Source organism: Paenalcaligenes sp. GW821-LYS-B07-1 (genome assembly GCF_058803365.1).
On sequence record NZ_CM179516.1, the window covers coordinates 798,448 to 1,029,133 of the forward strand.

The following is a 230,686-nucleotide window of genomic DNA, read 5'->3' on the forward strand; positions in this document are numbered from 1 at the left end:
GTTGTGCTACAGGTTGGTTATCACGCACCAATTGCACACGGTAGTACAAGGTTTGTGGGCCACCGGGGCGGCGTTGCGTCCACGTAGCGGTGCGGCCTTCTTTGGTGGTTTGGGTGCTTAAGCCGTAACCACGCGAGATAAAGCTTTCATCCACAATGGTGAAACCGGGAGTGTAGTCGGGCAATTGCAATTCTGCTTTGACCGAACTACCAGAAGGTACAAAGTCCACATTGGCTTCTACGGTCCACGCTTCTACCTGACTCACAGGCATTAACGGAAATTGCAGGACACGGACTTTATAAAAGAAAAGGCTGCAGGCAACAGCCAGCAACACGAATACCAGCAACGGCAGGTGTAATCGTTTCATGAGGAAATGTTAGCGAAAAACTAAATTAGGAAGCACTGGGGCAACGAGGCTCGTGCATAAAGCGCTTGCCTGAGTCGATGAGGATGGCGCCGCGCATATGGTTGCGGCCTACTAGTAGTTGGTAGGTCAGTTCAGACCTATCGACCAGAGACACATCTTCTAGGCGCTCGTGAGAGCCAATGCATAGGGGCAACTGTATGACTGGGCGGTTTTGGTGATTGCCGTCGTGTCGGACTATGCGTACATTGCGTTTTACGGGATATTCCAGCGCAATACGTTTTTCTTTGTCTTTAGGGTCTACAACGTCAAAGCGTACCCAGTCTTTGCCATCGCGTTCGAATCTTTCTATATCCAAAGCGTTGAGTGACGATGTGGTTGCGCCAGAGTCAAGGCGGGCGTCGAAAACGAGGTCGGTACCTGCGATTTGTACTTTCTCTACGTAGCCTGCAATTTCTAGTGCTTGAGTAGAGGTGGCAGAACTGGTCGTAGAAAATAGACCTGTAACCAGAGCACATACAGAAAGCAGTTGTTTCAAAGTACGTGGCGTGGTTCGTGTACGTGTTGTATGAGTCAACACTACCTCCTGATTTTTTTCAGCAAGTGGTTGATTTTACCAGATGAATTTCTGTAAAACAGACTGCACATCGTCAAATATTGATACGTTTTGTTTCTCTGATTGGGGTGATCACTACTGTTTGTTTCGCTCAGTAGTATGATGAATAGCTTAAGGGCATGATTATATAAAGGGGAACACAACCATGAATCAGCTAGACTTGATCGGCAAATTGGGGTTGCAGACCCCTATTATTCAAGCGCCGATGGCCGGAGTGGCTACACCGGAATTGGCTGCTGCTGTCAGCAATGCGGGTGGTTTGGGTTCTCTGGGCTTGGGGGCCAGCTCTATGGAGCAAGCGCGGGACATGATTAGTGCCACGCGAGCACTGACCGACAAGCCCTTTAACGTTAATGTGTTCTGCCACAAGTCGGCACAATTCGACACAGCACGCGAAGAAGCGTGGATACGTTACTTTACTCCGCACTTTGTGCGCTTTGGCGCTACGCCTCCTACGGCGTTATCCGAGGTCTATACGTCCTTCTTAGACGATCAATCCATGCAGTTCTTGATGCTGGCTCAACAGCCTGCAGTGTTGAGTTTCCATTTTGGTATTCCCGATAATGCGTTTCTTACTGCGGTAAAAGCAGCAGGCATTATTACCATGGCATCAGCCACCAGTTTGCGTGAAGCCAAGGTGCTGGAACAAGCGGGTATTGATGTGATTGTTGCTCAAGGTATAGAGGCGGGTGGGCATCGAGGCATTATGGATCCTGATGGTCCAGACGAATGTCTGAGTACGGCGGTACTGACCCGTTTACTGGTTAAAAAATGCCATACCCCTATTGTGGCGGCAGGTGGCATTATGGATGGCCAAGGCGCACGCGCCATGCTGGACTTGGGGGCCGTAGCAGCACAGATGGGTACGGCTTTTATTCTGTGTCCCGAGTCTTCAGCGAATACCAGTTACCGCGAAAACTTACGCAGTGATCGTGCTGCGACAACACGGCTCACACCGGTGATGTCCGGTCGCCCTGCGCGTGGCATGTTGAATGAATTAATTCAATGGGGGGATGCTGAAGACGCGCCAGCCGTGCCGTCGTACCCCTTAACCTATGATTTGGCAAAACAGCTGAATGCAGCTGCCGTAGCAAAAGGCAATTATGAGTTTGCCGCGCAATGGGCAGGGCAGGGAGCACCGCTGGCACGTGAAATGCCAGCGGCCCAATTGCTGCGTACACTTGCCAAAGAAATGGCTTAAACCCGTCCTAAGCTTTCGCCTGGAATAATCACGGTTTTGATGGGACGTTCTGTTGGCGGGGTGTGTCCCGCCAATAGCTCAAGCATCAACAAGGCAGCTCGTGAACCAATTTCATCCGCAGGGATGCGTATGGTAGTGAGCTTAGGGTGCACCATCGTTGCCTCTTCCATACCGTCAAAACCAACAATAGACAGGTCTTCGGGTACGCGAATGCCTAGCATTTGGCACTCGTACAGTGCGCCTATGGCTTGCAAGTCGGTACCGCAGAACAGCACAGTGGGCCGGTCATCTAAAGCCCATAATTCGCGTAAACCTTGACGCCCACCCTTGTACGAAAAGGGTTGTATGGTCATCCATTTTTCTGGCACTTCTATGCCCGCGTGTGCGGCGGCTGTCAAAATGCCATTACGACGTCCACGAGATCGTTCGTTATTTTCTATGGGACCACCACAGATAGCGATGCGTGTGTGGCCGTGTTTGAGCACATGTTGCGCCAACTCATAGGAAGCGTCGAAGTTGGATATGCCCACGCAGTAAGGGTAGTGGCTATCGTCCACCGACCACGTCAGCACATAGGGCATATTTAACTGCGATAGGATAGAGAACACTTCTTCGCTGTGATCTGTCCCCACCATGATGATGCCGTCCACACCGCGTTCCAAGGTGGCACGCACAATGGGTAGCTCGTCTTGGGTGTGATATTCGTGGCTAGCAATCAGCAGTTGGTAACCTCTATCCCATAAAGCTTGCTGCATAGAATGGGTAGATTGCGCAAAGATGGGGTTATTCAGCGTAGGGTAGATCGCGGCAATGGTATGCGTGCGTCTAGAGGCTAAGGCGCGGGCGGAGCCATCACGTATATAACCTAGCTGGGAAACGGCTTGGTTTACTTTTTCTAAAGTGGTGGGTTTGACTTGCTCAGGTACAGAAAGAGCACGCGAAGCACTACCCAGAGAGACGCCTGCCAGCTTGGCTACGTCAGCCAGGGTAGGCTTTTTAGTACGGGAAAGTCTGTAGTTCTTATTCATTGACAAGGATTTTAGTGGTTGTAATAATGAGCAGCAAATGAATTGAAACGCTTCAAATTATAAATGAGCTAGTATCCATCTTAACTGCTCTTTTTTTATAGACATCATTTGAAGCGCTTCAAATAAGGAAACTAGTGATTTGTTTGGCGTAACGCCACAAGTTAGTGTTGATAAAGGAGACAGTATGCGTTTCAAGAAAGTAACTTCCTTGCTGGCAGGAACCGCCGCGGTGCTGGCTATGTCCTCTGCTGCAATGGCTGCAGAAGAAATTCGCATGGGTGCTTTGTATCCCTTCAGCGGAGCATTGGCTCAGCTAGGTGATGAAAGCTATAGAGGCCTGGAATTGGCCGTAAATGAACGCAATGCACAAGGCGGCGTGCTGGGCAAACAAATCAAATTGGTGAAAGCCGACGCCGTGGATGCAAACCAAGCCGTGGGTGAAGCCCGTCGTTTGACGTCTGTAGAAAACGTGGAAGGCGTTTTCGGTAGTTTCTCTTCTGCGTTGTCCTATGCTGCGACACAGGTAACAGAGCTGGCTGGCGTACCGTACTTTGAGTTGGGCGCGGTGTCTGACAGCGTGACCGATCGTGGTTACCAGAATATTTTCCGTAGTAACTCCACCGCTAGAGACTTTGCTTACGCGATGGTTGATGCTGTGCAAGATGTGATTGCTCCTGAACTGGGTGTAGACCCTAAAAGCCTGAAAGTTGCGATCATTCACGAAGACGGCTTGTACGGTAAAACACTGGGCGGCTTCCAACAAGAACGTGCTAAAGAGTTAGGCTTAGACGTAGTGGAAGTGCTGCCTTACTCGGCTAAAGCGGTGGACTTGTCTGCATTGATCCTGCGTTTGCGCGGTGCTCAAGCGGATGTGGTGCTGCAAACTTCGTACCAGAACGACACTATCTTGTTCTTCCGTCAGGCTAAATCTGCTGGCTACAAACCTAAAGCGGTATTGGGCGCAGGTGGTGGTTACTCATTGACTGACACTGCTAAAGCATTGGGCGACACCATCGAAGGTGCGTTTGATGTGGACTTCCCTCAGTACAACACTAACGAAGCAGGTGCTCCTGGTTTGGGCGCTTTCGTAGAGGCCTACAAACAGCAGTACAACAGCGAGCCACGTTCCGGCCACAGCCTGGCTAACTATGTGGGTGCGGTTGCTTTCTTCGACATTATCGAGCAAGCCGGTTCCATGGATGCAGACAAAATCCGTGAAGCAGTAATGGCATACAAAAAACCAGTAGGCTCTACTGCAACTGGTTGGGGATTTGACTTTGCTGAAAACGGCCAGAACACAGCAGCGACGACTACGCTGATGCAATGGCAAGATGGCAAATTGTTGACCGTGTGGCCAGAAGCCGCCGCCGTAGCAAAACCCATTGTTAATAAGTAATGCATGAAACGTCTGCCCGGCTCACAAAGCCGGGCATGACGATGGAAGGAAGCTGCAATGGATATTTTTCTGCAACTGGTGATCAACGGCCTGCTATTGGGCGGTGCATACGCGATTATCAGTATCGGCTTGACGCTGATCTTTGGTGTGATTCGGGTAGTGAACTTTGCCCACGGCGAGTTCTTGATGGTGGCTATGTATGCTGCCTATTTGTTCTCAACGCAATTGGGTTGGCACCCTTATGTGGCCGTAGTACCTATTGCGATCTTATTGTTTGGTCTGGGCGCGTTAATGCAGCGTGCCATTATTCAACCTCTGCTTAGTGCAGATGGGCACATTCAGATTTTTGCGACCGTGGGTGTATCCACGGCATTGATGAACCTGGCATTGCTGGTGTTTGGCGCTGACGTATTGGCGATTCAAACCGATATCGGTACAGGCACGATCTTCTTGGGTGCATTCAGTATTGGCATAGGCCCACTGATTACCTTGATTGTGGCGTTGTTATTGGTAGGGGGTATGCACTGGTTCCTGAAACATACCTACTTGGGTAGAGCGTTCAGAGCCGTAGCACAACACCAGTACGCGGCATCGTTAATGGGTGTGAACGTACCAGTAATTTACGTATTGGCGTTTGCCATTGGTTCAGCCTTTGTTGGGGTAGGGGGGGCGTTGTTGACTCCGCAATACCCTGTGTTCCCCACCATTGGTAGTTACTTTGTACTGACCGCCTTCGTGATCGTAGTGCTGGGTGGTATGGGTAGCTTGACCGGGGCGTTGTTCGGCTCGTTACTGATTGGTTTGGTAGACAGCTTGGCTGGCTACTACGTTGCGCCGGACCTTAAAGAAGTGGTGTATTTCGCCATCTTTATTTTGATTCTGGTCTTCCGTCCTACTGGCCTGTTTGGGCTGGGACGAGGTTCTGAGTAAACCGGGCAAGAGAGGTTTTACGTGTTTCCTGATATTCGACAACCACGGGTTTACGTCGGCTTGCTCTGCCTTGCGCTGCTGCTCGTCATCCCGCTAATTATTCAGTCCCCCTTTGTGTACCACTTGTTTGTGCTGATTTGCGTCTATGGCGCATTGGCGACAGCATGGAACATCGTTGGTGGCTACGCAGGCCAATTGTCGCTGGGTCATGCCGTGTTCTACGGTGTGGGTAGTTATACCGCGACTTTGTTGGTGATTAACTTCGGCATTACGCCATGGTTGGGTATGTTTGTGGGTGCAGGTATTTCGGCATTGGTAGCCGTGATGATTGCGTACCCAACCTTCAGACTGCGCGGGCCATTCTTTGCCTTGGCAACCATCGCTGTATTGGAAGTGTTTAAGCTGTTGACCGTGCACCAGTCTGACTGGACAGGTGGTGCAGCCGGTTTGAGCGTGCCACTGAACATCGGCCTTGAATGGATGATTTTCCGTCAAAAATGGGCGTACTTGTTGGTCGCGTTTGGCATGCTGGTAGTGGCCATTTGGGTGACTTGGTGGATTCGACACTCTCGCCTAGGCTTCTACTTAGTGGCTGTGCGTGAGCGTGAGTTCGCTGCACCTGCGGTAGGTATTAATACGGTGAACGTCAAACTGAGTGCAGCGGTGATTTCCGCCATGCTGACCAGTATTGTGGGTTCTTTCCACGCGATGTACCTGACCTTTATTGAGCCATCTGCTGCGTTCTCGCTAGAACTGTCTATCCAGATTGCGATGTTTGCCTTGATCGGTGGTTTAGGCAGTGTAGTGGGGCCATTGGCCGGTACGATTTTGGTAGTGCCTATTGCTGAGCTGGCTCGTGGCTGGTTAGGTAGTTTCGGCAGTGGTATGCACGGCTTCATTTATGGTGTGGTGCTGGTGGTTGTGGTGTTGACCATGCCGCGCGGTATTGTGGGCCAATTCGGTAATTGGGCGTTGAAGTTTATCGACCGCTTGCCTGGGCCACGTAGCAAAGCAGTACCCGCTGCAGCGATGCCTAAGAAAAACACCGCGCATAAAGGCGAGCCTATCCTAAAAGCTGAACACCTGAACAAACACTTCGGTGGGTTGCACGCGACCAATGACGTGTCGCTGACCTTGCATGAAGGTGAAATTCTGGGTGTGATCGGGCCTAACGGTGCAGGCAAAACTACGGTGTTTAACCAACTGTCCGGCTTCATTATTCCTGACAACGGTACCGTTAGCGTGCGTCTGGAAGATGGCACGTGGGTACAACCTCGCACACCGCAAGACTTTGCTAAAGCGGGCGTGGGTCGTACGTTCCAGATTGCTCAGCCATTCTCTGGTTTGAGCGTATTGGAAAACATCATGCTGGGTGCATTTATGCACACCACCGACAAACGTGAAGCGGAAGCGATTGCCAGACAAGTAGCAGAGCTGACCGAGCTGACTGCCAGCTTGGATTCCGAAGCACGCAGTTTGACTATTGGTGGCCTGAAACGACTGGAAGTAGCACGTGCTTTGGCAACTCGCCCACGTATTTTGCTGTTGGATGAAGTGATGGCAGGTTTGAACCCTACCGACGTGGAGCGAGCCATCAACATGGTGCGTCGTATCCGTGATTCTGGCGTATCGGTTCTATTTATTGAGCACTTGATGCAAGCAACGATGGCACTGTCTGATCGCGTAGTGGTGATTAATGTGGGACAAGTGCTGACTGGTGGTGCACCAGAAGAAGTGGTCAACGACACGCGAGTGATTGAAGCGTATCTAGGCAAGGAGTATCTACGTGCTCAAAATTCATGATTTATATGCAGGCTATGGCAAGAGTGAAGTCTTGCAAGGCGTATCGCTAGAGGTACCAGAAGGCAAAATTGTCACGCTGATTGGTGCGAACGGTGCAGGTAAAACGACGACACTCAAAGCCTTGTGCGGTCAGTTGAAATGCCGCGGCAGTATCTCGTTTCAGGGGCAAGAAACCAATGGTTTGGCCCCTCACGAGATAGTGGATCTAGGTATCACCATGATCCCTGAAGGCCGCCAACTGTTTCCTTTCTTGTCGGTGAAAGACAACCTGCTGATGGGGGCGTATCGCAAGAAAGCGCGCCCAGTAGTGGCCGAGCGCTTAGAAGAAGTGCTGGAACTGTTCCCTCGTGTACGTGAGCGTTTGGATCAGTTTGCTGGTTCGCTGTCTGGTGGTGAACAACAGATGGTGGCGATTGCGCGCGGCATGATGGCATGCCCTAAATTGCTGCTGTTTGATGAGCCATCTTTGGGCTTGTCACCGCTGTTGGTAGAGCAGATGTTTGATGTGGTGCGTCGTGTTACCGAGCAGGGCATTACGGTGCTGCTGGTGGAACAGAACGTTTTCCACACCTTGCGTTTGGCGGATTACGGTTACGTGCTGGAAAACGGCAGCATTGTGTTGTCAGGCACAGGGGAAGAGTTGTTGGGCAATCCCCATGTGCGTCGCGCCTATTTGGGGCATTGATAAAGCAGGAGCAGTTGATGAGAAGTATGCAAGTGTTGGAGTTTGGGCAACCACTAGTGCAAACCGAAAGCGCTGTGCCCGTACCCACAGGCAAAGAAATCTTGCTGCGAGTCAAAGCGGCCGGTGTGTGTCACACCGACCTGCACCTTTGGCACGGTGGTTATGACTTAGGTCATGGCAAACGCTTGTCCATGGCAGAGCGTGGTGTGAAGTTACCGCTGACAATGGGCCACGAAAACGTGGGCATGGTGATTGCGGTAGGTGACGATGTACGCAACGTGAAGGTAGGCGATGTGCGCTTAGTCTACCCATGGAACGGTTGTGGCCATTGCGAAGTATGTTTGGCAGGTCAAGAAAACTACTGTCTTACACCTTGCACCGTAGGGATTAACCGTCCTGGTGGTTATTCGGATCACTTGGTGGTGCCTGATGAGCGTTACTTGGTAGACCTTAAAGGGGTGAGTGCTATTAAAGCAGCACCCTTGGCATGTTCTGGTTTGACCTGCTATTCAGCATTGCGCAAATTCAATCAAGCGCGCTTGCAGCGTAATCACATGGTGATTATTGGTGCGGGTGGTTTGGGCTTGATGGCATTGGCCTTGTTGAAAGCTATGGGCGGCAAAGGCGCGGTAGTGGTTGAGCCTGATGCGGCCAGACGTCAAGCGGCATTAGAAGCTGGCGCGGTAGCTGTCGTAGACCCGAATGCGGAAGATGCTGCACAGCAAATCCAAAAAGCAGTGGGTGGGGCGGTGTACGATGTGCTGGACTTTGTGTCTAACCCGCAAACCACAGAGCTGGGCTTTAACGTGGTGACCAAAGGTGGCCACATGGTGCTGGTGGGCTTGTTTGGTGGTGCGGCTCCGTGGCCGTTGCCATTGATTGCCATGCGCGCTATTACCATTCAAGGCAGTTATGTAGGCTCGTTGGGTGAGCTGCAAGAGCTGGTGGAATTGGTAGCTAAAGAAAACCTGTCGTTAATCCCTGTGACTACATGTTCACTGGATGCGTTGGGTCAGGCCTTGCAAGATTTAGAGCAAGGCAAAATTCTAGGTCGTATGGTGATGACACCAGAGGCTTAAGAAAGCCTAAGGGGCTAAGGCGGCGTAGCTGTCTTAGCCCTTTTTCAAATACACGTGCAATCGCTGGGCAGCATTTTGTAAATGCGTTTCAGCTGCGGTAGCGGCGGCATCGGGGTCTTGTTCTTCAATCGCTTGCAAAATAGCCTGATGTTCCTGCTGTACCGTCTGGATCAGATTGTGGTGGTAGGTGGCGGTATGCTGTCGCGCTTGTCTAATGAAACGTCTGGCATGTTGCTCTAGGTATTCATTAAGCTGAATAAAGTGGGGGTTGTGTGTAGCATCCACGATGGCTTGGTGAAAGGCGTAATCTTCTTCGTCACCCGGTAGGTCGCTCAAGATGGCGTATTCCATCGCGATTAAGGCGCGTCGTATGCTTTTCAAGTCGTCAGGGGTACGGCGCATGGCGGCATAACGCGCGGCTGACCGTTCAAATACCTGAATCAACTCTAGCGTATGCGCTAGGCCTTCGGCATCGTGCAGTTCGGTATAAGGCAGTCTAAAACTTTGTCTGCTGCCCCGTTCGCTCACAAACACCCCTTTGCCTTTGTGCGACACCACAAGGCCCTCAGACTTCAATTGCGACAAGCCTTCGCGCACTACAGGGCGACTCACACCAAACTGCTCGCACAGTTGTTTTTCACTGGGTAGTTTGTCGCCAGGTACCAGTGCTTGGTTGTTGATCTGTTCGGCAATCCACGTGACCAGCGGAGCGCTGAGTGACGGGCTGGCATCAGGAGTAGGGGATGTGTCCATAGTCTGGCGGTAAAGGTGGATGATGCAACGTTATTGTACAAGTCTGTTTTGTTTGTCTGGGCGTAAGGCGATGTACAGGGTGCGAAAAGTCAGTAGCGATTGACAAGCGTTTTTAGCCAAGCATAGAATGCTTTATCCTGTCTGACAGGTTTTATATCCTATCAGTTAGGTTGGTTTGAATCAATGTGGATGAGAGTATGAGCAATCAAAATACAGTTGCGCAAACGGAGTCAGCTCCGTGGGCACGTTACGCTGACCTGAAAGACAAGGTAGTTGTGATTACCGGTGGAGCAAGCGGCATAGGCTTTTCTATGGCCCAAGCCTTTGCCTATAACGGTGCCAAATTGGCGTTGGTGGATATAGATGCTACTGCCTTGGCAAAAGCGCGCGATACGTTGTTGGGCGAGTATCCACAAATGGCGGTAGCGGTGTACACCTGCGCGGTGAATGATCAAGCTGGCGTACAAGAGGTATTTGCCCAAGTGCAAAACAGCTGGGGTCGCGTCGATGTATTACTGAATAACGCTGGCATTTCCATGAATACACCTACGCTGGAGTTGTCGGGCGACGATTGGCGTCGTGCAATGGACATCAACGTGAATGGTGTTTTTTATTGTGCTCAAGAAGCCGCACGCTGCATGGTTGCTCAAGGCAGTGGCGTGATCTTGAATATGTCTTCCATGTACGGCGTGGTGGCAGCACCGCAACGCGCGGCGTATTGTGCGAGCAAAGCAGCTGTGGCTATGTTGACCAAAGTATTGGCCAACGAGTGGGGTGAACACGGTTTGCGTGTGAATGCGATTGCCCCTGGCTATGTGCGTACAGCGTTGGTAGACGATCTGGTCGCGCGCGGCAGAATGGATCTAGATGCATTGACAGCACGCACGCCTTCCCGTCGTTTGGGTACACCGGAAGAAATTGCGGCGTTGGCTATTTTCATGGCATCAGAGCAAGCTGCTTTTATGAATGGTCATGTGGCTGTGGCAGATGGTGGTTGGTCAGCATACAGCTACATTTAATGAGCGGTGCTCACGTAACGTGCTGTGTGAAAGTTGCGTGAGTTTTGTACTATGTACGCTCAAAGCAGATCAGCGTATGATAAAGTTTGATTTTTTTGAAGCGCTTCATTTGTAGAGTTGAAGCTTTTGTTTTACCAAAAATATGAAGCGCTTCAAGTATGAGGAGACTGATGTGGACAAGAAAATGAAACGGGTAGAACACGGTGCTGGCGGCGATGTAGAGGTTCTGCATCTGGTGGATGCGGATATTCCTGTCGCAGGCGCAGGTGAAGTACTGATCAAAGTGGCTTACGCGGGTGTAAATCGCCCTGACGTATTACAGCGCAAAGGCTTATACCCACCACCAAAAGATGCATCGCCTTATTTGGGTTTGGAAGTATCGGGTGAAGTGGTTGCCGTGGGTGAGGGCGTGAGCCAATGGCAAGTGGGCGACAAAGTCTGCGCATTGGTGCCTGGCGCTGGTTATGCCGAATACTGTGTCACTGATGCGCGTCACTGTATGCCGGTGCCTGCTGGTCTGAGTATGTTGCAAGCTGCAGCGTTACCCGAAACCTATTTAACCGTGTGGACTAATGTATTTGAACGTGGCGCCTTGAAAGCGGGCGAAACCTTCTTAGTACATGGTGGTTCCAGCGGTATTGGTTTGACAGCAATCCAATTGGCTAAAGCATTTGGTGCGCGTGTATTCACCACAGTAGGTAATGCAGAAAAAGCCGAGGTGTGCCGTGCACAAGGTGCAGATATTGCGATCAATTATCGTGATGAAGATTTTAGCGAAGTTGTGCAACTGCAAACCGATGGTCAGGGTGTAGAGCTGATTTTAGACATGGTGGGTGGTGACTACATCACTAAAAACGTCGCGTCATTGGCCTTGGAAGGCCGCTTGGTACAGATCGCTTTCTTGCAAGGCAGCCGTGTAGACATGGATTTAATGCCCATCATGTTGAAGCGCTTGACAGTCACTGGCTCTACATTGCGTGCGCGCAGTAACGAACAGAAAGCCGCCTTGGTTAATAACTTAGTAAACGCAGTGTGGCCGTTGCTGGAAGCTGGGAAATGCTTGCCGGTCATTCATGCCGAGTACACGCTTAGCGAAGTACAAGCCGCACATCGCTTAATGGAAAGCAGCCAGCACATTGGCAAAATTATGATGAAAGTAGAGGAATAGACCATGCAGCATCAAGATAGAGTAGTAGTGGTCACAGGTGGTCTAGGTGGTATAGGCAGAGCCATTGCCGAGCGTTATGTGCAAGACGGCGCCAGTGTGGCGATTGTAGATATGGATGCAGCGCGTGGCGAAGCGTTGTGCGCTGAATGGAAAGCCGCTGGTCACAAGGTGGCTTTTGCTGCGGCAGACGTGGCGGATTACCAAGCCTGCGAGCGTGCTGCAGACCAACTGCAAAGCGTGTTGGGACCTATTGATACCTTGGTGAATAACGCTGGTATTTCCCCCAAGCATGATGGCCACCCTATGGCCTTCTACAAGATGGACCCGGCTGAATGGAATCGCGTGATGAACGTGAATCTGAACAGTGCGTTTAACTGGTCCAGAATTCTGACCCCCGGCATGGTAGAGCGCAAATTTGGTCGCATTGTGTCCATGTCGTCGGTAGCGGGTAAAGCCAATATTGTGGATATCGTTGCCGCACACTACAGCACGACCAAAGCGGCATTAATAGGTTTCACGCGTCACTTGGCAGGTGAGTTAGGCCCACACGGTATTACCGTGAATGCGTTGGCTCCTGGCCGTATTAATACCCCATTGCTGAAAACGGTTGTTAGCAGTGCGAACGAAGAAGTGGTGCAGGAAACGCCGTTGCGCCGTTTGGGAGAGCCCGTAGAAGTGGCGGATGCTTGCTTGTTTTTGACCTCGCCCAGCGCGGCGTTTATTACCGGGCAAGTGGTGGATGTGGCCGGTGGCTGGATGTTGACCTAAGGAGACCACGACTATGCTGATTACAGGAAATACTCGTTTATTCGCCATCTTGGCTGACCCTATTGCCCAAGTACGCACACCGGAGGTGTTGAATGCGTACTTTGCTGAGCACCATGTGGATGGCGTCTTGGTGCCTATGCATGTGCCGGCTGACAAATTAGCCATCACCCTAGATGCCATACGTGGCATGAAAAACATGGGTGGTTGCATCATTACCGTGCCACACAAAAACGCTGTGGCTGAGTTGTGTGACGTGTTGGGGCCTACAGCTAAAGCAACCGGTGCGGTGAATACCGTACGACGCTTGTCTGATGGGCGCTTGTACGGCGATATGTTTGATGGTGCTGGCTTTGTGAGCGGTTTGATTAGCCAAGGTCACGATCCCAAAGGCAAACGTGTGTTGCTGGTCGGTGCCGGTGGTGCATCGGGTGCTATAGCGTTTGCGCTGGTTCAAGCTGGTGTGGGCGAGTTGGTGATTACCAACCGCACCCTGAGTAAAGCCGAAGAAATCGCCACTCGCATCAAGAGCATCGTGGCAGACGCACCAGTGCGTGCTGGTGATAGCAATGCGCAAGGCTACGATATCGTGGTGAATGCCACCTCGCTGGGTATGCGCCCAGACGATGCCTTGCCGCTGGATGTGAATACCATTGCTAGTAGTACGTTGGTCGCAGAAATCATCATGAAACCTGCGTTGACCCCTCTGTTAGGCGCAGCGCAGCAAAAAGGGTGTACCGTGCACTTTGGCCGTCATATGTTGGATGAACAAGTGCGATTGATGGCAGAGTTTATGCTGGATACCGCCGATCATGTCTGATGCCAACCAAAGCTTCGATTATGTAGTGGTAGGGGGTGGTACAGCCGGATGTATTCTGGCTAACCGCCTGACAGCCAACGGACGCTATAGCGTGTTGCTGCTAGAAGCTGGCGGGCAAGGTAAAGGTTTTTGGATTCCTATACCTGCTGGGTTTAGCAAGCTGCTGACCAACCCTAAATTCAATTGGCGTTTTTCCACAGCCCCCGAAGAAAGCACGTTAAATCGAGTGATTGCCGTGCCTCGTGGTAAAGGCTTGGGTGGATCAACGCTGATTAACGGCATGATTTATGTGCGTGGCCAAGCACAAGATTACGATCATTGGGCAGAGCTAGGCGCCTCGGGTTGGGACTTCCAATCGGTAGAGCCTTACTTTCGCAAGTTGGAAACCTACGCACAAGGTGGCGAAGGGCGCGGTACCGATGGCCCTATGCATATTTGTGAAGTCACCGAGCGCCATACCTTATCCACAGCCTTGCTGGATGCGGCCCAACAGGCAGGCCAGCCGTTAAATGCCGACTACAACAGTGGTGACCAAGAAGGGTTTGGTTACTATCAAGTAGCGCAACATAAAGGGCGTAGATGGAGTGTAGTGGATGGTTATTTAGCCCCTGCCAAGCAGCGTCCGGGTTTAACCGTGCGTACCGATACGCATGTGCTGAATCTAGAAATAGACGAGCAAAAACGTTGTACCGGTGTGCGCTACGTACATAACGGACAGACAGTTAACGTGAAAGCCAAGGCGGAGGTCATTTTGGCCGCAGGTGCTGTACAGACTCCACAAATTCTTGAGCTGTCGGGTATTGGTAAGCCTGATGTATTGCAGAAGATTGGAGTGCCTGTACGCCATGCGTTGAAAGGGGTGGGCGAGAACTACATTGATCACTTCTGCACGCGTATGAATTGGCGCGTGAAAGGAACTGACTCACTGAACGAGCTAACACGCGGTATGTCGTTAGTGTCAGCGGTGGGCCAGTACTTTACACGTCGTACCGGGATTCTGACTCTGGGTACAGGCTTGGTGTTTGGCTTTGTAAAAAGCCGCCCTGAACTGACCGCCCCAGACGTGCAGTACTTCTTTATGCACGCCAGTTATGCCAATGCAGCGGAACGTAAGCTCGATAAGCTGCCGGGTATGACTTTAGGTGTGGCACAGTTGCGGCCTAAATCTCAAGGCAGTATTCATGCGCAATCGTCCGACCCCTATATGCAACCTGCTATCAAACCTAACTTCTTGGCCGTTCAAGAGGATCAAGACAGTTTGATTGGGGGGATGCAAGTCGCTAGAAACATCATGGGGCAACCGGCAATGAGTCGCTATGTGGAGCAGGAAATGGCTCCAGGTAGTGCGGTGCAAACTCATGATCAGTGGTTGAAATTTGCCCGTGAAAACGGCCAAACCATTTATCACCCTATTGGTACATGCCGTATGGGGACGGATGATAAAGCGGTCGTGGATCCAAGCCTGAAAGTACGTGGTCTGCAAGGGTTACGTATTGTGGATGCGTCAGTGATGCCTGCGATGGTCAGCGGAAATACGCAAGCGGCGGTGATGATGGTGGCTGAGAAAGGGGCGGATCTGATTTTGAAGGATGCAGGCTAACAGTTGTATTTGTTGTGTCACGATGAATGCCTCAGCAAGTGTTAGTGGTGCATGTTGAGGCATTCATCGCACATGCTGGGGGACTGCAGGAATACTTTTTGTGATTTGAGACACCAAATCAAAAAAGTTTCCTCTCCGTCCCCCAGTTGTTTTGAATGTGGTGATGTTTACAGCCCTTTCTTTTGAGTTGTTGGCGTGGCTTGATCCAATTGGGAAGCGGTTTTTTAGATCGTCTGCACAGAATAAGTAGGCATCTTCAGTCATTGGTAAAAATGCGGCTTTTATTTGTCACAGAAGTACGCATTAGCCCCAACGGGGGCCACACTAAAAACCGTGGTAAGCGATGAAGGGAAAACGGAGGAAAGTGTTTTTTTATTTGGTGTACAAATTAAAAAATACTTTTCGCAGTGCTAGCTACAGCAGTCGGTGGTGGGTATGTCGATGCTGCATTTTCACCCCTGCTTGAAACGGCATACTTACACCCCTACAGCCCGCTTTCTAGCCAGATAAATTGCTTCATGATTCTTGTCGGCCCACTGCACTAATTGCTGCATAGGCACCAAAAACGAACTCCCCAAATCCGTTAACGCGTACTCCACCCGTGGTGGTACTTCCGGGTACAGCGTGCGGCTGATGTAGCCGTCACTTTCTAAGCGTTTCAGTGTTCGCGATAGCACTTGGCGGGAAATATCGCCTATTTCTCGGTGCAGCTCGTTAAACCGTAATATGCGATCTTTTAGAGACTCCAAAATCAGCAGGCTCCATTGATCACCTATGCGATCCAGAACGTCACGGATAGGGCAGGGTTGTTCAAATTCTATGGGCTGTGTGCTTTTTTCAGACATGAGTAGATATCTTGCTCGCAGGATGGTCACGTTGGAGTGACTTAGGCACGTTTTGGTGACTTCTTGTTCCTAATTCGGGATGAGTGTAGCATTCCTATCATCATAGGTCTATTTTAGTGACCTAGTATTAATTACAGATTATAGGAGTTGCATATGGCACATATAGCACTAGTAGGCGCAACCGGTCAGGTGGGGTCGCGTATTCTTCAGGAACTGACGAATAGAGGTCACACCGTTACTGCTATCGCCCGTCATCCAGAAAACATTCCTAGTCTGCCTCATGTCACCGCGAAAGCGGGTGATGCTACTGATCTGGCTGTATTGACTCAGTTAATAAAGGGGCATGATGTGGTGATTAGTGCGATCAAGTTTATGGATAGTGATGCACAGACTCTGATTAATGCCGTGAAAGCGGCGGGTGTGAAACGCTATGTGGTGGTAGGTGGTGCAGGTAGTTTGGAAGTGGCACCAGGCACACGTTTGATTGATCTGCCTGATTTCCCCGAGGCCTATAGGTTGGAAGCCAGTAAAGGGGCTGAGTTCTTAGATACGTTGCGACAAGAAACCTCTTTGGATTGGACCTTTTTGTCACCATCAGCTGAGTTTGTTCCCGGTGCGCGTACGGGCAAATTCCGTTTAGGGGGCGATCAGTTATTATCCACAGAGCAAGGCAGCCGTATTTCCTTTGAGGACTATGCCATTGCATTAGTGGATGAAATTGAGCGCCCCGCACACTCGCGTCAGCGCTTCACCGTAGGCTATTAATAAGGAGCACATGATGAAAGCATGGCGTTATATGTTGTCTGCGGCGTCTTTAGCAGTGGCTGCTGTACTGGTAGGGTGCGATAACGCACCGCCTGCCGTATCGACCACAGGACCTTCTGAAGTTTCCGCACCCGCAGCCACTCAGGTTCAGAACACTGCCTTAACTATTGAGCCTTTTAATTGGGGCGACCAAGCTATCTTTGCGGTGTCATCGGTGCTGGTTCAAGGTAAAGATGAGGCTATTCTGATCGATGCGCAGTTTTCAGCTACCGAGGCACAGCAGTTAGTAGACAAGATTAAAGCCACAGGAAAGCGCCTGAGCACCATCTATATTAGTCATGGTGATCCTGACTATTACTTTGGGTTGGCAACCTTACATGCGGCGTTTCCAGATGCCAAAATTTTGGCTACCCCCGCCACCATTGCTCACATTGAAGCCACAAAAGATGCCAAGTTGGCTTTTTGGGGCCCAAAGATGGAGGGCAGTGCTCCCAGCCAACTGATTGTGCCCCAGCCGTTAGCAGGGGATACCTTGATGTTGGAAGGTCAGGAACTCAAGGTGGTAGGGCTAGATGGTCCTACACCTGATCGTACGGTGGTGTGGATACCTTCTATTAAAGCCGTGGTAGGCGGGATTCCGGTGATGTCTGGCGAGCATGTGTGGATGGCTGATACCCAAACTCCACAATCACATGCAGATTGGCTGGCTACCTTAGAGAGCATTAAAGCGTTAGCACCGGATGTAGTGATACCTGGTCACTATATGGGGGCGTTACCTCAAGGTATAGAGGCTGTGACTTTTACGTCGGATTACATACGCGCTTTTGATGAAGAAGCCGCTAAGGCGAGTAATTCACCAGAGCTTATCGTCGCCATGAAACAGCGCTATCCTGCATTGCTGGGTGATGATTCGTTAGTGTTAAGCGCTGCTGTGGCCAAAGGTGAGATGCAATGGCCGTAATCGTTACACCATAACAAGCTAAAGCTTCAGATATGAGCCTGCCGTTCGTTGCCTGAAAGTAGGGTTAACGACGGGCGCACCGCCCACGTATATCTTCAATGCTGATGTATAGCCCTTATTGAGTGGGGGATGCATCAGCATTTTTTATGACTATGCCGCTTTGGTTATGCTGAACTGGACTGAAATTGATTTATTGATATAATGATTAGCTCTAGAATGATTCGGAGTCAAATGATTATGTTAATAAATAAAATCCTGAAGCGTCTAAGTGTTGCAATGGGTACCGCTGTTTTTGGCCTAGGGTTATTGGGAACTGGCAGTGCCTATGCCCAAGACAAAGGTACCGTGCATTTGGCCTATGTAGAATGGTCCTCTGAAGTAGCCTCCACCAACGTGATGCGTGTGTTGCTGGAACAAGCTGGCTACGATGTAAAAATGAGCTCACTGACGGGTGCTGCAATGTGGCAAGCTGTCGCGAACGGTGATGCGGATGCCATGTTGGCTGCGTGGCTGCCTACTACCCACGAAGATTACTTTGCACAATTGGGCGATAAAGTTGAAGACTTAGGCCCTAATTTGGACGGTACAAAGCTGGGCTTGGTTGTACCTGCCTACACAGAAATCACCTCTATTGAAGAGCTGAACGACAACGCCAAGAAATTCAATAACGAAATTATCGGTATTGATCCAGGTGCCGGTCTGCAGCGTCTAACAGGTGAGGTAGTAGACCAATATGGTTTGAAGCTGCGTTTGCGTGATGGTACCGATGCGACCATGACAGCAGCATTGGCGAACGCTATTCAAAACAAAGAAGACATCGTGATTACTGCATGGACACCGCACTGGATGTTTGCCCGTTGGGATCTGAAATACTTAGAGGATCCTAAAGGTGTTTATGGTGGCGCAGAGCAAATTCACACCATTGTTCGTAAAGGTCTGAAAGACGATAAGCCAGAGGCGTATGCCATTCTGGATGCCTTCAACTGGACTCCCGATGACATGGGAGAAATCATGTTGATGAACGAAGAAGCCGGTAGTGATCCGTATGAAAATGCCAAAAAATGGGTAGAAGCTAACCCAGAAAAAGTACAAGCCTGGATGCCAGCTACTGAGTAAACCATGTCGTGGTGAACCAGTAATGTCGCTATAGGCACAAGGCCGGGCGCATTGCGACCCGGCCTTGTACTTTTCAATTACAGTAAAAGAGGAACGGATGACGAATACTAGAAATGTAAAAATCAAAGTCCGTCAGTTAAGTAAAGTCTTTGGTGCTAATCCCGAACGAGCACTGGCTTTACGTAAGCAGGGCAAAAAGCGCCCTGAAATTTTTGAACAAACTGGCCAAACCCTAGGGCTGTATGACATCAATTTTGATGTGTACGAGGGTGAGTTGCTGGTGATTATGGGTCTGTCTGGGTCGGGTAAATCCACGCTGATCCGTTGTTTGAATAGGCTGATAGATCCTACCGAAGGTCGGGTAGAAATAGCTGGGCAAGACATCACCAAACTCTCTGAAAAAGAGCTACTGGCAGTGCGCCGCCAGCATTTCTCTATGGTGTTTCAGAACTTTGCCTTGTTTCCACACCGAACTGTGCAGCAAAACGTAGAGTTTGGGCTAGAAATACGCCACATGGAAAAAGAAGAACGTGGCCGTATTGCCGTCGATGCACTAGAGCAAGTGGGCCTTAAAGGCTGGGAAGACTCATATCCTTCACAACTGTCAGGCGGTATGCAACAGCGCGTGGGTATTGCGCGAGCGCTGGCCAACGACGGCAGTGTGTTGTTGATGGATGAGGCCTTTTCGGCATTAGACCCATTGATCCGTAAAGACATGCAGCAAGAGCTGCAAGAACTGCAGTACCGCACACGTAAAACCACCATTTTCATCACGCACGATTTGGATGAGGCACTCAACATTGGTGACCGCATTATCTTGCTGAAAGATGGTGAGATTGTGCAAGAAGGCACGCCAGAAGAAATACTCAGTAAACCAGCTGATGACTACGTGGCTCGCTTTATTGAAGGTGTGGATAAAGCGCGTGTGCTTACTGCCAGCAGTGCTATGCGTTCGTCCAGAGTGACGGTGCGCCCCGATGACGGCCCACGCACAGCCTTGCGCAAAATGAGTGAAAATAGTATTGACTCGGTGTATGTGACGACTCGCGATAGACGCTTAATAGGGCTAATTGAAGCAGCTGTATTGCGTAAAGCCATACAAGAGCAGGCGCAAAGCATACAAAACTATATAGATACTGACATTCCTAAAGTAGGGCCAGACGAACCGTTAAATCAATTGTTCGGGTTGTTCGATCGCAGTATCCCCGTCGCCGTAGTCAACGATAAAGATCAGTTATTGGGCGTGGTGGTGAAAGGTGCCGTGTTAGATGAACTGGCTAAAGCAGGAGAAACCTCATGATGAGTAGTATTCCAACCTTACCCCTAAGCCGTTGGATTGAGCAGGGGCTAAACTCGCTTACCTCTAGCTACTCTGGCGTCACCCGTAGCGTGTCACGCTTCACCCAAGATGGCATTGATCTACTGAACGATGGTTTGCTGGCATTGCCAGAGTGGTTGCTGATTGCGGCCTTTGCGTTGCTGTGTTGGCGTGCGTCGGGCTGGCGTTTAGCGCTAGGAGCCGTAGCCGGTTTGGGTTTGATCTGGAACCTAGGCTTGTGGGTGCCCATGATCCAAACCTTAACGCTGGTAGTAATTGCCACATTAGTTGCGATTGTGATTGCATTACCTATTGGTATTGTGGCCGCGTTGTCTAACCGCTTATATAAAGTAGTGATGCCGCTGTTGGACTTCATGCAGACCATGCCGGCGTTCGTGTACTTGATTCCAGCCATTCCATTTTTTGGTATTGGTGCGGTATCGGCTATTTTCGCCACAGTGATTTTCTCTATGCCACCCGCGATACGTCTAACCATTTTAGGCATACGCCAAGTGCCAGAGGACCTCATCGAAGCCGCTGATGCTTACGGTGCAACACGTCGCCAAAAGCTGTTTAAAGTACAGTTGCCATTGGCCTTACCTACCATCATGGCTGGCGTGAACCAGACCATTATGTTGGCCTTGTCCATGGTAGTGATTGCCGCCATGATTGGTGCCGATGGCTTGGGTAGCGAAGTATGGCGTGCGATTCAACGACTGCGCTCTGGCGATGGTTTTGTCGCTGGTATTGCTGTGGTGATTCTTGCCATGTTGCTAGATAGACTGACGCAATCTTTGCAAAAGCGCAGTAGCAATAAGAAATAAGCAGTAAGCGCTACAAAAAAGGCTTGGAAATATCCAAGCCTTTTTTAAAAGTATTTCTGCAGCCCCAGCGCAGGCAATGGATACTGTTTTGACTACAGCGATTTAAACGCCTCTGCCGCCAACGTATACGAATGCAGACGTGCTTTCTGGTCGTAAATATTGCTGGTGACAATCAACTCATTGGCTTGAGTACTCACCAGTGTTGAGTGAATTTTCTGACGAACGGTCTCCACATCACCAACAGCCGTGCAGTGCATCATGTGTTTGATGAGTTCTTGGGCTTGTGGGCTGGCGTTGTCCATATAACCAGGTACTGGTGGTGGCAAGGTTATAGGTTTGCCTGAACGCAGACTAACAAAAGATTGCTGCCAGGATGTGGCGAGGTCTTCAGCTTCGGCGGTAGTGTCAGCGGCAAAGATATTAAAGCCCAGCATCAAGTACGGTTTGTCTAAGTATTTGGAAGGGCGGAAGTGCTGTCTATAGACTTCGCAGGCATGTGCCAACTGAGCAGGCGCAAAGTGCGAGGCAAACGCATAAGGCAAACCCAACGCAGCAGCTAATTGTGCACCGTACAAGCTACTGCCCAAAATCCACACAGGTACTTTACTGCCTTTGCCGGGCACAGCCAGTACTGGCTGCTCAGGTTCGTCAGACATGTAGTCCATCAGTTCCAGTACATCGCGTGGGAACTGTTCGGGGTCAGAGTTTAAGTCTCGGCGTAAGGCTCTAGAGGTAATTTGGTCAGATCCTGGCGCACGGCCCAACCCTAAGTCTATGCGACCTGGGTACAGGCTTTCTAAGGTGCCAAATTGTTCGGCAATCACTAAGGGGGAGTGATTGGGCAGCATAATGCCACCAGCACCCACGCGAATGCGTTGCGTTTGTGAGGCCACATGGCTGATCAAAATAGAGGTGGCGGCACTGGCAATGCCGGGCATGCCATGATGCTCGGCTAACCAATAGCGACTAAATCCTAATTGCTCACAATGCTGAGCCAGCTCAGAGGCGCGTAAGAAAGCATCTCTGGCGGTACCCCCTTGAATAATAGGAGCTAAATCCAGCACAGAAAAAGCGGCACGAGTAGACATGTTGGTGAGTCCTTGTAACAGACAACGATACCCATATCATAGGGCAGTTAAAACCCGTTATGATGGCGACACGCGATGTTTATTTTGGGAGAAACGTGAATGAATGAAACACAGCTAGTCGAAAGCACAACGTTATCCTTGCTGCAAACGTTTGGCATCAACCTGCTTGTGGCTGCACTGATTCTGATTGTGGGGTGGTGGTTGTCGTCGGTGGCAGCTCGCTTCTTGCGCAAGTTCTTGATGCGTATGCCGCACATGGATCGTACCGTGATCCCCATGCTCACGATCGTGTTGCAGTGGTTTATACGTATTATTGTATTGATTGCGGTGTTAGCACGCTTTGGCGTTCAAACCACCAGTATCGTTGCTATGTTAGGTGCGATGGGTTTGGCCGTGGGTTTGGCCTTGCAAGGCACACTGCAAAACGTGGCATCGGGCATTATGCTGCTGATTCTGCGTCCTATCAGCGCGGGTGAATTTGTGTCTGTAGTGGGTAAAGGTGACGGTACTGTAGATGAAGTGGGTTTGTTCCTAACGCGCTTCATTCAAGCTGACGGTGTTGAGTTCACATTACCAAACAGCTCAATTTGGGGCAGTGCCATCATTAACTACAGCCGCAACAAAACGCGTCGTATGGATGTGGAAGTATCGGTGCGTTATGGTGATGATCTGGATAAAGCTATTCGTACATTGCAGAACATGGTTGCAAACAACGAAACCGTGCTTAAAGATCCCGCGCCTCAGGTTATGGTCACACAGTACAAAGACAGTGTGATTGTGGTGACAGTACGTGTGTGGAGTCTCACAGAGAATTTCTGGAACTTACGTTTTGAACTCTTGCGTCAGGCGCCATTGCTGTTGCAAGACGAAGGCCTGCGCATTCCTGTACCAGTACGTGAAATCAGTGCACCTAACGATGCAGAAAAAGCCAGTGCGTAATACAGCACTGTAGCGTAGTGATACACAAAAAACCCGCCCTATGTAGGGCGGGTTTTTTTATGCATGGCCTAACGAAAACTGTCCGCGGCAACGAGTAAGTCATTACGCGAGTGGAGCATCAATAGGGCATGTCAGCGGCTTAAAGAAATTGTTGTTTTTGGTTGATATCACCAATTTCAGTGATATCGCTGCTGGGATGAACTTATTAGAATCCGAGGAATAGATAGTTAATAAGTGTTAAGGGCATCAGGCCCAGAGCGATCTACAACAAAAATTGGGAAGATAAACAATATGAATCACATTTATAAATCGCTTTGGAGCATGGCCTTAGGCACGTGGGTGGCTGTGCCGGAAAATGCGCGTAATCACCAGGGGGGTACGACGAGTAGTGCCGCGAGCTTAGCCACAACTAGGCCTGTGTGGCGTAAGCATAGTCTTGCACTTGCCATTGCTATAGCGTGGGGCAGCTTGGTAGCGGCTCCAGCGCATGCAGAATGTACACAGGCAGGCCTTAAAGTAGTAACGTGTAGCGGTTCGGTCGCGGGCTACGAATCATCAGACAGTAATCTGAGTCTTAGTATAGCTACTGCAACGGTCACTCCAAAGGAGAATGCAGGGTATGCAATACGACTTACCGGCACCGGTGTTGCGCTTTTGAATAACGGCAACATAAATGCTAGTGTGCCGAAGCTTGAGCCTGTTGTGGGTGTGCAGATTGAGAATCTTGCTGGGAGCACAGTAACGATAAACAACAGTGTATTTGGCTTCATATCAGGGCAATCAGTTGATGTTAGCGATGGCGGTGCTGCGCTACGCATAAGCAACGGTGCTGGTGGAACTACGAGCGTAATCAATTATGGTTCTATTCAGGCCGGGCGTGTATTGGCTAGCAGTGGGGAATTGGAAGACTTAATCGCAATGACGCTGAGAGGCGGTGCGAAACAGGCGGTGCAGAATAGCGGAACAATTATTGGCAGAGTGGGTATGCAGGCCTCTACCGCAGGTAACGAGTTCGTTAATACTGGTACTGTTCAGGGTAGTGTGCACCTAGGCGCAGAGGGAGGGAGTAACCGCTTTATAGCCGTTACAGGCTCATCGCTTGCGAGTAACGCTGGTGTGGGGAAGGGCATAACGGTTGCAAACGTTAACTATGCCGCCACAGGCACCGTCGATGCTGGCTCAGCCAATAACGGCAATATCTTAGCGCTACAAAACGCCACTAATGGTGTAGGCTCAGGAACGGCAGGTTCGGGAACCATAAATGGCGATAAATACCTGAATTTTAGTCATTTAGTTGTTAACAGCGGTACTTGGAACCTGTCTGGCAACCTCTTTCCATCAAGCACCCAAAACCCTACGGTAGCGCTGAATGGTGGTGCACTGAGTGTGACAGGGGTGGCCCACGCAGGGGTAACGGTTGCGGCAGGCGCAGCATTAAAAGGTACAGGTACGGTGGGGGCAGTCACGGTGAGTAAGGACGGTAGGGTAGTAGGCCGCAGCGGTAGTACCTTAACGATGGACTCCTTAACTTTGGATACTGACTCACAGGTTGATGTTGCGCTCGGTGCCCCTAGCCTAGGTACACAGGAAATTTTCAAGGTAAATCAGAGTCTGACGTTAAACGGCGCATTGAATGTTACGGATGCTGGCGACTTTGGAAGTGGTGTCTATCTCTTATTCACCTATAGAGCGTTGGCTAATAACGGACTGAAGTTGGGGACTTTACCTAACGGCTGGCAGGCTGGTGACCTAACGATTCAGACAGCTATTGCTGGTCAGGTAAATGTAGTGGTTAAAGCCTCTGGTCAGGAAGTTCAGTTTTGGGATGGCAGCGACAATATAGCTAATGGTGTGATCGAGGGTGGCAGTGGTGTATGGAACAGTACGAATACGAACTGGACGACCGAGGATGGCAACTCTAATGATCTATGGTCAGCTGGTTTTGCTGTTTTTCAGGGGAATTCCGGTAGGGTATTTGTAGAGGGTGTACAGAGCCTCAATGGCATGCAGTTCGTAACGGATGGCTATACCGTGGCTGCAGGGGCTGCGGGCGAACTGAGTCTGCTAGGCAGCAATGGGGATAGTGCCGCAATACGCGTAGACTCTGGTGTAACGGCGGTTATAGAGGCTCCGATGAGTGGGAGCAGTGGTGTAGCGAAGTTGGATGCTGGTACCCTTGAATTGAGTGGGAACAACTCTTACTCAGGGGGAACTGCATTGCGCGGCGGCTCGCTGTTGCTTGGTCATTCAAATGCGCTAGGTCAAGGTAAGCTGACTACCTACAATGGGACTACCTTGGGCGCTACAGGTAATCAAACAGTGCATAATCAGGTAGACCTTAATGGTGCTCTGACGATAACAGGCAATGACTCGCTGACACTGGACGGTCGTATTGCTGGCACTGGATCACTGGTGAAACAGGGGACAGGCACATTAACGTTAAATGGTCACAACAACATCTATAGTGGCGGCACCGTGTTAAGTGCAGGAATGCTAGTGCTAGGCAATAGCAATGCGTTGGGAACGGGCATGCTAACGGCAGACGCAGGTACTGTGTTGGACAGTAGTAATGCTATTTCGTTAGGTAATGCAGTGACGGTAATGGGTAATCTGACCGTGGCGGGCAGTAACGCATTGACATTGAATGGCATTATTAGTGGCGCAGGCGCATTGGCGAAAAATGGTGCTGCGCAGTTGACCCTAAACGGTAGTAACACCCATGCGGGTGGCATTGCGTTGAATGCAGGTACGTTGATAGTGGGCAACAATAAGGCCTTGGGGTCAGGCGAGCTAGTGGCCGCATCGAATACGAACTTAGACAGTAGTGCCGATGTAGTGCTAAGTAACAAGGTTGTGCTGCAGGGTGAACTGAGGGTACTGGGTAGTAAGGCGCTTACCGTAGAGGGTGATATTCGCGGCAATGGATCACTCTCGAAGCTAGGCACTGCAACGTTGACCTTAGCTGGCCACAATACTTATACCGGGGATACCTCAGTAAAAGCTGGACGTTTGCAGTTGCAAGCGAATAGTAGTCTAGCCAGTGCTCAGGTCACGGTGGAGAGTGGTGCCACCCTAGCTGGGCAAGGGGTGCTGGCTGGTAACGTTCAGGTGGAGTCAGGCGCAGCATTGGCCCCTGGAGAGGCTATTGGTACGGGTAACCTGACGATTCAGGGCGACCTGACAATGAAGCAGGGTAGTCGGTTGACGGTAGCGCTAGGCGCTCCTGGCCCTAACATGAGTACGCCTGGGCAAGGTACTAGCACCAGTGTAGACGGGGATATCACACTGAATGGTGTGCAGTTAGATGTACAGCAAGTCAGTGGTTTTGGCGACGGTTTATACCGCTTGTTTGATTACAAAGGAGCACTCACTCAACAGAATGGAGGGCTTATGCCTTCCATCGCGGGTATGACGGTGCAGCATCTGACCAGCAGTAAACAGATTAATGTGATTAATGGCAGTGGTGGCCTCACACTGAACTTCTGGAATGCCAATGGTTTGGCTTCTAGCTCGCAGCTAGGAGGTGGTTCGGGGGTGTGGAGCACCGTTTTTGCTAATTGGGCTGATGTTCAGGGTACGCTTACCTCAGCGATGAACCCTCAGCCGGGTTTTGCCATCTTTGGGGGGGATGCCGGTACAGTTTCGGTGAGTAATCAGCACGGAGCAGTGCAAGCCACGGCGATGCAATTTGCCAGCGATGGTTATGTGATGGATGGCGATACCTTAACGCTAGTCGCTGGCAGCACAAATTCCGGCCCAGTGGAAATACGCGTAGGTGATGGCAGTGCTGGTAGCAGTCAATGGCAGACCACCATCAAGAACGTTTTAGCGGGTAGTGATGGCTTGAATAAAACGGGTGCTGGCACATTGCTGCTAACCGCTGTTAATAGCTACAGCGGTGGCACTACCGTATCTGCTGGCACGCTGTCAGTAGAGCAGGATGCGAGCTTAGGGTTAAGCGGCGAAGCTGTCACCCTGAATGGTGGGCGTTTGCAGATTACCGGTACCAGCTTTACCAGCAATGGTAATCGTGCCTGGGGGTTGGGTGCGCAGGGCGGTACCGTAGATATTGCGGATAGTGCCAATCTATTCACGCTAGACAGTGATTTGTCTGGCAGTGGTGTGTTCACCAAAGCGGGTGATGGCACCTTGGTGTTGGCAGGTGCAAACAGCTACAGCGGTGGCACTGTGATTGATGGCGGTACGTTGGTAGCTAGTGTAGCCAACTTAGGCAGCGGAACAATCAAGACCAAGGCCGAGCTACAGTTAGATCAAGCGAGCAATGCCACGTTATCGCAAGCCGTAGAAGGCAGCGGTAGTGTGACCAAAACCGGCACGGGTGAGCTGCATTTAACAGGGCATAACACGTGGTCTGGCGGCTTGAATATTGATGATGGCAGTGTGGTGGCCTACGCAGAGAGTCTAGGCAGCGGCGCGATTGTGAATAATGCCAACTTGCAGCTACAGCAAAGCAACGATGCTACGTTGGCGCAAGCCATTAGCGGCACAGGCCACATCAGTAAAACAGGCGCGGGTGTGCTGACGTTAACCGGCAATAGCAGCACTTTTTCGGGTAGCACACAGGTTACCGATGGTGGCTTGCTCATCACTAAAAACAGTAGTTTGGGTGGCGATGTAACCGTGGCTAACGGAGCAACGTTGGCAGGCACGGGTACGGTAGGTAGTGCGGGTATGCTCACAACCGTGCAACGCGGTGCCACGATTAACCCCAGCGACAATGCTACGCGCTACGGCACAATGCGCATTGCGGGTGACTTACGCTTAGAGCAAGGGTCTACCTATTACGTGCAGGCTGACCCAGACAGTGATAGCAGCAGTCTGTTGAAAGTGGCTGGTACGGCTACGCTAGGCGGCAGTGTCTTGCATGCTGGTACTGAGATGAATGCCAAAACAGATTTTCAAGTTGGCAAAACCTACACCATCCTAGAAGCCAGCAGCATTCAAGGTAATTTTGGTGAGGTGAAATCCAACTATGCGTATTTGGATGTGGCCTTGGGCTATGGTGCCAATGCCGTAAGCTTAAAACTAGAACGTAAGTCAGAGGAAGAAGAAGGCGGTGGCACAACCGTCATTGATTTTGCTGATTTAGCCCAAACAGGTAATCAGATTGCGACTGCGCAAGGTATAGAAAGCCTGCCTAGCAGCCACGCGTTGTACAAATTTGTAGAAACCTTGCCTGCTGGAGCGCCACCAGCGGTGTTTGACAGCTTATCGGGCGAGACCCACGCCAGCGTAGCCAGTGGTTTGGCGAGTGTAGGCAGCTTGGCATCCAATCTGGGTAGTCAGCATTTGTATAGCAATTTAACGGCAGGCAGACGTGCTGGCGACCCTGTTGCGCAAAGCGATGGTGCCTTACCCGCATCAGCATGGCCATCCTCTAAAGCATTGCCGGCATGGGCTGAGGTCATTGGCCATTGGCAACGTTTCGATGGTGATAATAACGTAGGCCAGATGAAGCAGCGCACTACCGGTGTTTTCCTTGGTATGGATGAAAAACTGGGTAGCAGTGATTGGCGTGTAGGTGCAGCCGTTGGTTATATACATGCCAAGGCAGATGTAGATGACAGGTCATCAAACACTAAAGTTGATAACTACAGCGTGGCTATTTATGCCGGTAGAAGCATGGAAGCTGGCGCTAACCATATCAACATGTTGGGTGGCTTGGCCTATACCTGGCACGACATTCGCACCGAACGTACGGTGTCTAGTTTGGATCAAAAACTCAAAGCCGATTACAGTGCACATACAGCGCAAGCTTTTGCTGAAGTGGGCTATGCCTTTGGGCAGTACGACCAAATGGGCATAGAGCCCTTTGTGGGCATGAGCGTGTCTGAGCAGCGTATACGTGGCTTTAGTGAAAAAGGTGGTTTTGCAGCATTAGAGGGTAAGTCCAGTAATCACACCTTAGCCAGCAGCACCTTAGGGGTACGCTTGCACAATAACTTCCAAATGGGTGAGTACGATGGCAGATTGCGAGCCTCTTTAGGATGGCGTCATGCTATTGGCTCAGTAACGTCTGACAGAACCATGGCCTTTGAAGGCGGCCAAAACTTCACGGTAGCAGGTGTGCCGCTGGCACGAGATACCGCACTCATCGAGCTGGGTGCCGAAGTATCACTAAGCCGTTACTCTTCAGTGGGCATTGGCTACAAAGGGGAACTGGGTAATGGCCAACGAGATCATTCAGCGCAAGTACAGGTGCGTGTGGCCTTCTAAAGGGTTAGGCATGTAAGGAAGCCTAACTCTGTACTGATGTTAGGGAGCAGTTCTTAAGGTCATTGGGTAACCCCAATGACCTTTTTTATGACACCTGCATTTAGCGCTTGCTAGAGGTCCACTGCACTGCAAATACACTGACTAACACAATCAGTAACCCCACTAATGCTGAACCGCTCATGGTTTGTGACAATAATGCCCAGCCTAAGATCACGGCTGTTAAGGGGCTGAGCAAGCCTAGCGAAGCCACAGCAACCGTAGGCAGTCGCACAATCCCTCTGAACCACAGCACATAGGCTAACAAGGCACCCGCCAAACATAAGTAGGCATAGGCCAGATATTGCGCAGCGGTTAAGTGGGGCAACGGGGCATCCACCAAATAAGCTACCGGGGTTAACATGGCTCCGCCTAAAAGTAGCTGCCAACCTGTAAGCGCTAAAACAGGTAGCCGTACTTGCCAGCGTCGAGTCAGCCAAATACCCGCTGCCATGCTGGCCGCACCTAACAAGGCAGCCCCTACGCCTATGGGTTCAAACTGGGTTTGTGGTGACCACAATAAAATCGCCATACCTATTACCCCCGCTACTGCTGACCATAAGGTGGTTTGTGCGGGAGATTTACCATCTACAGCCCAGACTAGCACCATCACCAACAACGGTTGTATGGCACCTAGTACAGCCGCTAAGCCGCCGGGTAAGCGGTACGCGGCGACGAATAGCAAGGCCTGAAACACGCCAATATTTAAAGCGCTCAAGATGAGTAAACGTAGCCAGTCTTGGCGTAAAGGCAGTTTGCGCGTGAGTAATACCAGCAGTATGCCTGCTGGAAGCGCGCGTATGAGTGCTGCCGTAAATGGTCTATCGGGTGGCAGAATCTCAGAAGTCACAATATAGGTAGACCCCCAAATGGCAGGGGCCAGTGCTGTTAGCAAACTATCGCGCCACGGAAAAGTAGAGACAGGAGCAGTCATTTTGGATTAATCTTGAATTTAAGATAAATTCATTCTGAGAGTTTTTTATCTTGATGTCAAGATAAATGCAGAGGCGTGTGATGACCAAGAAGAACGATGCGGTAGAGATTATTCTGGATCAATGGCGACGTGAACGCCCTGATTTAGATGTGGAGATCATGGGCCCCATAGGGCGTATCAACCGTTGCGCCATGTTGTTAGAGCAACGATTAGACGAGTGTTTTGCCGAATACGGTTTGTGCTTGTGGGAGTTCGATGTGTTGGCGGCGCTACGGCGCAGTGGCGCACCGTACTGCTTAAGCCCTACGGCCTTGTTCTACACCTTAATGGTGACATCCGGCACCATGACGCACAGGCTAAAACGCTTGGAAAGCAAGGGCTGGATTGTACGATTACCTAACGAACAAGACGCACGCAGTATGCTGGTGCAGCTCACCGATGAAGGTTTAGCCTTGATTAACAAGGTTGTGGCTATACACGTAGATAACGAGCGTAAGATGTTGGCCCCAATGGCGGTAGAACAGCTAGCGGTGTTGGACCAGAATTTGTCAGTGTTGCTGAAAATTTTAGATCCCGCCAAGGCCTAAGAGCGCGCTCTGTTTCCCAATAAAAAGGCCTAGCGGTGTGATTCCGTCTAGGCCGATTTTGCGCGTGTTGTGCAGGTAACCCTGCGTCTTCCACGCCGCAGGGGGTACCAGAACGATTATTTGGCTTGCTTTGCTGTTTTGAGCATGGCGGTACACATACCGCGTAGCATAGCCACCTCGTCTACGCTTAGACGATTACGACTAAAAATTTGTCGCATACGGGTAGGCAGCTTTTTGGGGTTTTCTGGGTCTAAAAAATCCACGCCTATTAAGGCTTCCTCAAAGTGCGTCATAAAGGCATCCAACTGCCCCATGGTGGCCAACGCCTTACCTGGATCCACCTTTCCGGGGGCGATAGGCAGAGTTTCTAGGTCGTACTGTTGCAATAATGCATAACGCAGTTCCCATGCCGCCAGTTGCAGAGCTTGGGCAACATTTAGCGAACTGTACTCAGGATTGGCCGGAATATGGCATAAGTGCTGACAGCTTTCCAGCTCTTGATTACTGAGCCCTGTACGCTCTGTGCCCAGTACAACCGCAATTTTCCCTGCACCTTCAGACAGGTGTGTTGCGCCCAATGTCGCGCTTTGGCGTATGTCTAATGGTGGTGGCCCCAAATAACGCGGTCTGGCTGTTAGCGCAAAAGAAAGTGAAACAGGCGCCAATGCTTGCTCTAAACTTGGTACGATAGAGGCTTGGCTTAAAACATCGGTTGCACCACTGGCCAGAGCAATCGCTTCGGCGTGCTCGGTAATGTGCTCATGTTTTGGTGCCACCAAACACAGTTCTTTAAAGCCCATAGTTTTGATTGCGCGTGCTGCAGCCCCCACGTTACCGGGATGGCTGGGCCGTACCATAATGAAGCGAACCTGCTCGAAGGCAGGGTGATTGGTGTGTGCCGATGTTTGTGTCATAAATACATTGATACAGAAAGCTTTTGTAGCCCTATTATTGCATTCGGGCAGCACAAGAGCAGGAAAATTTTACCGAACGGATTATCTATGCATCCCATGCTGAATACCGCCATCAAGGCGGCACGCCGAGCAGGCACCATCATCAACCGTGCTAGCGTGGATCTAGAAAAAATCAAAGTTGGCCGCAAAGGCCCCGGCGATTACGTAACCGAAATTGATGCGGCAGCTGAAGAAGCAATCATTGACATACTGCGTACTGCGTACCCTGACCATGGGTTTATAGGCGAAGAAACAGGCGAACTCATGCCCGAGGGCAATGACAACCCTGAAAACGTGTGGGTAATCGACCCGTTGGATGGCACCACCAACTTCATTCACGGTTTCCCTCACTACGCTATTTCCATTGCGATGCTGAACAAAGGCGTGCCTACACATGCCGTAATTTTTGACCCAGCCAAAAACGAAATTTTCCACGCCACTCGTGGCGGCGGCGCGTTCTTGGACGACCGCCGTATTCGTGTGTCCAGCTTGCGCAAATACCATGACGCATTGTTGGGCGCACACGTAGCCGACTCTGGCGGCGTAGTAAAAAGCACTTCTCCATTTTCCGCTATGCTTAGCGATTGCGCCGCTGTACGCCGCGTAGGCGCGACTGTGCTGGACCTAGCTTATGTGGCATGTGGTCGTTTGGACGGCTTTGTAGCAACTAATCTAAAACAGTGGGATATGGCTGCAGGTGCGTTGTTGGTACTGGAAGCAGGTGGTTTGGTGGGCGACTTCGCTGGCGAACAAACCTGGTACGAGTCTGGCAACATCATTGCAGCTACACCAAAAATCTTCACACAAATGATGGTGCACTTGGCTGAATAATCGCACCGTGAAGTAATTCAAACACCCCAACGTTCTTGTGATGTTGGGGTGTTTTTATTAGCGATGCAGGCGCAGAGTGGGGGCCATTCTGGTCAAGGTTAATAGAACGGCTGACTGCTCGGTAATCGCTACAGATGGCTATAGGTAAGCAGGCGTAAACAGCCCATTGTGATTTGATCTTGGGTCGTGTTCAAATACCCCTGTTTTATTCGTGATGCAGCAAGGCAAGTAAACGCCGCTTTTCTGCGTCAGGGCTAGTGTTATACACAGCCCGTTTTCATTGATTTTTGCTATTTCCGGGTTTTCATGACTGACTACACGCTGTACTTAATCAAAGCTGCGATTTTGGGCCTGATTGAAGGGTTCACAGAATTTATTCCGGTTTCCAGTACAGCACACTTGTTGCTGTTGGGTGAGTGGATATCTTTCCCCTCTGACAGTAATAAAGTGTTTGAGGTAGTGATTCAGTTTGGTTCCATCATGGCGGTGATCTGGTTGTTCAGAGCGCGTATTTGGCAATTGATCAAAGGGACCTTCAGCGGTGATCGCACCGAAATGATGTTCACCCGAAACCTGATCATTGCCTTCTTGCCTGCAGCGATCATCGGTGCGTTGACTATCAAATACATCAAAGCGCTATTTCATAACCCCTTGGTATTTGTGTTCACGCTGGTCATTGGTGGTTTGATTATGTTGTGGGTAGAGCGTAAACCAGCCTACGCAAAACAGCACCCTAACTACAAAGTAGAAGACGGTGTGACCGCCACCTCCGAAAAAGCTACCGCCTATTCGCTAGAAGAAATCACCTGGAAACAGGCGTTAGTAGTAGGCTTCGCGCAGTGTATTGCGATGATTCCCGGTACATCGCGTTCCGGTGCCACCATTGTGGGCGGGATGCTGGCTGGTGTACACCGTAAAACAGCGACTGAGTTCTCGTTCTTCTTGGCTATGCCTACCATGATGGCAGCCACTGTGTACGACTTGTACCGTAACGGTGCTAGCTTGAACGTAGAGCAAGGCTGGGGCATTGCCGTAGGTTTTGTGCTGGCATTCTTTAGTGCATTGTTCTTGGTGAAAGCTGTACTGCGCTTCGTATCACGCCACACCTACCGTCCATTTGCATGGTATCGCATCGCCTTAGGTGCGGTTGTGTTGCTATGGTTGTATGCGTAATTGCTAAGCGCTGAAACGATAAAAAGCCCGATTCTAGTGAGTCGGGCTTTTTTATGGGCTAGTAACTTATAGAAGTAGTGGTGGTTGGTGGTTTTCTAGTTGTTAGCTTAAGGTTAATAAAGTGGAGATAACCTGGAATCAAAGGATGTGTTCTTCTACCGATCGTTGGGAGTAATGAATGAGAACATTAGGTAGGGTGCAGAAGTTACGTGGTGTGAAACGACGACTACGATCTTTGGGTAAGTGGACTCGTGGTTTGGAAGGTTTTTACCCCCCTGATATTGAACAGGATCAGGATTATTGGAGTGTGAAGCTTCCTGTGATATCTAGTTTGGTGGATGGGAAATACACTAGTGTAGAAATTAGATCTTTATGTGCACAGTTTTTGATTGATGCTGCTCATAATATTTATAAATCAAAACCTTATGAGAGAGGGCAGGTACGGGTGACGTGCGTGATTTCTTTACCGCAAATGTTTGCTAGTGAGATTTGTTTGTTTATGAATGATGAGTATTTTAGATTTCATACAGAACCAGGCGTGAAAATGTTGGGAAATATTTCCCATATTTCAGGGAGAAGTCTTTGTTCTGAGTGGGGGTTAGTAATTCCAAGTGAATTTTCAGAGATTGGAGTGAGAAGAGATGAGATGGATGGTGATGGAAATAAAATTTATACGGAATATTGGTATATAGGTGAAGTGGGTTAAAGATGATTGTCGTGTGAAAATGGGGGTGTAATGATAATCGGTGATCCTTTTTGTTTTGCTATCCAATATGATGTTGTTAGTGAATGGAATGATCAAGGAGATATCTGGAAGAATGGATTGTTTTCTATTTATATAGATGGGAAAAGAATATTCGGGAGTGTTGAAACAATAGAGTTGGTTACGACAATTAGTTGTTATCAAAAATTCCCTATAGATAAAATGAAAATTAATGACCTAGATATTGATGCATTCTCTCTCTATAAAAGTGCACGAGAGTATTTTTATGGAGATGCGGAGAGGATTGTCGATGGTCTTTTTGATTTCTCTTGTACGGCTATGGAAGATGCAGGGTGTTGTGTGTATTACATACAAACTACTGCAGGAGATAGGCTGGTGTGGAGCGTTGATCATGGCATCAATGTCAGTGAAATCACGTTGAAGCCCGGCACTGTTAAAAAAATAGTGGATGAAATTCAGAATTGCGTGTTGTAAAGACTTATTAGGTTTCTAATTTATCTTTGTAATTAAAGTAATAATCCGTACTACTTTGTAGACTATTTACCAATCATATTCAGAACATCCTTAGTCCTTTCGTAGTAAGTAAGCGCATATCCTATGTTTTTCTAAAATAACCTACGTACCATATTCTTTTGCGTATGGGCATTAGGAAGATTTTTAATGGAGATAAACATGAGAATGCATCTAGTCGCATTAGCTGTTCTGCTGGCGTCATCTACTACCGTCGCGGCTGAACAAAATGCTACGTATAACTGGACAGGTGCCTATGTGGGTGGGCAAGTAGGGTATAGCTGGGGAACATCGCGCTATAGCAATGAGCTTGATGAGCGATTCAAGTTTGAGCCTGATGGGGTTCTGGGCGGACTGTATGGCGGCTATAACTACCAGCTAGAGAATAATATTGTGCTGGGTGTGGATGCTGATTTTGTCTTTTCGGATATGAAAGACAACAGTGGAAAATATTACGATGATGGCGACTTAGACCCTAGCATGCGTTCCAAGTTAAAAATGCGTTGGAATGGTGCTGCGCGTTTACGTGTGGGTTACGCGTTAGATAACCTCTTGCCCTATGTGGCGGGCGGTGTGTCTTACGGTGATTACTATATGAAGGCTTCGGATGACGAGGATTCATCAGGTAAGAAATCGGTACATAGAGCAGGTTGGAATATTGGTGCAGGGGTGGATTATGCGCTGTCCGATTCATTGATTGCTCGTCTTGAGTATCGTTACACCGATTATGGTAAGGCCAGCGTATTGAGCGGTATTTCTGACCGCCTCAAACTTAGAACTCACGATGTGCGTTTAGGGGTTGCCTACAAGTTCTGATCGCTATGCGACAGAGGATAAAAAGCCGTGAATGCATCACGGCTTTTTTTGTGGCAAGGGGGGTATCGTCGCGTAAATTTATTTGGTGCTATTTGGTATACGACTAGTGATCCAACCCAAGAAGCTGACCAGAAATAACACACGGATTAGGTGGTGGGTGGTCACGATGGCGGGGTCTATGTTTAACGCCAGCGCCATGACGCCTATTTCTGGTGCGCCACCTGGTAGCAATACCAGGAATACGGCACCAAAGGGTGCGCCAGTGAGGGTGTGTAAGGCGAGAGCGCAGACCACAGCTAGCAGGGCTAAACCTATGCCTACGAGTATGGATAACCAGCCGTCTTTGATCAGGACTTTCCAACTGTAGCCCACAAAGCGTACGCCTACACTGGTGCCAATCACTAATTGGGATAGTGCTGCGGCGGCAGGGTGAGCAATGGCTTGGGTATAACCTGATGCGTGCAAAATCGCGGAAAACAGCAGCGGGAACAGCAGCATGCCGGTAGCAAAGCGTAGTTGTCGTGCGAGTAACCATCCTGCTACAGCACAAACCACTAATACCAATTGCGATACCCATGAAAACGTAGCTTGATCAGCATGTTGCCCAATGGGTAGCGCGCTGGCGGGTAGCTCGTAATGGCCTACGTAGTGCAGCACGATGGGGGTTAGTGCAAGCAAGGCGACCAAGCGGGCTGAGTGGCTTAAGGCAATGCGTCGGCTGTCAGCTTTATAGCTGTCGGCGATGGCGCTAACAATGGATAAACCACCGGGGATGGCTGCAAAAGTGGCGTTGATCCTATCCATACCAGACCAGCGCGCCAGTACTTTGAAGCTGATCAGGAAGTACACCACCGTCAGAATCAGCATCACGCTTAGGGTGGGGACCCATTGGCTTAGTGTATGCAATGTTTCGGGGGAAAAGCTGCTGCCTAGGATGGTGCCCAACATGGCCATGGCATAACCGCGCCATGCAGAAGGAATGGCCAGTTTTACGCCGCAAAGAGCAGCCAAAGAACACGCTACCAAACTGCCTAGTACCCACGGCAGAGACAGGCCCATTTGTATAAAACTTAGGCCGCCAAGTAAACCTACGCCAAGGGCGATTAAGCCCTTGGCGCGGGATTGCATATAGCTAGAAACACGATTCATCATTAGTGTGCTTGCGCCATTTTTTTCATTTTCTGGCGTCGCAGCATAGGCATGATGATGACCGAGACAATGAACAAGACCAGCAAGCCTATAGCAATAGGACGTTCGGTAATGTAGCTAAGTGGGCTACCACCAGAGATCTGCAAGGTGCGCACCAGTTCACTTTCTGTCATCTGGCCAAGCAATAAGCCAATCACGGTAGCGGCTACAGGGTAGTCGTGTCGGCGCATCAACCAGCCTAAACCTGCAAACACCATGACGGTGATAGGGCCAGCAATGGTGCCGGTAATCCCAAAACCACCCCATGCACACAGTGCTAATACGGAAGGCACTAGGTAGTTCAGAGGAATACGTACGACCAGACCCAGAATAGGCAAAATCATCAGGGCAACAATACCCAGCAAAATCACCTGACCAAAGTTACCCATGATAATGGCGTAGACCACATCACGTTGGTCGCGAATGAAGGACGGGCCACCTACCAGGTTATGGAACGAGAACGCTGCCAACAGTACCGCTGTTGCCGCACCGCCTGGGATACCCAAGGCGAGCAGCGCTGTCATGGAACCGCCTTCGGAGCTAGAGTTGGAAGACTCCGCGGCAATCAAGCCTTCTGTGCAGCCTGTACCGAACTTTTCGGGTTCTTTAGAGGATCGACGGATTTCACCGTAGGCCACCAAGTTAGCCACAGACGAACCTACGCCGGGCACAGCGCCAATCAGTGCACCAATAAAACTGCCTTTGAGCAGGATTTTTGGGTACTTAAAGACTTCTTTAAAGCCGGTCAGGATTTTGCGTATGGAAATGCTACGTGCGGCTTTGTCTTCCACCAAGTACGTGCTGGAACGCAAACGCAGTAATTCGGACGCGGCAAACAAACCAATCATCGCGGGTACTACTGCAATACCATCAATCAGGTACGGTGTACCCAAGGTGGCGCGCATTGTGCCTGTAGAGGACATACCTACTTGGCTAAGTAGCAAGCCAAAAGCGCCAGCCAACAAGCCTTTAAGTACGGTACTGTCGTTCAGCGTAGCAATCAGTGCCAAGCCCCACAGCACAATCATCACCATTTCTAGCGGGCCTAGGCGCAATACCATACCAGCTAAGGGTTGAATCAATAGCATCAGTAGCGCGTAGCCGATGAAAGTCCCTACAACGGATGCACCCAGACCAATACCCAGTGCTTCGTTGTGTTTGCCTTGGCGCGCCATGGGGTAGCCGTCAAAGGCGGTGGCGACACTGGACGATGAGCCCGGTATGTTCATCAGCACAGCTGTCACACCGCCGCCGTATGCACCACCTGTGAAGATAGCGGTTAAGAACAGCATGGCTTGCAGGAAGTCCATTGCCCACGTTACTGGCAAAAATACTGCCATCGCCATGGAGATCTGCAAACCGGGTACAGCACCAAAAACCAGACCAATAATGAGGCCGGGAATCACGAATAGCCAAGGGTCGAAACTGGTGAACAGCAAGCCCAAAGACTGAGAAAAAGCGAAAGTATCAATCATCTCAGAACACCAGAAGTGGCATAGGGAATGGGAACAAAGAGCCAAACCCTTTGATCAGCGCCAAGGTAAACAAGAACGCAAAAATAGGTGGCGCAATTTTGTTTTTCTCGCCGCCCATTAAAATGCCTACCCACACAAAAACGAAGGTGGCGACATCAAAGCCGACGGTAGTCAGGCTAAGGCAGAAAACGGCAAAAGCACCCAACAGCAAGAGATCGCCTAAGGTGGATTTGCGAGCCGCTTGTGCTTCGCTAGGTGTTGCGGAGGTTTTGGTGGCAGGTTTGCGTAAATTGCTGATGGCTATGCACAGCACCAACAGTACGCAGGCTATCCCGCTGGGTACCACCACGATCAGGTTGTAGAGTTTGTCTGAAGCACTGAAGGCACTCCAGTTGAGGAAGATTGCGGCGGCACAAACCACCAGCAAGAACACAAGATGTGTAAGAGAAATTCGTGTAGCCATTAGAGGTTTCCAAAGCGGTGGGTCTGGCGACTGTTCGTTCAGTCAAAAATGCCCGCCAGACCCATGGCTATTAGAGTTGATCTTTGTACTGCTCTAGCACTTCAAAGTTTTTGTAGATGATTTCGGTAGTGCGATCTGGGCCTAGCCAGTCCGAACCAATACCTTGTTTTTTCAAGGTTTCTTTGAACTCTGGATTGGACAGCACTTCGCGGTAGGCTTCAGCAAATTTCTCGAAGCGCTCTGGGTACTGCTCTTTAAACTCGGCGTGAGCAGCAATACCACGCATGGAACCCACCAACGTTTGTACCGGTTCGCGGCCAGCTTGTTGCAGCACTTCGTTCAAAGTAGGGGCATCCCATTCTTCTAAGCGCTCATCCGATGCCACGGCTAAGGGGCGAATGAATTCGGCGATAGGGAGCGTGCCATCGGCCGCCAATACAGCCATTTCTACTTGACCACCCGCTACCGCGGTACGTGCAGCGTTACCAGATTGGTAGGTCACGATATTCACGGCGTCAGCAGGCAAACCGTAGGCTTGTAGCATTTGGATGGTGTTGATGTGGCCAGTTGAGCCAGGCACTACGCTGATACGGAATTTGCCGGGTTGCTCTTTGATGGCAGCAATAAATTCGTCCATGGTTTGGTAGGGCAGTTTGGCATTTAGCGCAAACAAGTCCATGTCGGTCCATTGGCCGTTCACAAATGCAAAGTCATCCAAACTATAGTCCGCATCCAGATTTAGAATGGCGCTGCTGATGTAAGGATGAATGGAAGTCACCAAAAAGAAGGTACCGTCTTTTGGCATATTACGGAAATACACTTGGCCTACATGGCCGCCACCGCCTTCTTGGTTGATGGCACGAATAGGTACACCGAGTTTTTCTTGCATTTGCTGGGCAACCAGACGTGCGGTACGGTCAGCAGAGCCCCCAGGTCCTAACGCAATCACAAAGGTGATTTGCTGGTTAGGCCAGTTATCTGCTTTTTGTGCTACAGCGGGTGCAGCAGCGGACAAGGTCAGAGAGCTACCTACCAACAATGTGGCTGCCCATGTTTTGATGCGTTTGAAATTCATTGCTTATTCCTGATGAAGGCAGAGCGCCAAACTGAAAATGTTTACAATGTGTGTTTGTGTAAGGCTATTGGACTTCCATAGGTTTCTATCATCAATTAGGGTTTCTACTAGAATATGTGTTTTATTAAGGGGTTAATGCTATATTTCAGTAAAAACACACTCTACCTATTTTTATTGCGAGACTAAGATTGTTTACAATGTCAGGTATTGATCCCCAAGGTCACGGTTCGGCAAGCATGAAAATTGCCCAAGAACTGGCCAATGACATCATGGCTGGAAAGTTGCAGCCAGGTGACAGGTTGGGGGAAGTGGTGTTGGCTGAGCGTTTTGATATCAGCCGTGGTCCAGTACGAGAAGCCCTGCGTAGTTTAGTGGCGTTGGGGTTGATAACGTTCACGCCCAATATTGGAGCGAGCGTACGAGTGATGACCGCAGCCGATGCTAAGGCACTTTATGAAGTACGTGCTGCGTTAGAAACTGAGGCCGCTCGATTGGCTGCGCTGAACGTGGATGATTCTGCTAAGGCGGCATTGCAGCCACTGTTGGATATGGATGCACACTCCGTAGCAAGTCACCCTTCGGGCGCTTATTTGCAACGTAGTGGCGACAGAGATTTCCACAACCTGATTGCCCAGCTAAGTGGCAACGAATTAATTCGTCGTGCGTTGAGCGAAGAGCTGTATCCGCAATTGGTTTTACTGCGCTCACAGCATAAAAATGTGCGTGGCAGGGGGCAGGTTGCTTTGAAAGAGCACCAACGCATTGTAGAGGCCATCATGGAGCGAGACAGTGAATTGGCTGCGCTACTGATGCGTCGACATTTGACCGCAAGCTGGAACGCATTTTCCAGTCAGTTAGAAAACAACATGGAGTAGACAACACGCATGGCCCATCAACAACGTATACCCGCCGTGTTCATGCGCGGAGGCACCTCTAAGGCGCTAATGCTGAAACGCGCTGATTTGCCTACAGATCAACACCAGTGGCCCGCTATTTTTTTGGCAGCATTGGGTAGCCCTGATCCTTATGGCAGACAGTTGGACGGTATGGGGGGCGGGCAGTCGTCGCTGAGCAAGGTGTGCATCATAGGCCCTAGCTCAGTAGAGGGTGCGGATGTGGACTATACCTTTGCGCAAATCTCCGTTACCGGTACTAATGTGGATTACAGCGGTAACTGCGGTAACATGAGTTCTGCCGTGGGGCCATTTGCCTACGACGAAAAAATGGTGGTGGGGCCAGTGGATGGTGAGTGTGTGGTTAGGATCCATAACACCAACTCCGGCAAGATTATTGTGTCGCGTTTTGCGGTAGAAGGTGGCGAAGCGTGCGTGAGCGGTGATACCCGCATTACAGGCTTGGCTTCTGCTGGTGCGCCTGTGACCTTGAGTTTTGAAGACCCTGCTAATACGCGAGGTCGCGGTGTGCTGCCTGCCGAGGCTGTGGTGGTTGATTTACCTACGATGCAGGGCGGCAGCGTGCAGGCCACGCTAGTGGATTCAGCGATTCCAGCCGTGTTTGTGCAAGCAGAGGCCGTGGGTGTTAGTGCCGACATCATGCCAGATGCCGTAGATGCGCATGCCACATTGTTGGCGGATTTAGAGCATGTGCGCCAAGCCGCATCAGTGCGCATGGGGATTGCCGCCTCTATGGAAGAGGCGGCACGCATTATTGCTATTCCTAAATTGTGCATGGTGGGTAAGGCGCAAACCTATACAGCGCTCAACGGTCAGGAAATCGCAGCACGTGATGTGGATGTGATGGTGCGCATGATTTCAGCGGGACAACCGCATCGTGCAGCCCCTATTACGGTGTCGCTGGCTACAGCAACCGCCGCGGCGATTGCCGGCAGTGTGGTGCGGCAGTGTGTGGGTGAAAACGTGGATTTAAGCGCTATACGTTTGGGTTCGCCCAGCGGTGTGGTGCAAGTGGGTGTTGATTTGGTGCAGCAAGCCGGGCTGCCTGCACCACAGATTCTTTCGGCAAGTATTGTGCGTACGCAGCGTCGCCTGATGGAAGGTGCTGTGTGCGTTCCTACGCTATAAATTTCGTTATATGAATGGATGGAAATCATGACTAATACCGATGCAAAAGCTGTGTGGTTAGAGCAGCCGCAACCGCGTGGTTTAGGGGCTCAACTGGCAAGCTACTGGGAACAGAAGAAATTCATTTCCATCGTGGGTGCATACGATCCCATTGGTGGTTTGCTGGCGCGTGATGCCGGTTTTGAAGCTCTGTATCTGTCAGGTGGTGCGTTAACGGCGTCGCTGGGCTTGCCCGATCTGGGTTTGATCACCATGGAAGAACTGGTCACACGAGCTCAAGCTATTGTGCGTGTTACCCGTTTGCCGCTGGTAGTAGACGGCGACACAGGTTTTGGTGAAGCGTTAAACGTGATGCGTTTGGTGCGAGAGTTGGAAGACGTGGGCGTGGCTGCTGTGCAGTTGGAAGATCAAATCTTGCCTAAGAAGTGTGGTCACTTGAATGGCAAACAATTGGTGAGCCCTGAAGACATGGCCGCTAAAATTGCTGCGGCATCTAAAGCACGTAGTGACCTACGTATTATTGCGCGTACCGATGCGGCAGGCAGCGAGGGGTTGGAGGCGGCTATTGCTCGCGCCAAGATGTATGTGCAAGCCGGTGCAGATGCTATTTTCCCCGAAGCGCTGACAACGCAAGAAGAGTTCGAGATTTTCTCTAGGGAAATCGATGTGCCTTTGTTGGCAAACATGACTGAGTTTGGTCGTACACCACAAACCTCTGCAGAAGAGTTTGAGAAGCTGGGCTACGACATGGCGATTTGGCCAGTATCCAGTTTGCGTATTGCAGCCAAAGCGATGGAGCTTTTCTACACTAGCCTGAAGCAAACGGGTTCTGCGGCCAGCAGCGTACCGAACATGCAAACACGTGCTGAACTGTATGAGCTGATCAATTACTTTGGTTACGAGTCCTTAGATAGCTCTATTCAGCGCACGATCATTCCTGATGTCATCGACTAAGGTTTACGGTGATACGAGTGAACACATAGGCCAACGTGTATGCGTTGGCCTGTTGCTATGGTGTGGGTGTAGAGACTACATCGCACAGTAGGTCATCATGGCCTTGGCGGTGCAAGATGATGTGCTCAGGGGTAATGGATAACCATCCTGCGCGGGGCGGCTGGCTGTGATCGAATTCCCAGTCAGGCAACACAATGCGTCTATAGCTGGGGTGCTCGGCGTCTACCTGATGCAGGGCAGGGCGGTGAGTATGCCCGTGTATCAGTGTGGGCTGATTATTCTGTAGCATGATGTCTAGGCATGCCTCAGTGTTCACATCGGTGACTTGGTACGTTTTATGCTGGCCGGCGGCTTTGCTACGTTTTCTGAAAAAGTTGGCAATGCGCTGTCTGGTTTTTAAGCTCAGGCTATAGAACAGGGCTTGGGTCAGCGGGTGACGCACAATGCGTCTAAAGCGTTGATAGCCGTGATCGTCTGTGCATAACTCATCGCCATGCAATAACAAGAACTCAAACGCATCGGTACGCAGTATGACTTGATCGGGCAGTAGTTCGGCCTGTAAGAACGACGCTAGCTGTTTGCCTATTAAGAAGTCGCGGTTGCCACGTACTAGATAGAGCTTCTTGCGTTGGCTGAAGCGCTGCAGGTGCTGCAGGGCATCGTTTAACCAGGGCTCGGGAGCATGTATTTGCTCGTCCCCAATCCAGGCGTTGAAGATGTCACCGACTAAAATCAGGTGCTCACATACATCAGCGGCCTGCTCCAAAAATTGGTAGAAGGCCGCTGATGTATGGGGGCCTTGCGGCCCCAGGTGTATATCCGCGGCAAGCCAAACGGTGCCGCGTAACGCCCGTTTATTCAACGATAGTGGCGCTTTCAATGATCAGGTCTTCCACTGGTACGTCTTGATGGAAACCTTTGTTGCCAGTTTTCGCTGTTTTCATGCTATCTACAACGTCTTGGCCTTCAACTACTTTACCGAATACGGCGTAGCCCCAACCGTTAGGTGTAGGGGAAGTGAAGTTCAGGAAGTCGTTGTTCGTCACGTTGATGAAGAACTGAGCTGTAGCAGAGTGAGGATCGGAAGTGCGAGCCATGGCCAGTGTGTACTGGTCGTTTTTCAGGCCGTTATTAGCTTCGTTCTCTACTGGGGATTTTGTTGGTTTTTGCTTCATGCCAGCTTCAAAGCCACCGCCTTGAATCATGAAGTTGTTGATTACACGGTGAAAGATCGTGCCATCGTAAAAACCGTCTTGCACGTAGCCGATGAAGTTTTCTACTGTTTTAGGTGCTGCTTCGGCGTTCAATTCGATAATGATGTCGCCTTTGTTAGTTTGCAGTTTAACTTTTGGGTTTGTGCTCATGGCGCTACCTTGTGTTGTAGTTGATGAGGCCGCATGCGCTGGTGAGTACACCAGACCTGCAAAACAGAGCAGGGCGGCAAGAGTAAAGAGGCGCATAGCCAAGACATGCGCAGACTTGAAAAAGGGTAAGTTTTGCATAATAGGCGATGCTCGTTAAAAATAGGCTAAACAGTTATTGTTGCAGAATTTGTTGGGTTTGTTGTGTACGGCTTTGGCCTAATTGTCCCGAGGCTTTGAAAGACTCGTTGGCCAGCATCAGTTGCACTTCACCCATATTGGCACGAGCGACTCGGTAATTAGGGTCGGCAGCCAATGCCATTTCTAGTGCTTCTTGAGCCATTTGCAATTTGCCTTGGCGCATATATTCAGCGGCCAGATTATTCCATGGCTCGGGCAGTTCAGGGGCATCAATAGTGAGTTGTTGGTACGCAGCGATCGCTTCGTCGTGGCGTTTTAACGCCGAAAGGGCTCTGCCCTGTAAAAACAACAGTTGTACGTCAGAGCCTATTTCGTTACGTGCTTCACGTTGTGCTATGCGTTTTTCAATAGCGTCTAAAGCCTCAGCGGCTTGTCCGGCATCCAGCATGCGTTGAATACGTTGGGTGATCTCGCTGGCGCTTAACGGGCGTGACGTGTCAGCACCGGGGCTGATAGAGTCCAAAATGCGGGCCAAACCTTTCCAGCCTCGATCCTCTTGCACTTCATTGGCAAAAATCTCTTGATCTTGCGCAGAGAGTCTGGTGTGCGGGGTTTGAGCATGAGCAATGCTGGAAATACCCCCTATAATGAAAAGCGAGGCGAATACACACGCTTGCAGGCGATTAAGAGTCTGGTTCACGAAGTCAGATGCCTTTATTGGTATACTTTACGATCCGTCATTTTAGCGTGTCTGTTGGTTTGGTGGTGATTCACGCTTGCGTTGGCGTGTTTTTTTATTCTATCGTATTGATTTTTAAGTGATTACTGTACATGTTGCACATTTATAATACATTGTCGCGTAGCAAAGAGGAATTCAAGCCTAGTCAGGCTGGCGTTGTGCGCATGTATGTGTGTGGGATGACGGTGTATGACTTCTGTCACCTTGGTCATGCTCGCATGTTGGTAAGCTTTGACGTGATTCAACGTTGGTTGCGTCAGTCAGGTTATCAGGTCAATTACGTACGCAATATTACAGACATCGAAGATAAGATCATCCGTCGTGCTGTAGAAACAAATCGCACTATCGGTGAAGTCACTGACTTTTATATTGCGGCCATGCATGCGGATGAAAAAGCGTTAGGGGTAGAGTCTCCTGACTCTGAACCTCGTGCTACAGAGTACGTAGGCGATATGTTGGGCATTATCCGCAAGCTGGAAGAAAACGGCTTGGCCTACCAAGGCAGCGATGGTGATGTGAACTTTGCTGTACGTAAATTTGATGGCTATGGAAAGCTATCCGGTAAAAGCTTGGATGATTTGCGTGCGGGCGAGCGTGTTGCTGTTGCTGACGGTAAACGCGACCCACTGGATTTTGTGTTGTGGAAATCTGCCAAAGCCGAAGAGCCGGCAGAGTCCAAATGGGAATCCCCTTACGGTTTAGGCCGTCCGGGCTGGCACATTGAGTGCTCGGCCATGAGCCACTCCTTGCTGGGTATGCCTCTAGATATACACGGCGGTGGCCCTGACCTGAAATTCCCACACCATGAAAACGAAATTGCACAGTCCGAAGGTGCATTTGGTGGCACGATGGCCAAGTACTGGATGCATTGTGGCCCATTGATGGTGGATGCCGAGAAAATGTCCAAGTCGTTGGGCAATTTCCGCAATATTCGTCAAACCATTGCAGCGGATGGTGATGCCGCAGATCAGGCAACGTACGTGGCAAATCCGCGCGAAGCTGAAATGTTGCGTTTCTTCATTGTGCGCAACCATTACCGTAGTATTCAGAATTACGCAGCAGATAACTTATTTGATGCACAGCAAGCGGTAGACCGCTTGTACCAAACCTTGGCAAATGTGCCAGCGGCTGAGCAAGAAATTGATTGGACACTGCCTGCGGCACAACGCTTTGCAGTGGCAATGAACGATGATTTCAATACTGCCGGTGCTATGGCTGTATTGTTTGAGCTTTCTGCCGCCGCTAACCGTGACAAATGCGAACAAAGCGCTGGCCTGATGAAAGCATTGGGTGGTGTGTTGGGTCTGTTGCAAAAAGATCCAGCGCAGTACTTACGTTCGGCATCTCGTTATGTGCGTGATGCACGTCAAGGTTCTACCGAAGATCAGCTCACCGACGATGCTATTGATGCTCTGGTGGCAGAGCGCACTCAAGCCAAAGCTGACCGCGATTTCGCCAAGGCAGATGCCTTGCGCAAGCAGTTGCAAGAAGCGGGTATTGAGCTAGAAGACAAGGCGGGTGGCGTCACTCAGTGGCGACGAGCCTAGGAGCAAAGATAGTGCATAAACCGCATTATTGGGATGAAGCCAAAACACATTTGATGAAACGCGATAGGATTCTGCGTAAAATCATCCCCACGTTTGCTGAAGAACACCTGAAACCACCTTCAGAAGCCTTTGCTACATTAGTGCGGGCGGTGATTGGTCAACAAGTGAGCCGCCGCAATGCGGAGGCTATTTGGGAACGATTTAATAATGCGTTTGCAACGCCTGCGACGCCCGCTGATGTGTTAGCGTTGGAAGTCGCAGCCTTGCAACAGATGGGGATGCCCAAACGCAAAGCCGAATATATTCTGGATCTTGCACTACATTTTGAAGAACGCAAGGTAAACCCAGAGAGTTGGCAAGATATGGACGATGAGGCCATTATCAGAGAACTCTGTGCCATTCGTGGCATAGGCCGCTGGACGGCAGAGATGTTCCTGATTTTTAACCTGCATCGTGCAGATGTATTACCGTTGGATGATGCCGGATTAATCCGGGCTATCTCTCAACATTATTACAGTGGTGAGCCAGTCTCCCGCTTTGAGGCACGTGAAGTGGCTCAAGCCTGGACTCCCTGGTGTACGGTGGCAACTTGGTATCTGTGGCGTAGCCTAGATCCTATTGCCGAAAGCGAATGAATTAGCGATTAACCCGAAGACACAACAATGCGAAATACATTTCTGGAGTTTGAGCAGCCTATTGCCGAACTCGAAAACAAGATCGAAGAGTTACGTTTTGTTCAAACGGATTCTGCTGTTGATATTTCGGAAGAACTCAGCAGGCTGCAACAAAAAAGCCAGACCTTGGCGCGTAGCATTTACGAAAAATTAACGCCTTGGCAAACTGCGTTGGTGGCCCGTCACCCACAACGTCCCTACACCATGGACTACGTGAATGAAATTTTCACCGACTACCATGAGTTGCATGGCGACCGTATGTACGCTGATGACCAAGCGATTGTCGGTGGTTTGGCGCGTTTCAATGGTTTGCCTTGCATGGTGATTGGTCATCAAAAAGGCCGTGATACCAAAGAACGTGCACGCCGTAACTTCGGTATGCCTCGTCCAGAGGGTTATCGCAAAGCCTTGCGCTTGATGCGTTTGGCCGAAAAATTCAATATTCCTGTCTTTACCTTTGTAGACACCCCCGGTGCTTACCCAGGTATTGGTGCGGAAGAGCGTGGTCAGTCTGAGGCCATTGGTCACAACCTATACGCTATGGCTGAGCTGAATGTGCCTATTATCACCACCATTATTGGTGAGGGTGGTTCGGGTGGTGCATTGGCGATTGCAGTTGCCGATACCGTGTTGATGCTGCAATATGCTACTTATGCGGTAATTTCCCCCGAAGGTTGTGCTTCCATTTTGTGGCGTAGTGCTGATAAAGCATCGGTAGCGGCAGAAGCCTTGGCAATTACTGCTCCGCGTCTTAAAGAGTTGGAGTTGATTGATAGAGTGGTGAACGAGCCTGTGGGCGGCGCACACCGCGATCCAGCCACTATGGCCCGTCAATTGGGACGTGCATTGGCAGAATCCTTACGCCAGTTGTCTGGCTTGAGCCCTGAGCAACTGCGTGAGCGTCGCTTGGAGCGTTTGCTGTCTTATGGCCGTTTCCAGGAAGTTCGTTCCTAAATTCCCGCTCGCACAGATTCAGGCCCATCCGCTGGCAGAACTGTGCGACGTAGGCTTATTACAGTCCATCCATACGCTGTACACCAACCTGCCGCAGCCAGCGCCGCAGCAGGTTGCGGTAGCATTGAGCGGCGGGGTGGACTCGGCGGCCTTGGCGCTGCACATGGCAGTTTGGGCACATGCCCTAGAACTGCCTCTACATTGCTTTCACGTACACCATGGTTTGCAAGAGGTTGCGGATCAGTGGTCGCTACACGTGCAAAAGCTCGCTAGCCTGATCGGGGCTAGTATCCACATAGAAAGGGTGAACGTAGACCTGCTGTCCGGTAACGGAATAGAAGCGGCTGCGCGCGATGCCCGTTATCAGGCTTTCCAAACGCTATGCCTACGCACTGGCATACAACATGTGTTTGTGGCGCATCACCAAGATGATCAGGCTGAAACCGTCTTACTGCGTTTGTTGCGCGGTTCAGGGCCTACCGGATTGGGCGCTATGGCTTCTATAAGCCCGCGTGATGGCTTTATGGTGTTGCGTCCGTGGTTAGATATACCCCGTAGCCGTATTATGGCTGTGGGCGAGCTGATGAGCCAGCGGTTGGGTTGGACCGCCGTACAAGATGGCACCAACCTGAATGACGACTACACCCGTGGTGCGGTGCGTGAGCGGTTAAAGCCCCATTTGAATGAACGCTGGCAGGGGTGGCAGAAAATACTGACACGTCACGCGAAGTTAAGCCGTGATACAGCACAGTTACTGGAAGAAGTAGCCGCAGAAGATTTGCAAAAATTGGATTACCGCAAAAGGGATCACAGTTTTGATTTGAAATCGTGGCGTGAGCTAAGCCCTGCGCGTCAGGCGCAGGTAATACGCTATTGGTTGGCCTTGGCTGGCTTGAAAATGCCTACCGAGGCGCGACTCGACGACATGATGCGTCAGATGCGCATCTTGCATGCGTTGGGCTTTGATAGGCAGATGCAGGTAAAACATGGTGCGTTTTACGTGATTTGTCGCCAAGGGCGTGTGATTTTGCAACAATATGCATGAAAAGTCTGATAAATGCCCCATTGGTGGGCAAAAAATATCGTTAGAATAGAATGGCCCTTTTTTGGGTACACAGACACCATTCCTATTGATTTTCGAGTAATAAGATGTCCTTGATCGTACAAAAATATGGTGGCACTTCTATGGGCTCGGTGGAGCGCATCAGAAATGTCGCAAAACGCGTGGCTAAATGGCATGCGGCCGGTCACCAAGTCGTAGTTGTACCTTCTGCTATGTCTGGTGAAACCAACCGCTTGCTGGGCTTGGCTAAAGAAATTAGCCCACGTCCCGATGCACGCGAACAGGACATGCTTGCGGCAACCGGCGAACAGGCCAGCAGTTCTTTGCTGGCGATGGCGCTGATCGCAATGGGTGTGCCTGCACGTAGTTACGCTGGTTGGCAGGTAGCTGTACATACAGACTCCGCCTATACCAAGGCCCGCATTAAATCTATTGATAGCGAACGCGTACAGAGCGATCTGGATGCAGGGCGCGTCGTGATTGTGACGGGTTTCCAAGGTATTGATGACAACGGCAACATTACGACCTTGGGTCGCGGTGGTTCCGATACGTCAGCCGTAGCGATTGCTGCTGCCATGAGCGCAGAAGAGTGTTTGATCTTTACCGATGTGGATGGTGTCTATACAACGGACCCTCGCGTGGTGCCTGAAGCGCGTCGCATGAGCGTAGTGTCCTTTGAGGAAATGTTTGAGCTGGCTTCGCTTGGCTCCAAAGTACTGCAAATCCGCTCGGTAGAGTTCGCAGGTAAATACCGGGTGCCGGTACGCGTGTTGTCTTCGCTTACCGACCCAGAAATTTCGCTCGAGGAAGAGAAAAACTCGGGCACACTGATTACATTCGAGGAAGATCAAAAAATGGAAGCTGCCGTTGTTTCGGGTATCGCTTTTAGCCGCGATGAAGCTAAATTTACGTTGCGTGCCGTACCCGACACCCCGGGCGTGGCCTACTCCATCTTGGGCCCTATCGCTGCTGCGAACATTGATGTAGACATGATTCTGCAGAACTTGTCTGCACAAGGTACTACTGACTTCTCCTTCACCGTAAATCGTATTGATGCAGATCGCACCAACGAGTTGCTGGAAACTCAAATAGGTCCAGCAGTGGGTGCAGGCGAAATCGTATTCGACAGCAAAGTCGCTAAAGTATCCATCGTAGGTATTGGCATGCGTAGCCATGCCGGTGTGGCGAGTGCCATGTTCCGTGCGTTGTCCGAAGAGGGCATCAACATTCAGATGATCAGCACCAGCGAAATCAAAACGTCTGTTGTGATCGACGAAAAATACATGGAATTGGCTGTACGTGCCCTGCACAAAGCCTTCGAACTGGATCAAGAAAAAGCACAATAATCCGGTGGTACGCGGTCTTGGATCGCGTACCTAGGAAAAAATCATTCTAGGGCTAGCAAAATTAGTTTTACTCGTGCTAGAATAGCTTTTTTGCTGGGAATGTGGCCGAGAGGTTGAAGGTACTCCCCTGCTAAGGGAGCATGCGGCTTATACCCGCATCGAGGGTTCGAATCCCTCCATTCCCGCCAGCGAAATTTGAATGAAGCCCTTGTTAATCAAGGGCTTTTTTCATTTCTGCATTCAGAACTTTACGCAACTGACCATCAATAGGTCTACGTGTCTGCCATACAGCAAGTTATGACACGAAGGTGTTGCGTGATGCTAGGTCATTGCTACGACCAGTACGTGTTGCCAAATTTTGCATTGTTCCATTCTTGCTTGTCGGGATTTGCATGCTATACCCTTTATAATGACCACAAATCAGCACAAATAGAGGTAAGGACCATGCGAATCGCATTATTTATTTTTGGTGCCATAGCCGTGGTTTACCTGGTACTTAAAGGTTTTAAGCAGGTAATAGAGGAAAGCCGTCAAAAACGGCAAAACCAAGATTCAGACCATAGGCTGAAATAAGGATCGTAGTAAGCCTGCCAACGTGGTGTAGTTAAGGAAGGTTGAATGGATACAGAGCAAAATGTACAAGGGCAACGCGCAGTTGCTTTTGAAGGCGTAACGAATTTTCGTGATTTGGGCGGTTATCAAGGCGTAGATGGTGGGCGAGTACGTTGGCAAACCCTGTACCGATCAGCACACCTTGCTGATCTCACCACAGCAGATCAGCAGCAACTGCAACATCTACAGGTTAACCAAAGCATAGACTTGCGTGGCCAGTTTGAGCGCCAGAAGAAACCTTATAGCTACCCATTCTTGCAGCATACTGTGTGTGGTATTGAACCTGAAGTAGCGAGATTGGTAGATGGCATGGTGCGGCAGCACGGTCATGTCACCCCTGAGCAAGCCAGTCAGTATATGCAATGCATGTACCATGACTTTCACGAGAACAACCAAGCTCACTTTTCACAGTGCATCAGCACCGTATGTGCGGCGTCTGAACCACTAGTGGTGCATTGCACGGCAGGTAAGGATCGTACAGGCTTTGCATCAGCATTGCTGTTGAGCATGTTGGGCGTGCACCGTGACGATATCTTGTCCGACTACATGCTGACCGAGCAGTACTATCACCGTTCCTTTGCCGCAGAATATGGCATGAGCGAAGCTGTCATGCGTATTTTGTGGGGGGTGAGCGCTCAGTACTTAGAGCAAAGTTTTAACGAGTTAGATGCTCAATATGGTTCGGTATTGAATTATGTGAGCAAAGCTCTGAATATTAAAGATTCAGAAGTAGCGAAGTTGCGCGATAGGCTGCTGATGTAAGTGGGCTGTCATGGCTGCCTATATGGCCAGTGATACTTGAAATTTAAAGTGGTGTGTGTTTTGTAGTGTTATGTGCTGAATAGAAACATTTGGCAGCATAAATGTACGGTATGGTTTACACACCCTTTTTTCGAGTTTGCCTCGCACGAGGCCTGATGGTCTGTATAGGAGTCATAGATATGAGCTCGCAAGCGCCAGTAGGTACGTCTTCCCTCGATCAAATTTTTTCACTGGGGGCCGTACGATCGGACCTCTGGCGTGATTTATTGGTCGCTGCCCAGAAGTGGGCCCGCCAAGATGGTGACAGTCAGGTAGTACAAGAAAAATTCCAACACCTGCGTGATCTGGAGATCCTCCATGCGTACCCTGGTCGTCATTTGATGGCTACGTTGGCCGCTCATTTGCAAGAAGACAGACGCACAGCGTTTGTAGAACTAGCCAGCCGCGTTTCTTTTGCCATTTTGGCACGCTATTACAAAGACGACTCTCGCGAATGGGAAGCCAATAACGATGTAGACCACTACGGCGACATTCGTCACGAAGGGGAAGGTTTAGGCGGTGGTAGACCATACTTTGAAGTGCTGGTGGTAGCCCCCGGAAACAGTCCGCGTGTAGAACGCAACGTACAGCTATTACGCGCGCAGCGTCGCAAAGAAGATGACTTTGTGTACGAGCCAGTGGTGGTGGATAACTTCCAAGACGCCTTTTGCGCTATTTCAGTAAACAGCAATATTTGCGCAGTAGCGATCTTTGAAGGCATAGATTTCAAAAGCAAGCAGTCAGTACCGCTGTTAGACCAAGCTATCCAAGAGTTGGATGTGCATGTGGATGAAAGCCATTTGGCGCTGCAATTGGCGGTCACGTTGGCCGATTACCGTCCTGAACTGGATATTTATTTGCTGTCGGATTTGCGCCCAGAAGAGATCGCTAGCGATGAACGTGCTAAGAGCGTGCGTCGCGTACTGTACGCGGTAGAAGAGCCTATGGAGTTGCACTTATCTATTTTGGAAGGTGTACGTGCTCGTTACCAGACGCCATTCTTTGACAACCTAAAACGTTACGCCAGCAAGCCCATTAGTACCTTCCATGCGCTACCTATTGCTCGCGGTAAGTCGGTATTTAAATCTGACTGGATTCGCGACATGGGCGAGTTCTATGGCCTAAACCTGTTCTTGGCTGAGTCATCAGCGACCACCGGTGGCTTAGACAGCTTGTTGGAACCCACTGGCAACATTAAAAAAGCCCAAGAACGTGCTGCTAAAGCCTTTGGTGCGGAGCACTGCTTTTTTGTAACCAACGGTACTAGCACATCAAACAAAATGGTGTTGATGGCTATTGCGCAACCGGGTGACATCATCATCGTGGACCGCAACTGCCATAAGTCTCACCACTACGGCATGGTATTGGGTGGCTTGCAGCCCTATTACGTGGAAGCCTTCCCTATGAAGGAGTACTCTATGTATGGCGCGGTGCCGCTGAAAAACATTAAACGCGCCTTGTTGAACCTGAAAAAAGAAGGCAAGTTGGATCAAGTGCGTGCTGTGGATTTAACCAACTGCACTTTTGATGGTCACGTCTACAACACCCGCCGTGTGATGTTAGAGTGCTTGGCCATTAAACCTGACCTCGTATTCTTGTGGGATGAAGCATGGTTCGGTTTTGCGCATTGGTCGCCATTCTTGCGTCCGCGCACTGCTATGGGTGCGGCAGCCTACATTGAAAAGTGGATGGCTAACCCAGAGTCTATTAAAGAATATGAACGTCAGCAGCAAGAGCTGGGCGACAACCCTAGCGATGAGCAATTACTGAATACCTACTTGTTGCCAGACCCTCGCCAAGTACGCCTGCGTGTGTATCAGACTAACTCTACCCATAAATCCATGTCGGCCATACGCCAAGGTTCGATGGTGTTGGTCAAAGACGTGGATTTCTACAGCATTGAACCGCAATTGCACGAAGCCATCTTTACCCATGCCACCACCAGCCCTAACCAACAGTTGATCGCGTCGCTAGACGTGGCGCGTAGACAGATGGAGTTGGAAGGCTATGGTTTGGTAAACAATGCGATTCAGATTGCCTTTGATATTCGCAGCCAGATCAACAAACATCCACTGATTTCGCGCTATTTCCAAGTGCTGGGTGCAGACAAGATGATCCCCGCCGAGTACCGTCAAAGTGGTTTCCAAGACTTCTTGGTGCCGGGTACAAACTGGGATGACGCTGTATGCAGTATTCGCGATGATGAGTTTTTCTTAGACCCAACCCGTATTACGCTGGTGTGCGGTACAGCGGGTTTTGATGGTACGCAATTTAAACAATTGCTGGCGGATCGTTTTGACATACAGTTGAACAAAACGTCGCGTAACTCGGTCTTGCTACAGTCCAACATTAATAACACTCGTAGTGATGTGGCGCACTTGATTCGTGTCTTGCTGGAAATTTCTAGCGACGTAGAGCAGAAGCTGACCAAAACGGGTGAACAAGGACGACTGCGTTTTGAAGAGCGTGTGACCAGTTTGATGCACGACGTACCTGATCTGCCTAACTTCAGCTATTTCCATGAAAAATTCCGCCATGATAGTAATGGCGCGGTAGCGGTAGAAGGAAATATACGAGAGGCTTTCTTCATGAGTTGGAAAGAAGAAAATTGCGAGTATGTAGCCTTGAATAGCGAAGAGTGCGATAGACGCCTGAAAGAAGGGCCTCCGATGGTATCTGCCAAAATGGTGATTCCATATCCTCCAGGCTTCCCTATCTTGGTTCCTGGTCAGGTGATTAGCCGCGACACCATCGAGTTCATGCGTAAGCTGGATGTGAAAGAGGTGCACGGGTATGAAGCCAGCCGTGGGCTGCAGTTACTCAAACTTCGTTAATACAACTATGAGCTAATCGTCATAACGGCCATAACTTGTCGAGTTCTGGCCGTTATTGGCGTAGTAGGAGGAAATATGGCGATTTGGCATTGGATAGAGCAAACCTTGCGTAGTTATCCCGAGTTGGCGATCTTTTTAGCGCTGGCGGTGGGCTACTGGATAGGTGGCAAGAAATTTGGCAGTTTTAGCTTGGGCTCCGTCACGGGCACATTGTTGGCGGGCGTAATCATTGGGCAAATAGGCATCGATATTTCACCGCACATCAAGTCGGTGTTCTTCATCATGTTCTTGTTTGCGGTAGGGTTTGGCGTAGGGCCGCAGTTTGTGCGTGGGGTGGCGAACGATGGTTTGCCGCAAGCCGTGTTTGCGGTCATCGTGTCATGCCTTTGCTTGTTCTCGGTCTATCTGGCGGCGGTGTTATCCGGTTATGGCCCTGGTTTGGCTGCCGGTTTATTGGCAGGTACACAAACTATTTCTGCCTCTATTGGGTTGGCCACTGATGCTATCAATAGGTTAGACATGAGTGCAGACCAAATCCAAGCACAGCTGGATGCCATTCCTGTAGCGTATGCGGTGACCTACTTGTTTGGTACGGTGGGTACAGGTTGGATCATTGCGTATCTGGGGCCCAAAATCTTGCGTATTAATCTGCAAGAAGAATGCGCTCGCTACGAAAAAGAAATGTCCGAAGGCGAACCTGATGGCGGTATGCAGTCTGCGTGGTACCAGTACATTGTGCGTTCCTTCAAATTGACCAAACCTGATTTTATTGCGGGTAAAACAGTGGCCCAAGCCGAAGCAGGCATGACGGGCGGGGAGCGTTTGTTCCTAGAAAATTTGCGTCGCAACGGTAAGATCATTGAGTTTGATGCAAATACGGTCTTGCAGGTGGGCGATGTGGTTGCCGTATCGGGCAGACACGAAGCTCTGGTAGATTGGTCTAACCGTGCCGAAGAAGTGGCTGACCAAGAACTGCTGCAGATTCCTATTGAATCCATTGATGTGGTGGTCACCAGCAAAAATGCCAACGGTAAAACCTTACTAGAGCTATCTAAAAGCCCGTGCGCACGCGGAGTCTATGTCACTCGTATACGCCGAGGCTCTATGGGCGTAGACATCCCTGTGCAGGCGCAAACCAAATTACACCGAGGCGATATTGTAAGCGTGAGCGGTAGTCGCAAACACGTGGAGTCGGTGATTGAAGAGTTCGGTTTTGCCGATAGACCTACCAGCGTGACCGACATGGTGTTTGTGGGCTCGGGTATTGTGATCGGGGGCTTAATAGGCGCGATTGTGGTGCCAGTGGGCGGTATCCCCATTACCTTGTCCACTTCGGGCGGTGCATTGATTGCCGGTCTGGTCTTTGGGTGGTTGCGCAGCTTCAAACCCAAACTGGGCAGCGTACCTAGCGCCACCTTGTGGTTCATGAACTCCGTGGGTTTAAACGTGTTTATTGCAGTGGTGGGCATCACCGCCGGTCCAACATTTATCCAAGGGGTGAAAGAGGTAGGGATAGAGCTATTCTTCTGGGGGCTATTTGCGACCAGCCTGCCTATGTTGTTGGCGCCGCTCATCGGTAAATACATCTTCCGTTTTGACCCTGCTATTAACTTAGGTTGTTGTGGTGGTGCGCGTACCAGTACTGCGTCGGTAGCGATGGTGGCTGAAGCGGCAAAGAGCAACGTGCCTATGTTGGGCTACACCGTGCCATATGCGATCAGTAATACGTTTTTGACGCTGTGGGGGATGGTGATTGTATTGCTGCTGGGATAGGTGGATGTTCAGCAGCCATAAAAAAAGCCCAGTGTAAAAACTGGGCTTTTTTGTGGCCTGCTTAGAAGTAGCGTTTCTTCTGGAAGAAGAACGCCACAATCCCGCTAATTACTACCATGCTGATGATGATGGCAGTAAAGGCGCCTGGCTCTTCCTGATAAGGCAGCGGTACGTTCATACCGTAGATGCTGGCAATCAAGGTAGGAATGGACAGCACAATGGTCACGGCAGTCAGCAGTTTCACAATGTGGCTCACGTTGTTCTGAATGATATTACCGTAAGCATCCATCACGTTATTCAGGTTGATCTGGCTGATTTTAGTGATGGAATACACTTGCTCCACTTCCACCAATGCTTCGTCAAACAATAGGCGGGCACGGGAATCCATAGGCAGTGGGCTGTCTTTCTGCATACGGTTCATGACGTGCATCATGTTTTTCAACGCAGTGGTCAGGTAGATCAAGCTTTCGTTCAAGTACAGCAAGGTGTACAGCTCTTGGTTGCGGTACGACTTTGACAGCTCGTCTTCGGCTTTACTAATGGATTCATCCAGTGTTCTGCTGGCATCGGCAAAGACATGGGCGACTTGGTTCAGAATAGAGAACAGGTTGTAGCTTTGGTTGTGCTCATCCAAAACCAGACCTTGCTGCACAAAGAAGTCTTTGTTGATAAAGCCGCTTTCTTTGCACACGGTAACCATGTTGCCACCGGTAAGAATAATGCCGAAGGGGATAGTTTTGTACTTCACATCGTCGTACAGGTTTTTGACGGCAGGGTCGCTATATGGAATGTGCAGCATCAGTAAGGTAGCTGGGCCACGGTGCTCAATGCGTGGACGCTCGTCAGAATCTAGTGCGTCGTTCAAGAACTCAATGGGCAAGTTCAGAGTAGTGGCCACGTCGTGGATTTCATCCAGCGTAGGGTTAATCAGTTGCACCCAGCTGTTCTGGCGGATTTTTTCAACTTTGGTTAGCTCGTTGTTGCGGCTGCAGTAGATAGTTTTCATGATGTTTTCTCGTGCAAAAAGGGTTCCAAGGGCAAGCCAGACTTACAGGCGCAGGTATTTTTTCTTGTAGAACAGCACCACAAGGAATGCGCTGATGGCAACCATGGCAATGCTGATTACGACGGTGGAAATCCACTCTTCTTCGTAAGGCAGTGCCACGTTCATCGAGAAAATGCTGCCTATCATGGTAGGAATGATCATCACGATGGTGAGCGTGGTAAGCATTTTCAGCACAGAGTTCAAGTTGTTGTGAATGATGGCGGCATAGGCATCCATCAAGTTGCTTAGGCTTTCACGACGCATTTCGGTGATTTCAGCCGATTGCTGAATGTCGATCAGAATGTCGTTTAAGCGTGTTTTTTCTTCGTCGTGGATTTTGATGTCCACACCTTCCATCAAGCGCTTGTACAAAATAGACATCGCGCTTAGCGAGGTGGAAAAATACACCAAGCTTTTGTTCAGGTTGATCAGGCCAAATAGCTCGTTGTTGTGGTACGAGGATTTGATTTTCTTTTGTAGGCCGCTTACTTGGTGGTTGATTTGGTGCAAGCTGCTATCAAAGGCTTGAGATACCGCTTTGAACAGTAGCAAGCTGATACGGGTTTTCATGAACGATTGGAAATCACCGTATTTGCCTTTGATCAGATCACCAATAAAGGGCAGCTTTTCACGCGCCACAATCACCAGATTGTCTTGAGTGTGAATCAAACCGATGGGTGCGGTTTTGTAGGGCACGCCAGCTTTAGCGCTTTCTTCCGACACACGTACAGGAGCATTCACAACGATCAGTGAGGCTTGGCCTGATTTCTCAATGCGTGGCAGCTCGTTTTTATCCAGAGAATCCTCAAAGAAATCCAGTGGAATATTCAGTGTTTTAGCGGTGCTTTGAATTTCCTCTGCGGTAGGATTTTCCAGATACACCAGACTGTTGTGGGTGATTTCTTTAACGTTCAGCAGTGTGCCTTGGGCGTCGCTTTTGTAAATGTGCAGCATGGGTTTCTCCAGAAACTTAGAGGATCCGACGGACTTTGAGGGTGACAACCAACAAAGTGGCGATGAGCAGGGCAATACCGGCTAGTGCCGCCAAGGCATACGGTTCATCCTGGAAAGGTAAGGGGGTGTTCATGCCATATATGCCAGCAATTCCCATGGGAACTGCTGCCACAATGACATACACAGACAAATACTGAACGACCAAGCTCAGGTTGTTCTCGACGGCTGCTGAATACGCGTCCATCAAGTTGCTCAGGTTGATGTTATGAATCTCGGCCATGCTTTGGGCTTGCTCGGTTTCAATAATGGCATCGGCCAATAAAGCATGACTGGATTCGTCTGAGTAGAATTTCTGTCGTAGCTGTATCTTCTTCAAAATATTCAAATTAGATTTCAGCGTACTAGATAATAAATTCAGATTTTTATTATTTTCCAAAAGCTGAAATATTTGTTTATTCTGAATAGCGGTTTTTAAACCGTTTTCAATCTCTTCTACTTTATGATTGATTTCAGAAAGCGCTTCTACAAATTTTCCTGCACAGACTTTCAAGATATGAAATAGCAGCGTATGTACACTACTGTGATGAGCACCTTGATTGAAGCTATTTAGCAAAGTGTGAATGGACTGATTGGAATCATCGCCTAAGGTCACGATGTGCTGATCGCGCATCAAAATAGTTAGGTATTCCATATCGAACAAACGCTTAGCTGTGGGGGCGTTTTTCTTCGTCACCGCCAGCGTAATCATCATGGTGCCGTGGTAATCCATAGCCAAGGGGCGGCACGACGAACCCAACTGCTTTTGCAGGGTCTTGGAATCCAGAGAAAAAGTGCTGGCTAGTGCACGCACCACGTCTTGCCCTGGGTTGACGTGGTGATCCCAGCTGACACGGCCAACGGCCTGATCAGCACCATGTGCTGTAGTGGCTTGATAGAGCTTTAACATGTAAAACACCTTGCTGTGCATGGTTTAGCGGCTCATCCAGAGGATGACACCGTAACGGTGTCTATTAGTTGGGAAACTAACAGGCAATGAAAACACGCCTCTCCAGAATGGGGCGTGCGTTCGCAAGGTGTGGCCCAGATAGGCGAAGCACCGTTGTTCATGCACCAGATTGGCAGAGGGCTATAGCCTTCCACCAACACACCCCAAATCATTGAGCTTTAGCACTGCACGGCATAAGAGAGTGAACCCTAGCTACGTTATAAACCACCTTAAGTCGATGGTTTCTGTTCAAACCCATTGGCGTCTTTGGACGTTTCTGGGCAGTAGCGTTTCTCCGTACAGGAGCCTTACCTAACGAGGTCTGGTCTGTATCGACTTCATAAGTATAGATCGCTTATTTTTTATAATGTAGCGATTAGGCTTTGTATTTGGTATAGGATGAATATCCTTTGGTATATTTTAATTTTTATTATTCATGATTTTTAAATTACCTTAACATGGTTTTTATTATTAAGGTGATTTATTTATTTTATTGATTTATATGAAAAATGAGTAAGGCGATAAGTCGCTGATGTGGTGGCTGCTCCGTCCTTATTAAAGCAACTGTGCTGGTAGCGCCTCTAGAGGGGGAATGGGTGGTGGTCGAGTTGATGCGCCGCCTGCCCCGTTGAATGTATGTGTGGCCTATACACATTGTTAACGCGTCCTGCGTAACGTGCACGTGTGTGGAGCCTTTTTTGAACTACCTTTGGTAGTGCTAGGTTGGCAGCTTGCGCCGCACTAGAGCATATAAATAGTGTGAACTACCTTGTGGAATGTAAAGTCGCTTTGCTCAATTCTAAAAAAGTGATTTAATCAGTAGACTAGTTAGTCTATTTTTTTTAAACAAAGGAGGTGAGTGAAGTATGAGCAGCAAACCGTTAACCGATAAACAGCGTGCCAAACGTAAGGAAATCGTTGAGGCCGCAATGGTGTGTTTTTCCCAGAAGGGGTTCCATGCCACGTCTACTGCCGAGATCTGTAAAGAGGTGGGGATGAGCCCTGGTAACGTGTTTCATTACTTCGCCACCAAAGACGAAATTATTCAAGAAATCGCCAAAGAAGACCGCGAACTGCTCACTGAGATTTTTGAGCGATGTTCCTCTGAGAAAACGGTGGTGGATTCCATCGTGCAAATCATCCGCACCATCATTGATGTGATGAACCACGACCCTATCTCCGCCCGCTTAAGTTTGGAAGTAGGTGCCGAAGCTGCCCGAAACCCTGAGGTAATGTCCATCTTTTTGGAAAACGAAGACTTCAATAAACAGAAGTTGGTGCAGTTAATTGAACAGGGCATGAAAAACGGGGAAATTGATTTAGAGCTAGAACCAGAAGCCACCGCTACATGGTTGTTGATGTTAGGCGATGGCGTATTGGGGCGCAGCATCATGCAGCCGGGCTTCAAATGGGAAGCACAACTGGATATTCTGGAAAAAATGATACGCAAAGCCTTGCGGCCTTAAGCGGTACTCGTCGTTTAGCGCGTAGGGGCTTGAGCGGTTGCTAACCCTGCAGCTTGCCACGCGTCGTAGCCTGCAGGCAGTCTAGTAGCAAGCAAGCCATTGTTGTGCAATATCTGCACGGCCTCGTTGGAAAGCACGCAGTAAGGCCCTCGGCAATACGCGACGATAGTTTTGTTGGTAGGCAGTTCGTGTAGTCGACCTTGCAAGGCAGGCACAGGAATATGCAATGCATCGGGTATGTGGCCGATGCGGTACTCATCGTCTGGGCGAACATCCAGCAGTACCACGCTGTCAGCTTTTATCTGTACTAGTAACTCCTCTACCGACAAACCGTCCAAGCGCTCGCGTTGATGCTGATTGTCGGTGAGTAATTTTTGTATTTGCTCATGTTGAAACGCTAGGTATTGCTGCAGACTGGCCAAAATCGCTTGGACAGGGCCAGCGCTGGATCGATAGTAAATGTACTTACCATCACGTCTGGTTTGCACCATGCCAGCACGTTTTAGGTTTTGCAGGTGCTGAGAGGTATTGGCAATAGATAAACCGCTGCGTTCAGCCAGTTGTTCTACCGACCATTCCTCGTTGTGCAATAACGCGAGCAAAGCCAAACGGTGTTCATTGGCCAAGGTACGGGCAATATCGGCCAATGCCCCTAATGAGGGTTGTATAGGGGGTAGGCTAGTGAGAGTCATAAGCGTTATGAAAATATTCAACTAATTAATTGATTATACAAATGCTGGGGAAAAGCGTGAATGTAGATGACCTTACTCGTCGTACATGGACACAGAATGACAAACATGCCATCACTACTTTTGTTGATGGCGATCCCAACGAGAATCCGTGGGTAGCTGGCAAGCCGCAGGTAGAGAAAATGGAAGTGTTGGCCTACGATCCTGCATGGGCGTTGCGTTACCAGTGTGAGCACGATCGTATTCAGCAGGCCTTGGGAGATAAGGCGCTAAGCATTGTGCATGTAGGGTCTACCGCTGTGCCTGAATTGCCCGCCAAGCCAGTGATTGATATGGATGTGTTGGTGGCAGACCCTGCTGACGAAGACAGCTATGTACCCGCATTAACGCAGTTGGGGTACCAACTGACAGTACGGGAGCCTTCGTGGTATCAACATCGCATGCTACGGCATGAGACCCCACGCGTGAACTTACATATATTCGCACCGGGATGTCCAGAGCATATCCGCCATCTGCTCTTTAGAGATTGGTTGTGCAATCACGAAGCAGACAGAAAACGTTATGCCGCATCTAAGTTTAATGCTGCTGGCAGTACCAATAATGCGCTCGACTATAACCGTAGCAAGCATGAGGTGGTGCACGCTATTTATCAGGATATGTTTGCGGCGCATGGGTTGCTGTGAGCATACTGAAGTAAGCGGACTGTTCAGAGGTGAACGTCAGCATATGTTTGTGTAGTGGGATGACACACTTTTTAGCTACGAGAGGGTAAGTACCGCGTGTACTATGTTCCACACGTAGCGTAACGGTAAGACATGAATAACGTATAGGAGTACGAACGTGTATAGGCAAAGTAGTGTAGGTGTAGGCAATTGGCAGCGATGGGCACTAGGTGGCATGTTGGTTTTTGCAGGGGCTACGGCTTGGGCGCAAACTCCTGCCACGTTGTTGCGGGCTGACGGTTCAGAGATTACCTATTATGTGAAACAGGCTGCGTCACAGCCGGCTGAGCAGTTGTTGGTGATTATGCAGGGCTCTGATTGTAATAGCGTACAAAACAATCCACGCATACAAGAGGCCTTTGTGCCTATGCTGCCTAATGCTGATGTACTAACCGTGGAAAAACACAGCCTAGATGCATCTATTGCATGGAGCGCCGATCCTGACCGAAGCGATTGCCCACTGGATAACTTGATTAACGATACGATATATCAACGTGTTCAAGATTACAGTGCTGTATTGGATGCGTTGCAAAAACAAAATGACTACAAACAAGTGTTTGTGGTGGGTGGTAGTGAGGGGGCTGTGACAGCGATTATGTTAGCTGCTCAATCAGACGTGGTAGATGCCAGCGTGGCCTTTAATGGTGGTGGCCGTTGGTTCAAAGATGACATGCTGTACAGCATGACAGCAGGGGTTCCGCCAGAGGAAGTAAATTCTAATGCCGCGAACGATATAGAGGGTTTTTTTGCGATGATAGACAGGGCACCCACAGAGGAAGCTGCACTTAACGGTCATGGGGTGCGCTGGTGGAAAGCCATGAAAGATCACGATCAACAAGCCACTTTGCTGAAAGTGAACTCACCGGTGTTAATCATACAAAGTGGACAAGACCGCTCGGTGAGCCCCATTGCAGTTGGACAGATGATGGGTGAGATGAACGCGGCAGGGCGCACGAACGTCCACTATAAAACCTATCCTCAGTTAGACCATGTGTTTAATGACGCACAAGGCCAAGCGCATCTGGATACAGTAATCACTGATATGAAGACGTGGTTACTCGAAACGGTACCATCTCAGCCTTAACTTGTTATGAGCGTGGGTGCAGCGCGGATTGCATGTCTAACAAACTAGCAGGCAATTCAGCGCCACCCACGGCTTTATGCAGCGCAATAACAGCGCTGGCTTGTTCGGCTTGGGCATTTACTACCTCTATTTGGCTGCGACGTTTTTGCAGCGAAGCATCCAATAATTCGTGCAGTGGAATCATGCCCTGTTGATACAGCTCTTGGGCTCTGTCTAAGGCGCGTTGAGTAAACGCCAGTTTTTGTTGGGCTTGTTGCACGGTAGTGGTGTGTGTAGCGATCGCTAACAAGGCATTTTCGGTTTCTTCCACGCCTTCTAATACTGCTTCACGGTACGCCAAAATGGCTTCGGCTAGCTGTGCTTCACGCGCATTGACCACCGCTCGTCTGGCTCCCCAATCAAGTAGCGGAATGTTAAGCGAAAAAGAACCACCTGCAATTTCTGTGCGACCCAATAACGGTTTACCCGTCAGATTGTCGCTGATGCTGAGATTGCCCAATAAGCGTAAGCGAGGGTAGAGATCAGCTTGCGCTACCCCTAGTTCAGCGCTGGCTTGTGCCACCTTAAATTCTGCTTGTTGAATCGCTGGGCGTACACGCAGTAACTCAATGGGCAGCATGCTGAAGCCCAATTGTTGCGGATTGGGCAGGGGGGAAAGTACACGTAATTCTGTATCCACGCTAGATTCGCCTGTTAACACGGCTAGGCGTAGCAGTGTTTGTTGTAGCGCTTGCTGTAGTTGTAGCTGTTGCTGCTGCAGGCTAATCAGATCAGCATGAATTTGGTCTTGCTCGTAATCGGCAATTAGGCCTGCTGCGTGTCGTTCTTGGGCGCGTTGCAAAAGCGTAGTTTGATCTGCCAGATTTTGTTCCGTCAGGGCTAGCCGCTGTTGCTGTGCTCGTAACTCCACGTAGTTGCGTACCACCTCTGCTACCACGCTGACATGTACATGGCGTAAGTCGCTATAGGCCGCACCAGCAGCACTGCGGGCTGAATCACGTTGGGATGATACGCGGCCAAATAAATCCAGCTCCCACGCCGCATCAAAGCCTGCTTGGTAATAGCCGGTTGTGCGTTCAGAGTCAGGGGCTAGATCACCATCGACCGTGGGGTCCATGAGTGGCGAGGCATTATGCGAAGAAGAGAGTTTGCGCTGATGCTGAGTCTCTGCTTTAGCCGTAATTTCAGGCAAACCCGCTGCTACCGCTTGTTGTATTAAGGCTCTGGCGCTATGCAACCTATAGGCAGCTTGCGCCAGTGACAGGTTTTGAGCCTGTGTTTTGGCGACTAAGGCATCCAAGACGGGGTCATGAAAAGCTGTCCACCACGAAGTAGGATCAATATCGGGCGTTTGTGCGAGTAAAGCATGTTGTTGTGCCCAGTTTGCAGCGAGGGGAACATGTTGATCTGGCAAGGTGGGTGTGTTGGTGCACGCAGACAACGCAAGGCTGAGTCCAAGTGCGATAACAGAGTGACGCAAAGCGAATGGGCGACGTGAATGCATAAGGTGTGCAAAGCAGAAGTTGACAGCGTAGAGCATCTTCTAAATAATAGATCGACTAATCAGTCTAACAAAAAAACGTACAGTTTGCTGCATCACTATGAATAGTTCTACAGAAAAACCTAACGCCGTGCTGACGGGCTTACGCAGCAAGTGGAGCATAGGCGGTTTATGCGTGTTGGTATTGCTGGCAGTGTGGCTTTTGCTATCTGGCAAAGACGTCGTGCCCGAAGAACCGTTGTTGCGCATTAGCACCATCAAAGCCGATGAGGTGGTGTTGCATCCACGCGCACGGGTGAGTGGTTCGTTGGTCGCCAAAGACACCGTTGAAGTCGGTACGGCATTAACTGGGCTGCGTATAGAAAGCGTGTTGGTAGAGCAGGGTGAGCGTGTACAACACGGCCAGTTGTTGGCCGAGTTAGACAGCACCGTGCAACGCGCTCAAGTACAGCAAGCGCAAGCAAGTGTAGCCAGCGCTACCGCCGAACTGCAGGAAAAGTTGGCACTGCATCAAGAGGCACAGAAAAACCTCAAACGTGTCACCGCGCTAAGCCAAGGCACAGTCAGCGCACAAACGTTAGATGAGCGACGCACACAAGCACAAGCAGCACAAGCGACATGGCAAGCTGCACAAGCTGCTCTGAACAAGGCACAGGCTGAGTTGGCTGAGCAACAAGAGCAACTGGATAAAACGCGTATTGTTGCCACGGTTGAAGGGCTGGTGTTGCAGCGTCACGCACAGGCCGGTGCTCAAGTGGGGAATGATGCGTTATTTACGCTCGCTAAAAACAGCGTAATTGAGCTGGAAGGCGATGTAGGAGAAGGGCTGTTAGCGCAGTTGCATAACGGCATGCCTGCCGCTGTGCAGTGGACAGGGCAAACCGAAGCGGCCCCAGGGTCTGTACGACTGGTGTCAGCACAAGTGGATAAAGCATCACGTATGGGGTCGGTGCGTATCACCTTGAACGCCTTACCGTCAGTAGTAATGGCGGGCATGTTTGGTAGAGCAGAATTAACGCTACCTAGCCATACTTTGGCGATTGCTGTACCGGCTAGTGCCGTGTCGGTGAATAGCCAAGGGGAAGCTGCCGTGATGAAAGTGGTTAGCGGCGGGGTGGTGTCGTACCAGCCCGTGCGTATAGGTTGGCAAGATGCACAGTGGGTGGAAATTGTGGAAGGCTTGAATAACGGAGAAAGCGTGGTGGCCACTGCCTTCGCGTTTGTGAAAGATGGCGATCATGTAGAAGTGCATGAGTTGGAGCGCGCTCAGCCATGAATTCGCAGTTGTCATCTTGGGCTATACGTAGGCCCATCCCCACTTTAGTGCTGTTTTTTATGCTGACCATCGCAGGATGGTTAGCGTTTCTGAAGCTGCCTATTAACTCAAACCCTAGGGTGGAGTTTCCTATTGTGACGGTGCTGGTGACGCAGCCCGGTGCAGCACCTAGCGAGTTGGAAAACGCCATTACCCGTAAGGTGGAAGAAAGCGTAGCGGGTATGGCGGGCGTGCGTCATATTACGTCTACCTTAAATGAAGGTACTTCGCTTACCACCGTTGAGTTCAACTTGGGTGTAGACCCAGACAGAGCCACAAACGATGTACGGGATGCCATCACCACCATACGTTCAGAGTTACCGCAAAGCATATTAGAGCCGCAGGTAACACGTGTGGACGTAGAGGGTGGGGCAATTCTGTATTACGCCATCAGTTCTACCGAGCGTTCGCCAGAAGAGTTGTCGTGGTTTGTAGATGACCGCGTTAGCCGTGTGCTGTTAGCCGAACCTGGCGTGCAGCGCGTACAACGGTTAGGCGGTGCTAAGCGAGAAATACGCGTAGAGTTGCGTCCCGATAGGCTAGAGGCCTTAGGTATTACCGCCGAGGACGTTAACGCGCAATTAGTACGCAGCAATATTGATGAGCCCGGTGGGCGAGCCGTATTGAGTGGTCGTGAACTGGCCATACGTATATTGGGTGGAACCAAAGATGTAGCCGAGTTGGCGCAGTTGCCTATAGCTTTGTCGGATGGGCGTTGGGCAGTGTTGTCCGAGTTAGCCGTGGTCAGCGATGGCAGTGCCGAGCGTCGTAGCAAAGCACGATTAGCTGAGCGTGAAGTCGTGGGTTTTTCGGTGTTTCGTAGCAAAGGCGCTAGCGATACGGTGGTGGCTGAGCTGGTAGAGAAGGGTGTTCAGTCACTGCAACAAAGCCATAGCGATATACGTATTCAGCCTATTTTGTCTTTGGTGAAATACACCGAGGACAGCTACAAAGAGTCCATGAAAACGCTGTTGGAAGGGGCGCTGCTAACTGTGTTGGTAGTGTTCGTATTCCTGCGCAGTTGGCGTGCAACGGTGGTGGCAGCGATTGCGTTGCCACTGTCTATCTTGCCTACGTTTGTGGTCATGATGCTGTTGGATTACACCCTGAACAGTATTACGTTGCTGGCGTTGACCTTAGTGATTGGTATTTTGGTGGATGACGCTATCGTAGAGGTAGAAAACATTGAGCAGCACCTCTACCAAGGTAAGCGTCCCTATCAAGCGGCTATTGATGCAGCGGATGCCATCGGGTTTGCTGTAGTAGCCATTACTGCAACCATTGTGGCGGTGTTTTTGCCAGTGAGTTTTATTGGTGGCTACATTGGTCAGTATTTTGAGCAGTTTGGGGTGACGGTATCGGCAGCTGTGTTGGCATCGTTATTGGTAGCGAGGTTAGCAACGCCGTTGTTGGCTGCGTACATATTGCAGCCCTTACCGGCAAGCAAGTTGCATGCCGCCCAAGCTCCTGTGAAAGGTATATTGAAACGTTACCTGTCTATTTTGGAGTGGGCGTTGAATCATAGACGTCGCACCTTGGGGGTGGGGGCTATCTTTCTGGTGGCATCAGCCATGTTGTTGCCGCTCATTCCCGTAGGTTTTATGCCTGAGGGGGATCAGAGTCTAATCAACATACAGGTGAAGTTGCCCCCCGGTGCTACCTTGGCGCAAACTGATGCCAAAATCGTCGCCATGTCGCAAAAGGTGCGTCAGCATCCCGAGATAGAGGCAGTATTCGCCAGTAGCGGTAGCGACGGGGAAGACAACTCTGGTGTGGCGTCAGGCTCCATGTTGATACGGTTGGTGCCGTTATCTCAGCGCGATGCCTCGCAGAAGCAGGTGGAGCAACGCTTGCGTGGTGAACTAGCCCAATTCGAAGATGTGCAGTTTTCGTTTACGGGTGGCGATAGTCGTGATGTCTCAGTGATTTTGGTCAGTGCTGATGGGCAGGCGCTTTCGCAATCCGCGCACCGTTTGCGTAAGCAAATGGAGGAGTTAAATGGCATTGCTAACGTGCAGGTCAAAGAGCCATTGGCTCGCCCCGAGCTGCAAATACAGTTACGTACCGATGAGGCTGCGCGAGCCGGTGTCACTTCTCAAAGCGTAGGTGCTGCGTTACGTATTGCCACAGTAGGTGAGATTGACGCCAGTTCGGCACGCTTTACGGCTTCAGATAGGCAGGTGCCTATACGTGTGCTGTTAAGCGAACAAGATCGTAATGACTTGGAAACCCTGCGTCAGCTACGCGTACCGTCACAACATGGTGGTACGGTGCCTTTGCATACCGTGGCTGATGTCAGTTTTGGGGTGGGGCCTGCGCAAATTGAACGTTTTGATCGTATGCGTCGTATTGCCGTAGAGGCCGACCTACAACCCGGGCAGTCTTTAGGTACGGTGTTAGAAAGCGTGTATGCCTTGCCCGAGATGCAAGACTTACCCACAGGCGTAACGCTGATGAAGTATGGCGATGCTGAGTTTCTGACCGAAATGTTCGAGAAGTTTGCGTTAGCGATGGGCTTCGGTATTTTGATGGTGTATGCCGTTTTGGTGCTGTTGTTCAAAGACTTCCTACAACCACTCACTATTTTGGTGGCATTGCCGCTGTCCATGGGTGGGGCATTCGCAGGGTTATTGCTGCAAGGGGCAACCTTAGATTTGTCTGCCGTGATCGGTATCTTGATGTTGATGGGTATCGTGACAAAGAACTCCATTTTGTTGGTGGACTTTGCCTCGGAAAAATACCGAGCCGGCATGGACCGCGCTCAGGCATTGATGCAGTCGGGTAAAGAGCGAGCACGCCCTATTGTGATGACTACCATTGCGATGGTGGCAGGGATGATTCCTATTTTGCTCAGTACCGGTGCAGATGCCGGTTTTAGGGCACCAATGGCCGCAGCGGTGATTGGTGGGTTATTAACCTCTACCGTGCTCAGTCTGGTGTTCATTCCTGTGGTGTATAGCTACATGGATGACTTACGCCATTGGCTGGGTAAACATTTGTCCAAGCTGACATCCGTCAATGATGAGGACAGGCGATTAGCCGATCAGCAATTTATCAATCACTAGTTGTTTTAGTAGGAAAGTATGCTGTCAGAAAACAGGGTAATACCGTACCGCTATCGTTGGCTCACACTGGTGGCTGTAGCCAGTGCGTTATTGTTGATTGTGGTGGATATCACGGTGTTGTACACCGCTTTGCCTTCCTTGAGTGCGGCGTTACATACCACCACCAGTGAAAAACTGTGGATTGTGAACGCCTACTCCTTGGTTGTAGCGGGCCTGCTTTTGGGGATGGGGTCGCTAGGGGATCACATAGGCCACCGCCGCATGTTTATAGGCGGCCTGGTGGTCTTTGGTTTGGCCTCGCTGTGGGCTGCGTTCTCGCCTTCTTCCTTGGTATTAATTATTGCGCGTGCCGCCTTAGGGTTGGGGGCGGCAATGATGATGCCCGCGACATTAGCGATTATTCGTGATGTGTTTACCGATGAAAAAGAGCGTTCGTTAGCCATTGGTGTGTGGTCATCCATTGCAGCAGGTGGAGCGGCGATGGGGCCTGTGGTGGGCGGTATCTTGTTGGAGTATTTCTGGTGGGGGTCGGTATTTCTCATTAACGTGCCCATTGTGGTGCTCACCTTGGTAGTGAGTGTCTGGGTAGTTCCTAAGCAGAAACCTGCATCTACCCATAAGAAGTGGGATGGCTACAGTTCATTGCTGGTGATGGTGGGCCTAATTGCTGCGGTTAGTGCATTAAAAGAAGCCGCTTTGCCCAATACCTCATGGACTTACTTTTTGGGCAGTGTGGTCATGGCATTTGTGTTTCTGGGGTGGTTCACTCATAGGCAACTGCATGGCCCTTATCCGCTATTAAGTTTTACTATTTTTAAAAATCCGCTGTTCAGCGCAGGAGTGATTACAGCCTTTTTAAGTTCAGTTACCTTGTCGGGTGTGGAGTTCGCCTTTACGCAGCAGTTGCAGTTGGTGCTAGAGCATTCTCCTTTTAATGCTGCCCTGATATTGCTGCCGTTGCCTATCTCGGCATTATTAGCTGGGCCATTAAGTGGTTATGCCATGCGCTATTTGCCGTACCAGCGTTTGTTGGTGTTGGCGGTGTTGTTGTCATTGATTGGTATGACCTGCTTTGCTGTTCTGCATGAAATGGGTACGTGGCCGCGAGCCGCCAGTTTGATTTTGTTGGGGTGCGGACTAAGTGCTGCCATGACTACTGCTTCTTATGCAGTGTTAGAACAAGCACCGGCTAATCAGGTGGGTATGGTGGGTTCATTAGAAGAAATTTCGTATGAACTGGGTGGTGCCATGGGTGTGGCTGTGATGGGCAGTGTGATGTCGGCTGTTTACAGTGCCTATATGCTGGCCACTGCCAACAGCATGAATTTGCCTAGCGCTGTGGATAGCTTGGATGAGGTGCGTTATTTGATTGGCAATATGCCAGCGGAATCGGCTCAGCCTTTGCTGCACGCGGCATTGCAGGCCTTCGATAAGGCGTTTAGTGCCGTATCGTGGTCTGCCGTGGGAATCATGTTGGGTGCGTTGGTGATGGTGTGGGCGCTGGTGCGGCAGTCTGAAAAAAAACATCCTGCCTCGTCATGATGGCAGGATGTTTGTAACCCTAGGTGGTGATGTGGTGCTTAGGGTTTGGTAGATTGGTTCAGGCGTTGTAGCTGCTGGCTGAATAATTGTTCTTCCAGCGAGATCCCTTGGGATTGCAGCAGCTTTTCTAATAAAGGCTGCAAGCTGCCCAAGCTTTCTTGAATGCTGTCACGAATGGTGTCTACCACTACTTGGGTGCCGCGTTCTATTTCAATATTCACGGTGTCGTTCACGTCTTTGTCTTCTAGCGTGGTCACACGGCGGGTTTCTGGAATGAGCCATACCTCAAACCAGTTTTCTTGTTTGTTGACCTCAGACACAGTCAGGCTGGCACCGTTAATCGCGATATAGCCCTTGGCAAAAATATAGCGACAGAACTCTGGTGGCACGCTGAAGCGTACTTGTTTGTTGTCATCGAAAATCTGGATGAGGTTGATGGTACCTACGAAATCCACATGCCCAGACAACGGGTGACCACCAATTTCAGCACCGTCTTTAGCGGCGCGTTCTACGTTGACCAAGGTACCCTCTTGGTATTGTGACAACGTCGTGATGTTCAGACTTTGCAGCATGACATCAAACGATGCCATGGTGTCAGAAAGTAATTCGGTAACGGTCAGACAGACGCCATCCACCGAGACGCTAGCGCCAATCTCCAGCCCTTCGCAGAAGCCGGCAGGAAACTCTAGTTCTAGAGTGCGTAGACCATTGTGATCTTTAAGGGTGGCAATGCGTGCTTTGCCTTGAACTATACCTGTGAACATAGCTAATAGGTGTGCAGAGAAAGAAATAGGAATACAGTAAGCAACTAGGGCTTAAAAACAGTATTGTAGTCTATGCTAAAGCCTTAGGTCTCAAAGCCGTATCCTCACAAGGGATAGGCAAAGATCATAGAATAAAACACATTATGACGAATTATTTTGAAAGTCCTTTCCGAGGCAAACTGCTCTCGGAGCAAGTCACCAATCCCAATATCGAGGTGGGGCGTTACAGCTACTACTCTGGTTATTATCATGGGCACTCCTTTGATGATTGCGCCCGCTACCTCATGCCAGACCGCGACGATGTAGATAAGCTGCGCATTGGTGATTTTTGCTCCATAGGTAGCGGTGTGGCCTTCATGATGGCCGGTAATCAAGGTCATAGGCACGATTGGATCTCATCGTTCCCCTTTTTCTTTATGCCAGAAGAACCTGCTTTCGCTGCTTCTGAAAATGCGTACGCACCAGCAGGTGACACCATTGTGGGGCATGATGTGTGGATAGGTACCGAAGCCTTAATCATGCCTGGTGTGGAAATTGGCCATGGAGCGGTGATTGCTAGCCGTGCAGTTGTCACCAAAAACGTTGAGCCCTACAGCGTAGTGGGCGGCAATCCAGCGCGTCAGATTAAAAAACGTTTTCCCGACGATGTGATTGAGCAATTGCTGGAAATGGCATGGTGGAATTGGTCGTTAGAGCACTTGCACGCATGTATGCCATCGCTGTGTACCAATGAAGTAGCAGGGCTTTACGCATACTGGGAAGCCAATCAAGCAGCCATTAAGGCAACGTTAGTGCGTTAAGATTGCGGTAATACGCTGTTCTGGAAGCGTTGTATCAGCCAATGCAAGGCAGGGCCTATGTGCTTGCTTTGGCTGGTAATCACGTCAATATGCACGCTTTGGTCTATATCCCGCAGTTGGGTGTCTAGTACGTTTAGTAGGGCGAGCTGGTCTTTGTGCAAAAAGTTGTCATAGGCGTATTTGGACACAAAAGCCCAACCTATGTGATTCATCACCATTTGCATAGAGACCCAGTGACTTTCCACATACCAAGACTCCAGTGACAGCTTGAGTGTTTTTTTGCTCAAACTGTGATTGCGGCCAGAAATCAAAATCTGTCTGTGCTTGCGCAGCTCATCTACCGTAATAGGCGATACATCGCGCAACGGATGTTCTCGCCCGCATACCAGTACCAACGGTACGCTACCTATGGGTGTAAAACGTAGGCTATCTCGGCTGGGGGATTGTCGCCATGACACGCCTATGTCTACTGTACCTTGCTCAACTAAGTCCTCTACGTCGTCCATTAGCGGGAAGTAGATTTCCACCTCAGTGTGTGGAAAGTGCAGAGAAAACTCATGCAATAAAATGGCGAGCAGTGATTCAGGGAATACCTCGTCTATAGCCATCACCACACGGCTTTCATGCTGCTTTTCAAAGCTGTGCGCCATTTGTATTAGGTGTTGGCGGCGTTGCAAAATGAACTCTGCTTCTTGATAGATCTTTTCACCTTCCGGAGTCAGCGTGGGAATACGGGTGCTGCGATCAAACACCTGTACACCTAGATCGGCTTCCAAGTTAGCGATGTGTGTACTGATCACCGATTGTGAACGTCCTGCTTGCTTAGCTGCTTGTGAAAACGAGCCTGCTTGCACAGCCCATACCAGCGCCTGTAGTTGATCAATGGAAAGGTTCATATATCTATTAAAGCGATGGTTATCAACTTGGTAGAGAGAAAAGCTGCGTGTATAACATACGCTTCGCTGTATAACGTGGATTGATGATGCAAGCCAGAAGTTTAGCCGATCGTATCAGGCATGCCTTGATGTTTGAGGTCATAGCATTGATGCTATTTATTCCCATTTTTACCTATTTCCTAGGGTACTCTATCGCCGCTATGGGAGTGGTGGGAATAGTATCATCCATTGTGGCCACACTTTGGAACTTTGTTTATAACATCCTTTACGATAAAGTCATTTACCGACTGCGCGGTAAATTAGATAAAACTGTAAAAGATCGAGTTCTTCACGCTATATTATTTGAGTTCGGTTTATTGTTCCTATTAATACCATTTATTTCTTGGTATTTGAATATAACGCTAGTCAAAGCATTGATTATGGATTTATGGATTGTGGCGTTTTATTTGTTCTTCGCCTTTTTCTTTAATCTGGTTTATGACCGAATTTTTAGATCGCAGCAACATCAAGAATCTGTAGTGAGCGTAGAGACACAAGCGGCAGAATAAGTATCAAACTGGGGCAATAAAGCCCCTGTAGTGCTACGCCAATTTGGTTGGAGGAGTTTCGTTGTAGTAGGTGTAAGCAGCAACTGCTTGTTGGGTGGCCTGTGTTAATGGGGACGGTAGATTATCCAGAGGAAACCAGCCTAGTTCAGCATGTTTTTCAGGCTCTTGTAATTGTGCCTCACCATGGAAGGACGTCGCCAAATATACGCCTGCTAACCAATGTTCATCGTGCTCAAGATCAAAGTGGTTAATGTTTACCAGTAAGTAGAGTGATGTGAGATGCAAGCCGGTTTCTTCTAGGGTTTCGCGTACTACAGCATCTTCAATTTTTTCCATCCAATCTATTTTCCCGCCAGGGATTCCCCAGTGGCTGGATTCTGGGTTTTTCTTTCTTTTTAATAGTAAAATTTTATTATTGTCGATAATGACAGCGCCGCAGGCTGCTTGTATATTTTTTGGCATGGTAGATTAAAATTTATTCACGGGTTTTTAATGATTAATTATAGAGCAGCTGTTGCTTCTGATGCAGAGCAATGTATAGAGATTCGTGGTTTAACACGTGAGAATGCATTCTCGCGTGACGATTTGGCCGAGTTGGGTATTACGGCTCAAACATGGGCCGAAGGCATAGAGAATGGTGAGTGTTTTGGCTATGTGTGTGTGGACGATCAGCACATGGTGGGTTACTGCTTTGGCGAAGTGGCGCAAGGTGAAGTGTTAGTGCTGGCCTTGTTACCTGAGTATGAAAATCAAGGCATCGGTAAGCAACTGCTGGATTTGGTGATGCAAGACATGAAAGCCGCAGGCGTAGAGAGGCTTTTCCTTAGCTGTGCAGCCGATGCGCAGGTTAGGTCTTATGGTTTTTATCGATACTTAGGTTGGCGTTCTACGGGTGAATTTGATGACGCAGGCGACGAGATTTTGGAGTATCGTTGGGAGTAAATTACGTTATACATACCGCGGTCACCTCTATAGAACACTCTATATAAAACGTCCACCATCAAGGAAAACCTATGCTGAACAGTATTTTGGTTGTGCCAAATACCTCTCATTGGGCGAATTTTATTGCGCTATACCAAGAGTATCTGGATCAAAACTGGGCAGGTGAGCAGTGCGATGCTGATTTGCTCATTCAGCGTTATGCAGAAGGCCCTAGAGCATTTTTATTGCTGTGTGATGATAAGGTGCCTGTAGGGTTAGCCAACGTGTGGATAGATACGCAGAACCCTGATGTGGCGAAAGTGGCCGAGTTCTACATACGGCCATTGTCGCAACGACAAGGGTATGGGCGTTTGTTGTGGGGGCAAATTTTGCGCTGGACAGGCGAGAAAGCTGTGCAGGCAGTACATCTAGAGACGGATGTACATAAAGAACCAGCAAACCAGTTTTGGCGAGCCTTAGGGTTCAAGAAAATCAGTGCAGATGAAATGCGTGTTCAGTATGCGCGTGATTGGCACGAGCTATGGCAAGTTCAGGAAGCGGCACAACGTGCTGCTTCCTGATCATTCAACGAATTACTTCATTTTCGCCAATTCGTCGCACATTTCTTTTTTCTGTTCAGCAGTAGCACCGCTGATCTGCTCTTTGCCTTGGCTGAAGCCAGAGTCAAATGCTGTGTTGAAATCAGCTTCGGATACGCCCATTTCTTTCAGAGCAGCCATTTGTTGGGATTTCATTTCAGCCAATTCAGAGCTGGAGTAGGTGCCGCAAGTCTCAGCAGCAGCGTGCATTACACCACCCAACTCAGCCAAACCAACCATGGTTTGTGCATCTTGTGCAGCAGCAGGACTCAACATGGCCAAGCTCAGAGCACCAGCAGTCACAGCTTGGGAAACGATTTTCAACATAAGTATTCTCAATTAGCAGGGAAAATTAGAAGTATACGGTGGCGCGTTATATACAGGGGGAATAAACCATGTTTTTGCTGCATATATAACACGACAGAGATGTTAATGATTGTGAGTAATGTGGCACTGAGCAGTTTTTGCTCAGTGTTGATACAGGCGCGTATTTGTTCGCGTTGGGCAAGGTATGCTTAGGCTGTCCCCACACTTATGCACACATCCAGTGGATAACGCAGTCGCTAAAAAAACACCCTGAGCATTACAAGAATGTCAGGGCGTGCAGGGGGAGAAACTCGCTTATGGTAATTATGCTCTAGCGTGATTCTGTTGGCCAAAATAGGCCACAGCTGCTTTCTTTTCACGGCTTGAAATGGGGTAGGCCATAACCACCCATTTACCGTTTGCTGTTGCTTCTTTGGTAGGGCGAATAATATTGTTGCCGCTTGGCATGTAGGCGACTAAACAGCCTATGAGTACGCCAATCAGCAAGAAAACACAGATGGACCCGAGCAGCGCGGTAGGTGCTTCATGCACGAATATTGGGACCTTGGAGTAATACAGCATTGCCCAAAACACAACGCCTACCAGCACCCCTATGACCGCAGACCAGATGTGCGCGGAAATAGCCGCTTGCCCCATATAGGTGTATTCATTTTTTAGTTTTGCTTCCAGGGCGGGGTCGTTGGGTTCAACCACGATGACTCGAGTAGAGTCGTCAGACAAAATATGAGATAGCTCTTTGACTGCTTGTTCAGCGCTGTCCACCGATGGAAAAATTCCCATGGTCTTACTGGCCGAGCGCAAATTTTTGGTTTTTTTCATCTTTACCCCCCAAGGTGAGACACCTTAATAGTGCCTATATAAAACGTTAGATCACATGCAGTCTAGGCAATAAATCTCGTAATTTGAGAACAGGATAGACTGAGGTTCATGGCCAGCATTTGACTTGGCTCAACATCGCTTTGGATTTGATAACTAAAGCATAAACTATTGATTTAGAGCAAAAAACTTTGGTTCCAAATGCTAGCTGTGTGTCTATTTGTAGGTTGTGCACAGCTGCTGTGTATAAGCTTGGGGATAGTCTGATGACATCTGTCACAAAGCTCGGAATCAAGCCCGTCTTGCTGAGGTGGGCAAAAAATGCTCAGAAGAAAAATACGGTCACGTCAACCTGTTTATCTCTTGCTTAAGGGTATGTCCCTAGGCGGTGCAACGCGCATGAATTAAGGATTGTCATAGGTTAGCTAAGCTTACTTATAAAGCAAAATTTATCGTTTGTTAGCCCTATGTTTCGCGGGCAATATAGTCTCGTTCATAAATTATAAAAACGCAGACTTCGCCTCTTAAAACATTATTTATTGAAGTCTGTTTCCCCATCCTCAAGGAGGAGACAAAATGAGTAACGTTACGCGTAGACATTTCATTAAGGCTGGTTCTTTATTCACCGCAGCAACGGTTTTGGGTGCTGGTTACACCCAACCAGCATGGGCTAAAAAGCGTCCTAAATTCAGACTCAAATACGCCAATAATCTACCCATTAGCCACCCTATGAACATACGGGCTAAAGAAATGGTAGAAGCTATAGCGGCTGAGTCCGATGGTGAAATCGAAATCCGCATTTATCCCAGCAGCCAGTTGGGTAACGACACTGACACCTTGGCACAAATCCGTTCTGGTGCCGTAGATTTCTTTATGCTGTCTCCCATTATTTTGGGTTCGTTGATTACCAATACACAAATTTCTGGGGTAGGGTTTGCCTTCCAGAATTACGATCAAGTATGGGGCGCAATGGATGGCGATTTAGGCGCTGCCGTACGCCAAACTATCGAAGACAACTCGTCATTGATGGCATTTGAGAAAATCTGGGATAACGGCTTCCGAATCATCACTACTAGTAATAAAGCAATCTACACCCCAGAAGACTTAGTGGGGCTGAAGTTACGTGTACCCCCAAGCCCATTGTGGACGTCCATGTTCCGAGGCTTTGACGCGGCACCTACTACCATTAACTTCGCTGAAACCTATTCAGCTCTGCAAACCAAAATTGCTGATGGGCAAGAAAACCCCATTACCTTGGTAGAAAGCGCCAAGTTGTACGAAGTACAAAAATATTTATCAGTCACCAACCACATGTGGGATGGTTTCTGGTTCTTGGCCAATAAAAACAAGTTCAGAAGTTTGCCTGACGATGTACAAGCTTTAATTCAAAAACACGCTAATCAAGCTGCCATGAATGAGCGTGCTGATTTGGTGCAATTGTCCTTGAACATCAAAGATACGTTAGAGGGCCAAGGCATGGTCTTTAACGACGTAGATTCAGGCCCATTCCGTGACAAGCTCAGACAAGCAGGCTTCTACGAAGAATGGCACAAAACCTTTGGCAATGAATTGTGGAGCACCCTAGAACGCGCGGTAGGGAGCCTGTCATGAGTGCGGGGGCCGAGGTCATGCCAGCGCCCACTACCTACTCATTCAAACACGGTTTCTTAGCATTCAAAACAGGAGTAATGCGTGCTGTTGAAGCCATAGCAGTCGCATTGCTGCTGGTCGAGTCGTTGATCCTGTTTGTGAGCGTGGTGTTCCGCTATTTCTTGCATAGCCCATTGGTGTGGTCCGATGAGCTAGCGCAATCCCTATTTATTTGGCTGTGCATGATGGGGGCGGTGGTGGCACTAAACCGCTCTGAACATATGCGCTTAACAGCCGTGGTGGGGCGTTTGTCAGAGTCCAACCGAGCATGGTTGGAAACCTTTGGGTTGATGGTGGTGTTGGTGTTTGCCTGTTTGCTACTAGAACCCGGTATGACACACGCCTCTGAACAAATGGCCGTGACATCGCCTGCGCTAAACATACCTGATGGCTTCAGAGCATCAGCTATTCCTGTGGGCTTTGGGTTGGTGGTGTTTATTGCTGTAGCACAGTTAATAGAGCGCTCTAGCGTAGCCAGTGTGTTGGCCTCAGCAGCAGTCATAGCGGTGATTTGGTATGCCCTTGATTACTTCGCCTACGACTTGTACGACCTGGGCAACTTGAACTTGGTGTTGTTCTTTGTGGTGATGTTAGGTGCTGCGGTGATTTGCGGTATTCCTATCGCATTTGCCTTCGGTATTTCCACCTTGGCGTATGTGGTGCATGTGGCCGAAGTACCTAGCATGATCATTGTGAGCCGCATCGACGAAGGCGTATCGCACATGGTGCTGTTGTCGGTACCGTTGTTTATCTTCTTGGGTGCGTTATTACAGCTAAGCGGCATGGCCAAAGTATTGATCGACTTTATGTCGTCTTTGCTGGGGCACGTACGCGGCGGTCTGAACTACGTATTACTAGGGGCCATGTTCTTGGTGTCGGGTATTTCAGGATCCAAAGTGGCTGATATGGCGGCGGTTGCTCCTGCGTTGTTTCCTGAAATGAAAAAACGTGGTGCGGATGAGCACGAGCTAGCTGCTTTGTTGTCGGCCACCGGTGCGATGACTGAAACCATTCCACCTAGCTTGGTCTTGATTACGGTAGGGGCGGTATGTGGCGTATCCATTAGTGCGTTGTTCATTGGCGGGTTGTTACCAGCTTTTGTATGTACGGTCGCCATCGCTTTGGTGTGTGCCTACAAAGCGCGCAAGATTGATCTCAAAGGCGTGAAAAAAGCACCGATGAGCCAAGTGATGCGCACATTGCTGTACGCCTTGCCGGTCATTTTCCTGCCTATCTTGATTCGTTTCTGCGTGGTGAATGGTATTGCGACAGCAACGGAAGTGGCTGCCATCGGGATTGTCTATGTGATTGCTTATGCGCTCATCATGCAGCACATCACGCGCTCACTGGATTTTTCCAATACGTACAAGCTGTTGGTAGAAGCGTGTTCGCTGTCGGGTGCCATTTTGCTGATTATCGGTGCAGCTACCGCTATGGCTTGGGCGCTGACACAGTCAGGATTCTCTTCGTATTTGGTTGAGCACCTCACCAATATGCCAGGTGGCGCAGTGGGCTTCTTGTTGGTCAGTATTGCCGTGTTTATTTTGTTGGGCAGCATGTTGGAAGGTATTCCCGCCATTGTGCTATTTGGCCCCTTGGTGTTTCCAGCGGCGCAGTCCCTAGGTATTCATGATGTGCATTACGCCATCGTCATCATTCTTTCTATGGGTATAGGCCTGTTTGCCCCACCACTAGGAATTGGTTTTTATGCGGCCAGCGCGATCAGCAAAGTGAATGCCGATCACGTGATGCCAAAAAGTTGGACATACCTTGCAGTGCTGTTGGTAACCACCATCTTCATTGCCTTGGTGCCTTGGATTTCCATCGGTTTTTTGTAATGGATGAATAGCATGATGAATCAAAAAGTAGCAGTGATAACAGGCGGTGGGAACGGCATAGGCAGCTCCATTGTGGAAGCCTTTGCCACCAACGGGTATATCACCGTCATTTCCGATATTAACGAAGAAGGGTCACTGCTGTTGCAAGAGCGCTTACGAGCGCAAGGCTGCACCGTAGATTTCTACAAACTCGATGTGGGTTCCGAAGAGCAAATTGCGGGGTTGTTTGATTATCTAGACCGTGAGTATGGGCGTTGCGATGTACTGGTGAATAACGCCGGAATTGCCAAAACCATTCCGTATTTGGAATACCCCAAAGAGCATTGGGATCTAGTCATGCGCGTCAACGTTACGGGGCCGTTTTTGCTGTCGCAGTATGCGGGCAGGCTCATGAAAAAGAATGGTTGGGGGCGCATTATTAATCTGGCATCTATCAGCGGGGAAATCGCCAGTTTTGGGCGAGCTGCCTATGGCACCTCCAAAGCCGCTGTATATGGCCTGACCCGACAAATGGCCATTGAGTTGTCCGAGTACGGCATCACAGCCAATGGTATTTCTCCAGGCCCTATTGAGACACCGCTTACGCAGGTGTTGCACAGCGATGAGGCGCGTAAAGCCTATACCGATCGCGTGCCGATGGGGCGTTACGGCAGCAGTAATGAAATCGCGGCCGCTGTGCTGTTTTTAGCCTCGGAAGGGGCGTCGTATATCAATGGACATGTGTTGCCGGTGGATGGTGGTTTCCTGGCTTCAGGTGTGTTGCAACCTTAATGTGTAGGGTGATGTGGTAATGATTAATGCTTCTATATCAGGCTGGGCTCATAGCAAGTTTGGCAAATTGGATAATCTGGATGTTGAGCGCACCATTGCTGAAATGGCGGCTCAAGCTGTAGAGCATGCTGGGCTAGACTGGGAAGACATAGATTCCGTACATATTGGGCATTTCAATGGCGGGTTCTTGTACCAAGACTTCCCGTCTTCCCTGATTTTTAATCAGGTACCAGAGCTGCGTTTTCGTCCTGCTGTACGCGTAGAAAATGCATGTGCTACAGGTTCGGCGGCCGTGCACTCAGGGCTGGATGCGGTACGTTCTGGTAAAAGCAAACATGCTTTGGTTATAGGCTACGAAAAGATGAACACGTTGCCTACTGCTGAAGTGGGCAAGGTTTTGTTGAAATGCTCGTATGCTGAAGAAGAGGCCGAAGTAGAGGGGGGATTTGCGGGCGTCTTTGGCCACATTATTGCCAAGACCTATTTCGATCGCTATGGCGATCAACTGGATGCCCTCGCCGCTATTGCCGCTAAGAACCACGCTAATGGCGTACATAATCCTTACGCACATTTGCGTAAAGATTTTGGCTACGAGTTTTGCCGACAAGAGTCTGAAAAGAACCCTTATGTGGCAGGCAAACTTAAACGTACCGATTGCTCTTTGGTGTCAGACGGTGTGGCAGCAATGGTGATTAGCAATAGGCACTACACGCCTAATCACGCTAACCGTGTAGATTTTCTCGGCGTGGCACACGTGAACGACTACTTGCCGCTTAGCAAGCGAGATCCTATCGCCTTTGAAGGCGCGCGTTTAGCGTGGCAGCAAGCGCTTTCATCAGCAGGACTACGCATTGGTGACCTGTCGTTTGTAGAAACCCACGATTGCTTCACGATTGCCGAGCTTATCGAGTACGAAGTGATGGGCTTGGCTGAACCTGGCCAAGGTGCTCGCGTTATTTTGGATGGCGTCAGTCGCAAAGATGGTGCTTTGCCTATTAATCCTTCTGGCGGCCTGAAATCCAAAGGGCACCCTATTGGTGCAACAGGAGTGTCCATGCACGTGATGGCAGCGATGCAACTCACTGGTCAAGCAGGCGATATGCAGTTGCCGCATGCGGATATGGCAGGTGTGTTCAACATGGGTGGGGCTGCTGTGGCGAACTACGTCAGCCTACTAGGGTGTAACTAAGAGGTAGAAAATGCTGTCCACAGTTAAAAACCTTGGGTCTTTATTAACGGATGCCAGCCGCCGCTTGCCGCATGAGCCAGCGTATCTACAAGGTACGCAGCACTATACCTGGCAAGAGTTGAATGCGCGTGTTGATGCCATGGCACATGCGTTGCAGCAATTAGGCGTAGGGCATGGCGACAAAATTCTGGTGCATTCCAAAAACCGTGTCCAGCTGTTTGAAAGTTGTTGGGTTGCGTTTAAGTTGGGGGCGGTATGGGTGCCCACTAATGTGCGCATTACTGAACATGAAATCAGCTATTTGGCGGAGCACAGTCGTGCCAGTGTCATCATTTACGACGAAGGTTTCGACTCGCATGTGCAAGCTTGCCGCGATGCATCCACCAGTTTGCAGCATGTGATTGCCATCGGTGATGCCAAAGTTGGCGAGCTAAGCTACGACTCTTTGCTTAGTAGCCACAGGCAGGACGGCGAGTTTGAAGCCGCCGAGGTGCAGTACGACGATCCGTTGTGGTTCTTTTATACTTCTGGCACAACGGGTATGCCCAAAGCCGGTATTTTGACGCACGGTCAAATGGCGTTTGTGATTACCAACCACTTGGCAGACCTAATGCCGGGCTTAACGCATCAGTCACGTTCGTTGGTGGTGGCTCCGCTTTCGCATGGCGCAGGTATTCATGCGTTGGTTAACGTGGCGCGTGGGGCAGCCAGTGTAGTGCCAGCCAGCAGCAAGTTAGAACCTGAAGAAGTTTGGTCACTGGTAGAAAAATATGGTGTGGACAACATGTTCACCGTACCCACTATCGTGAAGATTCTTACTGAACACGAGTCTGTGGATCGCTATAACCATAGTTCGCTGAAGTATGTCATCTATGCTGGTGCTCCCATGTATCGCAGTGATCAGAAGCACGCCCTGAAAAAATTAGGCAAGGTGCTGGTGCAATATTATGGTCTGGGTGAAGTCACCGGCAACATCACGGTATTGCCGCCACACCTGCATGAACTAGACGACACACCAGATGCTCGAGTCGGCACTTGCGGCTATGCACGTACCGGCATGGAAGTAGCGATTCTAGATGAACAGGGGCGTCGACTATCGCCTCTTGAAACGGGCGAGATTTGCGTGCGTGGACCTGCGGTATTTAAGGGCTATGACAACAATGACAAAGCTAATGCTGAAGCCTTTAAGTTTGGGTGGTTCCATACCGGTGACATAGGCCATATGGATGCGCAGCAATTCCTGTACATTACAGGTCGTCATTCCGATATGTATATCTCGGGTGGTTCTAATGTGTATCCACGGGAAATTGAGGAAGTGTTTCTTACTCACGAACACATTTCCGAGATTGCCGTTCTGGGTATTCCTGACGAGAAATGGGGGGAAGTGGGGGTAGCCGTGATTGTGCCTAAAAATGGCACTACGTTAGACACCGAACAAATGCAAAGCTTCATTCAGGGAAGGATTGCCCGCTATAAGCAGCCTACCCATTACTACTTCTGGGAAAACATGCCCAAGTCTGGGTATGGCAAGATCGTTAAAAAAGAAATACGGAAAATGCTGTCCTACTGATGGTGTGTAGGCAGGTAATGCTGCGCAGCCCACAAGGCTGCTCAGCTTTATAAAGTATTACACGTACTTGTTTATGCCGGGTTGATAACCTCAGCACCGGAGGAGGAGTTGCCATGTTACAAAGTCGTGCTTTGACAGCCGCTGCGTATGGGGAAAAAGAGTTTCTTCTTCATATACCTGAAGGGCAGACCATCAGTCAGGCCATACAGGAGCAATTACAGCAGACACAACATATACGTTTTGCCTTGTTATCTTTCCAACCTGGCTATCTAGAAAGCGGGGTATGTCACACAGCTCCCCCTGATAGTGCAGGAAAATTCATTGTGAAATATGGAGCAGGTCACGAGTTTGGGCCATGTTTGTTATTGGCAGGTGATGCGGTATTGGGTGAAGACCAGTACGGTTTACCGCTGGTGCATTGCCATGGTTGCTTAATCGAACAATCCAGCCAAACTACCTTTGGTGGCCATTTAGATTTATCGCGTTGTGTGGTCGGTAAACAAGGCTTGTCTGTGCAAGTATTAGTGACGGCAGATATTGGTTTTGTGGCCAAGAAAGACAGTACTTCCCAGATGCATGTGTTTCATCCATCCGTAGTCTCAGCGGAGGCTAGGGTATGACACCACAATTATTACAGGGTGAGCCTGGTCGCATCGTGAAGGCCAGACTGCAATGCAATGACGATCTTGTGTTGGGCATAGAAGATATTTGTGCTCACTACGAGATGGATCATGTATTGGTGAAGGGCGGGCTAGGTAGTTTATTCAGGGCGCAGTTATTGGTGAACGAGCCCAGCCATGAAAACGCTGCACCCATTGATATTACAGGCTATGCCGTAGAGCTGCTGACCCTGCGTGGTGAGGTGACACGCAACGGTTCACAGCCCGAAGCCAAACTGTTTGGCATGGTGGCCGATAATCAAGGCGTAGTCTATTCAGGCAGGTTTGTGCGTGCTGAAGCGCCAGTGTGTATTACCGTGGAATTGGTGCTGCAAGAGTGGCTATCACACGAGAGGGAGGCGTTATATAGGTGATATTGGCATCTGTGTAGCGGCAGGCTGTACCACTAGCATTAGCCATTTTGGCATTGAAGGTGGTGTCAGCATGGCGACAATGCGTATTTCAAGCTATTTAAGCGGGTTAGAGATTTTTGAGGTTGCAGCGAGAATGGAGTCATTCAAGCTGGCGGCGGAGGAGCTGTTTCTGTCTCCTAGTGCTGTCAGCCAAGCTATACGCAAGCTTGAGGAGGATCTCAATGTAGAGCTATTTAGCCGTCAGGGCAGGGCGTTAGCCTTGACGGCAGATGGCCGTATGTTATTGCAGGCTGTGGAAAAAGGTCTGCGTGAAATCCGTGATGGGATTAGAGGCGTAACCGCAGCAGATGAGGGTTTGGTACGCATTTATAGCTCCCCTACGTTCTGCAGCAAAATTATCAACCCAGCACTGCAAAACTACATGAAGACTAGCGATGGGTCGGTGAGTTTTGCCGTCATCAGCGAGTACATTCCCAATACCGACAGATTTAGAGAGTTTGATATTGCCGTACTGTATGGTGAGTCGTTTATGGAGAAAAAAGGGGTAGAGCGCTTGGGCGTCAATACCTTGATGCCATACTGTGCACCCGCCTTAGCAAAGAAAATTCGCCATCCTCGTGATGTGTTGAAGTTTCCTTTGATTTTTAACGATAACCAAGAAGTAGACTGGGCAGATTGGTTTAGAGTGAATGGCATAGAAGACTTTAATTTCCGTAACGCCATTCATTTCAACAGCGGCATACAGGCCATACAAAGTGCCAAAGAAGGGATGGGCTTTTATGTGGAGTGCGAGCGCATCGTCAAGCACGAGGTAGAGACGGGTTTATTGGTTAGCCCCTTTCAGGGCAAGGCTGAACCAGTACTACGTCATTTGTATTCTATGTTTGTGGCGAAGAACAAAAGCCAACATAAAACCATACAAGATTTGGTGGCCGTGATCGAACGGGCTTATGGACAGGTGTCCGAGCACGCCACCCTATAACTCTAGAGCGCGTTAGTGCGCAGCACTCTTGGAAAATACATTCACAATAATGACGCCAGCAATAATCAGCGACAAGCCTATTAGCGCTGGCACATCCAGAGTTTGTTTGTGGATGAACCAACCTGCTAACGAAATTAGCACAATGCCCACGCCTGACCATATGGCATAAGCAATGCCAGTAGGGATACTTTTCAGCGTCAGAGACAAACAATAAAAAGCGATGGCGTAACCTACTAATGTAATGATGCTGGGCATCAAACGAGTGAAGCTTGCCGAGGATTTCAAGGCGGTGGTGGCAATCACTTCGGCAACAATAGCGATGCCTAGAGGGATATAGGGGGATGACATATGAGTACTTTACTCAGTGAGGGTGAGGATGTGTTGTAGTGCGCTTTGAACATGATCCATATGATGATCAGGCCCTATGACCAAGCTGTACCACAAGCCATCAGCAAACAATCTGCAGGCTAATTGTTTACTGGGGTCTAATGAGTCAGCTTTGGCGATCTCTTCTAGACTACGTTGCCATCGAGCTTGGTAGTTGGCATTGCCTACAGCAAGTAAAACTAATGCCTGACCCCAGAGTTTTTCTTTACTACCGCTACGACTGGCAGCGATCACATAGGCGCGCATATGGCGGGCAGGGCCTTCAGGTTCTTGTGCTAAGGCGTCGTTATACAGTTCTTCAAAGCCTTCATACACATGATCAAACAGCGCATCCAATAATTGCTGTTTGGTGCGGAAGTGGTGCTGCAAGCCACCTTTGGAAATATCCAGTTGGGCAAGCACTTTTTCTTGTGTGAGTGCAGCAAGGCCTTCGCTAAGCAGTACGTCCTGAGTGGCTTTCAGAATCTTGGCGCGCAGGATTTCTGGTTGTTTGGGGCGGTTGATTTTACTCATGGCAATCCGTCTAGATGGATTGTTATTGTAGCACTGAGAGTTTAAAAAACAGTGTGTTGTTGTGCGATTACCGCTCATAAAGGAAAGCGGGATTATTACGGTGCAATATGCTGAGCAAGCCCGCTAACAGTAGCCCACAGTTAGAAAGCAGTGCGTCTAAAGAACTAGTGGAAGTAACGAGCAACTGCGTCGTTACTTCCTCCTCATCGTGACGTTAATGTCAGACCATTACTCACATAAAACAGGTCTTAAATCTCTATCGCAATTTTCCCAAAGTGCTGCCCAGACTCTTGGTAGCTGAACGCTTTGCTGAGTTCCGACAGGGGGAAGCTGCGATCAATGATGGGGTGCCATGTTTGTTGGTTCAGTGCCCGTACCATGTCTTGCTGTGCGCTTCTGCTGCCTACCAGTACGCCTTGTACCGAGATGCGCTTGGCCATGAGCTCACGTGTAGGGATATCGCCGGAGAAACCGGTCAGCACACCAATTAACGCAATGTGACCACCCACACGGGCAGCGCGTATAGATTGCGCCAAGGTGCCTGGGCCACCTACTTCAACCACGATATCTGCGCCGCGACCTTGGGTAAGTTCTAGCACGCGATTCCCCCACTCAGGTGTAGATGGGTAGTGAATCACATGATCTGCACCCAGCTCTTTTAGACGGGCTGCTTTGTCGTGTGATGACGTAGTCGCAATGACGTGGGCGCCCATGGATTTGGCTAACTGCAATGCGAAAATGGATACGCCACCTGTACCTAGCAACAAAACCGTATCGCCAGCTTTGAGCTTGCCATCTTCTACTAAGGCTACCCAAGCGGTGAGCCCCGCTGTAGTTAGCGTAGCGGCTTCAGCATGGCTGTAGCCTGTGGGCGAAAGGGTGAACGCGGCGGGGGCGGCATTCACGTATTCACGGGCATAACCATCTATGCCATCCCCAGGCACGGTACTAAAGTCGGCCAATAAACCAGGGCCAGATTGCCATGTGGGAAAGAAGCACGAGACGACCTTATCGCCTACTGCAAATTCCGTGACACCAGCGCCTACCGCGGTGACTACGCCTGCACCATCAGATAACGGAATACGTCCCTTTTGTGCGGCCGTCGTATGCTTGGCAACCAATAGATCATGAAAGTTCAAAGAACTGGCATGCAGTTGTACTTGAATTTCTCCAGCTTGCGGTGCTGGCGGTTGAGGCAGTTCGGTATGAGTTAGGGCGTCTATACCACCAGGGTAGGATAACTGTATCGCTTTCATCGTGTTTCCTTTCATAGCGGGTGCTGTTTACGACACGTGCAGCACAAGAAAATAGGTATGACCGTAGACACTTATCATGGCACTGCCAGATCGGTATGGCAAGGTAGAGGGGGCAGTAGTGATGAGCATTCTCTAGCCATGCCTGTGCAAAGTGGCGTGTGGACTAGCTAAGCAAGGCTTATTCTGCCACTGTCCCCAAGCTTATTCACAGCAGGCGTGGATAACTACTGGGTGTGTGGAAAAGAAGAAAAACTGCAAAAGGGTGGGTCACAATAGACAGAGTAAGACGGAGCATCATGCAAAACGGGCTGTGCCACAATGGGGCACAGCCCGTTAGCTGGTAGTTGGCCAGCGCCTACTCGTTATAAGCTTTAAACACCAATACAGCATTGTTGCCACCCATACCAAAGGAGTTGCTGACAGCAATGTCCAGTTTGTCCAGTTGGCGGGCGTTGTTAGGAACGTAATCCAAATCACACTGCTCATCACCGGGGGCGAAGTGTAGAGTAGGGGGCAAGATTTTTGTTTGCAGTGATTTAATGGTGCTGATTGCTTCCAGAGCACCGCAGGCACCAATCAAGTGCCCCATGTTGCCTTTAATACTGCTGACAGCCAACTTCTGGGCATGGTCACCAAATACCATTTTGATGGCTTCGGTTTCAATACGATCGCCAGTCATGGTACCAGTGGCGTGGGCATTAATGTATTCCACTTGTTCAGGCTGTATACCTGCATCGTGTAAGGCACGCGTAATTGCTAAGGCTTGACCATGAGGGTTAGGGCGTAAGGGGTGAGTACCATCGTTACTAACGCCATAACCTGCTACTTCAGCCAAAGGCGTAGCACCACGAGCCAACGCATGTTCAAGCGTTTCCATCATGACCATAGCGGCACCTTCACCCAACGCAAAACCACTACGTTTTAGGCTGAAAGGTCTACACCCACCTTCAGGATTTGTTTCTTGATCTACGCATAGCACATGCAATTGTTCCCAGGCTCTAAGTAGCTCAGGCTGAATCATTGCTTCAGTGCCACCCGCGAGTGCAGTGTCTACATAGCCATCACGGATACGGCGGTATGCTTCACCAATAGCAACAGAACCCGCCGTGCAGGCAGTAGCGTAGGTTTGTGCTTCTTGGGTGCATGACATTAATTGCGCAATATGGGCAGTAGGCGCATTAGGCATGGCAGCAGGAATCACCAACTGCACAATTTTTGGCCCTATATTGTGATGGCCAGCAACGGCATCACACAGTGCTTTAATACCGCCAATCCCTGTACCAAGGTACACGCCTGTTTGTTGTAACTCCTCGGCTGACAGAGGTTGCTGCGCAAGCGCTTGTCGGGCGGCAAATAACGCCATTTTGCTGACTCTATCCAGCATCATGCTTTGGTTGCCGGGCAGGTCTTTGTTTAGATCAGCATCAACCCAACCAACAGAATGGCTGAGCTTTAGTTCAGTATGAGGACGTACACCATGACGCCCCTCACGCAATGCAGTAAAAAATTCTTCTGGGTTATGGCCTATAGGCGAAACCAACCCCATAGCAGTGATAACAACACGACGTTTCATGTAGCAATGCTCAGCAATTATGAGTTAGAGGAAGGGGTCTTGGTAGCGCGACGTTTAGGGGTATTGGCAGTACCATCTGCTGCTTTTTTCGCTACCTTTCTGGTGCGTTTGGGTTTGTCTGGAGTATCACTGTCTGTTTTCTCTACCGGTGCACTAGCGGTTTTAGTCGCTTTTTTGGCTGCTTTCTTAGCTGCCTTCTTAGCTGCCTTCTTAGCTGCCTTCTTAGCTGCTTTTTTGGCTGTTTTGAGTGGTGCGGGGGCAGGCTCTGGTTTGTTGTTGGTTACTGCAGACGAAGAAGTATCCGTGGAGATTTCAGTATGCTCAGCAGAAGAAGGTTGTGGAGTCAGTTCAGCACTCTCTGTCGTAGAGGCGGCCTGTTCAGCGGCTTCTGTTTTTTCTTGTTCTTCTTTATTTAAGCGTGCGGCAACGTTGTAGGTATGATCTGCCAATTCCTCCAATGTTTTGGGGAAAAGTTCAGCCACCTCTTCTTGGGTACGGTATTCGGGGGGGAGCATATCATCTGTGGTGATATCAAAGCGCGCTTCAATACCCAACAGAATTTCCAACATGGCCAGTGAATCATAATGCTCAATGATTTCACTAAAAGGGGTGTCATTGAGCAGATCTTTTTCATCACAACGGCAAACTTCAGCAATAATTTTCGCTAAAGCTGCCCGCAGTTCGGGGCGCTCAGGAAGTGTAATCATGCCTATTCCTTGTTGAAACTATAGTTTGTAACAAGCATAGCAAGATCGCCGCAGGAGCGGCGATCTGAATGGTTACAAAGCGTATAGGGTGTTAGGGGTATGTCACATCTACGGTGACACGGGCAGAGACAGCGCCAGCGGTAACGGTAGGGGAGGTGCTGTAATAACTGGCTCTCATAGGAAGGCTCCAGTTAGTGCAGTTGGTGCCACAACTCCCATCATTAACTAGGCCAAGAGAGGGGCGTTGAGTTCCGCCCGCTAGGTCTGCTGGATAAGGTTGTAGAGAGGGGGGGGTATGCTCTAGCAGAATGCCCACCCCTGATGCTGGCGAGGTTGTAGCCAGGTTTCTTAATACGCCGGGAACACCGCTTGCGTCAGCTGCACCGTTGATAGTGACTCTAGGTTTGGCAGATACACCACTACAACGCATACGCATCAAAGGCACGTCTTTGTGGTTAAGTGCAGTACCTGAGCCAGTAAATCGCTCTGAGTCTACGGGGTCTAGCTCTACGTTAAGCACAGAAGCAGAGGTGAAGTAGCACGGTTCTGGTATAAACGTGATAGGAAAGAAAACGTTATACCGCAATAACGTTCCGGCCCCCCATCCGTCCACATCGGTATCAGCTACTAAACCACTAATAGACACAGATCGGTTTGCTGGCCACGTGTGAGAGAGTAAAATAAACTCGATGGTCATGGGGCCTGGAGGAGGGTACAGCATATATAACGACCGTCCATTTGGGACATTCGTCGTACCTCCCCCCCCGGAAGTAAAGATTATGCTAGCACTTTGACCCCAGCCAGGGTAAGAAACACGGTAGCCGATATTATCGTTGGGACTTTGACGGTAGACGTTCCAAATGCTGGTCGGTACACCCACAAGCTTAAAGTTTTCTCGTTTACCTGGAGGACAGTTTGCAAGAGCAATATAACGAGCAGCATCCCTTTCGCTCATGTTCTGTAAGTCAGGCAGCCCGTAGTGCGTGAATGTTTTTATTACAGAACCAATGGCAGCGTTACTGGGAACCTGAACTTGAGCTTCCCAGCCTACCCAGCTTCGAATATCTAATAACTGAGAGTCATAAGGAAGGTAGTTTGAACGACCGTTATTATAGTTACAGCCTGAAGGCTGTGCGAAAGCGGCTGCTGAATACAGCAGACTACTGCCTAAGATCAGCGCACCATAATAGGCAGGACTTATTCGCATGTGAGCTCCTTGTTTGAATCTTCTGTTGTATCTACTAACGTGGCAGGATCAATAGTGAATGAGCATTCTCTGGAGTCACCATTAGTACCCCAGCGAGCAGTGAGTTTTTGTATCTCAACCAAACCTGACATCCACAACCTACCTATAGGGCCAATAATGGCTTTACGCTCACCTTCTGCATCGTAAATCGCTGCACCAAAGGGAACGATCCTCCCTTGATATTTCAGAGTGAATAGCTCGGATCTACCGGCCTCTGTTTCAAAGGATGCAACAACAATCGCGCCTTTTGTTGGGACTACAGTCCGGTGGTTTTGTTGTACTGTGACGTTCTCGTTGTAATAGTCAGCCGACAAGGACACTTGGTTTTCTCGATATGGGCTCGCGTATGGAATCAATGCGCGGCCTGAACTATTGGTGCTAATCGTTGGGTGGCTTGCCAACTGCATGTTAGCGGCCCCAGGTGCATCTACAATGATCGCGGTGTCAGTCATATGCTGACCTAGCAGAATGCCACCTTGGTCTATAACCAAAGAGCCACTGACGCTGATCTGACTTTGCGTGTTTTTATGCGTGCGCGCCACACTTGCAGAAACCTCACCAATAGAGTTCCTGTAGCTGCTGCTCAGGTAGTAGTTGTTACCTGTAGAGCTATCATCTTTAGAGCGACCAGCACGTACGCTGTAGGTTAAGGCGTTATTTTCTAAGACCGAACCCGACAACGTAGCGTCATGTGAGTAATTACCACCTGTTTGTCGTGAGTAACTGTACCCAACATAGGAGTTTGTACCTTCCAGAGGAATGCTGACGTTCAACATCACACTGTTATTGCGACGCTGCCAGGCGGAACTGACAGAGTTGAAAGAGATGTAGTAGCTAACAGGACCAATACTGTTACCGTAACCAATATTAAAGGAGTTTGAGGCACTCACATTGTTACGAAACTGGATCTTGGAGTAAGAGGCTGAAATAGAGCCATACTCACCCAAGTTTTGGGTAATAGATGCTTGATACTCGTGCGACTTGTTCCACAACCTACTGCTTTGATAGAACTCCTCAGCACTGGTAGGGTTTTGTGGGTCAAAAATCTGAGACTTAGACAGGATTTGGCTTAAATCTCTATAGTTTTCAGAGCTATAACGGTAACCAAACAGACGTAAGTTTGTACCCGTGGTTTGTAAGTTTTTAGCGTACTGTACACGCATGGCATAACCACTAAGCCGCTCACCATCTTGGTCTTTAGCGGTAGAGTGGATAAGGTCAGCAGACAGACCACCCCAGTCACTCAGGTTTAAGGCAATACCTAGCGAGTTAGCAAAGTAGTTCTTTGAAATCATGGTGCCCCCATAAAGGGTGACACCAGCTGGCAAACCATGGGCGAACGTCGCTTGCGCAACAATAGGTTCTTCTGTATCACTACTGTAAGCACGGTACTTACCTACAGAAGCACTGTACTGCCAACGCCCTTCACGTAGCATAGAGGGCAAAATGGAGTACGGCTGTATATAGCGCACAATGTTGCCGTTGGTTTCTTCAATCTCTACTTCTAAGTCACCCCCCCCTGGAATGGCGTACAGGTCATTAATGACAAATGGACCTGGTGCCACCATAGTGGTGTACATCACATTACCGTTTTGGCGGATAGTGACTTTAGCTGTAGAGTTAGCAAAACCCTCTACAGTAGGAGCATAACCTTGCTCGCTATTGGCAAGCATACTGTCATCAGACTCAAGTTTTACACCGCGTATACGCGTGGACGTAAACGTGGTACTTGAGGTTGTGCTATCACCAAAACGGATACGACTACGCCAGTGGGGAATATCCCGCTCTACATAGTTCTCGTTAAAGTTCCAGTGTTGTTCGCCGTCTGTACGATACAGGCTACCATTAGAACGAAAACGCCATGCACCAATGTTAAAACCAGCTTGCAAGCCAAAAAAGGTTGAATTGTTGTTTTGTTTGTTGGCGTTGTTGTCTTTAAAGGTACCGCGAAAGTGTGACAACTGATAGGTTGCCCACAGACTAGTTTCACCATCATTCCACAAAGACATAGGAACCGAGCCACGCGCCACACTATCCAACGCGATTTGCGGAATAGAAAGTGTGAGCGTCGCTGTACGAGCGTCAAAGTTGTAGGTGGCCGACGGTAGTACGCTGAGATCTACACAGGTTTCGTTATCTTGAGTCTCATGCTCTGGAAACGTGACGGTTTTAATGCCTATTGCTTGCAACAAGGGCAATGTAAAGCACGGTGTGGCATCTTTATTTTCTTGTTCATTAGGGATGAACGTAACTGTGTGCTCGCCAAAGTTACGTTGGTTGACAATTATTTTGACTTGTTGTGGCCCGGGTAATACTTTGTTTGAATGACTAAAAATGGATAAGTCTGTAGGCAACTCTTGGTTACCTGGTCGAAACAAAAAACCACTGTCAAAAAACTCCCCGTCATCGGCCTGTACAGCAAAAGAGCTAGTAAACAATAAGCCAGCGCAAGTAAGATGAATCGCGATAGTTTTTTTCATGGTGTATTCTTATTTTAGTTCTACTACTGGCAGAGGAATAAATGCACCATAGTCATTCACAATATTGGCTTGTAGCTGTCCAGTAGTAGGGCAGCTTTTCAAATCAACGGTTTGCTGGCTAAAAGGGGTAGAGATATATCCCTTGCCAAATTCTGTGTTTTTGTTGTCAATCAAAATGTCTGAGAAATTGACATTAAATGCAGAGCTATTGCCAATACTCAATTGGCAAGTATTACCATTTCTAATCAGCGCCCAGTTTAGAGTTTTCTCTACTTCGGTTGGTGAACCAATACCTGTTGGTCGGTAGAAGATTTTTATTCTTGTTCTAATGGCTAATGTTAGGTTGTTGGAATCCTCTTTTTCTGACTTTGGGATTTCCATTACGTTAAGCCAGAAATAAGATTCTCTATCGCTAGGAAGTTCGCCATCAATTTTTCTTATACTTAAAGAAAAATCGCTGTTACCTTCTAGTCGGCTTAATGGAGGCGTAACGAAGAAAGGGGTTTCCATTTCTTCATTTGGGCCTTCAACCCAATTCTGAATAACAAAAGGTTCAGAGGAGACGTTTTTAGCGACTACCGAGCCAGAGTTTTTAGATCCTTCGATCACTACTCTTGTATTGCTCAGTTGGATAGCAGCGATGCTTTGCATGCTGAATAAAGTAGTGGCTGCCAGCGCACAAAATTTTAAAATGTTCTTTTTTTCAATCATCTTCTTTCCTATAGAACAGCTATATGTAACTGACAGTGAATGTGGCTTGTGCAGCAATTAAGCCTGGGCTCAAGGTATCCCAGTTGTTTCCAGTAGAGACTAAAAAAGCATCAAACATTAGTCTGTTATTACCGTTGCTCAGGGGGTAATTAAACATTTCTTGATTATTAAATCTAATGTTTCTGCCTTCCGAGTCTTTTACGATGATAGCGACGCCTTTAGCGTGATTCACCGACTCAACGGGTGCTATCTGGTAGCCGCCTGAGTTAGTGACGGTATTAGCATTGAATTTAAATAAAGCAGTGCGATATGTTTGGGTATTGCAGTTGACCAGCGTGATATCAAAAGGGATACCTGTAGTAAACCCTTCGGTACGCAGTACGCTGGCGTCTACCTCTCCAAAACTCACTGCCCTACCGTTGTTTACCGTTACCGCGCTACACGTAGGAGCGCGTACGCTACCGGTAATGTTGATGGTGGTCCGGTCAGCAGCATATGCTGATGTACTCGACAGGCAGACAGTAAGCACAGCAGCATAGGTTGATAAGAGTTTTGTCATAGTAGTAAGCGGTACTACCGCACCGACGGAGCCGGCGCGGCAGTAGCGTGCTAAAAGTTAAACGTAAGTCACTACGAAAGTAGCGTTAGCTTTTGCTTCACCGGCAGTAACATCGTCAGGATCTGCAGCATTCATTTCATAGAAAGCTTTCAGGTACATAGTGTTGTTACCTTTAACGAAGTTAAACTTCAAGTCAGAACCGTCAAACTTCACACGTTCAGCAGCAGCTGCTGGGTTAGTACCAGTAGTCATACCAACTGCTACGCCTTTAGCTGTAGAAGGCAGACCAGAGTTTTGCAAGCGCAACAGTGTTGGGTCTCCGTCTTCAGTGCCTTTAAATACGAAGGTAGCAACACCGTCTTTCTCGCAGCCTGTCAGAGTGATTTCCAGGTCAGCCAAGTCTGTGTAGGTGTTACCGTTCGTTGTAAAGTGGTTGGTGGACCATGTACCCATCGTTACAACGATGTTGGAAGACTTGGATGCCAATGAGCAAGTTTCGTTAGTGATTTTGCCATCGAACTGGATTTTACCTTCTGCTGCAACAGCAAAAGCGGAAGGCAACATCATTGCAGATGCGAGGGCGATAGTCAGAGCATGTTTTTTCATTTTGAGTTTCCTAAGTTAAATAAGGGTAAACGTCTCTCAACGTTTATTTACTGCTACGACTTGCTTGTCTTTTTGAGTAGTTCCAAGCAATTTCAGATTTCCTAGAGACCAGGAAATAGGGTTAAAAATGATATGCCTAAACAAAAATCCCTTTATATGTAGATTCTTACGCATACCTTTTTTGAATTTAAGATCTTCTATCAGCCATTTGGCTGGAGTAGAAGCTATTTTCTCGAATAAAGAGCTTTTCTTAATTAAAGCCAGAACAGGTTTTGACCAAATACTATATCCAGTTTGTATGGTTTCTGATGTCTCCCTTTGAAAGTGGCTAGAATCAATAATCCAATCTTCAGGTGAAATAATATTTCTTGAGGTCAGGTGCTTACATATTGATTTTGTTCTGTCTTGCTGTAGCCATAAGTAGGAATTCATAGTTTGACCTTTACTGTATTTGTTCGTGTTTCTTATGGTGGATTTTGCATTTCCGTTGCCGGAGATTTGTTCTTTTTGTGTTTCATCTGTTTGACGCTATTGTGTATGAGGGGCAGGCCTTTTTTGTGTTCTAAAGGTTTAAGGTTGTATCGGAAGGTAATTTGTGAGGAACTTTTGTATTACTTTCCACACCTTGCACAGGAGCGAATGTGTAACCGCCTAAGTGTTAATAATTGTTTAGCGTGTGGTGAATTACAGGATGATGTGTTTTGGCAACAGGGTTGTGGTGCAAAAAACTACACATATGAGCTTAAAAATAGTTTCTTTATGGGTAGTGTGAAAAATTCCAATCTATTGAAAACAAAGAGGAAAATTGGAATCATTCTCAATGAGCACAAAGGTTGCTGTTATGCGGCTAGATGCTTGTACGTATAGCGCTAGAAGGGATGTTTTGTAGTGGGTTCACCTATGTGATGTGCATGACCAGATATAACGCTTTCATCTGTGAAATAGCCCCTAACTACGGCGAAAAAACCTACTTTCAGAGCTTAAGAGCCAATGTTTTCAAGGTTTTAAATGGTAGCAACGGATTGTAAATTTTCAGAAAGAGCACGACTTTGCACGCCATAATCGTGACTAAAACAAGTTTCACTATAAAAATGACGCAGCAAAAATAAGCAGTTCTAGTGAGTAAGGCTGGGTGTTGATGTGCACCAATTAGTAGCGCCTCATTATGTTGTTTGTGTTTTTGCCGGAGTTAGCAGGGCGACTAGTTCTAAATAACTAGTTCTTCTGCTTGGCTTTGCCTGCTCGCCAGAGGAATGGTGCAGAACAAGACCGTTAGCTACGCTTGAGTTGATGTGAATGGTTGCTCTTGGAGGGCATACGTATGAGCACACACTCTGGAAAAGCGGTTTCTGTTTTAGCGGGTAGTACCTTTGCATTCACCATCTGTTTTGCCGTGTGGATGATGTTTGCTGTGTTGGGCATTCCCATTCGAAAACAACTGGGTTTGACTGAAACTCAGTTTGGTTTGTTGGCATCTATGCCTGTACTTACCGGCTCATTAGTCAGGGTGCCCTTAGGCATTTGGACAGACAAGTACGGTGGCCGTATTGTGTTTTTCTGTACGATGCTAGTGGCCGTAATCCCTATTTGGCTTATGTCGTTCGCCACACAGTACTGGCAATTCCTAGTATTAGCATTGTTTGTAGGCTTGGTGGGCGGCGTGTTTTCAGTAGGTACACCCTATGTGGCCCGTTGGTTCCCTAAAAACCGCCAAGGTTTGGCGATGGGGATCTTTGGTGCCGGTAACTCGGGTGCGGCACTCACCAAGTTTGTAGCTCCGGCGTTAATGATTGCTGCGGGCGGCATGTGGACCATCATTCCACAGGTGTATTCCATTGCGTTGTTGGTCACAGCCGGAATTTTCTGGTTATTGACGTCTACTGACCCCAGCCACAAGCAATCCAGCCAAACCACGAGCTTGTCTGCTCAGTTAGCTATGTTGCGCGACCCTAGAGTATGGCGCTACTGCCAATACTATTCAGTGGTGTTCGGCGGGTATGTGGCGTTGTCATTGTGGATGACTCAATACTACATAGGCGAATACGGTTTTAGCCTGAAAACGGCAGCGTTTTTAGCCGCCTGTTTCTCCTTGCCTGGCGGTGTGTTGCGCGCCGTGGGTGGTTGGGTGTCCGACAAATTTGGCGCGTATCGCACTACATGGTGGGTGATGTGGGTGTGCTGGGTGGCCTTCTTCCTTCTTAGCTATCCCGATACGGATTTCACTATTCGTACTGTGGATGGACCTCAAAGTTTCCATATTGCACTAGGCCCTGTGGTGTTCACCGTCTTGATGTTTGTGGTGGGTATAGCCATGGCGATTGGTAAAGCCTCAGTGTTTAAGTTCATTTCAGATGAGTTTGATCAGAACATTGGTGCTGTATCCGGTTTGGTCGGGTTAGCCGGAGGTCTGGGTGGTTTTGTGCTGCCTATCTTATTTGGTCTGTTGTTGGATTTGACCGGCGTACGCTCTAGCTGCTTCATGTTGTTGTATGGCGCGGTGTGTGTGTCGTTGATCTGGATGCATTTCAGCTTCAGAGCACCGAAAGAAAAAGCAATGGCTAAAGCCTAGTGCTATCACCCAAGCACAGTCAGAGTTACTACATAAGGAACACGTCATGGGCGAGTATGTTTTAAAACGCTGGACGCCGGAAGATGAAGCATTTTGGAAAAGTACCGGCCATCGTATAGCGCGCCGCAATTTGTGGATTTCTATTCCCGCATTGATGTTCTCTTTCAGCATTTGGATGCTATGGAGCATTGTGGCGGTGAACTTGAACAAAGCGGGTTTTGATTTCTCGGCTAATCAGCTGTTTTGGTTGACGTCGTTGCCCGCTTTGTCAGGTGCCACGCTGCGTATTTTCTATTCTTTTATGGTGCCTATTTTTGGTGGTAGACGCTGGACAGCGATTTCCACTGCTCTGTTGCTGATCCCCGCCTTGGGGATGGGTTTTGCGTTGCAAGATCCCGATACCCCATACACCACCTTAATGATTCTGGCGCTGTTGTGTGGTTTTGGTGGCGGTAACTTTAGCTCCAGCATGGCAAACATCAGCTTCTTCTTTCCTAAATCTCACAAAGGCATGGCTACAGGCTTGAATGCCGGTATTGGGAACTTGGGTGTGTCGCTGGCGCAATTTATCGTGCCTTTCGTGATTAGCGTGGGGATGTTTGGCGCATTGGCGGGGCCACCGCAAATGGTAGTAGATGCCAATGCACCGCAAGCCGTGTGGTTACAGAATGCGGGCTTTATTTGGGTGCCTTTTATTGCGATATCCGCGATAGCAGCTTGGTTCGGTATGAATGATATTGCCGATGCTAAGGCGTCATTCAGAGAACAAGCGGTTGTGTTCAAGCGTAAGCATAACTGGCTGATGTGCTGGTTATACGTAGGTACCTTTGGGTCATTTATTGGTTTCTCAGCCGGTTTTGCCATGTTGGCGAAGTTGCTGTTCCCTGAGTACAACCCCGTTGCCTATGCTTTCTTAGGCCCACTAGTAGGTTCGTTAACTCGCTCTGCTGGTGGTTGGGTGTCGGACAAAGTAGGGGGAGCCAAGGTCACGCTCTATACCTTTAGCTTGATGACACTGTGTGTGATTGCCCTGCTATTTGTGATTCCTGCTGAAGGTCAAAGCGGCAATTTTTATGTGTTCTTGTCGCTGTTCATTTTACTGTTTGCCTTGTCTGGTGTGGGTAATGGATCCACGTTTCGCATGATTCCCATCATTTTCATGACAGAGCGTCTACGTGAGGCAGAGGGCAAAGGCGAGGAAGCGCATAAACGTGCTTTGATCGACGCAGGTAAAGAGTCTGCCGCGGTACTGGGTTTCACCGGTGCGATTGGTGCGTATGGCGGGTTTTTCATTCCTAGAAGTTTTGGTACCTCCATCAGTATGACCGGTGGAGTGAGTGCAGCGCTGTGGTGTTTTGTAGGCTTCTATTTGAGTTGTGTGTTGCTGACTTGGTGGTTTTACGCCAGACGCAATGCCGCAATGCCGTGTTAGGTCACTAGTTCTAAAGGAGTAGTTCTATGGCATTAGAACTACTCCTTTTGCGGTAGGAAATTACCCCGCGTGGCGAATGGTTAGCAACGCAGAACTTTTCTACAGTAGTACGTAATCTCCATTCTTTTACGTCAGTCCAGTAGGCAGTGTGGGCTGAACAATGAGGACAACAGTATGAGTCATTTTCTCGATAGGCTGAAATTCGTTTCTCGTGTGAAGTCTACGTATGCAGATGGGCACGGCGAGGTGGTTAATGAAGACCGGCAGTGGGAAAACACCTACCGGGCTCGTTGGCAGCACGACAAAATCGTACGCTCCACGCACGGAGTGAACTGTACAGGTTCCTGTTCTTGGAAGGTCTATGTCAAGAACGGTTTGATCACCTGGGAAACTCAACAAACCGATTACCCACGTACGCGTGCTGACTTACCGAATCACGAGCCTAGGGGTTGCCCGCGTGGTGCCTCATACAGTTGGTACGTGTATTCTGCTCAACGGGTGAAATACCCCTTGATGCGCGGCACGCTGATGGAAATGTGGCGTGAAGCCAGACAAACACTGGACCCTATAGCTGCTTGGGAATCCATTAGCCAAGACCCAGAAAAAGCACGCCGCTATAAAGCCGTTCGGGGCTTGGGTGGTTTTGTACGTGCAGATTGGGATACGGCAACAGAGATCATTGCTGCGGCTAATGCGTACACCATCAAAAAATTTGGTCCAGATCGCTTGATAGGTTTCTCGCCTATTCCTGCGATGAGTATGGTGAGCTACGCTGCTGGCGCGCGTTACCTGAGTTTGCTGGGCGGTACCTGTTTGAGCTTCTACGACTGGTATTGCGATTTGCCGCCAGCCAGCCCACAAGTCTGGGGCGAACAAACTGACGTGGCCGAATCGGCCGATTGGTATAACGCCAACTACCTGATTGTGTGGGGTTCTAACGTACCGCAAACACGTACTCCCGATGCTCACTTCTACACGGAAGTTCGCTACAAAGGTACCAAAACGGTGGCGGTTTCCAGTGACTACGGCGAAATGGTGAAGTTCGGCGATATCTGGCTGTCACCACGACAAGGTACGGACGCCGCATTGGCATTGGCCATGGGCCACGTGATCTTGTCTGAGTTCCACCGCCCCGATAAGTCTGAGTACTTCAGCAACTACATAAAGCAGTACACCGATATGCCTATGTTGGTGATGCTGGAATCGCGTGATGGCATGTTGCACCCTGGTCATTTCTTGCGTGCATCGCATCTGGATAACGCCTTAGGTCAAGTGAATAACCCTGAGTGGAAAACACTGCTAATCGATGAAACCACTGGCGAATTGGTAGTGCCTAACGGTTCTATTGGGCTGCGTTGGGGCGAAGGTGAGCACGAGCAAGGGCACGTAGGTCACTGGAACCTAGAAATGCGTGATGCCAGCACGGGCCGTGAAGTGTCACCACAGCTTAGTTTAGTGAAGCAGCACGATGAAGCCGTAGAAGTGGCTTTCCCGTACTTTGGTGGCGAGCACGACGAGGTGTTGCTGCGCCGCGTACCGGTTAAACGCTTAATAGGTGCTGATGGTAATCCTATTTTGGTGGCTACCGTCTATGACTTGCAGATGGCTAACTATGGGGTCGACATGGGCTTGGGTGGTCCTAATGTGGCCAGCAGCTACGACGACGATGTGCCGTACACCCCAGCTTGGCAAGAAAAACACACCACCGTGCCGCGTCAGCAAGTTATACAAGTTGCGCGCGAGTTTGCACAAAATGCCCATGATACTAAAGGGCGTTCCATGGTGATTGTGGGTGCTGGTTTGAACCACTGGTACCACATGGACATGACCTACCGCGCCATTATCAACATGTTGGTGATGTGTGGTTGCGTGGGCCAAAGCGGTGGCGGTTGGGCTCACTATGTGGGTCAAGAAAAACTGCGTCCACAGTTTGGTTGGGCACCATTGGCCTTTGGTTTGGACTGGTCCAGACCACCACGCCAAATGAACGGTACGTCCTTCTTCTACGCTCATACCGGTCAGTGGCGTCACGAAAAATTGGCCGTGGACGAAGTATTGTCGCCTACTGCTCAAACCTCGCGTTACGCGGGTATGAGCATGATAGACATGAATGCCAAGTCTGAACGCATGGGCTGGTTGCCGTCGGCACCACAGCTGGAAACCAACCCGTTAAATGTTGTGGCAGAGGCACGAGCCAAGGGTGAAGACCCCGTTGCTTACGCCGCGCAGGCCTTGAAAAAAGGCACCTTGCGCATGAGCTGCGAAGATCCTGATCTGCCTGCTAACTTCCCACGCAACATGTTTATTTGGCGTTCTAACTTGCTGGGTTCCAGCGGTAAAGGCCATGAGTACATGTTGAAGTACTTGTTGGGTACACAGAACGCGGTATTCAGTGAAGAAAAAGACGGCATACGTCCGTTGGAAGTAGCCTACCGTGATGAAGAGCACGAAGGTAAGTTGGACTTGTTGACGGTGTTGGACTTCCGTATGAGCACCACCTGTTTGTACGGCGATATCGTGCTGCCTACCGCAACATGGTACGAGAAAGACGACCTGAATACCTCCGACATGCACCCCTTCATCCACCCACTGAGCGAAGCGGTACAGCCGCTGTGGGAAAGCAAAACCGACTGGGAAATCTACAAGCTGTTAGCCAAGCGCTTTAGCGAAATTGGTGGCGACTACTTGGGCGAACAAGAAGACTTGGTACTGAGTCCTCTGATGCACGACACCCCCGGGGAATTGGGCCAAGCGTTGGAGCCTAAAGACTGGAAATACGGTGAATGTGATTTGATCCCCGGTAAAACCGCACCATCCATGATGGTAGTGAAACGGGATTACCGCGACATTTATCGCAAGTTCACGTCTATAGGCCCGCTGTTAGACAAACTGGGTAACGGCGGTAAAGGGATTAACTGGAATACCGAGCATGAAATCACAGAACTGGGTGCATTGAACCAGTGTGTATTGGAAGCCGGTGTCAGCCAAGGTCGTCCTCAGCTCGATACCGCGATTGATGCGGCCGAAATGATTCTGACCTTAGCGCCTGAAACCAACGGCCATGTGTCGGTGAAAGCATGGGAAGCATTAGAGCGAATTACTGGGCGTGAACACAAGCATTTAGCGCAGGGTAGATCGCACGAGAAAATCCGTTTCCGCGATATTCAAGCACAACCTCGCAAGATTATTTCTGCGCCAACATGGTCGGGTCTGGAAAGCGAAGAGGTGAGCTACAACGCGGGTTATACCAACGTACACGAGCTGATTCCTTGGCGAACGCTGACAGGTAGACAGCAGCTGTATCAAGACCACCGTTGGATGCTGGATTTTGGTGAAGGCTTCTGTGTGTACCGTCCTGCTGTAGACACCAAAACCGTACAGCCTATGTTCAAGGCTCACGGTAAAGGTAAAGACGACTTGGTGTTGAACTGGGTGACACCTCACCAGAAATGGGGGATTCACAGTACCTATTCCGACAACCTGCGTATGTTGACCTTAAGCCGTGGTGGCCCACACGTGTGGATTGCCGAAAGCGAAGCGAAACGTGCTGGCTTGGTGGATAACGACTGGGTAGAGGTCTTTAACGTCAACGGTGTGGTGACAGCAAGGTTGGTAGTGAGTCAGCGTATTCCTGCTGGTGTGTGTTTCATGTATCACGCTCAGGAAAAAATCGTGAACGTGCCGGGCTCCCAACTGAGCGGCAAACGTGGAGGTATTCACAATTCGGTGACACGTACTGTACTGAAACCTACGCACATGATTGGTGGCTATGCACAGCAAGCTTACGGCTTTAACTACTACGGTACGGTGGGTAGTAACCGTGATGAGTTTGTGGTGCTACGTAAGCTGGATAAAGTGGATTGGATGGAGGAGCCGCTCAGTCTGGATAGTATTCGTAAAGGAGTTCATCAATGAAGATTCGTGCACAGATAGGCATGGTATTGAATCTGGACAAGTGTATTGGTTGTCACACTTGCTCGGTGACCTGTAAGAATGTCTGGACCAGTAGGGACGGTGTGGAATATGCCTGGTTCAATAACGTAGAAACCAAACCTGGTGTGGGTTATCCCAAAGAATGGGAAAACCAGAAGAAATGGAAAGGTGGTTGGGTGCGAGATGCTAAAGGGCGTCTTAAACCCAGACAAGGTAGTAAATTGCGCATCTTGGCAAATATTTTTGCCAACCCCAACTTGCCACAAATTGATGACTATTACGAACCATTTACCTATGACTATCAGCATTTACAAAATGCACCCTTAAGTCGTACTCCGCCTACCGCACGGCCTGTGTCGGTGCTGACGGGGCAAAAAATGGAAAAAATCACCTGGGGTCCAAACTGGGAAGATGACTTGGGCGGCGAGTTTGCTGCACGTAGTCGTGATCAGTTATTTGAAAACGTGCAAAAAGATATGTATGCCACGTTTGAAAATACATTCATGATGTATTTACCTCGGTTGTGTGAGCACTGCTTGAACCCTACTTGTGTAGCTAGCTGTCCATCTGGCTCTATCTATAAGCGCGAAGATGATGGCATTGTGCTGGTGGATCAAGACAAATGCCGAGGCTGGCGTATGTGTATCTCGGGTTGCCCGTACAAAAAGGTGTATTACAACTGGCAAAGCGGCAAAGCGGAAAAATGTACCTTCTGCTATCCACGTATTGAAGCCGGTCAGCCTACCGTATGTTCGGAAACCTGTGTGGGACGTATACGCTACTTGGGCGTGATGCTGTATGACTCCGACAAAATAGCAGAAGCTGCCTCTACGGCTGACGAGCAAGATTTGTACGAGTCCCAATTAGACCTTTTCTTGGATCCTAATGACCCAGAAGTGATTGCCAAAGCCCGCGAGCAAGGCATTCCTGAAGGGTGGTTACAAGCGGCGAAGCAGTCGCCTGTGTACAAAATGGCTTGTCAGTGGAAAGTAGCTTTCCCATTGCACCCTGAGTACCGTACGTTGCCGATGGTGTGGTACATACCGCCATTGTCTCCCATTCAGTCTGCCGCTGAATCTGGCCAAATGCCGCATGCCACTATTGGTGCTGCCAGCATGATTCCAGACGTAGATAGCTTGCGTATTCCAGTACGTTATCTGGCGAACTTGTTAACAGCCGGTAAGGAAGAGCCCATTACATTGGCGCTGAAACGTATGTTGGCCATGCGTGCCTACAAACGTTCTGAAGTGGTGCACAAACAGCCAGATCACGAGGTGATTTCAGCTGTGGGTCTGGATGCTGAAACCATCGAAGACATGTACCAAATCATGGCAATTGCCAATTACGAAGACCGGTTCGTCATCCCGTCATCGCACAAAGAGATGGTGGAAGACAGCTTCGATGATCAAGGTAGTTGTGGTTTCACCTTTGGTAATGGTTGCAGTGGTGGGGTCACAGAAACCACCTTGTTTGGACGACCACGCCAACGAGCGGATAAACCTAAAGGCCCAGCAACAGGGGAGCGTGCTCCTACTGTGGTTGCTAGGGAAGTACGCAGAAAACCTGCGGCACAGAACTCTGGGGAGGATAAACATGCTGCTGTATAAAGTGCTCTCATCCTTATTGGATTACCCAGATCAAGAGTTGTTGGAAGCGCTACCCGAAGTGCGCGAAGCCTTAAGTGATTATCCCGAAGCGCTACAACAGCTCACGCCATTACTGGATTTTCTATCCTCAACATCGTTGATTGCTGTGCAAGAAAACTATGTGGCTACCTTTGATAGAAATCCGGCTCACTCCTTGCACTTGTTTGAACACGTGCACGGCGAAAGCCGCGACCGAGGGCAAGCCATGGTGGACTTGCTCAACGAATACCAGCAACACGGTTTCGACCTGGTTTCGGCAGAGCTACCCGATTATGTGCCTTTGTTCTTAGAGTTTTTAAGCTTACAAAGCCCTGAGGAGTCCCAAGAATTACTGGATCAAGCCATTCATGTGTTGGCCGCAATAGGCACAAGGTTGGCGAATAACCAAAGCCCTTACGCCACGATTTTTTCCGTACTGCGTACCCGTACTGCTGTGCAACCTGAAGAACAGGAAATGCCGCCTATACGCGACATGGACGAAGCGTTGGAAATGTTCGGGGTGGGTAATGATGGTGCCGAGCCTTTATTGCACGGTAACTTCGGGGGCGAACAGGTGGTGCGCTTTCATCCCAGAACGGTACAAAGATCAACTGGAGAATCAGCATGAGTAGCCTGAATCAGTTCTTATTCGGTGTGTATCCTTATGTGGCGCTGACGATCTTCTTTTTGGGAAGCTTGGTGCGTTTTGAACGTGAGCAATACACATGGAAAAGTGATAGCTCACAACTGCTGTATCACGGCTCCCTACGTCTAGGGAACATTCTGTTCCACATTGGGATTATCGGTTTGTTCTTTGGCCACTTGGTGGGCTTGCTAACACCCGTCGCCGTTTGGGATTTCCTGGGTATTTCGCACGGGACTAAACAGGTATTTGCGATGGCCGCGGGCGGCATCATGGGGCTGATGTGTTTGGCCGGCCTATTGATACTGCTTTACCGTCGTTTGACCAACCCGCGTATTGCTGCCACTACGCGTGTAGGCGATAAGGTGCTGCTGGTGTGGTTGCTGATCACACTGTTGCTGGGCTTAAGCACAATTTTTGTCTCCATGCAGCATTTGGACGGCGAAGAAATGGTGCTGTTGATGTCATGGGCACAGCATATTGTGACCTTCAGAACAGGTGCCGCTGGTTTCATTATGAACGCCTCATGGGTATTTAAAGCGCACTTGTTTATGGGCATGACCTTGTTTGTGATTTTCCCCTTCACACGGTTGGTTCACGTATGGAGTGGCTTCGCTTCAGTGTTCTACTTGGGGCGTGCGTGGCAGTTAGTGCGTCCACGCCGTTAAGGAGACGTTCATGGGAGTCAAAGTAAACGGTATTGAGTTAACAGACGCTGAAATTGAGCAAGAACTAACCTACCACCAAGATACAGAAAACCCGTTAGAAATGGCCTTAAATACTTTGGTGGTACGACGTTTGTTGTTGGATGAAGCAAACCGTTTAGGTGTGTATGCCGAGACTGACGAGCAAGTGATTGATGCTTTGCTCGCTAAAGAAGTGAGTTTGCCGCAACCTGATGAAGATACCTGCAGACGCCACTATCAACAGCACCCTGAACATTTCACCGTGGGCGAGTGCTTGGAAGCCGAGCATATCTTATTTCAGGTAACGCCTGATGTAGATTTGCAAAGCCTGCGTCAGCGCGCCCAAGATGTATTGGATGAAGTGTTGCGTGACCCAGCACAACTTCCTGTACTGGCGAAGCAGTTTTCTAACTGCAGTTCGGCAGCGGTAGGGGGTAGCTTAGGGCAGTTGTCACGAGGGCAAACTGTGGCTGAGTTTGAACGTGTAGTCTTTGCGATGCCTGAGGGCCAAGTTTTACCCCGTCTACTAGAAACGCGACACGGCCTACATGTGGTAAGGGTGTTACGGCGAGCAGAGGGGAAGGTGCTACCGTATGAAAAAGTCTGTGACAGCATACGCGACGCCTTGCGCTCGGCGAATCAAGACATAGCATGGCGGCAGTTTCTACAACGCTTAGCGGGTCAGGCTCGCATAGAAGGGTTGGAGCATTTTGTAGCAGCAGATAGCCCATTAATGCAGTAGTGCGAGGTAAAGGTGAAGCAACGCGGCAGTGTGGCCATCGGTGTAAGCTGTAGGCATCATCCTTTTACGATGAGGCATCGCTATGGATAAAAGCCAGTTGGCTTCGCTGGATCACCTGAAATGGTGGGAGCGACTTTCTACACGCTTAACAGTAAGTGTAGCGGTCGCTCTCGCCATTTTTTTGGCCATGATTGGTAGTACGTTGTGGTTGTCGTGGCAAATGGAAGGGGCCGCAGCGGCCATTAATGATGCTGGTGCCCTGCGTATGCGCGCGAATCAGGTGGCCCTGTCATTAGAGGCTTTGAGTCGTGATCCCACCGGTGCAGCGACTGAACGATTAGAACGGCAACTCAACAGACAAGCTTTTGTGTTACAGCAGTTGCGTGAGGGTGATCCAAGCCGCCCCTTGTTGTTACCACGTGATCCTATGGTGCATGCGCAGTTAGAGCAGGTGACACAATATTGGCATATGCAGATGGCAGCCAGCGTGCACCTAGCCTTGAAAGGTGATACTGCTAAACGCTACCAAATTGCCCTGCCAGAATTCATCTCTAAAGCCGATTTGTTGGTGCATTTGATAGAAGTCGACAATGCCCAAAAAACCTTCTTGTTGCGACTGTTGCAGGTAATCTTGTTGGTGATTGCTGTGGCAGGGGCAACTGCACTCATTTACTTGGTGTATCAGTGGATTATCTTACCCATATCGGCCTTGCGCAGTGGTGTAGCCCGTATGGCAGATAGAGATTTTTCCGTATCGTTGCCAGTGCAGCGACGCGACGAGTTTGGTGAGCTCTCTGAAGGTTTTAATCTGATGGCTAAAGAGCTTAATAGTTTGTACGTAGATTTAGGGCGCCGAGTAGAAGAAAAAACTCAACAGTTGGCGCTACGTAATGCATCGTTATCAGCGTTGTATGAGATGGCGGCATTTCTGAGCCAACCGCGCGAAGTGGAAGAGGTATGCCGAGGTTTTCTAGATCGCATCATGCGTCAATTCAATGCAGATGGCGGTACGATTCGTACCTTGGATCCACGTCACGATAATTTGCGCTTGGTGTTGGCCCAAGGTTTATCAGCCACGCATGAGCAGCACGAGTCGTGTATTAAAGCGGGCTCGTGTTTCTGTGGGCAGGCTACACGCAGTGGCACGGTGTCTATTCAAGACGTAACTCGCATCCATGCACCCGAGGCTTTTCATTGTTTTGATGATGGTTTCCATAGCTTGAATGTGTTTCAGATCATGGCGCAAGACGAGGTGTTGGGGTCCTTCTCGTTGCATTTCAAAGAAACTCGTAAGCTCAGTGCCAGCGAGCGCCATTTGTTGGAAACCTTAGGTAAGCACCTAGGCGTAGCCTTACAGAACCGTCGCTTATTAGGCCAAACCCGTCAGTTAGCGATGGAGCAAGAGCGTAACTTGTTCGCCCAAGGTTTGCACGACAGCATTGCGCAGGGGCTGAACTTCTTGAATTTGCAGCTGCAAATGCTGGATCAATCACTGAAAAATGACAAGATTGACGAGGCCAAAGAGATATTGCCTTTACTGCGTGCGGGGGTAGACGAAAGCTATCAGGATGTACGCGAGCTATTAAGTAACTTCCGCAGTAAGTTGGGCGAAGGTGAGTTGTTAGATGCTGTATGTGAAACCATTGAGCGTTTCCAGAGACAAGTGGATGTCTTGGTAGAGTTGGATACCGAAGGGCTGGACGAGGGTACCGCATTAACGCAAGAACAGCAGTTGCAGGTGCTGTTTATTCTGCAAGAAGCGCTGTCCAATGTGCGTAAACATGCGCACGCGAGCAAAGTGAAAATCCAGATTCATGAGGGGGCGGATTTCACCTTGCAGGTGATTGATGACGGTATGGGTTACGATGAAAGTGCGTTACGGCATGAAGCCAGGGAACAGTTAGGCCGACGCATTATGAAGGAGCGTGCTGCGCGTATAGGCGCAACCTTAGAGCAGGTTTCTACTCCTGGTCAGGGGGCAAAAGTGTCATTGGTATTGTCCATACTAACGTCCAGTTATCCCCGACCTGACACACCAAAGAACCAACCGCTACAAGCAGGTCAATGACCTAACTAGAGATAAGAAGATGAGCAACATACGCATTTTATTGATTGATGATCACAGCTTGTTTCGCTCAGGCGTCAAACTGCTGTTGATGCGTCAAGACGATTTTGACGTAGTGGGTGAGGCAGCGGATGGGGCTGAGGGCTTAAAGCGTGCGACGTCATTGAAGCCCGATGTGATCTTGCTGGACTTAAACATGCCCGGCTTATCTGGGCTAGATACCTTGCAGTTGTTGGTACAAGAGCTGCCCGACTGTGCCGTGATTATCCTGACCGTTTCGGAAGAGGCGGCTGAGTTAGCGCAAGCACTGAGCTACGGTGCCAGAGGCTATCTGCTGAAAAACATGGATGTAGAAGCACTGACTTCTGCCATACGTAAAGCAGCCGCAGGTGAGCCGGTCATTGATAATCAGATGACGGTGAAGTTGGTAGAACAGTTCCGTCAGCATGGCACCAATGTGGCCAGCAACAAAGAGCGTGATGAGCAGCAAAATCGCCTTACTCAACGCGAGCGTGAAATCATGCAGTGTTTGGTACGCGGCGATAGCAATAAAGCCATTGCGCGTGAGCTGAATGTGGCGGAAAGCACCGTCAAAATTCACGTACAGAATATTTTGAAGAAACTAGATTTAACCAGCAGGGTACAAATTGCAGTCTATGCCGTGGAGCATGGTTTGGCGGCAGAAGAGTAGCGGCTAACGCATCAACGATGCATGTTTTGGGTGGCGGAGTAAGTGATGGCACACGATAGCAGCATGACTAAAGGGTGGATGCCTCATAAGGCATTGGCGTTTAGGCCTTTCTTTTTTCTGGCGGCCTTAAGTAGCGTGGTGTTTTTGGTGGTATGGGTACTGTTCTGGCATGGCAAAGTGCTATTGCAGCCGTATGGCTCTATGCTGTGGTGGCACCAGCATGAAATGCTGTTTGCCTTCGTATCGGCGGTAGTAGCAGGTTTTTTACTCACAGCCGTACGTAACTGGACAGGCATGCCTAGTTTGACGGGGGTGCCACTATTGTTGTTGGTACTGCTGTGGTTAGCCGGACGGGTCTTGATGGCTTTTCCTCCTCAAGGGTTAACGGTGGTGGCAGGCCTTGTAGACATAGCCTTTTTACCAGTGGTAGCGCTAATCATGGGCTGGCTGGTCGCGCGTGCCAAACTGTGGCGCAACATGATGTTTGTGCCTATTTTGACCTTGTTAGCCTTAGCGAACATAGGCATGCATGTGGGTGCATGGCGTGCAGATTTAGCGCTAACACAGCACTCGGTATACATGGGTATCTTGCTCATCACCGTATTGATGGTGATTCTAGGTGGCCGAGTCATCCCATTTTTCACTTCCAGAAAACTCAATCGCGATGCAGTGAAACCGCGTAAAGGCCTAGAGCTGGGGTCAATACTGTTGGTGTTAGCACTGGTGATTTGGCAGATTCTGGCGATCTTCGGTGTGAATGTATCACCTACTGTGATGGCTGTAGTGTGTGTGGCTGCCGCTATTTGTAATGCATGGCGAGCACTACGCTGGGAAGGTCAGCGCTGTTGGCATGAGCCATTGCTGTGGGGGCTGCATGCCAGTTACTACTTCATCGCCATTGGTTTGTTACTGTGGGCGGGGGCTCTGTTAGGCTGGATGCGTACTGAAATCGCTATACATGCACTCACCATCGGTGCCATGTCTACCATGATTCTGGCCATGATGGCGAGAGTGAGTTTGGGTCATACCGGTAGGGTTATTAAAACTTTGCCTGGTATAGGGTTGGCATTAGCGTTCATGCTGATTGCTGCAGTAGTGCGTGGGCCATTGCTGGCGTTATTCCCTACCATCGCTTTGCCGGTATATGACGCAAGCGTGACCTTGTGGGGCGTAGCGTATGCGATTTTCTTGTACCACTACAGCAAACCGTTGTTGACCATTAGGGCCGATGGCGCAGAAGGCTGATGAGTATTGATCTAGGGTTTGCGGTGATTCCTACAGGGCAGTGCAAACCCATTGCTACAATTTCCTAGGCGTACTGTGGCAAAATCGTGGCTTAGAAAATAGTCAGGTATGCCATGAACCAGCCCACCGCATTTGTCACCACCATCATCACTGCACTCAATCAATTAGTCACCCACAAGCGGGGCGAATTGAATGGCACCCCTGAAAGCATAGTCAGTCGCAGCACGCTGCAAGATGGCATGTTTGATGAGCTGGGCATCAGCCTTGAGAACACCGTTGACGCAAATAAAATGCGTATCACGGTGCAGTTATCCTCACAAGAATACAGCGTAGTAGAGCAGGTAGAGCCGCGTTGGACAGCCGAGCAACTACCGCAGGTACTTATTCCCGCTTTGCGTCAGGCAGTGTACGAGTGGTTGGATTCACAAAAAGGCGATGCATTTTGGGCGCATAGCGTAGTGGTGCAGTTGTTGTACCCAGCACAGTTTGGTCCGGCCTTAGTGCCGCATGGTATTTTGCTGACGTATGTAGATGAGGCTAGGCAAGTCACCTTACGTCAGCGTATAGGCGATTATCTGAACAAAAATGTGTGGGAAGGGAAGCATCCGCCCAAAGATTTGGACGTGATGTTCTTAGTGCAGCATTTACTCAGTCCCCAGTTGTATCCCGTCATTGATGCGGCGCAGGCCGAACGTGCCTGTAAAACCATTCTTGAACTAAGCAAAGTATCTCCTAAACGCTTGATACAAGTGCGCAATACCATGTTGACCACCTTGAAGCATTGGGCAAACAGGGTGTTTCTGCCACGTTATTTTGACACAGTAGAGCCGCTGTATGGGTTATCCATGTTCTTCTCTGTGGTGCCCGATCACGACATAGGTGTGCGTAACAGGGTAGCGTTTGCGGCAGAGGATCAAGCGGCAGTAGAACTATTAGCATTTATCGCCGTGTTGATCTTGCAATACGAGCCTAGCTACAGCCGTGATACTGGCATGGCGTATTTACAAAATGCGTGTGAGCTGGGCTATCAACGCGCGTATGAACTATTAAAAACCGGTAGCGGTTTAATCGATGCGGCCTATACGACATTGCGCACTGACGATGTAGAGTGCCTTGCCAATGATGTGCAAGCACAGGTCAAAATCAAGATTCTGCGTGAAGGTGCCGCAGCCTATGCCGCAGCCTTGAGTTTTCTCAGCAATGTGTTGGAGCAAGGTTTTCCACACAGCTACAAAATACTCTTAAGCAGCAAAGCTAAAGCTACTTTTCCTGTACCTAAATTAGGTAAAGGCAAAACCCTGCAGTTTTTTGCAAATGCGGTGCAGTATCCAGAGCTGTATGCAGAATTAGAGCGCTACGCGACTACTGCCATGCAAGAGTATGAGTGGTACAACGACCAAGAAAACGAATATTGCGCCATGCCTGGCAGCTATGCTGTTTTTGCGTTGGCATTGGCGGATGAATGCTATTTGCCCTTGTTACAGCAGTACTTGCAGCAGGTGGATGATGAGCATCAAATGGTGCATCAGCAGTTTCTCAAAACCTTGCTAGAACAACGTGGCATGACCGTAGCCAACAGTGCAATTGTGGTGGATGGCATAGGGCGTGTGAACGGCGGCTTTAAAGCCAGAGTAGCCCCTGTATTTGAAAGCGTAGAGGCGTTGCAGTTATTGCTAGAACAAAGCCGCACGCTGGATAGCTATGCCCTGCAAACATTGGTGTACTTTATCTGGGGCTCTGAAGCGGCGCTGCGTAAAGAGCATAAGCAAGCGCCTGAGTCACAGAAAGCGTTGCTAGGTGAGTTATTGGAGCTATGCGGCGAGGCATAGACAAGAAGTGGCGCGCGACTGGTCTTGCGTGTTATTTATGCGTTTTGTAGTCGCTGCTGAATGTGTTTTTCCATGATGCTCAGGGTGTTGCTCAGAAGCTCAGACTTCGCTGCCCATTCCTCCACCATCCTATTCACATAACCATCTTTGGCATAGCGTAGCAGCTCTGCGTGCTCAGCTTCCACGCGTTCAGCGGCCCAAGTGGCGGCGTGGTCTTTAGAGGCAAACTCACCTGTGCTGGCGGTGTACCACATACGTGCTAGCGTTAGCAGCGCGTTGCGCTCATCACCCTCAGCGGACGCCACTAATGAGGGCAGTAAATCCCTGATGGCTTGCTGTATATCAGAAGCGGGAATGGCGGGTAGTTGTGAGTTGCGAGTAGCCGTATACAACGGCAGCACAGCCCGTTCAGCTTGAGCCAAAATCAACGTGTATTCAGGATCGGCGCTGGCGTCCTCAATGATGCCGTTTTCTATGTCTGCCCGTAGCCATTCGCCATAGATGAAATCACAACGTGCAGGGTAGCGAGTCACGTTAGGATCATCCACCACAAAAATCATTACTTCTAGGGGGCGTCGTCCAGCCTTATCTGTAGGGTAGTGGCCAGAAATCTGTAGTAGTGCATGCGCTAACTGTTGGCGAACTTCTGTGGAAAGTGGCTGATGAACAAACGCCAGCACATCCACATCACTGCGTGGGCGTAGCCCTTGCGTGACGGCAGAGCCATGCAAGTAAACTGAATGTAAATTGTTGAGTAAGCTACGCTGCAATAGTTGTAGCGCCAGCATGGCTTCAGAGGGGACGGTTACGGTCATACAAAATGAATAAGGTGTGATGAACAGCCAAGGAGTTAGAATTTTTCCCAACCCACCGCCATAGTATGTAATTTTCTAACGCCCCACACCGTCATCTCAGAAAGCTCTTCGCTGTCTGGTGTATAGGGGTCGCGCAGCAGTATTTGTGCTTCGGCGCGTCTGGCTCCTGGGGCTAAGCCGAAATAGCTGTATACCGAGCCTACATAACATGACGATTCAGCCCACACAGGTATGTTACCTATACCATCTACGCTGTAATGCAATGTCGAGCCTATAGAGTAAGAATCTATGTCTTCAGGTGCAGTGCCTGCCGGTACGGGGCACAGTGGAGTAGGAGCATCTGCCGTCACCGTTTGGGAGTTCTGCATATTGCCTAATTCGCTAAACAATTTGGCTTGATCTACATAGGCAGCAGGGTTGGTACGTGCATTTTTATCGGGTGGGGTAATGCCAGTAAATTCAGTTTTATAACTGACGGTGATGACAGGCACTTCGGCCTCGTGGTGAAAAGGGCGTAAGAGGTAGAACTTTTCTTGCCCAAAGGTGCCGTTAAAAAATAGCGCATAAATTTGCCCGTCTATATCCAACCATGTGCTCCATTGGTTGGCTCCACGCCCATTCTCAGTAAACAGTTCGCCAGGCATGAACGAGTCATCTTCCTGAGCGGCAACAGAAGCCGGTACAAATTGTTCACCAGTGCGTTTAAGTATGCCGGTGTAGCTGAATAGTCCTGTGCCACCTATATAGCTTTCGATAATCAGGTCGCGCTGGCCATCGTTATCCAAGTCCATCAGAGTGTAGGAAATATTGCCAGATTCTGAGTAGGCAGTGATGTCAGAGTTTTGTAGAGCTTTCCACTCATCTGGGCTAATGCTTTGATCGGGCTTAGACAGTTGGGTACTGTCGGTTTCTACGTTGAATTGCTGTTCGAAATAGCTAATAGGGCGCTTGATAGGAAAAGCGGCAACCAATGATTCTTCTAATGGTCGGTCACTCAGCAACTCTGAGGTGAGTACATCGTACAGCTTGTATAAGGCCGCTTCGTCTTTGCTAGTGGCGGCAACCGCCGGAGCTAGCGTTGTGCCCAGTAGTGTGTAGCCCAATACGGCAGAGATAATCAGGCGCTTACGTGGCAGAGAGTAAAGCTGTGCAGTAATAGAGTGTTTAGTAAGCGATGGAGGGAAAAGTGTTGGTTGCTGGCCAGTGAAGATATCAGTAAGCATGGTAGCTCGTGTGAGAATTTGTTATATAGCGCTCTTTTCCTATTACAAAATAACTATTGTGTGAATTTGTCTTTCAGAAAGGCATTCTCATACAGAAATTTTAGCAGGTCAGGAACAAAGAGTGTTCAAATATACTAATATAAGTAGCAGATGGGTTCAATTGTTATTTATATGAATATTATTTATTTAAATTAATTTTTCATGAGGGGGTTAGTGTTTTTTAATTTTTAATTTCTATTTATTGATTTTTTGATTAACTTCTAGGGTGTCATTATGGAAAAAAAAACGTATTTACGCAGAGATATTTTAAAGGTATTTGGCTATGGTGCTGGAGTGTCCGTAATGGCGAACACGCTAGGAGGAATAGGAGTAGCGCAGGCAAGCCCTTTACGAGAGCTAAATCTTACAGGCAAACCTAATGGCTCTAAGGTAGTGATCCTGGGAGCAGGTGTTGCAGGTTTAGTGGCTGCATATGAGTTGCGAAAAGCAGGTTACGAAGTACAGGTATTAGAAACCCAGAATCGTGCTGGGGGGAGAGCATGGAGTATTCAGCGTGGCGATGAGTTTACGGATACAGATGGTGTAACGCAGAAATGTAATTTTGATGAAGGGCAGTTTTTTAATATGGGTGCATGGCGTATTCCGTATTATCACAAAAACATTTTACATTACTGCAAAGAATTGGGGGTTACTTTGGATCTATTTGTCCAAATGAACTTTAACTCCTATTTGCATTCTACAGATGGGTTTAATGGAAAGCCGCAGCGATTCCGTGATGTATTTATAGATTTTAATGGGAATATATCTGCGCTGTTGGCGAAAGTAGCTAATGAAAAAAATCTGGATAAATACTTATCCGAATCTGAAGTCAAAACGTTATTAGTGGCGTTGCAGACTTTTGGGGCATTAGACGACAACTACGAGTATGTGAAAGGGAATCTGTCCAGCAGTAGAAGAGGCTACGACAAGCTCTTAGGTGGTGGTTTGTCGGGTGGCTATCATCCTTCTACACCATTGAAATTTAGTGATTTACTAAATTCTGAGCTATGGGGAAATTTTGCTTATTACTTTACGCAGCATTTTCAACAAACCTTATTTGAACCTCGTGGTGGCATGAGCATGATAGGTAAGGCTTTTGAAAAGGTACTGTCTAAAGAAATTGCGTTTAATGCGACGGTAACGCATATAGAACAAAGTGATAGCGGCGTACAGGTACGTTATATGGACACCAGAAAAGGCGAGGAAAAAACAGTCTCTGCTGATTGGTGCGTATGTACTATTCCAGCCAAAAGATTGGCCACTATTACAAATAACCTGAGTGCACCATTAAAAGAAGCGATTGCCGCAGTGAACTACGAATCGGTAGTGAAAATTGGCGTGCAATACAAACGTCGTTTCTGGGAAGAGGACGATGCCATCTTTGGTGGTATGTCGTTGACTAACTTGCCTATTACGCACTTTGCCTATCCTTCTTCGCCTGCCGCGTTCTTGAGCAATGGTAAAGGCGTTGTACTGAATGGCTATATTTTTGGTGATGATGGTAAGCAGTTTACTGGTTACTCTAATGAGGAAAGGTTAAGTAAGGCAGTAGAGTTATCCTCGCAGATTCACCCGCAGGTGAAAACAGAGTTTGATACGGGTAATACAGTGGCATGGAATAAGGTACCTTGGGCGTTGGGTGGTTACTCTACTTGGACACCAGAGGAGCGTGCCAAGTACTACGATACCTTGTGCGCTATTGATGGTCGTTTTGTTATTGCCGGTGAGCATGCTTCATACATGAACGGCTGGTTAGAGGGGGCGGTGACATCTTCTTTGGATGCCATTACGCGCCTGAATGCAAAAGCTACGGCTTAAGGAGCTGACATGCGTTTTCTGTTAGCTGTTATATCCAGTGTAGTGCTGGGTTTAGGTACGGCCCATGCCGAGATCGTGCGCCATAGCACGGGTGATTTTCCTATTGCTAGTGCAATTGTGGTGCCTAGTAATGCCACTACCTACTATTTTAGTGGTGTGGTACCCCCCAAGTTAGCTGATGGTTCGTTTGGAAAAACTACCGAAGAGCAAACCATTAACATCTTCAAATCTATAGAGCAGCAATTGAAGCAGCACGACTTGGGGTTGGGCGACATTGTGAAAATGCAGGTGTATCTGGTAGCACCACCAGGGTCCGAAGGCATGGACTTTGAGGGCTTTATGAATGGGTATAAGCAGTTTTTTGCCACATCCGAACAGCCTAATAAACCAGTACGCAGCACGTTTGAGGTGAAAGCCTTGGCGTTACCAGAGTGGTTTATAGAAGTTGAAGTGATCGCGGCGAAGCTGTAAGAAGGTAGTGCTTTCGTCCATAACCACCTCTGCGGAGGTGGTTTTTTGATGTCCATGAAAGTAGGGATGCGCTGTGAGACCGTCGTAGTTATAAGCGCATGAGGACTTTGTCGTTCGTATTCAATGGTGGGTTACCCATAATGCTCTGCATGAATAAATAATTTGGCGGTAATGCCAAGGTTATGTGGAGTAGAGGATGAATGTGAAGATTATGGCAGGGGTATTCACGCTGATCGCCGCGATAAGCAGTTCTACCGTCATGGCGCAAACCCGCAGCTTATTGAATGCTTCGTTCGATGTGGCCCGTGAAACCTTTGCGGCGGTGAACCCTAAGTTTGTAGAGCACTGGCAGCAACAAACCGGCCAGAGTATCAAGATAGATCAATCGTTTGCAGGCAGTTCGCGCCAAGCACAAGACATTATTCAAGGTAAAAAAGTCGATGTGGTCACCTTTAATCAGGTCACTGATATAGACGCCTTGGTAGAGCGAGGCATTGTGGCTGAGGACTGGGCACAGCGCTTGCCGCACAATAGCTCCCCTTACTACAGCACCATCACTTTCTTAGTGCGTGAAGGAAATCCTAAAAATATCAAAGATTGGGATGACTTAGTACGCGATGATGTCAGCCTGGTTTTTTCAAATCCTAAAACCTCAGGCAATGCACGTTATAGCTACTTGGGGGCGTGGCTGTTCGCACATCAAAAATTTAACGGTGATGAAGCAAAAATTAGAGAGTTTGTAGGTAGTCTGTTGGCGAATGTAGAAAACTTTCCTACTGGCAGTAGGGGGGCAACTGTGGCCTTTGCTCAAAATGGTCAGGGTGATGTGTTGCTGACCTTCGAGTTCGAAGAGCGCAATATTCTCGCTAGCCCAGAGTTTCAAGATCAGGGTTTTGAAATCGTTGTGCCACCAAGCAGTGTCTTGGCAGAGTTTCCTGTGGCGGTGGTGGATAAAGTGGCAGATGAGCGTGGTACCCAAGAGCTCGCAACGGCTTTTCTACAGTTCTTATATACGTCGGATATGCAGCGCCTTTTGAGCGAATTTAACTATAGGGTGCGGGACCCGGCTATTGTCCAAGAGGCAGCGGCACGCTTTGATTCCCTCGAACTGATCAACCCAACCGAAGTATTAGGGTCGTGGCGGGTCATACAAGCTAAGCATTTTGCGACCGACGGTGTACTGGATCAGTTACAGGCCCAATGATGTTGTAAGGCATAGCATGAGTGGGGAGTGCGATGGCCTTATTCTGTATTATCTTCTTTTTCTTATTATAATAAGAATCATTATCAAATAAGAAATGCAGAAGACGGTATGAGGCTATTGGTAGTTGAGGATCACGCCCCTCTTAGCGAACTTTTGCAGCAGCATCTGCAGCACTACGGTTTTGTGGTGGATGTCGCGCCGTCGGGTGCTGCTGCCTTACAGTTGATCGCACATACGCATTATGACGCCTGGATAGTAGACCTAGGGTTGCCTGATATGGATGGCCTACAGTTGTTGGAAGGCATAGCATCTAGGCCACCATGCATCATTTTGTCTGCGCGTGATGCGATTGCTTCGCGCATCGCTGGTCTAAACGCAGGGGCGGATGACTACATGCTTAAGCCCGTAGACATGCAAGAATTAGAAGCTCGATTACGCGCTATTTGGCGACGCACAACTCAACAAACGGTGATGTTGAGTCGCGGTAACTTGAGCTTTATCCCAGAGTCTTTGCAAGCGGCAGTAGGACGGCACCCGTTGGATTTGCCTAGGCGGGAAGCTATGTTGCTAGAGGTATTATTGCGTTCCTCACCGCGTACAGTGATCAAGGATTACCTTGAGGATGCGCTATACACAAATCACGAAGCGGTGACATCTAATGCGATAGAGGCTTTGGTATCACGCTTACGGCGTAAGTTGAAAATGGCCGGTGCAACCATACGTGTGGATACGGTACGGGGTATAGGCTACCGACTGGTGACGGATGTGTAGTATGCGTAGAGCCAGTTTACGTCGTCGTCTACTGTTGTCGTTTGGGCTGGTTTTTTTGCTGGGTTTGGCGGCTGTAGTGCTGTACTTGTTAGATGCTAAAGATCAAATACGCCGCAGTGTGATCTATATACAAGCCCAAGAACTGGGCAAGGGCTTAAGTGCACGCAGCACCCCGGCTGATTTGCCAGATCAGTATGCGGGCAGCCCTATGGCGTACACCTTGTATGACGCTACTGGAGAACTGCTTTGGTACAGCGGTTTTTTAGGGCGTCCGTTAAAACTGAAGCAGTATGAAGCCAGAAATTGGCTGTACTTCTCGCATCCTAGTTGGAGTAAAGCGAGTGGTAGGCTTATCAGTATTCCTGTCGTGTTAACCGATGGTGCAACTTTGATGGTCTCTAAAGAGGACCGCATGGAACGCGAACTGTTAGACACGTTATTTCACGCCCAGTTTATTCGCAGCCTGTTTGTGCTGTTGCCCTTTGCAATACTGAGTATGGTGCTAGTGTGGTTTTTGTTGCAGTGGGCATTACGGCCCGTCCAGCAGGCGGCTAGGTTAGCGAGTCGTGTAGGGCCACAGTCGCCCGAGTTACGTATTCCGATTGAGACATTACCGGTAGAGATCCGTCCGTTGGCGCAGGCTGCCAACTTAGGGTTAGAGCGCTTTGCCAATGCCTACGAAAAAGAACAGCAAGTCATTGCTGATGCGGCGCATGAGTTGCGTACCCCGTTAGCTGTATTAGATTTACGCCTACAGCGTTACCGGGCGGAAGGTCAGGCAGATTGGCGGGCCATAGACAGTGAGCTTAAGCAGTTGAGCAGATTGGTAGGCCAACTGCTGTTGTTGGCGCGGCAAGAGCAAGATATAGAACGCCAGCAACATGCAACATCCACAACGCGTCTGACACGGTTAGTACGCGAAACGGTACTGGGTTTGATGCCACTGTTTGAAGCGGCTCAACGATGCATACAGGTGCAGCTACAAGAGCATGTAATGGTGAGGGGGCAAGAGTCTTTGTTGCGTGATGCGATACGTAACGGCATAGAAAATGCGTTACTTCATGGTCAGGGCGAGGTGGTAGTAAGGCTGTATACGGCGGGTGAACAGGCGGTTTTGGATATACAGGATCAAGGTGCTGGTGTAGCCATAGAAAGGTGGGAAACCATGTTTGAGCGTTTCCACAAAGCCGACCCGGGTAGTGCAGGGTCGGGGCTAGGGCTATCAATTGTGCGACGCATTTTGCGTAATGCAGGTGGGGATGCCTGTTTTGTCAGTATACAGCCGTGCATGATGCGGTTGTATTTTCAGCAGTAGGGCTTGCTCGTCAGCTTGTGGTCAGGTTGCATTTCTATAATGAAAATGATTCTTATTTATGTAACTAATGCAGGCATGCAAGAAACGGTACAGGTTTCTGCCTGTACTCTGGACCACTACAACTATGACAGGCTTTACACCGCACCACTTTACGCAGCGTTTGTTGTGTAGCGCTGTATTGGGCGCTTTGGCTCTACCTACGTACGCACAAGAACAACACATCAATAAACTGAGCAATATCGTCGTCACGGCATCGGGGTTTGAGCAGGTGATCGCTGACGCACCAGCTACTATTACCGTGATTACCAAAGAAGAGCTGGAAGGTAAGGCCTACCGCAACATCACGGATGCCTTGCAGGATGTGCCAGGGGTTTCTATTGAAGGTGGTGCTAGCGGAAAGTTTGAGAGCACGAGTATCACCATACGGGGCTTGGGCGAAAGCTATGTGCTATTTCTTGTAGATGGCAAGCCCTTAGGTACGTCGTCCGAGGCCTACTACAACGGCTTTGGTGGCGGTGCTACCACTAATTTACTACCCCCAATGTCGGCCATCGAACGTATAGAGGTGATACGTGGGCCTATGTCGTCGTTGTATGGCTCTAGTGCGATGGGTGGTGTGATCAACATCATTACGAAGAAAATATCGCCGGAATGGACGGGTGAGGTGACGCTGGATGCGACCTTACAAAAAAGATCTGAGTCGGGCAATGCATTTCAAGGGCGCTATAACCTGAGCGGCCCGTTAATTGCTAACCGTCTAGGCATTATGCTGTCGGGCTCTAGTTACCATCGGCGTGAAGATCGTATTGCAAGCGGCTATGGTAAGCAGCGCATTAACAATAATAATGCGCGGTTGGATTGGATACTGACAGACAACCACAGTTTACGTTTTGATGCGGGTATTACGACCACCGATAACTTGCGTACACCAGAGCGCTCTGGCAGCGAGATGGACATGAATAACAAACGTGTTTATTACGGCGTGACGCATGACTGGAATTGGGGCAGCAGTAACAATACCCGTACCTACGGGTTACAAGAAAAAGTCACCATTGAAAATGGCGGCACAGAGTCTGAGTACCGGTCCAGCATTCTGAATACCAGAACATTATTACCGTTGGAGTCACACACGATTACGGTAGGGGCCGAGTACAAGAAAGAAGAAACCCTGCACGATGCTAGCCGTTTTCCGGGTTCTAAAAATACCGATTTATCTAGATGGCATGCCTCATTGTTTGCCGAAGATGAATACAACCTAACCGATAATTTCACCTTAACGGGTGGCTTAAGGCTGGATCGCAATCAGCATTACGGCAATCACGTGACCCCACGTTTATATGGTGTGTATAACGTGAGTGACGACTTGGTGCTGAAAGGTGGTGTGAGCGCAGGCTACAAAACACCAAGTTTGAAACAGGCGGACGATGGCATTGTTGAAAATGCAGCACGGGGACGTTCATGGGATATGGGTAACCCAGACTTACAACCTGAAAAAAGTACCAGCTATGAGTTGGGTTTTGTGTGGAGTACGCCTGATCAATACAGCTTTAGCGTGATGGGTTATCACACACGTTTCCGTAACAAAATTGGTAAGCAGTATGTGTGTCAAAGTTCTGGCAGCATTCCTGAATGTACCTATAACGGTGAAACTCGCCAAAGCATTCAGCAATACATCAACCTAGATTCGGCTCGCCTACAAGGTCTAGAGGTGGGCTTCGGCATGCCTATTGGTGAGCAAGTTCGCGTGAACACCAACTACACCTTATCGGACAGTGAAATTACTTCAGGTGCAAGCAAAGGTAAGCCGTTGAACAATACACCGCGTCATATGTTTAATCTAGGCGTGGATTGGCAGGCAACTGAGGCCATTAACTTCTGGGGGAAATGGAAGCACAAGAGCCGCACTATAGAGGGCGGTAGCAGCCGTATTCCGTCTTACTCTATGGTAGATGTGGGCATCAATGCAGACATCACCAAAAATGTAAGCGCATTTGCGGGTATTTATAACTTGTTGGATAAGCAGATTAGCGGTGATGATGGGTACGACAAAATCTTGGATGGCCGTCGTTTCTATATAGGAGCAACACTACGGTTCTAGTGTGTTGTTCAGCGCTAGTGAGTGTTAGAAAACCGTAGCCGGTGTGGTGCAATAGCCTCTGAACATTGGCTACGGTATCTGTATCAATTGAAACTTAATATTGATACAGACACGAGTTGAATAGTGATCTCTTATGAAAATTGCTCATGTATTAATTAGTAAAAGTAATTTTAAAAACGTCTATACAGACCAGTGTAAAAAGCAGTTTTTAGTGCCGTACAGAGGTCCAAAAAGCAGTGAAAAAATCATGTAAAGAAAAACGTATGAGGTAACAACTAGGCACACAGTACGCAGGTTCGGAAATCATGGTTGACAGGGTGCTTCTTATAATTCGAGGCATCAAAAACTGTTGGTTTTCCTATCAGAGGGCGCATCTATGAATCGCGTTTACCGAGTTGTTTTTAATGCCAAATTAGGGTTGTGGCAAGTAGCAAGCGAAAGCTGCAAAGCACGCAAAAAATCGGGGGGGCGTAAAGCAACTCTGGTCGCGGCAACTGCAGCGGCTGCCTTTGTAAGTGTGAATGCGTTTGCGCAGGGAACAATTACTGCGACGGGAAGTGTTACACCGCAGCCACCTACTGGTGACAACTGGACCCTGAATAATGCGTTGGTGATAGGTAGCTCGACACATGGGCGCTTAGAGATCAAAGGCGGGGCGACCGTTCAAGCAGGGGACACAGTAGATGTAGGCATGTCGACCACAGGTGAGTTGATAATCGATGGGGCTGGTTCCAGCCTTATCACGACAGACACCATGACTATAGGTGATAGCTTAGATTCATCAGCACCTAAAGGTAAGGGGACGGTACAGGTCACGAATGGTGGCTCCCTTACCGCGGATAGGATGTTGATTAATGAAGCGGGTACTGGTTCGTTGGTGCGAGTATCAGGGGCAAATTCATCGGTACGGGTGATGAACGATGTAAGGATGCTGGGTTCCCTAGAAAACACTACAGATGCCTCTGAGATACGTATAGAAGATGGTGGTCATTTTAGAGCCAAGGGCATCCGAATAATCGGCGTAGACCAGCAGGCTAGGATCGTAGTGACGGGCGCTGACTCTCTGTTAGAGGTGGATAACGAGCTCAGCATGGAGGGTAGGGCTAGTCCAGCGGCGGCAGCCGTACTGTTAGTTCAGGATGGAGCCAAGGTACAAGGTACCACCATTAAGATGGGGACTTCCCCAAGCTCAAATCACACAGCCATCATTTACGTGGGCGGGGAGTCCTTGAATGCGGCCGATGCTGCAGCAGCAGGTGAATTGGCAGTAGGCACTATTGATTTTAACGTTATCAAGCAAGGCCAGTTCAACCTAAACCATACTAATACGGATTACATCCTAGCGGCCAAGTTGGCCAGCAGTGGGACGGGTGACCATCAAGTTAACCAGATAGCGGGTCACACTACGCTGACTGGCGACAGCTCTGGGTTTAAAGGTAAAACCACGGTTTCCGGCGGTACGTTGGTCGTACAGAATAAATTGGGCGGTGCGGCTGAAGTTACTGGCGGTACGTTGCAATATGGTGCTGCAGGTGTTGGGGCAACGAGCAACCTAAGCTCATTGACCGTAAGCGGTGCGAACAGTGCGTTGTTGATCAAAGGGACAGCAGCGCTTGATGTGGCTGGTCAAGTAGCGATCAGTAACAACGCTAAATTAGAAATGGATGTGGTGCCAGGTTCTACCGCAGTGGTGACTGCGGATAGCTTTGCTATTGGCGCAGGTACCGTGTTAGACATCAGTGGTATTACCAACGTTTCGCAGTTGGGTACGGATTTGGTGTTATTCAATACAACATCAGGTATTCAGAATGATTTTGCATCCGTCATCGTGCACGGCTATCAGCCTCAAGCCGAAGACTATTTGGCATTAAATACACGCAAGTCTGATGATGGCAAACAATATGTGGCCAAGAAAGGCCTAAGCTGGACGGCCAATAACAACCTAGCGAACGGTGTATTTACACTGAACACTGGTGCGAGTTATGACGTTACTGAAGATCTTAAAGACGAGAAAGCAAACGCTGCTACGGGTTGGGATGGTGCGACCCTAACCAAAAAAGGCGAAGGTACGCTGACCCTAAGCGGCAATAACAGCTATACCGGCGACACCATTGTAGAAGGTGGTGTGCTACAGATTTCTAGCAACAGTAATCTGGGTGGAGCCACCAGTGTGCTACGACTGAAGGGGCAGAACACCACCTTGGCGACTACTGCTGATTTCACAAGTCGTCGTGAAATAGATTTACAGCAAGACGCTACCTTGTCGGTGGCTAGCGGTACGACGGTTGATTGGGCAGGCGATCTAAAAAGTACAGGTACCACACTGAATAAAACTGGTGCAGGTACCTTGGAGCTAAGTGGCACCAATAATGGTGCGATCTCTCACAACATCGCTGAAGGTAGGCTACTGATTAGTAGTGCTGACAACCTAGGTACAGGTACCGATGCAATCAACCTAAGTGGCGGTACGCTGGCAACTCATAAAGCCAACATTAACATTGCGCGCGAAATTTTGCTGAGTAAAACCAGCACTATAGAAGCAGGAGAGCCTTATGATTTCAGGCTGACTGGCAAAGTGAGTGGTCCGGGTGATTTGGTGAAAACCGGCGAAGGTATGCTGTTTTTGGAAAATACCGCTAATGCCTATGCCAACACTAGGGTAATGGAAGGTAAGCTTAACGGTAATGTAGAAACCATTAAAGGCAATATTTATCTGCATCAACACACTGCGGCTGTAGAGTTTGCTCAAGACACCAATGCAACGTTTGCTGGGAACATCACTGGCTCTGGGGAAGTGTATAAATATGGTACTGGTGACCTGACGCTGAGTGCAGATAATACCAGTTTTACTGGTGAGCTCTATTCCAGAAAAGGTAAGTTGATCGTGCTGGCATCTGGGGGCGATAGAGTATTTGTCGACGATGGTGACGCCATCCTACAGTTTGGTGATGGAGTCAATGGTGGCGCGAGCACCATAACTGATCATGTTTCTGTGTGGTACGAGGGTACATTGGCCATTTATGGCCCGGCAACGTTATCAGTAAGAAACAGTGTTGATCTTGATAGTGGGACCACATTAGATGTTGAGGTCTCTAGTAAAGGTCCAGTTTTGACTGCGGGTACTGTGGAGTTGCAAGGTGGTAAATTGGTGCTCAGATCTGTTCCTCTGAAGGAGAATGAAGAGAGAGTAGTCATTCGCACCACTAACGGTATTACAGGCGATTTTGGTGAGGTAAGCGTTGCTGCTGGTGAGGAGGTAAGTCCGGTAGATTACCTTACTGTAAGCGGGTATAAATCTCAAAGTGGTAAAGAGTACTTAGCTAAATATGGCTTGAGCTGGTTGGCGACAGGAGCACAAGCACACGGTACATTCACGCTGGTAGATGCCACGGATACGTATAACGTGGTATCAGTCTTAGGTAATAAAACTGCAAACACCAACTGGGATGGCAGAACATTAACCAAAAAAGGTGCAGGCACACTGACCTTAAGCGCTGCTAATACGTACTCTGGTAACACTATCGTAGAAGGCGGTACGGTTTCGATTTCGCAAAATAACAACCTAGGTACAGGGGCAGGTACTCTGGTGTTGAAAGGTGGTGATTTAGCGACTACGGCTTCGTTTAATTTAACCCGTAAGGTTGATCTGCAAAAAACGGGTGCAATGAATGTAGCAACTGCCACTACGCTGGATGTAAAAGGAACGGTAGGAGGCGCAGGCGGTTTAACGAAAGCCGGTGAGGGTAAGTTGGTGCTTAGTGGCACAAATACCTATGCTGGTGGTACGCAGCTTGCCGCTGGTGAACTAGTAATCGCTAAAAACGAGAACTTGGGTAATGCCAACGGTGCAGTACAAATTGTAGGCCAAGACACAACGCTTTCTACTACAGGCAGCTTTACTACGCAGCGTGAGCTAGAGCTGCAAGAAGACGCTACCGTATCAGTAGCGGCCAATACCTCGGTAGAGTGGAATGGTGCCGTCAAAGGCACTGGCACTACCTTGAATAAAAAAGGCGAGGGTACCTTGGTGCTGGGCGGCACAAACGGTGCGATTTCTCACAACATTGCTGAAGGTAAGTTGCAGGTTAGTAGTGATGCCAACCTAGGCAGCGGCACCGATGCCATCACACTCAGTGGCGGCACGCTGGCAGCGTCAGCATCCTTTGCTACCGCTAAAGATATCAACGTTAGTCAGGGTAGTGCTATAGAAGTTGCCACCAATACTGACACCTTGGCCCTATCCGGCAAAGTCAGTGGTACAGGGGACCTAGTCAAAACGGGTGCTGGCGTACTAGAGCTGCAAAATGCAGCGAATGCCTATGCAAATACTGATGTACGCGCAGGTACGGTTAAAGGTACGGCAGAAACTATCAAAGGGAACGTAAAAACCGTGGCTAACGCAACGGTAGAGTTTGCTCAAGTTTCTAATGCTACCTTTAATGGCGTGATATCGGGTAACGGCCGACTGACGAAATCAGGGACAGGCGAGTTGACTCTGGGCGCACAGAGTAATGGCTTCTCGGGCGTTATGGATGTGTTAGGCGGTAAGTTGGTAGTACTGGAAGCCACCGCAGATGAGGCGCAGGTTTATGCTGGTTCTACCTTGCAGTATGGCAATGGTACGCAAGGAGGACTCAGCACGGTGGCTACCCAACTGAGCGTGAATGATGCAGGTAGTACGCTGGCTATTTATGGCCCAGCAACGCTCAAAGTAAATGGTACTGCAATGTTTGCGGATGATACCAAGCTGGACATTAGCTTGGGCGGTAATGGCGTAGCGTTGACGGCCAATGAAATACTCATGGCCGGTGATGTTAGTTTGAACCTCAGCGGCCTTTCTTCGTTGGCCATGAACCAAGAAGTCGTCATTATTGACACCACAGATGGCATTCTGGGTGACTTCGCATCGATAACTGTAGATGGCTCAAGCTCGGTAGATTACCTGAGTATTAGTGCGTCTAAATCGCTAGATGCCAAACAATATTTAGCTAAATATGGTTTGAGCTGGTTGGCTAAGAATGTCAAGGCACATGGTACGTTCACACTGGCGAATGCGTCGAATACATTCAACGTGACCGAAAACCTGACAGATGAAGCGGCGAACGCTGCCACAGGTTGGGACGGTAAAACCTTAACCAAAAAAGGCGCTGGTACGCTGACCCTCAGCGGTGCAAACAGCTACACCGGTAACACCATTGTAGAAGGCGGTACGGTCTCTGTTTCCCGAGATGATAATTTGGGTGCATTAGCTAGCAACCTCGTATTGAACGGTGGTGGCTTGGCGGTTACGGATTCCTTCACTTCCGCTCGCAAGGTAGACCTACAGCAAACGGGTGCTGTGGATGTGGCAGCAAACAAAACCCTAGGGTTGAACGGCACTATAGAAGGGGCAGGCGGTTTGACCAAAGCTGGTACCGGTAAATTGGTACTAGGCGGTACAAATACCTACGCTGGCGACACCGTACTTGAAGGCGGTGAGCTGGAAATCGCTAAAGATGAAAACCTGGGTGATGCTAACGGTGCAGTGCAGATCGCAGGCCAAGGCACAATGCTTTCTACTACAGGCAGTTTTGCGACGCAGCGTGAGCTAGATCTGCAAGAAGACGCCACCGTATCAGTAGCCGCAGCAACATCTGTAGAGTGGAATGGTACCGTCAAAGGCACTGGCACTACCTTGCTGAAAAAAGGTGCAGGTACGCTGGCGCTAGGTGGTACCAATGGCGCGATCTCTCACAACATTGCTGAAGGTACGTTACAGGTAGCGAGTGCAGCTAACTTGGGTACAGGCACCGATGCCATCACCTTAAGCGGTGGTACCTTGGCAACGACAGCGTCGTTTACGAATGCACGCGATCTACAAGTCAGCAAGACTAGTGGTGTTGACGTAGCAAGCGGCACCGAATTGGCTGTGTCCGGTAAGGTCAGTGGCGCAGGCGATTTGGTGAAAAAAGGTGCGGGTACGCTGCACTTGCAGAACAGTGGCAATGCCTATGGCAACACAGAAGTACAAGCAGGCTTGCTGAAAGGTGAGGCTGCGGCCATTAAAGGTAATCTGAAAAACGATGGCGCAGTAGAGTTCGCTCAAGCCACGAATGCTACCTTTACCGGCGCAATCTCGGGCACTGGTAGTCTAGAGAAAACTGGTGCAGGTGAGCTAACACTAAGTGCACAAAACACAGGTTTCACCGGCCATACCAAAGTGTCTGAAGGCAAATTAGTGGTGTTGGGTACCGCAGGTTCTAGCGCTGAAGTAACAGGTGGTGCGTTGGAGTACGGTAATGGCACCACTAACGCCGCCAATAGTTTGCAAGGTGATTTGAATGTTAGCGGTGCAAACAGTGCATTGGGCGTAATGGGCCCAGCGACATTGGCTGTGGCTGGTGACGTGAACATGGCTAATAACACGAGTTTGTCGCTGGGTGCGATGAATAACGGTGCGGTGTTAACGGCTACGAGCGTACAACTGGGTGCCGACGTTAACTTTATGCTTAATGGCGTGTCTCAAGCGGGTGAGCAAGAAGTACTGGTGATTGATACCACTAACGGTATTAATGGTGACTTTGCTTCAGTAAACGTAGGTGGTGCATCCGGTGTGGTGGATTACCTCACCGTGGGTACACGTAAGTCTGCTGATAGCAAGCAGTTCTTCGCTAAGTACGGCTTGAGCTGGTTGGCGAATAACAATAACGCGCACGGTACATTCACGCTGGCAACTGCTGCCGAGCAGTTCTTGGTAGGCACTGATCTTAGTGACCAAACCGCAAACCCACTGACTGGTTGGGATGGTAAAACACTGACTAAAGCAGGTGCTGGTACGTTGGTGTTAAGTGGCAATAACAGCTACACCGGCGATACCTTAGTACAAGGTGGCGTGCTCTCTATTTCCAGCGATAAGAACCTGGGTGCAGCAAGCAGTAATTTGGTCATGAATGGTGGTGGGTTGGCGACTACAGCCTCCTTTAATTCTGGCCGTCATATGGACTTGCAACAAACAGCCGCTGTGAATGTGGCTGCCGATACCAAAGTGGATTGGCAGGGCATCATTGATGGCGCGGGTGGTTTGACCAAAGCAGGTGCTGGTACCTTGGTATTGAGTGGTGCGAACAACTACGCTGGTGTTACCACGATTGCAGGCGGTACGCTGCAAATCGATAGTGATGCCAGACTGGGTACAGCCCCTAACATGGTGTTTGATGGCGGTGGTTTGGCAACGACAGCGTCCTTCAACTCAGGGCGTGAGATTGCCCTGAACAAAACAGGTTTTGTGGATGTGGCAGCGAGTACAGAGCTGGGCCTGCAAGGTGACATCAGCGGTGCTGGTGGCCTGATTAAAGTGGGCACTGGTACTCTGACACTGGCAGGTACAAATAGCTATGCTGGCGACACTACCTTGGGTGGTGGTATTACACAAATCAGCAGTGCCGCTAACTTGGGTGCAAACAGTGGTGCGGTAGTGTTTGAGGGCGGTAGCTTGGCTGCTACAGCATCATTGAACAGCGCACATGATTTCACCTTGAACAAAACCGGTAGCGTTGCGGTAGCCGCTGGCGCAACAATGGGTGTAGACGGTGCAGTAACGGGTAAAGGCGATTTGCTGAAAACAGGCCAAGGTACGTTAGCGTTGAGTAACACCGCTAACGCCTATGGCAATACGCTGGTGCAAGAAGGTACGTTGGTGGCGCAAGCAGGCAGCGTGTCTGGGCATATTGCTAACGCCGGTACGGTTGTGTTGGATCAAGCCGCTGATGCCACGTTTGCGAACGACATCCTGGCCTTGAACAACCAGAAAGGGAGCATGGTCAAAAAAGGCCAAGGTACGTTGACGCTTGCAGGCCAATCCGCGTTGGATTGGAATGTAGAGGCTGGCCAGTTGGCGACAGCAGCCGAGCGTTTTGCGGGTAATGCGAACATCGCTTCCGGCGCAACCTTGGCGCTGAACCAAGCGGCTGATGCAGCGTATGCAGGTCAATTGGCCGGTACAGGTGAACTGCGCAAACAAGGCGCAGGTATGTTGCAAGTTACTGGCGATAGCTCTGCCTTTAACGGTCAAGTAAACGTAGACAGTGGTGTGTTGGCCGTGACTGGCAAGCTGGGTGCTAAACAAGCCCTGATTGCGGATGGCGCAACGTTGGCGGGTACTGGCACTATAGGTAGCGGTAACGGTGCAACCGTAACCATTGCTAAAGGTGGTGTACTGTCACCCGGTAGCTCTATTGGTACGTTGACGGTAGATGGTGACTTGGTATTCCAGTCTGGCTCACGTTTTGATGTAGAAGTTGACCCAGTGGGTACAGCCTCTGACTTGGTACACGTAACAGGTAATGCGACATTGTCGGGTGGGGTAGCCCATATTGGCGAAACTGGTAATTACCAGTTGAACGCGGCCTACACGATCCTGACTGCAGATGGTTCGGTAAACGGTACCTTTGATAGCGTGAAATCTAACTTCGCGTTCTTGGACCCAGAGCTGAAATACAACTACAGCGATAGCGAAGTACAGCTGATCTTGAAACGTAACGGTACTACCTTTGATGCTCGTGGTAGAACACCTAACCAGCGTGCTACAGCCAGAGGTATTGATAGCATGGGTTCTACCTCTACACATAGTGTGTACACGGCCATCGCTAAATTACCTAACGATTCAGCGCTGATTGAGCGCAGCTTAGATGCCTTGTCTGGCGAGATCTACGCCTCTACTAAAACTGCACTGATTGACGATAGCCGCTTTGTACGTGATGCCGCGACAGATCGTATGCGCTCCGCCTTTGGTGGTGCAGGTAGTAGCGGTAGTGCTGTGATGGCCGACAGAAAAGTCGCTCAGGCTAACTCCACAGGTACGGCTGCGTGGATGCAGACTTACGGTAACTGGGGTGATACTGATAGCGATGGCAACGCACACAAACTCAAACGTCGTACATACGGTTTCTTGGTCGGTGCTGATACACCGCTGGGCGACGGTGCATTCCGCGTAGGTGCGTTGGCAGGTTACAGCTACACCAAAGCCGATGCGAACGATGTAAGCAGCACGAACAAGAGCGATAACTACCACGTAGGTTTGTACGGTGGTGGTCAGTGGGATGCCTTGGGTGTACGTATGGGGGTAGCGCATACTTGGCATGAAATGCGCGCAACGCGTTCGGTTTCTATCCCAGGTTTCTCTGATGATCTGAAGTCTTCGCCTAAAGCACGTACTACACAGATCTTTGCTGACGTGGGCTACAACATTGATGCGGGTTCTGTGCAGTTGGAACCGTTTGCTAACTTGGCTTACGTGAATCTGCATAGCAGCAGCTTTAACGAGCGTGGTGGTGATGCTGCACTGAAAGTGAAGAGCGACAATACCAATATCAGTTACATGACATTGGGTTCACGCTTCAGTACAGAAATGGATGTGGGCTCTACCACGGTGATGGCTAATGCCTCTCTGGGCTGGCGCCATACGCTTGGTGGTGTGACACCAGAATCCACACATCGCTTCTCGGCTGGTAATGCCTTCACGGTGTACGGTGTGCCTCTGTCGCGTGACAGCGCGGTATTGGAAGCTGGTGTAGGCGTGAAGTTGAGCCGCTCAGTAACCTTGGGTGTGTCATACCAAGGTCAGTTGGGTAGTGATGGCAACGACCACGGTGTACGTGCTAACTTGGGCATCGAGTTCTAAATTGTCACGATGTTAGCCAACCAAAAGCCCCTTTATGGGGCTTTTGGTTTTTATAGGGGAGTAGAAAAATAGCCTGTCATAGATCTTGACCGATTGGTAAACTAGTGCTGTAATTTTGGCGTAGCAGTGCGATAAAGGAATAGGCATGATAGGTAGACCCAAAGAATATGATGATGCGGCAGTGATCAATGCTGCGATGGACGTGTTCTGGGAAAACGGCTACGAAGCCAGCTCTACTCAAGTACTTTGTGAACGTACTGGTTTGGGTAAGGGCAGTCTTTACCATGCGTTTGGCTGCAAGCAAAAGCTGTATGAGCAAGCATTACGGCATTATCAGGAATTAGGCATTACGGCACAAACGCGTATTTTGAATGGGCCAGGAAGTGCTAAAGAAAGGCTGCGCGCTTTGCTGCAATGGGGTGTAGAGGGCGATATGGATTCTACCCAGCCACGTGGCTGTATGGCGTTGTTCTCGGTGATGGAGCGCAGCAGCAAAGATCCAGCCGTAGAAAGCATTAACCGCGCGTATGTGTGTAGGCTGGAATCTGCGTTGACCGAGGTTATTGCCGAAGGGCAGAAAAATGGCGATATCAATGCTGGTCAGCAGGCATCCAGCGTGGCTCGTGCTTTTTTAGCCAGCTATTATGGTTTACGAATTTTGGGGCAATCCATGCCAGATCGTACTTTTTTAGATGATGTGCTAAACGCGACTATGGCCAAGTTTTAAGCGTGATAAGTGATGACCGGCTTTGTGCCGGTTCTTTTGTTTTAGTTTTGTACTGATCAGTAAAGTATTAAGAGGATAACCCATGCCACTCGTCGTTTATATATTGGGAATGACCATTTTTTCACTCACTACCTCAGAGTTCATGGTGGCAGGCATGATGCCATCCCTGACGCATGCGTTCGATGTGTCGGTAACGCAAGTAGGGTATTTGATTTCGTTATATGCCATAGGCATGGTAGTGGGTGGCCCCGTGCTGACCGTGCTTTTACTACGGTTGGGGGTTCCCAATAAAAAAGCCTTGCTGTGTTTATTGGGGTTTTATGCAGCAGCGCAATCCGTGGCGGCTTCTGCTAGCAGTTACGAGTTGATGGCGATTGCGCGTGTAGTGACAGGAGTGGCGGGTTCAGCATGTTTTGGTGCGGCGTTAGCAATTTGTGCTGACATCGTTACCGCAGAAGCCAGAGGGCGTGCAGCATCTATTGTGGTGGGTGGATTAATGCTAGCAACGGTAATGGGGGTGCCGATGGCGACCATTATTGATCAACAGTGGGGATGGCGAGCCAGCTTTTGGTTGGTGGTGGCGTTAGCAGTGTTGAGCATGTTGTTGATTGTATGGCTGGTGCCGCGTTCTCAAGGGGTAGCAGTGGTGAGCCTAGCGGCGGAATTGCGAGAATTCAAAAATCGTCATTTATGGGCGGCCTATGCCACCAGTGCGTTGATCATCGGAGCAACCTTTGCCGCATTTAGCTACTTTGCGCCTATTCTTACTCAGGTCACAGGCTTTACGGCAGCGTCTATCCCGTGGTTGTTGGCGTTGTACGGCGCGGCCAATGTGGTGGGCAATAGTATTGTGGGTCGCTATGCTGATCGCTATACCATGCCCATCATGTTGTGGGGCTTATGCACACTCATGATGGCATTAACCGCATTTGCACTATGGGGAGACAACAAGGTAGTGAGCCTAGGGGCTCTGGTAGTGATAGGTATGGTGGGTGTGCCGATGAACCCGGCTATGATTGCGCGGGTGATGCGTACCGCACACCCGGGTGCGTTGGTGAATACCGTCCATACATCCGTGATTAACATAGGCTTAGGTGTGGGTGCATGGATGGGCGGCTTAGGCATTGCCGCAGGTTACGGTGTGCGCTCTCCATTGTGGGTAGGCATAGCATTGGCCTTTTTAGGGGTGTGTAGCCTGATGCCATACAGGAAGCAGCGTAGCACCAACGTAGGTGCTACGGCAGGTCAGCGCTGCGGTACTCAAGACGGTGCTCGATGCTCTCTGTAAGCAGCAGCTAAGGTGCGTAAGGCTTCACGCGATCGGGTGTCGGTCAGCGTTGAATGCAACATAATGCGTGACGAGGGTAGGGGGGGTAAGCCCATACGTTGACTCACCTCGATGGTGTCTGCAGGAGCTAAGCGGCACGAAAATGCCGCAATGGCTAACCCGGCTGATACCGCAGCCATGACCGCGGCATGGCCACCGCCTACAAACACTTCGCTCCAATCTAGTTCGGCTGTTTCTAAGGCACGGGTGGCAATATCACGTACACCACAGCACGGGGCTAGTGCAGCTAGGCGTAATGGTGTGCCTGGCGGTTGATGAAAGGCGGGAGCTGCAAACCAACCAAAGTGTTCTGGCCCTAAGTCTTCCCCATCGCGACGATCATCTTCTTGTCGAACAATCACGGCATCTAGTTCACCGTTATCAAAGGCATCTAGCAACGAACGCGAGTTTTCTATACGCACTTCGATGGTTAAGGCCGGGTCGCGTGCATTGAGTCGGGCCAGTAAAGTGGGGATTTCAGGGCCAGCCACATGTTCGGCTATGCCTAGCCTAAAGCGCCTGCACTCGCACGATAAGGCTTGAACGGCACGATCGTGCGCCACGATGAAATCACGGGCAGGTTGCAGAAACAGCGCACCCGATGCCGAAAGGCGTACTTGGCGCGGCGTGCGTTCTAGCAGCTTATAGCCCAACCTATCTTCTAGACGTTTTAGTTTCACGCTGATCGCACCTTGTGTGCTGCCTAGCGCTTCCGCTGCACGGGTAAAACTTTGGAAATCTGCAATAGCGATAAAAGCCTGTACAGAGTCCACATCCAGTGTTGGCTTGCTCATATCTATTCAATTTTGTCGTTACTGATATGTTCAAGCATAGCATTGATGAATAGCTATGGGATGACTAAGATCAGTAGCCTGTGATGGCACGCCACAGTGCGTGTCTGCATGATCATTTTCTCAAAGGTTTATTGATGTCACTTTCACCTCTACAACAGCGCAAATTTGCCCTGATTGCGGTGTGTTTATCCGCGTTGATGCTGGGTTTGGAAATCTCCAGTGTACCGCCTATTTTGTCCACTATAGAACAGGTGATGGGGGCAAGCTTTAGGCAATTGCAGTGGGTGATGGCCGCCTACACCATTGCCATGACAACCATTTTGATGGCAGTGGGCACATTAGCGGATCGTTATGGGCGCAAACGTGTCTTTGTGATTGGCATCGTTGCCTTTGGCATTACCTCGCTGATCTGTGGCCTGACCGAAAGTGCGGCGGTGCTTATTGTGGCGCGGTTCTTGCAGGGCTTAAGCGGGGCCATGATGTTGATCTGCCAAATCGCGATTTTATCCAGTCAATTTCGCGATGGTGTAGAGCGAGGCAAGGCTTTTGCGTGGTGGGGCATTGTGTTTGGTGCCGGGCTAGGTTTTGGTCCTATTGTGGGCGGCGCAATTTTGGCCTTAGCAAGTTGGGAATGGGTGTTTTTAATTCATGGTGCATTGGCCGTTATCACCTTGGTACTCAGCATCGTGGGGGTGCAAGAGTCGGTAGACCCAAACGCCACACGTTTAGACATAGCCGGCATTGTGACCTTATCTGTTGCCGTGTTTTGTTTGGTGCTGTTTGTCACACAAGGCCCGGTCTTAGGGTTTGGTAGTGCGGCGGCCTTGGGGATCATCGCGTTATCCGCCATCAGTGTGATTGGTTTTATCGTTGCAGAACGCCTAGCCACTAGGCCGATGATTGAGTTTTCGGTGTTCAGAATACGCAAATTCTCAGGGGCGCTGTTGGGCTCTATGGGTCAAAACTTTAGTTTCTGGCCGTTTATCATTTACCTGCCTATTTATTTCCATGTGGGCTTGGGTTACGACAGCGTACAGACGGGTATGGCCTTATTAGCCTATACCTTACCTACCTTGTTTATTCCCCCAGTGGCAGAGCGGTTGTCATTGCGGTACCAGCCTGGCGTGGTGATTCCATTGGGTTTGTCTACCATTGGCTTGGGCTTTGTATTGATGAAAATAGGCAGTGTCTCTGCGCAGCCAGGTTGGTGGATATTGCCCGGTTGCGTACTCGCGGGGATAGGGTTGGGTTTAACGAATACTACGGCTACCAATACGATCACGGCGGCAGTATCCGCAGACCGAGCAGGCATGGCCTCAGGTGCCGATACCAGTGGCAGAATGATTTCCTTGGCATTCAATATTGCTGTGATGGGATTGGTGTTGGTAGAGGGCATTAGAGCGTATCTGGTAGAGACTCTGTATGTGGTAGATAGTGACGAAACACGCTTCTTAGCCGAAAAAATAGCAGCGGGCGATGTGACAGCTATAGAGCAAAATGTCGAGTTGTTGGCACACATATCGGCGCCCCTGGATGCCGTGCATACCGCGTTGATTTATGGCTTTGGTTGGGTGATGACCTACGGTGCACTCAGCGTATTAGCCTTGGCGGCATTGAGTGTGGCGGTGTTTGCACCGTGGCGTGCAACCCGTGCGGCACTAGAAAGGGCTGATGTAGCCGTATGAGTAAAGTTACTCATATAGTGGTTGAATTTATAAAGCCAAATTTGTAGCATGGTTGGGCCCACAGTACTGTGGGCCTTTTTGTTTTGATCTCTGCTTTTTATGGCTACGGTGTGATGAGAAAAGCCCTTCGATTTATCTCTGCAGTATCGTTAGTAGTGGTGTCCGCTACTAGTATGGCGCAAACCTTAAGTTTGACCTTTGACGATGGTTTGAATCCCGACAAGCAGCCGCTGGCGTCTACATGGAATCAGGCTATTTTGGATGGTTTGAAAAATGCCGACATCACCGCAATGGTGTTTCCTGCGCTCGATCGTTTGGGCGGCGAGGCAGGTTTAGCGCTGATACAGCAATGGGGCGAAGATGGGCATGCCGTTGGCAACCATACCTCTAAGCACCGTAGTTTGGCGTCCCCTCAGTTGTCGTTGGATGACTTTATCGCGGATGTGGTCGAGGCCGATATTGTGCTAAATACCTTGCCTAACTGGACGCCGATGCTGCGTTTCCCATATCTTAAAGAGGGCGATACCGTAGAAAAACGCGATGGCATACGTAAATGGATGGCCCAAAATGGATATAAAGCAGCACCGGTTTCCATTGATGCCAGCGACTGGTATTACAACCAAGTCTATTCCGCATGGATGGACGCAGGCGAACCCGCTAAAGCGCAGCAAGTGCAAGCTGCTTATATAGAACATTTGCTGGATCGCGCCGCGTATTACGACACTCTGGCCACGCAAGTGCTAGAACAACGCCCGGCGCATGTATTGCTGCTGCATACCAACCGTATTAATGCCGAGACTATTCCTGCTGTGATACAGGCTTTCAAACAGCAGGGCTGGAATTTTGTGTCGCCATTGCAGGCGTTTAATGATCCGTTGTATGTGACGGGTGTGGACAGTTTGCCAGCAGGGGAAAGTATTATTTGGGCGAATGCCAAAATCAAAGGGGTAGAGGGCTTGCGCTACCCTGCGGAAGACTCCGTCTATGAAGAACCACGTTTGAAAGCGTTGGGTTTGTTACCGCTACCCACTAAAGAGTAATCAGCGGCTAACGGCGTGCCGTAAACCGTCTAGGCGTATACGGCACGCGATATACAACAAAGGCTATAGCTTGCCAATGCGCATGTTGATGGGCCAGACAACACTGCGTTGGCGGTTTTCATCCCCCCATGCGATGGCAATGTCCGTGGCAAATTGCAAAATAAGATCTTCGCTACCGGATTCTTTTACATGGCGCACGGCTGACCAGGTAAACAGATAACCTAAAAACTGAGCAAGGTCCCACTGCACACGAATGGCGAGTGCGGGCGCTGAGATTTCTTCAAAAGGGAAATCCAGAGAGGCATAGCCATCATCAACGAGTTTGCGTTCAGCAGGCCAGTAAGGGCCAATTTCATCCCAGTAAAAGTGCTGGAAACGTTGGTCTAGGTCAGGCTCTAAATTCAGTACGCCGTAGCTAATCAGCGCCAGCACACTATTGGGCTTAGCGATACGACGGGCTTCTTGGTAAAAGCTGGGTAAGTGAAACCAATGGGCGGCTTGTGCTGCTGTAATCAGGTTTACAGAATTATCCGCCACGGGCAGTTTTTCAGCGGGCGCGCATTGATAGCGTATGCGTTCGTGCTCGGTGATGTTGGCAATCTGGTCTACGCTAGGGTCTACACCCAGCACCGTATCAAAATGGGCGGCTAATAATTGAGTAAGCTGCCCATTGCCGCACCCTACATCTAAGGCTTGATGGTGCTCTTGCACAGTAGAAGCAAGAAAGCTTGCCAGTTCGGCTGGGTATTCAGGACGAAAGCGCGCGTAGTTTTGACCGCCTTGATCAAACCAGTTTTTAGGTGTGCTCATGCTGCTGCTCACAGGTAATAAGTGGTATTGCAACCTGAATTGTAGCGGCTGGTGAGTGTGAGCGGGGCGTGTACTGAGTTAGTACGGTGACGGCAGAGCGTGGCTTAGCAGTTACCTAAGCGGGAAATAAAAAAGCCATTTCCGAAGAAATGGCTTTTTTACTAAATATGGCGCGGCTGGCAAGATTCGAACTCACGACCCCTTGGTTCGTAGCCAAGTACTCTATCCAACTGAGCTACAGCCGCTGTGAGAAGTAAACTATAACACTAAATATAATATCGGTGCAAGTAATTTTTCTAAGATAGGGTATACGGCAGTGTTGGGGGCTGTGCGGATGTGCCACAGTCGGATGTTATGATGCAGCCTTGTCTAGTGGCTAGACGCCTTATTGCTGCATTAGGAGTATCTACGCATGGTTCCGTTTGGGCTAAGTAAAACGCAATTTCAAACCCGTTATAGACGCTGCTTAGAAAAAGCCTCTGCGCATCTTATCAATGAGTTGCGTGCGTTGTTCACACTGCCTGTGCCCGATACTGTGTTCAGTGCCGAAGTGCAAATATTCTTTGGTGAAGACGGCCTGGAAACCCCATCTGCGTGGATCTACTATAGCGGCGACAATAACAAAGTCGATAATAACGATCCTACTATCTTTGCTGGTAGAGCCATGGAGCTTTCCGTAGGCTTAGAGAAGATGGATGCCTTCCACGAAGACTATTTCCTCGATGAAGACTTTGATGGCTTGGCTATTGCCGCTAATACGACGCAAGCATGGTTTGCCGAGTGCTGGTGGAAAGCTGGTGGCTGGAGCTACGCCGTGCCTGTTGTGGCATGGGTGCACGATGGCTTTGGTGATGGCAATGGTATAGAACTGTCAGAAAAACGACTGTAAAGCGTAGGGCGGGTACCCCATAAAAGCCGCACGCACGTCTCTTTGCTTTGTTTGTGAGAGTGGATGGCGTTTCTTGGGAAGTGGACGCCTAGCAGTGCCATAGGCTTATTCACTGCCTAGTCTAGGGTGAGCAGAAAATAAAAAAGCCACTTCCGAAGAAATGGCTTTTTTACTAAATATGGCGCGGCTGGCAAGATTCGAACTCACGACCCCTTGGTTCGTAGCCAAGTACTCTATCCAACTGAGCTACAGCCGCTGTGAGAAAGAAACTATAGCACTGTATTTCTTAATGTGTCAACGTTTTTTGATATGCAAAGCGAATTTTCTGTGAAATTTTTAGTTTTTGGCCTTTGTCGCCTCGTTTTGGGACAAAAAAGCGCGCCATTGTAGATGTCGCACAGCAAAATTCTAGCGATTGCACTGGCCTAGTACCGCGTACAAGCGTTACGCTTGATGTTTTCGCATACCTGCATGTTGTCAGGTGTGTAGTATTGCTTTATTTATGAGCCCTTTGGAGAGCCGAAGTGGAAGATCTGTCCAAGATTACGTGTATTTCTGATTTTCAGCAGTTGGCGCGCCGTCGCGTGCCTAAAATGTTCTATGACTATGTAGATTCGGGTTCCTGGACAGAATCCACCTACAGAGAAAATGAGTCTGATTTTCAACAGCTGAAGTTCAAGCAGCGCGTAGCCGTGAATATTGAAGGTCGCAGTTTGGCGACCACCATGTTGGGGCAGCCTGTGAGTATGCCTGTGGCGCTGGCTCCTACCGGCCTGACAGGCATGCAGCACGCTGATGGTGAGATCTTGGCCGCACGTGCTGCACGTGATTTTGGTGTGCCGTTCACCTTATCCACCATGAGTATTTGCTCGTTAGAAGACGTGGCCGAGCACACTCAAGCTCCCTTCTGGTTTCAGTTGTATGTGATGCGCGATAGACAGTTTATCGAGGCACTGATTAATAGAGCCAAAGCAGCGAATTGTTCTGCCTTAGTGTTGACGTTGGATTTGCAAGTATTAGGGCAGCGCCATAAAGACATACGCAATGGCTTGTCTGTACCGCCGCGTCCTACCTTGATGAATATGCTGAACTTGGCGACCCGCCTGCGCTGGTGCCAAGGTATGCTAAAAACCAAACGCCGTACTTTCGGCAACATTATTGGTCACGCAGCCGGTGTAGATGATCTGGGAACGTTGGCGTCATGGACGCAGCAGCAGTTTGACCCAACCTTGTCGTGGGATGACGTAGAGTGGATCAAAAAATGCTGGGGCGGTAAGTTGGTGCTGAAAGGCATTATGGAAGCCGAGGATGCTCGCCACGCGGTAGATGCGGGTGCTGATGCGATTGTGGTGTCTAACCACGGCGGCAGACAGTTGGATGGCGCGCCTTCTACCATTGCGTGTTTGCCGGCTATTGCCGATGCTGTGGGTAATCAAACTGAAATTTGGTTAGACAGTGGTGTGCGTTCTGGCCAAGATGTTTTGCGTTCTGTAGCACTGGGTGCAGATGCCACCATGATTGGTAGAGCATTCCTGTACGCTCTGGGTGCTGCAGGGCAAGCGGGCGTAACCCGTGCGCTGGAAATTCTCGCAAACGAGCTGAGCGTGTCGATGGGGTTGTGCGGTGTGCGCGATATACACGATGTAGATCGACGTATCTTGTTAGACCCGGCGCGTTTCGATCGTTAATCGCGTGATGTTTATGAAAAAGCCCTTGTTGTAATCGCAAGGGCTTTTTTTATGATTAGCCAACTCGCGTCACCACGAGTGATGAACGATACGACCTACTATTGTGCTGAGTTCAGCAGCGCATACGTGCCTTGGTAATGCGCGATCACAATATTGTTTTCATTGTAGAGACTAGCCTCAGCAAACGAGACGCTGCGCCCTTGTCGACATAGCTTAGCCTGCACTTGTACGATTTGGCTGGGTTCGGGGTGAATCAAACTTGCATGCAGGGCGACATTACGTTGCGTGAAACCCGGCTGCAACGCGCCTTCTACCAAACAGCTCATGGCGCTGCCGGCCAAGGCGTGCAAACTATGCGCGTAGTGTTCGGGGTGTTGCAGTAGCAAAGGGGCTAGGCTCAGATCCAGTGTGATGTGTTGAGTGGATCGTTCCACTTGTTGCAAGCGTTCCAGCTGTACCCATGGCGCTAACGCAATTTTCAATAATGGATCTATAGGGGTAGTAGCAGTCATAAGTGTTCAAGCAGGTCAGGCTGTTTTAGGAGCGGGACGAGAGACGTAGGCATTGCCTTGCAGTAGAAAACGTAAGGGTTTTAAGGCCCATTCTCCTGCATAGTCCACGCCTATGCGGGGTGCAGTCACCAAAGTTTCGTTGGCATGTATAAGAGCAGACTCGGGGTGGCATACATACAAGGCTGAGTCACACAGGTCGTAACCGTTTTGCTCGCGCGTAATGCCCATTGCTTTGCAGAGTCTACCTGGGCCGGCTGTATTGGTGCCTAAATCGCCTAAAGGCTCTAAAGCGCGGATGAGCACCGCGCTGCCTTGGCCTTCTGGGCCGGTGACAATGTTGAAGCAATGGTGCATGCCATAAATCAGGTACACATAGGCAAAGCCGCCGGGGCCAAACATGATTTGCGTTCTGGGTGTCACGCCACGGCAACTGTGTGCCGCTAAATCGTGAGCGCCCAAATAGGCTTCGGTTTCTACAATGCGTCCGTAGCGTGTTTGTCCTGAATGTTCGTAGACTAGATAGTGGCCCAGCAATTGTTGGGCCACTTCTATGGTGTCTTGCAGGTAAAAATCACGCGGTAAAGCGGTGGTCGAAATAGGCATGCTTAGTGTTCTGCTGCGTAACGCTGAATGCTAGCCACCCATTCACGCTGTTGCGCTTCAGGCAGGAACGAGGCGGTAAAACTATTCATGGCAAGGGTGACCAGTTCGTCTCTGTGTAGATCCAGAGCGTGCGCACAGGCTAGGTAGTTATCTAGCAAGTAGCCACCAAAATAGGAAGGGTCATCCGAGTTGATGGTGATTTTTACGCCTTGGCGCAGTAACGTCGCCAAGTTGTGCTGATTCATGGTATCAAACACCTGCAGCTTTAGGTTAGACAGCGGACAGACGGTGAGAACCACTTGTTCTTTGATTAAGCGTTGTACCAGTTGTGGGTCGTCTTCGCTGCGCACGCCATGATCCACACGTTCAACGTGAAGCAAATCTAAGGCCGTAGTAATGTAGTCAGCCGGGCCTTCTTCACCTGCGTGAGCTACTAGTTTGAAGCCCAACTCTTTGCAGCGTTGGTATACCTTAGCAAACTTTTCTGGCGGATTGCCTTGCTCGGCTGAGTCTAGCCCTATGGCAATCCACAGGTCACTGTATTGCTCACGTAATGGCAGCGCTTGCTCTAGGGTGGTGAAGGCCTCTTCTTCGCTAAGGTGGCGCAAGAAACTCAGTATTAAATAGCTGCTGATGCCGTATTTCGCTTGCGCATCTCTACAGGCAGAGGCAATGCCAGCAAACACTGTTTCCATCGCAATACCGCGCGCTGTGTGTGTTTGGGGATCGAACATGATCTCTGTATGGGTCACGCCGTCAGCATGGATACGAGCAAAGTACGCCATGGTCATGGCATAGAAATCCGCTTCGTGTATCAGCACACTGGCGCCAGCGTAATATAAATCCAGAAAAGACTGTAAGTTCTGAAATTGATAGGCGGCGCGTAGGGCTTCTACAGAAGGGTAGTTCAGCGGGATATGGTTACGTTCAGCCAGTTCAAAAATCAGTTCAGGCTCCAGAGTACCTTCTATATGTAGGTGTAACTCTGCTTTAGGCAAACCGCGTAAAAAGGTTTGCAGGGCCGTGGCTGGTTGAAACATAAGAATCTCCTGATAAACAGATTAGGAACGAGGGCGTGTCCATGCGGCGACTACAACCAGAGCCCAACCTGCCACCATCAGAAGGCCACCTAACGGAGTCAAATAGGCCAGAAATGGGATTTGAAACATCACCAACGCATATAAACTGAAGCTAAACAGTATTGAGCCAGCTAGCAAAATAGGGCCAGCAAGGGCAGATGTACGAGGTTGTAGTAAGGGTTGCGCGGCGGCCAAAGCAATCAAGCCCAGACCGTGAATCAGTTGGTACAGCACGGCTGTATGCCAGACGGCCAGCAGGTCAACGTGAATGGCTCTGAGGGCATGTGCGCCAAATGCGCCAGCGGCAACGCCAATAGTCAGTAGTAGGGCGCCTGCGCCGCAAAGAGTTCTAGATTGCATAGGGTAATTCAGTGATTGAAAGCCAACATGAGGCTTTACTTTAACAGGTATTACGGTTTTTCTGTCAGGTGAAAAAAGCGGGCTATGGCACTGGACTTAGAGGTGGTTGAACTTATAATCATCAAGCACTACCGGAACTGAAATCAACGTGATGGGTCAGATGAAACAGCAACGAATGAAAGCAAAAAAGACGGGGTTGAGTGCAGCAGTGATTGTGGCACTGATCATGCTGTCATGGTTGTGGGAGCAGTGGTTGCCAAGCTCGGTGGAGCCTAGCGCCATACCTGTTGGCGAGTCACAAGTCCTAGAGGGACGAGTGGTACGCGTGGCGGATGGCGATACGCTAACGGTGCAGGTAGGAAATCAGCAGTACCGTATTAGATTGGCCAGCATTGATGCTCCCGAAACGCATAAAAGCAATGAGCAACCTGGTCAGCCTTATGCCCAAGCCTCTAGGGATTTTCTCTATCAGCGGGTAGGCGGCAAAAACGTGCAGCTCAATTGCTATGAAGACGATAATTACGGTAGAAAGATTTGTGATGTGAGTCTACCCGGCCAAGAGACTAGCCTGAATCGTCAGTTGGTCGCGGCGGGTTATGCATGGGCCAATCAAGAAAAACGTGGCCGGTTTTTGCGAGACAAACACATGCTAGACCTGCAGCAGCAGGCGCAAAAGAATAAACAAGGCATATGGCAGGCAAGCTCACCTGTAGAACCATGGGTGTGGCGTTATCAATGCTGGCAACAGAGGAAGTGTGACTAATGCGTAAACTCTGGCTGGTGGTCGTTGTAGGGCTGGTAGGGGGACTAGTAGGCTGCGGCGATGAGGTGGTGAATAACCCCTACCCGTCAGAGCAGGTGGCTGAAAACGTGTTCTATACCGCTTTTACACAGCGTTCACCTCGTACTTTAGATTCTGCCACCAGTTATTCTGGTGACGAAACACCCATCACCTACTCGGTGTATGAGCCGTTATACGGCTACCACTATCTTGAGCGCCCCTACAAGCTAATGCCTAGGGTGGCTGTAGAGGTAGTAGAACCCTATTACCTGAATGCCCAAGGCGAACGTTTGCCAGCTGATGCAGACGGTGAGCAGGTGGCTATCAGTGTGTACGACATTAGGTTACGGTCTGATATTTTGTACCAGCCGCACCCTGCCTTTGCTCGATCAGAGTCCGGTGATTATAGCTACTGGCCTATCACTCCAGAGCAACTAGAAGGCAAGTACGCTATTCCTGATTTTTCGCAGAGTGGCACGCGCCCGTTAGTTGCTGAAGACGTGGTATATGCCTTTAAGCGTTTGGCCAGCCCTCGTGTAGTGTCGCCGATTTTCTCCACGATGGCGGCTCATGTGGAAGGTATGCGTGACTATGGTGAGCAACTGAAAACCGTCAATCAAGCCTTGCCAGCAGAGCAGTGGCTAGATTTGCGCGAGTACGAGTTATCAGGGGTTCAAGCTCTGGATGAGCACACGTTGCGCATACGCGTACTGGGTAAATATCCACAGTTCAAATATTGGTTGGCAATGACTTTTGTGGCCCCTGTGCCGTGGGAAGCTGACCGCTTTTATCATCAGCCTGGTATGGCGCAGCACGGTTTGTCATTCAGTCGATGGCCGGTAGGTACAGGGCCTTATATGTTGACGGAGTACATTCCAAATCGTAGGCATGAACTCACACGTAACCCGAATTTCCGTGGCGAGCCATACCCCTGTGAAGGCAGTGCGGCAGACAAAGCAGCAGGCTTATTAGACGATTGCGGTAAGCCTATGCCGTTTATTGATAAAGCCATCTTCAGCATAGAAAAAGAAAGCGTGCCGCTGATGGGTAAATTCTTGCAAGGCTACTACGATATTCCACAGCTAGAGCGTGGCGAGTATGGGGTAGCGATGCTGGTCGCGGCGGAAGACTCGCCCGAAAAGGCGCTGCTGTACCAAGAGCGTGCCTTGCAGTTAAGCAGTGCGACCGAGGCCAGTTTGTTTTACATGGGCTTTAACTGGCTAGACCCCATCGTAGGTAAGGGTGACACACCGGAGCAGGCCGAGCGTAATCGGTATTTGCGTCAAGCGATTAGCATTGCCTTTGACTGGGAGGAGTTCGTCAGCATCTTCCAAAATGATCAAGCTGAAGTCGCACACAGCCCATTACCACCAGGCGTGGTGGGGTACGAGCCGCTGCCTGCAGGCCTGAACCCTACGGTATATACCAAAGAGGCCGGGCATGTACGTCGTCGCTCGTTGGACGAAGCTCGTCAGTTGCTTGCCAAGGCAGGGTATCCGGATGGGCGTAATAGCGAGACGGGTGCGCCGCTGATTTTGTATTACGACTCCATGACGGGGATGGGGGCTAGTGCCTCGTTGGATTGGATGCGTAGGCAACTACAAGCTATTGGTGTGCAGTTTGAGATACGTGCCAGTGACTACAACCGTTTCCAAGAAAAAATGAGTAAGGGTTCAGCGCAGCTGTTTTTGTGGGGCTGGGTAGCCGATTACCCGGATGCCGAGAATTTCCTGTTTCAGTTGTATGGCCCACAAGCGAAGGTGGCGCATGGTGGAGAAAATGCCGCTAACTATGAAAACCCTGAATACGACAAGCTATTCAGGGCCATGCGTTATTTAGATGATGGCCCAGAAAAAGAAGCAGTGATACGTAAGATGGTGTCCATTTTGCAAGAAGATGCGGTGTGGATGTTTGGGTATTTTCCCAAGTCGGGCGGGGCAGCACATTCATGGGTACACAACTTGAAGCCCTCGCAAATGGTGCGTAATACGCTGCAATATTTGCGTATAGACCCTGAGCGTAGGGTGGTGTTTCAGCAGCGTTGGAATCAACCGTATTGGTGGCCGTTATGGCTGGCTTTGTTGCTGGGCGGGGGAGTAGCGGTGTATTTGTGGCGTCAGGTGAAAAAACGAGAACAGCAGACAGTGCGTGCTGTTGCCGTACCACCTAAGGAGGGGCAACCATGATCCGTTATGTACTGCGCCGATTACTGTACGGTGTGTTGATTCTGTTTGGGGTGAATCTACTTACCTTTGTGCTATTTTTTGCGGTGAACACACCTGATGATATGGCACGGTTAGCGATTGGCGGTCAGCGTGTTAGCGCCGAAGCCGTAGAGCAGTGGAAAACCGTACACGGCTACGACAAGCCGTTGTTCTATAACGATGAAGCCAGCGGTAGCGAGGCCTTCACTAACACTATTTTCTACGAACGCTCTGTACCATTGCTGCGTTTTGATTTTGGTTTTTCTGACAATGGCGCCGACATCACACGCGAGATCAAACAACGGATGGGCCCCAGCTTAGCCTTGGCCATACCTACCTTTATTTTGGGCTTGTGGGCATCCATTATGTTTGCCTTGTTATTAGTGTTTTTCAGGGCAACGGCGGTGGACTTTACTGGGGTCGTGGTGTGTGTGGTGCTGCTGTCTATCTCAGGGCTGTTCTACATCATTGCCGGGCAATGGATGTTTGCCAAAGTCTTGCGTTGGGTACCGTACTCCGGTTGGCTGGATGGCATGCAGAACATTAAGTTTTTGATACTGCCGGTGCTGGTGGGGATTATGTCTAGATTGGGGGCGGAATCCCGTTTTTATCGCAGCCTGTTCTTGGAAGAGGCCTATAAAGACTACATACGTACTGCACGCGCAAAAGGGTTGTCTGAGCAAGCTGTATTGTTCAAACACTTATTACGTAATGCCATGTTACCTATTTTGACGGGAACAGTATCGGCCATACCGTTGCTGTTTATGGGTAGCCTGATCGCTGAGTCCTTCTTTGGTATTCCAGGTTTGGGGAGCTACACCATCGATGCTATCAATGCACAAGACTTATCCATTGTGCGCGCGATGGTGTTCTTAGGCTCGGCCTTATATATCGTCGGCCTGATTTTGGCGGATATCTCCTATACCGTGGTGGACCCTCGTGTCCGGTTTGAATAAATGTTGAGCAGCTATTCTGCACTGGGTCATGATCATGCCTAAACTTGCTTTGCTCTGGACCGATATTTTTCTATGGTTGGCGTTGTTGGCGGCTTTGGGGTACGTCTGGCATGTACGGCGTACTACGGCGTTACGTGCTGCGTGGGGTAGCGTCTGGCGCACGCCCTCTGCGGCGGCCGCTGCCGTGGTGCTGCTTAGCTTCGTGACGGTGGGTATGCTGGATTCCATTCACTATCGCCAGGCATTACCAGCACTAGACAGTGCTCACAATGCACCGCAGCGTTACGCGCCTATTTCCAGATCCGTCTTGGATGACGTGTTGGATGCTACGGGCTTAAGCAAAGTAGAACGTACGTATTCAGCACCGTTCTCGCTCACCTTGTTTTTTAAAGAATCGCAGTTGGTAGATGGGCAAGCCGTACGTGATTATCCGGCATTGGAACAAGCCGCTGTAGGCATAGGCACGTTAGAGGAACGTAATGAAGATGTACGTCAACGACTAAAAATAGCAGGCGGTTATGCCTTGTTGTGGCTGGTGTTGTCATGGGCACTGGTGAACAGTTTGGCGTGGCGTATTGTGCGTGCGCGCAAGCAGTCCAAAGGCTGGTGGGCCGCACGCAGTTTGTGGTGGCGTAATGGCAGTGAACGTGTGGCCTGGCGTGCTGCGTGGATAGCCTTGTCTATTTTGGTGATTATGGTCTTGGCGTTGATTATGCTGGCCGGTAATTACTATGTATTGGGTACAGATAGATCAGGCAATGATGTCATCGCGTTAGCGCTTAAAAGCGTACGCACCGCATTGGTGATTGGTACCTTAACGACTTGCGCTATGTTGCCACCAGCGTTGTTCTTTGGCATTGCTGCAGGCTACTTTAAAGGCTGGGTAGACGATCTAATCCAATACATCTACACCACCTTGACCTCTGTGCCAGGTGTACTGCTGATTGCAGCGTGTGTGCTGATGATGCAGGTGTATATAGAGTCTCACCCCGAGCTGTTTGACACCATTGCGGCACGAGCCGATTTGCGCTTATTTTTGCTGTGTTTGATTCTAGGTTTCACCGGTTGGGCAGGCTTGTGTCGACTGCTGCGAGCCGAAACCTTGAAGCTACGTGAAATGGAGTACGTACAGGCAGCGCGTGCCTTTGGCGTGAGCCATGTGCGCATTATGCTGAAACACATCCTGCCTAACCTCATGCACATTGTGCTGATTACGATGGTGTTAGAGTTCTCGGGGTTAGTACTTTACGAAGCTGTGTTGTCCTACTTGGGCATAGGTGTGGACCCAAGCATGCCGTCTTTTGGCACCATGATTGATGCCTCACGCGTAGAAATGTCTCGAGACCCTATGATCTGGTGGAACTTGCTGGCGGCGTTTGTGTTCTTGTTGGCCTTGGTGCTGTCTGCAAATGTGTTTTCTGATGCAGTACAACGAGCCTTTGACCCCCGAACCCGACGCTTGTATATCCCCAGATTGCAAAGCCTACAGCGCTTCAGACGTAAAGCCAGTACAGCTAAGGAGGGCTCGTTATGAGTCAAACCATACAATCCGATAACGTCTTGCTGGATGTGTCTCAGCTTAGCGTGAGTGTGGCTACCGAAGAGCAGGCCAAAGAAGTGGTGCGGCAGGTAGAGTTCGCGGTGCAGCGGGGCCGTACGTTCGCATTGGTGGGTGAATCAGGCTCAGGTAAAAGTCTGACGGCGCAAGCGATTGTGCGATTGCTTCCTGATGCGGCGTGGATCAGTTCGGGAGATGTGAGTCTAGCTGGTGAAGCCGTGTTTGATGTACCTGAACAGCGTATGCAGCAGTTGCGTGGTGGGCAAGCAGGCATGATTTTTCAAGAGCCCTCTACCTGCTTAAACCCTATCATGAGCATAGGCGAACAAATAGCTGAAACCATACGTTTGCACAGCCCGTTGCGTGGTGATGCGGTATGGGAAAAAGTCATCTGGTGGTTAGATAGGGTAGGCATTCCTCAAGCGCGTGAGCGCCTACACGAGTACCCTTTCCAGTTTTCTGGTGGGCAACGGCAGCGCATTATGATTGCGATGGCCTTAGCTGCCGAACCTACCTTGCTGATTGCAGATGAGCCCACCACGGCGCTAGATGTGACGGTGCAGGCGCAGATTCTGGATTTATTGGCTGAAATACAGCAAGAAATGGGGCTAGGTATTCTCTTGATTACCCACGATTTGGCGGTGGTGAAGCGTATTGCTCATACCGTAGCCTTGATGAAAGCTGGCAATATCGTAGAAATATCCCCTGCAGAACAGTTCTTCGCGCACCCTGATCATCCTTATGCACAAGAGTTGTTGGCAGCTATTCCTACCTATGAAAAACGTGGTCAGCCATTAGGGTTGGGAGCATCCGCTGTGTCGGTAGTAGAAAAAAATGAAATCACGTCTCTGGTATCTCGCACGCCCGTGTTGGATTTAAAAGGTGTGCATGTATCCTATTGGGCAGGTAGTGGGTGGTTGCGTAAACGTCGTAGTATCCCCGTGGTGATGGATGTGAACTTATGTTTGCATCAAGGCGAGACCTTGGCGTTGTTGGGGGCGTCTGGCTGCGGGAAAACCACCTTGGCCAAAGCATTACTACGGTTGCTAGATGGGCAAGCGCAGATACAGGGTGAGGCCTTGTTAGATGGCCAAAATTTGTTAGCAGTACAGGGGCAGCAACTTAAAGCCTTACGCAGCCAAATACAGATTGTGTTTCAAGACCCCTATGCCTCGCTAAACCCACGCATGCTGGTGGGCGATATATTAGATGAGGGTATACGAGCTTTGCATCCGCATACCAGTAAAGAGCAGCGGCAAGCGCGCATCAAAAACTTGTTAGACCAAACAGGTCTACCAGCTAACAGTGCCGAGCGTTATCCACATGAGTTTTCTGGTGGGCAGCGTCAGCGTGTGGCGATTGCAAGAGCGCTGGCGGTAGAGCCTAAAGTGCTGTTGTGTGATGAACCTACATCGGCGTTGGATGTATCAGTACAGGCGCAAATATTGAATCTATTACGTCAATTACAGCAAGAAAGCGGCATGGCCTATTTGTTTATCACGCATAATTTTGGGGTGGTAGAGTATTTGGCTGATTCTGTTGCAGTGATGCATAACGGGCGTATTGCTGAATACGGTAGTGCAGAACAAGTGCTGCTACACCCACAACACGAGTCCACAAAGCAGTTATTGGCCTCGGTTCCACGGTTGTAAGGGCAAGGGCGTAGGGCAGGCGTATAGCGTTTATAATAGAGCTTTCACTGTCACTGTAGCCTTCACTAGGTAGGGTATGGCGTTAAAAGTTTTTGATCTTCAATGTGAAAACCAGCATGTGTTTGAGGGTTGGTTTAAATCACAAGACAATTATGAGCAGCAGCTGGAACAAAAGCTGCTGAGCTGTCCTGTGTGCCATTCAGTGGTGGTGCATAAAAAACTATCTGCACCTCGTTTGAATTTAAGCCACCTTAAAGATTCACCCTCTAAGCCGGCGCCAGCCTCTTCCGTGTCATCAGCAGGTGGTGGCGTGTCGTCTGGTACTGCGGATGTCGCAGCCATACAGGCTGAAGTCATGCGTCAGGTGCGCACCTTATTAAGTAAGGCGGATAACGTAGGGGCAAACTTTGCCGAAGAAGCCAGAAAAATGCACAACGGCGAAATTGAAGAACGCTCTATACGAGGCAGTGCAACCGCCGAAGAATGCGTAGAACTGGTAGAGGAAGGTATTGCTGTATTACCTATACCTGATTATTTGGATGATGATCGCTTGCAGTAGAGTATCTATCCGCACAAATAAAAAAGGATCGCTTAGCGATCCTTTTTTATTGCCAGAGTGTGTAGATTACACACGGCTGCGGTATTCGTTGGTGCGTGTATCGATTTCGATTTTGTCACCAATTTCGCAGAACATAGGCACTTGCAGAGTGTGGCCAGTGTTGATAGTTGCTGGTTTCAGCACTTTACCGGAAGTGTCACCACGCACAGCAGGTTCTGTGTAAGTGATTTCACGAACGATCATAGTAGGCAATTCCAGAGAGATCGCGCGACCTTCGTAGAACACTACTTCTGCTTCCATACCTTCTTCCAGGTAATTCAGCGCATCACCCATGCTGTCAGCTTCGATCTCGTACTGGTTGTATTCGGTATCCATGAATACGTACATAGGATCAGCGAAGTAGGAGTAACTGCACTCTTTTTTCTCCAACACAACGATGTCGAATTTTTCGTCAGCTTTGTGTACAGCTTCGCTAGGAGAGCCTGTCAGCAGGTTTTTGAACTTCATTTTTACAACAGCTGAGTTACGGCCAGACTTGTTGTATTCGGATTTCTGTACAACTAAAGGTTCGCCATTGACGAGCACCACGTTACCAACGCGTACCTCTTGAGCGGTTTTCATAACTAAAGAAACTCCGGTAAAGGATGGCCCCGCACGTGATGGTGTGGGGCAAAAATCGTAAAGAAGACTATTTTACTGTGTAGGCTGGTGTTTCGTACAGAATTCCAGCAGATGCGTACACAGGTCTTTCTGTTGCAACAGCGTATTATGCCATTGCAGGGCTTCCTCGCGCCATCTGTGCCACATAGGAGCTTGCATACATGACAAATATTGATCGGTGAACTGCTGGCTGTCGTAGCTGCTCCAGGTGTGCATCAGTGTTTGTACGGCCTGATTCATGGGGCTGCGATCTAATAGTGCCTGTAGTTTTTTTGTATGTAGCCCTTCCTCTTGCTCGTAGGGTTGCCAGATAAATGGCTTGGCTGCCCATAGCGCACGAACAAGGGAGTCCTCACCACGCACAAAGTTCAAGTCACTGCTCCAGAGCAAATGATCAAACTCTTGTTGGCTCACAAAACTGAAATGGTGTAGGTGAAGATGGTCATTAGACAGCTCTTGCTGTTCGGGAGTGAACGGCGTGGGGCTTAGCACTAGCGTATCGTGATTGCCCTGTAGCAGGGCCTGTAGCAGCGCCATAATCGGTGCAGAAGGGTAGGAAAATAACAAAATTTGCCTACGCTGCCTGTGCATCAACTCAATCTGAATGCGCTCCGATAAACCAATCTTGGTCCATAGTGCTTGAGCATTGCTTGGATCTTGTTGCCAGCTAAGGCGTTGCTGCTTAAGGTTTTCTTCCCGTAGCAAGCCGCCTGTGCGTTCTGTAAAGCCAGGGAAGAAGAAATACTTACGTTTACCTGGTTGTTGCGGTGAGGGTTGCGCATGGCAATCTTCCACCCAATCTTCGGCGCTTAAATATTCCAGATTCAGCCATAACGTTTTGTCAGTGATAGCAGTTTTGTAGGCGTCCGGTAATTCGCAGGCGAATGCTTCTATTACTACCTCGGCTGGAGGCGTAAAGGATTGTGCATCATTCCAGGGATGTACGGTAATACCGTCTATATGCTGTTCATTCAGCTCGGTCTGCAGACGGGGTTCCAAACGTTTGAAACTGTGTAAGTCGTCCACCCACAGGCGTACGTTTTTTTGATGCGGAGGGGCTGCCAACTGGCGAGCGAGGCGCCAACAGACACCTATGTCGCCGTAGTTATCAACGACACGGCAGAAAATATCAAAATGAAACACGGATATTAATGTAGAAGCGGAGGATCTGAATCTATTTGTTCAGGGAATTCCGGGTGCACTAACTGGGCATCCGGATTTGGAAAGTAGGGGGTTTCGCAGTCGTCACAGAACTCGGGCTCGTAGAGGCCGGGCAGCAATAATACGTCGCCACTGTCTAGCTCTTTAAGTAGTTCACTGATTTGAGCTAGAGTGTCTGATTGATCGTCTGGGTCTAGCAGTGGCCAGATGCAGCCATGTATGACTACATCACTATCTGTCACGCAGAAACCAATACGATATTCTTCTATCTGTTCTTGCCCACATGCCGCGAGTACGGCAGTGAGTTGCCCTTTAGGAACTTGGGCAACGGTTTGCAGCCATGTCACGGTAGCTTTGAGGTTCAGCGGGCGCAAATGCTGCTCAGCTACACGGTTATTGGCGTGGAAGGCATTGGGTAGCCAGTACTCGGTTTGGCAGCCTGTAAATAATCCAGCAAAGAGTTCTTGGCTGTGTTGTTGCCATGTGTTGAGGATGGCTACTTGTTTGGTGAGCGCACGTTCTTTGTTTTGTTGCCATGCAAAGAGCGGCAGACCAGCGGGTGCCGTAATCACCGCTAATACAAAGCGGGCATCCGCTAGCAGTGTGGGATGCTGTGAACGTGGAGGCAGCTTAGTGGAGGATTTTCCGTGCAGCCCTAATGCTTGTTTGGCCAATGACTCCAACAACTGACGCGCTTGGTGCAAGTTGTGCGGTACATCTTCAAAACAAAGCAGTTCAGGGTGCAGTGCTACGCGCACTTTAGGAGCCAACACATGCTTATGCAATTGATGTTCCAAAGCCTGAGTAAGCGTGGAATCCATAGGGCCTTCAGGCAGGCTGTAGCGTGTCCATGCCGTAATAGGGATGCTGATCAGCAGTGCATCGTGGCGCAGGCCTTGGGCATCTTCTAGCGTGATGGATTCACTGCAACCTTCCAGCAGGCTGGCGATGATTTCCAAATGCTCAGTCAGTTGGTGCTCATTCAGGTATTGAAACAGCTGTTCAATAATGGAGCTTTCGTCGGAAAGCAGCAGCGTTTCTATGCATTGTTCGGCCACGAGTTCCCAGTAGGAGTCTTCTACTTTGGACACGGAGTGGCTGAGCGCATCCGCGCACTGCAACAAGCGTTGGGCATGTGAATGCAGATGCTGATAGTCAGGTAACAAGGATGGATGCATGCCAAAAGTATGAGACCGGTAACAATAGAATCAGTTTACCCTTGAAGTTGTGCGTGGTGGCTGTCTTGTGACAGAACACAAACAGAGGGGCTGCATAAATGCAGCCCCTCTGTACACTTTAGCGTAAGTGTGTTGCTTAAATGCCGACGGAGTCAGCAATTTCCTTGTACTCTTCGATTTGGTCGAAGTTCAAGTAATGGTAGATCTTGTCGCTGTCTTTTTCCAAGATACCCATATCAGCCAGGTATTCCTCACGGGAAGGGATACGACCCAGACGGGAACATACAGCGGCCAGCTCAGCAGAACCCAAGAATACGTTGGAGTTTTTACCCAAACGGTTAGGGAAGTTACGTGTGCTGGTGGACATTACTGTTGCGCCTTCACGTACTTGAGCTTGGTTACCCATACACAGCGAGCAACCTGGCATTTCCATACGAGCACCAGCAGTACCCAGAACGCCGTAGTGGCCTTCTTCTGTCAACTGGGCCTGATCCATTTTGGTAGGAGGCGCAATCCACAGACGGGTAGGGATATCACGTTTGCCTTCCAATAGTTTGGAGGCAGCACGGAAGTGACCAATGTTAGTCATGCAGCTACCGATAAACACTTCATCAATGGCTGTACCGGATACGTCTGACAGTGTTTTCACATCATCAGGGTCGTTAGGGCAAGCAACGATAGGCTCGTGGATTTCGGACATATTGATGTCGATCACAGCTGCGTATTCAGCGTCTGCATCGGGTTCCATCAACTCAGGGTTAGCCAACCAGCTTTCCATGTTTTGGATACGACGGGCCAATGTACGCTCATCTTCGTAACCGTTGGCAATCATCCACTTCAACAGTGTGATGTTGCTGTTCAGGTATTCGATGATAGGCTCTTTGTCCAGACGTACGGTACATGCGGCAGCGGAACGCTCAGCAGATGCATCGGACAATTCAAATGCTTGCTCAACTTTCAGGTTAGGCAAACCTTCGATTTCCAGAATACGGCCAGAGAAAATATTGATCTTGCCGGCTTTTTCTACTGTCAACAGGCCTTGCTTGATGGCGTAGAAAGGAATGGCGTTAACCAAGTCGCGCAGTGTTACGCCAGGCTGCATTTTGCCGCTGAAACGTACCAATACGGATTCGGGCATATCCAAAGGCATTACACCTGTAGCTGCCGCGAATGCGACCAGACCGGAACCTGCTGGGAAGCTGATACCGATTGGGAAACGTGTGTGGGAGTCACCACCTGTACCAACAGTGTCAGGTAACAACATGCGGTTCAACCACGAGTGAATCACACCGTCGCCTGGGCGCAGGGATACACCGCCACGTGTGCTGATGAACTCAGGCAATTCGTGGTGGGTTTTTACGTCAACAGGTTTTGGATAAGCTGCTGTGTGGCAGAAGGACTGCATCACTAAGTCAGCGGAGAAGCCCAAGCAAGCCAAGTCTTTCAGCTCGTCACGTGTCATTGGGCCAGTTGTATCTTGGCTACCAACAGTAGTCATGCGAGGTTCGCAGTATGTACCTGGACGAATACCTTGGTTTTCTGGCAGACCGCATGCGCGACCAACCATTTTCTGTGCCAAGGAGAAACCTTTGCCACTGTCTACAGGAGCTTGTGGCAGACGGAACAAGTCAGTAGCAGGCAGGCCCAAAGCTTCACGAGCACGTGTAGTCAGGCCACGACCGATGATCAGAGGAATACGACCACCAGCACGTACTTCGTCAAACAATACGTCGGATTTCACTTTGAATTCGGCGATAACTTCACCGTTTTTCAAGGCTTTGCCTTCGTAAGGACGTAGTTCAACTACATCGCCCATTTCCATTTTGGAAACGTCCAATTCTATAGGCAGCGCGCCAGCGTCTTCCATGGTGTTGTAGAAGATAGGTGCAATTTTGCTGCCCAAACATACGCCACCAAAGCGTTTGTTAGGAACGAATGGGATGTCATCGCCTGTGAACCACAGTACGGAGTTAGTAGCGGATTTACGGGAAGAACCTGTACCAACTACGTCACCCACGTAAGCAATCTGGTGACCTTTTTCTTTCAAGGACTCCAAGAATTGGATGGGGCCCACTTTACCTGCGTCGTCAGGTGTAATACCTGGACGTGGGTTTTTCAGCATGGCCAAAGCATGCAGAGGAATATCAGGACGGCTCCATGCATCGGGTGCAGGAGACAAGTCGTCAGTGTTGGTTTCGCCAGTGACTTTGAACACAGTCACGGTCATGCTTTCAGGCACCTCGGGGCGGCTGGTGAACCACTCAGCGTCAGCCCAACTCTGCAGCACTTCTTGAGCGAATTTGTTGCCTTTGTCGGCTTTTTCTTTCACGTCATGGAAAGAGTCAAACATCAGCAATGTGTGTTTCAGTGCTTCTGCTGCGGTAGGGGCCAGTTCGGCATCATCCAGCAATTGCAGCAATGGAGCAATGTTGTAGCCACCCAGCATGGTGCCCAGCAGCTCACAGGCGCGTTTGCGATCGAAAAGCGTGTTGCTTTCGGAACCAAAGGCTACGGCTGCAAGGTAAGAGGCTTTAACTTTAGCGGCATCGTCCACACCCGCTGGTACGCGGTGGGTGAGTAAGTCCAGCAAAAATTCTTCCTGGCCAGCGGGAGGGTTTTTGATCAGTTCGATCAGATCAGCGGTTTGTTGTGCCGTTAGCGGCAGTGGGGGGATGCCCAACGCGGCGCGTTCGGCAACGTGTTGGCGATAAGAATCCAGCATGTTGCAGGCCTATTTAAGTAAAGGGTAGGACAAGAGGCTTGTAATGCCTCTATTGTAGGTGGAAGCAGGGTTCAACGCAATGGTCTTATATAAGACATAAGACTTCTGATATGCGCTTGTTTGCTTTACAACACAAGATCTTGGTATTCAGGATGGCGCTGCACATAAACCGTCGCGTAACTGCACTGTGGCACCACATGTAGTTGTTGTTCTCGGGCGTAATTTAGCGCGGTTTTGACGAGTTCGCCAGCAATGCCTTTGCCACCAACCGCACGAGGGACCACCGTGTGTGTAATAGTTAGAGTGTTATCCCGTAGCTGATATTCAAGCGTGCACAGATACGAATCTTCTAGAATTTCGAAACGTTGTTCGGCGGTGTTATGAGTGACATTACGCATATTGATACAGGGAAGAAGTCAGTGGTCTGACGACTGTAACATAGCTGTTGTAACAACAGCGTGGCGCCGTAGATGTGGTAACGTTTTGTAGTGATTGTTGATAGGTATGGTATGCAATATTGCTATATAAAATAAGGCGTTACGAGAAAGGTTCAGGTCTCGTAACGCCGGCTACTTTCAGACCTTTATGTGGGTCTTTAGTGATGGTGTTGACAGCATCTGAGCGACTGCTTGTGCGCTATTTGGCTGTCAGGGAGGCTTAAATCACATACATGTCTACGTACTCATGTACGGGCATGGTTTCTAGTGTTTTTTGGTCCAGTGATATCTCCAAAATTCGTTGTTGTTGCTTGCTAGGAAAGGTGCGTGCCAAGTTAGTGCGGAACTTTGCTTCCAGTAAAGGGATGCCATCGGCTCGGCGGCGTTTATGCCCAATAGGGTATTCACATACGATTTCATCCAGCTTGCTGCCATCGTTGAACTCAACGGTTAAGGCGTTGGCGATAGAGCGTTTTTCAGGATCATGGTAATCCGCCGTAAATGTGTGATCTTCTACGCAAACCATTTTGTCGCGTAGGGTGTCAATGCGTGGGTCGCTAGCAATGTGATCCTCATAGTCAGCGGCGGTGAGTCTGCCAAACAAAATCGGCACAGCAACCATGTACTGGATGCAGTGATCGCGGTCGGCTGGGTTATTTAGTGGCCCTTTTTTGTCGATGATGCGTATGCATGCCTCATGGGTGCGTATGGTGATTTTCTTTATGTCTTCTGCTGTTTTTCCTTGTGCTTTCAACTGCTTGTGTATGCTCATGGCGCATTCCACCGCGGTTTGTGAGTGGAACTCAGCAGGAAAGGAAATCTTAAACAGCACGTTTTCCATCACGTAGCTGCCATAAGGGCGTTGGAAGGTGAAAGGCTTTCCTTTGAATAACACGTCGTAAAAGCCCCAGGTTTTGGCAGACAGTACAGAGGGGTAGCCCATTTCGCCCGTTTTGGCGATTAAGGCTAAACGCACCGCGCGACTGGTAGCATCGCCCGCTGCCCAGCTTTTTCGGCTACCAGTGTTGGGTGAGTGCCGGTAGGTGCGCAGGCTTTGACCATCTACCCATGCTAACGACAGCGCGTTAATGATTTCTTCGCGATTTAATCCCAGCATGTGGGCGACCACGGCTGTGGATGCTACTTTGACCAATACTACGTGGTCTAAGCCTACTTTATTAAACGAGTTTTCTAGCGCGATGCAGCCCTGAATCTCGTGGGCCTTAATCATGGCCGTTAGCACATCACGCATCGTGAGTGCCGGTTTACCTACGGCCACGGCATTGCGTGATAACCAATCAGCAGTAGCAAGAATGCCGCCTAGGTTGTCAGACGGGTGTCCCCATTCGGCGGCTAGCCATGTGTCGTTGAAATCCAGCCACCGTATCATGGCGCCTATGTTGAAAGCGGCTTGCACGGGGTCAAGTTGAAACTGCGTGCCGGGTACCTTAGCGCCATTCGGGACGATGGTGCCGGGAACAATGGGTCCTAACAGTTTTCGGCAAGCAGGGTATTCCAAAGACTCTAACCCGCATCCTAAGGTGTCCATCAGGCAATTGCGTGCTGTCTCGTAAGCTAGTGTGCTCTTGATCTCGTAATTTAGGACGTAATCAGCAATATCGACTAAAACTTGATCCGCCTCAGGGCGAATGTTGGAAATGGGTGCAGACATAACTAGCGGCTCCAGAGTTAGGTGCGACGGTTAATAGGGACGAATTTCAGGTCTTCGGGGCCCACATAATTGGCTGTAGGGCGAATAATTTTTTTATCAATACGCTGTTCAATAATGTGCGCAGCCCATCCGGCGGTGCGAGCGAGTACGAACAACGGGGTGAACATGGCAGTGGGTACGCCCATCATGTGATACGACACAGCAGAGAACCAGTCCAGATTAGGAAACATCTTTTTGGCATCCCACATCACGGTTTCTAGCCGTTCAGCAATGTCATACATTTTTGTGCTGTTTTGCTTTTTGGACAGTTTGTACGCTACTTCTTTGATGATTTGGTTACGTGGGTCGGCGACGGTGTACACCGGGTGGCCAAAACCAATGATGACCTCTTTGTTTTCTACGCGTTGACGTATATCGATTTCTGCTTCGTCAGGGTTGTCATAGCGTTTCTGAATCTCGAACGCTACTTCATTAGCGCCACCATGTTTGGGGCCACGCAGTGCACCAATAGCACCAGTGATGGCGGAATATATGTCAGAACCTGTGCTGGCAATCACACGGCTGGTGAAGGTGGAGGCATTAAACTCATGTTCAGCATACAAAATCAGCGAGGTATGCATGGCCCGTACCCAGTCGTCAGAGGGTTTTTGGCCGTGCAGTAAATGCAGAAAGTGTCCGCCTATGCTGTCGTCATCGGTCTGTAGCGTGATAGAGCAACCGTTATGACTAAAGTGATACCAGTAGAGCAGGGCAGAGCCCAAATTGGCGATAAGGTGATCAGCAATGTCGCGGGCGTCGGGCAGGTTGTGGTCATCTTTTTCGGGTAATACACACCCTAATACCGAGACTGCTGTACGCATCACATCCATAGGGTGGCTCGCGGGCGGTAGCGTTTCCAGCACAGTGACTAGCGCAGCGGGCAGGCCACGCAAGCGGCGTAGCTTGTCTTTATAAGCCTTGAGCTCGGGGCGCGTAGGCAGCTTACCGTGAATCAGTAGGTGGGCAATCTCTTCGAACTCGCAGGTGTGCGCGATATCCAAAATATCGTAGCCTCTATAGTGCAAATCATTACCGCTACGGCCTACCGTGCAAAGAGCAGTGTCGCCGGCAACGATGCCGGATAGTGCAACCGACTTTTTGGGTTTAGGGGTAGGTGCGGCCGTTGTGATGGGCTCCGTCGCTTTTGCTGATCTTTTGGATGCGGTGCGTCGTGTTGTTGCCATGTTTGTCTCCTTTTGAACTGCTTGGTTGTTGTAACGTGGACATTCAAAGGTGTGGTTGCCTATACGCGAGTCAACACCTCATGTTGTGCATAGGGTTGATCGTCGTGTTCTGGTGCCGTGATAGGTGTAAACGGCAGCAGAGGCTATTGGCGCGAGAAATGATAGGGATAGCTGCAAAACCCTAGTGCGCTACTACTTGCACGATGTATATGAGCTGTGCCCATGCATCATGCGTGTTGCTACGTAAAACTGGGGCGTGCCACAGTATTGCTTAGACGATGAAGGCTGAGCGTGATAAGTCGGGTAGCTGAAAATAAATGCAGAATCAAGAAACCTGCTAGCGAGGAAGGTGCGGCAGGTGGGTAGAGGGCGGCATGCACCTGATGTGGCTTGAGGGTTAGGTGTAGCCAGAGTGTGAAGCGAAACGTTGTTACTGCATGGTGGCGAAACAGCGGGCCAGTAGAAGTGAGGGTGATCATGAACTTCTCCGGAAAATGTTTCTAAACTAGTGCTGGTAATCCTGTTGCGATGGGGTAGAAAAAAGTGTGGTTGATGTAGCTAGCATACATAAAAACAAGGCCTGCATATAGCAGGCCTTGTTCTAAAGTCTTACGCCAGTAAGTCTTTCACGCCGTCGCGCTCTTCCAGCAACTCGTTCAGAGTGAAGTCCATGCGTTCACGAGAGAATGCATCGATTTCCAAGCCGGCAACACGTGTGTATTCGCCGTTTGCTGTTGTCACTGGTACACCGTAGATGATGCCTTCAGGAATACCGTAGGAGCCATCAGAAGGTACGCCCATTGTTACCCATTTGCCATTGCTGCCCAGTACCCAGTCGCGTACGTGGTCGATTGCAGCGTTAGCAGCGGAAGCAGCGGAGGACAGGCCACGCGCCTCAATAATGGCGGCGCCACGTTTACCCACTTTAGGGATAAAGGTGTCACGGTTCCATTCTTGGTCGTTGATTTTTTGTTCCAGCGATGCGCCGTTAACGGTAGCAAAGCGGATATCTGGGTACATGGTTGGGGAGTGGTTGCCCCACACAATCAGGTTCTCGATATCAGCAACAGCGACATTGGCTTTCTGAGCCAGTTGAGACAACGCACGGTTGTGATCCAGACGCAGCATAGCTGTGAAGTTTTTCGCAGGCAGATTAGGTGCGGATTTCATGGCGATGTAAGCGTTGGTGTTAGCAGGGTTACCTACAACCAATACTTTTACATTGCGGCTAGCAACATCGTTCAGTGCACGGCCTTGCTCGGTAAAGATCTTAGCGTTCACGCTCAACAGATCTTTACGCTCCATGCCTGGGCCACGAGGACGAGCGCCGACCAGCAGAGCAACGTCTGCATCTTTGAATGCGGTACGTGGATCGCTGTGAGCAGTCATGCTTTGCAACAGAGGGAATGCGCAGTCGTCCAGCTCCATCATTACGCCTTGCAGGGCTTTCTGAGCTTTTTCGTCTGGGATTTCCAGCAATTGCAGAATAACGGGTTGGTCTTTGCCCAGCATTTCGCCTGAAGCGATGCGGAACAGTAGTGCGTAACCGATCTGGCCTGCGGCGCCGGTAACGGCAACGCGCATTGCGGGTTTGGACATGAGAGTTGACTCCAGTTGGGTTGGAAAAACAGTGTGTTTGGAACCTAGTGTACTGCCAGTTTGGTCTGCTGAAACCTAAAAATGCATGTGATTTTTGATGTGGCTCAGAACAGAGACTCCATGGTGCGAACACTAGACCAAAATGGGGGGCGAGTCAAATCTCTTATATCTTATATAAGACAGAAGAGTGTTAGACAGATTCGGTATAGCGTGCGAAAATATGATCAGTTTAAATTCTTGTGCGCGGTCGCTAACTTTTCAAGTAACCGGCTAGCAGGCTTATGACAGAACCCATTGCTACACCCGAACGCTTGTTGGTGTCGGAACGAAATGCTGCCAGTGCAGCATATAGTCCGTTGTACCAGCAGATCAAGGCTTTGTTATTACAAAGTCTCGATAGAGGTGAGTGGAAGCCTGGTGAGGCTATTCCCAGCGAATTCGATTTAGCGGCTCGTTATCAGGTCAGCCAAGGCACAGTACGCAAGGCGATTGATGAACTGGCGGCCGACAACTTGTTGATACGCCGTCAAGGTAAGGGCACTTTTGTGTCCACTCACCACGAAGCCAAAGTACGTTACCGTTTCCTGCGCTTGACTCCCGACGACGGGCACCAGCCTGCAACCAGCAGCGTCATTTTAGGCTGCTCGCGCATTAAAGCACCTGCCGATATCGCTGTGCTCTTGGGTTTGCGTACAGCTGATGTGGTTGTTAACGTACGACGCGTCTTGTCTTTCGATGGTATGCCAACGATTTTGGATGATATCTGGCTACCAGGCTCCGCCTTTAAAGGCGTGACCACAGAGAGTGTGGCGGCGAATAAACGCCCTATGTATGCCTGGTTCGAGAGCGGGTTTGGTGTCAGTATGGTGCGCGCCGACGAGTCTATACGAGCAGTGGCTGCCAGTGCAGAAGCCGCTGAGCACCTAGGCGTAACAGAGGGGTCGCCCCTGTTGCAAGTTGAACGGGTAGCCTATACCTATGGTGACCGTCCTATGGAAGTACGTAGAGGGTTGTATATAACGGACCGATTCCACTACCGAAACTTGCTGAATTGATCTTTGTTTGCGTCAAGTATGGCGCTTTGCGAAGTAAATAGGCGAAAATACTAAAACTATAATCTTCACGTAACGATGCACTCATTTTGTTTTTATAGAGGCCATAATGTCTGATACCGCATCCAAACCGCGTCCGGAGTATCGCAATATCGGCATACCGCAGATATTGTCATACCGTTTACCGTTGGCGGCCAAAACCTCCATTCTGCACCGCATTAGCGGCGCTTTGCTGTTCTTGAGCCTACCAGTAGTGCTTCTGCCTTTGTTGGCAGCGAGCTTGGGTTCCGAGGCAGGGTTCAACCAGATCGGCGCCTACGTAGGTCACCCACTGTTCAAACTGGTATTGCTGGTTTTGATCTGGGGTTACTTGCACCACTTCTGTGCTGGTATTCGTTACTTGGCACTGGATCTGGGCAAAGGTATAGATAAATATAGCGCCTGTAAAACGGCTGCGTCTGTCATCATCGTCAGCCTTGCTTTGACGGTTGTGTTCGGTTTGAAACTGTTTGGAGCATGGTAATGGCGAGTCCAGAACGAGTTGGGCAACATCGTCTGGTAGTGGGCGCCCACTACGGGACATTCGATTTCATTATCCAGCGTGTCACCGCTGTGATCATGATCATCTATACCCTGGTGTTTTTGGTAGGTTTGTTGGTAAACATGCCTTTGGATTACCAGTCCTGGCGTAGCCTGTTTGCATTCAAGGTGGGTGGACTGCCTTTGGGTCAATTGCTATCAAGCCTGTTCTTCATGTCTCTGGCATGGCACGCTTGGATTGGCGTACGTGACATCTGGATGGATTACGTTAAGCCAACTGGCTTGCGTCTGACTTTGCAAGTCCTGACCATTTTGTGGTTGGTAGCATCCATCATTTTCTTTGCACAAATTATCTGGAGCCTGTAAGCCGTGGCTGCTATTCATAAATCATTACCTCGCCGCCAGTTCGATGTGGTGGTGGTAGGTGCCGGCGGTGCTGGCATGCGTTGTTCGTTGCAGCTGGCTCGCGCCGGTCTGTCGGTGGCTGTGTTGTCTAAGGTTTTCCCAACACGTTCCCATACTGTTGCTGCTCAAGGTGGGGTAAGTGCCTCACTGGGTAACATGAGCGAAGATCATTGGCAATGGCACATGTACGATACCGTTAAAGGTTCGGACTGGCTGGGTGACCAAGACGCTATTGAGTTCATGTGCCGTGAAGCGCCTAACGCTGTATACGAACTAGAACACTTTGGTATGCCGTTTGACCGTAACGCTAACGGTACTATTTACCAGCGTCCTTTTGGTGGTCACACTGCTAACTTCGGTGAAAAACCTGTACAACGTGCCTGTGCCGCTGCTGACCGTACTGGCCACGCGATGTTGCACACGTTGTACCAACAAAACGTAGCCTCTCGCACCAACTTCTTCGTTGAGTGGATGGCTCTAGACCTATTGCGTAACGAAGCTGGCGATGTGCTGGGTGTTACTGCACTAGAAATGGAAACTGGTCAGATCTTCGTACTGGAAGCCAAACGCACAGTGTTGGCAACTGGTGGTGCTGGTCGTATCTGGGGTGCCTCCACTAACGCCTTCATCAATACTGGTGACGGTCTGGGTATGGCTGCTCGTGCAGGCCTGGCTTTGGAAGACATGGAGTTCTGGCAATTCCACCCAACAGGTGTGGCTGGCGCTGGCGTGCTGATCACTGAAGGTGTACGTGGTGAAGGCGGTATCTTGCTGAATAAAGACGGCGAGCGCTTCATGGAACGTTACGCACCTAACCTGAAAGACTTGGCTCCTCGCGACTTCGTGTCCCGTTCTATGGACCAAGAGATCAAAGAAGGTCGTGGTTGTGGTGATGGTAGCTACGTGGTTCTGAAACTGGATCACTTGGGCGAAGACGTGATCAAGAAACGTCTGCCATCCATTCGTGAAATTTCTATCAAATTCGCGAACGTTGACCCAATCAAAGATCCAATCCCAGTTGTACCTACCATTCACTATCAGATGGGCGGTATTCCTACTAACTACTACGGCCAAGTTGTTGATTACAAAAACGGCGAGACCAAAGTTGTTAATGGTCTGTACGCAGTAGGTGAGTGTGCGGCAACTTCCGTACACGGCGCTAACCGTTTGGGTACTAACTCTTTGCTGGATCTGATCGTATTTGGTCGTGCGGCTGGTAACCACATTGTGGATTCACACCCAGAAAAAGAGCACAGCCATCAAGATATTCCAGAGTCGGCTATCGACTACTCTGTGGCACGTGTTGAGCACTTGGAAAGCCGTACATCGGGTGAAAAAGCTCAAGATGTGGCTGGCAAAATGCGTACCATTATGCAAGCTCACTGCGGTGTGTTCCGTACTATGGACTTGCTGAAAGAGGGCGAGCGCCTGATCGAAGAAATGGTGCCAGAAGTTAACGATATTTACTTTAAGGATAAATCCAAAGTATTCAATACAGCACGTATTGAAGCGCTGGAAGTGTCCAACATGATTGAAGTGGCTCGTGCCACAACTCGTTCTGCCGCCAACCGTACAGAAAGCCGTGGTGCGCACGCACTGAACGATTTCCCTGAGCGTGATGACGAGAACTGGTTGCGCCATACCTTGTGGTATGCCGATGGCAGCCGTCTGGACTACAAACCAGTTCAGATGAAACCCCTAACGGCCGAAACTATTCCGCCTAAGCCACGTACCTTCTAATCAGGACGCTGTCATGAGTAAAACACGGACTATCAAATTCGAAATTTATCGCTACGATCCTGACAAGGACGAGCGCCCCTACATGCAAAAGCTGGAGGTTACTCTCCAGCCTACAGACAAGATGTTGTTGGACGCTATCGTTCGCATCAAAAACGATGTAGACGACAGTTTGGCTATTCGTCGTTCTTGCCGCGAAGGCGTTTGTGGCTCTGATGCCATGAACATCAACGGCAAGAATGGTTTGGCCTGTACAACTAACTTGAACGATTTGAAACAACCTATTGTTCTGCGCCCACTGCCTGGCTTGCCAGTCATTCGGGATCTGATCGTGGACATGACTAACTTCTTTGATCAGTACCACTCTATCAAGCCGTACTTGATCAACGAAACACCACCGCCAGAAAAAGAACGTCTGCAATCACCAGAAGCTCGTGAAGAGATCGACGGTGTTTACGAATGTATTCTGTGCGCGTGTTGCTCTACATCATGCCCATCGTTCTGGTGGAACCCTGATAAGTTTGTGGGTCCAGCAGGGTTGCTGCAGGCGTACCGCTTTATTGCCGACTCTCGTGATGAGGCAACAGCTGAGCGTCTGGACAACCTTGAAGATCCATACCGTTTGTTCCGTTGCCATACCATCATGAATTGTGCGGACGTATGTCCTAAGGGCCTAAACCCAACACAAGCCATCGGCAAAATCAAAGAAATGCTGGTTCGCCGCAGCGTGTAAGGAGTAGAAATGAGAACGTTAACGCAGTTAGAACGAGCTCGCCTACGTTGGAGAGCACGCCGAGGTTTGCTTGAAAACGATTTGATGGTGACTAAGTTTCTGGATCGTTATGAAGAAACTCTAACTGACGTTGACGTTTCTGCTCTGACGCTTCTGTTTGAAATGGATGACACGGAATTACTCGATGTTTTACTGGTCCGAAAAGAAGTTGAGGGCCAGTATGACACGACCGATATTCGGCGTTTGGTAGCTCAGATTCGTGAGCTGTAATTTTTGAGGAAGATATGTGATGCAACTGTCTGATAAGAAAGCGACACTATCGTTTTCCGATGGAAGTCCTTCGGTAGAGTTTCCCGTATACAAAGGGACGGTGGGTCCTGACGTAATCGATATCCGTAAACTGTACGGTTCTACAGGTATGTTTACCTATGATCCGGGTTTTATGGCAACGGCCTCTTGTGAGTCCGCGATCACTTACATCGATGGGGATCAGGGCAAGCTGATGTACCGCGGCTACCCAATCGAGCAATTGGCTCAGAACTGCAACTTTTTAGATGTTTGCTATTTGATTCTGAACGGCGAATTGCCTGATGGAAAACAGAAAACTGAGTTTGACTGGCTGGTGACACACCACACGATGGTTCAAGAGCAAATGCAGACATTCCTGCATGGCTTCCGTCGTGATGCGCACCCTATGGCTATTCTGACCGGTTTGGTTGGTGCTATGTCGGCTTTCTATCATGATTCCACTGACATCACTAATCCTGAGCACCGTCGTATTTCCGCTATCCGTTTGATCGCGAAGATGCCAACGCTGGTGGCTATGGCGCACAAGTACACATTGGGCCAACCTTTGATGTACCCACGCAATGACCTGAGCTACACAGGTAATTTCCTGCGTATGATGTTTGGTACACCTTGCGATGACTACCAAGTAAATGAAGTGGTAGAGCGCGCGTTGGATCGTATCTTCATTCTGCACGCAGAGCACGAGCAAAACGCTTCTACTTCCACAGTACGTCTGTGCGGTTCTTCAGGCACTAACCCATTTGCAGCGATTGCTTCTGGTGTGGCTTGCTTGTGGGGTCCTGCTCACGGTGGCGCAAACGAAGCATGCTTGAACATGCTGGAAGAGTTGCAAGCTAACGGTGGTGTAGAAAAAGTTGGCGAATTCATGGAAAAGGTCAAAGACAAAAACTCAGGCGTGCGTCTGATGGGCTTTGGTCACCGTGTTTACAAAAACTACGATCCACGCGCCAAGTTGATGCAAGAGACATGCAAAGAAGTATTGGCTGCTTTGGGTCTGGAAAACGATCCTTTGTTCAAACTGGCAATGGAATTGGAGCGTATCGCTCTGGAAGACCCATACTTTGTTGAGCGTAAACTGTATCCGAACGTAGACTTCTATTCCGGAATCGTACAGCGCGCTATTGGTATTCCTACTCCATTGTTTACTGCTATCTTCGCATTGGCACGTACAGTAGGTTGGATCTCTCAGTGGGATGAAATGATCTCCGATCCAGGTTACAAGATTGGCCGTCCTCGCCAGTTGTACACAGGCGAAACAGAGCGCAATATCTAATAGATTATTAGATAGTAGTTCTGTGGTAATGAACCCAATCGTTATTGAACGGTTGGGTTTTTTTGTGCCAGTGTGAAAAGTGAACGGCATAAAAAACTCCCTCCCAGTGTGTGCTGAGAGGGAGTTGTTTGTAGCAGATAGGCCTGCTTTTTCTTAGGCTTGTTCAGCTTCTTCCATTGCATCCAACACTGCGATGGCAGTCATATTCAAAATACGACGTACGCTTGCGCTAGTGGTCAGGATGTGTACTGGGCGTTTTGCACCCAGCAGAATTGGGCCCATGGCTACGCCACCGCTACCAGTCACTTTCAGGATGTTGTAGGTAATGTTACCGGCATCCAGATTGGGAGTGATCAGCAGGTTTGCAGGCGCTTTCAATGTGCTGTCTGGGAAGGCTTTGAAACGTACGCTGTCGTCCAGTGCGGAGTCTGCATGCATTTCGCCATCAACTTCCAGTTCAGGTGCCATTTCAGCCAGTAGGCGACGAGCCTCAGCCATTTTTCTGGACGATACGTTATCGCGGCTACCAAAGTTGGAGTGTGACAGCAGCGCAACGCGAGGCTCTACGCCAAAGCGGCGAACTTCGTGTGCAGCCAGAATAGTCATGTTGGCGATTTGTTCTGCGCTAGGGTTCTCGTTCACATGCGTATCGCAAATGAACAAGGTTTGTGTAGGCAGTACCAGAGCGTTCATGGCGGCAAAAGTCGTAGCACCTTCTTGCAGACCAATCACATTTTCAATGTGGTTCAGCTCATTGATGAATGGTGAGGTTACACCGCATAGCATGGCATCAGCATCGCCACGTTCCAGCAACATCGCACCAATCAAGGTGTTATTTTTGCGGATAGTCGCTTTTGCCACTTCAGGTGTTACACCAAAGCGTGCGCGTTGTTGGTAATAGCTGGTCCATGTTTCGTTGAAACGATCGTCGTTTTCTGGGTCAACAATTTCCACGTTCACGCCAGGTTGCAGACGCAGGCCAAAACGTTTGATGCGCATTTCGATCACGGAAGGGCGACCAACCAGAATTGGTTTAGCAATACGCTCGTCTACAGCCGATTGCACAGCACGCAATACGCGCTCATCTTCACCGTCAGCGTAAATAACGCGTTTAGGTTCTTGCTTGGCTTGCATGAACAGTGGACGCATCAGAGGACCGGAGCGATACGTCATCGCAATCAGTTTCTGGCGGTAGGCTTCCATGTCAGCGATAGGGCGTGTAGCAACACCAGAGTCCATAGCTGCTTGAGCCACGATTGGAGCAATGTGTGCCAACAAACGAGGATCAAATGGGCGAGGAATAATGTAGTCAGGGCCAAAGCTTAGTTCGCTGTCATCGTAGATCTCAGCTTCTGCAAGTTCAGCAATGGCTTTTACGCATGCCAGCTTCATTTCTTCGTTAATGACGCTTGCACCACAATCCAGCGCGCCGCGGAAAATGAAGGGGAAGCACAGAACGTTATTTACCTGGTTAGGGTAGTCGGAACGGCCTGTGGCGATAATGCAGTCTGGGCGTGTTTCTTTAGCCAACTCAGGGCGGATTTCAGGCTCAGGGTTAGCCAAGGCCAGAATCAGCGGCTGTGTGCCCATGCTTTTCAGCATGGCTGGTGTCAGTGCACCAGCAGCGGAACAACCCAAGAATACGTCTGCGTCCACAATAGCGTCAGCCAATGTGCGATAGTCAGTTTCTTGAGCGTATTGAGCCTTGCTTGGCTCCATGTTTTCTTCACGGCCTTTCCAGATGATACCGCGGGAGTCTGCTACATAGATGTGCTCACGTGGCAGGCCCAGGCTTACCAGCAAGTTCAAGCAAGCAATAGCTGCAGCGCCAGCACCAGAACATACCAGTTTTACATCTTCGATTTTCTTGTTAACGACTTTCAAACCGTTAACAATCGCAGCGGTAGAGATAATGGCGGTACCGTGCTGGTCATCGTGGAAGACCGGGATCTTCATGCGTTTGCGCAGTTCTGTTTCGATGTAGAAGCACTCGGGTGCTTTAATATCTTCCAGGTTTACGCCGCCCAGAGTGGGCTCCATGGCAGCAATAATATCTACCAGTTTTTGTGGATCGTTTTCAGCCAACTCGATGTCGAACACGTCGATGCCAGCAAATTTTTTGAACAGGCAGCCTTTACCTTCCATCACAGGCTTGGATGCCAGTGGGCCGATATTGCCTAGGCCTAGTACAGCAGTACCGTTACTGATCACACCTACCAGGTTGGCGCGGGATGTGTACTTAGCTGCTGCCTCGTTACCATCTGCATGAATAGCCATACATGCTTCAGCAACGCCGGGGGAGTAAGCAAGAGACAAGTCGTCTTGATTCGCCAGGGGCTTAGTAGGGGTAACCGAAATTTTTCCGGGTGTAGGGTAAGCGTGGTAATCCAGCGCCATTTTGGCCAGATCTGCTTTGGCAACCATTGTTGATGTGCTCCTGCGGGATATCTATCTGTGTAAAAGCTAAAATCGATTTGCTCTTTTTTTTCATCAGGCAAATTACGGTGAATTGCATGTTATAGCGTGAATGTGCAAAGTAATGCATGTCGCAACGCAACATAGAAAAAGTATTGAAGCGTAGCGGGAACAAAAAGTACCTGTAGAACCAAGTGGATCTACAAAATTGCAGCCTTGCATTGTACCAAGTGGACCTGACTTTTTTGGCGTATGCGCAACAAAGTGGCTCTGGTAAAGGGTTTTCAAGTGGTCAATGTGCACAGTTGAATGCTGACATGTATACTAAATTACATACGGCTTGTTTAAAGGCGTTAAGTAGTTAAGTAGCCTTCTGCTCTGCTATCCGCTATACGGCGTGGCCGTGATCGCGGAAGGTATTCCTGCATCTCATTACGAGTGAAACACTCGGACAGGTGAAGCATATAATGTCATCATCGCAACTAGAATTGCTGTCCACGTCCTATCTTTTTGGTAGCAACGCTGCCTACGTAGAAGATTTGTACGAGATTTATCTGGACAACCCCACTGCGGTGCCTGGTGAATGGCGTGATTATTTCGACCAGTTGCAGCATCTGCCAGCAACCGATGGTCGTGAACATACACGTGACCAAGCACACGCTCCAATCGTAGAATCTTTCGCACAGCGTGCAAAAGCTAATGCTTTGGCTGCCCGCATTCCTTCAGTGGACTTAAGTGTTGCCGCTAAGCAGGTATCGGTACAATCGCTGATCGCCGCTTACCGCTCTTTGGGCGTAAGGCTGGCTATGTTGGATCCTCTGAAACGCACCGAACGTGTTAGTTTTGCAGAGTTAGATCCTTCTTTTTATGGTTTGACCGAAGCTGATCTAGATCAGGTTTACTCGGCCACCAACACATACTTCACCACCAATGTGACAATGACTTTGCGCGATTTGCTCAAAGCATTGCGTGACACCTATTGTCAATCCATTGGTGCTGAGTTTATGCACATCTCTGACCCTGTAGCCAAACGTTGGATACAAGAGCGTCTGGAATCCGTGCATGGCTCCTTTGAATTTAATAACGACGAAAAACGCAATATTCTGCAGCAGTTGACTGAAGCAGAAGGTCTAGAGCGTTTCTTGCACACTAAATACGTAGGTCAAAAACGATTCTCGCTGGAAGGTGGTGAAAGCTTCATCGCTTCCATGGACGAAGTCGTGAACCACGCTGGTGACAACGGCATTCAGGAAATCGTAGTGGGTATGGCTCACCGCGGTAGGCTGAACATGCTGGTAAACATCATGGGCAAAATGCCTGGTGATTTGTTTGCTGAGTTTGAAGGTCGTTACACCGAAGGTCTGACCGACGGTGACGTGAAATACCACAACGGTTTCTCAAGTGACTTGTCCACTCGTGGTGGCCCAATTCACTTGTCTTTGGCCTTTAACCCATCCCACTTGGAAATTGTTAATCCAGTGGTTGAAGGTAGCACTCGTGCTCGTCAAGACCGTCGCGGTGATGCGACTGGTGAACAAGTATTGCCCGTGCTGGTACACGGTGACGCAGCGTTTGCTGGTCAGGGTGTAGTAATGGAAACGCTGAACCTGGCCCAAACACGTGGTTACGGTACTGGCGGTACATTGCATATCGTTATTAATAACCAGATTGGTTTCACCACTTCCGATCCACGCGATGCGCGTTCTACACTGTACTGTACAGATGTAGTGAAAATGATCGAAGCACCTGTGTTCCACGTAAACGGTGATGATCCAGAAGCCGTTGTGTTCGTAACACGTCTGGCATTGGATTACCGCAAGCAATTCCGCCACGATGTAGTGGTTGATATTGTGTGTTTCCGTAAACTGGGCCACAACGAACAAGACACACCAGCCCTGACACAGCCGCTGATGTACAAGAGCATTGGTAAGCACCCAGGTACACGTAAACTGTACGCTGAGAAACTGGTAGCCCAGAATGTGCTGTCCGATGAAGAAACAGAAGACATGGTGAAAGCCTACCGTCAATTGATGGAAGACGGTAAGCGTACTGTTGAGCCTGTACTCACAGACTACAAAAACAAGTACTCCACCGACTGGTCTCCATTCCTGAGCGCTAAATGGACAGATCAAGCTGATACAGGCTTGCCTCTGGCTGAATTGAAACGTTTGGGTGAGCGCATCACTGAAGTACCTGAAGGCTTCACCGTACACTCGCTGGTTAACCGTTTGCTGAACGACCGTCGTGCGATGGTTCGTGGCGAAATGAACGTAGACTGGGGTATGGGTGAGCACTTGGCATTTGCGTCGCTGGTGAACACTGGTTACGCCGTGCGTATTACAGGTCAAGATTCCGGCCGTGGTACGTTCAGCCACCGTCATTCCGTATGGCACGATCAAAAACGTGAGCGTTGGGATGATGGTACCTACATTCCTCTACAAAATATTTCCGAAAACCAAGCCTCTTTCTTGGTGATCGACTCCGTATTGTCTGAAGAGGCAGTATTGGCGTTTGAATATGGTTACGCTTCTGCTGAGCCCAACATTCTGACGATCTGGGAAGCACAGTTTGGTGATTTCGTGAACGGTGCCCAAGTGGTAATCGACCAGTTCATCAGCTCCGGCGAAGCAAAATGGGGCCGTCATTGTGGTCTGACCATGATGCTGCCACACGGCTACGAAGGCCAAGGTCCAGAGCACTCCTCTGCACGTATTGAGCGTTTCTTGCAGTCATGCGCTGATAACAATATTCAAGTGGTTCAACCCACAACTGGTGCGCAGATTTTCCACGTATTGCGTCGCCAGATGATTCGTCCTTTCCGTAAACCGCTGGTGCTGTTTACGCCTAAGTCCTTGCTGCGTAACAAAGCAGCAACTTCGCCATTGAGTGATTTGTCTGAAGGCAGCAAATTCCAGCCTATCATTGCCGAAGTAAACGAGGACATCAAATCAGCAGACGTGACACGTTTGTTGGTGTGTTCGGGTAAGGTGTACTACGACTTGGTTGCTGAGCGTGAAGCACAGCAACGCGGTGACGTAGCAGTTGTTCGTGTAGAGCAGCTATACCCATTTGCGCATAAATCTTTCCAAGCGGTTGTGCAGCAGTACCCCAACCTGAAGGAAGTGGTTTGGGTGCAAGATGAGCCTCAGAACCAAGGTGCTTGGTTCTACATACAGCATCACCTGATTGAAAATATGGCTGAAGGTCAGAAGTTGAGCTATGCAGGTCGCCCCGCATCAGCCTCGCCTGCAGTGGGTTACTTGGCTAAACACCAAGAACAACATAAAGCCTTGCTTGAGCAAGCCTTTTCACCACGTATCAAGGGCTTCTCGCTGGTTAAATAAGCGGGACCACTTTTAGCAAATACACACATTTACGGAAAGAAAATATTATGTCTATTATTGAAGTTGTAGTTCCTCAACTGTCTGAGTCTGTTTCTGAAGCATCCTTGCTTGAGTGGAAAAAGCAACCTGGTGAAGCCGTTAGCGCCGACGAAATTCTGATCGATGTTGAAACTGACAAAGTAGTATTGGAAGTTCCAGCTCCTGCAGCTGGCGTGCTGGTAGAGATTGTTAAAGGTGACGGCGCTACAGTATTGGCTGGTGAAGTATTGGCTCGTATCGATACAGCCGCTACAGCCGCTGCTGCTCCTAAAGCTGAGGCTGCTCCAGCTCCTGCTGCACCAGCTGCTGCGTCTGCAGAAAAATCCACAACGATTGCAGCTGCGTCTCCAGCTGCTGCAAAAATCCTGGCTGAAAAAGGTCTGGAAGTCGAAAACGTTGCTGGTTCCGGCCGTGGTGGTCGTGTGACCAAAGAAGACGCCGTAAACGCACAAGCTGGTAGCACACAAAAAGCGGCTGCTCCTGCTGCTCCTATCGGAGTGTCTTTAGATGGCCGTCCAGAACAACGTGTTCCTATGAGCCGTCTGCGTGCTCGTGTTGCTGAGCGTCTGCTGCAATCCCAACAAGAAAACGCCATCCTGACTACGTTCAACGAAGTGAACATGCAGGCTGTGATGGACCTGCGTAAACAGTACAAAGACGTGTTCGAGAAAGAGCACGGCGTGAAACTGGGCTTCACTTCTTTCTTCGTGAAAGCAGCTGTTGCTGCGCTGAAAAAATACCCTATCATCAACGCTTCTGTTGATGGCAAAGACATCATTTACCACGGTTACTTTGATATCGGTATCGCTGTAGGTAGCCCACGTGGTTTGGTTGTACCTATTCTGCGTAACGCTGACCAACTGAGCATCGCCGAAATCGAACAGCAAATCGCTGATTTCGGTACACGTGCTCGTGATGGCAAACTGACTCTGGAAGAGTTGACTGGCGGTACCTTCTCCATCTCGAACGGTGGTGTATTCGGTTCCATGTTGTCCACACCAATCATCAACCCACCTCAGTCCGCTATCCTGGGTATCCACGCTACTAAAGAGCGTGCAGTGGTTGAAAATGGTCAGATCGTTATTCGCCCAATGAACTACCTGGCTATGTCCTACGATCACCGTATCATTGATGGTCGTGAAGCTGTTCTGGCTTTGGTCACCATGAAAGAAGCGTTGGAAGATCCTCAGCGTTTGTTGCTGGATATTTAATCTAGCATCAGGTCTTTGATCATGTTTTAATGGTTCGGCCAGATGCGCACCGTATCTGGCCGGTCTTATTTTCAGTGCAGTACTTCGCAATGAAGAGCTCCAGTCCTGTTTGTGCGTACAAGGGCTACTGTTGAGCTGCACGAAAAAGCTAAAGGTAAGAAAATGGCAAAACAATTTGATGTAGTAGTGATTGGTGCTGGTCCTGGTGGGTACATTGCAGCGATCCGTGCTGCCCAGCTGGGTATGTCGGTAGCGTGTGTGGATGCATGGAGCGATGCAAGTGGTAAAGCAGCTCCTGGTGGTACATGCACCAACGTAGGTTGTATCCCTTCCAAAGCACTGTTGCAGTCTTCCGAGCACTACGAACAAGCTGGCAAACACTTTGCCGAGCACGGTATCGAAGTTAAAGGTTTGGGCCTGAAACTGGACGCACTGCTGGGTCGTAAAGACACCGTAGTTACTCAGAACAACCAAGGTATCCTGTACCTGTTCAAAAAGAACAAAGTTAGCTTCTTCCACGGTAAGGCCGCTTTCAACGCTAAAGTTGATGCAGGTTGGTCGGTGAAAGTTGAAGGCAAAGATACAGAAGAGTTGATCGCTAAACACGTAGTGGTAGCAACAGGTTCTTCTGCTCGTCAATTCCCTGACTTGCCTTTCGACGAAGAAAAAATCGTATCCAACGACGGCGCACTGCGTTTTGCTTCCGTACCTAAAAAACTAGGTGTGATCGGTGCTGGTGTGATCGGTCTGGAACTGGGTAGCGTATGGCGTCGTCTGGGTGCTGAAGTAACAATCTTGGAGGGCGCTGCTGATTTCTTGGCTGCTGCTGACCGTGATGTGGCTAAAGAAGCGCTGAAAGCGCTGACCAAACAAGGCTTGAACATCCAGATGGGTGCCAAAGTTAAAGGCATCGATAGCAAAGGCAAAGGCGTAGAAGTTAGCTACGAAGATGCTGCTGGTGCAGAGCAATCCCTGAAAGTAGATCGCCTGATCGTATCCATCGGCCGTGTACCTAACACTGACGGTCTGGGTGCTGAAACAGTAGGTCTGAAACTAGACGAGCGTGGTTTCGTTGTAGTAGATGACGACTGCCTGACCAACTTGCCTAACGTATGGGCAGTGGGCGACGTAGTACGTGGTCCTATGCTGGCTCACAAAGCGGAAGAAGAAGGTGTTGCAGTGGCTGAGCGTATCTCTGGCCAGCACCCTCACGTGAACTTCGACACAGTGCCTTGGGTTATTTACACATCCCCAGAAATTTCTTGGGTAGGTAAAACTGAGCAGCAACTGAAAAACGAAGGCCGCGACTACCGTGCTGGCAGCTTCCCGTTCATGGCTAACGGCCGTGCACGTGCGCTGGGTGATACTACCGGTTTCGTGAAAGTATTGGCTGATGCGAAAACAGATGAGGTTTTGGGCGTACACATTGTAGGTCCTATGGCTTCCGAGCTGATCGCAGAAGCAGTGACTATCATGGAATTCCGTGGCGCGTCTGAAGACATCGCACGTATTTGCCATGCTCACCCAACATTGTCCGAGGCTCTGAAAGAAGCAGCTTTGGCAGTGGATAAACGTGCATTGAACTTCTAATCAAGTTTTGTGCAGGAAAAAGCAGGCCTAGGCCTGCTTTTTTTATGGTCATAATGTTGTAGCCAGTCACGTACTGTGTACGCGTCTTGCGACGTTATGCTTCTTAGATCAGACCCGTAGTAGTTAAGGGTTTATACTGGTCGTTTTACTGTTTTCACTGCATTTACATGTCTGTTCGTCAATATTACAAGGATGCTCTGGCAGAGCGTGGTTACGAGGCTGATGCTGCCCAATTGGCGGGTATCGATCGCTTGCAACGCTTTTCCGATGAACTTCAGGCTTATGAACGTAGTCAACGTTCATTGATGAAGCGCTGGTTTTCCAAAGAGGCTCCACCTGAAGGCGTGTACCTGTGGGGTGGGGTAGGGCGTGGTAAAAGCTTCTTGATGGATGCGTTTTATCGCAGTGTGCCCATAGAACGTAAAACACGTCTGCATTTTCACGAATTTATGCGCAGCGTGCATCAGCAACTGAATAACTTCAAAGGGCAAGCTGACCCTTTAGAAGCCGTTGCACAGGTCATCGCAGATCGCTATAGGTTGATTTGTTTTGATGAGTTTCATGTGTCAGATATTGCTGATGCCATGATCTTGTATAAACTCTTGCTGGGGTTGTATGAGCGTGGTGTGTGCTTTGTGATGACCTCAAACTATCCGCCCGATAGTTTGTATCCAGATGGTTTGCACCGTGATCGCATCTTACCGGCTATTGCGCTGATTAAAAGCCGTATGAACGTGTTGACCATCGATACAGGGGTAGACTACCGCCGCCGTTCGTTGGAGCAGGTGAAGGCGTATTTCACGCCTCTGAACGATGAAAGTCGTGCGCACTTACAGTCTGTGTTCGACAAGTTGTCTGATACAGCACCAATGGAACCCACCATTGAAATTGAAAATCGTACCTTGCCGATGGTTGCCCGCAGTGGTAGTGTGGCGTGGTTCGGTTTTGATGTGTTGTGTGAAGGGCCGCGTTCCCAGAACGACTACTTGGATCTGGTGAGCCGCTTCCAGACGGTGATTTTGTCTGATGTGCCGCGTATGACTGTGCGTGACGCGTCAGCTGCCCGCCGCTTCACATGGCTGGTGGATGTGTTGTACGACCACCAAGTCAAACTGATTATCTCGGCAGAATGTGAGCCAGATGAGTTGTATGTGGAAGGCCCTATGGCCTCTGAATTCCACCGTACGGTCTCGCGTCTGGTTGAAATGCAGTCTAAAGAGTATCTGGAGTCCGAGCGCCGCAGCGCTGTGACCCTCTAATTTACTAATTGTTTTTAAAAGTCTTGATCTGATGAGCACACGTATACTTACAGGCATCACGACGTCGGGTATCCCACATTTGGGAAATTATGCTGGCGCTATCCAACCTGCGATTCAAATGAGTCGCCAAACGGGTAACGACGCATTTTTTTTCATGGCCGACTACCACGCATTGGTGAAATGCGATGATCCAGAACGGGTGGCCCGTTCGCGCCAAGCGTTGGCAGCTACGTGGCTAGCAGCAGGTCTGGATACAGATAAAGCTACCTTCTACCGTCAGTCTGATATTCCTGAAATTCCAGAGTTGAACTGGGTATTGAGTTGCGTGACGTCTAAAGGCTTGATGAATCGTGCGCACGCATACAAAGCAGCGCAAGATCAGAATGCAGCTAAAGGCATAGAGCTGGATGATGGCGTGACTATGGGGTTGTACTGCTACCCAGTATTGATGTCTGCCGACATTTTGATTTTTAATGCCAACAAAGTGCCTGTAGGCCGTGACCAAGTACAGCATTTGGAAATGGCACGTGATATCGCTCAGCGTTTCAACCACATGTATGGCGAAACCTTTGTGCTGCCAGAGGTACAGATTGCGGAAAACGTGGCTATTTTGCCGGGCCTAGATGGTCGCAAAATGTCCAAGAGTTATGACAACACCATTCCACTGTTTGAAAGTTCAGAAGCTGAATTGAAAGCAGCCATTATGCGCATCGTGACGGATTCCCGTCAGCCTGGTGAGCCTAAAGATGCTGACGCTTCAATGATCTTCCAGATCTACAAAGGTTTTGCTAGCGACGCACAAACTGCTGCGCTGAAAGCAGAGCTAGAGCGCGGCATGGGCTGGGGCGATGCTAAAAATGCCTTGTTCACCTTGCTGAATGACCACTTGGCTCCAATGCGTGACCATTACCAAGACTTGCTATCTCGCCCAGACGATATCGAAGACATCCTGTTGGCTGGTGCAGCTAAAGCACGCCGCTACACAGAGCCTTTGATGGAAAAAGTGCGTGATGCCGTAGGCTTGCGTAAAGCGAAGCGTGTAGCGGTGTCAGCACCTGCCGAGAAGAAAGCAGCACGTAAAGGCCGCTTTGTCAGCTTCCGCGAAGAAGAAGGTTTCCGCTTCCGTCTGTTGGATGCGGCGGGTACCGAGCTGTTGGTGTCTGAAGTGTTTGCAGACCCTCGCCAGGCTGGCATGGCACAGAAAGCATTGGCTGCACTGAATGATCGTAGCCAATTTGACGTGGCAGGCGATGAGGCGTTGGTGGTGGTGGAAGGCACTAAAGTTGCCAGCTTGCCAGTTGCTGAGTTGGATGCTTTGCTGGAAACCTTGGAAGGAATGCGGGCGGAGTAAGCGCTGCAGTCTTTTATCTGAGTAGTAAAAATGGCTCCTGATGTAGGGGCCATTTTTTTATTGTTTAGGCAGTGATGACTGATGGGTTATTACGGCATGCATAGCGCACGTTTTGTGAAAGCTAGTGCTGAGTATGCCGAGGCTCCATTCATCGCACGCGTTGGGGGACTGCAGGAATACTTTTTGTGATTTGAGACACCAAATCAAAAAAGTTTCCTCTCCGTCCCCCGATTGTTTTGAATGTGGCTAGGTTTATAGTCCTTTCTTGAGTAGTGGTAGCTGTGCTCCTCGCAATAAAAAAACGGCCCCTGCATCAATCAGGGGCCGTTTTTAACGTAAAGCCTAACGCGTATTACTTACGCAGTTTGGCAAATGCTGCCGCCATTGCATTATTCGCGGGTTCCTCACGGCGTTGCTGTGGTGCACGGGTGTTGTTGCGCTGGCTTCTACCGGCGCCAGCTCGTTTATCCGCATCACCGCTAGAGGGGCGTGAGCTAGGGATGTCGTCATTCAAACGCATGCTTAAGCTGATACGTTTGCGGGGTACATCTACCTCCAGCACTTTAACCTTCACGGTTTGGCCTACACGTACCACATCGCGAGGATCACTCACAAACTGGTCAGATAGCGCCGAGATGTGCACCAAGCCGTCTTGGTGTACGCCTACGTCCACAAATGCACCAAAGTTTGCCACGTTGGTCACTACGCCTTCCAGTGTCATGCCGGGTATGAGGTCAGAAATCTTGGTTACGCCTTCCATGAAGGTCGCCGTGCTGAATTCTGGTCGTGGGTCGCGGCCTGGTTTTTCAAATTCAGAGAAAATATCTTGAACAGTAGGCAAACCAAAGCGCTCGTCGGTGAAGTCGTTAGGGGATAGCCCTTTGAGAGCACCACTTTGACCCATCACTTCTTTGGCTTGTTTTTGAATACGTGCCAAGATGCGTTCGGCGACTGGGTAGGCTTCTGGGTGAACGGCGGAAGCATCCAGTGGGTTGTCAGCGTTAGGAATACGCAAGAAACCAGCAGCTTGCTCAAAAGCCTTGGGGCCGAAACGTGGCACATCCAGCAATTGCTTGCGGGACAAGAATGCGCCATTGCTGTTACGCCATTCCACAATGTTTTTAGCCAGTGTGGCGTTCAGACCAGATACGTGCATCAGTAATGGAGCAGAGGCGGTATTCACATCCACGCCCACTGCGTTCACACAATCCTCAACCACAGCTTCTAGTGAGCGGGCCAGTTCGCGTTGGTTTACGTCGTGCTGGTATTGGCCTACACCAATGGCTTTAGGTTCGATTTTTACCAATTCAGCCAATGGGTCTTGCAAGCGACGGGCGATAGATACCGCACCACGCAAGCTTACGTCCAACTCAGGAAACTCTTTGGCAGCAAGCTCAGAGGCAGAGTACACCGATGCACCTGCTTCAGACACAGAAACGCGTGTGAGTTGTAGTTCAGGGTGACGGCTTTGCAGTTCGGAAACCAGTTTTTCAGTTTCGCGCGACGCAGTGCCGTTACCTACTGCTACCAGCTCAATGTTGTGTTTCTTAGCGATAGCGGCCAAAGCTTTTAAGCTGCCTTCTACATCACGGCGTGGCTCAAAAGGATAGATGGTGACGGTGTCTAGCAGTTTGCCTGTAGTATCAATGGCCGCTACTTTCACACCGGTACGAATGCCGGGGTCTAGGCCCAATACGGATTTATGGCCAGCTGGTGCTGCCAGCAACAGGTCGCGCAGGTTAGCAGCGAAAACGCGAGTAGCCTCTTGTTCAGCTTGTTCACGTAAGCGTGTAATGAGCTCGGTTTCAAACAAGGTGAGCAGTTTTACGCGCCATGTCCAACGGCATACGTCGGCCATCCATGCTTCGTGCGCAGTAGCTTGGCTATCAAAGCGTGCAGCGCTGTTGCTGAGCTCGGCAATGCGCTCAATGCAGGGGTGAGGGTGCAGTGCTTCTTGTTCTTCGCTTAGACCTAAACGTAGTGTCAACACGCCTTGTTGGCGGCCACGTAGCAAGGCCAATGTACGGTGTGAAGGCAGGGTCCGTAGGGTTTCGCTAAAATCAAACCAGTCTTGGAATTTGTTGCCTTCTTGCTCTTTGCCTTCTACTACTTTGGCGTACAGCAAACCGCTGTTCCACAAGTATTCACGCAGCTTGGCTAACAAGTCAGCATTTTCGGCTTGGTTTTCAGACAGAATGTCACGAGCACCATCCAACGCTGCTTTGCTACTATCAAACGGTGCTTCACCTACAAAGGCTTCGGCCAGTACCAGTGGATCACTGGTGGGGTTGTCCAGAATATTTTGCAGCAAGGCATCCAAACCGGCTTCACGGGCAATTTGTGCGCGTGTGCGACGTTTGGGCTTGTAGGGGGTGTATAAGTCTTCTAGGCGCTGTTTGGTATCAGCCGAAGTGATTTCGGAAAGAAGTTCAGGATTGAGCTTACCTTGTTGCTCAATCGAATCTAAAATGGCGATACGGCGGGTTTCCAGTTCGCGCAGATACAACAAGCGCACTTCTAACTCGCGTAGTACACCGTCATCTAAACCACCAGTGGCTTCTTTACGGTAACGGGCAATAAACGGTACGGTGGCACCATCATCCAGCAAATCCACTGCCGCAGTGGCCTGATTAGGGCGTATGCTCAACTCGGTTGCGAGCTGTTGCAAAATACGGTTTTGGTCAATGGTACGCGGGGAAGAGGAGGGGGTAGTTGTCATGGATTCAATACGGCCAAAAAACAAAAGGTCGGGCTTGGTGCCATGCCGGAGGCTGACGTGAATCCCGTGTATGAACGGGAACCCAGTAAAAAATGATCGGCTTTGATTATAGAGCCGTGCAGAGATATTGAAAGAACTATGACCATGCTGACACAGGAACTTGACGAAATTTTTGCAGAGGGTGGACCTCTGGCGGAGTCTGTGCAGCAATATCATTTGCGTATGGGCCAATTAGAGCTGGCACGCTCCATACATAAGGCTATTTCCGAGCACGAAATACTGATTGCCGAAGCCGGTACGGGTACAGGAAAAACGTGGGCGTACTTGGTGCCCGTATTCCTGAGTGGTGCTAAAGCACTAGTGTCTACGGGGACACGTACTTTGCAGGATCAGTTGTTTAGGCGAGATTTGCCGCACTTACGAAAAGCTTTGGGTTTACCGGTGCAAGTGGCGTTGTTGAAAGGTCGTGGCAACTATGTGTGTCATTACCACTTAGAGCGTACAGAGCAAGATGGTCGTGGGTTTGCGTCACGCCGCGAAGTAACGTGGATGCGTGAAATCCAGCGATTTAGCGAAACCAGCAGCTCAGGCGATAAATCCGAGTTAGCCAGTATTCCTGAGGATGCTGAAATTTGGTCGCGAGTGACGTCCACACGTGAAAACTGCTTAGGACAAGATTGCCCTTATGTAGGTGATTGCTTTGTGTTGAAAGCGCGCCGTAAGGCGCAAGAGGCTGACGTGGTGGTGGTGAACCATGCGTTGTTTATGGCCGATTTGGCGTTGCGTGAAGAGGGTATTACTGACTTGCTGCCAGCGGTAGACACTGTGGTGTTTGACGAGGCGCATCAGTTGCCAGACGTAGCTACTCGTTTCCTGGGCACATCGGTATCGCTGCATCATTTATTAGATTTGGCGCGCCAAACCGAGGTGGCAGGCTTAGGTCATGCACGTGGTGTAGTGGATTGGAGTGCTGTTTCGGGGGCCTTAGAGCAGGCCTGTAGAGACTTACGTTTGGCGACGGCTGAAGTAGCCAAGATGCCGGGGGCTCGTGCCACTTTTGAAATGATTCCAGAGCCAGAGGCCTTTGATGAAGCCTTAGAGGTACTGCTGGAAAAGTTAGACAAAATTATCAAGCTGCTGGATATGCTGGCGGAAAAACACCCAGACCTAGGCGCGGCTCACAAACAAGCATTGCTGTTGCGTGCTAGGTTGTTTCTGTGGAGCCAGCCAGATAGGCAAGGGCGTCATGCGCTAGCGCCTGATACAGCTTCAGCCGAGCTAAAAGAATCTGCTGCCGATGAAATGGTGCGTTGGGTAGAGCACACACAAACGTCGTTGCGTTTTCATAGTGCACCGTTGTCGGTAGCGAAAATATTCTCGCGCTACCGAGAACCGCATCAAGCATGGGTGCTGACATCGGCTACCTTGTCAGTACACGGTAACTTTGCGCACTTTGTGCATCAGTTAGGTCTATGGCAAGCCCGTACAGAAGTGTGGCCGTCTCCGTTTGACTATCCTCAGCAAGGGCTGATGTTTGTACCTAATAGTTTACCGGTGCCCTCGTCGCCGCAATTCAATGAACGCTTTGTAGAATTGCTGATGCCGCTGATACAGCAAGCTAAAGGCGGGGTGTTGGTGCTGTGTACCACGCTGCGTTCGGTTGAGCGTATTGCTGAGTTGCTGCAAGAGCGCTTTGAGGACTTAGGCATTACTAGACCTTTGTTGCGTCAAGGCGAGCGTTCACGACGCGTGTTGCTGGAAGAGTTTCGCAATGGTCACAACATGGTGCTGGTGGGTAGTGCGAGCTTCTGGGAAGGCATTGACGTGCCGGGTGATGCGTTGACCTTGGTGGCGATTGATAAGCTGCCGTTTGCGCCGCCAGATGATCCAGTGCTAGAGGCTCGTATCAATGCCTGTAGAGAGCGTGGTGGTAATCCATTTATGGAGTACCAGTTACCCGATGCAGCGATTGCCTTAAAACAAGGGGCGGGGCGCTTGATTCGTACTGAGCAAGATTGGGGCGTTTTAGTAGTAGGTGATGCGCGTATTGTAGATAAACCCTACGGAAAATTACTATGGCGTGGGTTGCCACCATTTTCGCGTACGCGAGACCCACAGCGTGCATTGGCTTTTTTCAAAGACAAGCAACAAGAGGAATAAAAAAAGGCTGCCATCAGGCAGCCTTTTTTGTATGCGTGAAACGTGCTTAGAACCAGTTAATAGGGTTCCAGTAGTTGCTAGGCGTATCCAAGCCTTGCTTCCACAGAATACTGTCAGGGAAGTTTTCGTCCATGATGCGTTTGGTGTCGTCACGCAAAGCGGCTTCACCTAATTTGTCGTAAGACAAGTACATCAAGTACAACGCTTTTTCCGCAATGGCTACACCGTGGAAATCGGTAATGACGCGTTGTGCACGGTTAATGGAAGCCACATAAGCGCCACGTTTGTAGTAGTACTCAGCAACGTGTACTTCGTTTTCTGCAATAGTGCTCACCAACCAAGTGATACGTTGTTTCGCGTCAGCAGCGTAACGGCTATCGGGGTACAGGTTGATCAATTCGTTAAACGACTCATACGACTCACGCAAACCTTGGGGATCACGCTCACTAGGGTCTTGTCGTGTGAACCGCGTCAACATCGCGCTAGGTGGTGTAAACGTAATCAACCCTTTGAGGTACAACATATAGTCGCTGCCGGGGTGATTAGGGTATTGCTTCTGGAAACGGTCAATCGCAGCCAATGCTTGTTCTGGCTCGTCGTCTTTCCAGTTAATGTAGGCTTGGTCAATCAAAGCCTGTTGCGCATAAGTGCCAAATGGGTAGCGAGCTTCAATAGCTTCCAATCTAGTACGGGCAGCTTTCCAGTTGCCGGCGTTCATTTCTTCACGCGCATCTTGGTAAAGCTTTTCTGCTGTCCAGCCGGCAGTGGGATCTACGGCAGGCTTGGTGGCACCACAACCCGCGATCACCAATACTACGCAGAGTGTTGCCAAAGCTTTGGCATAGCGTTGAAGATTAGCGATCCGAGATAGAAAAAAACGAGCAAGACGAGTCACAGAAGCATCCTTGGTGTTAGCATTTCAGACTGATTATATGATTTGTTGCTATGCAAGACACTAATACTGCAAAAAATTTACACGATCTCCTGTCCGACGAGGCAGTGGAAGAGCGTCGCTTTGTGTTACCTATTACTCAGGAACCCGAGCGTTTAGATAAAACACTGGCCTTATTGTTGCCAGAGCATTCGCGTAGCCGACTGCAGTCCTGGATCGAGGACGGGCATGTGCAGGTGAATCAGCAGGTAGTGCGTACACGTCATATCTTGTACCCCGGCGATGTTATCACGGTGCAGGAACAGGCGGCACCTGAATCCACGGCTTTTACCGCAGAGCCTGTGGATTTTCCAGTGGTTGAAGAAAGTGCGCATTGGATTGTGGTAAATAAGCCTGCTGGCTTGGTTACGCATCCCGGTGCAGGTAACTGGACGGGCACACTACTGAATGGCTTGTTGTACCGTTACCCTGAGCTGGCTTCTGTAGCGCGTGCTGGCATTGTGCATCGTTTAGATAAGATGACCTCAGGTTTGATGGTGGTGGCGCGTACAGAAACAGCGCAAACACACTTGGTACGCCAATTGCAAAGCCGTAGCGTGAAACGTGAATACCGCGCATTGGTGCATGGTTTTGTGGCACCTGAAGGCACCATCAATATCCCTATAGGTCGTGACCCTCATGTGCCTGTCCGTATGGCTGTGAATGGTTCGGCTCCGCGTGAAGCTATTACACACTTTCATTGCTTACGTCATGGTTTGGCAGAGCGCGGTATCGCCTTTAGTGAAGTGGTGTGCAAACTAGAGACGGGGCGTACACATCAAATCCGTGTGCACCTAGCTAGCCAAAAGCATCCTCTGCTAGGTGATGATTTGTATGGCGGTAAAACTATGCTGGGCGCTGAGCGTCAGATGCTGCATGCCAGAGGGTTAGGCTTTGAAGACCCCGCTACAGGGCAGTTGGTGCGGTTCGAGTCGGCGTTACCGGATGATATGAACGCTGTACGGGAGTGCATTGAATGGAAAACCCCTTAAAGGTATCGACAATCACCGGCCCAGAATGGGCTGGTTGCTCATACTTCAGTAGTTTGCGTTATCCCGGTTACAGTCATGGTGATTGGGATGGGCTGAACGTAGGTGCGCACTGCTCTGATAGTGCAGCGGATGTGGCGGCCAACCGTGCCTTACTTAGGCAAAGCCTGCCCAGCGAGCCGGTTTGGTTGCAGCAGGTGCATGGGACGGGTGTCTTGGATGTGGACGTGTATGTGCCTTCGGGTAATGAGCCTCCGCAAGCGGATGCCGCCATCACAACGCAAACAAACAAAGTCTTGGCGATCATGACAGCGGATTGTCTGCCGGTAGTGGTGTATGATCCCCTAGGAGGCGTGCTGGGTGCCGCACACGCAGGATGGCGGGGGTTGGCATCGGGTGTATTAGAACGTATGGTAGATCAAATGCGTTCTAAAACAACTACTCAAGGGCCATTGTACGCCTGGGTGGGGCCGGCAATTAGCCAGCAACACTTTGAGGTAGGCGCAGAGGTGCGTGAGGCATTTCTAGATAATGATGCTCACTACGGCATGTATTTTGTTCCAGCAGTGAATGCTGGCAAGTATTTTGCTGATTTACCGGGTATTGCGCGCCACCGTTTGCATCAGCATTGCGATGGCAATATTGCGGTGGCTTTAAGTGGTGAGTGCAGCTACGAGCGTACTGACCGCTATTATTCATATAGACGTCAGGCATCCACAGGGCGGCTCGTGACGGTAGCGTGGTTGCAAAGCCAGGCCTAGTTGTTTATTCTGGATGTTACAAAGTGTAGGTGTGGCGGCAAGTGAAAGGCGTTGCGCGTTTCTTGTCATGCAAGCTTGCTGCGTGTGATTAGTTGTTTGACCGTTCAATAAAAGCCCATAGATGGCTTTGGCGACAGGGAGACAAGTTACGATGGCTGAGGCTGCGGTACACCCTCTTTCTTTTTTCATCAATTCTGATGATCTACAGGCTATTCGTGCCGACTTTGAGCAGCGCTGGCAGGCGTTGCAACAAGCAGCGGCACAGGCAACCTTGGGTATGCCCAAAAGTCGCCGCTTCAAAAGTGGTGCGTGGCAATCTCATCCCCAATCATTGATGGCTGCGCACGTGTGGGAGCTCTACTCTGACACGTTGCAGCAACTGGCAGACCAAGCCTCTATAGGGGTAGAGCAACAGCAACGACTCTCCTTTGCGCTGATGCAATGGATTGAGGCTATCTCCCCTGCGAATTTCCTAGCAACGAACCCAGACGTACAGCAAGACTTATTGTTTTCGCAAGGTGCAAGTTTGATAGCTGGTGCCAAAAACTTCTGGGAAGATCTGCAAAAAGGTAGGTTAAGCCAAACCGATGAAAGTCAGTTCCAACTCGGTGAGAACCTAGCCACTACAACTGGTGATGTGGTGTATCGCAATGCACTGTTTGAGCTGCTGCATTATCGTCCCACTACGACTACGGTTAAAGCCACTCCTTTGCTGGTGGTGCCACCGTGTATTAATAAATACTATATTTTAGATTTGCAGCCTCGTAACTCCTTTGTGAAACACGCGGTAGAGCAAGGTTATCAAGTCTTTTTGATGTCGTGGCGTAATCCGTTAGCAGACGACGAAGACTCTATTTCTCATGCAACGTGGGGAGATTATTTAGATAGTGGAGTGTTGCAGGCCATTGATGTGGTGCGTGACATAACACAGCAGTCCAAAATCAATGCGCTAGGCTTTTGTGTGGGTGGCACGCTGCTGAGTTCAGCATTAAGTTTGGCGGCCGCACAAGGCGAGCATCCGGTTAATGCTATGACCTTGCTGACCACTATGCTGGATTTTGATGATGTGGGCGCTTTGCAGGTTTTTGTGGACGAAGCGTTAGCCTGCTTCCGTGAGTGGCAGTTAGGGGCGGGCGGTTTGTTGGCGGCGAATGAGCTGGCCACTACTTTCGCTTTTTTGCGCCCAGCGGAACTAGTATGGAATTATGTAACCGATAACTACCTTAAAGGTAAAACGCCGCCAGCCTTTGATTTGCTATATTGGAATGCTGACGGTACAAACCTACCTGGGCCGTTTTTTACGTGGTACTTCCGTAATACCTATCTGGAAAATAACTTAAAGAATCCAGAAGGGGTGTGTATTAACGGCCATACCCTGAAATTGAATACGTTGGCTATGCCTACCTACGTCTATGGTTCCAGAGACGACCATATCGTGCCATGGCGCAGCGCGTACCGTAGTGCGCAGTTGTTGCAAGGTAATGTACGCTTTGTGTTGGGAGCGTCAGGCCATATAGCGGGGGTGATTAATCCTCCTGCAGATCAAAAGCGTCATTATTGGACACAAGTACAACCAGGTGGTTTAGATAAAGGCCTGGATTCAGAGCAGTGGTTTGAGCAGGCTCAGCAGTTGCCCGGTAGTTGGTGGGGCGATTGGATGCAGTGGCTGCAAATGCATAGCGGGGCCGATGTGCCTGTGCCTAAAAATACGGGTAATGCGCATTACCCATCGTTGGGTGCTGCGCCGGGTAGCTACGTGCGTGTTAGGGCGTGACCGCTAGATAAAAAAGAACGTTGGTGCAGCGCAGGCCAACTCGTGTTGTTGTATGAGTGAGGACTACAAGGAGAAAGTGTATGTCTGGAAAATTAGCATATGTGACCGGGGGCATGGGTGGTATCGGTACAGCAATATGTCAGCGCTTAGCGCGTGAAGGTTTTAAAGTCGTAGCAGGGTGTGGGCCAAACCGTGATGCGCAAAAATGGTTAGATGAGCAGCGTCAACTAGGGTTTGAGTTTTATGCGTCTGCTGGGAACGTGTCTGACTGGGACTCTACCGTAGAGGCGTTTGAGAAAGTGCGTAGTGAGCATGGCGATGTTGCTGTGTTGGTGAATAATGCCGGCATTACGCGTGATGGTCAGTTCCGTAAAATGAGCCTAGATGACTGGCGTTCTGTGATAGACACCAACCTAAATAGCTTGTTTAACGTCACAAAGCAGGTGTTGGAGCCCATGTTGGCGAACAACTGGGGGCGCATCATTAACATCAGTTCGGTTAATGGGCAGCGTGGTCAGTTTGGCCAAACCAACTACTCTACTGCCAAAGCCGGTATTCATGGTTTTACAATGGCATTAGCACAAGAGGTTGCGAGCAAAGGGGTAACAGTCAATACCGTTTCTCCGGGTTATATTGGTACAGATATGGTGCGAGCCATTCGTCCTGATGTACTGGAGAAAATTGTAGCTACCATTCCAGTGCGTAGGTTGGGTGAGCCTGATGAAATTGCCTCTATCGTGGCGTGGTTAGCCTCTGATGATTCAGGTTTTTCTACCGGTGCTGACTTCTCGGTCAACGGTGGCTTGCATATGGGCTGATGTGCCGTATTTTTAGAATGAAAAGGTAGTCTATGACACAAGATTCTGCAGCAGAAACTGTAAGATTGATTAAAAAATATCCTAATAGGCGTCTTTACGATACGTGCACCAGTTCGTACATCACGTTGGCCGATGTGAAGCAGTTGGTGATGGCAAATGAAAGTTTTGCTGTGGTAGACGCTAAAACCAATGACGATATTACGCGCAGTATTCTGTTGCAGATCATCTTGGAAGAAGAAAGTGCGAACGTGCCTATGTTTTCAGCCGAGGTGCTGTCCAATATCATTCGCTTTTATGGCAGTGCAATGCAAGGTGTGATGGGTAGCTACCTAGAGCAAAACATTCAGGCTTTCATTGAGATTCAAGAGCGTTTGTTGGCGCAATCTAAACATGTGTATGGCAAGCCTGTAGGGCCAGAGGCTTGGGCGCAGTTTATGACGGTGCAAACACCTATGATCCAAAAAATGATGAATTCCTACGCTGAGCAAAGCCAAAAAATGTTCACTCAGGTGCAGGATCAGATGCAGGATCAGGTGTATGGTTTGTTTTCCGCTTTCCCGTTTGCGTCTCCCGCAAAAGAGAAAACACATAAACCTAAAGAGTAAAAGCATCTTGCGTAAAGCGGGATTCTGATGATGTAATGGCAAAACTAGTGGGGCGGCTTCCCCACTAGTTTTGATAGATAGCAGGGCAATCAGGCGCGGAAAGCGTCAGCATGGTGAGCGCAGTTGCAGGCTACGCCATAGCAAGCCCCACACCTTCCTTTCTTTTTCTTATGGCCTATATGGTTTCGCAGCATGATGTTGTGCGAGCTAGGCGTGTACTAACAACATGAAAACGAAAAATGCTTCCGTGTTCATTCGCAGTGTGCAAGAACAGGGGCAGGGGTGCGTGCTGAATTTGTGTGTAAATGGAATCGGCAAAGAAAAAGGGCTGATTTCTAAGAAATCAGCCCTTTCGGTATTTGGTTGCGGGGGCAGGATTTGAACCTACGACCTTCGGGTTATGAGCCCGACGAGCTACCATGCTGCTCCACCCCGCGTCAGAAAAATAATAGTAACCTGACTGTTTCAAAAAATCAAGCCTCATTTGGAAAATAAACTGAATATGACAGATAATGAGATTTTAAAAGTGTTGGAAGCGGCATTATTATGTACAGAAGAGCCGCTGAATCTGTCACAATTACGGCAGTTGTTCGGTGTGCATGAAATTTCCGCCGATCAAATGCGTCACCATCTAGCTATGTTGCAGCTGGATTGGAATGATAGAGGGCTTGAGCTGGTATCCCTATCCAGCGGCTGGCGTTTTCAAAGCCGGCCTGAAATGCAGCCTTATCTGGCGCGCCTTAATCCGGACCGTCCGCCCAAATACTCACGTGCGGTGTTGGAAACACTGGCCATCATTGCGTGGCGCCAGCCTGTTACTCGTGGTGATATCGAAGATATACGTGGTGTGGGTGTTTCTACGCAGATTGTGCGTACGTTGGAAGATCGAGGTTGGATCGAGGTTCTGGGCTATAGAGATGCGCCAGGGCGCCCAGCGTTGCTAGGTACAACGCGACAATTTCTGGATGATTTAGGTTTACGTTCTTTACAGGACTTGCCTTCTTTGGATGAAGAGCAGGTGCAGGATGTGTTTATGCAACAGCTTGTGGAGCTGGATAACACGCAGCAAGGGACGTTGCATGAGCCCGACACTACGGAACATGAAGAAAGCGATGAGAAGTGAAACTTTTTGACACTTATCATCAAAGCATAATGAATGAGAAAAATTGGAGTCTTTTAATCAATGACGGAAAATATTGAACAAGCGCCTGAGCGTAGCGCAGAAGCGGCTGAGTCCTCTTCTACGACATCAGCTTCGCGCGGCAAAGGGCGTAAATTACGCACGCCGTTTCGTCGTCGTCGAGGTGATGCAGCTGAAGCTGGTGCGCGTACCCGTGATGACTCTTCCTCCACCCAAGATGTTAAGGAAGAAACTGCAGAGCAAAAGCCTGTAGCTAAAGGTAGACGTAAGCCAGCTGCTGCCGCTGCGAATGCGGATCAGCCGCGTGCGCCACGCGCACCTCGTGCTCGCAAAACCAGCACGCGCACTCCTAGAGCAGTTGCGGCAGTGCAAGACGCTCAAGAGCCAGTAGTGCAGATGAGCGCAGAAGATGATCAAGAAGCTGATCATGCGCTGTCTTACTTGGACAAAACAGCCAGAATGTCCCAGCGTTTGGGGCGTTATCTGACTAGTGAAGCGATACAACCCAAATTGCATAAAGTGTTGGCTGATGCTGGTGTGGGGTCGCGTCGAGAAATGGAAGAGCTGATTGTGGCGGGCCGCGTTTCGGTAAACGGCGAGCCTGCTCACATCGGTCAACGCGTGGGTCAAGACGATAAAGTTCGTGTGAATGGTCGTTTGATTGCACGTCCTCATGCTAATAAACCTCCGCGTGTGATCCTGTACCACAAGCCTGTGGGCGAAATTGTGACGCACGATGATCCAGAAGGCCGTGAAACTGTTTTTGCGCGTTTGCCTAAGGTGCGTGTAGGTAAGTGGTTATCCATTGGTAGGTTGGACTTGAATACTGAAGGTCTGTTGATCTTCACAACATCCGGTGACTTGGCCAATAAAATGATGCACCCTCGTTATGGTGCTGAGCGCGAATACGCAGTGCGCGTATTGGGTGAGTTGGCTGATGATCAAGCTAAACGTCTGACTACTGGTATTGAACTGGAAGACGGCGAGGCTAAGTTTGGTGAATTGGAATTCATCGGTGGCGAAGGTAGTAACCGTTGGTACCGTGTGACCTTGCATGAGGGCCGTAACCGCGAAGTGCGCCGTATGTTTGAGGCGGCTGGTGTGGTGGTGAGTCGTCTGATCCGTACGCGTTTTGGCGAGGTGGTGTTGCCGCGTAACCTGCGTCGTGGTCGCTGGGAAGAGCTAAATGCAGACATGGTTGCTGCGTTGATGCTGCGCGTAGGGTTGTGGCGTGATACGGGCGAAACGGAAAGCGCAGGCGGTGGTCGTCGTGGTGCTCGTCGTCATAGTCAGCCGTTAAGTCATGACAGTGCATTGCCTCCCGGTTTTGGTACCATGGAGCAAAATGGCACTAACGGTGCGCGTACTAACAGGCGTGGTCGTCTGCGTACCAGCGAAGGTGGTGGCTATGTAGATCCAACGGCTACAACTGGCATGCTGGTGAGCGGTGGTTTGGCTAATGGTCATCCCGAGGCCGGTCGTGGTGGTCGTCGTACGGGTGGTCGCGGTCAGCAGTCGCGCGGTAATGCAGGTTCAGCTACGCGTGATCAGCGAGATCCTCAAGCGGGTCCAGGTAATCGACGTCGCCGCAGTGGTGAGCAACGTGGTGCTGAAGAGCAGCGCCAACAAGCGCCGCGATCAGCTGCTAAGCGGGCTCCGGCGCGAGGTGCTCGCACAGGCGGTCGCTCGGGTGATGATTGGCAGCCACGCTCATCTAATGCGCACGAGTCGCGCTTGGCACGCATAGGAACTAACCGTCGTTAATGCACCACAGGGCCGGGCTACGAAGTAGGTGTAGTCCGGCTTCCGCATGGCTGTAGCGTTATTTCTGGGCTAAGCGCTGGATGTGGCAGGATTTTTTCTCGAATTCTGTTAAAATGTAAAGCTTGGCACGGTATCATCATTATTGTATGTAATGTCAGATACTTACCGGATCTAAGCTTTTAAGGTAGCAGTGGGCTGGCAGTCAGCCCATTTTTTTTGGATTTTATGGCAGATATTTTCGCTTTAACACAGGAAGCCTTGCTAGGCAGCGACATCGAGTTGATCGATGTGGAACGCGCGCCGCTGGGCGTGTTGCGTGTCGTGATTGATCACCCAGAAGGGGTGAGCATTGACCATTGTGAATGGGTGTCCAAACAACTGTCGCGCGTTTTTGAAGTGGAAAACGTCGATTACGGCCGTCTGGAAGTGAGTTCTCCTGGTATAGATCGTCCGCTGCGAACATTGCGCGACTTTGTACGCTTTGCCGGTGCTAGGGTAGAACTGCGCTTTTACGAGGCGGTGGATAACCAGAAAGTGTTTAAGGGTGTGTTGATCAGCCCTGATGACGTCACTGTGGATAATGTGGATGCCGACACCAAATTCGTGTTGGAACTAGAGCAAGCCTCTGGCAATGTCAGAGACCTGACTTTCACATTTGATGAAGTGGATCGTGCCAAATTGGATCCCGTTCTTGATTTCAAGGGTAGAAAGCGATGAGTCGCGAAATTCTTTTGCTAGTTGATGCGCTGGCGCGTGAAAAAGGTGTAGAAGCAGATGTGGTGTTTGGCGCCCTAGAAGGTGCGTTAGCGTCTGCAATGAAAAAACGCTTCGAAGAAGATGCCGACATACGGGTAGCGGTGGATCGCGTAACGGGCGAGCACGAAGGCTTCAGACGTTGGTTGGTCGTGCCTGATGAGGCTGGTCTGCAAGAGCCTGATCGTCAAGAGATGTACAGCGATGCGATGGAAATCGTGCCTGATGTACAAATTGGCGACTACATTGAAGAGGCCTTGGAGCCTATAGAATTTGGACGTATCGGTGCTCAAGCTGCTAAGCAGGCTATTTTGCAGCGTATACGTGATGCAGAGCGCGAACAGGTGTTGAATGACTTCCTGGATCGTGGCGAAAAAATCGTGTCTGGCACAGTCAGACGTATTGATAAGGGCGACGCCATCATTGAGATGGGTAAAATCGAAGCCCGTTTGCCACGCAGCGAAATGATCCCCAAAGAAAATATTCGTATGGGTGACCGTGTACGCGCTTTGGTAAAAACAATTGACCGCACAGCACGTGGTCAGCAGGTGATTTTGTCTCGTACCGCTCCTGAATTCATCAAGGAACTGTTCGAGAATGAAGTGCCTGAAATCGAACAAGGCTTGTTGGAAATTAAAGCAGCTGCTCGTGATGCGGGTGTGCGCGCTAAAATTGCCGTTATTGCCTACGATCAACGCATTGATCCTATCGGTACATGTGTAGGTATGCGTGGTTCGCGAGTCACTGCTGTTCGTAACGAACTGGGCGGTGAGCAGGTTGATATCGTTCTGTGGGCAGAAGATCCAGCAGAATTCGTGATTGGTGCTCTGGCTCCAGCGCATGTGGAATCCATCGTGGTCGATGAAGATAAGCATGCTATGGACGTAGTGGTTGATGAAGAAAACCTGCCTAAAGCTATTGGTGCTCGTGGTCAAAACGTACGTTTGGCTTCCGAACTCACTGGCTGGCAAATCAACATTATGACACCAGAAGAAAGCCAGAATCGTCAGGAAGAAGAACGTCGTGAACTGCAAAACATGTTCATGCAACGTTTGGACGTAGACGAAGGTATTGCTGATGTACTGATCGACGAAGGTTTCAGTGGTCTAGAAGAAGTGGCTTACGTGCCATTGCAAGAACTGCTGGATATCGATGCCTTTGATGAAGACACTGTAAACGAGTTGCGTACACGTGCTCGTAATGCGCTGCTTTCTGAAGCAATTGCTAAAGATGAGCTGGTGCAAACAGTAGAAAAAGACCTGTTAGAAATTGAAGGAATCACTCCTGATATCGTGGCTGCACTGGCTGAAAAGCAAGTCACCACCTTGGATGATTTGGCCGAATTGGCGACAGATGAACTGTCCGAAATGACTGGCCTAAATGCCGAAGACGCGAGCAATTTGATTATGCGTGCACGAGCCCACTGGTTTGATGGTGACGCATGATGACGTTGCAGCAGGTCGGCCTGCTCTAGAGAGGAGAGCCGACTATCAGGGGTTGTTATTAATAGAATAAGTAGTTGTAAGCAAGAGAGAGTCGAATGCCGAGTAACACAGTCGCCCAGTTCGCTCAAGAACTGAAAATGCCTGCAGAATCGTTGTTGGAGCAATTGCGTGCTGCAGGTGTTCAGCTCAGATCGGTGAACGATTCCGTCACCGAAGCAGATAAGGCGAAGCTGCTGGAGTCACTGCGTGGAAACAAAATCACGCTGACTCGTCGCAAAACGTCAGAAATCCGTCAAGCTGATGGCTCTGGGCGTTCTCGCACTATTCAGGTAGAAACCCGGAAGAAACGCGTATTTGTGAAACGGGATCCGGCTGAGCTTCTTGCTGAAGCCGCTAAAGCTGCAACAGAAGACCAAAGCGCTGCTGAGCACGCAGAGGCAGCCCCTGTAAAAGCAGCAGAGAACGCTGCACCGGAAGTAGCAAACAAGCCAACTGTAGCGCCAGAGGCAGCCCCAGAGGTTGTAGCTGAAGTGCCAGTGGCAGCAAAAGAAACTCCTGTGGCAGAGTCCGCTCCAGTACAGGAAACTAAAGTTGAGGCCCAACCAGAGCCAGTTAAAGAGGCACCGGTTGTAGAGACTCAAAAAACCGAACCGACTGCAGAAACAGCAGCCAAGGAAGAGCAGGTACGGCAACCTGTATCGCCAGCTGTCAGTCAGTCTGAAGAGCAAGTGCCTGAAGTTACATCACAGGTAGAGCAAGAAACGCCTGTGAAGGCAGAACAAACTGAAGAGCTGGATAACGTGGCCGTTAAAAACAAGCCTGTCAAAGACACCCCTACAGCGAAAGCTGACAATCAAACTCGTAGCCCAAGACCGCAAGGTGGGGCGAATGCTCCGCGTGGCGGACAGAATCAGTCTGGCGCTAACCGTCATTCGGATCGTCCTCAAGGCGCTGGTCGCCCACAGTCTAGTGGTAATCCTACTGCACGCAGACCAGCCCCTCAGGCAACTGTAGGCGACGGCGATCGTGATCGCGCACGTTCGGCAGCAGAAGCTGAAGCAGCAGCGATCAGTGAAATGCTGAACCGTCCTCGCAAAGTATTGCGTGCGGCAGAAAGCCAAGATGCTGCTCGTAAAGCAGGCAAACCGGCTGCGAAAAAAGATGTTAAGAATGGCGATAGCGCTAAGAAAACTACACCTAAACCAGCAGCCAAAGGCGAAACTGGTTGGGTAGGTGATAGCCGTCGCAAACAACCTTCTAAAGCGGAAGTGGCTTCTGCTTCTACTGAGCGCGAAGCCTGGCACGCGAATACCCGTGGTGGTAGACGTGGTCGTGGCCGTCAAGGTCAAGTAGAACAGCAACCTCAAGTGGTGGAAGCAATTGTTCGCGAAGTGGCTGTGCCTGAAACCATTACGGTTGCAGACTTGGCGCACAAAATGGCTGTGAAAGCAGCTGAAGTGATCAAGCATCTGATGAAGCTGGGTCAAATGGTGACAATCAACCAAGTGTTGGACCAAGAAACAGCCATGATTTTGGTTGAGGAAATGGGCCACAAAGCGATTGCCGCCAAACTGGATGATCCTGAGTCCTTCTTGGAAGATCAGTTCACGGGTGAAATCGAGGAAGGTCCTCGTGCTCCTGTGGTTACTGTAATGGGGCACGTTGACCACGGTAAAACCTCTTTGCTGGATTACATCCGTCGCACTAAAGTGGCATCGGGTGAGGCTGGTGGTATTACTCAGCACATCGGTGCATACAACGTTAAAACTGAACGCGGTAACGTTACTTTCCTGGATACCCCCGGTCACGAAGCCTTTACGGCCATGCGTGCTCGCGGTACCAAGGCAACTGACGTTGTGATCTTGGTGGTTGCTTCTGATGACGGCGTGATGCCTCAAACACGTGAAGCTATTCACCACGCTCGTGCTGCTGGTGTTCCGCTGGTTGTAGCGATTACTAAAGTAGATAAACCTGAAGCCAATCCTGAGCGCGTTAAGCAAGAATTGTTGGTAGAAGAAGTGGTGCCAGAAGAGTACGGTGGCGATGTGCCTTTCGTACCTGTGTCTGCACGCACTGGTGATGGTATCGATGACCTGTTGGAACAAGTGCTGTTGCAAGCAGAGATGCTGGAACTGAAAGCGCCTGTGAATACACCAGCTCAAGGTACTGTGATTGAAGCACGTTTGGATCGTGGTCGTGGTCCTGTGGCTACTGTATTGGTTCAAACCGGTACATTGCATCACGGTGACACCGTGTTGGTAGGTGCGAGCTTCGGTCGTATTCGTGCCATGGTGAACGAAACAGGTAAGTCCTTGAAAGAAGCAGGCCCATCTATGCCTGTTGAAATCCAAGGTCTGACCGAAGTACCTGCTGCTGGCGATCAACTGATTGCAATGCAAGACGAGCGTAAAGCACGTGAAATTGCCTTGTTCCGTCAGGGTAAATTCCGCGATGTAAAACTGGCACGTCAGCAAGCAGCTAAACTGGATTCTCTGTTCGAGAACATCGGCGAAGGTGTACAGACATTGTCTCTGATCATCAAAACCGACGTACAAGGTTCTCAAGAGGCGTTGGTGTCTTCCTTGCTGAAACTGGCAACAGACGAAGTGAAAGTGCAAGTTGTGCACGCCGCTGTGGGTGGTATCTCCGAGAGCGACATCAACTTGGCTATCGCGTCTAACGCAGTAGTTATTGGCTTTAACGTACGTGCTGAACAAAGCGCACGTAAACTGGCTGAATTGAACGGTATTGATATTCGCTACTACAACATCATTTACGATGCGGTAGACGAAGTGAAGGCAGCCCTGTCCGGCATGTTGACACCAGAGAAACGCGAAGAAGTTATCGGTATGGTAGAAATTCGCGAGGTGTACCACATTTCCCGTATCGGGAGTGTGGCTGGTTGTATGGTTACCGAAGGCATCGTCAAGCGCGATTCTCAGGTACGTCTGCTGCGCGACAACGTGGTGCATTGGACGGGCCATCTCGAATCCCTACGACGCTTCAAGGACGATGTCCGCGAAGTACGCCAAGGTTTCGATTGTGGTATCACCTTACGTGGTAATAATGATATTCAAGTGGGCGACCAGCTAGAGATCTTCGAGATCAAGGAAATCGCCCGGTCACTGTAATTCATGGCAAGACACAAAAACAAAGCTGGCGGCGGACGTAATGTCCGCTTAGCCGACCAAATTCAAAAAGATTTGGCTGTGCTGATTCAGCGAGAGATAGATATGTCCCGCGCTGGTCTAATCACGCTGACAGAAGTTGAACTGTCAGCTGATTATGCACACGCTAAAGTATATTTCACAGTTTTCGGCGCTGAGCCGCAGACTGCAACTGAAGTACTGAATGCCAAGGCTGGCTGGCTGCACTCGCAGCTATACCGCTTGCTGCATATCCATACTGTTCCTACTCTGCGTTTCTTCTACGATGATCACGTGGTACGTGGCATGGCCATGTCCAAGCTGATTGACGAAGCAAACCGTTCTTCTTTCAGCACGGCTACTGACGCTGTTCCTGACGATCCTGACGACGACCAGGCCTGAGTCGGCGCGTCGTTTTTTAGCGGAAAATAAATACGATGGCGAGGCGACAACGCGGACGTGTGCTCGATGGTGTGCTGTTGCTGGACAAAGCTGAAGGATTGTCCAGTAACCACGCATTGCAACGCGCCCGACGAGCGATGGATGCTCGTAAAGCAGGTCATACCGGCACTTTAGATCCTTTTGCTACAGGCTTGCTGGTGTGCTGCTTTGGTAAAGCAACTAAAATTTCTGGGCTGTTATTGGATGCTGATAAAGCATACGAAGCAGAACTTACCTTCGGTGCAGAAACTGACTCCGGTGATTTAACTGGTACGGTAGTTGCGACGGCGGAGCTGCCTGATGGCGGTGCAGATGTAGAAGCAGTAAAACAAGTATTGCAAGAATTCTTAGGTGAAATTCAACAGATTCCACCTATGTACTCGGCCTTAAAGCGTGATGGTAAGCCGCTGTATGAGTATGCACGGCAAGGCATAGAACTGGAAAGACCACCCCGTACAGTAACGATTCATAATATTGAGCTGTTATCTTGCGAAGGGAACACTGCACGCATTGCAGTGGAGTGCAGCAAAGGCACGTATATCCGAACTTTGGCACAAGATATTGGTCAACGTTTAGGTTATAGGGCTCACCTGACGGCGTTGCGTCGTACAGCAGTGGGACCCTTTTTATTGGAAAAGGCGGTAACGCTGGACACAATACAGGATTCTGAGGAACCTGAATCCCTTTTAATCGGGCTGGCTGATTTACCCGAAACGCTACGCCCAGCTAACCTTAACCTTAAGGAAACATTATGAGTCGCGCATTGCGCAATGTGGCTATTATTGCTCACGTAGACCACGGGAAAACTACCCTGGTTGATCAGCTTCTAAGACAGTCTGGCACTTTCCGTGCGAATGAACATGTTAGCGATCGCGTTATGGACTCTGGCGATATCGAGAAAGAACGCGGTATCACTATCTTGGCCAAAAACTGCGCGGCAGAGTTTGAGGGTACACATATCAACATTATTGATACCCCCGGACACGCTGACTTCGGTGGTGAGGTAGAGCGTGTACTGTCGATGGTTGACGGAGTGTTGTTGCTGGTGGATTCGGTAGAAGGCCCTATGCCTCAAACCCGTTTCGTAACCCGCAAAGCGTTGGAATTGGGTCTGAAACCTATTGTGGTGGTGAACAAAGTTGACCGTCCAGGTGCTAGACCAGATTTCGCTGTAAACGAAACATTTGATTTGTTTGACAAGTTGGGTGCTACAGAAGAGCAGTTGGATTTCCCAATTGTTTACGCTTCTGGTCTGTCCGGCTATGCCGGTTTGACTGACGATGTGCGTTCCGGCGATCTTCGCCCACTGTTTCAAGCTATCTTGGACCATGTGCCTCAACGTGAAGATGACCCAGATGGTCCATTGCAGTTACAAATCTGTTCATTAGACTACAGCAGCTACGTCGGTAAGATCGGTGTAGGCCGTGTGAACCGTGGTCGTGTGCGTGCTGGTCAAGACGTGATTCTGAAATTTGGTCCTGAAGGCGAGCCAATCAAAGGCCGTATCAACCAAGTTCAAACCTTTAAAGGTGTGAACCGTCAACAAGTGGAAGAAGCTCAAGCGGGTGACATCGTACTGATCAACGGTATTGATGAAATCGGTATTGGCTGCACATTGATGGATCCTGCTAAACCAGAAGCTCTGCCATTGCTGCGCATTGACGAGCCTACGCTGAGCATGAACTTTATCGTGAACTCCTCGCCATTAGCGGGCCGTGAAGGTAAATTCGTGACCAGCCGTCAGATTCGTGACCGCTTGGATTTGGAATTGAAATCCAACGTGGCTTTGCGTGTAAACGAAACCGGTGACGATACTGCATTTGAAGTATGTGGCCGTGGTGAGTTGCACTTGACCATCTTGTTGGAAAACATGCGTCGTGAAGGCTACGAGTTGGCGGTATCCCGTCCACGCGTGCTGATCAAAGAAGAAAACGGCGTGAAGATGGAACCCTACGAGCACCTGACAGTGGACGTTGAAGACGGTCACCAAGGCGGTGTGATGGAAGAGTTGGGTCGCCGTCGTGGTGACTTGCAAGACATGATCCCTGATGGTCGTGGTCGTACACGTTTGGAATACCGTATCCCTGCACGTGGTCTGATCGGCTTCCAAGGCGACTTCATGACACTGACACGTGGTACAGGCTTGATGAGTCACATTTTTGACTCCTACCAGCCTATGCGTGAAGGTTCCGTGGGTGAGCGTCGTAACGGCGTGCTGATCAGCCAAGACGATGGCGAAGCAGTGGCTTACGCTCTGTGGAAACTGCAAGAGCGCGGCAAAATGTTCGTTTCGCCTAACGATCCAGTTTACGAAGGTATGATCATTGGTATTCACAGCCGTGACAATGACCTGATCGTGAATCCAATTCGTGAGAAGAAACTGACTAACGTTCGTGCATCCGGTAAAGATGAGCACATCGATCTGGTTACACCTATCCGTTTGTCTTTGGAATACGCTGTAGACTTTATTGATGACGATGAGCTGGTGGAAGTAACACCTAAATCTATCCGTCTGCGTAAGCGTCACCTGAAAGAGCATGAGCGTCGTAAGTTTGCTCGTGAAGAAGCTTAATCAGGTAAGCGGTATGTAGCTGATAACAGCTAGAAGAAGCCCACAGGTCCTTTTGGATGTGTGGGCTTTTTTGTTGATGGCGTTATGGTGTTTGAAGTGTGTTAGTGGTATTCATCGCCTATACCGAAGCCAGTAGAAATCAGCAGCAGAAATAAAAACACCCTCTCAAGGAGGGTGTTCAGTTTTTAGTGCAGCATAGCAATCTTCAAGCAATAATCACTTCAAATTACCCGTTAAAAATTGCTGTAGCCTTTCACTTTGCGGGGTATCCAGCACCGCAGATGGCGTGCCGCATTCCTCTACTACGCCTTGGTGCAAGAAGACTATGTTATTGCTCACTTGTCGTGCAAAGCCAATCTCATGTGTCACGATCAACATAGTGCGGCCTTCTTCAGCCAACTGTTGCATGACTTTCAGTACTTCACCCACCAACTCAGGATCCAGCGCAGAGGTGGGTTCGTCAAACAGCATAACCTCAGGTTCCATTGCCAATGCACGGGCAATAGCCACACGTTGTTGCTGTCCACCAGATAAGTGGGCAGGGTATTGTGTTTCTATGCTGGTTGGCAGACCTACTTTGTTCAAGTAGTGACGTGCGCGCTCCATGGCTTCTTTCTTGGAGACTTTCAATACATGGGTAGGTGCTTCCATGACGTTTTGCAAAACGTTCATGTGGCCCCATAGATTGAAGTGCTGGAATACCATGGTCAGACGCGTACGCATATCGCGCAGCATTTTTAGATCTGATACACGTACCGTGCCATTGTCTTTGGTGACGGCATGTATGGTTTGGTCATTCAGTTGAACGCTGCCCTGATCTGGAATTTCCAGAAAGTTAATACAGCGCAAGAAAGTACTTTTACCTGAGCCACTGGAACCAATAATGCAGGTAACATCACCTGCGTTTGCATCCAGTGATACACCTTTCAGCACTTGATTCTGCCCGTAGGCTTTATGAATGTTTTTAACTTGCAGTTTTTGCATGATTAAGGCTTCAGGGGTTGCATAGATAACAGTGTACGTTTTTCAACGAGACGGAATATGCCTACCAGTACCACTGTAACGGCAAGGTATAGCAAAGCGGCAAAACCGTAAGAGGCAAAGGTTTCGTAGGTGGCCGAGTTGGCATCCCTAGCGATTTTCAAGATGTCTGGCACGGTGGCCGTGAAGGCCAGCGATGTAGCGTGCAGCATCAAGATGACTTCGTTGCTGTAAGCGGGTAGGGCGCGGCGCAATGCGGATGGCAGGATGATGCGTCGGTACATGGTGGTGCGGGTCATGCCGTAAGCTCTGGCTGCATCGATTTCGCCAGCGGGTGTGGCTCTGATTGCACCGGCAAAGATTTCGGTGGTGTAAGCCACGTTATTTAGCACCAGCGCCAATACCATACAGTTAAAACCGCTTTGGAAGAACGATGCCAAGCTTGGCGTTTCTTTGATGAAATCTAGACCGTACAAGCCGCCGTAGATAAACAGTATCTGTACGTATAGGGGCGTGCCTCTAAATACATAGGAGAACAGCCAAATAGGCTTAGAAACATACCATCGGGCTGAGTTGCGGCCAATGGCGGTAAAAATAGAGAGGATAAACCCAAAAAACAGCGATAGCACGAGCAGCCACAACGTGACGGCTAAGCCGGACCATTGTCCGTGATTGCTATACAGGTAAGCACGCCAAAATTCGTCAATCACCGTTACCATAGCTCTGCCTTTTTAATGCCTACAGAATAACGACGATTCAGAAGGTAAAACACACTGTTCGACAAGGTGGTTAATGCAAGGTAGATTGCACCTGTGATGGAAATGAACAGGAACATCTGGAAGGTCACATTTCCCGCGTTCTGGGCGACTTTTACTAAGTCATTCAGCCCAATAAGCGATACCAAGGCGGTGGCTTTGAGCAGCACCAGCCAGTTATTTTCTAAACCTGGTAGGGCGTGACGCATCATTTGTGGGAACAGGATGCGGCTAAAGACCTGCCAGCGAGACATACCGTAAGCGATACCTGCTTCTAGCTGCCCGTGTGGCACAGCCATGAAGGCTCCTCTGAAGGTTTCGGTAAAGTAAGCGCCGTAGATGAAGCCTAACGTGGCTACACCTGCACTGAAAGGCTCAATATCTATATAGGGTAAAGATAGAGCGTCAGTCAGATCGTTAAGGTAGAGTTGTAGGCTGAAGAAAATCAGCAGTAACAGAACCAGATCAGGAATGCCACGTATGACGGTGGTATAGACTGCTGCGCAAAAACGCAAAAGGCGACTAGGTGCAAATAGCTTGCAACTTGCCGCGCACAGTCCAAGCACGAGTGAAACCGCCAAAGACAGAACGGCTAATTGGATGGTTTCCAGTGTGCCTGCCAGCAACTGGGGACCATAGCCCATCAGGAACATAAAAAAGATCGCGCTAAGTACGAAGCAAGCATTGTTGCCTCGTACGGGTTAAGAAAGAATAGGGTTACGGCTGTGTGCTTGGTAGCTCAACGTTACCGGGTTCAAAGTACTTTGCAGTAATGGCAGCAAGTGTACCATCAGCTTGCATATCAAGGATGGCTTGATCTACAGCATCTTTCAGCTTTTTATTACCTTTACGCACACCAATAGCGATGGGTTCGTTCAGGATAGCGCTATCTTTAACGGTGTCGCCCATCAGGGTGAAGTTTGCACCTTCAGGCTTGGTCAAGAAACCTTGTACGGCATTAGGTGCTTCTTGGAAAGACGCGTCGATACGGCCAGAGGCCAAGTCAATGTAGGCGTTGGTGTAGCTTGGGTAGGCAATGACTTCCACACCGTTTGGAGCCCATTCTTTGCGTGCGTGGGCTTCCATGGTGGTGCCTTGTTGCACACCAACGCGCATACCTTTCAGTGAATCAGCTGTTGGCTCCAGTGTTTTGTCTTTGTTGGCTACCAGACGAGAGGCTACGACGTACAGTGGCGCGCTGAAGTCAATTACTTTGCGGCGTGCATCAGTGGCTGTCATGGTGGAGTGAGCCAAGTCAAATTTGCGAGCTTGTAAACCAGGAATCAAGCTGTCGAAGGATTGATCAATCCAAATGCACTCAGCTTGTAGGCGTTTACAGATCTCGTTACCGATTTCGATGTTGTAGCCAACAATTTCGCCAGAGGGGTTCAGGTATTCAAACGGAGGGTAGCCCGCTTCGGTAGCAATACGGATTTCGGTAAAATCCTGCGCTGCTGCGGTAGCAGTGGCAGTGCTAAAAATAGCCAGGGTTAGAAAGCGCAACAAATTCTTTTTCAAGATGCTCTCCTTGTGGGAATAAGCAGTAATAGTCTATAGGATATAGTAGAAATCATAGCGGTCATGCTATATCTGCCAACACGTATAAACCCTGTGTATTACAAGAAGTTATAGAGCGAGTTGGCAGGGATTGGTGCTGCACTTTAGTGAGGCAGTGTGGGCTCGCAAGTGGGCTCAATGGCAAACTGTGAGCAGCAGGCATTAACCACTTGCATCACTTCATCCAAATCGTCTGTGAGGGTGATCAAATCTAGATCGCTAGGGGAGATCAGCTTGTTGCCCAACAACTGTTCGCGTACCCAGTCAAGTAGGCCGCTCCAGAATGCAGTGCCTACGAGTACAATGGGGGCTGCAGGCAGTTTACGTGTTTGTACCAGCGTAATGACTTCAAACAATTCATCCATGGTGCCAAAACCACCTGGCAACGCAATGTATGCGGAGCTATGCATGAAGAATGTCGCTTTTCTAGATACGAAGTATTCGAATTGCAGACTGTGTGTTTGGTAAGGGTTGTTGCTGGTTTCACGTGGTAGGCGTATGTTAAGACCAACGCTGCGACCGCCTGCTTCATAGGCGCCTTTGTTGGCGGCTTCCATAATACCTGGGCCACCACCAGCGATTAGCATCAGACCGGCCTCAGCTAAGCGCTTGCCAAGCTCGCATGCCATTTCATAATATTTATTGTCGGAAGGGATACGAGCGCTACCGAATACACTGATCCCAAAGCCTACTTCCTGTAGTGTTTCTGCGGCACGTTTGAGTTCTGCTGATATAACGGGAATCTGCTCTGTGGCGGGTAAATGAACATTTTTAGTGTCAGACATGAAACAAACCTTATTATTAGTTGATGGATCCAGCTATCTGTACAGGGCATTCCATGCCATGCCGGATCTGCGTAACGCTCGTGGTGAGCCAACTGGTGCTCTGTACGGCGTCATCGCAATGATGCGTAAAATTTTGCAGGACTATGAGCCAGATTATATGGCCTGCGTGTTTGATGCTAAAGGTAAAACCTTTAGGGATGATCTGTTTAGCGACTATAAAGCGAACCGACCATCCATGCCAACAGATCTGGCGCAGCAAATTGAGCCCATTCACCGCGCCGTGCGCGCACTGGGATGGCCAGTAATTTGCGTGCCGGGCGTAGAGGCAGACGATATCATTGGCACACTCTCGGTGCAAGCATCCGAACAAGGTATTCATAGTGTTATTTCCACAGGCGACAAAGACTTGGCGCAGTTGGTTAACCCACATGTAGAGCTCATTAATACCATGAATAATGAGCGTCAGGATATGCAAGGGGTGATTGATCGCTATGGTGTACGGCCTGAGCAAATCATTGATTATTTGATGTTGATTGGTGACACGGCGGACAATATTCCGGGCGTGCCAAAAGTAGGCCCTAAGACGGCTGCAAAGTGGTTAAACGAATACCAGACACTAGAGTCATTGATTCAACATGCCGGTGACATCAAAGGCGTAGCTGGTCAGAACTTGCGCGACTTTATTCCTATGTTTGAGATGACGCGCAAACTGGTCACCGTGAAACTGGATTGTGATCTGGGTGAGTTACATGCGTCATTGGATCAGTTGCGACCGCTGCCGCTAGATAAAGATACCTTGTTGGATATCTACGAAGATTACGGGTTCAGAACGTGGTTGCGTGAGCTAACAGGTGATGCCACACGTATCCCTGCCCAAGATGGCAGGATAGCGCCACGCAAAGCGGCTGTTGAGGTGCCTGCTGCCGAGCAAGTTGAACTGGTGTTTCCAGAGGCCCCTGCAACCGTGCAATATGAAACGATTACTAGCGAAGCAGCGTTACAGCGCTGGGTAGCAAAAATCGAAAAAGCCGAATTGACGGCCTTGGATACCGAAACTACATCGTTGGATCCTATGCAGGCCAGACTGGTGGGGCTGTCGTTGTCGGTGCAGCCTGGTGAGGCCTGCTATATCCCCGTAGGGCATCAAGGATGCGAGGTAATCGAGCAGCTTACGGCTGATGTGGTGTTGGGCGCGTTAAAGCCCTGGTTAGAGTCGGATAAGCATGCCAAAATTTTGCATCATGCTAAATACGATGCGCATGTTTTTGCTACCGAAGGTGTGCGACTACAAGGTATTGCAGAAGACAGCATGTTGCAGGCCTATGTGCTGGATTCACATTTGCGCGTCAACATGGACGATGTGGCCCAGCGTTGGCTGAATGTACAAACCACACCGTATGAAAGTATTTGTGGCAAAGGTGCCAAGCAAATTGCTTTTGCTGATGTGGCGTTAGATGTAGCTACAGCCTATGCGTGCGAAGATGCTGACATCACACTGCGTTTGCATCAGGTCATGCGTCCATTGATTACAGCGCATGAGGGTTTGGAAGCTACCTATCAGCTAGAACTAGCAACCTCCACAGTGTTGACCACTATTGAAGCCAACGGTGTCGCCATCAATGCTGATGTGTTGCATAAACAAAGCCACGAATTAGGCCAGCGTTTGTTAGAGCTGGAAGCAGAGGCGTACGAATTGGCTGGGCAACCGTTCAACATGAACTCACCTAAACAAGTAGGTGAAATTCTGTTCGAAAAACTAGGCATACCTGTAGTCAAGAAAACAGCCAGTGGTGCACCGTCTACCGATGAGGGTGTGTTGACTGAATTAGCCAATGATTACCCGCTGCCTAAGCTGATGCTTGAGCATCGCGGTATTGCCAAGCTTAAGTCCACGTATACCGATAAGCTTCCCAAAATGGTGAACCCGCGTACGCATCGTGTGCACACCCGTTACGCGCAGGCAGCAGTCGTTACCGGGCGTTTGGCATCCTCTGACCCTAACTTGCAAAATATCCCCGTGCGTACTGCAGAGGGGCGCAAGGTGCGTGACGCGTTTATTTCGTCACTGGGCAAGGTGGTGTCGGCTGACTACTCGCAGATCGAGTTGCGTATCATGGCGCACGTCTCTGGTGATAAAAACCTGCAACAGGTGTTTGTCGACGGTGGTGACGTGCATCGGGCAACGGCAGCCGAAATTTTCAGTGTGACACCCGAAGAAGTTACGCCAGACCAGCGTTATGCAGCCAAAGCCATTAACTTTGGTTTGATTTACGGCATGGGTGAGTTTGGGTTGGCGAACAACTTGGGTATTACCCGAGCAGCCGCTAAAGCCTATATTGATCGTTACTTCAGTCGCTACCCCGGCGTGGCGCAGTACATGGAGCGCATCAAAGAGCAGGCTAAAGAGCAAGGCTATGTGGAAACGGTATTTGGCCGTAGGTTGTCATTTCCTGAGCTGAAAACAGCTAAAGGCCCACGTATGGCGGGTGCGTTGCGTGCAGCTATTAATGCTCCTATGCAGGGTACTGCTGCTGACTTGATCAAGAAAGCGATGGTGGCAGTGCAAAACTGGTTGGATCAAGAGCAACTCAAAACCTTGATGGTGATGCAGGTACACGATGAACTGGTATTTGATGTGCCCTTAGATGAAGTAGAGCGTTTGAAAGCCGCATTGCCTGATTTGATGTGTGGCATAGCTAGCTTAGATGTACCGCTGGTTGCTGAAGTGGGTGAGGGTGATAACTGGGGGCAAGCACACTAATAGTTGTGCGACCATAGTTAAGACGTAGCAACCTGCTATAAAAAATGCCCGATGATTTCATCGGGCATTTTTGTAGACTCACAACTGTATGTGGCTTAGGTGAGAACAGGGCAACCTCGTAATAAGGTTGTCCTGCTTTTATTATTGGCCTTGTTGTAGTGCGCGGATACGATCTTCAATAGGTGGGTGAGAAGCAAACAGTGCTGCAATGCTTTTGCCACCGGAAATGCCAGAAGCTTCGAAGCTTTTTGGCAGATCACCAGCCTCTACATTACCTAAGCGTGCTAAGGCACGAATCATAGGAGTGCGAGAGCCTAGTAAAGACGCAGAGCCTGCATCAGCACGGTACTCACGACGTCTTGAGAACCAGGCCACAATAATAGAAGCCAGGATGCCGAAAATGATCTCACAGACGATGGATGCAATGTAGTAGCCCATGCCCAGACCACGTTCGTTTTTCATGATGACGCGGTCTACAAAGTAGCCTACCAAACGAGCAAAGAAAATCACAAACGTGTTCACTACACCTTGGATTAAGGTTAGTGTCACCATATCGCCGTTGGCAATGTGGGCAACTTCGTGACCCAATACTGCCATGACTTCCTCTTCGTTCATGCTTTGCAGCAGACCGGTAGAGACAGCCACTAAAGAGTCGTTTTTAAACGCACCAGTCGCAAAAGCGTTAGGGGCGCCATCATAAATGGCGACTTCTGGTCTACCAATGCCAGCACGATCAGCCAACTGGTGAACGGTGTCTACTAACCACGCCTCTTGAGCATTGCGAGGTGCTTGGGGATCAATCACGTGTGCGCCGGTGCTGCGTTTAGCCATCCATTTACTGGTAAGTAATGAGATGATGGCTCCGGTAAAACCGATAATGGCAGAGAATACAAGTAAGGCAGTAGGGTCTAGACCTTCAGCGGTCAGGAATCGGCCTATGCCTAGTACGTTCATAGCGATGCTAAGAACCAGCATAACAGCCAAGTTGGTAGCTAGAAAAAGCAGAATACGAGTCATGGTTGATTACCGTGATGATCAGAAAAAATGGATAGACTGCTGCGGCACAGCAAAAGTCTTGATGTGGTTATTTTGCGAGAGTAACACCACATCCTAGTAGTTTACTGTGTTATATGCGGGTGAAGACTGCTATTGCAAGATAGGGGGAGTATAGTTTTAATCTTTGACTATTTTCCCTTCCAGCGGATTTCTGCATGCAATCGTTATGGATGTTGGTGGCCAGTTTCATGTTTGCCATCATGGGGGCAGGTATCAAGATCTCTGCCGAATATGATGCAAGCCTGGCACAAATTGTGTTGTTTAGGGGCTTGCCGTCTGTAATCTGTATTTTTGCGTGGGCGCAATGGCGTCAGCGTAGTTTGCGTCCAGTAAGCTGGAAAGCACATATTCTCCGCAACTTGTTTGGCGTGACCTCCATGTGGGCAGGTTTCTTCGCGCTGACCAACTTAAGCTTATCCACAGCCGTTAGTCTGAACTATACCGGGCCGTTATTTATCGGTATCTGGATGGTGTTCTTGGGCGGCATGCGCCGTGACTTTGTGCGTGTGTTTGCTGTGTTGCTAGGGTTTATCGGTGTGATTGCCGTATTGCGGCCTAGTATTAGCGAAGACCAATGGTTTGCAGCTGCTGTGGGGCTAAGCTCAGGCGCGTGTTCTGCTGTGGCAATGATGCAGATTCGCCAACTCGGCAAAATGGGCGAATCCGAATGGCGTACTGTGTTTTGGTTCTCGGTCTTCGTTTGCGTTTCTAGCATAGGTGGATTGGGTATACATGGTTGGCATGAGTTGCCGTGGCAAGGGTGGTTGGCGCTCTTGTGCGTTGGGGTTGCTGGGCTGGGTGGTCAGTTAGCCATGACCCGAGCGTTTGGTGCGGGCTCACCGCTGTTGTCTGCAGCACTGCAATATTCCACTATTATTTTTGCGTCATTACTGAGTATTGTGATCTGGAGCGATATACCAGATCTGCTAGCATGGCTGGGTATGGCTTTGGTGATCGCATCAGGTATGTTGTCATCGTGGCGTACCTACACAGAATCCAAATTGTTGCGTGGTGAAACGGCAGCAAAAAGTAAGTAAGGGAAGGAGTGGCAATGTTTACCTATTTAATTACCGCAACTGAGCTACAACAAGAGCACCGTTCTGACTGGTTGGTGTTTGATGTACGCCATGATTTGATGGATCCTCAGGCAGGGCGTAATGCCTATCTGCAAGGGCATATTCCGGGCGCTAGGTTCTTAGACAATGATTCAGACTTGGTTGGCAAACTCACTGGTAAAAATGGTAGACATCCTTTACCTGAACGTACCAAGTTTGCAGACCTGATGCGTAAACAGGGTTTGGAAAGCCAAACTCAGGTGGTGATTTATGATGCTGGCAACAGCATGTTTGCCGCACGTTTATGGTGGATGTTGCGTTGGTTAGGGCACGAGAAAGTTGCCATTTTGGATGGTGGGTGGCAAGCGTGGATAGCCGAAAACGGTAAAGTTGAAACCGATGTATCGCAGGCTGGCCCTGTGCCTAGTCAGTGGCTAGAAAGCGCTACCCCCGATATGCCTACAGTACAAGCGACAGACGTCTTGGCCAATATAGAGCAACCGCATTTTGTGGTGGTGGATGCGCGTGCTGGCGAGCGTTTCAGAGGTGAAGTAGAGCCTATAGATCCCGTAGCGGGTCATATTCCTGGTGCATTGAACCGGCCAAATAGTAGCAATCTACAAGCGGATGGTCGTTTTAAGCCTGTGTTGGAATTACGTGCCGAGTTCGCCTCGTTGCTGGGCGGTCGTCCAGCAGATCAGGTGGTGCATCAATGTGGTTCGGGTATCACTGCATGCCATAACCTGTTTGCGATGGAGTTGGCTGGTATGAATGGCTCTAAACTGTATCCAGGTTCGTGGAGTGAGTGGGTGAGTGACTCCTCTAGACCTGTGGCGGTGGGTGAAGCCTAATCGTGCACATGTAGGAAACTAAAAGGCCTGAACCCCTGTAGGAGTCAGGTCTTTTTTATGTACAGTAGATGGCCATTCTTCAGGTGGGGAGTCTTTCTGGTAAGAGGTCCACACCTTGTCAGAAACGAAGAATAAAGACCAAAACCCTCTAGATTTAGTTCAGAGTTGTTACCCTTTGGACATATGCCGTTAAAATGGCGAAGTTTGCCACGAGTATGGCAGGTTGGCTGGGTCGTTCAGACCTTTAAGCCTCAAAGGAAAATGCGATGAGTGATACACAAAACACAGATGCTGCGGGTGCACCGCTACCGGAAGACTACGAAGGGGCATTAGCCGAGTTGGAACAGTTGGTTCAACATTTGGAAAGTGGAGAGTTATCGCTAGAGCAATCCATCAACGCGTATCAGCGTGGTGTGGAGTTGGCTAAGGTTTGTCAGCAGCGCTTAGAAAAAGCGGAACAACAGGTAAAAGTGCTGCAGGGACAACTGCTCAAACCCCTTGGCGATAACGGCATAGAGGATTGATATGGGTGTAGAGAAAAGTGTAGGTGAAGAGTGGTTGCAAGAGCGCGTGCAGCATATGGAGCAAGTGCTGGCAAGCATGTTGCCTGCTGAGGATGTAAAGCCACAGCGTTTGCACCAAGCTATGCGTTATGCCGTATTAGGCGGCGGTAAGCGTGTGCGCGCCGCATTGGTCTACGCGGCAGGTGAGGCCGTATTGCAAGGTGTTGCGCCAACTGCTGCACAAGAAAAAGCTTTGGATTTGGCGGCTGCATCGGTAGAACTCATTCACGCGTACTCGTTGGTGCATGACGATTTACCCTGCATGGATGATGATACCTTGCGTCGTGGCCGTCCTACTGTACACGTACAGTTTGATGAAGCTACCGCCATGTTGGCTGGTGATGCGTTGCAACCATTGGCATTCGAGTTGCTGGCATCCATGCCTGTTGCGCCTGCATTGACCGTGCAAGCTGTGACATTGTTGGCTAAAGCGGCTGGTTCGTTGGGTATGGCTGGCGGTCAAGCGATTGACTGTGAGAGCGTAGGTGTAGCGTTGACCTTAGAGCAGTTGCAAGAAATGCATAGGCTGAAAACGGGCGCTATGTTGAAAACCAGTATTTTGCTGGGTGGTATTGTGGCAGGGGCTAGCTCCACACAACGTCAGATGCTGAATGATTACGGTAATGCCATGGGCTTGGGTTTCCAAGTGATGGATGACATTTTAGATGTCACAGCAGATACCCAGACACTGGGTAAAACTGCGGGTAAAGACGCCGAAGATAACAAGCCTACTTATGTGTCCATCATGGGGCTGGAGGAGGCTAAAGCGTTTCTGGCTTCCCTGCACGAGCAATCTCGCATGGCGATTAGAGCGCTAGGTAATGGTGGTCTATATCTGAGCTATATGGCAGATTACATTGTTGGACGGGCGTATTGATTGTTGAGGGCGGGCGGCTGTGCTGCTCGCTATTTACGTCTACAATGATCAATTACCTGCAATTTGTATCAAGGCTTGCATAAGTCTTCGTACTGGATCAGTATTTTTTTATGACTACCGTTTCACTTGAACAAATTCAGTCCCCTAAGGATTTACGTGCTCTAAGCCGGGGTGATCTGGACACGCTGACGGCTGAGCTGCGTCAGTTTATCTTGCACTCTGTGTCGCGCACGGGCGGCCACTTGTCGTCCAACTTAGGAACCGTAGAACTGACGGTAGCCTTGCACTATGTATTCAATACGCCACATGACCGCATTGTGTGGGATGTGGGGCATCAGTCTTATGCGCACAAAATTCTGACTGGCCGACGCGAACAAATGAGTGGCCTGCGTCAGGCAGATGGCATATCCGGTTTTCCTAAACGTAGCGAGTCTGAGTACGACGACTTCGGTACAGCGCATTCCTCTACTTCTATTTCTGCTGTGCTGGGTATGGCAGTGGCGTCTCGTAACCAAGGCATTTCGCGTCAACATATCGCGGTGATTGGTGATGGTGCGATGACTGCAGGGATGGCATTCGAGGCATTGAACAACGCGGGTGTGACGCCCGGTGTTAACGTGCTGGTGATATTGAACGACAACGATATGTCTATCTCGCCACCGGTAGGGGCGTTGAATCGTTATTTCGCACGTTTGATGTCTGGCCGTTTTTATGCAGCAGCTAAACATATGGGCAAAGCCGTGTTGCAACACGTACCGCCTGTACTAGAGTTAGCGCGACGCTTTGAAGGACATGCAAAAAGCGTATTGGCGCCTGCAACCCTATTTGAAGAGTTAGGTTTTAACTACATTGGCCCTATAGATGGCCATGATCTGGATTCCTTGCTTCCTACCCTAGAAAACCTGCAAGAACGCGGTGGTTTGCAGTTCCTGCATGTGGTGACTCGTAAAGGGCAGGGGTACAAGTTGGCCGAAGCTGATCCTGTGCTGTATCACGGCCCAGGTAAGTTCGATCCAGAAGTCGGTATACGTCAAGGCAAAGCACCTAGCTCGCCAACGTACACCCAAGTATTTGGTAAATGGCTCTGTGACATGGCCGCCCACGACAAACGTTTGTACGGTATCACGCCGGCCATGCGTGAGGGTAGCGGCATGGTTGAGTTCGAGTCCCATTTCCCTGAGCGTTATTTTGATGTGGGTATTGCCGAACAGCATGCTGTCACGTTTGCGGCAGGTATAGCCTGTGAGAAACAAAAGCCAGTAGTGGCGATTTACTCCACTTTCTTACAGCGTGGTTACGATCAACTGATACACGACGTGGCGTTGCAGGATTTGGATGTGACCTTTGCCTTAGACCGCGCAGGTCTGGTGGGGGCGGATGGTGCTACACACGCGGGTAATTACGACATTGCCTTTTTGCGTTGCGTGCCCAACATGGTGATTGCTACGCCTTCAGATGAAAATGAAACCCGCTTGCTGTTGAATAGTTGTTACCTACATGAAGGCCCGTCTTCGGTACGCTACCCTCGTGGCACTGGTATAGGTGCTACGGTAAGCGACAGCTTGGAAGGCGTAGAGATCGGTAAGGCAGTGGTACGTTTACAAGGCCAAAATACAGCTATTTTGGTGTTTGGTACGTTGCTGCCTGCAGCGATGCAAGCAGCTGAAGCCTGCGGTGCTACCGTCGTGGATATGCGCTTTGTGAAGCCCCTGGATGAAGCCTTGTTGCTGCAGTTGGCTGCTGATCACACGCATTTCGTTACTGTGGAAGATGCTGCCATTATGGGTGGTGCGGGTAGCGCTGTGAGCGAGTTCTTCGCTAGCCAACGCCTAGTACGGTCTATGTTGCACTTAGGATACCCTGACGAATTTATTGATCACGGGGATCAGAAAGTCTTGCATGCACAGTTGGGCTTGGATGCTGCTGGCATTCAGCAATCTGTGACCGCCTTTGTGGAAAATAAATAGCCTAATTTTTCGCTGTGCTCTCTTATACGCCTGTTATTAGTGGGGTTATAGTGAGCGCGCAGCGTGTATCTATTTCATAATTAAAGCATTACGATTTTCTCAGCTATGTCCAGATGGGCATATTTGGACAATTATCATGACGAGTATTACTAAAGCGGCTGGAACAATGCCGGACGTGCAAAGCAGTGTGGACACCCGTCACGTTGCTATTCAGAAAGTTGGTGTGCGCGGTGTGCGCTACCCATTGTTTGTGCAAATGGCAGGCGATGCTGCGCCTACCGTAGGCGAGTGGGAGCTAACCGTTGCGTTGCCGCCTGAAGAAAAAGGCACGCACATGTCCCGATTCATGGAGCTGTTGGAAAAATACCGCCAGACTCCTATTTCTTCGACGTTGTACTGTCAGATCGCTGCTGAAATGCTGGATCTACTGAAAGCAGAAGCCGGTGAAATCACTGTTTCTTTCCCTTACTTCATCAACAAGGCCGCACCAGTATCAGGTGTACAAAGCTTGTTGGATTACGAGCTGGGTTGGTCTGCTAGCGTGATGCGCACCGAAGATGGCAGCGTAGATACCGAATTTGAGCTAAGCGTATTGGTTCCTGTAACCAGCTTGTGCCCATGTTCTAAAGCAATTTCCAAATACGGTGCGCACAACCAGCGCTCCCACGTTACTGTCAACCTGGTGTTGGAAGACCCAGCAGCAGTAGATGTGAATGCGCTGATCCAACAAGTGGAAGAGCAAGCCTCTTGCCAGTTGTGGGGGTTGTTGAAGCGTACAGATGAAAAATACGTGACTGAACAAGCCTACGAAAACCCCAAATTTGTAGAAGATTTGGTGCGTGATGTAGCGGTATTGGTACGTGATATGCCGTCGGTATTGAACTACCGAATTGAGGCAGAAAACTTTGAGTCCATCCATAACCACTCAGCATACGCTGTGGTGGAAGGCTAACGCGACTTAGCATTTATTCGCGATAAGGCTTGTGTAGAGGCCTTATCGCGAGGTAGAATACTTGGTTTCTTGCTCACCCAGTTGTATAGGGTGGGCTGTCGTGTCTGAAAACGTTTTTTCAGGCGATATCCACAAGGAGTTGTTTCATGCGTCACTACGAAGTAGTGTTTATTGTGCACCCCGACCAAAGCGAGCAAGTGCCCGCCATGGTTGAGCGCTATCAAGCGATCATCACATCTGAAGGCGGTAAAATCCACCGTCACGAAGATTGGGGTCGTCGCCAATTGGCTTACCCTATCCAGAAACTGGTTAAGGCTCACTACGTGTGCCTGAACATCGAAATCGGCCAGAGCACTTTGGACGAACTCGAGCACTCGTTCCGTTACAACGATGCCATCCTGCGTTACTTGGTCGCTAAGACTGATGCTGCTCCTGAAGGCGCATCCATCATGATGAAGTCCGTGGAGCGTGAAGACAGCCGTCGTGCTAGCGCCGACAGCCAAGCTGACGACGAGGATGAAGTTGACGAGCAGGACGAAGAAGTTTCCGAGTCCTAATTAGGTTCCAACAGCGTACGTGAATCACCTGTCATTTACAGCTGTTGTTGCGAGTCCCGGGGAGTTACGTTACACCCCAGCAGGATTGCCAGCCATAGAGCTGACCTTGCAACACCAGTCTGAGGTAATGGAAGCCGGCCTTAAACGCCGTCTTGATTTTCAGGTTGATGCCGTAGCGCTTGGTGATACAGCCTTGCTACTAGTCGATGTACCGTTAGGGGCAACACTAGAAATTACAGGTTTTATCGCCCCGTTGCGAAAAGCGTCGGTAAGAATGATTGTGCACATACAAGATGTACAAATTCTTTATCCAGGCAGTGCAACGGTTGTTGTGTAAGTCAAGGTGCGGGTTGTACCGCACGAAATAAATTTCCGGCTAACCCGGAACAATACAGAGGTATATCATGGCTTTTGGTCGTAAAGGCGGCAAAGATAAACGCCGCAGATTTGGTCAGCAGAACCCGTTGTTCAAACGTCGTAAGTTCTGCCGCTTCACTGTAGCTGAAGTTAAAGAAATCGATTACAAAGATTTGGACACACTGCGTGACTTCATCCAAGAAAACGGCAAGATCATTCCTGCACGTTTGACTGGCACTAAGGCTCATTATCAGCGTCAGCTTGACACCGCTATTAAGCGTGCTCGCTTCTTGGCGTTGTTGCCGTACACCGATAATCACAAATAATTCGGGAGCTAAGTCATGCAAGTTATTCTGCTAGAGAAAGTTGTTAATTTGGGCGATTTGGGCGATGTAGTGCGCGTACGCAATGGCTACGCACGCAACTTCCTGTTGCCTCGTAAAATGGCCCGTCGTGCTACTGACAGTGCTATCCAAGAATTCGAAGCACGTCGTGCTGAATTGGAAAAAGCACAAGCTGACCGTCTGGCTGCTGCACAAACAGTTGGTGCCAAACTGGCTGAGCACAGTGTAAAACTGACTCAAAAAGCTGGTGTTGATGGCCGTCTGTTCGGTTCCGTAACCAACATGGACATCGCTGCTGCTTTGGTGGCTGCTGGTTTCGCAGACATCGTGCGTTCCCAGATCCGTTTGGCTGATGGCCCACTGAAAGCAATCGGTGAGTACACCGTTGCAGTGGTTCTGCACCCAGACGTAGTTGTTGATTTGGCCGTTATCGTTGAAGGCGATATCGACTAATTAGCACGCGAAACATGGTACATTTTATATTGGTGTACCACGTGTGAAAAAAGCCGGCACCTAGCCGGCTTTTTCTTTTGTTTTTCATGGGGTTTGGCGTTGGCTGAAGATATTCCAAATACGGATACTAAACTGGATTACTTGCGTGTTCCGCCGCATTCTATCGAGGCCGAGCAATCGGTACTAGGTGGCTTGCTGTTGGATAATGCAGCGTGGGATCGTATTGCTGATATTCTGGTAGATGAAGACTTTTACCGCTTTGATCACCGTATTATTTGGCAACATATTACACGCCTTATCGGTTTGGGTAGACCGGCCGACGTAGTGACTGTCTATGAGTCCTTATCCACAGCCGGAAAAGCAGAAGAAGTGGGTGGGTTGCAGTATTTGAATGCGTTGGCGCACAACACACCATCCGCTGCAAATATTCGACGTTATGCCGAAATCGTGCGTGAGCGTTCCATGCTGCGTAAGCTGGTAACGGTGGCTGATGAGATTTCGTCTGCCGCGTTTAACCCGCAAGGTAAAGAAGCACGCCAAATTCTAGATGATGCCGAATCACGCGTTTTTCAAATTGCGCAAGAAGGCTCTAGAGGTAGTGCTGGTTTTCTAGAGATTCAGCCATTGCTGACTCAGGTAGTAGAGCGTATTGACGAACTCTATCACCGCGAGGGTGACTCCGAGATCACTGGTATTCCCACGGGTTTCGTAGACTTAGACCGCATGACTTCGGGCTTGCAGCCGGGCGACTTGGTGATTGTTGCAGGGCGTCCTTCCATGGGTAAAACCTCGTTATCCATGAACATCGGTGAGCACGTAGCAATTGAGCAAGGTTTGCCAGTGGCAGTGTTCTCTATGGAGATGGGGGCGGTGCAGTTGGCGATGCGTATGGTGGGCTCCGTGGGCTTACTAGATCAGCACCGTATGCGTACAGGTAAGTTAGTGGCCGAAGATTGGCCTAAGCTCACGCACGCTGTGCAAAAAGTACAAGAAGCACAGATTTATATTGATGAAACCCCCGGTTTGTCAGGGATGGAAGTGCGTGCGCGTGCACGGCGCTTGGCCAGACAGTGTGGCAAGCTGGGTTTGATCATCATCGATTACTTGCAGTTGATGTCAGGTAATTCCGGTAGTGAAAACCGTGCAACAGAGATTTCCGAGATCAGTCGATCCCTAAAAGGTTTGGCTAAAGAGCTAGATTGCCCGTTGATTGCCCTGTCACAGTTGAACCGAAGTCTGGAGCAACGCCCCAACAAACGTCCGGTGATGAGTGACTTGCGTGAGTCAGGAGCTATTGAGCAGGATGCTGACTTGATTCTGTTTATTTACCGTGACGAGGTGTACAACCCCGATTCACCCGATAAGGGCACGGCAGAGCTGATTATTGGTAAGCAGCGTAATGGTCCTATTGGTACGGTGCGAGTAGCCTTCCAAGGAGCCAGTACGCGCTTTCTTAACTACACTAGCGGTAACGCCTACGTCGATAACGAATAAGGCGTGTCAGGCTACAGGCGCAGCGCTCATGCGCAGCGCCATTTCGAAGGCTTCACGCAGTGATGAAGGGTCAGCAATCCCTTTACCAGCGATATCAAAAGCCGTGCCGTGGTCTACACTGGTGCGCACAAACGGCAGACCTACGGTCACGTTAACTCCTTCATCTACACCCAAATACTTCACTGGGATCAGCCCTTGATCGTGATATTGGGCAACTACTACATCAAATTCCCCTTTGCGTGCACGCATGAAAATGGTGTCACCAGGCCATGGGCCAGTGACTTGCATGCCTTCAGCGCAGGCCGCTTGGATAGCAGGCGTAATCACTTGCTGTTCTTCTAGACCAAACTTCCCGTCTTCGCCTGCGTGAGGGTTTAAACCAGCTACAGCGATGCGAGGAACCGCAATACCAGCTTGCCTACAGGCTAGGTGCGCTAAACGTATAGCGCGTAGCTCAGCCTCAAAGGTGATATGGCGGGGTACATCGGCCAGCGCCATATGTATGGTGACCAACAATACGCGTAGCTCGTGATTAGCCAGCATCATGGCAAAGTCTTGGGTATTTGATCGCTCGGCCAGAATTTCTGTATGGCCAGGAGCATCAATACCGCCTGCTTGCATGGCTTTTTTGTGCAAAGGAGCGGTCACAATGCCGCGTATACGGCCAGCTTGAGCATCATCAATGGCGTGGCAGAGATACTCATAAGCGCCACGACCTGCTGCAGCATTGATTTCACCAAAGGGCAGGTCAATGGATAGGGCTTGCCAACGGTTGCGTACCACAATAGTCTGTTCGGGTATGGCACTGCCCTCAGGCAAGGTATCAGCGTCCACGATAGTCACTTGCTGCGCTAAGCCTAGCGCTTTGGCGGCACGGCGTAAGATGCCGCTATCACCGTACACCACGGTGGGGTGTGGAAGGCCTTGATGTATCAGGGACACAATAAGTTCAGGGCCAATGCCTGCAGCGTCACCCATGGTGATGCCCAGGGGAAGTGAACTAAGGGCTGTCATAATGCAAAAAACAAAAAAGCCCCGGCGTTATGCCGGGGCGGGATTAGAAAGTTAGAGTGCGTCGTTGGCGTAATCAGCCAGTCTGGAACGTTCGCCTCGTTGTAGCGTGATATGACCGGAGTGTGGCCACCCCATAAAGCGATCTACAACGTAGGTAAGGCCAGAGCTACCCTCGGTGAGGTATGGCGTATCAATCTGCGACAAATTACCTAAACAGACGATTTTGGTGCCAGGGCCTGCACGGGTAACCAGCGTTTTCATTTGCTTGGGTGTCAAGTTCTGTGCTTCATCAATAATCAGGAATTTATTGAGGAAGGTACGACCACGCATAAAGCTCATAGATTTAATTTGAATTTTGGATCGAATCAATTCCATGGTGCTGTTACGACTGTTCTCGGTAGAGCTGTTGCTTGAGCCGCTTTTTTGGTTGTTGGCACCAAGGTGCAGCACTTCCAAGTTATCTTCCAGCGCGCCCATCCACGGCGCCATTTTCTCTTCCTCAGTACCCGGTAAGAACCCAATGTCATCACCTACGGGCACAGTGGCACGCGTGATAATAATGTCGCTATACAAGCGGGTTTCTAATGTTTGAGTCAGAGCAGTGGCGACGGCCAACAAGGTTTTACCTGTACCGGCAGGGCCTAACAGCGACACAAAGTCACAATCGGGATTCATCAGCAGATTCAGTGCGAAGTTCTGCTCACGGTTACGTGCCGTAATGCCCCAGACATTGTTTTTGTGATGGCTGTAATCGCGAATTGTGGCCAGAACAGCAGTGTTGGCAGCAACCTCTTTAACTTGTGCGTACAAAGGTTGATCACCTTCGGTGTACACAAACTCGTTAACGTGCAACTGATTGCAGATAGGGCCTTGGATGCGGTAGTAGGTTGCACCTGCTTGCTGCCAGGATTCTAGTTTTTTGCCATGTTTACGCCAGAAGTCATCGGGCAGGGCGCGGGCTCCTTCGTATAGCAGGTCGGAGTCGTCCAGTACTTGATCATGCAAGTAGTCTTCTGCCAGCAAGCCCAGTGACTTCGCCTTCAGGCGCATGTTGATGTCTTTAGACACCATCACCACATCTTTATCGGTGATGGTCTGTTTCAACGCACTGACTACATTCAAGATGAGGTTGTCAGCTTTGCCCAGGGGTAGCTTGACGCTTAAGTCTGCATCCATGGCTTCGGTTTGGAAAAACAACAGCCCTTTGGCTTCGATGTTTCCCAAGGCATTTAGCGGTAAGCCATGATCTAGGGTGTTATCGCCTACTAAACCATCAAGATTACGGCTGACTTGACGGGCATTGCGAGCAACTTCAGACATGCCTTTTTTCTGATGGTCTAGCTCTTCTAGCACCATCATAGGCAAGTAAATGTCGTGCTCTTCAAACTTAAATAGCGAGTTTGAGTCGTGCAGTAAGACGTTAGTATCCAGCACAAACAGTTTGTGCGCTTGGTTACGCTTGCTGCTGCGAATAGGTTTTTTCGTTGTGGTAGCAGGCGGAGTGCTGCGACGTTCAGTGCGCTTCGCCGGTGCAGGGGTTGCGGTGCTAACCTCGGCAGCTGCAACGGCTGCTGTAGGAGGAGTAGATACCGGTACTGAAGGGGCGGCCACTGACGCTGGTTTAGGGGCTGGAGCAGCTTTCTTAGCAGCACTAGCTGTTTTTTTACTTGAGTTCGTAGCACGGACGCTTTGTGCATCCAGAGTGCTACCGAGGCGTTTGGGCAGCGGAGGTAGAGGCATGTATTCAGTGCTCCTGACTGAGTCAGTCCAAGTAGAATAATCTGCTTAGGACTAAAGTTGTTGGGCGGCTTCTAGTACATTTTGAACATGGCCGGGGACGCGCAGACCACGCCATTCCTGTACCAGTTTGCCTTCGGCATTCACTAAAAAAGTACTGCGTTCAATACCACGTACCTGTTTACCGTACATGTTTTTCATTTTCATGACACCAAATAATTCGCATAGTGTTTCATCGGGGTCACTGATCAAAGCGAAGGGTAGTGTTTGTTTTTCGATGAAACGTTCGTGTGAGCTCATGCTGTCACGCGACACGCCAATAATGCGTACCCCCAGCTTTTCAAAATCAGCGATAGCATCTCTGAAGCCTTGTGCTTCAGTGGTGCAACCAGGGGTGTTGTCACGCGGGTAGAAGTACAGCACGTAGGCGTGTCCTTGTAGCGATTGTGCAGAAAGAGTGCCTTGAGTGCTTTCAGCGGTAAAAGCGGGGATGGGTTGGCCAACAGCCAAGGTAGTCATAGGTGCTCCTTAGATAAGTAGGGCGGCCACAACCCTGCGGCCTTCTGACATCAAAATATTGTAGGTACGCGCAGCAGCAGAGGTATCCATGACTTCCACACCAATGCGCAAGCGCAGCAGCTCAACTGAGAGCGACGGGTGCAGCATTTGTTGGCGCTGACCAGTGCCGATTAGCACAACTTCAGGGGCGTTGTCCGGCAACGCTTGCGCAGCGCCATCGAGGAAGGCCATAGGATCTTGCTTAACATTATTAAGGCCAGCCAACATGCGCAGCGTATCTGGCGTGATCTGACTGACCGATGTAATAGTCAATGGTTGTACGGTGCCTTCAGGCATAAACCAGATGCTTTGGTGATGTTTTTGGCGGTTAATTTCCACGTAATCATCGCCATAAGCAGTAATCGTATTTAGGTGAGGATTGTTTTCTTTTTGCAATAGCACGGCGCATCTCCAGAGAACAATTATGATCATAGCGCAAACTAGGGTGTTGCCAATATTTTGCAGATGTTTTCCTCTTTGCCAGCGATAGATTAAACTTGTTGGTTTAGCACGTATTCCTTCTAGGCTTTTGTTGATCTCAAGGACGATCATGACCAGTTTTCCCCGTATTGAACGCTTACCGCCCTATGTATTTAACATCACTGGCGAATTGAAAATGGCGGCGCGCCGTCGCGGTGAGGATATTATCGATATGTCGATGGGGAACCCCGATGGGGCCACACCACAGCATATTGTGGATAAGCTGGTTGAAGCAGCCGCCCGTCCAGACACTCACGGCTACTCTGTTTCCCGCGGTATTCCTCGTTTGCGTAAGGCAATTTCTGATTGGTATGGCCGTCGTTACGACGTGCAAATCGACCCAGATGATGAAGCTATCGTGACCATTGGTTCCAAAGAAGGTCTTGCCCACTTGATGCTGGCTACGCTGGATCAAGGTGACACCGTTTTGGTTCCTAACCCTAGTTACCCTATCCATATTTATGGCGCGGTGATCGCGGGTGCCAACATTCGTTCCGTTCCAGTTATTCCTGGTACAGACTTCTTTGAGGAAGTAGAACGTGCGGTGCGTGAAACGATTCCTAAACCCAAAATGATGATTTTGGGTTTCCCAAGCAACCCTACAGCGCAATGTGTGGACTTGTCCTTCTTTGAGCGTATTGTGGCTTTGGCGAAAGAACACAACATTTTGGTCGTGCACGATTTGGCTTATGCAGACATCACCTTTGATGGCTATGTAGCGCCTTCCATCATGCAAGTAGAGGGTGCTCGTGATGTGGCGGTGGAATTCTTCACCATGAGTAAAAGCTACAACATGGCAGGCTGGCGTATTGGCTTCATGGTAGGGAACAAAGAGCTGGTTTCCGCCTTGGCCCGTATCAAGAGCTACCACGACTACGGTACGTTTACACCGTTGCAGGTGGCGGCGATTGCCGCGTTGGATGGCCCACAAGATTGCGTTAAAGAAGTGGTTGAGCAATACCGTAGCCGCCGCGATGTATTGACTAAAGGTTTGAAAGAAATTGGTTGGGATGTAGATGTGCCAAAAGCATCTATGTACATCTGGGCTCGTATTCCTGAGTTTTACCGTGCTCAAGGTTCATTAGAGTTTTCCAAACGCCTGCTGGCAGACGCCAAAGTAGCGGTATCCCCCGGTATTGGTTTCGGTGAGTACGGCGATGAGTATGTGCGTTTCGCACTGATAGAAAATGAGCAGCGTACACGACAAGCGGTACGTGGTATCAAAGATATGTTCCGAAAGGACGGGTTGTTGAAATGAGTCCAATAAAAGTTGGTTTGCTAGGTTTAGGTGTAGTAGGTGGTGGCACCTGGAAAGTCCTGACACAGAACGCAGATGAAATCGCTAGACGTGCAGGTAGACGAATTGAAGTGGTAGCTGTGGCCGTACGTGACGTGCAAAAAGCACGTGACTTGTTGGGCGACAGCGTCAGTATCAGCACTAATGGTATGGATGTAGTCAACAATCCAGACATTGATGTGGTGGTGGAATTGGTTGGGGGCGAAACCCTGGCTAAAGACTGGATCATGCGTGCCATTGAGTTGGGTAAGCATGTGGTCACGGCAAACAAAGCACTGTTGGCTGTGCACGGCAACGAAATTTTCGCGGCTGCACATAACAAAGGTGTAATGGTAGCGTTTGAAGCTGCTGTGGCCGGTGGTATTCCTATCATCAAAGCAATTCGTGAAGGGTTGAGCGCTAACCGTATTCAATGGGTAGCGGGCATCATCAACGGCACAACCAACTTTATTCTGTCCGAAATGCGTTCGCGTGGTCTGTCTTTCGAGGCAGCCTTGGCGGATGCACAGAAATTGGGCTACGCCGAAGCCGATCCTACTTTTGACATCGAAGGTGTAGATGCCGCGCACAAACTGACATTATTGTCGGCCTTGGCGTTCGGTATTCCTGTGCAGTTCAGCACTGCACACATCGAAGGTATTACCGCATTGGCTGCCGAAGACATTCGTCACGCTGAGCGCTTGGGTTACACCGTCAAACTGTTGGGTATTACTCGTCACCGCGAAGAGGGTATTGAGCTGCGCGTGCATCCTACTTTGGTGCCTGCTGATTCCTTGTTGGCTAACGTACAAGGCGCGATGAACGCCGTGATGGTACATGGTGATGCCGTAGGTTCCACCGTGTATTACGGCGCTGGTGCTGGCGAGTTGCCTACAGCTTCTGCTGTGGTGGCTGACTTGGTGGATGTGGCCCGTTTGATGACGGCTGATCCAGAACACCGCGTACCGTACTTGGCCTTCCAACAAGACGCGATGGCTGATACACCAATTCTGCCTATGGCCGATGTACGTTCCGCTTACTACCTACGTTTGCGCGTGGCTGACCAGCCTGGCGTATTGGCGGATGTAGCGCGTATCTTGGCTCAAGGTAATATCTCTATTGAGTCTATGTTCCAAGAGCCGGCTCAAGATGGTGAAGCCGATATCATCTTCCTGACACACGTCGCTCGTGAAGGCGATATTGATCAAGCTACAGCACAAATTCAGAAGTTGCCATTTGTGCGCTCCAACTTGATCCGCTTGCGCGTGGAGAGCTTGTAATGAACTATATTTCTACTCGCGGGGGCATGGCCCCTCAAGCATTCTCGGATATCTTGCTGGAAGGCTTGGCTCCCGATGGTGGCTTGGCAATTCCTGAGCAATATCCTCAGATTGATAGCGCCACACTAGAAAGCTGGCGCGCACTGCCTTACAACGAGTTGGCGCTGGAAATTCTGTCGCGTTTCGTGACTGATATTCCTCGTGCCGATTTGGCAGAGTTGACAGCCTCAGCGTACAACCCTGAGTTGTATGATGGTGGTGTGATGGTGCCACTGAAGCCATTGAAAGGCCAAATCAGCTTGGTGGGCTTGTCTCAAGGTCCAACCTTGGCCTTCAAAGACATGGCTATGCAATTCTTGGGCCAAGTGTTTGAGTACGTGCTGACCAAACGCGGCACGACCATCAACATTCTGGGTGCTACCTCTGGTGATACCGGCTCTGCAGCCGAGTACGCGCTTAAAGGCAAAAAAGGGGTGAACGTATTCATGCTGTCACCGTTTGGCCGCATGAGCGAATTCCAGCGTGCACAGATGTACAGCCTGCAAGATGAAAACATCCATAACCTGTCAGTTAAAGGTGTGTTTGACGATTGCCAAGATATTGTTAAAACCCTGGCAGGCGATTTGGATTTCAAATCGCGCTGGCACTTGGGTGCAGTGAACTCCATCAACTGGGCGCGTATTGCGGCTCAAGTGGTGTACTACTTCTGGGCATGGTTGCGTGCTACTGAGAAAGCCGGGCAAGAGGTATCTTTTGCTGTGCCTTCCGGGAATTTCGGCAACATTCTAGCGGGTCATATTGCTAGACAAATGGGCTTGCCTGTACGCAAACTGGTATTGGCGACTAACGAAAACAACGTATTGGAAGAGTTCTTCCGTACTGGTGTGTACAAACCTCGTAGTTCAGCAAACACCTACGCGACATCCAGTCCATCCATGGATATTTCCAAAGCATCTAATTTTGAGCGCTTTGTGTTTGACCTACTGGGCCGTGATCCAAAAGCGTTGGCAGCGTTGTGGGAGCAATTGAGCTCACAAGGCTATTTTGATCTTAGCGATAAAAAAGCTGAGTTTGAAACCACCTACGGTTTTGTTGCGGGTACTAGCTCGCATGCTGATCGTTTGGAAACTATTCGTTCTGTCTACCAAGAAACTGGTGTACTGATTGATCCGCATACCGCAGATGGCGTGAAAGTTGCCGCTCAGTATGTGGAAGACGGTATTCCTATGTTGGTATTGGAAACTGCACTACCAGCCAAGTTCTCTGAAACTATTGAAGAGGCGATTGGCCAACCTGCACCAGTGCCTGCACACCTGCAACACTTGGCTTCATTGCCACAGAAAGTTGAAGTGCTGGATGCCGATGTAGAGCAAATCCGTCGTTATGTGGAAACACACGCGGCTATTTAATTATCACGCATACGAATCAAGGAGCACAGCGTGAGTATTCAACGTTTTGAACCAAACGCCAGAATGAGTGAAGCTGTGGTGCACGGTAATACCGTGTACTTGGCTGGCCAGATTGGTAACGAAGGCCAAGATATCACAGAGCAAACTCGTACCGCATTGGCCGAGGTTGATCGTGCTTTGGCCTTGGCTGGCACCAACAAGTCCAACATTTTACAAGCCACTATCTGGCTTAGCGACATGAAGGATTTCGCTGCCATGAATGCAGTGTGGGATGCGTGGATTGATCCACAAAATCCACCTGCACGAGCAACGGGTAAAGTCGAACTGGCGAACCCTAAGTTGGGCGTGGAAATTGTAGTGATTGCTGCATTGCCTCAGTAAATTCGGGCAAGTAGGAATAAAAAGCTGAAACGTTTTTGCGTTTCAGCTTTTTTTATATGTGTTGTGATTGCAGTACGGCTTGGGCGCTTTTAATACCGCTGCGAACGGCTCCCTCTAATACCCCGGGGTAGGGGTTTAGCAACCAGTCACCAGCCAATTTAATCGCTGGCCAGAAGGTGTTTTCTTCTGGTCTAAACGTACTGGGTGTGGCCTCAAAGGTAGCGCGTTTTTCAATAATCAGCTCGTGTTGTTCAAACGCAGGTAGAGGGCTACGCGAATGTGTTTGAGTGCGTAGCTGTTCTTCCGTTTTTTGAGCCAGCGCCTCACGGCCCAACAGACTAGCCTCATCAGCATTGCTGATGACCACACTAATCAGGTCGCGTGCAAAGCTATTGGGAATAGCATGGTGATTGAACAACCATTGGCCGTAGTGTTGTTTTTGCGGTTGTTCGTGCAGCATCAACAAGGGTTCGGGCTCTAGCCAAGGGCTACGTGGCTGCCAATATAGGGTAGCAATAGGGCGATGGCGTATGGCTTGAATGTGTTGCAGCCATGACTGCTCAGCAGTTGAGTGCACTAAGTGACCCAGTAGTCGGACACAGTCATAGGATGCCACGGCCACGATGCAAGCATCAAAGTGTTGGCCATCGACGAGCACCCCTGTTTTATCGGGCGTGATCTGCTGAACTCGATGGCCCAGTAGCAACTCACAGTGCCTAAACGCATGGCTTGCCCATAGCGTAGACAAATCTTGCTTTGGAATCAGCATTTGGCTGTCTGCACGACTTCCACCTAAGCTATCACGCAGCACATTGGCAAACAGTTGAGCACAGGCAATGTCTATGGGAGTGTTCATAGCCGCCAAGCAGAGGGGCTGCCAGAAGTGTTCAATTAGAGTGTGACTTTGTTGATGCTGTTGCAGAAGCTGTAATACGGTTTGTTGGGCTGGCACCTTCCAGTGCTGTCGTTGTAGGGCCAGTTGCAGATGAATCAGCTTGTATTTGTCTGACCAGCTATAGCCTTTGGCGGTGAGTAAACCGGCCGCCATATGAAAGGGGGCGGGTAGGGCTTTGGCACGTAATTGGTAGCGAGCATCGGCGCTAATAATGCCCAGCTCGGTACGGTGAAAAGCCTGTTCTGTATTCAAACCTAATGTGTGCATCAATTGCAGGGTTTGACTGTAGGCGCCTAGCATTAAGTGTTGGCCATTATCTATGGGGTGGCCAAATACACTGTGTGGCACGCAACGGGCTCTGCCGCCTAGCTGTCGTGCCGCTTCAAAAACGGTAACGTGGTGTTGAACGCTGAGTTGGCTGGCTGCTGCTGCGCCAGCCCAGCCAGCACCAACAATGGCAATGTTCATCGGGCGAAAAGGCGTTTCAAATTACGTCCGCCGCGTACCCAGGTTTTCCACGCTAGCCAGAATTTGCGTATAGGTGTGAGCGAAATACGCTGATCCAGTACAGGCCATTTGTCGCGGGCGATTTCTACCAGCAATGCATGATAAATCGCAGCCATTAATAGGCCAGGACGTTGGGAGCGTCGGTCTTGTTCAGGCAGGCTTTGCAGAGCATCACGGTACAAGTCGTAGGCGCGTTCTGTTTGAAACGCCATCAATGCTTCAAAGTTACTGCTGTGGCGACGATCTAAAATATCTACGCCTTTTACTGAGAATTTTTCCAGTTCGTTAATAGGTAGGTAGATACGTCCACGGCGGGCATCATCACCCACATCACGAATAATGTTGGTGAGCTGGAAAGCGAGCCCCAGTTTTTGTGCGTACTCAGTGGTTTCTGGGCAGGTCTGGCCAAAAATCTTGGCTGACATCACGCCTACTACGCCAGCGGCATGCCAACAGTAGCGTTGTAGGTCTTCCCAAGTTTCATAGCGCACTTCGTCCAGATCCATTTCCATGCCATCAATCACGGCCAACAGCTCTTCGGCCTGAATGCCATAGACAGCGACATGCTCTGACAGGGCTTTCATGACGGGGTGAGTGGCTTGTCCTTGGTAAAGCGCGTCTACTTGTTCGCGCCACCAGACGAGTTTCATACGTGCTACAGAGGCTTCACGTATTTCATCTACTACATCATCCACTTCCCGGCAAAATGCATAGAGTGCAGTAATGGCACGACGCCGCTCCTGTGGCAAAAACAGGAATGAATAATAAAAGCTGGAGCCACTCTGGGCGGCTTTGTTTTGGCAATATTCGTCAGGACTCATGCTGCGTAGCGGGCATCTATCAAAGAGTAGGGGAGGGCAGTGGCTGTAGGCTACGCCATATCAAACGTGCCCAATCGGTTTTGGCCAGAACGGGGCGTTGGTGGAACATATCAAAGCCTACTTGCTCAAGGCGTTCAAGTATACGCAAGCCACCCAAGATTACCAACTTTAGCTCTAAGGCCATGCGCCCCGGAAGCTGTTTCACCAAGGGTGAGCCACTCAGTAGTAAGTGGCGGGCGTGATTTACAAGAAACTGCATTAACTGCTGCCATGCAGGGTGCAAATAGGCATCGGGATTTTCTAAGCACTGACTAGGAAAGTCGTCAGGCAAACCGTACTGGTGCATTAAGGCTTGCGGCAAATAGGCTCTATCTTTTTGCCAATCAATCGCCACGTCTTGCCAGAAATTGGTGAGTTGCAGACCGGTGCAGATAGCATCCGACCAGAGCAGGTTTTCGGCGTTATCAGCGCGATACAGTCCTAACATTAAGCGCCCTACTGGATTAGCAGAGCGGCTGCTGTAATCCAGCAACTCTTGCAGTTCGTTGTAGCGGCTTTGTCGAACGTCTTGGCAAAAGGCAGACAGCAAATCGTGAAAAGGCTGATATGACAATTGGTGTTGCTGTATTTGTGCTGCCAAGGGCATAAAAATGGGGCGCAGCTCAGCCAGTTCGGCTGACAAGGGCTGCCCATGTTTTAGCTGTTGTAATGCTTTTTCATAGTTGTGTAAGGCTGTCAAGCGTTCTTCAGCGCTTGCATCGCCTTCATCCGCAATATCGTCTGCACTGCGCGCAAACCTATAGATAGCATGTACGGCCGGGCGCAACGCTTTGGGCAGTAAAACAGAGGCAACGGGGAAGTTTTCATAGTGATCTACAGACATGTAGCAAGTATAAAGCACA

192 protein-coding genes, 4 tRNA genes, 2 pseudogenes and 1 riboswitch (1 of these 199 cut by a window edge) are annotated in these 230,686 nt (G+C 49.7%); of the genes and pseudogenes, 127 read left to right on the forward strand and 71 right to left on the reverse strand.

The window, feature by feature from the left end; genetic code table 11:
• Positions 1-367 carry the 5' portion of a UUP1 family membrane protein gene (locus AC3QL0_RS03790; RefSeq protein ID WP_493010150.1) on the reverse strand. It extends 1,166 nt beyond the left edge of the window, so 367 of the gene's 1,533 nt are visible here — the first part of the coding sequence; it begins with the start codon at positions 365-367; its stop codon lies beyond the left edge, outside the window.
• 25 nt (positions 368-392) lie between these two features.
• On the reverse strand, positions 393-941 hold the full coding sequence (locus tag AC3QL0_RS03795; protein WP_493010151.1) for an ATP-dependent zinc protease family protein: 549 nt from the start codon (positions 939-941) through the stop codon (positions 393-395).
• Positions 942-1,125: 184 nt separating this feature from the next.
• On the opposite strand from AC3QL0_RS03795, the gene AC3QL0_RS03800 reads away from it, so the two are divergent.
• The gene (locus tag AC3QL0_RS03800) at positions 1,126-2,181 is read left to right on the forward strand and encodes an NAD(P)H-dependent flavin oxidoreductase (RefSeq protein WP_493010152.1); all 1,056 of its coding nucleotides are present in this window, start codon (positions 1,126-1,128) and stop codon (positions 2,179-2,181) included.
• On the opposite strand, the gene AC3QL0_RS03805 is transcribed toward AC3QL0_RS03800, so the two are convergent.
• Complete coding sequence (locus AC3QL0_RS03805) at positions 2,178-3,209, reverse strand: LacI family DNA-binding transcriptional regulator (protein ID WP_493010153.1); 1,032 nt, start codon at positions 3,207-3,209, stop codon at positions 2,178-2,180. The genes AC3QL0_RS03800 and AC3QL0_RS03805 overlap by 4 nt on opposite strands.
• A 184-nt stretch (positions 3,210-3,393) precedes the next feature.
• Between AC3QL0_RS03805 and AC3QL0_RS03810 the strand changes: the two genes are divergently transcribed.
• From AC3QL0_RS03810 to AC3QL0_RS03830, 5 genes are read left to right on the forward strand one after another with little or no spacing between them, the layout of a single operon-like run.
• On the forward strand, positions 3,394-4,605 hold the full coding sequence (locus AC3QL0_RS03810; protein ID WP_493010154.1) for an ABC transporter substrate-binding protein: 1,212 nt from the start codon (positions 3,394-3,396) through the stop codon (positions 4,603-4,605).
• A gap of 57 nt (positions 4,606-4,662) precedes the next feature.
• On the forward strand, positions 4,663-5,535 hold the full coding sequence (locus AC3QL0_RS03815; protein ID WP_493010155.1) for a branched-chain amino acid ABC transporter permease: 873 nt from the start codon (positions 4,663-4,665) through the stop codon (positions 5,533-5,535).
• Between the two features lie 21 nt (positions 5,536-5,556).
• On the forward strand, positions 5,557-7,338 hold the full coding sequence (locus AC3QL0_RS03820) for a branched-chain amino acid ABC transporter ATP-binding protein/permease (RefSeq protein WP_493010156.1): 1,782 nt from the start codon (positions 5,557-5,559) through the stop codon (positions 7,336-7,338).
• Positions 7,322-8,023: an ABC transporter ATP-binding protein gene (locus AC3QL0_RS03825; protein ID WP_430222179.1), complete on the forward strand. Its 702-nt coding sequence runs from the start codon at positions 7,322-7,324 to the stop codon at positions 8,021-8,023. Before AC3QL0_RS03820 ends, AC3QL0_RS03825 begins: the two co-directional genes overlap by 17 nt.
• A 17-nt stretch (positions 8,024-8,040) precedes the next feature.
• Positions 8,041-9,102, forward strand: coding sequence for an alcohol dehydrogenase (locus tag AC3QL0_RS03830; RefSeq protein WP_493010157.1), 1,062 nt, complete (start codon positions 8,041-8,043; stop codon positions 9,100-9,102).
• A 33-nt stretch (positions 9,103-9,135) separates the two neighbouring features.
• On the opposite strand, the gene AC3QL0_RS03835 is transcribed toward AC3QL0_RS03830, so the two are convergent.
• Positions 9,136-9,855 (reverse strand): FadR/GntR family transcriptional regulator, encoded by a 720-nt coding sequence (locus AC3QL0_RS03835; protein ID WP_493010158.1) that lies wholly within the window; start codon positions 9,853-9,855, stop codon positions 9,136-9,138.
• Between the two features lie 197 nt (positions 9,856-10,052).
• Between AC3QL0_RS03835 and AC3QL0_RS03840 the strand changes: the two genes are divergently transcribed.
• The 5 genes from AC3QL0_RS03840 to AC3QL0_RS03860 all read left to right on the forward strand — a co-directional run bounded on the left by AC3QL0_RS03840 (position 10,053) and on the right by AC3QL0_RS03860 (position 15,227).
• Positions 10,053-10,874 (forward strand): SDR family NAD(P)-dependent oxidoreductase, encoded by an 822-nt coding sequence (locus tag AC3QL0_RS03840; protein ID WP_493010159.1) that lies wholly within the window; start codon positions 10,053-10,055, stop codon positions 10,872-10,874.
• Positions 10,875-11,058: 184 nt separating this feature from the next.
• Positions 11,059-12,042 (forward strand): NAD(P)H-quinone oxidoreductase, encoded by a 984-nt coding sequence (locus AC3QL0_RS03845; RefSeq protein ID WP_493010936.1) that lies wholly within the window; start codon positions 11,059-11,061, stop codon positions 12,040-12,042.
• Positions 12,043-12,045: 3 nt separating this feature from the next.
• Positions 12,046-12,810, forward strand: a complete 765-nt coding sequence (locus tag AC3QL0_RS03850; protein WP_135864045.1) for an SDR family oxidoreductase — start codon at positions 12,046-12,048, stop codon at positions 12,808-12,810.
• A gap of 13 nt (positions 12,811-12,823) precedes the next feature.
• Complete coding sequence (locus AC3QL0_RS03855; protein ID WP_493010160.1) at positions 12,824-13,627, forward strand: shikimate dehydrogenase family protein; 804 nt, start codon at positions 12,824-12,826, stop codon at positions 13,625-13,627.
• The gene (locus AC3QL0_RS03860; RefSeq protein ID WP_493010161.1) at positions 13,620-15,227 is read left to right on the forward strand and encodes a GMC family oxidoreductase; all 1,608 of its coding nucleotides are present in this window, start codon (positions 13,620-13,622) and stop codon (positions 15,225-15,227) included. The genes AC3QL0_RS03855 and AC3QL0_RS03860 overlap by 8 nt, the downstream gene beginning before the upstream one ends.
• Positions 15,228-15,703: 476 nt before the next feature.
• Here the strand turns inward: AC3QL0_RS03860 and AC3QL0_RS03865 are convergent, their stop codons facing one another.
• The gene (locus AC3QL0_RS03865) at positions 15,704-16,072 is read right to left on the reverse strand and encodes a winged helix-turn-helix transcriptional regulator (RefSeq protein ID WP_493010162.1); all 369 of its coding nucleotides are present in this window, start codon (positions 16,070-16,072) and stop codon (positions 15,704-15,706) included.
• Positions 16,073-16,225: 153 nt separating this feature from the next.
• Between AC3QL0_RS03865 and AC3QL0_RS03870 the strand changes: the two genes are divergently transcribed.
• The 5 genes from AC3QL0_RS03870 to AC3QL0_RS03890 all read left to right on the forward strand — a co-directional run bounded on the left by AC3QL0_RS03870 (position 16,226) and on the right by AC3QL0_RS03890 (position 21,056).
• The gene (locus AC3QL0_RS03870) at positions 16,226-16,837 is read left to right on the forward strand and encodes an NAD(P)-dependent oxidoreductase (RefSeq protein WP_493010163.1); all 612 of its coding nucleotides are present in this window, start codon (positions 16,226-16,228) and stop codon (positions 16,835-16,837) included.
• A gap of 10 nt (positions 16,838-16,847) precedes the next feature.
• On the forward strand, positions 16,848-17,798 hold the full coding sequence (locus AC3QL0_RS03875) for an MBL fold metallo-hydrolase (RefSeq protein ID WP_493010164.1): 951 nt from the start codon (positions 16,848-16,850) through the stop codon (positions 17,796-17,798).
• A 237-nt stretch (positions 17,799-18,035) separates the two neighbouring features.
• The gene (locus AC3QL0_RS03880; RefSeq protein WP_493010165.1) at positions 18,036-18,914 is read left to right on the forward strand and encodes a glycine betaine ABC transporter substrate-binding protein; all 879 of its coding nucleotides are present in this window, start codon (positions 18,036-18,038) and stop codon (positions 18,912-18,914) included.
• Positions 18,915-19,011: 97 nt separating this feature from the next.
• The gene (locus AC3QL0_RS03885) at positions 19,012-20,214 is read left to right on the forward strand and encodes a quaternary amine ABC transporter ATP-binding protein (RefSeq protein WP_493010166.1); all 1,203 of its coding nucleotides are present in this window, start codon (positions 19,012-19,014) and stop codon (positions 20,212-20,214) included.
• A complete protein-coding gene (locus AC3QL0_RS03890) occupies positions 20,211-21,056 on the forward strand; it encodes an ABC transporter permease (RefSeq protein WP_493010167.1) in 846 nt (281 codons plus the stop codon). Before AC3QL0_RS03885 ends, AC3QL0_RS03890 begins: the two co-directional genes overlap by 4 nt.
• Positions 21,057-21,148: 92 nt before the next feature.
• Here the strand turns inward: AC3QL0_RS03890 and AC3QL0_RS03895 are convergent, their stop codons facing one another.
• On the reverse strand, positions 21,149-22,144 hold the full coding sequence (locus AC3QL0_RS03895) for an LLM class flavin-dependent oxidoreductase (RefSeq protein ID WP_493010168.1): 996 nt from the start codon (positions 22,142-22,144) through the stop codon (positions 21,149-21,151).
• Positions 22,145-22,243: 99 nt separating this feature from the next.
• On the opposite strand from AC3QL0_RS03895, the gene AC3QL0_RS03900 reads away from it, so the two are divergent.
• From AC3QL0_RS03900 to AC3QL0_RS03910, 3 genes and pseudogenes are all read left to right on the forward strand, one after another.
• Complete coding sequence (locus tag AC3QL0_RS03900; RefSeq protein ID WP_493010169.1) at positions 22,244-23,083, forward strand: mechanosensitive ion channel family protein; 840 nt, start codon at positions 22,244-22,246, stop codon at positions 23,081-23,083.
• 291 nt (positions 23,084-23,374) lie between these two features.
• A pseudogene (locus AC3QL0_RS03905) lies at positions 23,375-23,476 on the forward strand (ESPR domain-containing protein); the annotation flags it as partial.
• Between the two features lie 507 nt (positions 23,477-23,983).
• Entirely contained in the window at positions 23,984-29,320 is a 5,337-nt protein-coding gene (locus AC3QL0_RS03910) for an autotransporter domain-containing protein (protein WP_493010937.1), read from the forward strand.
• A 100-nt stretch (positions 29,321-29,420) separates the two neighbouring features.
• On the opposite strand, the gene AC3QL0_RS03915 is transcribed toward AC3QL0_RS03910, so the two are convergent.
• Positions 29,421-30,290, reverse strand: coding sequence for an EamA family transporter (locus tag AC3QL0_RS03915; protein ID WP_493010170.1), 870 nt, complete (start codon positions 30,288-30,290; stop codon positions 29,421-29,423).
• 80 nt (positions 30,291-30,370) lie between these two features.
• On the opposite strand from AC3QL0_RS03915, the gene AC3QL0_RS03920 reads away from it, so the two are divergent.
• Positions 30,371-30,877, forward strand: a complete 507-nt coding sequence (locus AC3QL0_RS03920) for a MarR family winged helix-turn-helix transcriptional regulator (RefSeq protein ID WP_493010171.1) — start codon at positions 30,371-30,373, stop codon at positions 30,875-30,877.
• Between the two features lie 116 nt (positions 30,878-30,993).
• On the opposite strand, the gene AC3QL0_RS03925 is transcribed toward AC3QL0_RS03920, so the two are convergent.
• A complete protein-coding gene (locus AC3QL0_RS03925; protein WP_493010172.1) occupies positions 30,994-31,791 on the reverse strand; it encodes an RNA methyltransferase in 798 nt (265 codons plus the stop codon).
• Positions 31,792-31,878: 87 nt separating this feature from the next.
• On the opposite strand from AC3QL0_RS03925, the gene AC3QL0_RS03930 reads away from it, so the two are divergent.
• The 5 genes from AC3QL0_RS03930 (at position 31,879) to AC3QL0_RS03950 (ending at position 35,884) form a co-directional block, all read left to right on the forward strand.
• Complete coding sequence (locus AC3QL0_RS03930; protein ID WP_135864652.1) at positions 31,879-32,661, forward strand: inositol monophosphatase family protein; 783 nt, start codon at positions 31,879-31,881, stop codon at positions 32,659-32,661.
• Between the two features lie 306 nt (positions 32,662-32,967).
• A complete protein-coding gene (locus AC3QL0_RS03935; RefSeq protein ID WP_493010173.1) occupies positions 32,968-33,834 on the forward strand; it encodes an undecaprenyl-diphosphate phosphatase in 867 nt (288 codons plus the stop codon).
• A 178-nt stretch (positions 33,835-34,012) separates the two neighbouring features.
• Positions 34,013-34,540 (forward strand): DUF3916 domain-containing protein, encoded by a 528-nt coding sequence (locus AC3QL0_RS03940; protein ID WP_493010174.1) that lies wholly within the window; start codon positions 34,013-34,015, stop codon positions 34,538-34,540.
• 30 nt (positions 34,541-34,570) lie between these two features.
• The gene (locus tag AC3QL0_RS03945) at positions 34,571-35,032 is read left to right on the forward strand and encodes an immunity 42 family protein (protein ID WP_493010175.1); all 462 of its coding nucleotides are present in this window, start codon (positions 34,571-34,573) and stop codon (positions 35,030-35,032) included.
• Between the two features lie 198 nt (positions 35,033-35,230).
• Positions 35,231-35,884 (forward strand): outer membrane protein, encoded by a 654-nt coding sequence (locus AC3QL0_RS03950; RefSeq protein WP_493010176.1) that lies wholly within the window; start codon positions 35,231-35,233, stop codon positions 35,882-35,884.
• 78 nt (positions 35,885-35,962) lie between these two features.
• On the opposite strand, the gene AC3QL0_RS03955 is transcribed toward AC3QL0_RS03950, so the two are convergent.
• From AC3QL0_RS03955 to AC3QL0_RS03970, 4 genes are all read right to left on the reverse strand, one after another.
• Entirely contained in the window at positions 35,963-37,036 is a 1,074-nt protein-coding gene (locus AC3QL0_RS03955) for an AbrB family transcriptional regulator (protein ID WP_493010177.1), read from the reverse strand.
• Positions 37,036-38,547 (reverse strand): tripartite tricarboxylate transporter permease, encoded by a 1,512-nt coding sequence (locus AC3QL0_RS03960; protein ID WP_493010178.1) that lies wholly within the window; start codon positions 38,545-38,547, stop codon positions 37,036-37,038. The genes AC3QL0_RS03955 and AC3QL0_RS03960 overlap by 1 nt, the downstream gene beginning before the upstream one ends.
• A gap of 1 nt (position 38,548) precedes the next feature.
• A complete protein-coding gene (locus AC3QL0_RS03965; RefSeq protein ID WP_135866445.1) occupies positions 38,549-39,010 on the reverse strand; it encodes a tripartite tricarboxylate transporter TctB family protein in 462 nt (153 codons plus the stop codon).
• 70 nt (positions 39,011-39,080) lie between these two features.
• Positions 39,081-40,085: a tripartite tricarboxylate transporter substrate binding protein gene (locus AC3QL0_RS03970; protein ID WP_493010179.1), complete on the reverse strand. Its 1,005-nt coding sequence runs from the start codon at positions 40,083-40,085 to the stop codon at positions 39,081-39,083.
• A 197-nt stretch (positions 40,086-40,282) separates the two neighbouring features.
• On the opposite strand from AC3QL0_RS03970, the gene AC3QL0_RS03975 reads away from it, so the two are divergent.
• From AC3QL0_RS03975 to prpB, 3 genes are read left to right on the forward strand one after another with little or no spacing between them, the layout of a single operon-like run.
• On the forward strand, positions 40,283-40,960 hold the full coding sequence (locus tag AC3QL0_RS03975; RefSeq protein WP_493010180.1) for a GntR family transcriptional regulator: 678 nt from the start codon (positions 40,283-40,285) through the stop codon (positions 40,958-40,960).
• Positions 40,961-40,969: 9 nt separating this feature from the next.
• Positions 40,970-42,127, forward strand: coding sequence for a PrpF domain-containing protein (locus AC3QL0_RS03980; protein ID WP_493010181.1), 1,158 nt, complete (start codon positions 40,970-40,972; stop codon positions 42,125-42,127).
• A 27-nt stretch (positions 42,128-42,154) separates the two neighbouring features.
• The gene (gene prpB / locus AC3QL0_RS03985; RefSeq protein ID WP_493010182.1) at positions 42,155-43,081 is read left to right on the forward strand and encodes a methylisocitrate lyase; all 927 of its coding nucleotides are present in this window, start codon (positions 42,155-42,157) and stop codon (positions 43,079-43,081) included.
• A gap of 55 nt (positions 43,082-43,136) precedes the next feature.
• Here the strand turns inward: prpB and AC3QL0_RS03990 are convergent, their stop codons facing one another.
• The 3 genes from AC3QL0_RS03990 to AC3QL0_RS04000 form a co-directional block, all read right to left on the reverse strand.
• Positions 43,137-43,961: a UDP-2,3-diacylglucosamine diphosphatase gene (locus AC3QL0_RS03990; protein ID WP_493010183.1), complete on the reverse strand. Its 825-nt coding sequence runs from the start codon at positions 43,959-43,961 to the stop codon at positions 43,137-43,139.
• On the reverse strand, positions 43,936-44,445 hold the full coding sequence (locus tag AC3QL0_RS03995; protein WP_493010184.1) for a peptidylprolyl isomerase: 510 nt from the start codon (positions 44,443-44,445) through the stop codon (positions 43,936-43,938). The genes AC3QL0_RS03990 and AC3QL0_RS03995 overlap by 26 nt, the downstream gene beginning before the upstream one ends.
• A gap of 172 nt (positions 44,446-44,617) precedes the next feature.
• Positions 44,618-45,283, reverse strand: coding sequence for a tetratricopeptide repeat protein (locus AC3QL0_RS04000; RefSeq protein ID WP_493010185.1), 666 nt, complete (start codon positions 45,281-45,283; stop codon positions 44,618-44,620).
• Positions 45,284-45,414: 131 nt separating this feature from the next.
• On the opposite strand from AC3QL0_RS04000, the gene cysS reads away from it, so the two are divergent.
• From cysS to aspT, 9 genes are all read left to right on the forward strand, one after another.
• Positions 45,415-46,869: a cysteine--tRNA ligase gene (cysS, locus tag AC3QL0_RS04005; RefSeq protein ID WP_493010186.1), complete on the forward strand. Its 1,455-nt coding sequence runs from the start codon at positions 45,415-45,417 to the stop codon at positions 46,867-46,869.
• Between the two features lie 53 nt (positions 46,870-46,922).
• Positions 46,923-47,504, forward strand: coding sequence for a DNA-3-methyladenine glycosylase family protein (locus AC3QL0_RS04010; RefSeq protein ID WP_493010938.1), 582 nt, complete (start codon positions 46,923-46,925; stop codon positions 47,502-47,504).
• Positions 47,505-47,531: 27 nt separating this feature from the next.
• Complete coding sequence (locus tag AC3QL0_RS04015; RefSeq protein ID WP_493010187.1) at positions 47,532-48,497, forward strand: acetyl-CoA carboxylase carboxyltransferase subunit alpha; 966 nt, start codon at positions 47,532-47,534, stop codon at positions 48,495-48,497.
• Positions 48,469-49,542 carry a tRNA lysidine(34) synthetase TilS gene (tilS, locus tag AC3QL0_RS04020; protein WP_493010188.1) on the forward strand — a complete coding sequence of 358 codons (1,074 nt, stop codon included), beginning with the start codon at positions 48,469-48,471 and terminating at the stop codon, positions 49,540-49,542. Before AC3QL0_RS04015 ends, tilS begins: the two co-directional genes overlap by 29 nt.
• Before the next feature lie 104 nt (positions 49,543-49,646).
• Positions 49,647-50,906: an aspartate kinase gene (locus AC3QL0_RS04025; RefSeq protein ID WP_493010189.1), complete on the forward strand. Its 1,260-nt coding sequence runs from the start codon at positions 49,647-49,649 to the stop codon at positions 50,904-50,906.
• A gap of 95 nt (positions 50,907-51,001) precedes the next feature.
• Positions 51,002-51,094: transfer RNA gene (locus AC3QL0_RS04030), tRNA-Ser, on the forward strand.
• Between the two features lie 430 nt (positions 51,095-51,524).
• Positions 51,525-52,280 carry a tyrosine-protein phosphatase gene (locus AC3QL0_RS04035; RefSeq protein WP_493010190.1) on the forward strand — a complete coding sequence of 252 codons (756 nt, stop codon included), beginning with the start codon at positions 51,525-51,527 and terminating at the stop codon, positions 52,278-52,280.
• 179 nt (positions 52,281-52,459) lie between these two features.
• On the forward strand, positions 52,460-55,153 hold the full coding sequence (locus AC3QL0_RS04040) for a beta-eliminating lyase-related protein (RefSeq protein ID WP_493010191.1): 2,694 nt from the start codon (positions 52,460-52,462) through the stop codon (positions 55,151-55,153).
• Positions 55,154-55,228: 75 nt separating this feature from the next.
• Complete coding sequence (gene aspT, locus AC3QL0_RS04045) at positions 55,229-56,926, forward strand: aspartate-alanine antiporter (RefSeq protein ID WP_493010192.1); 1,698 nt, start codon at positions 55,229-55,231, stop codon at positions 56,924-56,926.
• Between the two features lie 61 nt (positions 56,927-56,987).
• On the opposite strand, the gene AC3QL0_RS04050 is transcribed toward aspT, so the two are convergent.
• From AC3QL0_RS04050 to AC3QL0_RS04060, 3 genes are read right to left on the reverse strand one after another with little or no spacing between them, the layout of a single operon-like run.
• A complete protein-coding gene (locus AC3QL0_RS04050; protein WP_493010193.1) occupies positions 56,988-57,932 on the reverse strand; it encodes a magnesium transporter CorA family protein in 945 nt (314 codons plus the stop codon).
• A gap of 42 nt (positions 57,933-57,974) precedes the next feature.
• On the reverse strand, positions 57,975-58,925 hold the full coding sequence (locus AC3QL0_RS04055) for a magnesium transporter CorA family protein (protein ID WP_135863005.1): 951 nt from the start codon (positions 58,923-58,925) through the stop codon (positions 57,975-57,977).
• Positions 58,926-58,941: 16 nt separating this feature from the next.
• Positions 58,942-59,871 carry a magnesium transporter CorA family protein gene (locus tag AC3QL0_RS04060; protein ID WP_430224165.1) on the reverse strand — a complete coding sequence of 310 codons (930 nt, stop codon included), beginning with the start codon at positions 59,869-59,871 and terminating at the stop codon, positions 58,942-58,944.
• Between the two features lie 195 nt (positions 59,872-60,066).
• Positions 60,067-60,237, reverse strand: a riboswitch (M-box (ykoK) riboswitch).
• Between the two features lie 539 nt (positions 60,238-60,776).
• Between AC3QL0_RS04060 and AC3QL0_RS04065 the strand changes: the two genes are divergently transcribed.
• Positions 60,777-61,376, forward strand: a complete 600-nt coding sequence (locus AC3QL0_RS04065) for a TetR/AcrR family transcriptional regulator (protein ID WP_135864180.1) — start codon at positions 60,777-60,779, stop codon at positions 61,374-61,376.
• Between the two features lie 14 nt (positions 61,377-61,390).
• Here AC3QL0_RS04065 and AC3QL0_RS04070 read toward each other — a convergent pair whose 3' ends face one another.
• Positions 61,391-62,068, reverse strand: a complete 678-nt coding sequence (locus AC3QL0_RS04070; RefSeq protein ID WP_493010194.1) for an ArsR/SmtB family transcription factor — start codon at positions 62,066-62,068, stop codon at positions 61,391-61,393.
• 56 nt (positions 62,069-62,124) lie between these two features.
• Between AC3QL0_RS04070 and AC3QL0_RS04075 the strand changes: the two genes are divergently transcribed.
• A complete protein-coding gene (locus tag AC3QL0_RS04075) occupies positions 62,125-62,748 on the forward strand; it encodes a GrpB family protein (RefSeq protein WP_493010195.1) in 624 nt (207 codons plus the stop codon).
• Positions 62,749-62,905: 157 nt separating this feature from the next.
• On the forward strand, positions 62,906-63,871 hold the full coding sequence (locus tag AC3QL0_RS04080) for an alpha/beta fold hydrolase (RefSeq protein ID WP_493010196.1): 966 nt from the start codon (positions 62,906-62,908) through the stop codon (positions 63,869-63,871).
• Between the two features lie 4 nt (positions 63,872-63,875).
• Here AC3QL0_RS04080 and AC3QL0_RS04085 read toward each other — a convergent pair whose 3' ends face one another.
• Entirely contained in the window at positions 63,876-65,375 is a 1,500-nt protein-coding gene (locus AC3QL0_RS04085; protein ID WP_493010197.1) for an efflux transporter outer membrane subunit, read from the reverse strand.
• Positions 65,376-65,472: 97 nt separating this feature from the next.
• Between AC3QL0_RS04085 and AC3QL0_RS04090 the strand changes: the two genes are divergently transcribed.
• The 3 genes from AC3QL0_RS04090 to AC3QL0_RS04100 are packed head-to-tail and all read left to right on the forward strand — an operon-like array spanning position 65,473 to position 71,294.
• Positions 65,473-66,648: an efflux RND transporter periplasmic adaptor subunit gene (locus AC3QL0_RS04090; RefSeq protein ID WP_493010198.1), complete on the forward strand. Its 1,176-nt coding sequence runs from the start codon at positions 65,473-65,475 to the stop codon at positions 66,646-66,648.
• The gene (locus AC3QL0_RS04095; RefSeq protein ID WP_493010199.1) at positions 66,645-69,752 is read left to right on the forward strand and encodes an efflux RND transporter permease subunit; all 3,108 of its coding nucleotides are present in this window, start codon (positions 66,645-66,647) and stop codon (positions 69,750-69,752) included. The genes AC3QL0_RS04090 and AC3QL0_RS04095 overlap by 4 nt, the downstream gene beginning before the upstream one ends.
• Before the next feature lie 18 nt (positions 69,753-69,770).
• Positions 69,771-71,294, forward strand: a complete 1,524-nt coding sequence (locus AC3QL0_RS04100) for an MFS transporter (protein ID WP_493010200.1) — start codon at positions 69,771-69,773, stop codon at positions 71,292-71,294.
• Positions 71,295-71,332: 38 nt separating this feature from the next.
• Here the strand turns inward: AC3QL0_RS04100 and AC3QL0_RS04105 are convergent, their stop codons facing one another.
• Complete coding sequence (locus AC3QL0_RS04105) at positions 71,333-72,058, reverse strand: riboflavin synthase subunit alpha (protein ID WP_430224159.1); 726 nt, start codon at positions 72,056-72,058, stop codon at positions 71,333-71,335.
• Between the two features lie 143 nt (positions 72,059-72,201).
• Between AC3QL0_RS04105 and catB the strand changes: the two genes are divergently transcribed.
• Complete coding sequence (gene catB / locus AC3QL0_RS04110; protein ID WP_493010201.1) at positions 72,202-72,858, forward strand: type B chloramphenicol O-acetyltransferase; 657 nt, start codon at positions 72,202-72,204, stop codon at positions 72,856-72,858.
• On the opposite strand, the gene AC3QL0_RS04115 is transcribed toward catB, so the two are convergent.
• Entirely contained in the window at positions 72,855-73,754 is a 900-nt protein-coding gene (locus AC3QL0_RS04115; RefSeq protein ID WP_493010202.1) for a LysR family transcriptional regulator, read from the reverse strand. The genes catB and AC3QL0_RS04115 overlap by 4 nt on opposite strands.
• 83 nt (positions 73,755-73,837) lie before the next feature.
• Between AC3QL0_RS04115 and AC3QL0_RS04120 the strand changes: the two genes are divergently transcribed.
• Positions 73,838-74,302 carry a PACE efflux transporter gene (locus tag AC3QL0_RS04120; protein ID WP_493010203.1) on the forward strand — a complete coding sequence of 155 codons (465 nt, stop codon included), beginning with the start codon at positions 73,838-73,840 and terminating at the stop codon, positions 74,300-74,302.
• A gap of 33 nt (positions 74,303-74,335) precedes the next feature.
• Here AC3QL0_RS04120 and AC3QL0_RS04125 read toward each other — a convergent pair whose 3' ends face one another.
• On the reverse strand, positions 74,336-74,764 hold the full coding sequence (locus AC3QL0_RS04125; RefSeq protein WP_493010204.1) for an NUDIX hydrolase: 429 nt from the start codon (positions 74,762-74,764) through the stop codon (positions 74,336-74,338).
• Between the two features lie 30 nt (positions 74,765-74,794).
• On the opposite strand from AC3QL0_RS04125, the gene AC3QL0_RS04130 reads away from it, so the two are divergent.
• Positions 74,795-75,244 (forward strand): GNAT family N-acetyltransferase, encoded by a 450-nt coding sequence (locus tag AC3QL0_RS04130; RefSeq protein WP_493010205.1) that lies wholly within the window; start codon positions 74,795-74,797, stop codon positions 75,242-75,244.
• A 71-nt stretch (positions 75,245-75,315) separates the two neighbouring features.
• Positions 75,316-75,804 (forward strand): GNAT family N-acetyltransferase, encoded by a 489-nt coding sequence (locus tag AC3QL0_RS04135; RefSeq protein WP_493010206.1) that lies wholly within the window; start codon positions 75,316-75,318, stop codon positions 75,802-75,804.
• A gap of 12 nt (positions 75,805-75,816) precedes the next feature.
• Here AC3QL0_RS04135 and AC3QL0_RS04140 read toward each other — a convergent pair whose 3' ends face one another.
• Both AC3QL0_RS04140 and AC3QL0_RS04145 read right to left on the reverse strand, forming a co-directional pair.
• Positions 75,817-76,149 carry a hypothetical protein gene (locus AC3QL0_RS04140; protein ID WP_493010207.1) on the reverse strand — a complete coding sequence of 111 codons (333 nt, stop codon included), beginning with the start codon at positions 76,147-76,149 and terminating at the stop codon, positions 75,817-75,819.
• 303 nt (positions 76,150-76,452) lie between these two features.
• Entirely contained in the window at positions 76,453-76,968 is a 516-nt protein-coding gene (locus tag AC3QL0_RS04145; protein WP_493010208.1) for a hypothetical protein, read from the reverse strand.
• Positions 76,969-77,541: 573 nt separating this feature from the next.
• Between AC3QL0_RS04145 and AC3QL0_RS04150 the strand changes: the two genes are divergently transcribed.
• The 8 genes from AC3QL0_RS04150 (at position 77,542) to AC3QL0_RS04185 (ending at position 85,998) form a co-directional block, all read left to right on the forward strand.
• A complete protein-coding gene (locus AC3QL0_RS04150; protein WP_493010209.1) occupies positions 77,542-78,576 on the forward strand; it encodes a TRAP transporter substrate-binding protein in 1,035 nt (344 codons plus the stop codon).
• Positions 78,573-80,453 carry a TRAP transporter large permease gene (locus AC3QL0_RS04155; RefSeq protein ID WP_493010210.1) on the forward strand — a complete coding sequence of 627 codons (1,881 nt, stop codon included), beginning with the start codon at positions 78,573-78,575 and terminating at the stop codon, positions 80,451-80,453. Before AC3QL0_RS04150 ends, AC3QL0_RS04155 begins: the two co-directional genes overlap by 4 nt.
• Positions 80,454-80,465: 12 nt before the next feature.
• Positions 80,466-81,224 carry an SDR family NAD(P)-dependent oxidoreductase gene (locus tag AC3QL0_RS04160; protein ID WP_493010211.1) on the forward strand — a complete coding sequence of 253 codons (759 nt, stop codon included), beginning with the start codon at positions 80,466-80,468 and terminating at the stop codon, positions 81,222-81,224.
• A gap of 19 nt (positions 81,225-81,243) precedes the next feature.
• Positions 81,244-82,413: an acetyl-CoA acetyltransferase gene (locus tag AC3QL0_RS04165; RefSeq protein ID WP_135865295.1), complete on the forward strand. Its 1,170-nt coding sequence runs from the start codon at positions 81,244-81,246 to the stop codon at positions 82,411-82,413.
• Between the two features lie 10 nt (positions 82,414-82,423).
• Positions 82,424-83,983 carry an acyl-CoA synthetase gene (locus tag AC3QL0_RS04170; protein WP_493010212.1) on the forward strand — a complete coding sequence of 520 codons (1,560 nt, stop codon included), beginning with the start codon at positions 82,424-82,426 and terminating at the stop codon, positions 83,981-83,983.
• A gap of 113 nt (positions 83,984-84,096) precedes the next feature.
• Positions 84,097-84,603, forward strand: a complete 507-nt coding sequence (locus tag AC3QL0_RS04175; RefSeq protein ID WP_493010213.1) for a PPC domain-containing DNA-binding protein — start codon at positions 84,097-84,099, stop codon at positions 84,601-84,603.
• The gene (locus tag AC3QL0_RS04180; RefSeq protein ID WP_493010214.1) at positions 84,600-85,016 is read left to right on the forward strand and encodes a PPC domain-containing DNA-binding protein; all 417 of its coding nucleotides are present in this window, start codon (positions 84,600-84,602) and stop codon (positions 85,014-85,016) included. The genes AC3QL0_RS04175 and AC3QL0_RS04180 overlap by 4 nt, the downstream gene beginning before the upstream one ends.
• Before the next feature lie 70 nt (positions 85,017-85,086).
• Positions 85,087-85,998: a LysR family transcriptional regulator gene (locus AC3QL0_RS04185; protein ID WP_493010215.1), complete on the forward strand. Its 912-nt coding sequence runs from the start codon at positions 85,087-85,089 to the stop codon at positions 85,996-85,998.
• Between the two features lie 12 nt (positions 85,999-86,010).
• Here the strand turns inward: AC3QL0_RS04185 and AC3QL0_RS04190 are convergent, their stop codons facing one another.
• The 11 genes from AC3QL0_RS04190 to AC3QL0_RS04240 form a co-directional block, all read right to left on the reverse strand.
• Positions 86,011-86,346, reverse strand: a complete 336-nt coding sequence (locus tag AC3QL0_RS04190) for an SMR family transporter (RefSeq protein ID WP_493010216.1) — start codon at positions 86,344-86,346, stop codon at positions 86,011-86,013.
• A 9-nt stretch (positions 86,347-86,355) separates the two neighbouring features.
• Positions 86,356-86,898 (reverse strand): TetR/AcrR family transcriptional regulator, encoded by a 543-nt coding sequence (locus AC3QL0_RS04195; RefSeq protein WP_493010217.1) that lies wholly within the window; start codon positions 86,896-86,898, stop codon positions 86,356-86,358.
• A 248-nt stretch (positions 86,899-87,146) separates the two neighbouring features.
• Complete coding sequence (locus AC3QL0_RS04200) at positions 87,147-88,154, reverse strand: zinc-dependent alcohol dehydrogenase family protein (protein WP_493010218.1); 1,008 nt, start codon at positions 88,152-88,154, stop codon at positions 87,147-87,149.
• Between the two features lie 355 nt (positions 88,155-88,509).
• On the reverse strand, positions 88,510-89,727 hold the full coding sequence (locus AC3QL0_RS04205) for a beta-ketoacyl-[acyl-carrier-protein] synthase family protein (RefSeq protein WP_493010219.1): 1,218 nt from the start codon (positions 89,725-89,727) through the stop codon (positions 88,510-88,512).
• A 17-nt stretch (positions 89,728-89,744) separates the two neighbouring features.
• The gene (locus tag AC3QL0_RS04210; RefSeq protein WP_493010220.1) at positions 89,745-90,434 is read right to left on the reverse strand and encodes an acyl carrier protein; all 690 of its coding nucleotides are present in this window, start codon (positions 90,432-90,434) and stop codon (positions 89,745-89,747) included.
• Positions 90,435-90,525: 91 nt separating this feature from the next.
• Complete coding sequence (locus tag AC3QL0_RS04215; RefSeq protein ID WP_493010221.1) at positions 90,526-91,155, reverse strand: fimbrial protein; 630 nt, start codon at positions 91,153-91,155, stop codon at positions 90,526-90,528.
• Positions 91,156-91,631: 476 nt separating this feature from the next.
• Complete coding sequence (locus tag AC3QL0_RS04220; protein WP_493010222.1) at positions 91,632-94,160, reverse strand: fimbria/pilus outer membrane usher protein; 2,529 nt, start codon at positions 94,158-94,160, stop codon at positions 91,632-91,634.
• Positions 94,161-94,169: 9 nt separating this feature from the next.
• Complete coding sequence (locus AC3QL0_RS04225) at positions 94,170-94,871, reverse strand: fimbrial biogenesis chaperone (protein WP_493010223.1); 702 nt, start codon at positions 94,869-94,871, stop codon at positions 94,170-94,172.
• A 19-nt stretch (positions 94,872-94,890) separates the two neighbouring features.
• Positions 94,891-95,430 carry a fimbrial protein gene (locus AC3QL0_RS04230; RefSeq protein ID WP_493010224.1) on the reverse strand — a complete coding sequence of 180 codons (540 nt, stop codon included), beginning with the start codon at positions 95,428-95,430 and terminating at the stop codon, positions 94,891-94,893.
• A 57-nt stretch (positions 95,431-95,487) separates the two neighbouring features.
• Positions 95,488-96,036, reverse strand: a complete 549-nt coding sequence (locus tag AC3QL0_RS04235) for a fimbrial protein (protein ID WP_493010225.1) — start codon at positions 96,034-96,036, stop codon at positions 95,488-95,490.
• 36 nt (positions 96,037-96,072) lie between these two features.
• Positions 96,073-96,468, reverse strand: coding sequence for a hypothetical protein (locus AC3QL0_RS04240; protein ID WP_493010226.1), 396 nt, complete (start codon positions 96,466-96,468; stop codon positions 96,073-96,075).
• Between the two features lie 889 nt (positions 96,469-97,357).
• Between AC3QL0_RS04240 and AC3QL0_RS04245 the strand changes: the two genes are divergently transcribed.
• The 11 genes from AC3QL0_RS04245 (at position 97,358) to AC3QL0_RS04295 (ending at position 113,496) form a co-directional block, all read left to right on the forward strand.
• Positions 97,358-98,605, forward strand: coding sequence for an MFS transporter (locus tag AC3QL0_RS04245; RefSeq protein WP_493010227.1), 1,248 nt, complete (start codon positions 97,358-97,360; stop codon positions 98,603-98,605).
• A 46-nt stretch (positions 98,606-98,651) separates the two neighbouring features.
• Entirely contained in the window at positions 98,652-100,037 is a 1,386-nt protein-coding gene (locus AC3QL0_RS04250) for a NarK family nitrate/nitrite MFS transporter (protein WP_493010228.1), read from the forward strand.
• 174 nt (positions 100,038-100,211) lie between these two features.
• Positions 100,212-103,952, forward strand: a complete 3,741-nt coding sequence (locus tag AC3QL0_RS04255; protein ID WP_493010229.1) for a nitrate reductase subunit alpha — start codon at positions 100,212-100,214, stop codon at positions 103,950-103,952.
• Positions 103,949-105,577 (forward strand): nitrate reductase subunit beta, encoded by a 1,629-nt coding sequence (gene narH / locus AC3QL0_RS04260; RefSeq protein WP_493010230.1) that lies wholly within the window; start codon positions 103,949-103,951, stop codon positions 105,575-105,577. The genes AC3QL0_RS04255 and narH overlap by 4 nt, the downstream gene beginning before the upstream one ends.
• Positions 105,564-106,223 carry a nitrate reductase molybdenum cofactor assembly chaperone gene (gene narJ / locus AC3QL0_RS04265; RefSeq protein ID WP_493010231.1) on the forward strand — a complete coding sequence of 220 codons (660 nt, stop codon included), beginning with the start codon at positions 105,564-105,566 and terminating at the stop codon, positions 106,221-106,223. The genes narH and narJ overlap by 14 nt, the downstream gene beginning before the upstream one ends.
• Positions 106,220-106,906 carry a respiratory nitrate reductase subunit gamma gene (narI, locus tag AC3QL0_RS04270; RefSeq protein ID WP_493010232.1) on the forward strand — a complete coding sequence of 229 codons (687 nt, stop codon included), beginning with the start codon at positions 106,220-106,222 and terminating at the stop codon, positions 106,904-106,906. The genes narJ and narI overlap by 4 nt, the downstream gene beginning before the upstream one ends.
• A 10-nt stretch (positions 106,907-106,916) precedes the next feature.
• Complete coding sequence (locus AC3QL0_RS04275) at positions 106,917-107,666, forward strand: peptidylprolyl isomerase (protein ID WP_493010233.1); 750 nt, start codon at positions 106,917-106,919, stop codon at positions 107,664-107,666.
• An 82-nt stretch (positions 107,667-107,748) separates the two neighbouring features.
• The gene (locus AC3QL0_RS04280) at positions 107,749-109,734 is read left to right on the forward strand and encodes a type IV pili methyl-accepting chemotaxis transducer N-terminal domain-containing protein (RefSeq protein ID WP_493010234.1); all 1,986 of its coding nucleotides are present in this window, start codon (positions 107,749-107,751) and stop codon (positions 109,732-109,734) included.
• Between the two features lie 19 nt (positions 109,735-109,753).
• Complete coding sequence (locus AC3QL0_RS04285) at positions 109,754-110,422, forward strand: response regulator (RefSeq protein ID WP_493010235.1); 669 nt, start codon at positions 109,754-109,756, stop codon at positions 110,420-110,422.
• 45 nt (positions 110,423-110,467) lie between these two features.
• On the forward strand, positions 110,468-111,667 hold the full coding sequence (locus AC3QL0_RS04290; protein ID WP_493010236.1) for an NnrS family protein: 1,200 nt from the start codon (positions 110,468-110,470) through the stop codon (positions 111,665-111,667).
• 113 nt (positions 111,668-111,780) lie between these two features.
• Positions 111,781-113,496, forward strand: coding sequence for a DUF6138 family protein (locus AC3QL0_RS04295; RefSeq protein WP_493010237.1), 1,716 nt, complete (start codon positions 111,781-111,783; stop codon positions 113,494-113,496).
• Positions 113,497-113,531: 35 nt separating this feature from the next.
• Here AC3QL0_RS04295 and AC3QL0_RS04300 read toward each other — a convergent pair whose 3' ends face one another.
• Both AC3QL0_RS04300 and AC3QL0_RS04305 read right to left on the reverse strand, forming a co-directional pair.
• Positions 113,532-114,311, reverse strand: coding sequence for an aminoglycoside adenylyltransferase family protein (locus tag AC3QL0_RS04300; RefSeq protein WP_493010238.1), 780 nt, complete (start codon positions 114,309-114,311; stop codon positions 113,532-113,534).
• A gap of 35 nt (positions 114,312-114,346) precedes the next feature.
• The gene (locus AC3QL0_RS04305) at positions 114,347-115,534 is read right to left on the reverse strand and encodes a hypothetical protein (RefSeq protein ID WP_493010239.1); all 1,188 of its coding nucleotides are present in this window, start codon (positions 115,532-115,534) and stop codon (positions 114,347-114,349) included.
• A gap of 273 nt (positions 115,535-115,807) precedes the next feature.
• On the opposite strand from AC3QL0_RS04305, the gene AC3QL0_RS04310 reads away from it, so the two are divergent.
• From AC3QL0_RS04310 to AC3QL0_RS04350, 9 genes are all read left to right on the forward strand, one after another.
• A complete protein-coding gene (locus AC3QL0_RS04310) occupies positions 115,808-117,391 on the forward strand; it encodes a flavin monoamine oxidase family protein (protein WP_493010240.1) in 1,584 nt (527 codons plus the stop codon).
• A 9-nt stretch (positions 117,392-117,400) separates the two neighbouring features.
• A complete protein-coding gene (locus AC3QL0_RS04315) occupies positions 117,401-117,862 on the forward strand; it encodes a RidA family protein (protein WP_493010241.1) in 462 nt (153 codons plus the stop codon).
• A 196-nt stretch (positions 117,863-118,058) separates the two neighbouring features.
• The gene (locus AC3QL0_RS04320) at positions 118,059-119,066 is read left to right on the forward strand and encodes a sulfate ABC transporter substrate-binding protein (protein WP_493010242.1); all 1,008 of its coding nucleotides are present in this window, start codon (positions 118,059-118,061) and stop codon (positions 119,064-119,066) included.
• Positions 119,067-119,174: 108 nt separating this feature from the next.
• Complete coding sequence (locus tag AC3QL0_RS04325; RefSeq protein WP_493010243.1) at positions 119,175-119,837, forward strand: response regulator transcription factor; 663 nt, start codon at positions 119,175-119,177, stop codon at positions 119,835-119,837.
• 1 nt (position 119,838) lies between these two features.
• Positions 119,839-121,152, forward strand: a complete 1,314-nt coding sequence (locus AC3QL0_RS04330; protein ID WP_493010244.1) for a sensor histidine kinase — start codon at positions 119,839-119,841, stop codon at positions 121,150-121,152.
• A gap of 124 nt (positions 121,153-121,276) precedes the next feature.
• Positions 121,277-123,250 (forward strand): TonB-dependent receptor domain-containing protein, encoded by a 1,974-nt coding sequence (locus AC3QL0_RS04335; protein ID WP_493010245.1) that lies wholly within the window; start codon positions 121,277-121,279, stop codon positions 123,248-123,250.
• Between the two features lie 376 nt (positions 123,251-123,626).
• Complete coding sequence (locus tag AC3QL0_RS04340) at positions 123,627-132,908, forward strand: autotransporter-associated beta strand repeat-containing protein (RefSeq protein WP_493010246.1); 9,282 nt, start codon at positions 123,627-123,629, stop codon at positions 132,906-132,908.
• Positions 132,909-133,053: 145 nt separating this feature from the next.
• Positions 133,054-133,635: a TetR/AcrR family transcriptional regulator gene (locus tag AC3QL0_RS04345; RefSeq protein ID WP_493010247.1), complete on the forward strand. Its 582-nt coding sequence runs from the start codon at positions 133,054-133,056 to the stop codon at positions 133,633-133,635.
• 82 nt (positions 133,636-133,717) lie between these two features.
• Positions 133,718-134,923, forward strand: coding sequence for an MFS transporter (locus AC3QL0_RS04350; protein WP_493010248.1), 1,206 nt, complete (start codon positions 133,718-133,720; stop codon positions 134,921-134,923).
• Here the strand turns inward: AC3QL0_RS04350 and AC3QL0_RS04355 are convergent.
• Complete coding sequence (locus tag AC3QL0_RS04355; RefSeq protein WP_493010249.1) at positions 134,896-135,756, reverse strand: LysR family transcriptional regulator; 861 nt, start codon at positions 135,754-135,756, stop codon at positions 134,896-134,898. The two genes, AC3QL0_RS04350 and AC3QL0_RS04355, sit on opposite strands and share 28 nt — an antisense overlap.
• A gap of 134 nt (positions 135,757-135,890) precedes the next feature.
• On the opposite strand from AC3QL0_RS04355, the gene AC3QL0_RS04360 reads away from it, so the two are divergent.
• Positions 135,891-137,441: an MFS transporter gene (locus tag AC3QL0_RS04360; protein WP_493010250.1), complete on the forward strand. Its 1,551-nt coding sequence runs from the start codon at positions 135,891-135,893 to the stop codon at positions 137,439-137,441.
• 113 nt (positions 137,442-137,554) lie between these two features.
• Entirely contained in the window at positions 137,555-138,481 is a 927-nt protein-coding gene (locus AC3QL0_RS04365; protein WP_493010251.1) for a polysaccharide deacetylase family protein, read from the forward strand.
• Between the two features lie 63 nt (positions 138,482-138,544).
• On the opposite strand, the gene AC3QL0_RS04370 is transcribed toward AC3QL0_RS04365, so the two are convergent.
• Both AC3QL0_RS04370 and AC3QL0_RS04375 read right to left on the reverse strand, forming a co-directional pair.
• Positions 138,545-139,291, reverse strand: coding sequence for a class I SAM-dependent methyltransferase (locus AC3QL0_RS04370; protein ID WP_493010252.1), 747 nt, complete (start codon positions 139,289-139,291; stop codon positions 138,545-138,547).
• 168 nt (positions 139,292-139,459) lie between these two features.
• Positions 139,460-139,536, reverse strand: a tRNA-Arg gene (locus tag AC3QL0_RS04375).
• Between the two features lie 167 nt (positions 139,537-139,703).
• Between AC3QL0_RS04375 and AC3QL0_RS04380 the strand changes: the two genes are divergently transcribed.
• Positions 139,704-140,180 carry a hypothetical protein gene (locus AC3QL0_RS04380; RefSeq protein WP_493010253.1) on the forward strand — a complete coding sequence of 159 codons (477 nt, stop codon included), beginning with the start codon at positions 139,704-139,706 and terminating at the stop codon, positions 140,178-140,180.
• A 179-nt stretch (positions 140,181-140,359) separates the two neighbouring features.
• On the opposite strand, the gene AC3QL0_RS04385 is transcribed toward AC3QL0_RS04380, so the two are convergent.
• Positions 140,360-140,436 (reverse strand) — tRNA-Arg (locus AC3QL0_RS04385).
• Positions 140,437-140,704: 268 nt separating this feature from the next.
• On the opposite strand from AC3QL0_RS04385, the gene AC3QL0_RS04390 reads away from it, so the two are divergent.
• The gene (locus AC3QL0_RS04390) at positions 140,705-141,868 is read left to right on the forward strand and encodes an alpha-hydroxy acid oxidase (protein WP_493010254.1); all 1,164 of its coding nucleotides are present in this window, start codon (positions 140,705-140,707) and stop codon (positions 141,866-141,868) included.
• Positions 141,869-141,966: 98 nt separating this feature from the next.
• On the opposite strand, the gene AC3QL0_RS04395 is transcribed toward AC3QL0_RS04390, so the two are convergent.
• The 4 genes from AC3QL0_RS04395 to AC3QL0_RS04410 are packed head-to-tail and all read right to left on the reverse strand — an operon-like array spanning position 141,967 to position 144,422.
• On the reverse strand, positions 141,967-142,380 hold the full coding sequence (locus AC3QL0_RS04395; protein WP_493010255.1) for a PaaI family thioesterase: 414 nt from the start codon (positions 142,378-142,380) through the stop codon (positions 141,967-141,969).
• Between the two features lie 15 nt (positions 142,381-142,395).
• Complete coding sequence (locus AC3QL0_RS04400) at positions 142,396-142,983, reverse strand: DNA-3-methyladenine glycosylase (protein WP_493010256.1); 588 nt, start codon at positions 142,981-142,983, stop codon at positions 142,396-142,398.
• A 2-nt stretch (positions 142,984-142,985) separates the two neighbouring features.
• The gene (locus AC3QL0_RS04405; RefSeq protein WP_493010257.1) at positions 142,986-144,023 is read right to left on the reverse strand and encodes an adenosine deaminase; all 1,038 of its coding nucleotides are present in this window, start codon (positions 144,021-144,023) and stop codon (positions 142,986-142,988) included.
• Between the two features lie 21 nt (positions 144,024-144,044).
• A complete protein-coding gene (locus AC3QL0_RS04410; RefSeq protein ID WP_493010258.1) occupies positions 144,045-144,422 on the reverse strand; it encodes a DUF423 domain-containing protein in 378 nt (125 codons plus the stop codon).
• Between the two features lie 175 nt (positions 144,423-144,597).
• Between AC3QL0_RS04410 and AC3QL0_RS04415 the strand changes: the two genes are divergently transcribed.
• The 6 genes from AC3QL0_RS04415 (at position 144,598) to AC3QL0_RS04440 (ending at position 152,132) form a co-directional block, all read left to right on the forward strand.
• Positions 144,598-145,185, forward strand: a complete 588-nt coding sequence (locus AC3QL0_RS04415; protein ID WP_493010259.1) for a thermonuclease family protein — start codon at positions 144,598-144,600, stop codon at positions 145,183-145,185.
• Positions 145,185-147,389, forward strand: coding sequence for an ABC transporter substrate-binding protein (locus tag AC3QL0_RS04420; RefSeq protein ID WP_493010260.1), 2,205 nt, complete (start codon positions 145,185-145,187; stop codon positions 147,387-147,389). Before AC3QL0_RS04415 ends, AC3QL0_RS04420 begins: the two co-directional genes overlap by 1 nt.
• Positions 147,386-148,363 (forward strand): ABC transporter permease, encoded by a 978-nt coding sequence (locus tag AC3QL0_RS04425; RefSeq protein ID WP_493010261.1) that lies wholly within the window; start codon positions 147,386-147,388, stop codon positions 148,361-148,363. Before AC3QL0_RS04420 ends, AC3QL0_RS04425 begins: the two co-directional genes overlap by 4 nt.
• Positions 148,364-148,397: 34 nt before the next feature.
• Positions 148,398-149,897 carry an ABC transporter permease gene (locus AC3QL0_RS04430; RefSeq protein ID WP_493010262.1) on the forward strand — a complete coding sequence of 500 codons (1,500 nt, stop codon included), beginning with the start codon at positions 148,398-148,400 and terminating at the stop codon, positions 149,895-149,897.
• The gene (locus AC3QL0_RS04435; protein ID WP_493010263.1) at positions 149,894-151,573 is read left to right on the forward strand and encodes an ABC transporter ATP-binding protein; all 1,680 of its coding nucleotides are present in this window, start codon (positions 149,894-149,896) and stop codon (positions 151,571-151,573) included. Before AC3QL0_RS04430 ends, AC3QL0_RS04435 begins: the two co-directional genes overlap by 4 nt.
• A 76-nt stretch (positions 151,574-151,649) precedes the next feature.
• Positions 151,650-152,132, forward strand: coding sequence for a DUF1178 family protein (locus AC3QL0_RS04440; RefSeq protein WP_493010264.1), 483 nt, complete (start codon positions 151,650-151,652; stop codon positions 152,130-152,132).
• Positions 152,133-152,198: 66 nt separating this feature from the next.
• On the opposite strand, the gene efp is transcribed toward AC3QL0_RS04440, so the two are convergent.
• From efp to AC3QL0_RS04480, 8 genes are all read right to left on the reverse strand, one after another.
• A complete protein-coding gene (gene efp, locus AC3QL0_RS04445) occupies positions 152,199-152,753 on the reverse strand; it encodes an elongation factor P (RefSeq protein ID WP_135862188.1) in 555 nt (184 codons plus the stop codon).
• Positions 152,754-152,825: 72 nt separating this feature from the next.
• A complete protein-coding gene (gene earP, locus AC3QL0_RS04450) occupies positions 152,826-153,935 on the reverse strand; it encodes an elongation factor P maturation arginine rhamnosyltransferase EarP (RefSeq protein WP_493010265.1) in 1,110 nt (369 codons plus the stop codon).
• 5 nt (positions 153,936-153,940) lie between these two features.
• Positions 153,941-155,131, reverse strand: a complete 1,191-nt coding sequence (locus AC3QL0_RS04455; protein WP_493010266.1) for a DUF2863 family protein — start codon at positions 155,129-155,131, stop codon at positions 153,941-153,943.
• A 136-nt stretch (positions 155,132-155,267) separates the two neighbouring features.
• Positions 155,268-157,853 carry a bifunctional aconitate hydratase 2/2-methylisocitrate dehydratase gene (gene acnB, locus AC3QL0_RS04460; protein ID WP_493010267.1) on the reverse strand — a complete coding sequence of 862 codons (2,586 nt, stop codon included), beginning with the start codon at positions 157,851-157,853 and terminating at the stop codon, positions 155,268-155,270.
• Positions 157,854-157,978: 125 nt separating this feature from the next.
• Positions 157,979-158,251, reverse strand: a complete 273-nt coding sequence (locus AC3QL0_RS04465; protein WP_493010268.1) for a GNAT family N-acetyltransferase — start codon at positions 158,249-158,251, stop codon at positions 157,979-157,981.
• Between the two features lie 259 nt (positions 158,252-158,510).
• Positions 158,511-159,962 carry a bifunctional 2-methylcitrate dehydratase/aconitate hydratase gene (locus AC3QL0_RS04470; protein ID WP_493010269.1) on the reverse strand — a complete coding sequence of 484 codons (1,452 nt, stop codon included), beginning with the start codon at positions 159,960-159,962 and terminating at the stop codon, positions 158,511-158,513.
• Positions 159,963-159,979: 17 nt separating this feature from the next.
• On the reverse strand, positions 159,980-161,185 hold the full coding sequence (gene prpC / locus AC3QL0_RS04475; protein ID WP_493010270.1) for a bifunctional 2-methylcitrate synthase/citrate synthase: 1,206 nt from the start codon (positions 161,183-161,185) through the stop codon (positions 159,980-159,982).
• Positions 161,186-161,794: 609 nt separating this feature from the next.
• Positions 161,795-162,784, reverse strand: coding sequence for a malate dehydrogenase (locus AC3QL0_RS04480; protein WP_493010271.1), 990 nt, complete (start codon positions 162,782-162,784; stop codon positions 161,795-161,797).
• Positions 162,785-163,065: 281 nt separating this feature from the next.
• On the opposite strand from AC3QL0_RS04480, the gene AC3QL0_RS04485 reads away from it, so the two are divergent.
• From AC3QL0_RS04485 to gltA, 7 genes are all read left to right on the forward strand, one after another.
• Entirely contained in the window at positions 163,066-163,839 is a 774-nt protein-coding gene (locus tag AC3QL0_RS04485; RefSeq protein WP_493010272.1) for a GntR family transcriptional regulator, read from the forward strand.
• 106 nt (positions 163,840-163,945) lie between these two features.
• Positions 163,946-164,359 carry a succinate dehydrogenase, cytochrome b556 subunit gene (gene sdhC / locus AC3QL0_RS04490; RefSeq protein WP_135865740.1) on the forward strand — a complete coding sequence of 138 codons (414 nt, stop codon included), beginning with the start codon at positions 163,946-163,948 and terminating at the stop codon, positions 164,357-164,359.
• Complete coding sequence (gene sdhD / locus AC3QL0_RS04495; protein WP_135865739.1) at positions 164,359-164,742, forward strand: succinate dehydrogenase, hydrophobic membrane anchor protein; 384 nt, start codon at positions 164,359-164,361, stop codon at positions 164,740-164,742. The genes sdhC and sdhD overlap by 1 nt, the downstream gene beginning before the upstream one ends.
• 75 nt (positions 164,743-164,817) lie before the next feature.
• Positions 164,818-166,521 carry a succinate dehydrogenase flavoprotein subunit gene (sdhA, locus tag AC3QL0_RS04500; protein WP_493010939.1) on the forward strand — a complete coding sequence of 568 codons (1,704 nt, stop codon included), beginning with the start codon at positions 164,818-164,820 and terminating at the stop codon, positions 166,519-166,521.
• A gap of 13 nt (positions 166,522-166,534) precedes the next feature.
• Positions 166,535-167,251, forward strand: a complete 717-nt coding sequence (locus AC3QL0_RS04505; protein WP_135865735.1) for a succinate dehydrogenase iron-sulfur subunit — start codon at positions 166,535-166,537, stop codon at positions 167,249-167,251.
• Positions 167,252-167,260: 9 nt separating this feature from the next.
• Entirely contained in the window at positions 167,261-167,521 is a 261-nt protein-coding gene (locus tag AC3QL0_RS04510; protein ID WP_493010273.1) for a succinate dehydrogenase assembly factor 2, read from the forward strand.
• Positions 167,522-167,540: 19 nt separating this feature from the next.
• The gene (gene gltA / locus AC3QL0_RS04515; RefSeq protein ID WP_493010274.1) at positions 167,541-168,833 is read left to right on the forward strand and encodes a citrate synthase; all 1,293 of its coding nucleotides are present in this window, start codon (positions 167,541-167,543) and stop codon (positions 168,831-168,833) included.
• Between the two features lie 153 nt (positions 168,834-168,986).
• Here the strand turns inward: gltA and AC3QL0_RS04520 are convergent, their stop codons facing one another.
• Entirely contained in the window at positions 168,987-171,257 is a 2,271-nt protein-coding gene (locus tag AC3QL0_RS04520) for an NADP-dependent malic enzyme (RefSeq protein WP_493010275.1), read from the reverse strand.
• A gap of 458 nt (positions 171,258-171,715) precedes the next feature.
• Between AC3QL0_RS04520 and AC3QL0_RS04525 the strand changes: the two genes are divergently transcribed.
• The 5 genes from AC3QL0_RS04525 (at position 171,716) to AC3QL0_RS04545 (ending at position 180,042) form a co-directional block, all read left to right on the forward strand.
• On the forward strand, positions 171,716-174,592 hold the full coding sequence (locus AC3QL0_RS04525) for a 2-oxoglutarate dehydrogenase E1 component (RefSeq protein ID WP_493010276.1): 2,877 nt from the start codon (positions 171,716-171,718) through the stop codon (positions 174,590-174,592).
• 47 nt (positions 174,593-174,639) lie between these two features.
• Entirely contained in the window at positions 174,640-175,842 is a 1,203-nt protein-coding gene (gene odhB / locus AC3QL0_RS04530) for a 2-oxoglutarate dehydrogenase complex dihydrolipoyllysine-residue succinyltransferase (RefSeq protein ID WP_493010277.1), read from the forward strand.
• A 162-nt stretch (positions 175,843-176,004) separates the two neighbouring features.
• Positions 176,005-177,432 (forward strand): dihydrolipoyl dehydrogenase, encoded by a 1,428-nt coding sequence (gene lpdA, locus AC3QL0_RS04535; protein ID WP_493010278.1) that lies wholly within the window; start codon positions 176,005-176,007, stop codon positions 177,430-177,432.
• A 167-nt stretch (positions 177,433-177,599) separates the two neighbouring features.
• Entirely contained in the window at positions 177,600-178,691 is a 1,092-nt protein-coding gene (gene zapE / locus AC3QL0_RS04540; RefSeq protein WP_493010279.1) for a cell division protein ZapE, read from the forward strand.
• Between the two features lie 31 nt (positions 178,692-178,722).
• Positions 178,723-180,042 carry a tryptophan--tRNA ligase gene (locus AC3QL0_RS04545; protein WP_493010280.1) on the forward strand — a complete coding sequence of 440 codons (1,320 nt, stop codon included), beginning with the start codon at positions 178,723-178,725 and terminating at the stop codon, positions 180,040-180,042.
• Positions 180,043-180,394: 352 nt separating this feature from the next.
• On the opposite strand, the gene AC3QL0_RS04550 is transcribed toward AC3QL0_RS04545, so the two are convergent.
• Positions 180,395-182,770, reverse strand: coding sequence for a Tex family protein (locus AC3QL0_RS04550; RefSeq protein WP_493010940.1), 2,376 nt, complete (start codon positions 182,768-182,770; stop codon positions 180,395-180,397).
• 135 nt (positions 182,771-182,905) lie between these two features.
• Here AC3QL0_RS04550 and yoaA point away from each other — a divergent pair, with 135 nt between their 5' ends.
• On the forward strand, positions 182,906-184,921 hold the full coding sequence (yoaA, locus tag AC3QL0_RS04555; protein WP_493010941.1) for a DNA repair helicase YoaA: 2,016 nt from the start codon (positions 182,906-182,908) through the stop codon (positions 184,919-184,921).
• Between the two features lie 46 nt (positions 184,922-184,967).
• Here the strand turns inward: yoaA and AC3QL0_RS04560 are convergent, their stop codons facing one another.
• Positions 184,968-185,783 carry an outer membrane protein assembly factor BamD gene (locus AC3QL0_RS04560; RefSeq protein ID WP_493010942.1) on the reverse strand — a complete coding sequence of 272 codons (816 nt, stop codon included), beginning with the start codon at positions 185,781-185,783 and terminating at the stop codon, positions 184,968-184,970.
• 83 nt (positions 185,784-185,866) lie between these two features.
• Here AC3QL0_RS04560 and AC3QL0_RS04565 point away from each other — a divergent pair, with 83 nt between their 5' ends.
• The 5 genes from AC3QL0_RS04565 to phaR all read left to right on the forward strand — a co-directional run bounded on the left by AC3QL0_RS04565 (position 185,867) and on the right by phaR (position 190,799).
• A complete protein-coding gene (locus AC3QL0_RS04565) occupies positions 185,867-186,844 on the forward strand; it encodes an RluA family pseudouridine synthase (protein WP_493010281.1) in 978 nt (325 codons plus the stop codon).
• Entirely contained in the window at positions 186,829-187,602 is a 774-nt protein-coding gene (gene pgeF, locus AC3QL0_RS04570; protein WP_493010282.1) for a peptidoglycan editing factor PgeF, read from the forward strand. Before AC3QL0_RS04565 ends, pgeF begins: the two co-directional genes overlap by 16 nt.
• Before the next feature lie 151 nt (positions 187,603-187,753).
• Positions 187,754-189,376, forward strand: coding sequence for a PHA/PHB synthase family protein (locus tag AC3QL0_RS04575; RefSeq protein ID WP_493010283.1), 1,623 nt, complete (start codon positions 187,754-187,756; stop codon positions 189,374-189,376).
• Positions 189,377-189,456: 80 nt separating this feature from the next.
• The gene (gene phbB / locus AC3QL0_RS04580) at positions 189,457-190,194 is read left to right on the forward strand and encodes an acetoacetyl-CoA reductase (protein ID WP_493010284.1); all 738 of its coding nucleotides are present in this window, start codon (positions 189,457-189,459) and stop codon (positions 190,192-190,194) included.
• 32 nt (positions 190,195-190,226) lie between these two features.
• Positions 190,227-190,799 carry a polyhydroxyalkanoate synthesis repressor PhaR gene (gene phaR / locus AC3QL0_RS04585; protein ID WP_135864680.1) on the forward strand — a complete coding sequence of 191 codons (573 nt, stop codon included), beginning with the start codon at positions 190,227-190,229 and terminating at the stop codon, positions 190,797-190,799.
• Between the two features lie 360 nt (positions 190,800-191,159).
• Here phaR and AC3QL0_RS04590 read toward each other — a convergent pair.
• Positions 191,160-191,236: transfer RNA gene (locus AC3QL0_RS04590), tRNA-Met, on the reverse strand.
• A gap of 65 nt (positions 191,237-191,301) precedes the next feature.
• Here AC3QL0_RS04590 and scpB point away from each other — a divergent pair.
• The 8 genes and pseudogenes from scpB to typA all read left to right on the forward strand — a co-directional run.
• A pseudogene (gene scpB / locus AC3QL0_RS04595) lies at positions 191,302-191,817 on the forward strand (SMC-Scp complex subunit ScpB); the annotation flags it as partial.
• A gap of 165 nt (positions 191,818-191,982) precedes the next feature.
• Positions 191,983-193,704, forward strand: a complete 1,722-nt coding sequence (gene rluB, locus AC3QL0_RS04600) for a 23S rRNA pseudouridine(2605) synthase RluB (protein ID WP_493010285.1) — start codon at positions 191,983-191,985, stop codon at positions 193,702-193,704.
• Positions 193,705-193,929: 225 nt separating this feature from the next.
• A complete protein-coding gene (gene rimP, locus AC3QL0_RS04605; protein WP_493010286.1) occupies positions 193,930-194,421 on the forward strand; it encodes a ribosome maturation factor RimP in 492 nt (163 codons plus the stop codon).
• A complete protein-coding gene (gene nusA, locus AC3QL0_RS04610) occupies positions 194,418-195,902 on the forward strand; it encodes a transcription termination factor NusA (RefSeq protein ID WP_493010287.1) in 1,485 nt (494 codons plus the stop codon). The genes rimP and nusA overlap by 4 nt, the downstream gene beginning before the upstream one ends.
• Positions 195,903-195,997: 95 nt before the next feature.
• On the forward strand, positions 195,998-199,033 hold the full coding sequence (gene infB / locus AC3QL0_RS04615; protein WP_493010288.1) for a translation initiation factor IF-2: 3,036 nt from the start codon (positions 195,998-196,000) through the stop codon (positions 199,031-199,033).
• Positions 199,034-199,036: 3 nt separating this feature from the next.
• Complete coding sequence (rbfA, locus tag AC3QL0_RS04620; protein ID WP_430222334.1) at positions 199,037-199,450, forward strand: 30S ribosome-binding factor RbfA; 414 nt, start codon at positions 199,037-199,039, stop codon at positions 199,448-199,450.
• A 35-nt stretch (positions 199,451-199,485) separates the two neighbouring features.
• Positions 199,486-200,244 carry a tRNA pseudouridine(55) synthase TruB gene (truB, locus tag AC3QL0_RS04625; RefSeq protein WP_493010289.1) on the forward strand — a complete coding sequence of 253 codons (759 nt, stop codon included), beginning with the start codon at positions 199,486-199,488 and terminating at the stop codon, positions 200,242-200,244.
• The gene (typA, locus tag AC3QL0_RS04630; RefSeq protein WP_493010290.1) at positions 200,241-202,061 is read left to right on the forward strand and encodes a translational GTPase TypA; all 1,821 of its coding nucleotides are present in this window, start codon (positions 200,241-200,243) and stop codon (positions 202,059-202,061) included. Before truB ends, typA begins: the two co-directional genes overlap by 4 nt.
• 216 nt (positions 202,062-202,277) lie before the next feature.
• Here the strand turns inward: typA and AC3QL0_RS04635 are convergent, their stop codons facing one another.
• The 5 genes from AC3QL0_RS04635 to AC3QL0_RS04655 form a co-directional block, all read right to left on the reverse strand.
• The gene (locus tag AC3QL0_RS04635; RefSeq protein WP_493010291.1) at positions 202,278-203,045 is read right to left on the reverse strand and encodes an ABC transporter ATP-binding protein; all 768 of its coding nucleotides are present in this window, start codon (positions 203,043-203,045) and stop codon (positions 202,278-202,280) included.
• Positions 203,046-203,047: 2 nt separating this feature from the next.
• Entirely contained in the window at positions 203,048-203,761 is a 714-nt protein-coding gene (gene hisM / locus AC3QL0_RS04640) for a histidine ABC transporter permease HisM (RefSeq protein WP_493010292.1), read from the reverse strand.
• Complete coding sequence (locus tag AC3QL0_RS04645; protein WP_493010293.1) at positions 203,755-204,450, reverse strand: ABC transporter permease; 696 nt, start codon at positions 204,448-204,450, stop codon at positions 203,755-203,757. Before AC3QL0_RS04645 ends, hisM begins: the two co-directional genes overlap by 7 nt.
• 64 nt (positions 204,451-204,514) lie before the next feature.
• Complete coding sequence (locus AC3QL0_RS04650; protein ID WP_493010294.1) at positions 204,515-205,315, reverse strand: transporter substrate-binding domain-containing protein; 801 nt, start codon at positions 205,313-205,315, stop codon at positions 204,515-204,517.
• Positions 205,316-205,458: 143 nt separating this feature from the next.
• Complete coding sequence (locus tag AC3QL0_RS04655) at positions 205,459-206,139, reverse strand: LOG family protein (RefSeq protein ID WP_493010295.1); 681 nt, start codon at positions 206,137-206,139, stop codon at positions 205,459-205,461.
• Here AC3QL0_RS04655 and polA point away from each other — a divergent pair.
• The gene (gene polA / locus AC3QL0_RS04660; RefSeq protein ID WP_493010296.1) at positions 206,138-208,900 is read left to right on the forward strand and encodes a DNA polymerase I; all 2,763 of its coding nucleotides are present in this window, start codon (positions 206,138-206,140) and stop codon (positions 208,898-208,900) included. The two genes, AC3QL0_RS04655 and polA, sit on opposite strands and share 2 nt — an antisense overlap.
• Positions 208,901-209,041: 141 nt before the next feature.
• Here polA and htpX read toward each other — a convergent pair whose 3' ends face one another.
• The gene (gene htpX, locus AC3QL0_RS04665; protein WP_493010297.1) at positions 209,042-209,917 is read right to left on the reverse strand and encodes a protease HtpX; all 876 of its coding nucleotides are present in this window, start codon (positions 209,915-209,917) and stop codon (positions 209,042-209,044) included.
• Positions 209,918-210,111: 194 nt separating this feature from the next.
• On the opposite strand from htpX, the gene AC3QL0_RS04670 reads away from it, so the two are divergent.
• The 11 genes from AC3QL0_RS04670 to AC3QL0_RS04720 all read left to right on the forward strand — a co-directional run bounded on the left by AC3QL0_RS04670 (position 210,112) and on the right by AC3QL0_RS04720 (position 219,426).
• The gene (locus AC3QL0_RS04670) at positions 210,112-210,993 is read left to right on the forward strand and encodes a DMT family transporter (protein ID WP_135862659.1); all 882 of its coding nucleotides are present in this window, start codon (positions 210,112-210,114) and stop codon (positions 210,991-210,993) included.
• A gap of 14 nt (positions 210,994-211,007) precedes the next feature.
• A complete protein-coding gene (locus tag AC3QL0_RS04675) occupies positions 211,008-211,862 on the forward strand; it encodes a sulfurtransferase (protein WP_493010298.1) in 855 nt (284 codons plus the stop codon).
• A 266-nt stretch (positions 211,863-212,128) separates the two neighbouring features.
• Positions 212,129-212,386, forward strand: coding sequence for an exodeoxyribonuclease VII small subunit (locus AC3QL0_RS04680; RefSeq protein ID WP_493010299.1), 258 nt, complete (start codon positions 212,129-212,131; stop codon positions 212,384-212,386).
• Position 212,387: 1 nt separating this feature from the next.
• A complete protein-coding gene (locus AC3QL0_RS04685) occupies positions 212,388-213,302 on the forward strand; it encodes a polyprenyl synthetase family protein (protein WP_493010300.1) in 915 nt (304 codons plus the stop codon).
• Between the two features lie 110 nt (positions 213,303-213,412).
• Complete coding sequence (gene dxs, locus AC3QL0_RS04690) at positions 213,413-215,269, forward strand: 1-deoxy-D-xylulose-5-phosphate synthase (protein ID WP_493010301.1); 1,857 nt, start codon at positions 213,413-213,415, stop codon at positions 215,267-215,269.
• A 136-nt stretch (positions 215,270-215,405) separates the two neighbouring features.
• A complete protein-coding gene (folE2, locus tag AC3QL0_RS04695) occupies positions 215,406-216,221 on the forward strand; it encodes a GTP cyclohydrolase FolE2 (RefSeq protein WP_493010302.1) in 816 nt (271 codons plus the stop codon).
• Positions 216,222-216,367: 146 nt separating this feature from the next.
• Positions 216,368-216,778, forward strand: a complete 411-nt coding sequence (rpsF, locus tag AC3QL0_RS04700; RefSeq protein ID WP_135862649.1) for a 30S ribosomal protein S6 — start codon at positions 216,368-216,370, stop codon at positions 216,776-216,778.
• Positions 216,779-216,797: 19 nt separating this feature from the next.
• Positions 216,798-217,115, forward strand: coding sequence for a primosomal replication protein N (priB, locus tag AC3QL0_RS04705; RefSeq protein WP_493010303.1), 318 nt, complete (start codon positions 216,798-216,800; stop codon positions 217,113-217,115).
• 67 nt (positions 217,116-217,182) lie between these two features.
• Positions 217,183-217,461, forward strand: a complete 279-nt coding sequence (gene rpsR, locus AC3QL0_RS04710) for a 30S ribosomal protein S18 (RefSeq protein ID WP_135862647.1) — start codon at positions 217,183-217,185, stop codon at positions 217,459-217,461.
• Between the two features lie 15 nt (positions 217,462-217,476).
• Positions 217,477-217,932 (forward strand): 50S ribosomal protein L9, encoded by a 456-nt coding sequence (gene rplI / locus AC3QL0_RS04715; RefSeq protein ID WP_135862645.1) that lies wholly within the window; start codon positions 217,477-217,479, stop codon positions 217,930-217,932.
• Between the two features lie 99 nt (positions 217,933-218,031).
• Positions 218,032-219,426: a replicative DNA helicase gene (locus AC3QL0_RS04720; RefSeq protein ID WP_430224089.1), complete on the forward strand. Its 1,395-nt coding sequence runs from the start codon at positions 218,032-218,034 to the stop codon at positions 219,424-219,426.
• Between the two features lie 6 nt (positions 219,427-219,432).
• Here AC3QL0_RS04720 and pdxA read toward each other — a convergent pair whose 3' ends face one another.
• From pdxA to AC3QL0_RS04740, 4 genes are read right to left on the reverse strand one after another with little or no spacing between them, the layout of a single operon-like run.
• Positions 219,433-220,440, reverse strand: coding sequence for a 4-hydroxythreonine-4-phosphate dehydrogenase PdxA (gene pdxA, locus AC3QL0_RS04725; protein ID WP_493010304.1), 1,008 nt, complete (start codon positions 220,438-220,440; stop codon positions 219,433-219,435).
• Between the two features lie 51 nt (positions 220,441-220,491).
• Positions 220,492-222,180, reverse strand: coding sequence for a PhoH family protein (locus AC3QL0_RS04730; RefSeq protein ID WP_493010305.1), 1,689 nt, complete (start codon positions 222,178-222,180; stop codon positions 220,492-220,494).
• Positions 222,181-222,231: 51 nt separating this feature from the next.
• Positions 222,232-222,696 (reverse strand): peroxiredoxin, encoded by a 465-nt coding sequence (locus AC3QL0_RS04735; RefSeq protein WP_135862639.1) that lies wholly within the window; start codon positions 222,694-222,696, stop codon positions 222,232-222,234.
• Between the two features lie 9 nt (positions 222,697-222,705).
• A complete protein-coding gene (locus tag AC3QL0_RS04740; protein ID WP_493010306.1) occupies positions 222,706-223,137 on the reverse strand; it encodes an Mth938-like domain-containing protein in 432 nt (143 codons plus the stop codon).
• A gap of 148 nt (positions 223,138-223,285) precedes the next feature.
• On the opposite strand from AC3QL0_RS04740, the gene alaC reads away from it, so the two are divergent.
• Genes alaC through AC3QL0_RS04760 form a run of 4 tightly spaced genes read left to right on the forward strand, consistent with a single transcriptional unit; the run spans position 223,286 to position 227,561 of the window.
• On the forward strand, positions 223,286-224,473 hold the full coding sequence (alaC, locus tag AC3QL0_RS04745; protein ID WP_493010307.1) for an alanine transaminase: 1,188 nt from the start codon (positions 223,286-223,288) through the stop codon (positions 224,471-224,473).
• The gene (locus AC3QL0_RS04750; RefSeq protein WP_493010308.1) at positions 224,470-225,771 is read left to right on the forward strand and encodes a homoserine dehydrogenase; all 1,302 of its coding nucleotides are present in this window, start codon (positions 224,470-224,472) and stop codon (positions 225,769-225,771) included. Before alaC ends, AC3QL0_RS04750 begins: the two co-directional genes overlap by 4 nt.
• Positions 225,771-227,180, forward strand: a complete 1,410-nt coding sequence (gene thrC, locus AC3QL0_RS04755) for a threonine synthase (protein ID WP_493010309.1) — start codon at positions 225,771-225,773, stop codon at positions 227,178-227,180. Before AC3QL0_RS04750 ends, thrC begins: the two co-directional genes overlap by 1 nt.
• Before the next feature lie 30 nt (positions 227,181-227,210).
• Complete coding sequence (locus AC3QL0_RS04760) at positions 227,211-227,561, forward strand: RidA family protein (protein WP_135866178.1); 351 nt, start codon at positions 227,211-227,213, stop codon at positions 227,559-227,561.
• 52 nt (positions 227,562-227,613) lie between these two features.
• On the opposite strand, the gene hpnE is transcribed toward AC3QL0_RS04760, so the two are convergent.
• From hpnE to hpnC, 3 genes are read right to left on the reverse strand one after another with little or no spacing between them, the layout of a single operon-like run.
• Positions 227,614-228,924 carry a hydroxysqualene dehydroxylase HpnE gene (gene hpnE / locus AC3QL0_RS04765; RefSeq protein ID WP_493010310.1) on the reverse strand — a complete coding sequence of 437 codons (1,311 nt, stop codon included), beginning with the start codon at positions 228,922-228,924 and terminating at the stop codon, positions 227,614-227,616.
• Complete coding sequence (gene hpnD / locus AC3QL0_RS04770; RefSeq protein WP_493010311.1) at positions 228,921-229,784, reverse strand: presqualene diphosphate synthase HpnD; 864 nt, start codon at positions 229,782-229,784, stop codon at positions 228,921-228,923. The genes hpnE and hpnD overlap by 4 nt, the downstream gene beginning before the upstream one ends.
• Positions 229,785-229,803: 19 nt before the next feature.
• Positions 229,804-230,667 (reverse strand): squalene synthase HpnC, encoded by an 864-nt coding sequence (hpnC, locus tag AC3QL0_RS04775; protein ID WP_493010312.1) that lies wholly within the window; start codon positions 230,665-230,667, stop codon positions 229,804-229,806.
• Positions 230,668-230,686 lie beyond the last annotated feature (19 nt).

Excerpts from the sequence above, each read along its gene's own strand:
- AC3QL0_RS03800 (WP_493010152.1), top strand. The coding sequence starts at position 1,126 with ATGAATCAGCTAGACTTGATCGGCAAATTGGGGTTGCAGACCCCTATT.
- AC3QL0_RS03805 (WP_493010153.1), bottom strand. The coding sequence starts at position 3,209 with ATGAATAAGAACTACAGACTTTCCCGTACTAAAAAGCCTACCCTGGCT.
- AC3QL0_RS03810 (WP_493010154.1), top strand. The coding sequence starts at position 3,394 with ATGCGTTTCAAGAAAGTAACTTCCTTGCTGGCAGGAACCGCCGCGGTG.
- AC3QL0_RS03815 (WP_493010155.1), top strand. The coding sequence starts at position 4,663 with ATGGATATTTTTCTGCAACTGGTGATCAACGGCCTGCTATTGGGCGGT.
- AC3QL0_RS03830 (WP_493010157.1), top strand. The coding sequence starts at position 8,041 with ATGAGAAGTATGCAAGTGTTGGAGTTTGGGCAACCACTAGTGCAAACC.
- AC3QL0_RS03835 (WP_493010158.1), bottom strand. The coding sequence starts at position 9,855 with ATGGACACATCCCCTACTCCTGATGCCAGCCCGTCACTCAGCGCTCCG.
- AC3QL0_RS03840 (WP_493010159.1), top strand. The coding sequence starts at position 10,053 with ATGAGCAATCAAAATACAGTTGCGCAAACGGAGTCAGCTCCGTGGGCA.
- AC3QL0_RS03845 (WP_493010936.1), top strand. The coding sequence starts at position 11,059 with ATGAAACGGGTAGAACACGGTGCTGGCGGCGATGTAGAGGTTCTGCAT.
- AC3QL0_RS03850 (WP_135864045.1), top strand. The coding sequence starts at position 12,046 with ATGCAGCATCAAGATAGAGTAGTAGTGGTCACAGGTGGTCTAGGTGGT.
- AC3QL0_RS03855 (WP_493010160.1), top strand. The coding sequence starts at position 12,824 with ATGCTGATTACAGGAAATACTCGTTTATTCGCCATCTTGGCTGACCCT.
- AC3QL0_RS03860 (WP_493010161.1), top strand. The coding sequence starts at position 13,620 with ATGTCTGATGCCAACCAAAGCTTCGATTATGTAGTGGTAGGGGGTGGT.
- AC3QL0_RS03865 (WP_493010162.1), bottom strand. The coding sequence starts at position 16,072 with ATGTCTGAAAAAAGCACACAGCCCATAGAATTTGAACAACCCTGCCCT.
- AC3QL0_RS03870 (WP_493010163.1), top strand. The coding sequence starts at position 16,226 with ATGGCACATATAGCACTAGTAGGCGCAACCGGTCAGGTGGGGTCGCGT.
- AC3QL0_RS03875 (WP_493010164.1), top strand. The coding sequence starts at position 16,848 with ATGATGAAAGCATGGCGTTATATGTTGTCTGCGGCGTCTTTAGCAGTG.
- AC3QL0_RS03880 (WP_493010165.1), top strand. The coding sequence starts at position 18,036 with ATGTTAATAAATAAAATCCTGAAGCGTCTAAGTGTTGCAATGGGTACC.
- AC3QL0_RS03885 (WP_493010166.1), top strand. The coding sequence starts at position 19,012 with ATGACGAATACTAGAAATGTAAAAATCAAAGTCCGTCAGTTAAGTAAA.
- AC3QL0_RS03890 (WP_493010167.1), top strand. The coding sequence starts at position 20,211 with ATGATGAGTAGTATTCCAACCTTACCCCTAAGCCGTTGGATTGAGCAG.
- AC3QL0_RS03895 (WP_493010168.1), bottom strand. The coding sequence starts at position 22,144 with ATGTCTACTCGTGCCGCTTTTTCTGTGCTGGATTTAGCTCCTATTATT.
- AC3QL0_RS03900 (WP_493010169.1), top strand. The coding sequence starts at position 22,244 with ATGAATGAAACACAGCTAGTCGAAAGCACAACGTTATCCTTGCTGCAA.
- AC3QL0_RS03915 (WP_493010170.1), bottom strand. The coding sequence starts at position 30,290 with ATGACTGCTCCTGTCTCTACTTTTCCGTGGCGCGATAGTTTGCTAACA.
- AC3QL0_RS03920 (WP_493010171.1), top strand. The coding sequence starts at position 30,371 with ATGACCAAGAAGAACGATGCGGTAGAGATTATTCTGGATCAATGGCGA.
- AC3QL0_RS03925 (WP_493010172.1), bottom strand. The coding sequence starts at position 31,791 with ATGACACAAACATCGGCACACACCAATCACCCTGCCTTCGAGCAGGTT.
- AC3QL0_RS03930 (WP_135864652.1), top strand. The coding sequence starts at position 31,879 with ATGCATCCCATGCTGAATACCGCCATCAAGGCGGCACGCCGAGCAGGC.
- AC3QL0_RS03935 (WP_493010173.1), top strand. The coding sequence starts at position 32,968 with ATGACTGACTACACGCTGTACTTAATCAAAGCTGCGATTTTGGGCCTG.
- AC3QL0_RS03940 (WP_493010174.1), top strand. The coding sequence starts at position 34,013 with ATGAGAACATTAGGTAGGGTGCAGAAGTTACGTGGTGTGAAACGACGA.
- AC3QL0_RS03945 (WP_493010175.1), top strand. The coding sequence starts at position 34,571 with ATGATAATCGGTGATCCTTTTTGTTTTGCTATCCAATATGATGTTGTT.
- AC3QL0_RS03950 (WP_493010176.1), top strand. The coding sequence starts at position 35,231 with ATGAGAATGCATCTAGTCGCATTAGCTGTTCTGCTGGCGTCATCTACT.
- AC3QL0_RS03955 (WP_493010177.1), bottom strand. The coding sequence starts at position 37,036 with ATGATGAATCGTGTTTCTAGCTATATGCAATCCCGCGCCAAGGGCTTA.
- AC3QL0_RS03960 (WP_493010178.1), bottom strand. The coding sequence starts at position 38,547 with ATGATTGATACTTTCGCTTTTTCTCAGTCTTTGGGCTTGCTGTTCACC.
- AC3QL0_RS03965 (WP_135866445.1), bottom strand. The coding sequence starts at position 39,010 with ATGGCTACACGAATTTCTCTTACACATCTTGTGTTCTTGCTGGTGGTT.
- AC3QL0_RS03970 (WP_493010179.1), bottom strand. The coding sequence starts at position 40,085 with ATGAATTTCAAACGCATCAAAACATGGGCAGCCACATTGTTGGTAGGT.
- AC3QL0_RS03975 (WP_493010180.1), top strand. The coding sequence starts at position 40,283 with ATGTCAGGTATTGATCCCCAAGGTCACGGTTCGGCAAGCATGAAAATT.
- AC3QL0_RS03980 (WP_493010181.1), top strand. The coding sequence starts at position 40,970 with ATGGCCCATCAACAACGTATACCCGCCGTGTTCATGCGCGGAGGCACC.
- prpB (WP_493010182.1), top strand. The coding sequence starts at position 42,155 with ATGACTAATACCGATGCAAAAGCTGTGTGGTTAGAGCAGCCGCAACCG.
- AC3QL0_RS03995 (WP_493010184.1), bottom strand. The coding sequence starts at position 44,445 with ATGAGCACAAACCCAAAAGTTAAACTGCAAACTAACAAAGGCGACATC.
- cysS (WP_493010186.1), top strand. The coding sequence starts at position 45,415 with ATGTTGCACATTTATAATACATTGTCGCGTAGCAAAGAGGAATTCAAG.
- AC3QL0_RS04010 (WP_493010938.1), top strand. The coding sequence starts at position 46,923 with ATGAAACGCGATAGGATTCTGCGTAAAATCATCCCCACGTTTGCTGAA.
- AC3QL0_RS04015 (WP_493010187.1), top strand. The coding sequence starts at position 47,532 with ATGCGAAATACATTTCTGGAGTTTGAGCAGCCTATTGCCGAACTCGAA.
- tilS (WP_493010188.1), top strand. The coding sequence starts at position 48,469 with ATGGCCGTTTCCAGGAAGTTCGTTCCTAAATTCCCGCTCGCACAGATT.
- AC3QL0_RS04025 (WP_493010189.1), top strand. The coding sequence starts at position 49,647 with ATGTCCTTGATCGTACAAAAATATGGTGGCACTTCTATGGGCTCGGTG.
- AC3QL0_RS04035 (WP_493010190.1), top strand. The coding sequence starts at position 51,525 with ATGGATACAGAGCAAAATGTACAAGGGCAACGCGCAGTTGCTTTTGAA.
- AC3QL0_RS04040 (WP_493010191.1), top strand. The coding sequence starts at position 52,460 with ATGAGCTCGCAAGCGCCAGTAGGTACGTCTTCCCTCGATCAAATTTTT.
- aspT (WP_493010192.1), top strand. The coding sequence starts at position 55,229 with ATGGCGATTTGGCATTGGATAGAGCAAACCTTGCGTAGTTATCCCGAG.
- AC3QL0_RS04050 (WP_493010193.1), bottom strand. The coding sequence starts at position 57,932 with ATGAAAACTATCTACTGCAGCCGCAACAACGAGCTAACCAAAGTTGAA.
- AC3QL0_RS04055 (WP_135863005.1), bottom strand. The coding sequence starts at position 58,925 with ATGCTGCACATTTACAAAAGCGACGCCCAAGGCACACTGCTGAACGTT.
- AC3QL0_RS04060 (WP_430224165.1), bottom strand. The coding sequence starts at position 59,871 with ATGTTAAAGCTCTATCAAGCCACTACAGCACATGGTGCTGATCAGGCC.
- AC3QL0_RS04065 (WP_135864180.1), top strand. The coding sequence starts at position 60,777 with ATGAGCAGCAAACCGTTAACCGATAAACAGCGTGCCAAACGTAAGGAA.
- AC3QL0_RS04070 (WP_493010194.1), bottom strand. The coding sequence starts at position 62,068 with ATGACTCTCACTAGCCTACCCCCTATACAACCCTCATTAGGGGCATTG.
- AC3QL0_RS04085 (WP_493010197.1), bottom strand. The coding sequence starts at position 65,375 with ATGCATTCACGTCGCCCATTCGCTTTGCGTCACTCTGTTATCGCACTT.
- AC3QL0_RS04090 (WP_493010198.1), top strand. The coding sequence starts at position 65,473 with ATGAATAGTTCTACAGAAAAACCTAACGCCGTGCTGACGGGCTTACGC.
- AC3QL0_RS04095 (WP_493010199.1), top strand. The coding sequence starts at position 66,645 with ATGAATTCGCAGTTGTCATCTTGGGCTATACGTAGGCCCATCCCCACT.
- AC3QL0_RS04100 (WP_493010200.1), top strand. The coding sequence starts at position 69,771 with ATGCTGTCAGAAAACAGGGTAATACCGTACCGCTATCGTTGGCTCACA.
- AC3QL0_RS04105 (WP_430224159.1), bottom strand. The coding sequence starts at position 72,058 with ATGTTCACAGGTATAGTTCAAGGCAAAGCACGCATTGCCACCCTTAAA.
- catB (WP_493010201.1), top strand. The coding sequence starts at position 72,202 with ATGACGAATTATTTTGAAAGTCCTTTCCGAGGCAAACTGCTCTCGGAG.
- AC3QL0_RS04115 (WP_493010202.1), bottom strand. The coding sequence starts at position 73,754 with ATGAACCTTTCCATTGATCAACTACAGGCGCTGGTATGGGCTGTGCAA.
- AC3QL0_RS04120 (WP_493010203.1), top strand. The coding sequence starts at position 73,838 with ATGATGCAAGCCAGAAGTTTAGCCGATCGTATCAGGCATGCCTTGATG.
- AC3QL0_RS04125 (WP_493010204.1), bottom strand. The coding sequence starts at position 74,764 with ATGCCAAAAAATATACAAGCAGCCTGCGGCGCTGTCATTATCGACAAT.
- AC3QL0_RS04130 (WP_493010205.1), top strand. The coding sequence starts at position 74,795 with ATGATTAATTATAGAGCAGCTGTTGCTTCTGATGCAGAGCAATGTATA.
- AC3QL0_RS04135 (WP_493010206.1), top strand. The coding sequence starts at position 75,316 with ATGCTGAACAGTATTTTGGTTGTGCCAAATACCTCTCATTGGGCGAAT.
- AC3QL0_RS04140 (WP_493010207.1), bottom strand. The coding sequence starts at position 76,149 with ATGTTGAAAATCGTTTCCCAAGCTGTGACTGCTGGTGCTCTGAGCTTG.
- AC3QL0_RS04145 (WP_493010208.1), bottom strand. The coding sequence starts at position 76,968 with ATGAAAAAAACCAAAAATTTGCGCTCGGCCAGTAAGACCATGGGAATT.
- AC3QL0_RS04150 (WP_493010209.1), top strand. The coding sequence starts at position 77,542 with ATGAGTAACGTTACGCGTAGACATTTCATTAAGGCTGGTTCTTTATTC.
- AC3QL0_RS04155 (WP_493010210.1), top strand. The coding sequence starts at position 78,573 with ATGAGTGCGGGGGCCGAGGTCATGCCAGCGCCCACTACCTACTCATTC.
- AC3QL0_RS04160 (WP_493010211.1), top strand. The coding sequence starts at position 80,466 with ATGATGAATCAAAAAGTAGCAGTGATAACAGGCGGTGGGAACGGCATA.
- AC3QL0_RS04165 (WP_135865295.1), top strand. The coding sequence starts at position 81,244 with ATGATTAATGCTTCTATATCAGGCTGGGCTCATAGCAAGTTTGGCAAA.
- AC3QL0_RS04170 (WP_493010212.1), top strand. The coding sequence starts at position 82,424 with ATGCTGTCCACAGTTAAAAACCTTGGGTCTTTATTAACGGATGCCAGC.
- AC3QL0_RS04175 (WP_493010213.1), top strand. The coding sequence starts at position 84,097 with ATGTTACAAAGTCGTGCTTTGACAGCCGCTGCGTATGGGGAAAAAGAG.
- AC3QL0_RS04180 (WP_493010214.1), top strand. The coding sequence starts at position 84,600 with ATGACACCACAATTATTACAGGGTGAGCCTGGTCGCATCGTGAAGGCC.
- AC3QL0_RS04185 (WP_493010215.1), top strand. The coding sequence starts at position 85,087 with ATGGCGACAATGCGTATTTCAAGCTATTTAAGCGGGTTAGAGATTTTT.
- AC3QL0_RS04190 (WP_493010216.1), bottom strand. The coding sequence starts at position 86,346 with ATGTCATCCCCCTATATCCCTCTAGGCATCGCTATTGTTGCCGAAGTG.
- AC3QL0_RS04195 (WP_493010217.1), bottom strand. The coding sequence starts at position 86,898 with ATGAGTAAAATCAACCGCCCCAAACAACCAGAAATCCTGCGCGCCAAG.
- AC3QL0_RS04200 (WP_493010218.1), bottom strand. The coding sequence starts at position 88,154 with ATGAAAGCGATACAGTTATCCTACCCTGGTGGTATAGACGCCCTAACT.
- AC3QL0_RS04205 (WP_493010219.1), bottom strand. The coding sequence starts at position 89,727 with ATGAAACGTCGTGTTGTTATCACTGCTATGGGGTTGGTTTCGCCTATA.
- AC3QL0_RS04210 (WP_493010220.1), bottom strand. The coding sequence starts at position 90,434 with ATGATTACACTTCCTGAGCGCCCCGAACTGCGGGCAGCTTTAGCGAAA.
- AC3QL0_RS04215 (WP_493010221.1), bottom strand. The coding sequence starts at position 91,155 with ATGCTGTACCCTCCTCCAGGCCCCATGACCATCGAGTTTATTTTACTC.
- AC3QL0_RS04220 (WP_493010222.1), bottom strand. The coding sequence starts at position 94,160 with ATGAAAAAAACTATCGCGATTCATCTTACTTGCGCTGGCTTATTGTTT.
- AC3QL0_RS04225 (WP_493010223.1), bottom strand. The coding sequence starts at position 94,871 with ATGATTGAAAAAAAGAACATTTTAAAATTTTGTGCGCTGGCAGCCACT.
- AC3QL0_RS04230 (WP_493010224.1), bottom strand. The coding sequence starts at position 95,430 with ATGACAAAACTCTTATCAACCTATGCTGCTGTGCTTACTGTCTGCCTG.
- AC3QL0_RS04235 (WP_493010225.1), bottom strand. The coding sequence starts at position 96,036 with ATGAAAAAACATGCTCTGACTATCGCCCTCGCATCTGCAATGATGTTG.
- AC3QL0_RS04240 (WP_493010226.1), bottom strand. The coding sequence starts at position 96,468 with ATGAATTCCTACTTATGGCTACAGCAAGACAGAACAAAATCAATATGT.
- AC3QL0_RS04245 (WP_493010227.1), top strand. The coding sequence starts at position 97,358 with ATGAGCACACACTCTGGAAAAGCGGTTTCTGTTTTAGCGGGTAGTACC.
- AC3QL0_RS04250 (WP_493010228.1), top strand. The coding sequence starts at position 98,652 with ATGGGCGAGTATGTTTTAAAACGCTGGACGCCGGAAGATGAAGCATTT.
- AC3QL0_RS04255 (WP_493010229.1), top strand. The coding sequence starts at position 100,212 with ATGAGTCATTTTCTCGATAGGCTGAAATTCGTTTCTCGTGTGAAGTCT.
- narH (WP_493010230.1), top strand. The coding sequence starts at position 103,949 with ATGAAGATTCGTGCACAGATAGGCATGGTATTGAATCTGGACAAGTGT.
- narJ (WP_493010231.1), top strand. The coding sequence starts at position 105,564 with ATGCTGCTGTATAAAGTGCTCTCATCCTTATTGGATTACCCAGATCAA.
- narI (WP_493010232.1), top strand. The coding sequence starts at position 106,220 with ATGAGTAGCCTGAATCAGTTCTTATTCGGTGTGTATCCTTATGTGGCG.
- AC3QL0_RS04275 (WP_493010233.1), top strand. The coding sequence starts at position 106,917 with ATGGGAGTCAAAGTAAACGGTATTGAGTTAACAGACGCTGAAATTGAG.
- AC3QL0_RS04280 (WP_493010234.1), top strand. The coding sequence starts at position 107,749 with ATGGATAAAAGCCAGTTGGCTTCGCTGGATCACCTGAAATGGTGGGAG.
- AC3QL0_RS04285 (WP_493010235.1), top strand. The coding sequence starts at position 109,754 with ATGAGCAACATACGCATTTTATTGATTGATGATCACAGCTTGTTTCGC.
- AC3QL0_RS04290 (WP_493010236.1), top strand. The coding sequence starts at position 110,468 with ATGGCACACGATAGCAGCATGACTAAAGGGTGGATGCCTCATAAGGCA.
- AC3QL0_RS04295 (WP_493010237.1), top strand. The coding sequence starts at position 111,781 with ATGAACCAGCCCACCGCATTTGTCACCACCATCATCACTGCACTCAAT.
- AC3QL0_RS04300 (WP_493010238.1), bottom strand. The coding sequence starts at position 114,311 with ATGACCGTAACCGTCCCCTCTGAAGCCATGCTGGCGCTACAACTATTG.
- AC3QL0_RS04305 (WP_493010239.1), bottom strand. The coding sequence starts at position 115,534 with ATGCTTACTGATATCTTCACTGGCCAGCAACCAACACTTTTCCCTCCA.
- AC3QL0_RS04310 (WP_493010240.1), top strand. The coding sequence starts at position 115,808 with ATGGAAAAAAAAACGTATTTACGCAGAGATATTTTAAAGGTATTTGGC.
- AC3QL0_RS04315 (WP_493010241.1), top strand. The coding sequence starts at position 117,401 with ATGCGTTTTCTGTTAGCTGTTATATCCAGTGTAGTGCTGGGTTTAGGT.
- AC3QL0_RS04320 (WP_493010242.1), top strand. The coding sequence starts at position 118,059 with ATGAATGTGAAGATTATGGCAGGGGTATTCACGCTGATCGCCGCGATA.
- AC3QL0_RS04325 (WP_493010243.1), top strand. The coding sequence starts at position 119,175 with ATGAGGCTATTGGTAGTTGAGGATCACGCCCCTCTTAGCGAACTTTTG.
- AC3QL0_RS04330 (WP_493010244.1), top strand. The coding sequence starts at position 119,839 with ATGCGTAGAGCCAGTTTACGTCGTCGTCTACTGTTGTCGTTTGGGCTG.
- AC3QL0_RS04335 (WP_493010245.1), top strand. The coding sequence starts at position 121,277 with ATGACAGGCTTTACACCGCACCACTTTACGCAGCGTTTGTTGTGTAGC.
- AC3QL0_RS04340 (WP_493010246.1), top strand. The coding sequence starts at position 123,627 with ATGAATCGCGTTTACCGAGTTGTTTTTAATGCCAAATTAGGGTTGTGG.
- AC3QL0_RS04345 (WP_493010247.1), top strand. The coding sequence starts at position 133,054 with ATGATAGGTAGACCCAAAGAATATGATGATGCGGCAGTGATCAATGCT.
- AC3QL0_RS04350 (WP_493010248.1), top strand. The coding sequence starts at position 133,718 with ATGCCACTCGTCGTTTATATATTGGGAATGACCATTTTTTCACTCACT.
- AC3QL0_RS04355 (WP_493010249.1), bottom strand. The coding sequence starts at position 135,756 with ATGAGCAAGCCAACACTGGATGTGGACTCTGTACAGGCTTTTATCGCT.
- AC3QL0_RS04360 (WP_493010250.1), top strand. The coding sequence starts at position 135,891 with ATGTCACTTTCACCTCTACAACAGCGCAAATTTGCCCTGATTGCGGTG.
- AC3QL0_RS04365 (WP_493010251.1), top strand. The coding sequence starts at position 137,555 with ATGAGAAAAGCCCTTCGATTTATCTCTGCAGTATCGTTAGTAGTGGTG.
- AC3QL0_RS04370 (WP_493010252.1), bottom strand. The coding sequence starts at position 139,291 with ATGAGCACACCTAAAAACTGGTTTGATCAAGGCGGTCAAAACTACGCG.
- AC3QL0_RS04380 (WP_493010253.1), top strand. The coding sequence starts at position 139,704 with ATGGTTCCGTTTGGGCTAAGTAAAACGCAATTTCAAACCCGTTATAGA.
- AC3QL0_RS04395 (WP_493010255.1), bottom strand. The coding sequence starts at position 142,380 with ATGACTGCTACTACCCCTATAGATCCATTATTGAAAATTGCGTTAGCG.
- AC3QL0_RS04400 (WP_493010256.1), bottom strand. The coding sequence starts at position 142,983 with ATGCCTATTTCGACCACCGCTTTACCGCGTGATTTTTACCTGCAAGAC.
- AC3QL0_RS04405 (WP_493010257.1), bottom strand. The coding sequence starts at position 144,023 with ATGTTTCAACCAGCCACGGCCCTGCAAACCTTTTTACGCGGTTTGCCT.
- AC3QL0_RS04410 (WP_493010258.1), bottom strand. The coding sequence starts at position 144,422 with ATGCAATCTAGAACTCTTTGCGGCGCAGGCGCCCTACTACTGACTATT.
- AC3QL0_RS04415 (WP_493010259.1), top strand. The coding sequence starts at position 144,598 with ATGAAAGCAAAAAAGACGGGGTTGAGTGCAGCAGTGATTGTGGCACTG.
- AC3QL0_RS04420 (WP_493010260.1), top strand. The coding sequence starts at position 145,185 with ATGCGTAAACTCTGGCTGGTGGTCGTTGTAGGGCTGGTAGGGGGACTA.
- AC3QL0_RS04425 (WP_493010261.1), top strand. The coding sequence starts at position 147,386 with ATGATCCGTTATGTACTGCGCCGATTACTGTACGGTGTGTTGATTCTG.
- AC3QL0_RS04430 (WP_493010262.1), top strand. The coding sequence starts at position 148,398 with ATGCCTAAACTTGCTTTGCTCTGGACCGATATTTTTCTATGGTTGGCG.
- AC3QL0_RS04435 (WP_493010263.1), top strand. The coding sequence starts at position 149,894 with ATGAGTCAAACCATACAATCCGATAACGTCTTGCTGGATGTGTCTCAG.
- AC3QL0_RS04440 (WP_493010264.1), top strand. The coding sequence starts at position 151,650 with ATGGCGTTAAAAGTTTTTGATCTTCAATGTGAAAACCAGCATGTGTTT.
- efp (WP_135862188.1), bottom strand. The coding sequence starts at position 152,753 with ATGAAAACCGCTCAAGAGGTACGCGTTGGTAACGTGGTGCTCGTCAAT.
- AC3QL0_RS04455 (WP_493010266.1), bottom strand. The coding sequence starts at position 155,131 with ATGCATCCATCCTTGTTACCTGACTATCAGCATCTGCATTCACATGCC.
- acnB (WP_493010267.1), bottom strand. The coding sequence starts at position 157,853 with ATGCTGGATTCTTATCGCCAACACGTTGCCGAACGCGCCGCGTTGGGC.
- AC3QL0_RS04465 (WP_493010268.1), bottom strand. The coding sequence starts at position 158,251 with ATGCGTAATGTCACTCATAACACCGCCGAACAACGTTTCGAAATTCTA.
- AC3QL0_RS04470 (WP_493010269.1), bottom strand. The coding sequence starts at position 159,962 with ATGTCTGCACCCATTTCCAACATTCGCCCTGAGGCGGATCAAGTTTTA.
- prpC (WP_493010270.1), bottom strand. The coding sequence starts at position 161,185 with ATGGCAACAACACGACGCACCGCATCCAAAAGATCAGCAAAAGCGACG.
- AC3QL0_RS04480 (WP_493010271.1), bottom strand. The coding sequence starts at position 162,784 with ATGTCCAAACCCGCAATGCGCGTTGCCGTTACCGGCGCCGCAGGCCAG.
- AC3QL0_RS04485 (WP_493010272.1), top strand. The coding sequence starts at position 163,066 with ATGACAGAACCCATTGCTACACCCGAACGCTTGTTGGTGTCGGAACGA.
- sdhC (WP_135865740.1), top strand. The coding sequence starts at position 163,946 with ATGTCTGATACCGCATCCAAACCGCGTCCGGAGTATCGCAATATCGGC.
- sdhD (WP_135865739.1), top strand. The coding sequence starts at position 164,359 with ATGGCGAGTCCAGAACGAGTTGGGCAACATCGTCTGGTAGTGGGCGCC.
- sdhA (WP_493010939.1), top strand. The coding sequence starts at position 164,818 with ATGCGTTGTTCGTTGCAGCTGGCTCGCGCCGGTCTGTCGGTGGCTGTG.
- AC3QL0_RS04505 (WP_135865735.1), top strand. The coding sequence starts at position 166,535 with ATGAGTAAAACACGGACTATCAAATTCGAAATTTATCGCTACGATCCT.
- AC3QL0_RS04510 (WP_493010273.1), top strand. The coding sequence starts at position 167,261 with ATGAGAACGTTAACGCAGTTAGAACGAGCTCGCCTACGTTGGAGAGCA.
- gltA (WP_493010274.1), top strand. The coding sequence starts at position 167,541 with ATGCAACTGTCTGATAAGAAAGCGACACTATCGTTTTCCGATGGAAGT.
- AC3QL0_RS04520 (WP_493010275.1), bottom strand. The coding sequence starts at position 171,257 with ATGGTTGCCAAAGCAGATCTGGCCAAAATGGCGCTGGATTACCACGCT.
- AC3QL0_RS04525 (WP_493010276.1), top strand. The coding sequence starts at position 171,716 with ATGTCATCATCGCAACTAGAATTGCTGTCCACGTCCTATCTTTTTGGT.
- odhB (WP_493010277.1), top strand. The coding sequence starts at position 174,640 with ATGTCTATTATTGAAGTTGTAGTTCCTCAACTGTCTGAGTCTGTTTCT.
- lpdA (WP_493010278.1), top strand. The coding sequence starts at position 176,005 with ATGGCAAAACAATTTGATGTAGTAGTGATTGGTGCTGGTCCTGGTGGG.
- zapE (WP_493010279.1), top strand. The coding sequence starts at position 177,600 with ATGTCTGTTCGTCAATATTACAAGGATGCTCTGGCAGAGCGTGGTTAC.
- AC3QL0_RS04545 (WP_493010280.1), top strand. The coding sequence starts at position 178,723 with ATGAGCACACGTATACTTACAGGCATCACGACGTCGGGTATCCCACAT.
- yoaA (WP_493010941.1), top strand. The coding sequence starts at position 182,906 with ATGCTGACACAGGAACTTGACGAAATTTTTGCAGAGGGTGGACCTCTG.
- AC3QL0_RS04565 (WP_493010281.1), top strand. The coding sequence starts at position 185,867 with ATGCAAGACACTAATACTGCAAAAAATTTACACGATCTCCTGTCCGAC.
- pgeF (WP_493010282.1), top strand. The coding sequence starts at position 186,829 with ATGGAAAACCCCTTAAAGGTATCGACAATCACCGGCCCAGAATGGGCT.
- AC3QL0_RS04575 (WP_493010283.1), top strand. The coding sequence starts at position 187,754 with ATGGCTGAGGCTGCGGTACACCCTCTTTCTTTTTTCATCAATTCTGAT.
- phbB (WP_493010284.1), top strand. The coding sequence starts at position 189,457 with ATGTCTGGAAAATTAGCATATGTGACCGGGGGCATGGGTGGTATCGGT.
- phaR (WP_135864680.1), top strand. The coding sequence starts at position 190,227 with ATGACACAAGATTCTGCAGCAGAAACTGTAAGATTGATTAAAAAATAT.
- rluB (WP_493010285.1), top strand. The coding sequence starts at position 191,983 with ATGACGGAAAATATTGAACAAGCGCCTGAGCGTAGCGCAGAAGCGGCT.
- rimP (WP_493010286.1), top strand. The coding sequence starts at position 193,930 with ATGGCAGATATTTTCGCTTTAACACAGGAAGCCTTGCTAGGCAGCGAC.
- nusA (WP_493010287.1), top strand. The coding sequence starts at position 194,418 with ATGAGTCGCGAAATTCTTTTGCTAGTTGATGCGCTGGCGCGTGAAAAA.
- infB (WP_493010288.1), top strand. The coding sequence starts at position 195,998 with ATGCCGAGTAACACAGTCGCCCAGTTCGCTCAAGAACTGAAAATGCCT.
- rbfA (WP_430222334.1), top strand. The coding sequence starts at position 199,037 with ATGGCAAGACACAAAAACAAAGCTGGCGGCGGACGTAATGTCCGCTTA.
- truB (WP_493010289.1), top strand. The coding sequence starts at position 199,486 with ATGGCGAGGCGACAACGCGGACGTGTGCTCGATGGTGTGCTGTTGCTG.
- typA (WP_493010290.1), top strand. The coding sequence starts at position 200,241 with ATGAGTCGCGCATTGCGCAATGTGGCTATTATTGCTCACGTAGACCAC.
- AC3QL0_RS04635 (WP_493010291.1), bottom strand. The coding sequence starts at position 203,045 with ATGCAAAAACTGCAAGTTAAAAACATTCATAAAGCCTACGGGCAGAAT.
- hisM (WP_493010292.1), bottom strand. The coding sequence starts at position 203,761 with ATGGTAACGGTGATTGACGAATTTTGGCGTGCTTACCTGTATAGCAAT.
- AC3QL0_RS04645 (WP_493010293.1), bottom strand. The coding sequence starts at position 204,450 with ATGTTCCTGATGGGCTATGGTCCCCAGTTGCTGGCAGGCACACTGGAA.
- polA (WP_493010296.1), top strand. The coding sequence starts at position 206,138 with ATGAAACAAACCTTATTATTAGTTGATGGATCCAGCTATCTGTACAGG.
- AC3QL0_RS04655 (WP_493010295.1), bottom strand. The coding sequence starts at position 206,139 with ATGTCTGACACTAAAAATGTTCATTTACCCGCCACAGAGCAGATTCCC.
- htpX (WP_493010297.1), bottom strand. The coding sequence starts at position 209,917 with ATGACTCGTATTCTGCTTTTTCTAGCTACCAACTTGGCTGTTATGCTG.
- AC3QL0_RS04670 (WP_135862659.1), top strand. The coding sequence starts at position 210,112 with ATGCAATCGTTATGGATGTTGGTGGCCAGTTTCATGTTTGCCATCATG.
- AC3QL0_RS04675 (WP_493010298.1), top strand. The coding sequence starts at position 211,008 with ATGTTTACCTATTTAATTACCGCAACTGAGCTACAACAAGAGCACCGT.
- AC3QL0_RS04680 (WP_493010299.1), top strand. The coding sequence starts at position 212,129 with ATGAGTGATACACAAAACACAGATGCTGCGGGTGCACCGCTACCGGAA.
- AC3QL0_RS04685 (WP_493010300.1), top strand. The coding sequence starts at position 212,388 with ATGGGTGTAGAGAAAAGTGTAGGTGAAGAGTGGTTGCAAGAGCGCGTG.
- dxs (WP_493010301.1), top strand. The coding sequence starts at position 213,413 with ATGACTACCGTTTCACTTGAACAAATTCAGTCCCCTAAGGATTTACGT.
- folE2 (WP_493010302.1), top strand. The coding sequence starts at position 215,406 with ATGACGAGTATTACTAAAGCGGCTGGAACAATGCCGGACGTGCAAAGC.
- rpsF (WP_135862649.1), top strand. The coding sequence starts at position 216,368 with ATGCGTCACTACGAAGTAGTGTTTATTGTGCACCCCGACCAAAGCGAG.
- rpsR (WP_135862647.1), top strand. The coding sequence starts at position 217,183 with ATGGCTTTTGGTCGTAAAGGCGGCAAAGATAAACGCCGCAGATTTGGT.
- rplI (WP_135862645.1), top strand. The coding sequence starts at position 217,477 with ATGCAAGTTATTCTGCTAGAGAAAGTTGTTAATTTGGGCGATTTGGGC.
- pdxA (WP_493010304.1), bottom strand. The coding sequence starts at position 220,440 with ATGACAGCCCTTAGTTCACTTCCCCTGGGCATCACCATGGGTGACGCT.
- AC3QL0_RS04730 (WP_493010305.1), bottom strand. The coding sequence starts at position 222,180 with ATGCCTCTACCTCCGCTGCCCAAACGCCTCGGTAGCACTCTGGATGCA.
- AC3QL0_RS04735 (WP_135862639.1), bottom strand. The coding sequence starts at position 222,696 with ATGACTACCTTGGCTGTTGGCCAACCCATCCCCGCTTTTACCGCTGAA.
- alaC (WP_493010307.1), top strand. The coding sequence starts at position 223,286 with ATGACCAGTTTTCCCCGTATTGAACGCTTACCGCCCTATGTATTTAAC.
- AC3QL0_RS04750 (WP_493010308.1), top strand. The coding sequence starts at position 224,470 with ATGAGTCCAATAAAAGTTGGTTTGCTAGGTTTAGGTGTAGTAGGTGGT.
- thrC (WP_493010309.1), top strand. The coding sequence starts at position 225,771 with ATGAACTATATTTCTACTCGCGGGGGCATGGCCCCTCAAGCATTCTCG.
- hpnE (WP_493010310.1), bottom strand. The coding sequence starts at position 228,924 with ATGAACATTGCCATTGTTGGTGCTGGCTGGGCTGGCGCAGCAGCAGCC.
- hpnD (WP_493010311.1), bottom strand. The coding sequence starts at position 229,784 with ATGAGTCCTGACGAATATTGCCAAAACAAAGCCGCCCAGAGTGGCTCC.
- hpnC (WP_493010312.1), bottom strand. The coding sequence starts at position 230,667 with ATGTCTGTAGATCACTATGAAAACTTCCCCGTTGCCTCTGTTTTACTG.